This window comes from Litoribrevibacter euphylliae (assembly GCF_042646085.1).
GTDB lineage: Bacteria > Pseudomonadota > Gammaproteobacteria > Pseudomonadales > Litoribrevibacteraceae > Litoribrevibacter > Litoribrevibacter euphylliae.
Map to the genome: position 1 here is coordinate 862,400 of NZ_JBHRSZ010000004.1, position 230,686 is coordinate 1,093,085.

A 230,686-nucleotide genomic window follows, 5' to 3' on the forward strand; every position below is an offset into this window, starting at 1 on the left:
AACTCGTGAAATCCTTGAAACCTTACTGGACGACACCGAGATGGATCATATCTACTGGCTAGAGCAACATCTAGGGCTAATCGATAGGATTGGTATCCAGAATTACATTCAATCTCAAATGAAAGGTGGTTCGGCGTCGTAATTCGGAGCTTTTACCTTTCGTTAGATTGCTTGTATAAAGAAGGAATGCAACTTCACTTTGTGCCATAGTGGAGATGCATTCCTTTTTTATGCCTTTACTTTTCTTGGGTGTATATGGATATACAAGCGTGTGAACTTTTCTCTACTCGACTTCTTCGAAAGCCAAGCTCTGACGCTGAACCTTTGGTTCAGTTAGTGGTGCAGCTAGTTAAAGCAGGCGCGGATAGTGACCCACTTCTTGATGTCGGGAAGCCCATCAAAGGCGCATACTTGGAGACACAATTTCGAGTTTCAGGTATTGGATATTTACTTTTCTTAACCGATGATGTGCCCTTCGAAGAAACCCTTCGGGTGTATTTGTTGGACGAGCAATGTGCTTTATTGGATGGGCTCGAGTTTGCCGGTAACTTAGCGACAGGTAATCTTGAAGGTGTACGCATTGTGGATACTAGCACGATAGAATTTTCATTCATCCACCTCTATCCGTGCCGTGTGAGGGTTCATGCGCATCAAAAGTGGCGAACACCGTTGATTTTTACACCAGGCGTTAGCCGTTGGGGTAGGATTCAAAAACGTTATTTAGAACTAACTTTCGTTAAATAATTTCTACGGTATAAACAAACCACCTGACAAACAGGTGGTTTGGACTGTTTAGAAATCACCAGAATCGGATTCCTGATAACTTCCGCCAGTATCCGTGTAGAGTGCACGCATCGCAATGTATTGCTTATGAATGTGGTTCTGATATTTCTGCCATGCTTTTTCAATGGTGCTTTCTGCGTCTTTCATACCCTGAAGGAAGGCAAGCATTTCTTGCTGATCTTCATTTTCGGGTCTTTGCGCTCCGCTGTTTAGCTGGCTGATTACATAGCCACAATCGTTGAGTATTTCTGACTCTTTGAGGCTAAATACGCCTTCGCGAGCAAAACCGTTTGGGAAATGCTGAGAGTCATAGAAATTTCTTTCTGAAAGGAAGCTGTCTTTGTTCATAACCCTTACCTCAGGCGATTAACGTTTTTGCATGCACTGATCGAATAGCGTTTCGTAATCAAATTCTTCAACAGAATCTTCTTGTGAAAGCGTCTCGAATTTCTCATCTACTTCGGCATAACACTCGGCTTCTTTGTCTGGCTCAACGATGTCGCTCGGTGCTTCACTGAGATAGAGGCTTTGTTCGTTGATACACTCGTCAACAATCATTTGAGTTTCTTCTTCGGTTAAGCCGTCTTGTGCCATTTGATTACAGTAGGTTTGAATGTCTTCAGAAACCGCTGGTGATGACGTTGCTAATGGAGAAAGAGTCCACATCATTGCAACGAATGCACTTGTTATAAACGTTGGTTGTTTCATTTTTGTTGTCACTTTCTATCACTCGCTCACTGTCTATCAATGTTTCGTGGTTACCTGTTGTTGGTAATGTTTTCCGGCATTACCTTGGGTGCACGAAGGGGTGTTTTATGCGATTTGATTATGCGTAGAGAGTTGGAATCAGAAAAACGAAAAATATTTGTGCTTTCAATAAAAATAATTAGTGCATAGCGGCTCTGTTAACCGCTATTAGAAGACAGGGATGGGGTCGTTAGAAACAGATAAGATGGATTAAATTTTGATTTCTTCTGGAATATCTTCAACGGAAACTTCGAGAGATTGAATAAGTGCCAATATCGATTCGATTTCTTTATATTTAAGATTATCTTTGTGGAAACAGGCGTAGATCTTACGCGAGATCACCGGTGCGTTTGTGACCTGAAATAATTCTGTGTCCATGTAAGGTTCGACCAGTCGATACGGTAAGTATGCGCTTCCGCCAAACTTGAGAATGAAGTCCAAGGCGATTCTTGAAAGCGTTGTATGAAGTACGGGCAGGGCAGCATCAGGGAATAACTGGGCATAGCTCATATGAAAATTTAACCCCCAATCGATGGAAACATAATTCTTAGCCATCGCTTCTTCCGGGTTGTCTATCTGAGTTGTGCAAACAAGAATGAGTTCGGACGTGCTGATTTCGACCGAGCTTAAATCTGTAATCTTAGATGGTTCATAGACTAACGCCAGATCTAGGGTTCGTTCCATCAGATGCCTGATCAGCGTGTCTGAGCCATGAGATTCGGCTCTCACCGCCAATTCGGGGTATTTGGTGTGCATGGCGTGCAGGGTGTCTTGCAAGACTAAATCCCATAAGCCACTGGTGCCGCCGATGGCAATGACTTGTTGCTGTTTCTTTTTAAGCGAGACGTCCTGTTTAGCACGTTCCCAAGAAATCAGGATGGTTTCTGCATGGTTTACCAGGCGCTCGCCAGTGACTGTCAGTTGTAAGTTATTTCTGAAGCGGGTGAACAACTGCGCACCAATGATGTTTTCTAGCTGTTTAACTCGGGCACTGACGGCGGCTTGGGTAAGATAGAGGTTCTCAGCGGCTTTTCCAAAGTGGCGGGTATTCTTAACTTCCAGGAATGTCCTTAACAGTTCTATATCCATTGCTTGCTTCAGTCCGTAACTCTTGTAAGGCGTTAAAAAGAAATGAATTTAACGTCAGTGTAATGCCTTCTTGTTGAGAGTCACCTTCTTTTTGAACCAGATCTTTCTTTTTATGGGCGCGACTTTGATGAAAGCCAACGTCTGGTCCGGAAACGACTATCAACTGTAAGTACGGATCACGCTCTGATGCTCGAGCCACTGGATCAATATCCAAAGCAATACATAGTGATTCAGAGAGCAGTGCCAATTGAATGGTGAGGTCGGTGATACTGGCTGTTTTCGTTTCGCTGCACAAATAGTCTACCAACACTGTTTCTGAGGGTGACTTCGATAATGCTTGGATAAGGTTCGAAATAGGCGTTGTCTGAGACAACATGTGCTTGAGGATTGAGGTAAGTTGCGTGGCATCAATGTCTTCAAAGCAACGGTGTACAGGAGCCGTTGTGATCGGAGAATGAGAACCTTCGGAGATAGTTTTGTAATGATTCATTGTTACCTCAAGAGCCGTCGGCCATCAGAAGAGGGGTGTGAAAGGGATATTTTGCATGGATCTGGGCAAAGGCATATCGAAACTTCTTTGTAGTTACCACAAACGGAATTTATTGTGCTGATCGAAGATGAAATAAGGTCGTTTTGTGCCTCTTGTTTATGGTAACGATAAAAATATTTCGTTTTACGGCCGGCGCCTATGCTTCCAGAATAGCCATCCCATTTCAGTGATATGGGTCTTCAGGCTGTTTCAGCTATCTAATCCATTTTAAATATTTCATTAGTACATACTTTGTAGGGAACTGTTATGCGTATCGCTATTCTTTCGCGCGACTCCAAATTGTATTCCACCCGTCGTCTGGTTGAGGCAGGGGAAAGCCGTGGTCATACGGTAGATGTGATCGATACTCTGCATTGTTATATGGACATTACGAGTAACAATCCTACAGTTCGATATAAAGGAGCCCCGTTGCCTCAGTATGATGCGATCATTCCACGCATCGGTTCATCCATTACTTTTTACGGAACGTCTGTTGTTCGACAGTTTGAGATGATGGGGACGTTTTGTGTGAATGAATCCGTAGCGATTAGCCGTTCACGAGACAAGTTGCGGTCGCTTCAGTTGTTGTCCCGTAAAGGTATTGGCTTGCCAAGAACCGGGTTTGCTCATCATCCGGATAAGATCGATGACTTATTGAAGAACGTAGGTGGTGCGCCTGTGGTGATTAAGTTGTTGGAAGGTACTCAGGGTATTGGTGTGGTTTTGGCGGAAACGACAAAGGCGGCAGAAAGTATCATCGAAGCGTTTATGGGATTAAAGGCTAATATTTTGGTTCAGGAGTTCATTAAAGAAGCCGGTGGCGCGGACATTCGTTGTTTCGTTGTCGGTGACAAAGTGGTTGCCGCCATGAAACGGCAGGCGGCTCCGGGAGAGTTCCGATCCAACCTGCATCGAGGTGGCGAAGCGGAAATTGTTCGTTTATCTCCTGCCGAACGAAAAACCGCCGTAGATGCCGCGAAGACGATGGGGCTGGGCTTATGTGGCGTAGATATTCTACGCTCAAATAATGGGCCTGTGGTAATGGAGGTGAACTCCTCACCAGGCTTGGAAGGCATTGAAATGGCAACAGGGAAGGATGTTGCAGGTATGATTTATGAGCATATAGAAAAGTCTGCAAAACCAAATAAAACCCGAACCAAGGGTAAAGGCTAATAGCCTAATTTTGATGGATATTGCCAGAAAGACATGGTTCCAGGGGTATTACTGAAAAGCTGTATTTAGCGAGCTTTTATTGAGGACAGGATATGGTTATGAAAAAAGCGTTTGAAATTGGTGGTGTAAAAGTATTTCCTGGAGAGACCAAAAAGATAGAGGTTCCCACCGTTCCTTTGTACACAGATACAAGTATGTCCATTCCGGTATTTGTAAAGCGAGGAAAGCGTGATGGACCGACTTTGTTTGTCAGTGCTGCCATCCATGGTGATGAGCTGAATGGTATTGAGATTATCAGCCGTTTGATCAACAGTCCTGCGATTAACAAAGTTAAAGGGACATTGGTGGCAGTGCCGTTTGTGAATGGATACGGGGTGCTCAATCAGAGTCGTTATTTACCTGACCGCAGAGATTTAAATCGTTCGTTTCCGGGGTCAAAGAAAGGGTCGTTGGCTTCACGTATTGGCTATTTGTTTCTGAACGAAGTGGTGGCTAAATGCGACTACGGCATTGATTTACATACCGGTGCCATTCACAGGAGTAACTTACCTCAGATCAGGGCGAATCTGGATGATGATATTACCTTGGGAATGGCAAAAGCGTTTGGCGTCCCTGTACTGGTCAATTCGAATTTACGTGATGGTTCGTTGCGGCAGGCAGCGGCTGAGCTGGGTGTTAAGGTGCTCTTGTATGAAGCGGGAGAGGCACTTAGGTTTGATGAACTGTCGATACGTGCGGGCCAGAAAGGCATAGTTAACGTTATGAGGCATTTGGGCATGTTGCCGAAAGTACGACGTTCTCGTGTTATCGAACCTTTCGTTGCTCGTCAGAGTGGTTGGGTCAGGGCATCAGACAGTGGCTTCGTGAATCATCTCAAAATGCTGGGTGATTTTGTGGAGAAAGGGGACGTACTTGCCGCAATTAAAGACCCATTCGGAGTACTGCTTGATACGGTGAAAGCGAACGCAAAAGGCATTGTGATCGGCAAACAGAACATACCGCTGGCGCAGGAAGGTGAGGCCATGTATCACATAGCCTACTTCAGTAAACCCGGTGAAGTGGTTGAAAATATTGAAATGATGCAGGATACACTGAACCCAGACGGTGAGTTGATCCCGGATGCAGATAATCTCCCGGATGGTGAGCCTCTGAATGGGCAATAATCTATGTATCAATAACTTTTAGGCTTTATAAATACCAAGACTCATGTTCTTATTCACACAGATGGAGCATGGCAATTCATTACTTTTAGAGGATTCAATGGAAAGTTTAGTTACCGAATGGTATCAAGAATACAAGCTGAATATTTTACTTACTCTGATAATCTTCAGCGTTTATGGAACGTTCCGTTTTTTTGCTGGGCCAAAGATTCGTGAACAAGCAGAACATGGCCGTCTGAAAGACCGTTCGGTAGCAAAGGCGTTGTCAGCCTTGAATGTGATTTTGACGATTGGTGCATTAGCCAGTGCTTTGATTGTGTGGGGCTTCGACTTCCGAGGTTTGCTGACTTTATCGGCCAGCATTTTAGCTGTGACGGGTGTAGCGTTGTTTGCCAGTTGGTCTCTGTTGAGTAATGTTACCTCGTTCTTTTTACTGTTGGCGCACACCTCTTATCGCCGGGGTAACTTTGTTCGTATTTTGGATGGTGATAACTACGTTGAAGGCTTTATTTCGGAGATTAACTTGTTCAATACCAAGCTGATTACAGAGTCGCGTGAGGTAATGATTTATCCAAATAATTTACTGCTTTCGCGACCGACCATCGTCAACCCACGGGATCGCTGGACACCAATCGGTAAGCTCATTGCTACTCCAAAACCGACTGAAGAGCCATAAAAAAAATGGGGTCCTTGATTAAAAGGGCCCCGTTTGGTTTGTGCACTTTCTACCGAAATTATTTAGGCATCAGCGGATTACAGTTTTTAATCGTGACCTTACCTTGAAGAAGGTTTCCTTTGGAATATTCGTGGAAATGGCAGATGTTGGTTGCTGGATCGTAGTTTTCAATCCACAAGTTTTCGTCTTTCCAGGTCGCCCCCATATGACGCTGACCTTGAGGTACGGTAATGGTCATGACACCGCCCCAGCGTTTTACGAACACTTGCTGGAAGTGAAAGAAATAGGCGGCCCAGCCGATTAAGAAGATCAAGACAGTAGAGGCTAAGCCAATTTTCCATTGATTGAATTTTACGCCCAAAATGAACAGCGGCAGAATAGCCATCACAATGACTGCTGCCCAGTAAAAATAGGTAATCATTTCATGTCCTTATCAAATTTTGTGGATACCGAATCGGATCTAGTAATTGTAATAGAAATTTTGGGACATCGCTTCGATTCCCAGTAAAATGCCTCTTTTTAGAATGTTGAGGTCGTCGGAGCCATGAAATTGATTTTGAGCAGAAAGGGCTTTGATAGCTCGGCCGGTGGTTGTCCCAATCCGATCTTTCCGGATGGTTCTATGCTGGCGTTGCCCATTCCAGACTCCAAATCTACAGTTACCTATCGTGATCTTCAGCATCAGCTTCCGTCCGGTGAGGTTGTGGAGGTTTCCGATCTGGTTTCGCAATTAACCAAGGGTAAAATCAAGCCTGCTGTCGGAGCGCATCTAGACCCGGATATGATTTCTTCTGCCTATTCTAGAGAACCAAACTGGCGGCCGGTTTTGGGACAAACGGGGGCGGCTCAAGGGCATCTGGCCAAGCAAGGTGTTGATGTCGGCGATGTCTTTCTATTCTTTGGCTTGTTTCGGGATGTTGAGCCTTACAAAGAGGGACGTAAAAAAGCCCGTTGGCGTTTTGTGCCCGGTTCCAAACCAAAACATCTACTTTGGGGTTGGTTAGAAATTGGTGAGAAACTGATTATCGACCAGACAAATTTCTCTTCTTCCGAGTCTGACCGTCTAATGTGGTTGGCGTACCACCCGCATATGCACGGCGAGCCGGATGCCAATAACACTTTGTACCTGTCTTCGGCGATGTCTATGTTTGCTGATTCTCCCCTTGATGCAAAACGAGCCGGGCATGGTATCTTCAACAGGGTTTGCGAGGAGTTGATCTTAACTCAGCCTTCTTCTTATAAAAACAGCCCTAATAAGCCCAGTTTTTGGCGACTACCAGAATGGTTTTATCCTTATCAAACGGATGCATCCCATAAAAATCGTGAGCGTGAACCCTTGTCGTATCATCATAAATCCAATCGCTGGTTTGAACCATCAAACGGATATTGCCAATTACAATCAGCAGCACGAGGGCAGGAGTTTGTGTTGGATGTGGATCAATACCCGGAAGCAAAAACTTGGCTGGCAGGGCTAATACAAAGAAACAGCTGATGGTAGCTAGATAGAAACTGCTACATAGAAACTGTAAACCACAAAAGGCTTAACCTGAATCAATGGCAAAAAGAATTAACTTGGTAAGGTAGGGGCAGTTAACTGTTATAGGATTCTCTCATGCCGCAAGTTTCAGAAGCTGACATCAAAATAGGTATTGTCACCGTTAGCGATCGCGCCAGCGCAGGTGTTTATGAAGACATTTCCGGTCAAGCCATCATTGATACGATAAACGACTATCTAACTTCTGATTGGCAAGCGCTGTATCAAGTGATCCCGGATGAGCAGGACGAAATCGAACAAACACTGATTTCTTTGGCAGACGATGAACACTGTTGCCTGATTGTCACCACGGGCGGGACGGGGCCCGCGAAGCGTGATGTCACGCCAGAAGCAACCGAAGTAGTGTGTGATCGTATGATGCCGGGCTTTGGTGAACTGATGCGTGCGGAATCTTTAAAGTTTGTTCCTACGGCGATTTTATCCCGTCAAACCGCCGGTCTGAGAAAAGACACCTTGATCGTGAATCTTCCTGGTAAACCTAAATCCATCCGCGAATGCTTAGATGCCGTGTTCCCGGCCATCCCGTATTGCATTGATTTGATGGAAGGGCCGTTCATAGAGTGTGATGAGTCGGTGATTCAACCATTCCGGCCTAAGAAGTCATAACCCCAAAAGATCAGCGCTTGAGAAATTTATAGAAAGCGCTGATCTCTGAAAAGCCCAATGCGTCTGAAATGTCTGCGTTGGATCTTCCTTGATTTACTAACTTTTGATGTCTCTCTTTTCGTACTTGATCAAGCAACTCGGAGAATTGTGTGCCTTCGGCTTTCAGCTTTCGAAATAAGGTTGATCTGCTCATATTCAGCTCGGCTAGGCATTCACTTAATGTCGAATAGTGAGCTAAATCTGACAGGAGTAGCGCCTGCAGTTTTTCTGATAACGAGGCGGTCATTAACGTTTGCTTTAGTGATTTAGCCTGTTGACCGACCAGCTCGTTCAAGTAGCTATTCGCAGTCACGATTGGGGATTTCAACACGTCCGAATTAAAGATCAAACAATCGTGTTTGGCACCCGGTTTTATCGCGCAATCAAAATAGTGTGTTAGCTCCGCCAGTGTTACCTCGTCCTGTGTTTGAACCTCTAACCGGGTAGGGTGAAGACTTTTATTGGTGAGAAACTTCGCCCAAGTTACTATGCTGCTGAAACTCCTAAGCACGGCAATGTAAGGGTAGCTTTTGGTGTCATCGAACTGAATTGTAATGTGGCTTTCTGATTCCTGGGTGTGGAGACGCCATTGCTCTGAGTGATTCAGGAGTGACTTGTGCTCAATAAAGGTTGAAAGCGCTTCTTCAAGTGTTGAGCAATGTCGAAGCCAGTTGGCCAAAATTCCCAAACGTCCGGTTTCTGTGTGTTCCCCTAGGCTCAAAGCCATTCTTACTTTGGTTGATTGCTCTTGTTGATCCAATTGTTGCCATAACCAAATGAAATAGTGCTCTGGTAAGTGTTGTTCCTGAATAGGCGTCTTGTTTGTTTCGTTATGTGAGGTGAACGTTTGATAGCGTTTGAGTAGATCTAGCGATAGGCGAGTGAGATCGGATTCTTGAATAATGTTGCGATTGATTAAAGCATCCGCCAAATCGAGTACCGCAACAGCAGACACACTTGCGGTTGATAGGGCTTGTACTTTCGATCTGGGCAGTGTTTTTGATGTAAACAGGGCTTTTGAAACCATTTTCCAACTCTTTGAAACCGGAAGACTCAAACCCTTCATAATGGCGAGGATAAACTGAGGATTCAACTGGTTAGGAGATTAATATGGTTAAGACTGCCTCAGCAAACGTTCCTCAGAAAACAGTTATTTCGGGAACGATCGACTCAGAAACGATTACCTCAGAAACCCAGCTTCGAAAAATAATTAAGGCGTACCCCAAGATGCTGGATAAACGGATATTGAGTGATTTGGATACTCATTGTTTGGAATTCATTCGGTGTTCTAAATTGGCCGTACTGGCTCTAGCAGGGGAGGAGGTCGGTTTTCATCTGATTCATGCGTCACGGGATCTAAAGGTTGGTTCACCTAACGAGCTGTTGTTACAGAATTTGAAGGACTATCAGAATAATGCAAAACCTGACAAGCGATATGCCTCCTTATATTTTTTGGCGCCAGGATTAGGACATGCCTTACGAGTAAATGGTTATCTTGATGCAGCAGAGAATGACCGTTCTTCAGATGCCTCTTTATCCAAACGTTTTTACGTGACCCAAGCCTATGTTCATTGTGCTCGTGCTGCTGCCCGATCGCAGCTGTGGTCGCCGATGGAGCGAATTCCTCCATTTGATGAAAATAGGATTAAGGCAGCCGACTCACTGTCCGAGTATTTATCCTACGCGTCTTATGCCTTACTCAAAACTCATAATCAAAAATGGCAGACTGAAGTTTCGCCACGAGGTGATCAAACCGGTTTTCTTACGCTCATTGAAGAGAATGTAATATTTCTTCCTGAGCGACCGGGGAATAAAGTGGCAGTCAGTTTGAGGAACATTCTTCAAAACCCCTCGGTTGAACTACTGTGCATGATTCCTGGTTGTGAACTTGTTCTCCTGCTGTCCGGACGAGCACAGATTACTTCGGATGCTGATTTATGTGCAAAGGCTGCAGTGGATGGCAAGCTGCCGAAGCTGGGTATCTTGATTAAAGTGACATCATACACACTGGTTCAGGCGTCTGTGCTTAAAGACATGTCACTGTGGGATCAAGCTGATTATGTATCGAAAGGTGAAGTGACGCCGTTTCCAAAGGTGTTATCTGAACACATGAATGGACGAGGCTTATTAGGTAAGGCGACCAATCAAGTGGTTAAAGCCGTGGTGAATCATGATATGAAGCACTTGTATTAAGAGGGGCTCCTGAGTAGTTCGTTCTGGATGTGTCTACATCTTGATCTCAACGGAAACTTCGGCACCTTCGATGGACTTGATATAGTCTTCTTTGGTTTCATCCTTTAAGACTTTCCCATCTAAGATCATGTTCTTTGGCCTCTTTGTATCAATAAGAAGGTTGGGCAAAATTCTTTCTTGAGGGACGTCATATAAAACCTCGTCCAGTGATCCGTTGCCTGCATCCCAGTCTTCTGGGAGAGTCAGGTCAATGGTCCGTTTGGGCTTGATCGGCTTTGAAACAGTAGAAGCACTTTCTTTTGATTCTTGTAACGATGGCTCAGGTTGGATTGTTTCAGGAGGCGTTTCTTTTACCTCTGTTGACTCCATAACGTTAGGTGTGATGTCTTCATTTATCGAGGTGCTGGTATCTGTATGACTTTTCTGAGCTTTATTAGATGGGGTGCTTTCCTTGGGTATGTCTAACAGAAAGAAAAGCGCAAAACCAAGTGTGAGCACAAGTAGAAGGATGAAAACACGTTTTTGCATTAATTAATTGGTCCTATATCAGAGGTTCTCTAGAGTTTGTTCTTGGCTTCAATCCATTGTGCCATGTATTGGGTGCTTTTCATTGAGTGATGTCTCAGCATGGCACCCGTAAAGTTGGTTAGACGGTATTGACTCAGGTTTTGTTCCTGATCAGCTAAACGATTCAGAAACTCCTGGATATGCTGGGCTTCATCGAATCGTTCTTTGATCATGGGAAGGCACTCGTTTTGAAGGGTCTTCCAACGCTGTTGGTCCTGATACAGCGATACCGCGCACTCTGCAAAGGCATCGGCTGTGTCTTCTATCAATACGGGAATATGGTTCTGGTACATGCCTTCGGCACCGATCGAACTTGTCACGGCGGGAGTACCGCACTCGGCTGCATCGACTAGCTTACCTTTTAGTCCAGCACCAAATCGTAAGGGTGCCAGTAGGACTCTGGCGTTGGACACCACTTCATAAGCATCTTCCGCCCAACCTTTTACCAAAAAGCCTTGTTTCTCATTATGCAGCTGTGTGGCTTTCTTGGGTGGATAAGCACCGTACACATGAAGTTCGGCGTCGGGCAGTTTCTTACGAATGGCTGGCCAAATGTTTTCTTTTAAGTAACGTACCGCATTCCAATTGGGTTCGTGGCGGAAATTTCCAATGGACACAAAGTGTTGTCGTTCTTCAAAATCCAACCACAGGCTGTCATTGGGTATCGGACGGAAGAAGGGGATGTAATGAATGATTTCCGACGGGACGTTAAACCGTTCGGTCAGTAAACGCATTTCTGCTTCTGAAATCATCAAGCTCAAATCACAACGAAGTATTGAGGCTATTTCTCGCTTGGCTAAATCCGAATACAGAAACTCATTACTGATATTCAACGTTTTTTGAATGGATGCACCGGCTTTACAGGCTTGATGACGAGCGTGACGAAGGCAGTGAAGATCTTCTGTATCAAGAATCCTTAATGCATCCGGGCAATGCTTTTCTACTCGCCAGCCGAACTGTTCTTCCATCATAAAACGGTCAAACATCACGGCCGCAGGTTTTTGCTCCAACAAGAACTGATCGAAGCTTGAACTGTTTAACTCGATGCTGGAACTGGTGATTCCATAGTCGGAAAGATCTTCCGCATGGGCACTGAATTCCGCAGGGGAAGCATAGTGAATCTGGTATCCAGCCTGCTGAAAGCCATTCAATAATTGCATCATGCGACTGCCAGCCGCAGAGGATTTGGGTTCCGGCCAAACATAGCCAATGACGAGTAAAGTTTTCATGGGTGGCGATTATAGAGGCTGTTGGTTGGCTGGGGAAGCACTTAACAAGCGTGATATTTATTCCGCAATTTTAATGTAGTCCGACGCCTTCATTCGATGATAGGTGGTCTTCTGATAAGGAATCTCTACCGGATTTGGGTCAACAATCTCAATCGGCGTGCCCTGGGTAATGGCTACTTCCAAGGCCATTTGAGTGATGTTGACGCTAAAGGAGGTGCCCATAAATACAATCCTATCCGCCTCAAGCATTCGCTGTTGGGCTTCAGTTATACGATACAGCTCTGTGTAATATTCATCGAACAGCAGCACATAGGGTTTGAGGGATTTATTGATCTCTGGCTGTTTATGGCCTTTGTCTATGTTGAACAACTCAAGTAGGGAATGTTTCAGGTCGTTTTCGTCGACGTCATCCCAGGGTGTGTGGTGAGTATCGACATCGTCGCCTTGGTGATGAAACACGGTCATTTGATCCAAGCGACCATGAATGGCGATGTAATCCTGATTGCCGGCTTTGCCATCCAGCCCATCAATGTTCTGAGTAATCAGGTTCTTGTCTGCTAACCAATAATGCACGTCGTTTGGGCCGTGATTTCGGTAGGTAGCAAAACGATGGTAATACCAGGAAAGAAACTCTACCGGGTTTTGGGTATACATCTGGCGAGTCGCCATTTCCATAGGGGTGTAGTTGCGGCTTCCTATGATCCAAAAGCCGTCTTCTCCGCGAAAGGTGGGAATGCCACTTTCTGCGCTCACTCCGGCGCCTGTGATGTAGAGGGTGTTCATTGGTATTATAAAGCCCTGTTTCTGTGATTCTTACGTGTCGTGATTGTAAGTGTAGTGGTAATTGGAGGTCTAGATATTGTAAAGACCTTACACGAATCAATGGTCGTAGAACTTTGTTTGGATTAAGTTAGTCACGATTCAAAAACGGATTAGTTATCTTTATTATATGAATGTTATGTTATAACATATCTAATTAATTTCGATCCTCTTGAATACTCAACAGTCTACTTGCCACCATCTGAGGTCTGCAGTGTATTTATTAGTCAGTTTTCAGAGAGAACTACATCGCTCGAAGTATTGCACAACGTACATGCAAAACTTCAGGGTAAAGAGGTTAACGTATGGATAACAAAGAATTGAAACCGAATATGCTTACATTGGATCAGATCAAGGCCGCACCTGATGAAGATTATATGAATGATGATCAGTTGGCGTTTTTTAGAAACCTTCTCATTGAACTTCATGAATCCACTCGTGTGCATATCCAGCAGGCTAAAGATCAAATGTCCTCTCCTGCGGATCTGAGTGATGAAAGCGATCGTGCAACTTGGGAAGAGCAATGCGCGCTTTCTCTTCGCATTGTTGAACGCGAGCAAAAATTACTGCCTAAGATTCAGCAGGCGCTTGAACGTATTCGCTTGGGGGAATATGGCTATTGTCTGGAGTCGGGGGAACCTATTGGTATTCTAAGATTACTCGCCAGACCTACTGCAGAATACTGTGCTGAAGTGAAGGCTATTAGAGAAATCAAAGAGCATGCGTATAAGCATTAGTAACGTATACCTGCCACTCTTAAGAATCACCACAGCATGATATCTAATAAAGTCTATTTTAATCGGCAAACAGTAGCGCAGTTTGAAATTGCTTTCGGGTCTATCGCTTTTGTTTGTTTGTGTTGGTTTTGGTATAGCAGCTCTGATTCGTTATCAATCTCTACAGCTGATCAGATTCCACCTGTCATAGAACACGTTGACCAACAGATTCAAATACCAAAACGTTCGGCCAAAACTCAACAGCTCTCATCTATACCTCCTCTGAATGAGAGGCAGTTCTATGATCTGTCCTATGTGGTTGTGACAGGTGATTCCTTAGAGACGATATTCAAGAAGCATCAATTACCTATTACAGAGTTACTTGAGATTCTTGAAGCAGATGAACCTTATCTATTTTTGGATGTATTGCGACCCGGTGACCAACTTCGCTTTCGAGTTGATAAGGTCCGTAATAGGCTTGATGCCTTTTCTCGTGTATTAGATCCGAGTAAAACGGTGTCTTATCGCCGTTCTGATGACGGATTTGTATACGATGAAATTGTTATTCCCACTTCGAAGGTTGCTGAGGTAACAAGGGGGAAGGTGTTTGGAAGCTTTTATGTCTCAGCTTCTTCATCGGGTTTGTCGGATAACAGTGTTATGACCATTACACAGCTTCTGAGGAGTTCACTCAATTTTAATCGTGATCTTCGTGCTGGTGACCACTTTCAGGTCGTGATGGAGCGTGAGACTATTGATGGTCGCACCATCGGGAAAGATAGATTACTTGCTGCACGTATCTATTCCCGAGGCAAAGAATACGGTGCGTATCTACATAGCGATGGATCATACTATGATTCAAACGGTAGCAGTTTAGTACCTGCGCTTTTACGCTACCCAACACGTCAGAAATTTCGAATTAGCTCCCACTTTAGCCCTCGTCGTCGGCATCCAGTGACAGGACTGTTTAAACCTCACCATGGCGTTGACTTTGCCATGCCGACAGGCACACCAGTGCTTTCAACGGGACATGGACGTGTCACTCGAATCGCCAATCATCCTTACGCTGGTAAGTATATTGACATAGACCAGTTTGGCTCTTATTCAACGCGTTTTTTGCATCTTAGTAAAATACTTGTAACCAAAGGCCAGCGGGTTCAGCGGGGTCAAGTAATTGCCTTGTCTGGAAATACGGGGCGTTCAACCGGCCCCCATTTGCATTATGAACTCCATGTCAAAGGTCGACCGGTGAATCCAATTACAGCAAGCATTCCAATGCTTAAATCAATCCCGGATTCTGAGATTAATAATTTTCGTCTCCAGGTTGCTGATATGCAGAAGTTAATGGTCAGTGATGAGAGCATAGTCCAGCTGGATAGCCCGGTAACCAATGAGAGTCAAACAGATCAGCGACCTGATCAGTCCTAAATTAAAAAAGGCATCCTTAAATCGGCAACAGAGTTATTCTATTGCCGATTTAAACTACATTCTCTAAGGCTTCATCACGCCAGGCCAAGTACCATTGCTGGTGGTTTTCGGATAGCCAGGGTCAACCTGATCATCGCTGATGCTATAGCGGATATAGCGTTGACCGGTGAGGAAGATATATGCCCGGCTGTCGCTCCATTGAACCGCAGCCGTGATGTCAGTTGCGTAAGCGCCTAGTCCAGGCCATGTGTTGTCATTAATGGCTTTAGGATATCCGCTGTCGGCTTTATCATCCCCTAAGTCATAGCGAATATATTCGCCGTTTTTCAGGAAGAAGTAGACTTTATCACCCGTCCAGCGAAGGGTTGCTGCGATCTCGGTGGCGTAGTTACCCAAGCCAGGCCAGGTATTATCATCAATCGGTTTTGGATAACCGCTATCAGCTTCATCTTTGATGTTGTCATAACGAATGTAGGTGCCATCATTTAGGAAGAAATAGCTCTTACTGAAAGAGGATTTGAAGCTGGCAATGACTTTGTTGGCATGACTACCTAAACCGGGCCAGGTTTGGTTGTCGGTTGCTTTAGGATATCCACTTTCTGCTTGATCAAGGACTGTGGCGTAGCGCACGTATTTTTCATCGTTCCTAAAGAAATATGCACGAGTGGCATTCCAATCCAGACTTGCTGTGATGTCCAATGCCACTTTACGGTAACTGGCCGGGGTATCGTTTAATACTAAGCTGTAATCCATTACTCCGGTTGAGTTGGAAACGTCGTCCCAACCTTGTAATGATGCTGGAACCGAATCCACCAGCGTGCCATTACGGAAAATATCCACGTTACCTGCTTCTTCGCTGTACCAGCTTAGATCGTTCCCTCTCACACCATTGGCTAATTTTCTGACGCTCAGGTCGCCCATTAATGGAATCCCATCCAGCTTCCAGTTGGCTTCTAACGGAATACCCATGTGGCGTAATAGCGTGGGTGTAATGGAGGTTTGGGCGGCATAGCCATACAAACCATCAAAGTCAGAGTTAGCAAGATTACTTACGGGTTGCGTGAACTCTTTATTCATAGGTTTATTGCTGGCAATAAAGATGGTTTTCTCTTGGGCGGTTTGGTCGCCGTGGCCATAACCTAACAGATCACGACCGTGATCGGTGGTGACCAACACCAGCCAATCATCGCCCGATTCTTTTTCCAATTGCTCTACGGTGTCTAGAAGTTGGCCGAGCTGCTGATCAGCGGTTTTTATGCTGTCATTGTACTTGTTACCAAACCCATAAGAGTGGCCATAGTGATCGGGGTCGTCCAGATGAACAAAGGTAAAGTCGCCGCCGGCTTGCATAAACTGAATGGCTTCGGAGACAACGGTAGGGTCATCTTGACCGTTCTTTACCATATCAATCTGTGTAACGTCGTTGGTGAAGAATTGAGTATTGATAGGAGCCCAATGAGCAATGCTGGCTACTTTCAGGTTGGAATCATGATCTTCCAATCGTTTAAAGATGCTTGGGAAATCAGGGTTTGCCAGGCCAGAGCTATTAGAGGTGACTCCGTGTTTATTGACCCATACTCCGGTAAGAATGGTCGACCAACCAGGCCCACTGTAGGTGGCTTGTTCATTGTTGTCACCTGCAATACCGCCCGTGTAGGCTTTTGTGATGTTTAACCTGTCAAAGTTTGGCGTGTTGAGCGCTTGAATGCGTTCGAACTGTACGCCGTCTATCCCTACCAATAATGCCTTTTGTTCAGCGTGCGCGATGCTGATGCCAGTTCCCAACAGCATGGGAATAAGTGCTTTTGTTAAGAGAGAATGTTTCATTCCTTTCTTCCTTATCGAGTTTTATTAGGTATATACCATTAGTTATAAAATCAATCTGGTATATCCCAAATAGTTAGGCATAACTGTGACGACGCGATGACGAAATAATGAAGTTTGCCATTAGGATTAAGGAAATTTGGAGTGTGTGAAAAAAGATTAGTTTCAGCCCAGAATATTAAAGATCTTTAATCAAATAGCTTTATCAATAGATAGCCAGCAATCAAGATCAGGCTCCAACCCATAGCCTGATTGAACCTTCGGGTTTTCTTTGGGTTATTCAACAGGCCTTGTAGCTTTTCCCCCAGTAGTGCCCAAGCGCTGATCGACAGGTAGCACACGATAAAGTAAATGCCTGAGAAGACAGTGAGGGACTCAGTGCTTTCAATTTGAAATGCCGTCATTCCGGCCATGCTGGCGATCCAGGCTTTGGGGTTCAGCCACTGGAGAAGGGCGCCATCAATGAAGGACGAGGCATCTTTGCTATTTTTTTGTTTGGATACTTGGCTTGTTTTAGCGATCTGCCAGCCGATGTAGGCAATGAATGCAGTTCCTAATGAGCCCAGCACGATCATGATATTTGGCAACACCTCTGAAACATACGAAACGCTTATCCCTGTTAAGAAAAAGAGGGTGATAAAGCCAATGGTTGCCCCAGAAACATAACTGAAGCTCCGAGCCAGGCCATGGTTTAAACCATTGGAGAGAGCCAGCAAGTTCACCGGGCCAGGGGAAATTGACATGGAAAGCGAATAAAGCGCCATAGCGAGCCAGACGGTCATACGAAGCATCCTAAAGTAAAGTGAGTATTTGGTTCTGAAGGTGATTAAGTCTATAGGCTTGTTGATAGTATGATTAGATGCTTTAATTAGATTTTATTGTTCGATTTAATAATACAATGATTGATGATTTAAAAGCCTTGGCGATTTTTGCTGAAACCGTGAAGCAAGGGTCTTTTCGTGCAGCCGCTTCTCACTTTGGGCTTTCTCCCTCCGTAGTAAGCCATCATGTTACGTCCTTGGAAACGAAGCTAGGTACCACCTTGTTGTACCGAACAACACGGGCGTTACGGCTAACTGATCAAGGGGCGTTGCTTTATCAGCATGCGCAAGCCATGTTGGAAAGCGCTGAAACTGGTTTCAATTTGTTGATGGAGAAGGGCAGCCTGATGGGGAATCTGACGATCTCCATTCCCCTATTGTTGTCTCGCTCTGGTTTGGTTAAACGGTTGAGTGAGTTTTCCGCGATGCACCCTAAAGTACATCTCAACATAGTGGCAACTGATCAACGAGTTGATTTGTTGCAAGATCACGTGGATTTGGCCCTACGTTTGGGCAGTCTTGCTGATAGTGGTATGAAATCACGATCTTTGGGTGAGATTCCGAGAAGCCTTGTTTGCAGTGCAGACTTTCTGGATGCATACGGTGAACTACCCACGGTTGAGCATCTGGCTCAGTGCCCCTGGGTGGGTTTATCCATGATGAAGAAGAGTCGTACCATTAGTAAAGGTGATCAACAGCTGGTAATTCAGTATGACAGCCAAATAGATGTAAATACCGTCGACCTGCTGACTGAGTTTTGTATTCAAGGTGTAGGCATTGCAACCCCGCCAACGTTTTTAATATCCCGGCTCCTTGAATCCGGAACATTGGTCGAACTCTTCCCGGAATGGCGTGTTGAACCCATTCAGATATCTGCCGTATGGTTAAGCAGTGGTGGAGAAACCCCGCTGATCCGTGCATTAATTGATTTCATGGCCGAAGAAACCATTGTCTAATGTCTTAGATTTCTTAAAGACCTAGACGGGAAGGATAAAGAAAAATGACCCAAAGCATACAAGCCACAATTAGGCTGGTCCAACCGGAAGATGACGCCATTATGTGTTCGGTGATTCAGCAAGTCGGCCGTGAGTTTGGTGCCATAGGTGAGGGGTTTGGCCCATCCGATGATGAAGTTCAGGCCATGAGTCAGCACTACAGCCAAGAAAAGCGTAGCGCCTACTTCGTTGCGGAAGTCGATGGCAAAATCGTTGGTGGTGGAGGGATTGCACCTTTTTCAACACGTGACGACCAGCAAGATATTTGTGAGTTAAGAAAACTGTTTATTTTGCCCGAGGGCAGGGGCCTGGGGTTAGGAAGGCAACTGACTGAACGATGTTTGGAATTTGCCAAAGCACAAGGCTTCTTACGCTGTTACTTGGATACGCTGAAATCAATGACAGCGGCAATCGCGTTGTATGAAAAAATGGGCTTTGAACACTTATCACAACCGCTGGATGGAACCATCCATGGCGGCTGTGATGTGTGGATGATGAGGAAGCTATAGTTATTGTTCTATATAATACGCGTCTAGAATATATTCGGAGCTAGATGCAAATATTCGCCATGCTGCTGGGCCTGATGGAGAGTTAAGATTTTCTATATATACCCCTTTGCCATAGTAAAAACCCTCTCTGTCACAATTTCTATAACGTAATAAAAAAGATTGTACGTTTACTTTTGGACTATTGTAGTCAATGTTTCCGCTGATAATGCATCCATCTGTATCAGACCCAGTAAAATATCCGTCGTTATCAATGGTAATTGTTTCAGTGTAAGCTCCTAGGATACTTTGCCATGTACTATAAAAATCACTTAAGGAAATTTTGTCATCAGAGAGCTCATTGTAAAGGACTTCAAGGTTATACTGCGTATTTCCTTGATATTTAATGGTTACTGTTAGGCGCTCTTTTTCGGTAATGGTACCCGTAACACTGTAATCGGGTGTTGGTTCGCATGAAAATTTAGTTCCATCAATAGTAAGCGGGCATTGAAGCATTAAAGGTGCATTTATGACATAGAACATGGCATGAGAACGTTCATCAATTAATGCGGCAAGGAGATAGTCAGCTCCCTGATCTTGGTTATCCCAAATTCCAGCGGCGCTTTTGTTATTGTTTTCGCTACCACCAAGGCTGGGGGTGCTTCCGCCGCCACCACCTCCGCCACCGCCACATGCTGTAAGTACTGAAACCACCAGTGTAAGTAAGGCTATTCTCAACATAGCTATGTAATCCTTTGTTTTTAATAGTTAGTTTGTTTCGGCGGCGCGAGTATTATTGCTATTGATTGATTTGTCTATAAGGGAATCTTAAAAATTTGTCTTTTATTGATTTGTTGAAATCTTTGGTCTTTTTTAGAGGTGATAGCGTAGGGAAATACTCTTTAGGTGAGAGGTGTTGAATGTGGAAGGTAATATATGTGTAAGGAGGATAGGTTCGGTAAAAGTTCAACCTTACACGAAGGTTGGATTTCTATCACAACCGCTGGATGGAACCATCCATGGCGGCTGTGATGTGTGGATGATGAAGCGGTTGTAAGTCTCAGGTAGAGCGCTATTTCTTATACTCACCACGACGTGAGGCTTCAAGGAATTGCTGATATCGGCCGTCGGCTTTGATTTTTGCGAGGCCTCGATTGAAGGCTTCCATCAGTTGTTGACCGTTGGCTGTCTTTTTAGAAAAGATGACGGAGTATTTTCTGGACTTCAGTGTTTTAGGGTGTGCTGTGATTTTGTCAGTCATGCCGAGTTTAGCAATGGTTTCATGACCAACTTCAGTATCTTCGAGAACGATATCCAAACGACCTGCGACTAATTTTTTGTAGTTGTTGACGTCCTTACCAATACGATCAACCTTTACCACACCTTGTTTTTCCAGTTCTTCAATGCCGTAGGCGTAACCAATCACGCCGCCAATCTTATATTTAGCGAGATCTTCGGGCTTTGACCAGTCAAAACTATTGCTTGTTTGATAGAACAGTGATGTTCCTAATTCTGCAACAGGTTCCGAGTAGTGGAAGTGTTGAGCCCGATCTTCGTTGTATCCCCAAATCAAAGTGCCTTCGTATTTACCTTCTTTTGCATCTTCATAGCCTCGTTTCCAGGGCAGAAATACATATTTAACGGTTATCCCTTCTTCTTTAAAAGCTTCGGAAACAATGTGCGACATGTAACCCGCGTGTTTTAGTTCTTCTGATAGATAGGGCGCCCACTCACCATTTGCGAGTGTAATTTCCTGACTCTGTGCTGCAACGCTGGAAAACACTAAACCAGCCAATGCCAAACTACGTAACATACAACCGTCCTCTTTGTATTTGATAACTATAAGTTGTAGTCAATAAATGGGGAATTGGACAGCAAACCTATTGATCTTTGTATTCTTGGTTTTAAAGAAATTCAATACAAATAATGACTCATGTAGGATAATGTTTGATTGATGTTTTAATTGCCTGACACAGCCAAGGAAGCCCTTTGTTTACCGTTTACCATTCTAACGATGTTCATGTCTTAAAAACCTTGGTGGTTGAACTGATGGCTCGACAACCTTTGTCGGGTGCCTTTGATAAAGAAACGGTGCTAGTTCAAAGCCCTGGCATGTCGCAGTGGTTGAAGTTACAAATTGCCGATCACTTTGGGATTGCAGCAAACATCGATTTTCCTCTACCGGCAACCTTTGTTTGGAATATCTTTAAGGACGTATTAGACGACGTTCCACAGCGTAGTGCTTTTAGTAAGGATCAGATGACCTGGCGCTTGTTGGAGATTATTCCTGAGCATTTATCCGACGCCTCATTTTCAGAGTTAGACACTTATTTAAAGAACGATGATCGTCAGGTAAAGCTCTATCAATTATCGGCTCGAATAGCGGACATTTTTGACCAGTATTTGATGTATCGGCCACACTGGATTAATCAATGGGAAGTAGGGCAATTCGTTGAAGAGTTACAAGGCGAAGATCAATGGCAAGCCATTTTGTGGAGGGCTCTGTCGGAGCATACATTGGTGTCAGGGGCTTCCAAATATCACCGAGCCAATTTGTATGATGATTGCATTAATCGATTGCGCGCGGGTGCGTGTCCGAAAACGATCAGGCAATTAAAACGTATTTTCATCTTTGGTATTTCTGCGTTGCCTCCGCGCTACTTGCAAGTGCTGGAAGCGTTAGGCCAGCATATTGATGTGCACTTCATGTTGTTTAATCCATGTCAGTTCTACTGGGGGGATATTCTCGATCAGAAGTACCTTTCTCGGATGGCCTTAAAGCAGCGTCAGGATTTTTATTCCGGTGAGCAGAAAGCCCGTTTGAAAAGCGATGTCGAGTCTTACATCGAAGGTGCTGTCGGAAACTCCCTGCTAGCGTCGTGGGGTAAAGTCGGGCGGGACATGCAGCGCTTGTTATCTGATCAATCAGCTTCGGAAGTAGAAGCTTTTGTAGTGCCAGAAAACGAACGTCTGCTGTCTTTTATCAAGCGAGATATGCTGACTCTTAATGATGCCTATTGCATGGCTAAGGCGGAGCAAAAACGCTGCATCTCGGTTAAAGATGACTCGATTTCCCTGAACGTATGTCATAGCTCAATGCGTGAAGTTGAAGTGCTTCATGATTATCTTCTGGATGTGTTTTCAAAGGATGCCTCTATTCAACCTCGTGATGTGGTAGTGATGGTATCGGACATTGATGCCTACAGCCCTTACATTCATGCGGTATTTTCTTCGCAGCCAGAAAACCAGCGGATTCCATTTTCTATTTCGGATTTGAGTTCTAATCACTATCACTCGATCATTCAGGCTTACATTTGGTTGCTGGGTGTTCATCAACATCGTTTTACTAGCACAGAGTTGTTGTCTTTTATTCAAGTCCCGGCGGTGATGGCCAAGTTTGGTTTTGCTGAAGATGATCTGGACTTGATTACTCATTGGATCCAGCAAGCGGGCATTCGCTGGGGCTTGGATGAATTCACGGCCATGTCCTTTGATTTACCGTCGATGAAGCAAAACACTTGGTTGTTTGGTCTGGAGCGAATGCTCTCCGGTTATGCTATGTCTGATGAACTCGGAGTGACAGACGGCGTTTTACCTTATGACCAGATTCAGGGCTTGAATGCGGAATTGGCTGGAAAACTGGCGTATTTAGTTCAACAACTGATTGAACTAAGACATCAGCTAATAGATGAACAGGCTGGCGATCAGAGTATTCATGCTCAAGACAAGATAACCAGGTTGTCTGTCCCTCAGTGGCGGCATTTACTTGAAGATATTCGGATCAACTTCTTTAAGGCCAATGATGAGGATGATCAACGACAGCTTCAGCAAATTGCTGGTGTTATCGGCCATTGGTATGGCCAGATCGAAGAAGCCGGGTTGCTTGATGTTCAGAGCAACCAACAGGGGCATGTGCTAGAGCTGACGTCTGAAGTGATTCTGGAAGTGATGTCGGAAAAGCTGATTCAGGAGCGAATCAGTCAACGCTTTCTGGCAGGGCAGTTGAATTTTTGTACCTTGATGCCGATGCGATCCGTACCGTTTAAGGTCGTGTGTTTGTTAGGCATGGATGGCAATGCCTACCCTCGGCAACAGCCGCCGCTTGGGTTTGATCTTATGCACGGGCGATTTGAATACGGTGATCGTTCCCGTCGAGATGATGATCGTTATTTGTTCCTGGAAGCGGTGCTCTCTGCAGAGAAATACTTGTACCTCAGTTATACCGGGCGCTCGATTCGGGATAATGCGGAGATTATTCCTTCGATTCTTATTTCGGAACTCATGGATTATTGCTCCGAAGGCTTTGTAATGATGGGCTCAGAAGACGCTGATGAGGATCAACAGGTGGCTACTTTACTGGCCCATCTGACTCATGAGCACTCTTTAACGCCATACAGTCCAGCGCAATTTACAAACCCAGAGCGTTTAAACGACACCAAGCCTTTAAGCTACGCCCGTCAATGGTTGGATATTGCAAAGTTAACGCAACATGGCAGTTTTTCTCATTCCTTGGCTAAGACTTCTCTGGAGCCGGTTTCCTGGGATACGACTTTCTTGGATGCTGCGTTACCGTCGTTCGATTTTTCAGGCGTATTGGATTTGAATGAACTCAAGCAGTTTTGGTCCTCGCCTGTTCGGTATTTTTTCCATAAGCGTTTGAAAGTGTATCTGCTAGGAACAGGCGATCCGATCGAAGAAGATGAACGTTTTTCATTGAATGGCCTTCAGAAGTATCAATTGAAAGATCAACTGGCTGAATGGAGTGTGGAGGATCAGTCCTTCGATGTGGGTGATGTTCAGACCGTATTGAAACACTATCAAGCAGAAGGATCGTTACCCACGCTTGGTTTTGGTGAGCTTGAACTCGAGGACAGTTATGGCTTGGTAAGCCAGTTGACTGAGTATCTAAAAACTCTACCCAAGGTGGATAAAGAGCGTGCTGTTGAAGTTAGCCTCTCGGTAGTTGTTGACCATAAAACGATTCAATTGGAATCCTGGTTAGCAAATTACACCGGCGTTTCGTTTCTCAGTTATCGCGTCGGTCAGCTTCGTAGTAAGGATTTATTTTCATTATGGATCAGTCACTTAGCTGCATGTTCTCAAGGTGTTTCGAAACCTTCGAGCTTTGTCGGGTTAGATGCCAAGAAAAAACAGATTGAGCATCTCGGTTTCTTACCCGTTGACTCTGATCAAGCGAAAGCCTTGTTAACGGATCTCACCGAGTGCTGGTGGCAAGGTATGCACGCGCCGTTGTTATTCAACGTAGAAGTAGCGCAAAGCTATTTGAATGAATTAGATAAACCTAAATCGGATGAGCAAATTGCAAAGCAAATGCTGGAAGACTTGGTGACTCAGGCGCTCGAAGAGGATGAGTATATGGGTCGTTGCTGGTCTGAGATTTCAGATGAATATATTGATGAACTTATTAGGTTAATCGAACGTGTCTATCAGCCGATGCACAGTCGCTTGGTTTCATTTATTGAGGGAGATGAGTAATGGCGATTTCATTGAATCCCATGACGTTTCCTCTGTATGGCGAGCGCTTAATTGAGGCATCTGCAGGCACAGGTAAGACTTACACCATTACCAGCTTGTATCTGCGGTTGTTATTAGGTCATGGCGTTCCTTCCTCTGATGACGTACCTCATACAAACGATGAAATACCAACGGCGTTTTCCAGAAAGCTGTTAGTGGATGAAATTCTGGTGGTGACCTTTACTGAAGCCGCGACCCAGGAGTTGAAAGACCGTATCCGCAAGCGTATTAAGGAAGCTCGTAAAGCCTTTGAGCAGTATTTGGACGATCAGGTGGTTTCCGGTGACCCTGCACTAAAGACGTTGATTCAGGAGGTTGCTGACACAAAAGATGCGATCACCACTTTGCGTTATGCTGAGCGTCAGATGGATGAGGCCGCAATCTTCACTATTCATGGTTTCTGTATCCGAATGCTTCAGCAACATGCGTTTGAATCCGGTAACTTGTTCAACGTTCAAATGTGTGACGATGACCGTGAACTCAAGTATCAAGCCGTAAAGGACTATTGGCGTCAGCAGTTTTATCCGTTGCCGAAAGCCTTGATTAAAGTTGTGTTGGAATGTTGGTCGACGCCTGACGAGTTACTGAATGAGATCGGCTATTTGCTCTCTGATACACCGCTCAGCTTTTTACAAGATTATTCCATTGATGACATAGAAATCGCTCATCAAACGTATCTTCAACAAATAGATACGTTTAAACAGACGCTAGGTGTTGGTCTGGCAGAGCTCCATTCTTCAATTCTTGCCGATGTACAGGCGAAGCAATTGGATGGTCGTTCATTTTCTAAGAACAATGTTGCGAAATGGGCCGCATCGGTTGAACGCTGGGCTAGTGAGCCAACTTGCGGGTATCTGATTCCTAAGGAGTTGGAGCACTTTGGTAAGAGTAAGCTGGAAGCCAAGGCAAAAGGGGCATTAACTGTTGATTGGAACTTAGCTGAATCTATCCAGAGCTTTGTGGATCAACCTCCTGAGCTTAAGCCTGCTTTAAAACAACATGCGATTAAGGTTTGTCGTGAGATCTATAAACGACAGAAGTCTCAACGTGGCTTACTGACCTTTGATGATCAAATCAGTACTATGGCACGGGCGCTGTCCTCAGAGGGGTTAACCAACGAGAATACCACTAACGTTGTTGATGCCAAGACAGGCTTTGCATTTGCTCAAAAGTTAAGGCAGCAATTTCCTGTGGCCATGGTGGACGAATTCCAAGACACCGATCAAAGCCAGTACCAAATCTTCTCTCGCATTTATGGCCGTCGGCATAGTTCATCAAAGGGTGACAGAGAGGACGTTGGCTTGTTTATGATTGGTGACCCGAAACAGGCAATTTATGCGTTCCGAGGCGGTGATATTTTTACCTATATGAAGGCGCGTAAGAACGTCGCTGATCACTATACGCTGGATACCAACTGGCGTTCGTCGGCAGCTATGGTTGCCTCAGTGAATCAGATGTTTGATTGCGCTGAATCGGCGTTTATCTATGATCAGGACATTCCATTCGATCCGGTAAATTCGAGCTCGAAAGCCAAGCATATGCACTGGTCAATCAGTGGTGATATTCAGCCTGCCTTGTGTTTATGGCAACCGGATACCAACGAACTGCTGCCTAAGGATTCGGACTACTTGTCAATGATGACGGAGGCAACGGCTAATGAAGTGGCTCGTTTATTAACGCTTTCCGATCAGAAGACATTGACGCTTAATTCTGAAATGGGCGAAAAGGTACTGGCCCCATCAAGCATTGCCATTCTTGTACGAAACTTTGGTCAAGCGCAGCGTATTCGTTCGGCTTTGGCGGAACGTGGGATCGCCAGTGTATATTCTTCGGATCGTAGTAGTGTTTTTGAGCAACAAGAAGCCAAGGTATTGCTTCGAGTGCTAAAAGCAGCCTTGATGCCCGAAAGTGAAAGCTTGGTAAAAGCCGCAATTGGCAGCGATCTGTTTGGTTGGCGTGTCAGCCAGTTAAATCGTCTAAATGAAGATGAGTTAATCTGGGAACAACTGGTTATGCAGTTCAAGCAGTTTCATCAGGTGTGGTTGACGCAAGGCGTACTACCTGCGTTTCATCAACTTATGTTGGAGCAGCAAGTAGCCCTTCACCTTAGTACACAAGTGAACGGTGAGCGTCGCTTAACCGATTTGCTTCATCTATGCGAGCTTTTACAGAATCAAAGTAAATCCGTAGAAAGCCAATATGCCTTAGTGTCTTGGTTGGAAGAGCGAATTCAACAGCCGAATCAAAATTCGCAAGAACAGCAGTTGCGCTTAGAGTCTGAGGACAATCTGGTTAAGGTGGTGACGTATCACAAATCCAAGGGATTGGAATACGATGTGGTGTTTGCACCTTTCGTAAGTTACTTCTGGCCGAATAACCGCCAAGGCGTTTCCATTACGCACGATGATGAAGGTAATTCCTTGGTGGACGTGACTGACCAGCACAAAGCGGAAGTTGCAAAAGAGCGGATCGCTGAAGACATCCGTTTGTTGTATGTAACTCTTACACGATCTATCTACGCCTGTTATCTCGGGCTGCCAGGTTTGATGGCTGGGACAAAGACTAAACCTGATCCTAAGATCTGTCCTAAATACATGTCAGAGACAGGGCTAGGATGGCTGGTTGGACAGGGAAAAGCCGTGACACCTGACATGCTGGAAGACGTTATCCAGCAGTGGCTTTCGCTTCAAAGTGAGCATTCCACCATTAGACGATCTCTGCCAAATCTTACTTACACGGAGTATGAACCTCCCGAAAAAGCGATACCTGAGTTAAGTGCCAATCAGTTCAACTCACGAATTGATTACAACTGGTGGGTGACAAGTTATTCGCGATTGGTGTCAGAGAATCATCATGTGGCCATTACCTTACCCACGATGGCTGACGATCAAGAAGGTGCGAACAGTGCTTTGTCGTCCGATTACGATGCTTCGGTTGAAACTAAAGGTGAAGATGCTAACTTGCCTGATCTTCATCAAGAACACCTTGAACCTCTTTATCAACCTGAAGATGTGACTTTTGCCTACGATATTCATCACTTTCCAAAAGGTGCAGAAGCTGGAACTTTTCTGCATTTGTTGTTTGAAAGCATTGAATTTCAGGAATGTGAAAGTGAAGAAACGCGAGAGACTATCCAAGAATTGTTAACGGTTTCACCCCTGTCTCATCAGTTGGTCGAGAGGGAACTGCCTAGCTACCGATTGCTGGGTAAGACAGAACAAGAAGCCGACGAGCTCAAAAACAAGGTGATCGAGCGTTGGGTTGATGTGCTTCATAGCATGATCATAAATGTGCTGGCCAAGCCTCTTCAGCAAGGCGATGACGCGGGATCTACGGATTTTGATCTTCCGATATTAATGAATACAGCATCAGAGCAACGGTTGGTAGAAATGGAGTTTTTGATTCCATTCACTGAGTTGGATTGTCAAAGTGTTAATCGAATCATTCAGCAGGATCGTTTGACGGCGAGGGCGCAGCAAGGTCTGACTTTTTCGAACGTTCAAGGCATGCTGAAGGGGTTCATTGACTTGATCTTTGAAGCCAATGGCAAGTTCTATGTGCTTGATTGGAAATCGAACTATCTGGGCGTTGATGCAGAGGCTTATACACAATCCGCTATGCAGGATGCTATGTTGGGCCACCGATATGACTTTCAATATCAACTGTATACCTTGGCGTTGCATCGGTATTTGAAATCACGCTTATCTGATTATGACTACGACATCCACATTGGAGGTGCTTATTACGTGTTCTTGCGCGGTGTGACAGGGAATGAAGAGACGTCGTCTCCATTCGATACGGCTTCTGAGAGCGGTGTCTTCTTTACCAAAGCGCCGAAGGCCATGATCGAAGCGCTGGATCAGCTGTTTTCAGGGCAAGCTGTTGAGCATCCAGATAAGCCCATTCTAACAGATGAAAGGAAGCTGGCTGTTTCAGAAGACGATGTGTTTGGCGATGATGTATTTGAAAACACTGGAATTTCGACCTCTGGTGATCAGGGGGAGTTGTTTTAATGAATCAAGTCATAGTGTCTACGCCGAATTTGCGACAGTCGAGAGTATTAACTGCACTGGCTTATCTGGTGGAGCAAAAAATAATTCGTCCTCTGGATCTCGAATTTGCACGCTTTTTATGGTCCCAAGAGGCCAAACAGCTAGAAACAGGGCTTCAACCAGAATTGGTTTATGAGCGATCAGAGCTTTGCGCTAAGTATGGTGCGCTGGTCAGCGTTTTCTTGGGAAAAGGGCATGTCTGTGTTCAGCTTGAGCGCTTGATTAATCAGGCGGCTCATCCGTTTCTCGAGGATGAAAGCGTAACGTATGGTCGTCACCAGACTTTGGATGCCGAGCTCTTAGCTATGTTGGCTTTTGATCTGGATGAGGTTCCCCAATTAACAGAATGTGTCTCCATAGCTTATGAACCAACAAAAGCTCTGGTGTTGGAGAAAAGTACATCAGATCATTCGACTCGATTGTATCTTAATCGGTATTGGCATTATGAAGAGATCATTCGTACCTTCATCAATAATGGTGCTCAGGAAGACAGTGTGCTTGATGTTGATGAGGTCTTGCTGTCTGAGATTCTGGAGCAACTGTTTCCTGCTCATCCAAATGGCTCGTATGATTATCAAAAATTAGCGGCTGCGGTGGCGCTTACATCCTCCATGTCGGTAATTACCGGTGGCCCGGGAACAGGTAAAACCTACACGGTAGTGCGATTGTTGGCAGCGCTTCTTCAATATCATCATAACGTGGCTAGGAAGGATGCTAATGTACGTATGCCGGTTATCAAGCTGGCTGCGCCAACCGGTAAAGCCGCTGCGAGGATGTTGGAGTCCATTCGGGATGCCTTAGGCTCATTACCGTTAAGCGACGACCTTAAAGCGCTATTTCCTGAATCAGCCAATACGCTTCATCGCTTATTAGGGCCAAAGCCATTAGATGCTAACTTCAAACACGATCGGAATAACCCTCTGCATTTGGATATTTTGATCGTGGATGAGGCTTCTATGATTGATTTACCTATGATGGCGAAGCTTCTGGATGCGATGCCGACCCACGGGCGCCTAGTGTTACTGGGTGATCGTGATCAGCTAGCGTCGGTGGAGGCGGGGGCGGTATTGAATGATTTATGCCAAATGCTCGGAGCTTACAGTTCTAAGAGGGCGGAGCAATTGACGCGATTGACTGGGGCAACCGTTGAGGCTCATCCAGCGTCGCCTTTTGCAGGTATTCAGGATTCATTGGCTTGGCTGAGGGTCAGTCGTCGTTTTGGTGCGGACTCAGGCATCGGACACTTAGCCAAAGCGATTAATGAAGGCAATGCCAGGGCCGTCACAAAACTGCTCATCAATGCAGCCTACAGTGATGTAAATGCAATTGAATACAGTGCCGCTCACTATTCAAAGCTCCTCTTTATGATCGCTAACGCGTATCACACTTATATACATGCGGCTAAAGCGCAATCTTACTCTGAGGCATTGAATCTCTTTTCAGACGTACGTTTGTTATGTGCATTGAGAGAAGGCGAGTTTGGGGTTCGAGGATTAAATCAAGCCATTGAGGAGCGTTTGGCAAAGACCGCAATGATTCAGCGGGAAGTGGAAACTGAAGTCGGCATTGTTCGTTCAGATTGGTACGTTGGTCGCCCTGTGATGGTTACTCGAAATGATCATTCATTGGGTCTCTACAATGGTGATATTGGTGTGGTTATGCGAGATGAAGCGGGCCGGCTACGAGTGTATTTTGATGGTGCTGATGGTTTGAAAGCTATCTTGCCAAGCCGTATGCCAGAACATGAAACGGCTTATGCGATGACGGTTCACAAATCCCAAGGCTCTGAATTTGAACATACTTATTTTATTTTGCCAGATCGTTTAAACCCGGTACTCACTCGAGAGCTGGTGTATACCGCAGTGACACGGGCTAAGACGCAGTTAACATTGTTGTATTCGGCGGATGTTTTAAAAGACGCAGTAGTGCAACGAGTGCAGCGTTTTAGCGGGCTTCAGGAAAAGCTGTTATTAATATGAAGTTAATATGAATTGAGCAGCTTAGGCTTGATTTAGTTGGACCTTAGCTGCTCTGATCAGTGATTTAGCGTACGCCACTTCGACGAATGGCATTTGGTGTGTATTCTTTCTCTGAGGTTTTGATATTAAATTCATAACCTTCATTTTCACTGAATAAACCAAATGCGTAATAGCGACCGTTGCTTAAGTCATAGATAGCTTCAACTGCATACCAGTTGATTTGATGATCGTAGAAGTTCATGGTGTGGCCTTCACCTACTCGCCATAAGTTTCCTTGCGAGTCGTACATATCGGCGTAGGCAATTTGATAGGTATCTTCATCAAAATACAGCGTACGTTTGCTGTAAATGTTCCGTTTGCCTGACTTTAATGTGGCTTCTACTTCGTAAACCCGATGAAGTTCATATCTTAAATAGTCTGGGTTGAGATGACCTGCCTGGATAAGTTGAGCGTATTTTGCGCCGTCTTCGTTCAGTTTGTAGGCGTTATAAGGAATGTACATTTCCTTTTTGCCTTTAAGTGTCCACTCGTACTGATCAGGTGACCCATTAAACATATCGTAATTATCAGTGGTTCTTTGGCCGTCTGAGCCATTTCCAGGGCTGTCGTAAACTACTTGTGGCGCTCTGCGTACACGTCTTTGACCGGCGTTGTAAAGCCATGCTCTACGCGGTTCTAACACTTGATTAATGGTTTCTTGAATCAGCAATACATTTCCGGCGAGTCTTGCCGGTGAGAGGATCGTTTGTTTGTAGAAGAACAGACTATTTGTGCTCGGGTCATCCACGAACATCATGTCGTCTTCCATAATAATGGGGTTATAAGTGCCATTAGACAGCGGGCTAAATTGTGCGACCTCCCGTTTCATGCTCTGTCCGCGATAGCGCGTGACGTGATTCCAAACCAATTCAACGCCTGATTTAGGAAAAGGAAAGGGAACCGTCGTCTGGTAGTCTTCAATGCCATTTCCTTCATCCACAAGCTTTGTTGTAGTGGCGTTGGCTTTAGCTCGTTCGTAAACCAGTTGAGAATAGGAGGCAGATCGATTGGTGGGATACACATTGAGTTTGAGGGTGGGGTAGCGTTTGAGCATTGCAGCCATGCCTTCAGACAGTTGAGAGGCATGCTGATCCAGATTTTTGGCATCGATGGCAAATAAGATGTTGTCATCTTTAAAGGGATTAGGGTACTTCCCGTTCACTCGATCTTTTTGTGGAAGCCCTCCTGACCACTCAGGAATAGTCCCTTCAGCATTGCCGGACTTTTCAGCACCTATCGGTGTCAAGGTAGTGCCTAATAAACCCGGATCATTTGCATGAGCAAGGCTTACGGCTAATGAAAAGCTCGTGATTTTCAGTGCAATGATTGCGCTTTTTTGTAGTTTCACTGAATCGTCCTCAACCAATCTGATTCCATAAAATTTGGGTATCGTTAAATCAGATTAGTTGAGGCGAAATGAAGTGCAAAAATAATAGAGAGTCTTAATGTCGGTTGGATTATTCTTCAGAGCTTTTCAGCTGATGCTTTACTAACTGTTGTTTCAGTGACTTGGGAATTTCTTTAATGATCAGCGTATCGTTCACCGAATCATAAACAATGCCTTCACCGAAACGATCTGAAGAGAAACTGATGGTCAAATTCTTATCTCGGCCGGAGAAACGCACGTAGCGTTTTAGTCTGGCACGATCCGTGTGAATCTCTTCAGTCGGGGTGCTTTGGCGTTCTTGTGCGAATTGGGCAAAGCGGGTTGGCTCTTTTTGATCTACATGGAACGAGAGCTCGTTAACGTTAACGGGCATGCCTGTTTTGTCTTGTTCCAGGCAGTAATCCATGACTTGAGAGCGATATTCTTTGGCTTCTGTTTCATCAGGCATGGCTTCAGCAAAAGCTTCAACGATGTTTAAGAACTCTTCGGTTTGCTCTGCCTTGTCTAAGCCTTTCGTAAAACCAGCAAATTCTTCCATGACTTCATTCAATTCAGGGTTGCCACGGCTTCCCAGGATGGTGAGGTATTGGTTGGAGCTTTCTTCTAACCATTGCTCAATTTTGATCTTGAATGCGAAGGTAACTTTGCCTGGATCAACGTAGTCGGTGTATTGGAGTTCATTACTCTTGTTAATCTGTAAGGCTTCAACGTGGTTGATCCAAAAAATATAGAACTGGTCCTGCTCCATCAGATCATCGACAGCAAATAACAGCTTGGCATTGAAGGCGTCTTCGTATTTTTCCAAGCTGTCAGCTAATTGGTTCATTAGGGTTTGAGTCATCTTTATGAAGGACGATTTACCTTCATGAAAATCTCGAGCCAGCCCCGGTAGAACAGACATAACGTCGGAACCAAAGTGGCCAAATTGCTTCAGTGCGCTACGTTGAAAGCCTTGGCGATATTGCTCAAATAAAGAGGCTGCGGGGCCTTCGCTTGCTTCTTCACGTTCATTGATAAATGTTTGGATATCGGCGCCAGGAACCGGACGTTGAATGCCGTGAATGATGCAATGCTTTAAGCTCATGATGGGCCTTTTGAAAACGTATGATTGTGAAAATAAAAAACTTCGGTATTGTATCAGCAATCATTTATTGTCACAGAAAAATGATTGAAAAGATTTTGAAATTCAAGAAAAGGCGGTTTGATGTGGTACGTCTATATTGTTAGATGCAGTGATGATAGTTTGTATACGGGGATTACCACGGATCTTGATCGCCGGGTTAAGGAGCATAATGAATCTCCAAAAGGCGCTAAGTACACTCGGGCAAGACGGCCTGTTGTGCTGGTTCATCAAGAGGCGTATGACAATAAATCGCTCGCTTCCAAACGAGAATACCAAATTAAGCAGTTGCCCAAATCGTCTAAATTACGTTTGATGCTGAACGAATAGCGTTAATCGTTTTTAGAGATCATCTGCTCTGAGTGTTCTTCTCAAATCCTGCGAATCAGCTACCATTATTGATGAGTTAACTTTCAGAGGTTACCGGGCGTATCTGCAATGAATGATGATTTTTATGCAGGGTTGAAGTCTTTTTTTGAGGATTCTTTCCCAAAAAAATGTTCTTTGTGCGGAAAAACATATCATTCTTCCGAAGAGTTTTTCAAAGAAACGGTAGCGCCTGGCATATCAAACAAATCCTTAAAAGTTAGCGAGGAAGACGGAGAGGTGGTGGTTGAAGCATTTCGAAACTGTAAATGTGGAAGCACCTTGATGGATGTCTTTAGCAATCGTCGTGATGTTTCTGAAAAAGGCTTACGACGAAGACAGAAGTTCGATAGGGTTCTTGCTTTTTTGGTTGAGCAGGGACTAAGCAGAGCTGGCGCTAAGGCTGAGCTGCTTAAGTTTTTAAGAACTGGAGATGGTCGCCATATTGATTTGCTTATCCAAAGAAAAGAATCGAAACAGTAAACCCCTTCTATAAAACCTGATCTCTTTAATTCCTTGGCTCCATCATTTGAACTCCACTGAAAGAAGGTGGATACTCCTAAAGCTCTGACCAAATTAATATCGGTTAGCCTGTGTAATTAAATAGCCCAATGGCTGTCTATGGAGAGACCCTTTGAGTATTTCGGATATTACAACTTTTGAGGTTAAATCAACAAATGACCTTAGACCCACACTTGAGAATGAACTTGTTAAATTAAGACCCTTGGAAGAGCTAGATTTCTCCGCGCTCTATGAGGCTGCAAACGACCCATTACTATGGGCAGGTCACCCAAGTAAAGATCGTTATAAAAAAGAGGTATTTGAAGCCTGGTTCAAAGACGCCTTAGCTTCAAATTCTGCATTGGTAATCTTGGATAAAGCACAGAATAGAGTCATTGGTTCGACCCGGTTCTATTATTACCAGCCGCATTTTTCAGAAATTGCCATTGGCTACACCTTTATTTCTCGCTCCCATTGGGGAGGGCGCTTTAATAAAGCCGTTAAAAGCTTGATGCTGGATTATGCATTTCAGTTTGTGAATAAGGTCTGGTTTCATATTGACCCTTCAAATATTCGCTCCCAGATGGCAACCAAAAAGTTAGGTGCAGTTTATTCACACACAGATCAGCTTGATTCTGTTTTGTATGATTGGTTTGAATTGCCCAAATCAGCTTGGATTGGTTGAATCGATTAATTATTTATAGAGGTTATTTTGGTCGCAAAGCTACCACGGTGGGTGGAATACGGTGCCTTCGTTCTTGCTTTAAATGCCGGGTTCATTAATGCAGTTGGGCTGCTTGATTTTGAGCATCAGGCTGTTTCCCATCTTTCTGGTACAGCTACCTTGATCGGTACGCAACTAATTAGTTCACCAACGAATATTTTCCATTTGATCGGAATAGTCGTTTCTTTTCTTGTTGGCGCATCGCTTTCGGGTATGTTGCTTACGGGCTCGTCTCTAAAGCTAGGGCGTCACTATGATACGTTGCTATTTGTTGAAGCTTGCTTGTTAATGGCTGCGCTCTTATTCCTGGACAGGCAGTCCTTGATCGGTCACTACTTTGCCTCGGCCGCGTGTGGTTTACAAAATGCGTTAGCCACCAAATACAGCGGCGCTATTATCCGAACAACCCATATGACAGGAATTGTAACGGATTTAGGAATCATGTTAGGCGCAGTCTCAAGAGGTAAGGCATTAGATCGTAGAAAGGCGCTGTTGTTTTTCCTGATTCTGCTTGGGTTTATAACGGGGGGCGCTTTGGGTGCTTATGTGTTTGCTCTGGTGCAAGTGTTGGCACTTTTAGTTCCAGCAATTATATGTTGTCTGCTGTCTTTTGTTTATTGGATCTATCGTAGGCGTATCTAGGGGATTTCTGAATAAGTCCCTCTCTGATTAGGTCTGTAAGAGAAATGTCTATTTGAGGCGCGGTTTTGAGCGAGAGACATATAAAACTGTCTATAGTGAATGAATGTGCAATCACTGTAGAGCATTGGAATGTCGTCAGCTTCAGATTCATTAAAAGAGGCCGTCAGTCATCTTAAAGGGTTTGTTATGCCGGTCCAGCCTGAGTTATTAGGGGATCTGCGGCAGGCGTTCCCTGATACCGAGTTAATGGCTGACCTTCTGTTAGAAGATCCTTCTTTGTGTTTAAGCGTATTAAGACTGTCCAGTGTCTCGGAAGAGAATCTTCATAACCGGTCTTCCATTAGAAGTGCAATTGATGAGTTAGGCGCTGAAAAGATTACTGCCATGATTAATGCTGTTTTATTCATCATGGCTCGTAAAGATGAATTCCATTCAGTCTCATTTGAAGACTATTGGGAAACCAGCAAAAAAGTGACAGGTTTTATCACCGAGCTAACCCGCCAGTTAAATATACCTTTGGTAGAAGAAGCGCAGTGCGTTGGTGTATTACATAACATTGGTATGCCGTTTTTGTGGCAAAAGCATCCAGATTATTTTGACTTGATTCAATCGCATAATGATCGGAATCTTGTCGTAGTAGAGAATGAACTATTTAAGTGTGATCATGCAACGATTGGTTTCTATGTTGCTAAAGGATTGCATCTTAATAATACCGTGTGTGATGTGATTCGTTATCACCATATGGCGGATCAGTTCTTTGCAGAAGAATCGACGATGGATCCAGACACTCAGATACTATTAGCTTTGTTGAAGATGACGGAAAGCATCATTGATGAAAGCGGCGTGTTGACCCTTAAATCGGATTTGTCGGAATGGGAACAGATTAAGCTGCCGGTGTTGGATTTGTTAGGGCTAAGCGAACCGGATTATGATGATCTGGCGGATATGATTAAATGAAAAAGCCCGCAAGGTTTGCTGATTAGCTTAAGCGGGCTAGTGTTCCAATATTACTCTGTAACTTCTTTGATGTATTCTGGTGGGATGTTTTTGTCGATGTAGGCCAGCCCTAACGTATTTAAATAGACAGATCTATCTGCGCGTAGAGGATCGATTTCCGGGAGCTCGGAACCGCTCGCTTTGTAAAGATCTTTGATTAACTCCATATACTTTCCACCACCATCGACCAGCAGCATACCTGCGTAGCCAGTATCCGGCTTAACCAGTTCTTGATAATCGGATGGCAAAGTTATTTCCAGTACGACTGGTTGTTCTTCACCTTCAAAGCGAACGCTGCGATCACGAACGGTTTGTGCTGCCCAGAAATAAGCCAGTTCTTTACTCTGAGTAAGGCAGATAGGCTCGTGGGATTCAGCCATAGAATCACCAATGGTCGCCAGGGTGCTTTTCTGAACGTGCTTCATCGCTTTGTCACCAGCACGACTCAAGCCTTGCTTTTGGATGGATTCAAGCAATGCAGATGATGTACCGTGGTACCAAACATCACCAGTGGTAAAGCCATCTTTGGTTAATAACTCTTTTGCATCTTGAAGAAAGGCAGGGGTGTTCGACATCTATAAATCTCTCTGTTTCAAAAACGCGTAATGGAAAAGGGCAGACGCCTAAAGGGTGGCGATTTACAAGCGTCTCTCGTCTTACATTTCACGCCTTACATCTTACGTTTAATGTTAGCTTAAATAAAAAAGGCGACCCGAAAGTCGCCTCTTTTAGAACTGACGAGGGACGTGTCTAACGTCTCCCGTCTGTCATCTAACAACTCTCTATTAAGAGAACTGGTTAGAAGTGTTCTTAGCACCGCCAGCTTTAAGAGCGTTCTCACCAGCGTAGTACTCTTTGTGGTCATCACCAAGATCAGAACCAGCCATGTTTTGGTGCTTAACGCAAGCGATACCTTGACGGATCTCTTTACGCTGAACGCCAGCAACATAACCAAGCATACCAGCTTCACCGAAGTACTCTTTAGCTAGGTTGTCTACAGACAACGCAGTAGTGTGGTAAGTCGGTAGAGTGATCAAATGGTGGAATACGTTCGCTTCACGAGCTGTATCAGCTTGGAAAGTCTTGATGCGAGCGTCAGCAGCTGCAGACAATTCAGAATCGTCGTATTCAGCAGACATTAGGTTAGCGCGGTCGTATGCAGAAACGTCTTTACCCTCTGCTGCCCATGCATCGTAAGTTTGCTGACGGAAGTTTAGAGTCCAGTTGAAAGATGGAGAGTTGTTATAAACAAGTTTCGCATCTGGGTGAACTTTACGAACTTCGTCCATCATGCCTTTGATCTCGTGTACAGTAGGAACTGCAGTTTCGATCCAAAGAAGGTCAGCACCAGCGTTGATAGCTTCGATACAGTCAAATACGCAACGCTCATGGCCAGTACCTTGACGGAACTGATATAGACCAGAAGGTAGACGCTTAGGACGAACAAGCTTACCGTTACGGTTGATTACAACATCGCCTTCAGCCATGTCAGCTACGTCAACTTCTTCAACGTCTAGGTAAGAGTTGTAAACGTCGCCTTGGTCGCCTGGCTCTTTAACAACAGCGATTTCTTTAGTTAGACCAGCACCTTCAGAGTCAGTACGAGCAACGATTAGACCGTCGTCAACACCTAGCTCAAGGAATGCATAACGTAGAGCGCGGATTTTCGCGTGGAAGTCAGCGTGAGGAACAGTTACTTTACCGTCCTGGTGACCACATTGCTTCTCGTCAGCAACTTGGTTTTCGATCTGTAGGCAGCAAGCACCCGCTTCGATCATTTGCTTAGCCATTAGGTAAGTCGCTTCAGCGTTACCGAAACCAGCATCGATGTCAGCTACGATAGGTACAACGTGAGTTTCGTGGTTGTCGATAGCAGCGATAACTTCTGCTTCTTTAGCAGCGTCGCCAGCTTCACGTGCTTTGTCTAGCTCACGGAAAAGACCACCTAGCTCACGAGCGTCAGCTTGACGTAGGAAAGTGTATAGCTCTTCAACAAGACCAGCTACAGCAGTTTTCTCGTGCATTGATTGGTCAGGTAGAGGACCGAAGTCAGAACGTAGAGCAGCAACCATCCAACCAGATAGGTATAGGTAACGACGTTCAGTAGAACCGAAGTGCTTCTTGATAGAGATCAGTTTTTGCTGACCAACAAAACCGTGCCAGCAGCCTAGAGACTGAGTGTACTTAGTTTTGTCTTTGTCAAACTCAGCCATGTCACGACGCATGATTGCAGCAGTGTACTTAGCAACGTCTAGACCAGTCTTGAATTTGTTTTGAAGGCGCATGCGAGCAGCTGACTCAGCGCTAACACCAGGGAAAGAATTAGCAACTTCTGCTGCTTGAACTTCAGCTTGATAACCTGACATGTAATTATCCTTAAAAAATTGGATTACATAAATAAAAGTAACGATCTATAAGAACCAAGATTCAAATGAATCATTACCTCAAATCTGTGTACGGTGCGTATATTAGTAATATAAATTTCATAATTGAAATTAATGATATCTATGTTTGGTATTTATTTTGTGAATGTTTGTCTGAAGTGCTTATGATATGTCGATAAAACAGTGGTTTAGGCTCGATTTTTTTGGGTATTTCAACGATGTTATTTGTCGGAAAGAGCGGGGTTGTTAGTCTCTCAGAGCTACTTAAAAACTTATTCAAAAAGAGCGAGTTTATGGCCATGCACATTTAGCCAGTGCTTGGACAGTAGGTAGTCAGGGTCATGTTTTTTCACAAGATCCCAAAACGCTTGTGAATGATTCAAATGCGCCAGATGGCAAACTTCATGAATCACCAGTGAGCGAATGATCTTATAGGGCGCCATCATAATTAACCAATTGAACTGCAATCGCCCATCGTGGGTACAGTGACCCCATTTCGTTTTGGTTCGGCGAAACTTTATGTCTTTCAGTCTCTGTTTTAAGCCTGCGGCTTCGGCTACCTCATTTGCAATACTAGGGATCAGTTGCTTGGCTTTCGCTATCAAGAAATCGCTGAATACTTTATTGATTCGGGCTTGATCAAGACGAGAAACGTGTAAAAAGAGTGTGTTATTGGTTTCAATTACTTGATTACGTGAACCCATCGTAATCTCTAATGTTTTATTTTCTCCGATGATTGGAATCACCGAGCCATCACGTAATTGATACTTTTCTGATTGCTTCGCTTGCGCTTCATTGAGCTTTTTCACGATCCAATCTTGTTTACTGTTGATAAACCCTTGGATGTAACTTTTTGATGTTCCGTGAGGCGCGCGAACTTCAACTCCTTTCCCGTTGACGTATAAACCGATGGTCTTACGTTTTGAGAAGGTAATCTTTACTTGAGGAGAGATAGGAAGGTTCATTGTTTAACTAATAAAATAAAATCAATTGGTTATCTTAACTTATTAATGTTAATTGGAAGTTGATTTTAATGGTCTGATCAAGCCTTCCTGACCATTTACTTTAATTTCTAACGCTAGGTTAAGGAGCAATCCCAGTTCATTTTCCGGAAAGCCTTTTTTGGCAAACCACAATAAATAAGGCTCTGGTAGATCGATGATTGCTCGGCCTTGGTATTTCCCAAATGGCATTTTAAGGTTGGCTAGTTTTACTAAGTGTTCTTTTTCAAACATATAAGGCAACGCATTTTCACAGTTTATGATTTGAAAGATTGGGGTATTCGGATTGAGACACTGACGACTAATTAATGAAGTCGATGAGGCTCTAGCTCAATCTTTTGGATTTGTTGGCCGAGCATGATAACTCGTCCTTGATATCGGTCGCTACCATCGACGGAGAATTCAAAGTAATAGCTTCTCCAAGGTTTTAACGTGCCGTTATCATCTCTTTTAAACCAGTAACGTCGAAGTGATATTGCTTGGTCCAAAAGTTCTACATCCATTTTGTGACAATAACTTCTGGCTGCCCGATAGGCGACTTCTTTAGAACCTCTGGATTGCCACCACAGTAGCATGCATAAGAGAAGAGCGAAAATTACAACTAGGTCTACAAGGTCATACATAAATAAACTGACAGATCGAATTAGGGTTACTGTTATTTCTCTGGAATACTACTATTTTCGATCAAGATACGCAGCTTACATTCTTCAACTGTTTCGATAGTGGCTAATTGATCAATGTTCTTCTCGGTTATGGTTCGACCTTTGGTAATCAGTAAAATGCCGTAGTTATTGACAATGTCTCGTGCTGCAATCATACCGGGGTGCAATGCCATGACTTCCATTGCTGATTCGTTTGGCGCGAGATTGCAAAGGTCATATTTATCAACCAGCTTGTGTAGTTTATTGACCAACTTGCTTTCATAGATCTTGCCTGCACGGCTTTTGATGTAGGCAAACGAGCCATTGGCATCTCTTGGTGCTTCAAAGATAAGAGAGAGCTGAATGCCTACAAAGTCTCTTGCTATACGCAGGATTTTGGCGCCATAACTGATTTCTTCACGCCCGAGACGATTCGGATAACCTGTGCCGTCTAGATCCTCCATATGCTCCAGAATGTATCGTGAACAATCATCTAATCCTTTTATGCCCATTAAGATAGAGGAGCCAATGGTTGGGTATTTTTTATACTGTTTCAGCTGTTCGTCCGATAATTTGGATTCGCATTCCATCAAAATTTCGTCGGGTAGGGTGATTTTTCCAAGTTCGTGGAGAAGGCCTGCGTAGGATATTTGTTTACAGATATGTTTGGGCAAGTCGCAGTCTTTAGCAATTTCTTCGGCCAGTTCAGCGACCATAGATGGCCTTTGTCGCTCTACTTGAAAGCGGCTGGAAACGACGGTCGAGAACACCCGAATGAAGGTGTCGTAGCTGTCGATGAGCTCGGAATAGGATTGATCCAAAAGCTCCATTGTATGATTAAGCTCTTGGGTGCGTTGTTGAACCTGTGTTTCCAGTTCAGAATTAAAAGATTTCAATTTCTTGTTTTGTTTATGAGTAATCACAAGAAGTTGATTTCGTTCCCTTTCAAGACGTTTGACCTTTAAGGCTTCTTCTATGGTTCGTTTAAGGTCTTCATCTTCCCAAGGCTTACTGATGTAACGATAAATACCCCCTTTGTTGAGGGCCTCGATGGTGGAGGTAATGTCAGAGTGCCCTGTCAGGAGAATGCTCTTTGTCGAAGGATACTTTTCTCGTGCAATAGACAAGAACTCTGCGCCGTCCATCTCTGGCATTCGCATGTCTGAGACAATGAGGTCAATGTTAGTGTCTTCCATGAGCTTAAGTGCTTCTGGCCCACCTTCTGCAAAGTAGCAAGCAAAGTTTGCTTTCTTAAACAGGCGCCTTAGTGCACGAAGTATCTGTGGCTCATCGTCAACAAAAAGAACATTTTCTTGCGCTTTGGTTTTAACTTGATTAACCGCAGGAGAGTTCATGAATTTCTCCTTCCGTTGGTTGTCTGATAGGTAGAATGGTAGTAAAGGTTGTTCCTACACCTATTTCACTGGTCACTTGAATGTTTCCATGATGGCGCTGGATAATGCCGTAAGAGAGAGATAATCCTAATCCTGTGCCTTTGCCTATGGGTTTGGTTGTGAAAAATGGGTCAAAGATTTTCTTGAGGTGTTCTTGTTCGATACCTTTCCCGGTATCAGTAATAGAGAACTCTACAAAATCATCTAAAACCTGTTTGGTGGTAATGGTTATAGTGCCTTTCTCTTCAATAGCGTGTGCTGCATTGACCACGAAATTCAACACAACCTGACTTATCTGGGGAGCAACGATTTCAATTTGCGGTAGGTCAGCAAAATTGGTCTCGACCTCAACTTTGTACTTAATCTCGTTGTGCGCAATATTCAACGCTTTATTAATGGGGCTGTGAAGGTCACAGAGTTCAAAGTTGCCGGAGTCAGTACGGGAGAAATCTTTTAAGTCTTGAACGATGTGGCTGACTCTTGAGATGCCATCATTGGCGTCTTCTAAAAGATCAGGCAAATCTTCTTCAAGGTCTTCTAACTCAATTTCTTCTGCAATCTCATCAAAGAAAGCAAGCATGGATTGGTCATGTTCGTTTACCAATCGTTGTCTGATTTGTTTGAACTTATCCAGTAAAGTTTTGCTATACGAGCCCAGCACAGTGATGTTTGTTTTTACAAAGCCAATAGGGTTGTTGATTTCATGAGCAACACCTGCGGCCAGTTGTCCGATAGAGGCCAACTTTTCGGATTGCAGCAACTGTTCTTGGGCTTCCTGAAGTTGTTGAATCAGTTCTTTTTGTGTTTCTCGTTCTTGCTTCAGCGCTTTGTTTGATCGAGCTAATGCGCGCATTAGACTGTTCTTATCAAGCCCCATGAATACCGATGAGATGATTTGTTCGATATACGCTCTGTCTGTGATGGAATAGGGGTCTTTATCTGCGGATTTGAATAATATGATCAAAGCATTTCTGTTTCTGGCTGCACTTCGAGCCGGACCGACAAGAACATGATCGTAAGGGGTTTTTCTATCAGCGGCTAGAATCTTGTATTCATTGTTTTCAACTTGATACCCTCGGATTTCTTCGATCTCTTTTCGTGTTTTGAATTGTGTGAATTTCTCTTCTAATTCTTCTTTTTCACCCCCTTTGTAAGCGTTAAGTTCTGGTTTACCCTGAACAAGGATAGCGCCTTGAGAAGAGTTACTGATGATGACCAGACGTGTTAACAACTCTGAATACAAGCTTGGATCTTCTCTGATTATGTTTTTAGTCCATTCGATGCATTCAGACCAGACAACCTGGTAACGCATGTGGTTCTGAAGGTCATCTATTTCTTCCAAAGTATGGTTGAGGCAGCGTTTCAATCCCATGGATTTTGCAAACATGTAGAGAAGTTCTTCATTGATCTCAGGTTTTGAGCCGTCTGGCGGTGCCAGAAGTGTGATAATTGACGATGTTGTATCTGTAATGCTGACAGAAAATATATAGAGCTTGTATTGAGTGGCATCGAGAGTAATTGAATCCTCAATCCATTCGTTGTCTTTATGAAGATCTATTGCAATATGGAATAAGTTCTCAGGCGCAATATCGGCAATCTCATCTGGGCTCTCTGCAAATAGGGCTGTATAAATATCAGGGGTATATTCAGGTTGCTCCCACAACCAAGCAATGCCACAGTTCGGTAAGGTCGCTTTGAAGGTATCGAATATTTCTACAAGAGATTGATCTAAGCATGCCTTTTGGCGATTCATGTTTTTATATCCCCATCCATGTACCCTTCAGATCAGTACTTATTTGTAATAGACAAGGCGCATCCAAGCGTCAAGCAAGATACTCATTAAATGGTGTAACTGGTTTCCTGCATTTTCTCAGAGAGTTATTGACGTTTAATCAGATAAAGCAGCTTTCTGGGTACGGTTATAGGATTTTTATTCATCAAGCGCTCGGAATAACCGAGTAATTCAGTTAGAATAGCGCGCCCTTGTTAATTGATTAAAGATTGAACAGTTATATGCCGTCTACTGCTGCTCAGAATTCAAAGAAAGCTCGCCCTGTAAGCCCTGTTTTTACTAAGAAGCCGATCAATATTTTTGATTATCCAAAATATTGGGCTGAGTGTTTTGGTGTCTCTACGTATCTTCCTACTTCCCGTGAAGAAATGGATGCTTTGGGTTGGGACAGCTGTGACATCATCATTGTGACAGGTGATGCCTATGTGGATCATCCAAGTTTTGGGATGGCGGTACTGGGTCGAACTTTGGAAGCCCAAGGATTTAGAGTAGGGATTATTGATCAGCCGGATTGGCGTGATAAAGAAAACTTTGAGATTTTGGGTAAGCCAAATCTTTTCTATGGTGTAACGGCTGGCAACATGGATTCCATGATCAACCGCTATACGGCAGACCGACGTCTGCGTCATGATGATGCGTACACACCACATGAAGAGCCGGGTAAACGTCCTGATCGGGCGGTGACAGTTTATACTCAGAAATGTAAAGAAGCCTTTAAAGATGTACCGGTGATCATTGGCGGTATTGAAGCTAGCTTACGTCGCTTAGCTCACTACGACTATTGGTCTGAAAGTATCCGTCGTTCGGTACTTATGGATTCCACTGCAGACATGTTGATGTTCGGTAACTCCGAGCGTGCTTTGGTTGAAGTGGCGCACCGTATCGCTAATGGTGAGAACATCTCAGATATTACTGATGTGCGTGGCACCAGTTTCCTGAGAAAAAACATGCCGGAAGGTTGGGATGAAATTGATTCCACTCGCGTTGATCAGCCGGGCAGGGTTGTTCCAAAGCAGAATCCATATGAGTATGTAAATGAGGATGACAAGCCACAGATGGGCGCGGAAGAAGCCGTTACTATTATTCCGGATGTCAGTGCTCGTCAAACGGATCCTTCATCAAGCTATATTCGTTTGCCGTCTTTTGAGCAAGTGCGCAAAGACGAAATTCTTTATGCGCATACCGACAGAATTTTTCATAAAGAAACCAACCCCGGAAACGCTCGTGCTTTGGTGCAGCGTCATGGCCGTAATGATGTTTGGTTGAATCCACCGCCTATTCCTCTGACTACAGAAGAGTTGGATTGGGTATTTGAAATGCCGTATCAGCGTGTTCCGCACCCTAAATACGGTGACGCAAGAATTCCTGCCTATGAGATGATTCGCTTCTCGGTCAATATCATGCGCGGTTGTTTTGGTGGTTGTACTTTCTGTTCTATTACTGAGCACGAAGGTCGCATTATTCAAAGCCGTTCAGAAGAGTCCATTCTGGAAGAAATTGAAAAGATTCGGGATAAAACCCCAGGCTTTACAGGCATGATCTCTGATCTTGGTGGACCTACTGCCAATATGTATCGCCTGAACTGTAAAGATAAGAAGATTGAAGAAACCTGTCGTCGTCCATCTTGTGTGTATCCGACGATTTGTAGCAACCTTAATACTGATCACAGCCCAACGACGCAGTTGTATCGTAAGGCACGAGATATTGAGGGTGTTAAGAAGATCGCTATCGCCTCTGGCTTACGTTATGACTTGGCGGTAGAAGATCCAGAGTACGTCAAAGAGTTGGTGACACATCATGTTGGTGGTTATCTTAAGATTGCGCCTGAGCACAGTGAAGATGGCCCGCTGACTAAGATGATGAAGCCGGGGATGGGCACCTATTATCGCTTCAAGAACATGTTTGAGAAGTTCTCAAAAGAAGCCGGTAAAGAGCAGTATCTGATCCCTTACTTCATTTCTGCCCATCCAGGTTCAACTGATAGAGACATGATGAGTCTTGCTTTGTGGTTGAAGCAGAATGGTTTCCGTGTGGATCAGGTTCAGAACTTCTATCCTTCGCCAATGGCGACGGCTTCAACTATGTATTACACAGAGCGTAATCCATTGAAGCCAATTAAGAAGGACGGCGGTGAGCGCGTATTCAGTGCTAAAACAAAAGAGCAGCGAAAGCTGCATAAAGCCTTCTTGAGATACCATGATCCTGATAACTGGCCTATGTTACGGGAAGCGCTAAAGCGTATGGGTAAAGCCAATCTTATTGGTCGTGGTAAGGATTGTTTGGTCCCACCAGAATCACGTCATGAGATTGATGCTCGTCGACGTAATCATCGTATGAAGAATCGTACAGTGAAGAACTTTAATACAGCACGGACTCAGCATACTGGATTGCCGTATAACCCTGATCAGAAACCCGCTAAGAACAAGCCGTCTAAGCCTGCAGGCAAAAGTTCTGGTGGCACAGGAAGAAGTCCGAGCAGTAAGAAGCAGGGAATAAAATCTAAGAAGCGATAAGTTCATTGCTTGAAGCCGGGAATTTCCCGGCTTTTTTAGGTCTGATTGTTTCTGATCAATAATTCATAAACTTCTTAATGACTTTCAGCGTACATGTGTTAGCATACGCGCAATTTTTAGGGCTGATTATTTGAGGTGTCTGTGCGCCGTACGATTTATACCACACCGGTGGTTCGACAAATCTTCTGGGTATTATCATGGATTGGTATAAAACTCACCGGTTGGAAATTAGTAGGGACACCGCCAAAAGAAAAGAAGTTCGTTCTAGTTGCTGTGCCACATACCAGTAACTGGGATTTTCCCATTACTTTAGCCATGGCTTTCTTGTTTGGCTTTCGCTTGAACTGGATGGGAAAACACACCTTATTCAAAGGACCTATGGGGCCGATCATGAAGTGGCTAGGTGGTATTCCTGTTGATCGTCGTCAGAAGAATAATCTGGTTGACCAAATTGTTCTGGGCGTCAAGCAGTTAGATGAATGTGCGCTGGCTATTCCTCCTGAAGGCACTCGTTCAAGAACAGACAAGTGGAAAACAGGCTTTTATTACATCGCTCAAGGTGCTGATATTCCGATTGGCTTAGCCTTTCTTGATTACAAGCACAAAAAGGGTGGTTTCGGCCCGACCTTCTATATCACTGGCGATATAGAAAAAGACATTGCTGAAATGCAAGAATTCTATAGAGGCATTGCAGGCAAGCACGTCGATCAATGTGCAAACGATTAATCCCAGCTTTCCGTAATTAATCGTTAAATCAAAATTGTGCTATCAATAAGGAGTCGCTAAACTGCGGCTCTTTTTATTTGTCCTGTTACTTATCTTACTACCTGTGCAGATATTCGCTTGTATGTTCTGCTCTACAGAGGCTTGCCATGCTTAGTTATCGTCACGCATTTCATGCGGGAAACCATGCGGATGTGCTTAAACACTCCATTCTTGTATCCGTCCTTGAATATTATTTAAGAAAGGACAAGCCTTTTTGGTACATCGACAGTCATTCGGGTGCGGGCTTTTACAAACTGGATAGCAAGTTTGCGGCTAAGAATGCGGAATACAAAACGGGCATTAGTAAGGTTTTGAATAAGGAAGGTCTGCCCGAGCTGCTGAGCAGTTTCCAGGCTTTAGTAAAAGAAGCAAATGCTGGCAAGCGCAGTCTGACGTTTTATCCTGGTTCTCCGTGGTTCGCTGCTCAGATGTTGCGTTCTTCAGACAAACTCAGACTCCATGAGCTTCATCCGAGTGACGCTAAGTTGTTGCAGGAAAATATGCGTAACCTTGTTAGAAAGAGGGCGCATATTGAGGTGTCTGATGGTTTCGTTGGTGTTAAAGGTGTGATGCCGCCGCCAACTAAACGTGCTGTTGTTTTAATCGATCCGCCTTATGAAGATAAGAAAGATTATCAGAAGGTAGCCAAACTGCTGAAGGATTCTTTACTGCGCTTTCAGAACGGTACATTTGCTGTGTGGTACCCGCAACTTGCTTCCATTGAAAGCCGGGAATTTCCAGCGCTTTTAAAGAAGGCGGTTAAACAGGCTGGTGTTGAATCCTGGTGTCATGCAACGTTATCGATTAAAGGTATGCCAAAAGGTAAGGGCATGTACGGAAGTGGGATGTTCATCGTTAATCCGCCATATCTTCTTCCTGAGCAATTGGAAAAAGCCTTGCCGGTCATGAAAGAGCTAATGTGTGACCCGCTATCAGGGGATTTCTCATTGGAATTCGAAGGGCTTTAGTCGGGCTGCAGTCAATCTTTCTTTATATTTCACTCCTGAGCAATGTCAGGAGTGATGCCTAATCTTAAATCAGGCCGTCTTACTCGTAAGTGCAGAAGTAAGCTGTATCTACAGCTACTTTAACCTGGAACTTAGAGTTGGCTGGCACATCAAAAGAACTGCCTTTCTCAAATGTTTCCCAGTCCGATTTACCTGGAAGCAGCACAGTCAGAGCACCAGAAACAACGGTCATTACTTCGTTTTGGCTAGTACCAAACTCATAGTCACCAGGAGCCATCACACCAACGGTCGCTGGTAGAGTTTCAGTCTGTAAAGCAATAGATTTTACTTTTCCGTCAAAGTATTCGTTAACTTCAAACATTTTATGTCCTCTTAATTAGCCTTACAGAAGTAACTGGTAGGCCGCTTGAAATGGGCGAGCATTCTATCATAGCCGCGCAAAGTATTAATATTCCTAATGTACTTTGTGGTTGATGATCACCTTCTGAACGCTGTGTCTCATTTTACCAAGAGGTTAGATGGATAAGTTTCAGCTAGTTTTAAAACCAAGAGACTCTCTAAAACTCTATTCAGAAGGGGTACGTTATGCAGTTTTTGAAAGTACTTCAACGCGTGCTGATTGCAGGAGCTTTATCAGTATCTCTCTTGAGTGTTGTAACTCATGTTCATGCGGCCGAATGGGCAGGCTTATATCATGGAAAAGTCTCGGGTCAGCCATCGCAGTTGACATTAAATCGTGCGGGTGTGGATGTTATCGGTGTCCTGGATACTGAAGGCTATCGATATAAAGTCGAGGGTAATCTTCAGGATGGCAAACTAATTGGTTTTTGTCGTGATATTAAAACAGGGGAAACCGGGCAACTGTCTGCCGTGTCTACCGATAAATTGATTATCATTAAAGTGATATTGCCGGGGTTCTACCGTCCAGCACGTCTGGTGTTTGAGCGTGCAACGGATTCCAAGCATGTATTTACTCAGGTGGCGATGCGCTAGCTGAGATATTTTTCTTATCTGGGTCACTATTCGTTTTTTGCATCTCCAAATATCACTAAAGATACAGTTAAAACCTTCAGACCCGTTATCTCTTAAAGTGATGACCTGCTAGAATCGCACTTCTTTGTCGAAGTGCGATATTTTCTATGGCGTTAACATCCGAACAACTTTCAGTAATTCAGCATTCAGGCGGTCATGCCAAAGTAATGGCGGTTGCTGGTGCAGGAAAGACCACGACCTTGGTCTATTTTGTTCGAGAGTGTTTATCACGCGGTATCGAGCCTCGTCGTCTTTTGATTTTGATGTATAACAAAGCCGCTCAACAGGATTTCCAACGCAAGTTAACTCAACTGCTTAATAAAAGTGCTCATGACGCAGGACTTCGTCCTCATGTTCCTGATGTTCGAACCTTCCATTCATTGGGGCTCAGAATCTATCAACAGCTGATTCAGAAAGGGCATTTACCTCCGTTTCAGCAAAATCTACTTACGGATGGTGAAGTTGAGGGTATTGTCTGGAAATTGCTCCAGACGGTCAGTGACCCTGAAACAGCCAAAGATATTCTCGATCAGAAAAGCAAGTGGGTAGAGCCCGCGGTTAACTATATAGATCTGGTGAAATCTACGCTGCAAAGTCCGGAAGAGGTTTTTAAAACGTGTGGCTTACCCAAAGCGTGTGACTTTTTTCCAAAAATGTTCAGAAAGTTTGAGCTATGGAGAAAGGAACAGGCAAAGATTTCTTTCAGCGACATGCTCTATGATCCGTGTGTTTATTTGAAGGCGAATCCTCAGGTTGCTGAGCTTTTTGCTGGGCACATGCAACAAATCATTGTCGATGAGTATCAGGACATTAACGAAATTCAGCAATTCTTGCTGGCCACAATACGAGGGCATCGTGGGGATTTAATGGTGGTCGGAGATCCTGATCAGACCATTTATGAGTTTCGAGGTTCTCGTCCGGAGTTCATGACGACTGAATTCGACAACGCTTTTGAAGGTGTCAGTCTTTACAATCTTTCAAACACCTTTCGTTACGGTCATCGTCTGTCATTGTTGTGTAATTTTCTGATCGAGAAGAACCCGGATCGAAAGGGAGTGCTTTGCCTCTCTCACGAAAACAATCCAGACACCAAAATTCATTTGCATGAGTATCAGGATTACAGTCGTCAGGTTGTCGATATTATTAAGCAGCAGGCGGAAAGTATGCCTCTGTCTGATATTGCGGTGTTGAACCGAATATGGGCAATCAGTGCGCCTATTGAGCTTGCTTTGCTGGAACAGGATATTCCATATACTTTGGATCACTCGGTGTCTGTCTTGGATCGAAAAGAGCTCTCTCCTTTTGAATCTTTGCTGTTGGTGGCGTCGGGTCAGTATCTTAATTTGGCGCAACCTCAGAAGGTGGAGCTTTTAACCGTTTTACTGACTCAGCCGTTTCCTAAGATACGACGGAAAGTGTTGCTCAATATTGCGCAGAAAGCTGCTCAATTTGGTGATCAACCTGGACGTTCTATTCGTCAGGTAATGCCTGAAAATCTATCCAATCGGCAAGCGGATCAATTATTAGCACGATGCAAGCTTCTGGATCACGCCTTAACTGATCGTTTTACTGCGGACCAACTGCTTCAAAAATATTTTACAGTGACTGAAATGGAAGATGGAATTCGGGACAGTGCCTTCTCTGCTCAGCAGGTGGACGATCGATTAGAAACCGTCCGGGCCTTCATGCGCTATTATCGGAAGTTGCAACTGCCTGCAAATCAAGGATGGCAGCATTGGCAGTTGCTTAGAGAGAAGCGACAGGCATCTTCTGTGAGTCACTCAAGAGACACGAAGAATGCGGTGAAGTTAACGTCTATGCATCGCGCGAAAGGGCTTGAGTGGCCTTGTGTGATTATTCCTGCTTTAACGCAACGTTTCATGCCGTATCAGCCAGATGGCGAATTAACAATGCCGACATCCGTCGAGAGTGAGCGTCGATTAATGTATGTAGCAATGACGCGGGCCAAGCATTCGTTATATTTACTTGTGCCAAAGCAATCATCTGAACAAAGAAAGAGTGAATTACTGAGTTTATTCGTTTCTGAAATGGCTTTTGACGTGTCGGATGTGGTTGGTGCTGCCATCGAAAAAGACCGCTCTGTTTCTGTGTCAGTAGCAGCACAGCATTACGCAATGGCTGAAGGCTATGCTAAGCAGGTGGGCCGAGTGGTTGACTTCAAGGTAATAGATTCTTCTTCCTCTGAAACTGAGGCAGTTAATACTTATCGGGATGCGTCTTCTTCAAATGAGCCTGAATCGGAAATATTCAGGGTGTTGCATCAGGTGTATGGAGAAGGGGTGGTAATTGCTGATGAGTCTCGTTATTGGGTGATACGTTTTGACTCTGGTATCGAGAAGCAATTTGATAAGAGAGTCGCTTCTCAATACATGGAGTTTCTGTAGTAAATCCGGGCGGGATTTGTAACTCTAATAGGTGGTTAGTCTGAGGTCTGGAATGCTTTTGCTCTTCTGCCAATATTCTTCAAATGCAGTAATCTGTTTAGCAATTTCAGCTCTGTTTGAGCTGAGCTCTCCTTGAATAACTCGGGATCTGGCTCGTATGGTCATGTGGCCATCATCTGAAATCATATATTCCCGAAAATCAATTTCGTCATCCGTGGGTACCAGTTTGCGAATACTGATTGATGAGGGGATCTTTTCATAGAGATTTCTTAGGCCATGAGTACCCGAAATCATATCTTTCTCGTCCAGAATTAATGCCTGAATGGATGTGAAGCGGCTTCGACGGCAATGATCGCTAAATATTTTGAGGAGTCGAGGGTCACCAAATACCTCACTTGGAAGGGTTGGGGAGTAAATTCTTATGATTCTTCGAGAGTGATTTGCAATTTGAAGTAATGCTTCTTGATATGACGAGATTCCTTCAAAGTCATGAATCTGGTCAATGTCTTGAATGATTTCCTCATCATAAAAAACAGTTGAATGATGCGCTTTTGGGTCCTCTCTTTTGATTTGATATTTCATCATCTGTGCAGGAAGACCGTGTTCGGTAATTGGTGTGCCTTCGGCTTTAAAACCAAAATGAACATAATAGGGGGCGATACGAGCATCTTCGAGAATGGACAGCTCGTCCAGTGAGGTTTTCGTTTTTGCGTATTTGACTGCCGTTTCAATGAGTTTGTTCTCAACGCCTTTTAGTTGCCACTCAAGAGGAACTTGAGGTCTGGAAATTCGACCGTTGTCCATTAGTCGGCAGCAACCTACTGGGGTATGTTGGTCATCATAAGCTAGAAAGTGGACACATTTACTGTCATAAACATCAAAAGCCTGAGATACAGGAATGCCTTTTTGATAAGCCACCTGGCTTCTTAGGTGCTTTAGTTCTTGGTTACTTGCTTGCCAAGTAGTTTCGTTGACTATGATGTTCAGTGTGATCATAAATGTTGCCTACTTCGTTACGGGCATGTTCAGCGTAAATTTACTCTACGTAAAGCCAATCTTGCTCGTACAGGTGTTTAATAATTTTTATGTTTTCCTTGCTTAGCAGAAGCTTATTATGCTTTTCGATGGAAATGCAACGTTCCTGGCAGAGCAGCATAATAAGTTCGTTCGATGAGCTCTCCGAGTTTACGGGATGACCATTAACGAACAAACTGAGGGCTGGAGAGTCATCATTCTGCACATAAAGGAATCGGGCTTGTTCATTGCGATATAGCGTATCGGAAGATTCAATAATAGCTGACATTTCTTCGGGTGAAATGCCGAAGGTAATTTCATCATTGTTTTCTTCATACTTTGGTTGGGACATAAAGCCAGCGAACCATTCTTTGATTGATTCTTTATCCTGTACCGCATGTTGAATAATAGATTGGAGTTGATTAATAGTTGCATCGCTGATCAAGCCAGGATTATCTAATGATTCTGAATTAGAATCGGTAAATCTTAGGTCTGGGCTTAATTTATCTGCAATGTAACCGGCAAAGCCTTCTACGATTTCGCCATAGGAAGGGGCTCTAAAACCAACAGAGTAGGTTTGGCATGGGGTAGCTGCTACCCCAAAATGCGGAACTCTTGGTGGTATATAAAGGATGTCGCCAGGCTTGGTATGGAATTCCTGTGTGTGATCGAATTCAGCCAAAATATGAAGCGGTGTGTCGGTTCTGAATTCTGTCTCTTTGGTGCATGGCTCACCTATTTGCCAGATGCGTTCACCTTCGGCCTGAATCAGAAACACATCGTACTGATCATAGTGGGGGCCAACACTGCCGCCTGGTACCGCAAAACTGATCATTAAGTCATCTAGACGCCAATTAGGGATGAAGTTGAAGTCATTGAGCAGGTGACTGGCTTCAGGAATAACCTGATCTACCGCTTGGACCAATAAAGTCCAGCCTTTTGCTGGTAAATTGGCAAACGTATCATCATTGAAAGGGCCGTTATGTAGCTCCCAGGGATGGTTTGGGCCATTTTCAAAAATAAGTCGAGATTCTATGTTTTCTTCACAAGATAGTCCGGCGAGCTCATCAGCACTCAGTACAGGTTGAAAATCTTCAAATGCATTAGGGATGAACAGAGGCTTTTTCTGCCAATACTCTTTCAGAAACTGTTCGGTTGTGATGCCTGCGTTTTTAAAGATGTTCATGGTGTCGTCCTTGTGAGGATATTGCTCTTGGTGCTTTTGAAGCATATAAAAAATAAGGGCCATAAAGAGGCCCTTATTATATTTTCTGACTAATTATAGTTTAGTCAAAGTTTATACATTTTTCGCTTGCTCAATGGCATTGCCGATGTAGCTGGCTGGAGTTAGGTCTATCAATACCTTCTTGGCTTCGGCTGGGATGTCCAATGTCTCAACAAAGGCTTGGATAGCTTGTTGATCAATGGTTTTGCCTCGTGTTAGTTCTTTTAGCTTCTCGTAAGCACCTTCAATGTTATAACGACGCATAACGGTTTGAATTGGCTCGGCCATGACTTCCCAAGAGTTGTCTAAATCTTCTAGAAGGCGAGCAGCGTTTAGCTCAAGCTTGCCAATGCCTTTTAGTGTTGCGCCATAGGCAATCAAGGAATAGCCAAGGCCTACGCCTAGGTTACGAAGCACGGTTGAATCGGTTAAATCGCGCTGCCAGCGAGAGATAGGAAGCTTCGCTGAAAGGTGTTGCATGATTGCATTAGCAATGCCCAAGTTGCCTTCAGAGTTTTCGAAGTCGATAGGGTTTACTTTGTGCGGCATAGTTGAAGAGCCTACTTCACCCGCTACTGCACGTTGCTTGAAGTAACCTAATGAAATGTATGCCCAAATGTCGCGGTCAAAATCGATCAGGATAGTGTTGAAGCGGGCAATTGCATCATAAAGCTCTGCGATGTAGTCATGCGGCTCAATCTGGGTTGTGTACGGGTTCCAGGTTAAGCCTAGGCCTTCAACAAAGCTCTTTGCATGGGCAACCCAGTCAACATCAGGGTAGGCAGATAAGTGTGCGTTGTAGTTACCAACAGCGCCATTAATCTTGCCAAGTAACTTAACGTTTTTAATGGCGTTTAGTTGAAGCTCAAGGCGGGCAACAACGTTGGCCATTTCTTTACCCATGGTTGTTGGTGATGCAGTTTGACCGTGGGTACGAGATAGCATCGGTTGCTCTGCATAGTTATGTGCCAGAGCACGAATGGCATCAATCACTTTGGTCATTTCAGGAATGATGGTTTCCTCAAGACCGCCAGCAAGCATTAACGCGTGAGACAGGTTGTTGATGTCTTCGGAAGTACAAGCAAAATGAACAAACTCAAGAACTTTGTTTAGTTCATCGTTGTCCTTGATGCGTTCTTTGATTAGATATTCAACGGCTTTAACGTCGTGATTTGTTCCGCCTGGGCCAGTTTCAATTTCTTTTACACGGTTAGCCTCAGCTTCAGAAAAGTCTGTAACAAGGGTCTCTAAAAGTGCATTAGCCTGCTCTGAGAAAGGTGCTACTTCTTCAATGGCTGGGTTGTTAGCCAAAGCTTGCAGCCAACGAACTTCAACTTTAACTCGATTGCGGATAAGTCCGTATTCACTGAAGTGGTTGCGCAATGCTTTGGTTTTGCTGCCGTAGCGGCCATCAACCGGTGAAAGAGCTGTTAATGCGTTTAGATTCATTTTAGTTACCGTTTTGTGTTTTCAGTGGCTAGGTTAATGTAGGAATTCTTGGCGCCTGTTATTGATAGTCCATTTTCATCAGGCGTTCACAGGCTTGCTGATATTGCTTTCTGGAGAAAATTAGATGCCATCTTCGGCCGCCAACCTGACGCCATAGAATAGCGGCGCGAACGCCTGCCAATAGAATAGCTCGAATTTTTTCGGCATTAGCAGGGTTTTGAAGGTAGGTTGGGTTTCCGTTTACCTGAATTCTAAATTTCAGCGTACTAATGGTGTCTTTGTAGATGTCAGCCAGGGACTTAATAATATTTTCGTGAGTAATTTCAAAGTGATTTAGCTGATTGTCTAACTTGTCCAAACGTTCTGCAATGACATTGAGGATATCTGTCTGTCTGCGAAGACGGGATTCGATATGAAGCAGTGAAATTGCATATCTCAGGGCATTTGGGGTAATGCCTTGAGATTTTGGTGTCATAAACTCTTTAAGGGCATGAAGCCCTTGTCGCAAGTTTTGTGCATTCGAGCCAAAGACACTCAGTGTGTTTTCCGGTGTTGTGACAGTAAGAGACTTTAAGCTGCTTTCGAGTGAAAATGAATTGCAACTGCCTTGATTAGCAATCTGATCCACCATGTAAGCTGCTTGATATACACCTGCTAAAGCAATGGTTCTGTCTTCAATTGTATGTTTCAAATCTTTATAAACTCACGTATTAGGAAGAAATGAATTTCTGTCTTGTTAATCGTGGTCGAATGTTGATTCGATCACGCCTCCACCGAGACATACTTCGCCATCATAAAATACGACTGATTGACCTGGTGTGACGGCTCTTTGTGCATTATCGAAAACTACTCGATACTTATCATCGTCCATCTTGTATACACGACAAGCTTGATCTGGCTGACGATAGCGCGTTTTTGCCATAAGAGGCTTGTCGTCTTCTGGTGCATTGTTTACCCAGTCTAGTTTACTTGCGATTAAGCCATCGCAAAATAGAAGCGGGTGTTGCTTGCCTTGCACCGCAATCAGTACGTTTCTCTCAAGATCTTTTTCCGCAACATACCAAGGGTCTTCGTTATAGTTGCTTAAACCGCCGATACCTAGCCCTTGGCGTTGACCAAGAGTGTGGTACATCAAACCGTCGTGACGACCGATGATATCACCGTCAGGCGTTTCAATATTACCAGGCTGGGCAGGAATATACTGTTTAAGGAAGTCTTTAAAACGACGTTCGCCAATGAAACAGATTCCGGTACTGTCTTTCTTGTTGTGCGTGATAAGATCGTGTTCTTCTGCAATTCTTCGAACTTCCGGTTTTTCCAATTCGCCAACCGGGAAGAGTGTCTTTGCAATCTTGTCACCGCCAACGGCATGCAGGAAGTAACTTTGATCTTTATTGTTATCTATGCCTTTTACTAAGCAATATTGACCGTCTATTTCTTGGCGACGGCAGTAATGACCGGTAGCAATAAAGTCTGCTCCAAGATGTACGGCATAATCTAGGAAAGCCCGGAATTTAATCTCTTTGTTGCAAAGAATGTCCGGGTTAGGGGTGCGCCCAGCTTTATATTCTTCCAAGAAGTGTTCGAAGACTCGATCCCAATATTCCGAAGCAAAGTTTGCTTTATGAAGTTTGATGCCAAGTTTATCGGCAACGGCTTGAGCATCAGCTAGGTCGTCCATTGCTGTGCAATATTCAGTACCGTCGTCTTCTTCCCAGTTCTTCATAAACAAGCCTTCAACTTCATAGCCTTGCTGTTGAAGAAGAAGGGCAGAAACTGAAGAATCGACTCCGCCTGACATGCCTACAATAACTTTCATGGACTTTCCTGAGAGGTAATTAAATATGTTCGAAGATAAGTTCTAGTGGTTGATGAGGGCGATTGAGGTAATCTTCAATGCACTTCAACACAATGGGGCTTCTCATTAGTTCAGGTTGGGCTTTAATTTCGTCTAATGAAAGCCAGCATGCTTCAATAATGCCATCATCTAATGTGGCTTGTTCGTCCTGCTCAAGGATTGAGCCTACAAAACAGTATCTGTGGTAGGTGACTCCATTCGTGGGTGCTTTGTAGATATACATGCCGACAAATGAATCTACAGATACTTTATAGCCAGTTTCTTCGTAGGTTTCTCGGATTGCGGCATCCAGAACAGATTCATCTGCCTCAATATGACCCGCAGGTTGGTTGAAGACCTCTTTCCCATTTGAGATTTCTTTAACTAATAGAAATTTGCCGTTTCTTTCGACGATAGTGGCAACTGTTCCGTGGGGAGTCCAAACCATGCTTATAACCAGAGTAAAAAATAGGGGGCTATTCTAGGATAAATTAGCTCATCTGTTAAATTTTCTTGGGCTTTTCTTGTCTGATTTGCTTCTTTTGCTTCGGTTATGGCTAAAAGTTTGCCGCTTATTTGTTGGTGTGTTGGACGGTTTGCTTCTCTTTGGGGGCTCAACTTCGATGAGAGTATGCTCGCCATTGGTGATGTTTTCGATATTCCAAGGGCCGATCGAGTAACGGATTAATCGTAAAGTGGGGAATCCAACATGAGCAGTCATGCGGCGTACCTGACGATTTCTGCCTTCGGAAATGGTAAGTTCGATCCAGCTGGTAGGGATGTTTTTGCGTTCTCTTATGGGGGGGGCGCGATCCCATAAATTGTTTGGTGTGTCTATTCGTTTAGCTTTTGCCTGTTTTGTTGGGCCGTCTTTCAGGGTGATGCCGTTTCTTAATTGCTCAAGCGCTTCGTCTGTAACCTCGCCCTCAACTTGAGCCCAATAGGTTTTTGGCATTTTATTCTTGGGGTGTGCAATTTTGTGCTGAAGTGGACCGTCACAAGTGAGAAGAAGTAATCCTTCTGAGTCGTAGTCCAATCTTCCGGCTGCATAAAACCCTTCGTGCGTAATAAAGTCAGCAAGCGTTTTGCGTCCTTCATTGTCGGTAAACTGAGACAAAACATTGAATGGCTTGTTGAATAGTATGAGGTTTTTCATGAATTCCGTAGGAGTGATGCTTTGAGGTTTTGTATTTTAACGGATTATGCTGGTAATTGGCTAAACTCAAATGTAAGAGAGGGGTGTGATGTGATTGAAAGTTATAGAGGTATTTAGGTTTGATAAAAGTTTTTACGAATCCCAATGGTTTCATTGTGGCGAATATCCGGAATTTATTGGCACTCGAAGGTATTCAGACGGAGATTCGTAATGAGTTTGCAGTTGGAGCTACAGGTGAGCTGGCTTATGTGGATGTGTGGCCTGAGTTGTGGGTGGCGGATTGGTGTGAGGAAAAAGCGAGGCAGCTTATTTCTGCGTTTGGATCTGAAGAAATATCAGGTGTGTGGTGTTGCTGTTCTTGTCGAGAGGAGAATGAAGCGGCCTTTGACTTGTGTTGGCAGTGTGGTGAGGACAGAGCGAGTTGGTAATCGTGTAAAGTTTGGGTTTCTTTGTGGGAGTAAATTTACGGAAACAAAAAAGCCAGCAAGAATTACTGCTGGCTTTTTTGATGTAGCTAGAAGGATTACATGTTCGGGTAGTTTGGACCGCCTGTACCTTCTGGAGCAACCCAAGTGATGTTCTGGCTTGGGTCTTTAATGTCACACGTTTTACAGTGAACGCAGTTCTGAGCGTTGATTTGGAACTTGTCAGAACCGTCTTCTTCGTTCTTAACGATCTCATATACACCAGCAGGGCAGTAGCGTTGTGCTGGTTCAGCGTACATAGGAAGGTTTTGCTGAAGAGGAATGTTAGGGTCGGTTAGCTGTAAGTGTACAGGCTGATCTTCTTCATGGTTTGTATTCGATAGGAATACGGAAGAAAGACGATCAAAGCTGATTACACCATCAGGCTTCGGATAGTTGATTTCTTTACTTTCAGAAGCAGGTTTAAGCTGCTCGTGATCAGGCTTAGGATCTTGAAGGGTAAATGGAAGTTTACCGCCGAAGATGTTCTGATCAATGAAAGTGAATGCACCGCCACCCCATAGGCCGAATTTGTGCATTGCAGGGCCGAAGTTACGAGCCTTATACAAGTCTTCATGTAACCAGCTTGATTCAAACTTGGCTTTGAATTCAGTGATCTCGTCGTTTGCACGGCCGGCTTTAAGCGCTTCGAAAATAGATTCAGCGGCTAGCATGCCTGATTTCATTGCAGTGTGAGAGCCTTTAATCTTCGCTGCGTTCAATGTGCCAGCATCACAACCTACAAGAAGGCCGCCTGGGAATGTCATTTTAGGAAGTGCTTGAAGGCCGCCTTTAGCAATTGCACGTGCACCGTAAGAAACACGCTTGCCACCTTCAAGGTATTGCTTGATTACCGGGTGATGCTTGTAGCGTTGGAATTCTTCGAATGGGCTCATGTATGGGTTGCTGTAGCTCAGGTCTACAATCAAACCAACAACAACTTGGTTGTTTTCGATGTGGTAAAGGAATGAACCACCGCCGGTACCGTCTTCTAGAGGCCAGCCTGCAGTGTGAACAACCAAACCTTCTTCATGTTTGGCAGGGTCGATATCCCAAAGCTCTTTAATGCCGATACCGTAGTGTTGTGGGCCTTTGCCTTCATTTAGGTTGAAGTCATTGATTAGGCGCTTACCTAGGTGTCCACGGCAGCCTTCTGCAAAGACGGTGTACTTAGCACGCAGTTCCATGCCTGGCATGAAACCGTCTTTTTGCTCGCCGTCCATGCCGATGCCCATGTCACCAGTAATGATGCCTTGAACTTCGCCATTGTCGCCTTTAATGATTTCTTGCGCTGCGAAACCAGGGAAGATTTCTACACCTAGCTCTTCAGCTTGCTCACTTAACCAGCGACATACGTTACCGAGGCTGACAATGTAGTTGCCTTCATTGTGCATTGGTTTAGGGATGAATGGTGCAGGTGTCTTGATCGCTTTTTCTTCGCCAGTAAGAACGTAAATGTCATCACGAATTACAGGTGTGTTAAGAGGGGCGCCTTTTTCTTTCCAGTCCGGAATTAGCTCGTTAAGTGCTCTTGGTTCAAAAACAGCACCGGAGAGGATGTGTGCACCGACTTCGGAGCCTTTTTCTACTACACAAACTGTAAGTTCTTGCTCAGCTTCATTCGCTTGTTGCATTAGTCGAATCGCTGTAGATAGGCCAGAAGGGCCTGCACCAACGATTACAACGTCGAACTCCATTGAATCTCTTTCCACTTCCACGTCTCTTCTCCTCACGCTGATTGAACACGTGTATTTTCAAGTTGCTGCGCTTTTAAATGTAAGAGTAGTTGCATGAATCCGTGCCTTATATAAGGTGGTTTCGTGCCGCACAGCAAAATTCGAACTACCGTTTAAAACGGGTGCATTATAAATAACTATTTGGTAAATCGCCAATTTCTCACAACTATTTATTTTCTGTATATAAAGTTTCTTTTGAAAACTGGTTAAAACTAAAGCAGTTTGTCTATAATTTCGCCAGTTCAGAAGAGGCTTTTGATAGCTGTTACCTGAAATGGACAGTTTGTCTTGACCTTAACTTCATTTGGGGCCACTATATGGCCGCTTTTTTGTTACTAAATGTGAACACTTAGCTACTGGCTTGTGAGTCACAATGTAACATTCTGGGATACTGGCATGGGTTTTTTAAGTAAAGCCGAAATTGAGTTTTTGCCAGTACGAATACACCCATTGATCTGAAACGAGGAATCTATGAAGGTTCTTGTTGCTGTTAAGCGCGTAATTGACTACAACGTCAAAGTTCGTGTTAAGCCAGATAACACTGATGTTGATTTGGCTAACGTTAAGATGGCTATGAACCCTTTCTGTGAAATCGCTGTAGAAGAAGCGGTTCGCTTAAAAGAGAAAGGTGTTGCTAGTGAAATCGTAGTGGTTTCTATCGGTGATAAAAAGAGTGAAGAGCAGATTCGTACTGCGCTAGCTCTTGGTGCTGACCGTGGCATCTTGGTAGAAACTGATGAAAATGTTTCATCTTTAACTGCTGCGAAAATCCTTAAGGGTATCGTAGACAAAGAAGAGCCAAGCATTGTTCTTCTTGGTAAGCAGTCTATTGATTCTGACAACAACCAAACTGGCCAAATGTTGGCAGCTCTAGCAGGCATGCCGCAAGGTACTTTTGCTTCTGAAGTTGTTGTAGATGGCGATAAAGTTAACGTTACTCGTGAAATCGATGGCGGTCTTCAGACTGTTGCATTGAACCTTCCTGCGGTTGTAACTACGGACTTGCGTTTGAACGAACCTCGTTACGCTAAGCTTCCTGATATCATGAAGGCTAAGCGTAAGCCTCTTGATAAAACTACTCCTGCTGATCTAGGCGTAGAAGTAGCTTCTAAAGTAGCGACTCTTAAAGTTGAGGCTCCTGCTGAGCGTTCTGCTGGCGTTAAAGTGGGCAGCGTTGAAGAGCTTGTTGAAAAACTTAAGAACGAAGCGAAGGTACTATAATGAGCACTCTAGTTATTGCAGAACACAATAACAGCGCACTAGCTCCTGTTACTCGCAACGTAGTAGCGGCTGCTAAAGCAATCGGTAACGAGATCACTGTTCTTGTAGCTGGTGCTGGCTGTGGCGCTGTAGCTGAAGAAGCGGCTAAAGTTGAAGGTGTGGCTAAAGTTCTAGTTGCAGACAACGCTGCTTACGCTAACCAATTGGCTGAAAACCTAGGTCTTCTAGTTACTGATCTTGGTAAAGGTTTCACTCACATCCTTGCTGCTGCAACTACAACTGGTAAGAACTTTCTACCACGCGTTGCTGCTGCTCTTGATGTTGAGCAAATCTCTGACATTATCCGTGTTGATAGCGCTGACACTTTTGCTCGTCCTATCTACGCTGGTAACGCGATCGCTACTGTTCAGTCTTCTGACGCAGTTAAAGTAATCACTGTTCGTGGTACTGCTTTCGACGCAGTTGCTGCTGAAGGTGGTTCTGCTTCTGTTGAAGCTATTGACGCTGCTCACGATGCTGGTAACTCTAGCTTCGTAGGTGAAGAATTGGCTAAGTCTGACCGTCCTGAACTAACTGCAGCTGACGTAGTTATCTCTGGTGGTCGTGGTATGCAAAATGGCGACAACTTCGAGTTGTTGTACAAAGTTGCAGACAAAATCGGCGCAGCAGTGGGTGCATCTCGTGCAGCTGTTGATGCTGGCTTCGTACCTAACGATATGCAAGTTGGTCAAACTGGTAAAATCGTTGCACCACAGCTTTATGTTGCTGTTGGTATCTCAGGTGCTATCCAGCACTTGGCTGGTATGAAAGACTCTAAAGTGATCGTTGCAATCAACAAAGACGAAGAAGCACCTATCTTTAGCGTTGCTGATTACGGCTTGGTTGCTGATCTATTCGAAGCTGTTCCAGAACTTGAAAAACTTGTATAAGTTTTAAAGTTTTTAGCTTTGAGAAAAACCCGCTTCGGCGGGTTTTTTGTTGTTTGAATGGGTTAAACTTAGTACATGGATATAGTCATTGCGTTTTGCGCCAGTTTCATTGTTTTATGTGCGTTGGGGTTGGCAATCATTATTAGTCGTAAGAGTTTCAAGCGAGTCGATGAGGCCTATTTTACGGATTGTCTGACTCGCTGTTCTCAGGGCATGATTACGAGTGATGAATGGTTAGTTTTTTTATCATTGCCAATAAAGCATGATCCTTGGCTTGAGGGGCTTAAAATGGAGCTGCTGGATATCAATGAAGAGTATGGCGTTAGAACTGTAAAAGTTGGTCAGTTGCCATATATGTTGATGGAAGAACAGGGCATTCAATGCATTCAAGCCATTTTGGAGAGAATTTCAGAACGCCCGTATAAAGACTTTTAGTTGGACTTATAAATCCGTTTTTAACTGCTTACTAGTCAAATGCGGTTTCAATCAAGCGGTCATCTTTAATTCGTTGTCTGAACTCATTAAGGTTTTCACTGAAGTTCAGGATGTTGAATTTATCCTGAAGCCATTGGCCTATCACATTATCGTCAGAGATTAAGTGCGCAATTTGCATGTGCAGACATCTGATCTTAGTAAAATCCTCAATTCCACCGATGCCTCTCTTCTGGGTAAATAGATCCAGAATGCCTAAGCCCGATAAAAACGCTTTATCTTCATCAGTTAAGCAGTTGTTTCGAATCTGCTGGTAACGTTTCTGGTCTTCAAGGAAAGCTTTGGCTAGGGGCTTGGATTGTTCAATTAATAATTCCAAAGGTTTTACTAAGCGTTGCGACTCCAAAAAATTTACTTTCTCTATAAGTAGAGGGCTGCACAACCAGAAGTGAGTAGGAAAGGGGGTTTTATCTACAACGCATTTCATTTTAAGAGCGGTTGGTGTGTTGTCTGGTGCGCGTGAAGATACTGAAATAATACCTCTGGGTATTCGGCCGAGTGCCTTTTCAATAAATTCTATGTCTTCGGGGGTTAATACGTCTGGAGAATTCATGGAGTTCTGTCTTTTACTTAATAAAAAGTAAGCTATTTTAGGGGCTGAACAATTTTTATGATAGAGTTATCAGCTTTATAAATTTACAGTAACAAACCAAGGTTTAATCTAATGTCTCGTACAACTAAAGAAGCACTCGATACGGCGCACAACAAAGTTAGCTACGGAATTGGTCGCCAAATGGGGACTCAATTAAAAGGAAATGATTTCAAAGGTATCGATATTGAGCTGGTAATGGCTGGTTTGGCGGATGCTTATGAAGGCGTAGAAGACTTGGTTGGTGTGGAAGAGATGAGCAAAGCTTACTCTGAAATCCAGGCTCAAATTCAAAAAGAAGTTGCAGTTGAAGCTGAAGCAAACCTTCAGATTGGTAAAGACTTCCTAGAAAGCAATAAATCAAAAGGTGGCATTAAAGTTACAGAGAGTGGCTTACAGTATGAAGTGATTGAAGAAGGTAAAGGTGAAATACCTGAAAGCACTTCACGTGTTAAAACTCATTACCATGGTACGTTCATCGACGGTAATGTATTTGATAGTTCTGTTGAGCGTGGTGAGCCGGCAACGTTCCCGGTTAATGGTGTCATTCGCGGTTGGACTGAAGCTTTAACTATGATGCCTGTTGGTTCTAAGTGGAAGTTGTACATTCCTTCAGAGTTAGCTTATGGCTCTCAAGGCGCTTCAGGAGCTATCCCTCCTAACACGGCTTTGATTTTTGAAATTGAGTTGCTAGAAATCGTTTAATTCTTTGCTTGTTATCTCTGATAGAGCCCACACATGCTATGTGTTGTGGGCTCTTTCACGTTTTTCTCCTTTCTTTGTGAATTTCCCGGAGTACAATGCGGCTAGATGCTGTCTTAGGTCTTGTTGCTCTTATACTCAGGAAAATTATGAAACGTTTTACTTCCATTTTATCTGTCTGTTTTCTTTCGTTTACACTATCAGGCTTTGCGCATTCGGCCAGTAAGGCTGAAATTGATGCCAAATCCTATGCTTCTGTGACAATTCTAAAAAATGAAGTGCCTGGTGCCTCTGAGTTGATCGAAAAAGCGTATGCCATGTTGGTCTTTCCTGAGGTCTATGGTGGCGGTTTCGGAATTGGTGGTGAGTACGGCGAAGGTAAGATGTATGTCGAAGATTATACCTACGGCTACTACAACCTGGTTTCCGCAAGCTTCGGGTTTCAAATGGGTGCTCAAGTGAAATCTGAAGCGATCTTATTTATGACCAAAGAAGCGTTCGATCAGTTTACGCGTATCGATGGCTGGGAAGCGGGTGTAGATGGTAGTATTGCTTTGGCTGAATTTGGTGCTGCTGGTAGCTTGGATACCAATGTGATACAGGAACCGATCGTTGCATTTATCTTTTCTAACAAGGGTTTGATGTATAACTTGTCTTTGGAAGGTACAAAAATCTCGAAAATTTCGAAGTAGATCTTGGAATATGTAAAAGGGGCGTGAGCCCCTTTTTAGTTTGAACAGTTACACTTTAAATTGAGCAGTAAGTTCGCTCAGTTCATTGGCAAAGTCAGAGAGTTGCGTTGCAAGTTGAGTAACTTGGTCAGCAACTTCAAGGTTCTCGTTACTGGCTTCCTCAGCTCGTACTACGTTTTCATTCATTTCATCGATGGCCTGGCTTTGTTCTTCTGTTGCTGTGGCTACCTGGAAGTTCATGTCCGTAATTTGTTCAACGGCTTCTCGAATGGTCACGAGTGCCGTTCCAGCCTTATCAACTGACTCTACGGTTTGGTTGGTGGATTCTTGCCCTTTATTGATGGCATCTACCGCTTTGCGAGAGCCTGATTGTAGTTGTTCGATCATTTTCTGAATTTCATCTGTGGAGTCTGCCGTCTTCTGTGCAAGACTGCGAACTTCATCAGCAACTACCGCAAAACCTCGGCCTTGTTCGCCGGCACGTGCAGCTTCAATAGCAGCGTTGAGGGCCAGAAGGTTGGTTTGTTCTGAAATACCTCGAATCACATTAAGAATGCCGCCAATTGATTCCGATTGCTGGCTTAATTCATGGATGACCTGAGCGGCATTAGTCATTTCTTCAGATAGACTCTGAATCTGGCTGATTGAATCCTTAACGATGCTGTGGCCTTCTTCAACATTACTGTTAGCGTCTTTGGCAAGATCGGCAGCGTTGTTTGCATTTTGGGCAATCTCTTGAATAGTTGAGTTCATTTCAGAAATCGCGGCAGCCAGGGATTCAATGCTCATGCGTTGAGTGCTGGTTTGTTCAAGACTGTACTGAGATTGGTGATGAATATCTTCAGATAGTGACAGTACGCCGTTCGACTTTTGAATGACCTGCTGAATGATGTCTTGCAGTTTAACTACAAATGCATTGAAGCCGGTTCCAACCTTGCCAACTTCATCTTGAGAGTTCACTTTAATGCGTTTTGTGAGATCGCCTTCGCCAGACCCAATGTCTTCAAGCAGCTTAGCGGTGATGGCCAATGGTTTAACGGTTTGTTTGATCAGAAGCATGATGGCGATAATAGACAGCGCAATTAAAGTGGCTGTAATTAAAAGGGTGGTTAATGCGGATTTGTTTAAGCTTTCATAGAGTTCTGATTCGGGAACTACGGCTAAAAGGTAGTAATCCAGTTCAGAAATATAGTCTGATGAAAGAATGTAGTTATCGCCTTCAAAGCTGCCTTGTACAGCGTTAAAGGATTTCCCACCGATCAGTTCATTGCTGAAGTCGCTGAATAGATCGAGCTCTTTGACGTTCTTGCCAATGAGCTTTTCTTTCGGGTGAATGATGATTTTACCTTCGTTATTTACCAGGGTGACATAGCCTGTTTTCTCAAGGGTGTAGTTTTTAACGAGTTGACTTAGTTCATCTACATTCAGCCCTAGACCTGCGGCACCTTTACCGCCGGCTACTCGATAGTTCATAAACAAGGTTAAAGGGCCACTGCCCTCAAAATAGTCCAGGCTTAGATCTCGTTTGTTTCCAGAGTTAAGAAATCCGTAAAACCAGCCGTCGTTAGCGTTTGAACGGCTGACTTGTTTTAAAACACCTTTTTCTGTGTAGTAATTGCTTGTTTCGTTAGAGACATAGAAAACTACGCTGGCACCAGAGGATTGCTTCACTTGTTGAAAGTATTTCAGAATTTGGGGTTGAAAGGATTCTGGTTCGCCTTGAGAGATCCAGCTCTCTAAGAAATAGCTTTCAGACACAAGCTTTGCGCTGGTAATCGGGGCGGTAATTTCCGCAGTAATTGATTGTGAAACACTGGCCAGAGCTGCGGGAAGTTCCTGTCCTAAAAGCCGGTCATTCATAATTCCTTTCATAAATGAATTGTTGATGAATGCACTGATCAGCATCGCTAAGATGAATGCGATGGATGTGAACAGTGAGAGCTTCTTCTGTAATGACAATTTATTAAACACGGTTTACCCCTAAGCTTGTGACTCTTGTTGAGTATAGATCGGCTGACGCGGCTTGAGGCTTTAGTTCTTAGCGGTTTTTTGTCTCAGAAATTTAAATGAGTGCAACTCTGCTTTTGTCATACTCATGGCAGCAGTTGGATGAGTAATTGAATCAGCCATTGTAATTCTGGTTCGTTGTCTCGTGAAATATGGCTGAATAAATGGATGTCGATGGGTGGCGATTCAATAGGGAAGTTGTGTAGGGCAAGCTCCGAACGCTGTTGAAGCAATAGTTCACCATAGCTTTCCGGCATGGTTAATAAAAGCTCTGTGCATTCAACTACGCGGCTAGCGGCAAAGTAATGCTGGCAGCGTAAGGCAATGTCTCTGCTTAGACCGTATCGGTTTAATTCAAAATCTTCAAAAGTTGACCCTGAACTACGATATGAAGCCACAGCATGTCGTTCTTTTAGGTAGGTTTCGAGATCTAATACCGTTTTGATTCTTGGGTGTGTTTTGCTGGCTAAAACACATAGGGATTCGGAAATGACATGTTGTCTGCTTATCCGATCACTAACAGGTTGTGCAACATCAACAATGAGATCAAGAGCGCCTATTGAAAGATCGTGTTCCATAGTCTGTCGATCATGGCGAAGGCTGATCACAGAAATATTCGGTGCTTCTGATTCTAGTTTGGCAAGCAGTGGGGGTAAACAAGTGGACTCCAGTACATCTCGCAGTCCTACCTTGAATTGAATTTTTGCTGCTTTGGGGTTGAAACTTCTTGTTGAAACTAACGTGTTACTGAGTGTGTTGAGTGCGGTACTGATTTCAGGATGGAGTCGTGTGGCCAGAGGAGTTGGGATCATTTTATGGCCTTGACGCACAAATAGTGGGTCATCAAAAGAGTCTCTCAACTTAGATAAAGAGTGGCTTATAGCTGGTTGAGTTATAAAGAGTTTTTCAGCTGCTTTGGTTAGATTTCCTTCCGTGTAGATCGCTTCAAATACGGTGTAGAGGTTCAAATCTATTCGTTGCGACATACTCGTTTTCCAATATTCAGTGATGGCTAGATCAATAAACTGTATCTGTTCAATGCAGATTTTTAATAAATGGTGTTTATAGTTCTTGATTATAACTATTCATTGGATTGATTAAAAAGTGCTGCTTACTATAAATCCATCTTATTTCTACAGCCCAGAGCGATGTGCTCGGCTAGCCCACTACGAGGAAGCATGATGGATTTTTCAGCGTCTCCACAAGGTCAGGAAGTTTTAGATCGTTTGAAACGCTTTATGAAGGAAGAGGTTTTTCCGGTTGAAGATGAGTATTTCAAAGAGTTAAAGCGTCAGGAAAACCCATGGGTGGTTTTACCTGTGATTAATGAATTAAAAGCCAAAGCGAAAGAACAAGGGCTATGGAACTTGTTTCTGCCAAAGTCGGAGTATGGCGCTGGTATCAGTAACGCAGATTATGCATTGATGGCGGAAGAAATGGGTCGAAGCTTCATGGCGCCAGAACTTTTCAATTGTAATGCGCCTGATACCGGAAATATGGAGGTCTTGGTTCATTATGGTTCGGAAGAGCAAAAACAAGAGTGGTTGTTGCCTTTGTTAGCGGGTGAGATTCGTTCTGCGTTTTGTATGACTGAGCCTGGTGTTGCTTCCTCAGATGCCACCAACATGGAAGCGACGGCCATCATTGAAGGTGATGAAGTCGTTTTGAATGGCCGGAAGTGGTGGAGTACTGGTATTGGTCATCCCGACTGCAAAGTGCTTATCTTTATGGGGTTAACCTATCCGGATGGGCCGAAGCATGCAAAACACTCTATGGTGTTGGTACCTAAAGACACACCAGGTGTAAAAGTTGAACGTATGCTACCAGTGTTTGGTGAATTGGATGAGCCTTATGGCCATGGTGAAGTGAGTTTCACTAATGTGCGCCTTCCTAAGTCTGCCATTATTGCAGGACCGGGTCGTGGTTTTGAAATTGCACAAGGGCGATTGGGTCCAGGACGAGTTCATCACTGTATGAGAGCGATTGGTGCCGCTGAGCGCGCTTTGGATCTTTTGATTGCAAGAGCAACCACTCGAGAAGCCTTTGGCAAGCCGATTGCCAACTTAGGTGGTAATCGAGACATCATTGCTAATGCCCGTATTGCTATTGAACAGGCTCGTTTATTAACTCTGAAAACCGCTTGGCTACTTGATACCAAAGGTATTCTTGGGGCTATGAGTGAAGTTTCTCAAATCAAGGTGGTTGTTCCAAATATGCTTCAAACGATAGTCGATCAAGCCATTCAGATTCATGGTGGTGCCGGTGTCAGTGAAGATTTCCCGTTAACTTCAATGTTTGCTTACGCGCGTTGCTTACGCTTGGCAGATGGGCCAGATGAAGTGCATCGCGGTTTGGTTGCGAAGCTGGAATTAATGAAACACAAGTAGTTGATGAACAAAAAGAAGTAGATCAATTCAGCTTTAACGATAAAAACGAGAAAGGATTAGGACGGATATGAAAACAGCCATTATTACTGGTGGTGCCAGTGGCTTAGGTTTAGCGATGGCGCATGAATTTGCTCGTCATGGTTATGCGATTTGCATTGCAGATATTCAAGAGAAGCAAGGTCAAGAGGTTGCTCGTGAGTTACAAGCCAATGGTACTGCTGCCTTCTTCTTTAAATTGAATGTGACTCAAGAGTCGGAGTGGTTGGCATTGAAAGACGAAGCTCTGAAGCAATGGGGCAAAGTCGATGTTGTCATTAATAACGCAGGTGTTGCTGCTGCCGGGTTAATTGAAGATCAGTCGGTTGAAGACTGGAAGTGGTTGCTAGACATCAATGTTCTTGGTGTTGCGCTTGGCTGCAAAACTTTTACGCCACTAATGAAAGCAAGAGACTCCGGTTATTTGATCAATGTAGCGTCCATGGCTGGTTTACTTCATGCACCAAGCATGTCGTCCTACAACGTGTCTAAAGCCGGTGTGGTCGCACTTTCAGAAACGCTCAAGGTTGAATTAAGTAGCTGGAACATTGGTGTGTCAGTGGTTTGTCCTGCCTTTTTCCAGACCAACTTAACCAATACCATGAGAACCAGTATCCCTGGGGTGACTAAAACCATTAATCGCTGGATGGAAAGCTCGTCGATAAGCGCTGAAGATGTTGCTAAAGCGGTGTACCAAGGTATGGCATCCAACCGCTTCTACGTGCTTACACATACTAAAGAGAAACTGTTGTGGTGGTTAAAGCGCGTGAGCCCTGAGCTTCTTCATTCGTTGATCAGTAGAACAACTGGTAAACAGGTTCGGAGAATCATGGAAAAGGTCGGTGAGGATAAAGCGCAAGCAGAAAAGGTGGTTTCATGACAGTAAGTGCAGCAGAACAAACGGCAGAAACACTGATTGATCAGGCAACCGATATTCGTGAAGGCGAAACATTAGATCTGAATGCTCTGGTGCCTTATCTGAAATCACAACTTCCTGAACTGGAGGGGATTCCAAAAGTTCGCCAGTTCCCTGGTGGTGCATCGAATCTAACCTATTTGCTGCAATATTCGGGTAAAGATCTAATTCTGCGACGTCCACCGTTTGGCACCATTGCTAAATCTGCGCACGATATGATTCGTGAGGCACAAGTCATTCAGTCACTCAAACCTGTTTATCCTTATGTACCGGAGGTTCAGGTTATCTGTGAAGACCATTCTGTGATTGGTTGTGACTTTTACGTGATGGAGCGTCTAGTCGGGATTATTCCTCGACAAGACCTACCAAAGGGGTTGAATCTAACCGAAGGGGATACCCGTAAGCTCTGTATGAATGTGGTTGATAAGTTAATCGAGTTACATTCTATTGATCCTGTTACCTCAGATCTAACGTCTCTGGGTAAAGGTGAAGGTTATGTGAAGCGCCAAATTTCAGGATGGTCTGATCGTTACCGTAAAGCCATCACTGATAATGCCTCTGGCTTCGAAGGGGTCATGAAGTGGCTTGATGAAAAGCAGCCGAAAGACATAGCTAATCGAGTGATTCATAACGATTACCGCTTCGATAATGTGGTATTGAATCCGGATAATCCTTTCGAAGTGATCGGTGTTCTTGATTGGGAGATGGCTACATTGGGCGATCCTTTGATGGATTTAGGTAATTCGCTTGCCTATTGGATCGAAGCGGACGATGACCCTCAAATGCAATTTATGCGACGTCAGCCGACACACCTAAAAGGCATGATGACGCGAAAAGAAGTCGTGGACTATTACATGGATAAGACCGGGTTTTCGGTGCCGTGCTTCGATTTCTACGAGATCTACGGTTTGTTCCGGTTGGCGGTGATAATTCAACAGATTTATTACCGCTATCATCACGGACAAACTCAAGACAAGCGCTTTGCTAATTTCATTCATGCTGCCAATTATCTTGAACAACGCTGCATGAAACTGATTGAAAAAAGCCAACTGTAACTACCTTAAAGGGGGTATCCCTTATGGCTGAAATATTCTTGGTACGCCATGGTCAGGCTTCGTTTGGTGCCGAAGATTATGATCAGTTGTCCGATTTAGGAAAAACTCAGTGCAAGCGGTTGGGTCAGTTCATGAGTAACTTTGCTCAGGATGCCTTGTTGGTTGCAGGTAGCTTAAGGCGTCATTACCAGTCGATGGAATCCTTTGAAGAAGGGTATGGCGGATCGTGTGAAAAGTTACCCATGCAATTGGCAGAGCTTGATGAGTTTGATCATGAAAATGTCTTGCATGTGGCCTATCCGCACTTTAAAGATCGTGCCGTGATGGTGGCGGAGCTGGCGAAAAGTGATTATCCAAGGAAACGGTTTCATCAGTTTTTTCAAGAATCAGTGATGCGGTGGATCTCTGGTGAGTATGACGATACTTATCGTGAAAGTTGGCCAGACTTTAAGCAACGTATTGAGCAGGGTTTGAATAGTATCAGAGCACTTACTCGTGATGAAAGGAACCGTGGTCGACCTTTGATTGTGTTCACATCTGGTGGGCCAATCTCAACCATTGTTCGTCATGCAATGGGATTGGACGATCGTGCAACGTTTTCATTGAACGAGAACCTAGCGAACTCAGGTGTGACCCGTTTATTGTCATCAGAAGATAGAATTAGTGTTTCATATATTAATAATTACAGTCACTTACAGTTAGAACCTAATCTTATTTCTTATAGGTAGCTTGGGTCAGTAAGTGGAGCAGGAGAAAAGTATGTCGGATTTATTTAACTTGTCAGGAAAAGTGGCATTGGTTACTGGCGCCAGTCGAGGCATCGGTGAAAGTATCGCAAAAGCATTGGCATCTGCAGGCGCGCATGTGATCGTGTCCAGTCGAAAGTTGGATGGTTGCCAGCCTGTGGTCGATCAGATTGTAGGCGCCGGCGGTAGTGCTGAAGCTATGGCTTGTCATATTGGCGATATGGATCAGATCACCAGTATATTTTCCGTCATTAAAGAAAAACACGGTAAGCTAGATATTCTGATTAACAATGCTGCAACCAATCCGTATTTCGGTCATATTTTGGATACGGATCTTTCGGTGTTCCAGAAAACCGTTGACGTAAATATCCGTGGATATTTCTTTATGTCGACCGAAGCTGGTAAGTTGATGAAGGAGCAGGGCAAAGGTGCAATCGTTAATGTGGCCTCTGTTAATGGTGTGATTCCTGGTCACATGCAAGGCATTTATTCGATTACTAAAGCATCGGTAATATCCATGACTAAAGCGTTTGCGAAAGAGTGCGCGCCGCTGGGTATTCGTGTGAATGCACTGCTTCCAGGATTGACCGATACCAAGTTTGCATCAGCGATCACAACGAATCCTGGAATTATGAAAATGGCGTTGGAACACGTACCGATGAAACGTTCTGCGGAGCCGGATGAAATGGCGGGTGCCGTATTGTTCTTGGCATCAGATGCAGGAAGCTATACTACAGGTGCTTGTTTAAACGTTGATGGTGGGTATTTAACTGTCTAAACTGTGATCGACTAATCACCCGTTGTTGTTTTTCGACGGGTGTTATTGTTTCTGCTAAACAATTACTAAAAAGAATAATTATAAAGGCAAGGGAATGACCATTCTGATTTATGGCGCTTATGGATACAGTGGTCGTCTGATTACGGAAGAAGCTTGTAAGCAAGGCTTAGATGTTCAGATCGCTGGGCGCAACGAGTCCAAATTAGCACCAATTGCTTCTCAATTTAATCTTAAACATCACGCCGTTTCTCTTGACGATGGGATTGCACTTCGCGCTCTTTTAAAGACGGTCCAACTCGTTATTCATTGTGCAGGTCCATTTTCGGCAACTGCCAAACCTATGATCGAAGCCTGTATCGAAACAGGCACACATTATCTTGATATCACTGGGGAAGTGAGCGTGTTTGAATATGTTCATAGTTCCGAGGTGGATCGCAGAGCTACAGAAGCGGGTATTATTCTGTGCCCTGGGGTTGGGTTTGATGTTATTCCAACGGATTGCGTCGCAAGTAAGCTCAAAGAAGTGCTTCCAGATGCAGAGCAATTAATATTAGCTTTTGCAGGCGGAAATGCGCTTAGCCCTGGAACTGCCAAGACGATGGTTGAGTCCTTTGGAGTTGGTTTGCAAGTCAGGCAAGACGGCAAAATTATTACGGTACCTTTTCGTGAAAAAGACATTGATTTTGGCAGTGGCGAAAAGTCTTGCATGGCCATCAGTTGGGGTGATGTCAGTACGGCTTATCACTCAACGGGCATTCCCAATATCGATGTTTACGTGCCGGCTTCCTCAAACGTTATCCGAGGAATGAAACTGTTGCGAGGTGCTCGTTGGTTGTTTAAGCCTAAATTTGCTCAAAAGCTACTACAATCTAAGATTGAGCATCGTGTTGAAGGTCCATCTGCTAACGTTCGAAGTGCTAATCCTTCCAGTATTTACGGTGAAGCAGTCAATGCGCGTGGTAAGCGCATTCAGGCACGACTTAAAACACTGAATGGTTATGATGTAACTAAATATGGCGCCATAGAGGTAGCAAAACGAATTCTTAATGAAGGATCTGGCCGTCGGGGCAGTATCACACCAAGTTTGTTGTGTGGAAACTCGTTGGCCTCAGAAATTCCTGGCAGTAGTCCAATTGAAATCTATGAATCCTGAGATCTTCAGGGTCTGTTAGACAAGGAGTGTTGTTTGTATGCGTATTTCCGTCGCGTTGCTTTTGTTGGTTGCGTTGGGTGTTGGTTATCTTGGTTTTTGGCCAATTCCCATGGATGCAATGGCTTGGCAAGCAGAAGAAGACCGTGGTTACACCGGCGACTTTCAAATAAATAACTCACTCTCGTCGTTAGAAATAATCTCGCTGAATGGCGAAGAAGGGCCGGAAGACTACGCAGTTGATGCAAATGGTCAGGTCTATTTTTCTTTATTGAGTGGAAAAATTATGCGTATAACCGCGAATGATCAAATGGAGCTGTTTGCTGAAACCGGTGGCAGGCCGCTCGGTTTAGAGTTTTCCCCCTCAGGCGATTTAATTGTAGCGGATGCGTATAAAGGCTTACTTTCTGTTTCACCGGAAGGGGCTGTAAGTGTGCTAACTGATTCTGTTATGGGTAGTAAGATTCGTTATGCGGATGATGTAGATATAACCGCCACAGGCGATATTTACTTTAGTGACGCATCGACCAAATTTTCAGCTGAAGAATATGGCACTTATGCTGCGAGCCTTCTCGACATTATGGAGCACGGCGGTAATGGTCGAGTGCTTTTCTATTCTCCAGAGACAAAAGAGACACGAGTCATTTTATCCGGGCTGAATTTCCCAAATGGCATTGCCGTTACTCATGATCAAGACGCGATTTTAATTAATGAAACGGGGACTTACAGTATTCTAAAGTTCTGGATTACTGGAGAGAAGCAGGGGCAGCACGAAGTTTTGCTTAGTAATCTACCTGGCTTTCCCGACAATATTAATAGAGGCCATGACGACATTTATTGGTTAGGCTTGGTCAGCCCTCGTAGCAAGGCCTTAGATATTCTTGCACCGTTTCCGTTAGTGCGTGAAATGGTACAACGACTGCCTCCAGCGTTGAGACCCAAGGCAAAACACTATGGTCATGTTGTAGCGATCGATGATTTTGGTAATGTCATTAAGAGTCTTCAAGATCCAGAAGATACCTTCAGCTTTACTACAGGCGCGGCAGAAAGTGGCCCATGGCTATATTTGAGTAGCCTCCATGAGAAACGAATTGCAAGAGTTGATAGATCAAAGTTCTAAGACTGTTTTGGATGTGTTCTTGGGTATTTCTGACTCATGAGAAGTTATTAGTAATACCTTGAATGCAATTTGTTTCAATATTTGTGCTCTGGTTACCAAACGTAATCGTCATAACTTGGTATTATTTTTGTATAAGAAATAAGCAATGCAGAAAGTTAATATTGAGTATAGATATGACGCCTCCAACACAGACGTTAGGGAAAGTATTTCAAACAAGCCTTTGGTGCTTAATCGCTGTCACCGTTGTAAGTATGTTGTTCACTTTATAGGTGAACCGCTTATCCAGCTTCTGTAACAATTTATTGCAAAAGCGGCCCTATGTACTTTACTAAGGTTATCTCATAAAGGTTTTTGTGGGTGGCAACAATAATTGGTTCATGAGTATCTAGATAGAGGAATCTGTTTAGCCTCAGGTATTAAACAAGCGTCGTTATATAACGTTTTAAATTGATGTTATAAATTAACTTAGTGGCAAGTTACGATAGCTGGGAACTTAATTATGTGAGGGGGTATTTAGCAATCCCTTAGACTGCAGTAAGTATGTTAAGTGTCTTTTATTATTGCAGAGATTACACCGTTAAGGTAACCAGCTGTTAAGAGAAAAGGGGTGGCGAAAGCTGCTCCTTTTCTATTTGGCCGTTTACAAAGTGTCCAAACTTATATGATACAACGTTGCTAAATGATTCCCATCTCTAGGCTTGCAGCAAAGGCTTGGGATAGCTCTTCACATTGATCTACAAAACCCTCTTGCCAGTCCCCACGGCAAATTAACGGCTCTTGCACCCAGCGCCACTTTAACCCTGTTAATATGGTTTTTAGCGCTCTTTCTGTACCAGTTCCGTCGTGTCCTGCCCGAATCACCGCTACCACCGGAGTACCTTGTTTCTCTTCGAGACACGGGTAGTAATTACGATCAAAGAAATCTTTCATTCCGCCACTCATATAGCCAAGATTTTCAGTAGTGAAGAGCAGAATAGCATCGGCTTTTAAGGTCTCTGCTGGTTGGCAGCTTAATGCAGGGACAGCAGAAATATTTACGTCTTCAATAACTTCGCTAGCTGCACGCTGCATTGCTTCCACCAATTTCTGAGTGTTAGGTGAGGGCGCATGATAGACTATCAGCAGGGTTTTACTCATCATCCCATACCCATCTTAGTGGCTCACCGAAATCGTCGTAAATTAGCTTTCTCTTTGGCTGTTTTGATCCCTGACTTTTTTTAGCCGGTGGTTTAGATTTCTTCTTTCGAGAATCAATCGCAGCAACCACATCATTTACATAGCTACGTGGTTCTTTATTGCCATCGAAGATAATCGTCTCTTGAGCTTTGAGTGGCCCGCCTTGAACACCAGATACACCCTGAGCAACTTCGAGGATTTCTCCTCCGTCATGGGCATATTGCCCCATTTCTTGATCGAGCATCTTGCGTAACTGGGCTTTGGTCGGCTTACGTTTCATAGCTAACGACTTGTTGAATCTGGAAAAATGAACAGCCAATAAGAATACCATGAATTCAGCTTAGATCATCAAGGGAATCTCTCTAGAGGAAGCCCAGATAAATGGGCTTCCAGTTAATTTTGCTCTATTTGTATTGGTTCATTTACTTCGATCCATTTAAATCTAAATAATGGCGCGCAGTAGTGCTAAGGGCTGGCTTATGCTTTGGCTGGTACAAGTCCAGGAACCATAGCTGCTGTTTGAGTAACCAGAGATGCATCTTTCTTAGGATATGCCAAGCTATAACATACTAAGACTGACAATACAGTCAGTAGTGAGAGCATCGCCAACGCAGTGGTAATCCCTGTAAGGCTTACCATGGTAGAGATTACGATTGCTCCAATACTGCCTCCCACAGTCCCCAGAGTATTCCAAATACTGAATACTTTACCGCTGTTGGTGCTGCTGATATCCATTTGAATACTCGCAGTTAGAGGGATGTGGACGATACTGGCTGATACACCGATTAGTGCAGCAGCGAAGACGCTTACATAAGTGGCCATGTCGCCTTCGAATCGGTTGAAACATAAGCCGAGAATAACGATGGCCAATAGTGCATCTCCTATGAAAGACAGACGCAAAGAGCGAGAAACTTTTAGACGGGCAATGATCAGGGAACTGATGAATTCACCAAGTCCGGTTGCAATGATCAATGTGCTGTAAACGTTAGCGGGCAAGTTTAAGGCTTCAACGGTATACAGAGGCAATCCCACCTGGGTCATGCCTCTCCAAACCAAAGAGTAAACCAGAAAGCATATAACTCTGATCAGTAACGGGCGTTGTTTAGCCAGCTCAGCAAAACCTCCAAGTACGTCTGCAAGGATAGGTCCGGCAGTGGTAACACCATTTGTGCTGCTACTTTTACTTTTGATAAGAAACAGAACTAAACCCGCGATCGCAAATACACCGGCGCAAAGCAAATAGCTGTAGGCGGAGAAAAATGACATGCCATCCAGAAGCCCTGCCAAGAATGCGCCCACAAAGAACGAAGGCCACAACACACTTTGTGTCATGCCGTTAGCCAGACAAAGTTCAGAGTGGTCTAGGAACTCGGGAACAATCGCTTTCCCTGCAGGTTTAGAAAATGCAGAGGTTAAAGTTACCAGTGAGGCGAGAAAGGTTAGGTTGATTAAATTCAGAAAGTCACACCAGGTGAGTATTCCGATCAACGCAATGCCTGATGTTCGAGCTAAGTCACTCAGTAACATAATGGTGCGACGATTGTATTGATCTGCAATGACACCACCATAGAGCCCCAGAAGCCCGCGAGGTAATGCGATACAAGATACAATAAGGCCCAGCTCGGTTGCGGTAGCGTTAAGTTTTAGAGCACTGAAGGTGACCAGAAGTCCAAGAAGCCCATCACCAAGGTTTATCAAAATCTGGTTAGACAGGTAAGCGGTAAAGCTTAGGTTTTTTAACAGAGGCCAATAGCCAGAAGATGCAGTAGTTGCATGATTATTATTGTTGTTTTGGTCGCATGTAACCGTATTGCCCATGGGAAATGCCCTCATTGTTTGCTTTAAACGAGTGCCGGTCCGTTGAGACAAAAAGTGACGCTTTTAAATGAGCCTTGAAAGACGATGCGTAGGTATCGCCATACTGCCGATAGATGGCTTTCTTTTCGGTATTTCAGGTTCCCTAAGAGCAACTTCTTTAGTGCTACTTTTGGGGGCAGTTGCTATTTTAGAAACAGGCAAACTCCCCCTAGCTATGTCTGTATGACCAGCTATCACTCTGATCCGGTAGCCCAGGAAAGGCTGACCTGTCCAAGCTTCGGGTCAGGGAAATTCTTGGATTCTTCTACTTTTAATATGGCTCAGTTGATAAGAAGATCAATTAATGGCAGTGCCCAAGTGACATGTATCAGTTGACCAATGGATAAACGGTTGATGGCGTAAGGCAGGAAAGGGCAATCTCTTCAACTTGGGTGCGCAATTTTCTGGTGTAGGCTCAACCAATAAACAAAGCGTCGTTTTTCAAGTGTTCTATCGGGCACCATAAATTAGACGTTGAAGTCTGAAAGCTTCGTAGTAATTTTTCGGAAGGATACCTAAGATAGGTGCCTCAAATTTTGTGTATGAGTGTTAATTCATGATTATTGGTTCATCGTCAGCCAGAGTAACTGTTCTTATTTTGCATGACTTACCGGAGGGGACTGAGAAATCAGAAGGATGTATTCACCCTTTAACTCTGGAGTGGCGAGAGTTAATTAATAAGATCGGTGGCAATAACTGGCGAAAGATTTTTAACACCTACGCAAAACTGTGTCATTTATTGGGTTTGGATCATAAGTCCCTTGAGACATGGCAAGACTATCGAGATAACTACCTTCTAGGCTCAGAGGGAGCATTTCAGTTGCTTTGCTTTGGCAATAAAGACGAGCTTAGGAAACAAGCCGATCTCTTGTCTGAAGAGGTGTTGGTTTTGATAACGGGTAAGAAGTGTGCGGAGGCAATAGGCGTAAGTGAGCGCCTTCATTGGTTAGATCAGAGCTTTGCTCAAGTCATCGGCAGAAATTGGCTGGTCTGTCCGTATTTTGATTATCGTCAGCTGTCGAATATTAAGATTGCGCAACTCGTCGAGCTGATTCATGAACGAATCAGCTCTGAATGAGTGAGTAAATAGATTAACTGCCGTTAACGATAACGCGAATGGCTTCCAGTTTTATCTGACAGCCTTGGATGGCTTCCAGACACGCTTCCTTCTGAGTAGCCAATGCATCGATTTCTTCCTGACGAATGTTAGGGTTGATGCTCTTGAGTGACGTTAAACGATTGATTTCGAGATCCAGTGCTTGCGTTGCTTTTTGCTGTGCTTCACTAATGATGCCAGAAAGTTTTTTCTTGGCTTGAGATTCCGCTACCTGGAACACTTTATAGATTAAGTCTTTTTGGGACTTAATCACTTCATGGCGAAGTGCCTTACTGATTTTCTGGCGGTGCTCGTGAATGTGTTGATCGGTCAGATACTGAGTGAAATCTTTATTGTCATGAGACACAACATGACGAATCACCGAAGTAGGCATGAAGCGATAGCATTGGCTGGCTTTTGAGGCCTGAACAATCGGGGAGTGTAATGTCTCTATGTATAGGGTACCTGCAGGAAGCCTTTGATCTTTAATCAGGGTAAATGCGGCATTCCCATAGTGATGATCCAACACCAGATCCATCACGCCAGTCACCATTGGGTGTTCCCACGTTAAGAACTGGAAGTCTTCTCGTTCTAGCGCGCGTTCACGGTCATAGGTGACGGTGGTTGCTTCGTCTGTAACTCCAGGGAAGTGGTCCGTCAGCATTTGTTCGCCAGCTTGAATAACCCAAGTGTTTTCTGAATGCCTTTCTCTGTCTACACCAAAGCAGTTAAACGCCGTGTCCATGAATTTTTTAGGATCATCGAATTCGAAGTCTTCAATCTCATGAACGATGTTAAGTGCAGCGATTGGCTGACAAGAGTTTAATTCCAACAGGCGATCACGGCCGTTTTCAATTTTAGCTTTGAGTTCGGCGTTATCTTTAGCTGTCTCATTCACCAGATTATCGATTTGTGCGCTATCTATAGAGATAATGCATTGATTCAACTCTTCCTGATATTTTTGAATCAGCGCATCACCCGTAGCGCACGCTTGAGAGAATGCACTTAGGCCTTCGTCATACCAACGTTTGTAGATTTCTTGAACTGTACCGGTGAAGAATGGCACATGAATTTTGATGTCTTCGGTTTGACCAATACGATCCAGACGACCGATACGTTGTTCCAACAAGTCAGGGTGTGATGGCAGGTCAAACATCACAATATGATGAGCGAACTGGAAGTTACGGCCTTCACTGCCGATTTCTGAACAGATAAGAAGCTGCGCGCCTTCTTCCAAATCAGCAAAGTAGGCCGCTGATCTGTCCTGTTCGATGATGGTCATGCCTTCGTGGAACGCTGTTGTTTTTAGGCCTTCTCTTAGGCGTAAATGATCTTCAAGTGCAAGCGCTGTTTCTGCATTTTGGCAGATGACTAATAGCTTATCTTTGAGTTCTTTGTACAGAGCAACCAGATAATCAACACGTGGGTCAATTTCAGCCCATTGATCCGATTCTAATTCAGTTTCAGGTGTTAATTTGAACGTTGAATAGAGCCCAGGTTTTTCCAGCGCTTTCTCTACCAAGACCCGTTGCGGGAAGCCTTTAATCGCTGATCGTGTGTTTCGGAAGAGAACACGACCAGTACCGTGATGATCAATCAAGTGATTAATTAGCTTCTCTTTGTTGTCGGAGCTTTGCTGCTCGCGCATCGCATCAACTAGATCGGCAAGGATTTGATCGTCTGACATGGCTTGAATCTTATCGAGACTCTCTGCAGAGACTTCAGACGCATCAATTAGCTCGTTGATTGACGATGATACTTCAAAATAGCGTTCCTCTTGAGTCTTAAACTGCTCAAGGCTATCGAATCTTTGAGGGTCGAGAAGGTGCAAACGTGCGTAGTGACCTTCAAGCCCTAGCTGTTCAGGCGTTGCCGTTAACAGCAGTAAGCCAGCTGATTTTTGGGATAGTTTCTGAACATGTTCATATTCAGGACTAACTTCTGTTTCCGACCAGTGTAGGTGGTGTGCTTCGTCGACAACCATCAAATCCCAGTCAGCAGACAATGCCGATTCCAAAATCGCTTCGTCATGCCATAGTTTGTTGGAGATAAGTACTAACTGGTTTTGTTCAAAGGCATCGGCTTCAAGTGCGCGTTCTTTGTCATAGACACTGAAATGCAAGTTGAACTTTCTAAGCATCTCAACCAGCCACTGATGAACCAAGGTATCAGGAACCGAGATTAGAACGCGACCCGCACGACCTGTCATAAGCTGCTGATGGATAATCAAACCCGCTTCGATGGTCTTACCCAGTCCAACTTCATCCGCTAATAACACGCGTGGAGCAGGGCGCTTAGCTACATTGTTTGCGATGAAGTACTGGTGTGGTGTAAGCGATATTCGTGGTCCCATCAAGCCATAATATGGGGCTTGCTCAAGGCGTTCACGCTCTAACAAGCTGCGATATCTCAAATGGAACCATTGGCTTCCGTCGATATTACCCGCAGCAAGGCGTTCCCATGGCGCATTTAATGCTACCTGGTCTCCGATCTCAAGTTCTGGCATTGGACGAGTCTCGCCAGACGCATCTTCGACAAAATAGATGTAAACGCCATTATTATCGGTGAGATCCAAAACCTTGTATTCATTGCTATCACGATCGGTAATGACATCACCGATTTTATAGGAAATTCGGGAAAGTGGAGCGTTATTGGACGCGTAGGTTCTACGTTCTTCAGCGGCGGGGAAAAAGATCTCGACCATTCGATGATCTACTTGAGTAATGATTCCTAAACCTAACTCAAGCTCCGTGGTGCTCAAATAGCGTTGACCGACTGAAAAACTCATAAAAACCTCATGCACACATAAAAATCAGGCGCGCCATTGTAACGACTCACTGAATGATATCAATCTCACTTTGTAATCATTTCATTACCATCTGAGAAATAATCAGTGGAAAACTAACTTTAGAAGATATATTTTCAAAGTTAAGCGGAAAGCTAGGGTTATTTTGATCTTTCGGATGATCTGTTGTTCTTACTTTACTAATCATGGCTTTTTGCTCGTTTTTTCCTCACTCGCTATTGGAGCTTCTGCTTGCTAATTCATCTGACTCGTAGCTTATTGCCATTTTTAAATGATCAAGTTGCGCGAAAATACTCTGCACCTGAAGCCATCAGAAAACGTAGCCAGGAGCAAAACAGTATTTGGCAATGGCATGCTCATCGTTTCCCGTATGCAAATTCTTGTTGCGTATTGCTTTGTCATGATGACACAGGTTACATCTTGTCTTTTCCTGGGGTGGACGCGTCTGAGTATGAGTTCTTTCCTGATATGGTTCGGGAAAACCTGATGGCTTCAGTTGAAGATCTTGGTTTTTCATCATCGGAAGCCCGTCAATTGCTGCTTCAATCCGGCCCTGTGGTGTTTGATGATCAATCCAATAACAAAACAAAAGAGATGTTGAGTGTTGCTTGGCAGGACTTGCACAATCTTCTGGAAGATCGTCCTAATCTGTTGATGTGGAATCCGTTGAGATTGAATGAAATGATCAATCAGAGAATCATAAAAAAGGGCGGCCAATGGTGCCGCCCTGATGATTTATTTAGTGAACTAATTGCTAGTAATCTATTTTCTTCCGATAAATAGTATTACTTGGACGCAACTTGTTCGAACAAGTGAAGATACTTGTCGTAGCCTTTTTCAGCCATCTCTTCTACTGGGATGAATTTCAAAGATGCAGAATTGATGCAGTATCTAAGGCCTGTAGGTTTAGGGCCATCTTCGAAGACATGCCCCAGATGTGAATCGCCAAATTTGCTTCGAACCTCTGTCCGAGGAAACACTAATTTGAAGTCTGTTTTCTCTACAATGAAATCAGAATCGATAGGCTCGTAAAAGCTTGGCCAGCCTGTGCCAGATTTGTATTTGGTAGTTGATGAGAAGAGAGGTTCGCCTGAGACGATATCAACATAGATACCGGCGGCTTTGTTATCCCAGTATTCGTTCTGAAATGGGCGCTCTGTGCCTTCTTCCTGTGTCACTTCATACTGTAATGGGGTTAGCTGCTGTTTGAGGATGTCATCTGATGGCTTGCTGTAGTTTCTAGTGGTTGGAGCGCTGGCTCCTTGCTTCATGGCTGCAACATCAGCAACTGTTTTCGGATTATCTTTGCGATCTTCGCCCCATACTGTATCCAAAAACTGATCGCGACCTGAGCGATAACGGTAGTAGTTGTATCTAATCGGGTTCTTCTTGTAGTAGTTCTGATGATAATCTTCTGCAGGCCAGAACTTAGTGAACTCGATGAGTTCAGTGTCTACTGGTTTGCTGTAGACCATGGTGCTTTCAAGAAGCTGAATAGAGGTTTTTGCTTGTTCGAGCTGAGTTTTATCGTGATAGAAGATCGCAGGTCGATACTGAGGGCCGCGATCAACAAACGAACCTTTCGAATCTGTAGGATCAATATGACGCCAGAAATGGTCGAGGACTTGAGAGTAGTTTACTTTTGTTGGGTCGTAGGTCACCTGGATGACTTCAATATGACCGCTCTTTCCTGAGGATACTTGCTTGTAGGTCGGATTTTCGATGTGACCGCCTGAATAACCAGAAACAACATCGATAACGCCAGGCAGCTTTTCTAAATCGGATTCCGTGCACCAGAAACAGCCACCAGCTAAGGTTGCTACTTTATAGCCGGAAACATTAGATGCTTGATTCGGGTTTGCAGATTGGTTTGGATTCTCGGAAGAAAGAACCCATAAAGGAATTGCTAAAAGAAATGTGGCGAATACAGCCAACCGTTTTTTCATTTTCCGCTCCTGTCCCACCCTAAAGAGGCGAATGTTATAAATATGCTAAGTATGTTTTTATAACAATTAGGACAAGAGTCTTAGAAAAAGGTTGCAGCCAATTTAAATGATCACAAGGAGCTTGGTTACATTATGTGGTTAAGCAGTCGCTATACTGGTTCTATTGATGGTTGTTCTACTGAAGAAACTCAGCGCGAGTGGTAGCGTTTGATTTGAACGCGCCGCCTAAAGAGGTTGTGACGGTTGAGGAATTTACATCTCTTACGCCGCGTGCTTTTACACAGTAGTGAGTTGCACTGATTGTTACCGCAACATTCTCTGTTTCTAGAAGTGCTTGTAGGGCAATTAGAACCTGTTGAGTTAGACGCTCCTGAACTTGAGGGCGTTGAGCGAAGAATTGTACGATTCGATTGATTTTAGAAAGGCCGATGATTTTATCTTTAGGGATGTAAGCCACTTTTGCTGTCCCATCGATAACAACAAAGTGGTGTTCGCACGTTGAAGTTAGGCTGATGTCCTGAACCTTAATCATTTCATCAACGGACATTTTGTTCTCGATTAAAGCCATTTTAGGAAACGCTGAATAATCTAACCCAGAAAATATTTCCTCAACGTACATCTTGGCGATTCTGTGCGGTGTTTCCGCCAGACTATCATCGGTAAGATCCAAACCAAGCGTGCCAACCACTTCGGTCATCAGGCCTTTAATGCGCTCATACTTCTGCTCATTGCTGAGCCCTGTTTCAACAAGAGGCGTTTCCAAGCCTTTTTCTACGAGTGCTTTTCTGACACTTCTTGCTTCTTCAGACAACATAAGAGCTCCAAATAACCGACTCAATCAGTCGAAAATAATAATAGTTCGTACTAGGGCGGCAACTTTAACAAATTTCTCACAAAATTCTAATAATTCTGACAAATATCCTAGGCTATCTCATACGAAAGACAAATTGAGCAGAAGCTTTTAGAACAAAGAGCGCAATTTAAGGTGTGTTACGCTCTTTTCTATGGGGAATTATTTAGGTTGAGTTGCCTGAAACGATGGTCGTTGGCTAAGCCCTTCACAATATCTGGAGAGCTCTGGGTACTCGGTTTGCCATTGATGTTCTGAAAGTCGGAAGGAGTACCATTCCATAAGACAGATGATAGCGATATCACCTAAGCTAAAGTTGTTGTGACATACATAATCTTTACCTGCGACTTGCTGATTCAGATAATGGAAGCCTTTTTGGATTTTTCCTTGTTGTCTCTCAATCCAGGTTGAGCTTTGTAATTCTGAAGGGCGTTTTCGCTCAAGAAATATAGCAATCGCTGCTTCGCAAATACCATCTGCCATCGCTTCTGCATGTTTGACTTCAACTGCTGCCAACCTTTCATCGGGAATCAGTTTTCGCTTTGATACCTTTGTTTCCAGATATTCAGCAATTACCGCTGAATCAATCCATGTTTTACCTTCGTCAACCAGTGCAGGGACTTTTCCGAGCGGGTTGTAATCACCCACGTCAGTATCCGCTTCCCAAGGGATGGATTCGTGAAGCTTGTATTTAAGCTGCTTTTCTTCTAATACGACTCGTATTTTTCGGGCAAATGGGCTGGTGAGAGATGCAATCAGTTCCATGGCTTTATCCTTAGCTTGGTCTATCTATTTATTGTTCCAAATTTTAGCAACGGCCCGTTCGTTTCCTAGCGCACCAACAATTAAGCCGACTCCACCTACGCATCCGAAAACGATTACGGGTATGTAATAGCCGGGGTCAGCCTCTGCAGGGATTAAATAACAGACCAAGGTTGCAAGCGCTAAAAATACCGCGCTGACAAAGATTAGAATCTTGCGATTGAGTGGTTTGTAGGAAAATGGCTCATCACCACGTTCAAACGGTGACAAAACCGGATTAAAGAGTCGTCTTAATAGTGTTTTCATAGGCGTTCAGGAATGAATTCTTGGCTGAGTCTTAAGTCAAGTGATGATTGTTACTGGGGAAATCCCTTTCTTCAAGTACTTTTACTTGGATCGACTCTTTAACTTTCTTTGATTGATATGACGATTCTAACTATCTGATATGAATAACTTTCTCGAAGGTTTGAATGAATGCTCTATTAGAATTGCTGTCAATTATGCAGTGAACATATGTGAGTTTGATGGTTTACATAAGAATCAATGAATAGATTACATGGATTACTGAGTAAATTGTCAGCAATAGAACTGGGAAGTTACTAAAGTTTACACAGCGCTTAGAGCGGTAGTATGAGTCGAGATAAAGTAATTGCTCTATTTTATCTTGTCTGGAAGCCAGGTTTTTATTGGGTTTAAAAGAATTTTTTAGTGTAAATACTCTAAGTGTTCACAAGGTCAAATTTCTAGTGATTGTCGTAACTTTGTCATTGAATAGCTACATTTGAAGTGGTTTTATTTACGAAAAGTTACAAAAAGATCATTGGACGAACTGAAAAGAATTTTTTAGAAGCTTAAAGGGAAATAATAATGGGAACTCAAGATACGGTGATTAATCAGCAATTGGCTGGTAAACATATCTTAATAACGGGGTGTACTGGTTTTCTGGGGAAAGTACTGCTAGAAAAACTGTTACGCACGAATCCGGACATTGGCGGAATTCATCTGCTTGTTCGTGGTAGTAAAAAGTACGCTTCAATTCGTGAGCGTTTTGAAGCAGAAATCCAAAGTTCTACTGTTTTTAATCATATGCGTTCTCAAGACGCTGCTGCATTTGATGAACTATGTGATGAAAAAGTCCATGTTGTTGCAGGTGAAATCACTCAGCCAAAATTCGGTATGAATGATGATGATTTCCTAGCCCTAGCTGATAAGCTAGACATGATTGTTAATTCTGCTGCAAGTGTGAACTTCCGTGAAGAATTGGATAAAGCGCTTACTATTAATACCCTTTGTCTACACAACTTACTTGAATTGTCAGAAGCAGGGGATATTCCTGTCGTTCAAATATCTACCTGTTATGTTCACGGTTTCAATACGGGCGATATTTATGAAGAAACTAAGCCGCCAGCAGGTCTTCCGTTCCCTAGAAATGAAATGGGTCAATATCTGATTCATGACGTTGTTCAGAAACTGAAGAAGAAAATCTCCAAAGTTAAAGAAAAAGCTAAGTCGAAAGAGCAGCTGTCTAAAATGCTGGTTGACCTTGGTATCGAAGAAGCACACAAGTACGGCTGGAATGATACCTACACATTCACTAAGTGGATGGGTGAGCAGCTTCTTATGGAGAAACTGTACAACAAGTCATTATCCATTGTTCGCCCAGCGATTATTGAGAGTACGGTTTTAGGACCTCAACCTGGCTGGATCGAAGGGGTAAAAGTGGCAGATGCGATTATCTTTGCTTATGCTCGTGGCAAGATCGCTATGTTCCCTGGTGATTCTAACGCTGTAATCGATATTATTCCGGCAGATTTGGTAGCAAACTCTATTGTGTTGGCCATGGCTAAAACCTTTAAGTCTCCAAACCAGTGCAATATTTATCAAAGCTGCAGCAGTGGTTCAAACCCTGCTCGTATTGGTCAGTTGCGTGACTACATGGTGGACGAAGGGACTGCGAACTTTGAGGCCTATCCGAAACTGTTCCGTGGTAAGCGTCCTGCAGATTATTTCCCATTGGCTCCGCAAGCGGCATTTGATAACGCAATGAAAGCTGTGCAGATGCCTTTGGACTTTGCTCAGCGCGCAAGATCAATCCTAGGTCTTCATGATGAAAAGTGGGGCTTCCATAAGAACATTGATACTGCAGCAAAACTGTCAACGGTATTTGCTTTCTACTCTCAGCCTAAATACAGATTCCATAACGGTAAGTTACTTGCACTTGCGGAAGAGTTGGGTGTTGCAGATAACCAAGATTACGCGGTAGACCCTAAGATCATCGATTGGAAACAGTATTTCAGTAAAACCCATCTTGCAGGTTTAGAAAAATACGCACTGATCGACAAAAAACAAGGCGATAGCACAGAAAAGCCTCAAACTGCTCAAGTTAAGAGCATTAGTAAGGCGAAGTCATCATCTTCAAAGGCTGGTGTTAAAGCCGCAAGCTAGGGAATCTCTGAACAAGTCCGCTCTAGCTCAGCGGGTGCTAGAAAAGTGTTAGAACAAGGCGGACTTCGTAGAGAATGTCTAGACCTTTTCAAGAAGTTCAACGCAGTTATAGCACTTTTAAAGCCCCGCCCCTTGGGGTCTTAAGAGAAATGCCTCTTTTTTGTTGCTGTTTTTTGACGTAACCCGTTATGCCTTCAAAACCGCGCCTCAAATAGTCATTTCTCTTATAGGCCTGAGCAGAGTGAGACTTATTCAGAGGTTCCCAGGTTTGCTGTAGCCTTTATCTACTTATAAGCCCTGGTGAACCACCAGGGCTTTTTCGTTTCTGGGAAGTTGAATTCTTAAGGCTGATTTTAGATCAAAGTCATTAAAGAGGTTCAAATTCTGTCGATTTGGTTTTATCCTCAGCCCCTGAAATTATTGTGATTATTTGATGCGCATTTTGTGATGCACGGTTTGTAGAAACGTTATTTGGTGAAATATGTCCGGATCATTAAAAGATCAATTATTGAAAGCTGGATTGGTCTCTGAGAAGCAAGTAAAAAAAGCGAAGAAAGATACTTATCAAAAGCATAAAGAGGCACGTCATGGCGGTGCAGAGGTGGTTGATGACGCTAAATTAGCGGCAGAACAAGCTAAACAGGCCAAAGCAGAGAAAGATAAAGAGCTTAATGCTCAGCAGAAAGAAAAAGCAGAACGTAAAGCGATTGCGGCACAAATCAAACAAATGACGCTGGCAAACGCAATTGCGAAAAGCCCAGAAGGAACGGCCTACAATTTTCCTGATGGTAAGAAGGTAAAAACTATTTACCTGTCGGATGCGGTAATCGAGCAGTTAAGTAAAGGTCGTCTATGTATTGTGAAGCTTGGCGATCAATATGAAGTGGTTCCTGCGCCGGTAGCGGAGAAAATTGCACAGCGTGATGAAACGCGAGTCATTGTGCAAAACGATAAGCAAGCGCTGACGGAAGATGAAGAGGATTGGTACGCGGATTATCAGATTCCTGACGATCTGATGTGGTAATTATTAGAAAATACTGAAACAAAAAAGGAGTGCAATGCACTCCTTTTTTGTTAATGTACTTTGCGGTTATTTTCGTTTAAGAAACGCACCGCATTCGGCGTGATCAGTATAAGGAAACTGATCAAACATGGCCATGCGCTCAATTTGATGGGTCTTTGAAAGCGCTTCTAAGTCTCGTTGAAGCGTTTCCGGATTGCATGAAATATAGATAATGTGATCGTAATTGCTGACAAGCGCACGGGTTCCATCGTCCAAGCCTGCTCTGGGTGGGTCGACAAATACGCTGGCGAAGTTATAGGTTTCAAGTTCTTCTTGAGGCAGTCGACGCGTTTCTTTGGTTTTATTGTTAACCTCGGTGAATTCTTCACTCGATAAGCGGGCCACTCGAATATTCTCACAACCGTTTTTCTCAATATTGTATTCGGCTGCTCGTACACTGGTTTTTGAAATTTCTGTCGCAAGCACTTTATTGGCGAATTTGCTCAGCGGTAAAGTGAAATTTCCATTACCACAGTAAAGTTCCAGCAAATCACCATCAATGCCTTTGGCTCGATCACAGGCCCACATAATCATTTCCTGATTCACTTCTGCATTTGGCTGAGTGAACCCACCTTCAATTTGTTTGTAGGTGAAATTCTGATCGAAGATGGTCAGTTCTTCTTCTACATAATCCTGTGTTAAGACCAAGTGTTGCTTACGAGCTCGGCCGATCACCATGACATTTAAAAGTTGTTCCAGCTTTTTAGCTTCTTCTTGCCAAGCTTCATCAAGTTGACGATGGTAAATGAGCGTCACTAATTTCTGGCCAGAAAGTGTGGTTAGAAACTCCACTTGGAACAACTTCTTGCGAAGCGTTTGATTGTCTCGTACTGCATCTAGCAGAGCTGGCATTAACGATTGAATTTGTTGGTCCGCAATCAGAAACTCATCTACTCGGTACGGCTTTTTAGGTTCGCCTTTTTTGTACATGACGTAGTACAAATCATCGCCTTGGTGCCATACCTTGAACTCTGCACGCATTCTGAAACCGGTTGGTTTTGAAGAAATAATGTCGAACTCACCTTGATAAAGATCGTTAAACATTTCACGAACTGTTTTGGACTTTTCTTCGAGTAGGGCGTCGTAGTTTTCGGGAGCCACAGCTGATGTCGGCATAGATTGTTCCTGATTTGGCAGCGAATAAATTCAATAAAGAACCCAAGCTGGGTGATCGCAGATTTTATGAGGCGTGCTATTATACGCGGCTTTATTGCTTACTCAACGCTTACCCAAGCTATTTTAGTACCAGTCATCTAAAGGAATTCACTATGTTTACCGGAATTGTAGCCAATAAGTTTTCTGTCGTTGAAATCCGTGAACAAGATCAGCTGCGCCGAATTGTCGTGGAGTTGACCGAGGCCTTGGTGGAAGGGTTAAAAATTGGTGCCAGTGTGGCCAATAACGGTGTTTGTTTAACCGTGGTCGAGATCGACGAAGTTAAGGTGCATTTTGATGTAATCGATGAGACGTTACGCCTTACTAATTTAGGAAGCTTGGACGTTGGAAGTAAAGTGAATATTGAGCGTGCTGCCGCTTATGGCGATGAAATTGGCGGTCATGTGGTTTCCGGGCATATCTGCGATACGGTTGAAATTGCACGCATTGAAGCAACCGAGACGAATACCGCAATTTATTTACAAGCTGATCCGAAGTGGAGTAAGTATTTGATGCCTAAAGGGTTTGTTTCGTTGGATGGCTGTAGCCTCACCATTGGAGAAAAGGTTGATCAAGGTCGTTTCTCCATTCATCTGATTCCCGAAACCCTTAATGTGACGACGTTTGGTGATGCTCAGGTTGGAGATAAGATTAACCTCGAGATCGATCCTTCCACACAGACCATTGTTGATACGGTTGAGCGATACCTTTCAGAACGTTCTAGTTAGATTTTTCAATTAAAGGATAAGAAGTTAACAAGGAGATTATTATGCCTTCAATTCAGACGGGTGTTCAAAAGTCGGCCAAGAAACTTAATCATCGGGAATTAACTAACTCAGGCTTTTGGGTTGGCCACATTTTAATGATTATTGCGACGATCGCGGGTGTGTACCTGGCAGCACAAGCTGGCTTGCAACAAGCGATTATCTTTGATGATGTGACCTCTAAACAGAATAATTATTATCTCCGTGCATCTTTGTATGAAGAGGTCAGCGATAACATCCGAATTCTCCGCGAGTATGATAAGGCTTATTTAAGCCGTGGGGTGCCTGCAAAGATTATTCGTGATAACTCGCCAAAGGTCAGTCGCTATGTTTGGGAAACCATGAAGTATTCTCAAGCCACATTAGAAACACCGAGTTTCTTTCTTGGCGAGATTCGTCGTTTCTATGTTCAGGTAGACGATATAATCGAGAAACGAGAAGCCTTCACTTATGGGCCAGCCCATGCCAGTAAACTCATGAATGAAGTTGTTGATCGAATGGAGAAGGTGGTTCTGCCAAAGCTTTTAACAAATGCTCAAGATCTTGCTGCTTATCTGGAAGAATATGATGTGGTTGTCGAAAGCATTAGTTCAACGCAATCAGATTCTTCTCTTCAAGACGAGGCTTCGAAGTGAGTTCTAAGAATTGCCCTCACTGTCGTTATGAGCGCTTGCAAGTAACGCATTATCACGATGAAGAGTTGGATGTCTGTCGTCAATGTGCAGGGGTTTGGTTTGAGCACGGTGAGCTCAATAGCATCATCTCAAAAGTGGATAATGGAGAAGACGACTCTGACTTTGAAGGGTTGCTAGGAAAAGATCTCGGCCCAACAGCGCTATCATGTCCTGGATGTGACGCGAAGCTTCATCGCTTTCAGTTGCTCAATGACTATGATGTTGAAGTAGATCTGTGTCACCAATGTGATGGGGTTTGGGTCGATTATGATGAACTTGAAAAGGTAGAGCATTCACCAAGGATTCATCAAGCCTTATCTAATCTTAATCAAAAACTCTCGATTAAGACTTGGTTGTTTCAACTATTGATTAAGTTCCCGGTGGAGTACAACCTCAAACCTCATCGTGTACCTGTCGTGACTTGGGTTTTGGTAGTTTTGAACTGTTTGATCTATGCCATTTACGGGTTTCAACCAGGTTTAGCTGCCGGGATATTCGAAAACTTTGCCAGTCGACCTGCGGACTTAGCCCAAGGTCAAGAGTTATGGACACTGTTAACCGCGACTTTTCTACATGGTGACTTTATGCACCTGTTTGGCAATATGTACTTTCTGGTTGTGATTGGTGACAACTTGGAAGATGTATTGGGTCGTTGGCGATTTCTCTTGCTTTACCTCTTAAGTGGCATCAGTGCAAGTATTATTAGTGTTGCGATGAACTGGGGAAGCCCGATTCCAAGTGTCGGTGCCAGTGGTGCAATTGCTGCATTGTTTGGGATGTATATTGTATGGTTCCGCTTTGCCAGCCTGACCTTTATGTTCGTTGTGTTCCAGAAGAAGTTGTCAGCTGTTTGGTATTTCGCTATCTGGTTGGCACTGGACAATATTTTTGTGATGTTGATTGGAGGTCGAGGTGTAGATTACTGGGCGCACATCGGTGGTTTTGTTGTCGGACTAGGGCTTGGTGTGTTTCTTAAAACATTTGTATATAGGAATAACCCCGTAGTGCGCTTTTTGGCCGAAGAAAGCGTTAAGGTTCGGCGGTAACAATGGGGTAATTAAGGGCAGGTGGCATTGATGTGGTCTCAAAAAGAAATCAAACTGTCAGCAAAATCAAGAGGATTTCATTTAGTAACTGACGAGATTGTAAAGTCTATTCAGAATGAAATAGGCAGCTATCAGATTGGTCTTTTGAATCTCTTTATTCAGCATACTTCGGCTTCGCTGACCATTAATGAGAATTGTGATCCGAGTGTCCGTTCCGATATGGAAAAGCATTTTAATGTCATGGTTCCTGAAAATGCGCCTTACTATGAACATACATACGAAGGTGCCGATGATATGCCAGCGCATCTTAAAACGGTGTTGGTCGGGCCTTCGCTAATAATTCCTATTACGTCAGGGCGATTAGCTCTTGGGACTTGGCAAGGGATTTATCTTGGTGAGCATCGAGATCATGGAGGATCGCGGCGGATTATTGCCACAGTTCAAGGGCAATAACTCTGTGAACTGCTGAATAAATCACGATTTAAAACTTTTCGTTTTTTGTAATGACTAAGAAGAGAAGCTAATTTTATTTTAAGTCATTTAAAACAATAGGGAAGTTTATGTATCAAAACACGCCTTCAAAGAAAGTCCTGTTCTTATGTGTAGAAAATTCCTGCCGAAGCCAAATTGCAGAGGCCTTTGCAAAGCAGCTATTGTCGGAGATGTGTGAGTCTTTTAGTAGTGGTTCAAAACCATCAGGTATTGTCAATCCAAAAGCCATCGAATCCATGCATCGGGTAGGTTACGACCTAAGTCTTCATTCTTCAAAAAAAGTGGCTGAGTTACCAACGGCGGAGTTTGATTTAGCCATTACTATGGGATGTGGTGATTATTGCCCTGAGATAGATGCAAAAGAGTTTATGGATTGGGAAATTCCAGACCCTAAGCACCTTGAATCTGAGCAATTTGATGTGATTAGAGATCAAATTAAAGCGAAGGTCGAAGGACTTAAACAAATGCTTTGCTAGAGTTGATACTATTTATATCTGATATTCTCTAAATCCAATACACACACTTAAGCAGGGCAGTGTATTGGATTAATGAAGAGAGCTAGTTTGTTTTGCAATACTCTGGGTTTCAGGAATTAAGTCACTTTCTGCATGTCGCTCTCGTAATTCATATACACGATTCATTGCAGAAATGAGTTCTAACAGTTTTCTAAAATCCGATGCTTTCTTGAGTGAGCTTTCCATTTTCTATCTTCCTGCTTGTGATCAAAACTTAAACAAAATCTTAGCTGGAAAAATGAGTCAGCAACAACCAAAATAGCCTCTAATCGTCAAAAACTTACAGGGATTTCATTTATGTCGGTCAAAGGTATTAAAAGCATCGCAATTATTGGTACTGGTGCAGTTGGAGGGTATTACGGTGCCAAGCTGGCTGCTGCTGGAAATGAAGTTCATTTTTTGGCTAGATCCGATGCAGATGTTATTCAAAAAGATGGTTTAATCGTCGAGTCCTTGAAAACAAATGACATCCATCTTGATGATGTGAATGTTTATAGTTCTGCTGCGCAAATGCCCGTTTGTGATCTCGTGCTTATTACACTTAAAACTACCGCTAACCAAGCGTTAAGTGCCATGTTGGATTCCGTTGTGGGAGACAGTACGGTCATTTGTTCATTGCAAAATGGCTATGGGTTGGAGTCTGATTTGCAAACTCAATTCCCGAATAATCCTATTCTTGGTGGCTTATGTTTTATTTGTTCTCAAAAGATTAGGCCAGGCGTGATTCAGCACCAGGACTTTGGCAGTATCCGATTTGCTGCTGAGCCTTCAGCCAAGGATGTATTGACGCTTATTTCAGAGCTATTCACAGCTGCTAATATTCCAACCCAAACGACTGATTCATTAGCGCAGGCTCGTTGGGAAAAACTGGTCTGGAATGTCCCTTTTAATGGTCTGTCAGTGATTCTTGATGCAACAACCAAGGAGATGCTGGATGACAGCAAAAGTCGGGCATTGATCAAAGATATTATGCTTGAGGTGATTCGTGCTGCTAAGGCGTATGGTTGCACTTTGGATGAGAGTTTTGCGGATAAACTTATGAATTTGACGGATGATATGTCGCCGTATTTTCCGAGTATGAAAGGCGATTTCGATAACTGTCGTCCTATGGAGCTATATGCCATTTATGAGACAGTTCTCGAGGCGGCTGGAAAAGTGCAGGTACCAATGCCAAAGACTCGAATGTTGAGTCAGTTATTATCTTTCATGGATCATGGATAGAGCCTTCAGTTGAAGGCTCTTCTGAGTTTGTTTCAGATGGTGCTTAGTGAGCGGGCTTATGTACTAAGGTGTCAGCACTGGTAGTGCTGGTTGATGCTTCTTTGATGTGCTTCTTCGATATGGCGCTGCTGCCAATGGAAATGTGAGAGGACGTAATCATTTCCTCATCTATATCGTCTTCGCATTTGTAGACAGGTCTCATGTCGTGATCCGCGACTTCTTGATCCGAGGTATGAATGGCACCCGTTGGCTTTTTCTTAGAATCCATAATTTCTGAGAACATCATGTAGCGAGCCTTCATGTAGGCATCTGCTTGTTCTTCAAACGGAGAACGGTAGGGTGTAAGCACCAAATCGAACACCATGAACATACAACCAATGGATGCCCAAGCAATAAAAATGCTTTCACTGGTGGCAGCTTGGAGGTTCGGTGATTGGGCAAGGAAGCTAGTAAACAATTCGATTAACTGTTGGGAAAACACCACTAAATTGAAGTGAGAGAGTAGCAGTGGTATCCATACTGCAAGGAAAATAGGGAAGAAACCAAAAGACCATAGGAGTTTTCTAAGAATATAAACAGCAATACGCTTTCTGTTTTCTTTTCTTAATTCTCTATCATGCTTTAAATCAGCCATGTAACTTTCGCGGAGTTTCCAATAGTCGTTCAGGTATTCTTCATTTGTTATGTCTTTCGGTTTCATCCAACAACCTCATTTCCTAACAGTCAATTTGAGTCATTAACAGATCGCTAGGGAACCTATAAAGTCCCTCGTCCATGCATTAGCAGATCGTTTAGCTCACAACAGCGTTGTACTCATTTGGGGCATCTGATAGAGTCCATGCACTGTTACTTTAACAGTAAAAAACGACACAGAGCTCTCAAAACAACACGTAGATTTAAAGTATATTTCCGATTACTCCGCAAAGATATGATCTTTTTGTCATTATTTTTTTCTAATCTTTCGTTTTAATATCGGTCTGCGGATTTTTCGACGACGGACAGTTTATGGATACAGCTGACTCAACCTTACTTCCTTCTGTAACGCCAACGTTACTGACAGGCCAGGATAGATTGCCATATAGCTTTGCTAAAAAGCATGGCGTTGTCTTGCAGATGAAGGAAAATGAAACGCCAATTTTATACATCAAGAATGAAACGCCACTGTCAGCTTTCACTGAAGTTCAACGCATCTTAAATTGCTCTTTTGACGTTTCTGAAGTATCAAACGATGAGTTTGAAAATTTGCTGGCTGAGCAGTATCAGAATCAATCCAGTGACGCCATGCAAATGGTTGAAGGCATTGGCGATGATATGAATTTGGAGTCATTGGCTGATTCGGTACCGGAGAGTGAAGACCTTCTCGAGCAAGAAGATGACGCGCCGATCATTCGTTTAATTAACGCGATTTTAACTGAAGCAATTAAAGAAAATGCCTCGGATATTCATATCGAAACCTTCGAGCGCAGCCTGACGGTTCGCTTCCGAATCGATGGGGTTTTGAGGGAAATTGTTCAGCCTAAACGTCAATTAGCGCCATTGTTGGTCTCCCGTATTAAGGTAATGGCAAAACTGGATATCGCTGAGAAACGAATTCCACAAGATGGTCGTATTTCATTGAGAATCGCGGGTCGGGAAGTGGACGTTCGTGTATCTACTATGCCCGCATCAAACGGCGAGCGAGTGGTGCTTCGTTTATTGGATAAGAACGCAACGCGCCTTGATCTGTCGCACTTGGGAATGGTCGATCGTGATTTCAAACTGATGAGGGGGTTAGTTAACAAACCTCACGGTATTATTCTTGTTACAGGTCCAACCGGTTCTGGTAAAACAACCACTCTTTATGCTGCGCTGTCTGATATTAATGATCAGAGTCGAAACATTCTTACGGTTGAAGATCCTATCGAGTATAACTTGCCAGGCATTGGTCAAACGCAAGTAAATACAAAAGTAGATATGACGTTTGCTCGTGGCTTACGAGCCATTCTTCGTCAAGACCCTGATGTGGTGATGATTGGTGAGATTCGTGACCGGGAAACGGCTGAAATTGCAGTGCAAGCTTCCTTAACTGGTCACTTGGTTTTATCAACGTTGCATACTAATACGGCCGTTGGTGCCGTGACGCGTTTGCAAGATATGGGCGTTGAACCATTCTTGATTTCAAGTAGTTTGTTAGGTGTGCTAGCCCAGCGTTTGGTTCGTACGCTTTGTAGTAGTTGTAAAGAACCGTATCAGGCAGATAATGCAACGAGAGAACTACTTGGCTTGCCTGAAACTACTGCGGAACCAGTAACCTTGTACCGTCCTACAGGATGCGATCATTGTAATCACAGTGGCTACCGAGGCCGTCAAGGTATCTACGAACTGATTCATATCGACGAGCATTTACGAAATCAGATTCATTCCTGTGTTGGTGAGCAGGAAATGAGCAATTATGCGAGAACGTTAACGCCAAGTATTCGTCAAGATGGCATGGAAAAAGTACTTCAAGGCATCACAACAGTTGAAGAAGTGCTTCGTGTAACCAGAGAAGATTAGGTTTAAGTTCCATGGCAGCATTCGATTACATTGCATTAGATAACCACGGCAAGGAAAAGAAAGGCGTTATCGAAGGTGACAGCCCTCGCCAAATACGCCAAGCCTTGCGTGATAAAGGTTTTACGCCGTTAAGCGTTGAACAGGCAAAAGAAAAGAAGTCGGTAGGCAATCTTTCGTTGTCATTCAGTGGGCGTGGCAACATTTCTACGCCAGATCTTTCATTGCTTACACGTCAAATGGCAACTCTGGTTCAATCCGGCTTGCCTCTTGAAGAAGTTTTGCAAGCAGTGGCGAATCAAAGCCCGAAAGCAAGCATCAAATCCATGATGCTTGCCATTCGTTCTAAGGTGCTAGAAGGGCACAGCTTGGCTAACGCGTTGGGTGAATATCCTGGCGCTTTTCCAAAACTATATCGTTCTACCGTAGCTGCAGGTGAGCATTCAGGGCATCTTGATTCTGTGTTAGAAAGTTTGGCAGATTATGTTGAACGCCAGCAGATGGCAGTTAGAAAAATCAAAATGGCAGCAATTTACCCTGTTATTTTGAGTTTAGTTGCCGTAGGTGTTGTAGTATTCCTCCTCACAACGGTTGTGCCGGATATTGTTGAAGTATTCGATACTTCAAAACAAGAACTCCCGCCTTTGACCAGTGGTTTAATCGTTGTCAGCGACTGGGTGATGAATTATGGCCAGTACCTGGCATTGAGTATCATATTGTTTGTTGTGTTTATTAAGTTTCAGATGACTCGAAGCGAAGGCTTTGAGCGCAAAGTGCATCAACTGTTATTGAAGCTTCCGCTTATCAGTCGTATCGTACAAGGTGCTGATATTTCACGTTTCACCAGTACGCTTAGTATTTTGACATCCAGCGGTGTACCACTGGTTGAGTCTTTATCGATAAGCTCAGAAGTTATGCAAAACAGGGTGTTACGTGAAGCTATTAATGTTACTTCTGAGAAAGTTCGTGAAGGTTCAAGCCTGAAAAAAGCATTGGAACAAACAGGTAAGTTTCCACCTCTAATGCTCTATATGGTCGCCAGTGGTGAAACGTCTGGTGAACTAGAAAACATGTTGAAGCGAACGGCTGAACAACAGGAGCGAGAGCTTGAGTCGTTAATTTCTACCTTGGTAGGGCTGTTTGAACCTCTCATGCTCCTCTTTATGGGCGGTATTGTGATGGTTATCGTAATGGCTATTATGATGCCGTTAATGTCAATGAATACGCTTGTTAATTAAACCTATAAGTAATTAATAAAATTTAGAAGGACTTTTTATGACTCGTCTTGGTAACCACAAAAAGCAATCAGGCTTTACTCTTATCGAAATTCTTGTGGTCCTAGTGATTCTTGCAACTTTGATTGCGGCAGTTGCGCCTAATATCCTTGGCCGAAGTGATGAAGCACGTGTAACCGTTGCAAAGTCGGATTTGAAAGCCATCTCTAATGCCTTGGATCTTTATAAGTTGGATAACTTTACTTATCCGACCACAGAGCAAGGTCTTGAAGCTCTGGTAACAAAACCAACAGGTTTCCCAGAGCCAAAGAACTGGAATAAAGACGGTTATCTTCCAAAACTTCCAAAAGACCCTTGGGGTAACCAATATCAGTACATCAGCCCAGCAGACGAGAAACCGTTTGATGTCTTCACTTTTGGCTCTGATAGTCGAGAAGGTGGTGATGATCATGCCGCTGATCTGAGTGTTTGGGACGAGTAAGTTTCGTTTTTGTTCTGAGTTGCTCGGATTGATAGGCACACACCATCAGATGAACAAAGCTCGTGGCTTTACGCTGATTGAATTACTGGTTGTTATGGTTTTGATTGCGGCACTTTTTAGTGCCGTAAACATTACTACAGGCACTAAAAATTCAAAGCGTGATTTGATAGAAGAAGGAAAGCGTATACAGGCTCTGTTTACCGAAGCCAGTCAACACGCCATTCTATATAACCAAGAAATTGGTTGGTATTTCGACAAAGAAAACTACTCCTTTCTGAGCTACGACTTTGATGATAACAAGTGGGCTCAGCTCAATCAGAGAATGTTCAAGTCAAGACCGGTTAATTATGAAATTGAATTGACTGAGCTTGATGGTGTTCCAATTGCTGAGCGCCTGAACGACATATATAAAAATCCTTCATCTCCAGAGGATAACGATGCGCTTGTTCCGTCAATTGTGTTTCTCTCCAGTGGTGAATATTCCAGTTTTGAAATGGTACTATTTGAAGAGTCAGATTCGGATTGGCAGATTAAAATAGTGTCTGATGGCTTTGCTGAGGCAGAGTTGGTTTTACCCTTCGATTTGGAGGACATTGAATGATGCTCAAGTCAATGTCTTTTTCGAAAATAACTTCTACCTCTGCGTTTCGTGGCTTTACGTTAATTGAAGTCATGATTGCTCTGATTATTTTCTCTGTGATTGCTGTATCTGTGGGGCGATCTGCTTCCATTTATATCAATAATGCGGCCAGGTTAAATTTAAAAACAGAAGCGCTGATTATTGCCGAGCAAGAGATGAATACTTTCATTATGGAACCAGGCTTTCCGGCCTCTAAGACAACGACCTACGATTTGGAGATGGGTGAAAAGACCTGGAGTATCACAAGAAAAGTTACTTCTCTTGCTGCAATTACATATATTAAAGAAATTGAAATATCAGTTGCCGAAAAAGGGGAGTTGTTTGGTAAGGATTATCCTGTTATTACGCTGAAAGGGTATAAAGGAAAGTATTGATGAATATTCAGCGTGGCGGTGGGTTTACTTTACTTGAGGTGTTATTGGCTATCGGTATTACGGCGTTGATAGGAATTTCCTCATATACCTTGTTAAGTCAAACCATTAGGACGCGCGATCATTTGTCTGGACAAGCAGATGAATTAAGACGTTTTCAGTTAGCGACAACCATCATTCAACAAGATTTGAGACAAATTTCCGCTAGAGTTATTCGTGACCAGTTTGGTGATTATCAACCTTCTTTGAGGCTCGGTGGTTACAGTCTTTATGGTGATGTTGAATTCACAAAGAGTGGTTTATCTAACCCATTAAAAAACCGTCTGTCGAATTATCAGCGGGTGGCGTATCAGATAAAAGATGATCAATTGGTTCGATACATATGGCCGGTCTTAGATCAGGCTCCAGATACTGTGCCAAGGGAGCAGATACTATTAGAAAACATCGCTCAGATGGAAGTTAAGGTTTTGGATTCTAAAGAGTGGAAAACTGAGTGGTTCCCTGATCCTTCTAATACCCCGCCTGCGGATCTAATAAGGTTGCCAGAAGCCATCACAATTGAAATAACAACAAACTCTGAGCAAGTACATCGCTGGTTAGAGCAGATTGTGAGTTACTGATGAGTATGCCTTCAATTCGACATCAACAAGGTTTAGCGCTCGTTTCCGTGTTGTTTATCACGGCTCTGGTGGTGGCCTTAATTACCGCAATTTCTCATCGCCAGTGGCTTGATATTCAGTTAACCAGTAATTTAGTGTTTCGAACGCAAGCCTTCCATTATGTTAAATCGGCAGAGCTTCTTGCGACTCAGGGTTTGTATCTAGACTGGGATATTGCCCAGAAGAGCAATGAACCATTGGTTGATGACTATAAAGAACAGACCTTTACTCACAAATTATTATTTCCAATTGAAAATAATCAAGGTGCAGTTGAGGCTGAGTTATTTGATTTGCAAGGCCTGTTTAACTTGAATGGCTTAGTTGATTCTAATAATAAAGTGATTCCTGCAAAGCTTGAACAGTTAAAACGGCTGATTGCTCAAGTTGCTACCAATAATAATCTACAAATTCCTTCAGATATTGCCGAGTCCATGGCGGATTGGATTGATGAAGATAATTCGCCAACGGGGCTTGGGCATGAAGAAGGGGATTATCTTGTTTATTCTCCTGCCTATCGAACACCCAACTATTTTTTCTCAAGTGTCGATGAACTAATGTTGATGGAAGGTATTCAAAAAGAACCTGTTCTCTTTGATGTTCTGTCTCCTTTCTTTTCTGCGTTGCCTGAGCGAGCTACTCAGTTAAACGTAAATACAATTCCTCGAGAAGTTATTCTTTCACTGGATTCAAAAATTACAGAATCTGATGTAGATACTTTGATTGCTGATCGAGAAAAGTTAGATGAAGGCTACAAAGATGTTAATACGTTTCTTCAGCATCAGGCATTTGCCGGCGTAACAGGAAATTTAGATGCAAATGATTTTACCGTAGCAACCAGCTTCTTTTTATTGAAAAGTCGAGTGTTTTTAGGGGATCGCGTCGTACAAGCCTATAGTGTACTATTTCGTGATCCTGCGGATGGAAAAACTCGTGTTATAAGTCGAGATTTAAGTAAGAGATATATACCAGACCCTAATAAACCGCTCTTTACATTTTAAGAGACAGTAAACAGAAAATAATATGAAAGAAAAAGGTTACCTTTTTTTACCCGATAACTTCGATACTTTTACTGTCGAAGAGTGCATAGATCATTTGAATGTAGAGTTTGTTCGATGGAGCGATTTAACTCGCTCTGTGGATCAGGTTCAGAGCTCAGTTTCATTAACTGAAGTTCAGGAACATCTATCGCACTATCCTGTTGATCAGCTTGTTGTGATTTTACCACCGACGTCTGTGTCTATGATGGAAGTGACGGTTCCAACTAAAAAGACTCGTCAACTTAAGCAGGCGTTGCCTTTCATAGTTGAAGAGCAGTCAGCGCAAGATCCGGATAGTCTTCTTTTGGTGTCAGATTACAAGCCAGAAGGTAATCAACTAAATGTCATTACTCTTGATAAGACGCTTTTAGAAAAGACGTTATCAATTTTTCGTTCACTGAATATTGATGTTGATGATGTGTATTCTGTTGAACAGTTATTACCAACGTTGGAGCAACAGCTATTGATTGCTACCGACGATGATATGGCGTTTGTTTCTCATCCGAGATCCAAACCCATTTATCTGCCGATTAAACAGTTGCCATGGGTGTTAAAGAAATTCGTTGCGCAGGCAGAGACAGATGACTCGTTATTAAACATAAAGCTCGTTATTTCTGAATCATCTACTCATTCGTATGCCGACTTGCAGGAGATGATTGAAGTTGCCTTACCTGAAGGGCAGGCAGTTGATTTCTATTCGGATAAAATCCCTGATTTATATTCTTATTTAGTGTCGTTCGCTGGCACCGCATCAAATCAATCTTCTTACTTCCAAAGTCTTTTAGTTGGGTCATACAAGCCTAAGAAGCAGTCCAATCAATGGTGGAATGTATTGGCGCCGACGTTGGTCTTTGGTTCTGTGGTTCTGTGTTGTCATCTAGCGTTGACTTTGTACAGCGGATGGCAGTATCAACAAAAAGCCAATGAGCTTCAGTCTCAGATTTATTCAACGGTCAAGAAAGCCATCCCCAATGCACGCCTGGAAAAGCTACAAAGTGATCGGGCTTTACGTTCAAAAATTAAGTCGACGTTATCTTCCGGCAGCGGCAGTACTGCAAGTGCTCAATTAAATAGCGTGACTTCAGACATTATTACTGCGCTTGTTACTTTGAGTAAGGAATCGAAAGGGAAGGCTCAGCAACCTTATGTTCAGCGCTTATCTTATCGTGCAGCGACAGGTGAAACCCAGTTGGAACTTCATGCTAATTCGTTTGCACAAGTTGATAACTTTAAAGAAAAACTTGTTGGCGCGGGCTATCAAGTCACAGTTGGATCAGTAACTAATGACGGTGGCCTTTTCAAAGGTCGAATCATATTGGCGAAGGAGGGCTAAAGAATGCAAATTACAGAAAAGCTAATTCAATCGCCTTTAGTACAGCCACTGTTGGTTCAGTGGAATCAACTGTCAACCAGAGATCGTCTGGCACTGAAAGTACTTTCAGGGTTCTTTGGTATATTTGCTCTCTACAGTTTGGCGGTAAAACCTGTATTGGACTTTGAGGTAGCTCAAGCTAAGTATTACGAAAGTCGGTTAGAGTTTCTTAAGGAAATTAAGAGTTACGAGCCAGAACTAAGACAAGCAACTTCTGGTGGTAAGCAATCTGGTGGGGCATCTACTTCCCTGATCAACCGTTTAGCAAGATCGAATGGAGTCGGGATCAAGCAGATTAGTCCTGATCGTGATAATCAGGTTCGAGCTACGTTTGATAATGTGAATGCACTAGCTTTACTTGGTTTGGTTCAGGAGCTTTCTGAAAAGCACGGTGTTGTAGTGATGCAGGGAACCATTGATCGACGTTCGCCTGGAAAAGTGAACGCTAAATTGGTATTCGGTAGCTAAACTTCAGAGGTTTCTTCAAGCTTTGTTTTATTTTGGTGTTCAACGAGTTACGTGCTAGCTTATAGTAAGAGCTAGGTGTTTAGGGAGAGTTAAAAGTGGGCGATAAGTTCGATAAAAATGACCTGCGTTTTGTTAAAGCTGACAAGGATGCTGCCGGCGATCTGAAATCTTTGCTCCTTCATGTATATGAAGATGAGCCAACTTTCCGTTATCTTTTCAATGCGAACAAGCCCGCCTATTCTCAGCGCGTTCGAGCAACCATTCGTGAAGCCGTACACAGTTATTTTGACGATGATCATACCGTGATGTGCTTATACCATAAGCATCAGTTGATTGGTTGTGTGTTCATTGGTACGTCAGACGAAGAACTGAATGTAACTCATAACCCTATCTGGTACGCCAAAATGGTGCTCACCGCAGGGTTTGATGCCACTGATCGCTACATTAAGTATCAGCAAACGCTGGTGACTTCTATGCCTCAACATCCATGCATTGTTCTTCCGCTAATGGGGGTTCATCCAAAATTCAGAGACCACGGTTGTGGTCATTATCTTATGGAAGCCACTCTCGAATACTGCGAGAAGTATTACGATAAACCAGGCATTGGTGTTGAAGTAGCTAATCCCGACTATGTTAAATTCTGCGAAGGTTTTGGTTTTGAAGTAATGAACCAAATTAACCTTGGAGAGACTTCTACTACTGTACTCTATAAGTCTTTCAATTGATTTCGGCGTTCATTGCCGTATCAATTTCAATCTAACTAGGACATCCCATGAAGCAATATGATTTATTTGTAATCGGAGCCGGGTCAGGCGGCGTCCGAGCTGCTCGTATGGCTGCGGCACAAGGCGCTAAAGTCGCAGTAGCTGAATCCCGTTATTTTGGTGGTACATGTGTCAATGTTGGTTGCGTACCTAAGAAGCTGTTTGTTTATGCCTCTGAATACTCTCATATTGCTAAGTCATCGCAGGGGTTTGGTTGGGACATCAATATCAACGATTTTGATTGGAAAACCCTGCTGAATAACAAAAACAGTGAAATTGATCGCTTAAACGGTATCTACGGACGTTTATTAGATAACTCCGGCGTCGATGTTTTTGAAGGCGAAGCAAGGATTTCTGGAGCTAGTACCATCAAAGATGTAGCTGAAAGTGAGGGCACTGTTTCCAGTACTCATAGAATCAGTGTTAACGGTGAAGAGATCGAGGCGAAGAGGGTATTAATCGCTACCGGTGGTTGGCCGGTGAAGCCGGATATTAAAGGCGCTGAATTGGCGATTACCTCCAACGAGTTTTTCTTTCTGGATGAGTTACCTAAAAAGGTCGTTGTCGTTGGTGGCGGTTATATTGCAGTTGAATTCGCCGGTATCTTAAATGGCTTAGGTGTTGAAACGGTGCTTTCTTATCGTGGAGACAAAGTGCTTCGTGGTTTTGATGAGGATGTGCGTAGTCATCTTACTGAAGAATTATCAAAGTCCGGTATTCGTCTTGATCTGAATCGTTCACCCGTTGAAATCGTTCAAGCCGATTCTGGTTATCGTGTCGAGTTTAGTCAAGGTGAATCAGAGCGTGCCGATTTGGTAGTGTTTGCTACGGGTCGAAAGCCTCTGACGGAGAGTCTTGGATTAGAAAACACGTCTATCGAGCTGGATGCCTCAGGCGCAATCAAGGTTGATGAGTTCTTTGAAACATCTGAGCCAGGTATATTTGCTCTGGGTGATGTGATTAATCGAGTTCAGTTAACCCCTGTGGCTCTGCATGAAGCGATGCGTTTCGTGGCTAATGAATTTAAGGGGCTTCCTAAACAGGGCATGGATTACAGTGATATTGCCTCGGCGGTCTTTTCACAACCTAATGTCGGTACTGTTGGTCTTAGCGAGGAGCAAGCTCGTGAACAGTATTCGAATATCGACATTTACCGTTCAAGTTTTCGGGCCTTAAAAGAAACCATCTCTGGTTCTGAAACTAAAACGCTGATGAAAATTGTGGTTGATAAAGACTCTGACAAAGTCATTGGGATGCACATGGTCGGAGACCATGCAGGGGAAATTATCCAAGGGTTTGCTGCCGCCATGAAAATGGGAATTACCAAAACTGTGCTTGACTCTACGGTCGGTATTCACCCAACCAGTGCAGAAGAATTTGTGACTATGAGAGAGCCTGTTTCTTAGAGTTTTTTGTTTAGAAATTCCTGGGATTTACTTCAACATTTGTTACGCTTGTATTTGAAGATAAGAGTGGCTAAACAAGCCACTCTTTAACCACTTCTTCAAGTTCTGATTTCTTAAAGGGCTTGGATAAATAGGCATTCATACCGACTGCTATCGCTTTCTCATTGGCCTCTGCAAGCGCATTTGCAGATAGGGCGACAATGGGTGTCTCATTGTTCAAACTGCTGTTGTTACGTATCTGTTGAGTGGCTTGATAGCCATCCAGGACAGGCATTTGAATATCCATGAATATGATGTCGTATTCTTTCTGACGGCACTTCTGAACGGCTTTAAAACCATTCTCGGCCACATCCACGGCGATACCAATCTTTTTGAGCATTGCGACAGCAACTTTTTGGTTTACCGGGTTATCTTCTGCAAGGAGTGCTAAACCAAGTTGCTCGCCATCCACGTGAATAAAATTTTGAGATCTAACTTGATTGTCAGCAATTGAAGAGGACTGACGATACGGAAGTGTTAATGTACAAGAGAAGGTTGAGCCTACACCTTCCTGGCTTTGGACTTTGAGGTGTCCGCCCATCAGTTCGAGCAGGTTCTTGGAAATAGATAGCCCTAAGCCAGTTCCTCCGTATTTACGAGAGGTCGATGTGTCTGCCTGATTGAACGATTCAAACATTTTCGACAGCTGTTTCTTTGAAATACCAATGCCGGTGTCAACAATATCAATGGTAAGTTCGAGTTGGTCAGCTTTGATTTTTTGTTGATGTGTACTGATTTTTACAAAACCACTCTCAGTGAACTTAATTGCATTACCTGCGAGGTTCAGTAGCACTTGTCTGAGGCGGGTAGGGTCGGATTGAACTGCGAGATCAAGATTAGGATCCATCTCTAAGATGAAGGGAAGGTTTTTATCCTCAGCGATAGGTTCAAGTGTCTGATGAACCCCTTTAAGTAGCTCAGGCAGTCTGAAATAGACAGATTCAATATTCATCTTACCACTCTCAATACGAGAGAAATCCAAAATATCATTTACGACCGTGAGTAGATGTTCTGTGGAGTTGATGGCGGTTTGGACGTAATCGCTTTCTTCTTCCGAGAGTTTGCTGCCTTGAAGGAGCTGAAGCATACCCATCACGCCATTCATTGGTGTTCTTAGTTCATGAGACATGACGGCTAAAAACTGGCTTTTTGCATAGGAAGCTGCTTCGGCTTGTTGTCGCGCGTTCTTAACTTTTCTTAAGTCTTCCGCTCGTCTGGTCTCATGTATCTCTAAGCTTTCAGCTAAAGAATTAACGTTTTTCTGAAGATGACCTAACTCTGATTGAGTTGTTATGGCAACTCGAGCCGAGTGGTCTCCCTTGGTCAAAGTATGCACTGTTCTAGACAGTTCTAACACGGGTTCAGACAGAGAACGGCCGATTCGCCAAGCAACCAGCATTGCAAGTAAAATCGCAGGAAAACCAATGGATAAACCGTGAAGAATAATCTGATTGTGCTCTTTTCGAATTTGATCGCTTGAGAGAAGAACCACAACACGACCCAATTCCAGATTATCTATGGTTTCTTTTTTCCCTTGCATTCCGATATCTCTGAATGCAACTGGCTTATATATTACGTGGGAATATTCATGAAGGTTAGGGCGGTTGATCTGGCGGCAATCACCACGTTTGTAAATTAGAGACTTTTCTTTAATGACTTTTACACAGAGTACTTCTGGGTCTACTAAGGCGTGGTCGGCATGTGGGTCCAGATAACTTCCATCGCCACTAAAAAGAAGAAGTTCTGATGAGGTGGCCAGTTGAGCGGCAAGTAACGTACCTTTCTCGTCAAATCGATCAATAGTATCGCCAAAACGTGTATAGATAAAAAAGGTCACCAATAACGTCACAATCAGAAGCGAAGGGACCACACCAAGAAACATAGTGCGTTGAAAGATGGTCATATGATTGAAGTTCATAAGTGAACATCCTTAGCTTCTTTTCTTGTAACAGTACTGCTAATTTCTGATCTTAGCGGCAGGTCCAGAGAAAGTGTTCGCGCCGCAGTAGGGTTGGTTTCGTACTGCTGTGTTTTGGTGAAATAGATGCCGGGGAGGTATTCGTCGTTTTGAAATTGGTTAGAGAGTTCGATGGCGGTTTCCGCAATGTTGATGTCAGTAACGTGGAGTGATGCGATACTGCCAGCCTGAACAAAAGCCTTGTTTGGACCAAAGATAGGTTTGTGTTCTCGGTAGGTGCTGAGCATGATTGCCCGAAGTGTAGCGGTATTGAAAATGCTGTTGTCAGTCAATGCAAGAACAGCATCATTGTCTTTAATTATTTCTTTAATATCTTTATCAAACTTAAGCGAACCATAGCTACGGTATCCTGAAAGCTTTACGCCTTCTGCTTTGTTCGTCGCTAAATATTTATACTGAAGTTCTGAGTTTCTACTGTAGAAAACAGCAATATTAAGATCTTGCGCCATTACAGTTTGGGCTAACGTTAGCTGGTCCACTGGTGATGGAACAGGAATTAGGAACGCACTCGTGGTTATGTCTGATTCATTTGGTTGGTGGCAAACATACAGAATTTGCAGATGTTCTAATTCGTTACTTATTTGGCAATCGTAAAAAATAATGTTGTCTTGAGGGCTAAGATTTGAAGGTATAGAGCGTCGAGGTTTAAACCCATGATTGAAATAAAAATCAGTCAGTTCTTTAGATATCTTAGGGGAAATAACGTAGAACTTGGGCTCTTTAGCGTGTGTGAGACTGGACGCTAATAGAAAAAATAAAGCAGATACGATTATTCTTATGTTTTGTTGTAATTTCACGTTAGGCCTCACGGTCGTCATCCTTGAACCGCGTTGTAGCAATCGTTAATTCCGCACAGGAATATGATTTGGTGCGTCAAGAATATAACAAACCATGCTTTGATCCAAACATTCGTGATTATTTTGACGGGGAATCTTATGAGTGGTCTTGACTGATCCGAATGTGTTTTTCATGTGCTCTATAAGTCCTGCGCCTTTCAGAGAGTCTCTGAATAAGGCGCAGGATATAAGCGATTAGTCTCTGACATTTAAAATGTGGAGTAGGTTGTTCATAGGTTCCTTAAATATTAGTGCTTGATATTAATTCGTTCGCACGCTTCATGACTCGGTTTGCGGTCTTAACCTTTCGTTTCTTAAGGAGAATATCCGCAAGATTTAGGTACTTATCTGCCATGGCTTTTCGTATAGATATCAACGGAGGGAAATTGTCAGGCAAGTCTTGAGACAGGGTTTCAACTTCCTTATAAAGCTTATCCATTGAAGAGACTTGTGTTGTGGCGCTTACCTTTGATGTAAGAGTTTCAAAACTGTCTTTATAAAAGACTGTGGCGGCTTGATATGGATAGTCGAGTTCTTGTCCTTCGGATATTTGCTTGCTGTAGGCAGAAAGCTCAGTAATAGCCTGTTTAAGTTGTTGCCCAAGAGCCAGTAGTTCTGCAACCGATTCTGTTTTACTGAAAAAGACATTCCCTACATCAATCAGTGATTCAAGCTTTGAAACATCATGACTTTTCATGGCTGAGTTAAATTGCTTTTGGTAAACCTTTGACTCAATTGAGGTAGGAATAGGACGATAGTTATTGTCTATGTATTTCAATTCTTCCAGAAGATAGAAAATACCGGACCCTGTTCGATCATAATTACCTTTTCGGAGTGATGCATGGAGTCTTTCATCAAGTGCTTGAATGGCTGCCTGCTTTCCTCGAGTAACCGTAATTGCTTGTTTAGTTAAGATGTGGGAGTCAGGATAAAAATCAAGGATTTCGTTGAGGAGCTTTTCTGCTTTAGGGTAATTGGGGTATTCATGCTCTCCGTCATTGAGTGCTTGATCTACTTTCTTCTCATAGCTCTCAATGAGTGCTGGACCGTGAGCTCGAAGTAGACCTTGCTTTTCGGTCGCAGTGATCGTGTCGAGGTCTTGAAGTTGGTTTAGAAACTGATTTGACGGTATTTGGGTTAAGCCTTCAATGAATTCGCTGTGGGCAACTCGTTTTGCAAGCTCAGCTTGAATGCTGTCCAGCTCAAGATGTTGTTGGTATGTAAACCAAGATGCGACTCCAATTGATCCTACAAACCCTGCAGCTAAGGCAACTTTGGGCCATGGATTAGCGGAGAAGGATTTTATGATGGTCGAAATATCTTGCGTACGATCTTTGTCATCCAAATGGAGCGCTTTTTGTAGGCACTTCCACTGAGATGCATTTAAGTGGCTTGGCTTCTTAGTTGTTTTCTTTTGCTCTTTCGCTTTGTTGGCGGGTAGCCGGTCATATGGGTGTTTACTGGTCAGAAGTTCATAGGCTAAACAGGCAAAAGAGAATACGTCATCTTTGAACGAGGGAGCTGAGCCTTCTAAAAGCTGTGGGCTGGCATAAGCTGGTGTATATCCACCATTCACCGAAGTTAGTTGATTAGAGTCCGCAGAATACTGATCCTGATTTACTTGTACGGCTTGAGCAACACCGAAATCTAATAGTTTGATATGGCCATTTCGGGTTAGGATGATGTTCGCAGGCTTCAGGTCTGTATGAACGATGCCTTGTTGATGAGCATAAGTAAGTGCGGCACTGATTTGCTCCAGAAGTTTAATCGCCCCTTTGAGTTTTAACCCCTTGGGCTTTGAGCGCTTGATAATTTGATCAAGAGTTTCACCGTCGAGATATTCCATAATTAAAAAGTGGATATCGCCATCAGAGTCAACATCGTATAAACGTATAATGTTGGGATGTGACAGTCGGCGGGTTTTGTCTGCTTCCTTCATAAGAAGCTGTAGGGCTTCCGGTTGCTTCACAAACTCAGGTTGAAGCACTTTTATAGCAATGTATCCGTCTTTGATGCCGGCTCGTTCCAGTAGGAGATCTTTTGCTCGATATATGTCACTCATGCCGCCAGAACCAATTTTTGATTCAAGCAAATAACGATCTTTAATACACTGACCTTCGAGAGACTTAACTGGTACTTTTTTACTAATTGAGCGATTTAAATCGGCTTGAGTCTTATCATTATCGATATCAGTAACTGTTGACTCAGAAGAGGTGGGTGTTGCCTGGGTTTTGGATTCAGTTGCTTCGACGTTTTTCGCGACTTTTTTATCAGTCATGAGGACCTCGCTTTCCTTAGCTTTAGACTCAGAATTTTCTATCGTGTGCCCTTGTTCATTCACTTCAGAACAAAATGAATGAACATCCTTGGGCGTTTTACCGTGAATGAAATGGCTCTTATTATTCACTGACTTCAATGCCGCGAAGTTTAACACCAGCTTCCTGTTTGGAGCGATGGCATATTCAATGACGTTTAAAGATTCTTTTTCTTTTGTGGATTAGGTCGCATCTTTCGAGTTGACCTACTTTCGCATAAAAACTAACCTCCGCCAGCATGAAGATCCTTGATGCAAATGCATTAGACAAGATGTCGAAAAGGGGAATTTCAATGGATTGCTATGGAACACGGATATGTTGTTAGAGTTAACTGTCGTTAGCTACCATCGTTTGTCATCACGACAAGAGGCGGTGAAAACCTTTGACCAATTTGGTGGGACTATTGGCCGGTCAGAAGCCTCAGACTGGTATCTTCCTGACCCTGAGCGTGTTGTGTCTGGGACGCATGCCCGTATTGAAAAACGCGGCACGTCTTTTGTTATTACGGACCTCTCTACCAACGGTTTGTTTGTCAATCGATCTGTCACCCCGCTTGGGACAGACAATAGCCATGAGCTTAATGATGGTGATTTTCTTTCTTTGGGCGAGTACGACATTGAAGTTCGTTTAATCGTTGAAAGTACCATTGAACCTCAAGTAGCTGTAACTCCGGATTTTAATGATAACTCTGTCGCCAAATCTGAACTAGGGGGCGGTATTCCTTTATCTGACTTCTCAAAATCTGAGTTTCAAGGCGCGGCAGATCCCGTATCTCATCAAAATGCAGCTCATCAGAGCGGCATAAATGCCGACTCAGTTCTATCAATGGATGCAACCTCAGTTTCCAGTGCATTAGATGATGATTTTCTTCCCCCGCAGCCGAACATTATTCCCGAAGAATGGGCCTCTGAATTTAGTAATTCCGTTGTTAGTGCTGACCATGCTAATGGAGCAAGTACTAATAGGGTCAATACAAATACGGTCAGCGCTACTTCAACTGTTATGCATGAAGGCATTACTGCTGGGCACAATGAAGTTAAGGAAACAGGGCACTCCTTTGCTCCTTCAACCCTTAATAATAACCCTGAACGAGTTGGCCATAGTCAAGGACATGAATTGTCCGCCTTTATGAAGGGACTTGGAATCTCTGAAGATATGATACCAACTGAAGCGACTGATCAATGGTGGGAACAGTTAGGCGGATCTTTCCAACAGTTGCTGATGGGGTTAATGGACACACTAAGGGCGCGCTCCTCTGTGAAAAGTGAATTTCGTGTGAATCAAACCACTTTTCAGCAGAAGGAAAACAATCCGCTTAAATTCTCCGCAAACATTGATGATGCTTTCCATAATTTGTTCAACCGTAAAGGTCCTAGTTTCTTACCGGCAGAGCAGGCCATTAAGGATGCATTTGAGGACATTAATCGACACGAAGAAGCGATTATGGCGGGTGCAAAAGCCGCAACCTTTGGTGTTTTAAATCAATTGTCTCCTGACGTTATCACCGCTCAAGATTTCAGGAATGGAGTATTCGATAAAATGACGCCATCAAGAAAACAAGCCCGATATTGGCAGACTTATGTAGAACTTTATCAAGACGTTAAGAAGGACGCTTCTTTGGAAAATAAGCGAGCCATGAACGATGAATTTACAGCGGCTTATGAAGCATCGCTAAAAGGTTCTGAAGAATAAATACACTGTTAACAATCATCTGGCTTTATGAATGATTGAATTACATACAGATTACTAAAGTTTTCTCGAGGACTATGAAATGAAGGGAATCAAGCGCTTCTATCGTTCGTTTTTACTGGTTGGTCTAATGGCATCTGCTTTGATTGGTTGTCAGAGTATATATTCCGTTTTTCCACCATCAACAGATTTTCACTTTAAGGTTTCGGATTCGCTGAATCCTGATCTTGACGGACGTCCGTCGCCTGTGGTGGTTAAAGTCTATGAACTGGCATCTCGTACACGATTTATCAACCAAGATTTCTTTGTGCTATACGATGCTCCGGCGTCTGTTCTTGGTGTTGATCTGCTAAAGACAGAGGAGCTTGAGTTTCAACCCGGTGAAAATTTTGAGTTCAAAATGTCATTGTCTCCCGCAGCTCGTTATGTCGCCATGGTTGTGGCTTATCGAGACATAGAAAAAGCTCGCTGGAAAGCAATTGTCGAAGTTGATCCGACTGATTACGAGAATCTGTACGTCTATATGGATGAGTTAGCTGTTTACATTCGTGAGCATGATCTGGATATAAATCGTAATGAAACCCAGCAGGTTGCCAAGAGTGATGAGTCTGCCGCTGATCTTGAAATTCCTGAAGAAGTTAAAGACGCAGCTCAGGAAGCTGACATAGAGGACGTAATGGAAAAGCCAACAGCTAAAGAGTTGGCCACCGACGCGAAAGATGTATTAAAAAGCAAGATTTAACTTGTAGGACATGAAAATAAAAGGAAGTTATAGATGAGTAATGTCAGCCGAGTTTCATGGAACGAAGGAATGTTCCTGAGACCACAGCATTTTCAGCAGCAAGACCGTTATTTTACGCATACTCAGTCAAGTCTGATGGCTCAGATTAATGCTTATGCCTGGGGTGTTCATGATTATGAAATTGATGAGCAGTTTCTGGCACTAGGTAAATTTGGGTTACAGCACATCAATGGGATATTTTCGGATGGCACCTTGATCCAGCTTCCTAAATCGGACGAGTTACCAGAAGTTATTGATGTTCCAAAAGGGTGTAAGGATGAGTTGTTATTCTTGTGTTTGCCTGTCGATAAGTACAGTGGGATTAATATCAGCAGTGAAGATGATACCAGCATAACTCGTTTTAAGTTTTTAGATCATGATGCAGTAGATAACTCCTTGGGCGGCGATGCCTATGAAACCATCCAATTAGCAAAACTCCGTACAGTATTGAAATTAGAATCTGATGATATGTCTGGCTATGTTTCGATTCCTGTTGCGAGAGTTATCGAATTAACTGAAGACGGTATTGTTCGTCTTGATAAAAAGTTTATTCCTCCGCTGTTAAATGTGCAGCATAACTCAAGATTGCTAACATTGATTCGTGAAACTATTGGAATGATTCGCCAGCGCGCAGAAGCGCTCTCTGCTCGTATTTCACAAGGGCAGGGGCGAGCCAGCTCGATTGCTGATTTCTTAATGCTGCAAGTGCTGAACCGTTATGAACCAATCTTTAAACATATCGTTTCAACCTCAGGTATACACCCTGAAGATTTGTATATTCATTTCATATCAATGGCTGGTGAACTTGCTACATTTACGGCAAAAGATAAGCGGGCCCCTGAATTTGAGAAGTACCAGCATGACAACCTTACAACTGTTTTCGGAAATGTCATGGTCGCTCTCAATCAGACATTAAGCGTGGTGTTAGAGCAGACGGCGTTAGCATTACCGCTGGAACAAACCAAGTTTGGTATTCATGTCTCGCCGATTAATGATAAGTCTTTGCTTGAAGATGCTCAGTTTGTCATCGCGGTATCGGCTGATTTGCCTAACGATGAAATCCGTAAGCATCTTCCTGCTCGTATAAAAATAGGTTCGGTTGAGCAAATTCGCGATCTTGTAAATAACCAGCTTCCCGGAATCACTATTACCGCTTTACCAGTTGCGCCTAGGCAGGTGCCATACAATGCTGGTTATCATTATTTTCAATTAGATAAAGCAAGTGACTATTGGCCACGTTTGGCTAGCAGTGGTGGTATTGCTTTGCACCTTTCAGGAAATTACCCAGGGCTCAAAATCGAGTTGTGGGCTATTAAAGGGTAGTGATTGTAAGGACGGTAACGGGATATACCGTCTGTAGTCACTAAAACATGCAAACAAGGATTTGTTGCAGATGACAGATAAAACAATATTAAAACCTCGTCCGGGTGGACGAGGAGCAAACAAACCTACCTCAAGTAAAAACACACCTGATACTTCTTCGTTAGACGTAAGTGATGATAAAACGGTGTTGTCGTCGAATGACCGACCCACTTCTGTACGCCATAAGGCTGAGATAGTGGCTATTGGTGATAATCTGCTTATTGATGAAGCCAGTACAATTTTCTCCGTCATTGCCAAAATTCGTAGTACTCCAAAGCATCATGATGTAAATACCCTGAAGCGTCAGTGTATTGAAATGATTAAAACGTATGAGCAGGCGTTACGGCATAAGTCCATTTCGGGAGAGCAAATAGAGTCGGCCCGATACTGTTTATGCTCATTTATAGATGAAACTGTTCTCAATACTTCTTGGGGCGGTCAAAGTGAGTGGGGGGCTGAAAGCCTGCTCTCGACTTTCCATAATGAAACTTGGGGAGGAGAGTATTTTTATACGTTGATTCAATCTTGCATTGCCAATCCTAGTGAACACCTGTTGCTTCTGGAGCTTCAGTATCTCTGCTTGTCTCTGGGCTTTAACGGAAAGATGCGTATTGAAGAACGTGGGGCTGAAAAGCTTGAAGAAATACGGGAACAAGCTTACCGCGCAATCCGGACACAGCGAAACGAACATGAAAGGGAGCTGACACCAACTTGCAAAACCAGTGTTGAGTATGGTTCCTCAAGCTCAAAGGAATTTCCACTGTGGGTGTTGTTGTCGTTGATTGGGGCACTTTTGATTTCGGTGTACATGTTTTTCAGCTATCAAATTAATGACTACTCAGATGGAGTCTACCGTGAGTTGAGCGCGCTAGTTCCTTGGACTGAAAGCGAACCTGAAGTGCTTTCAATTAAGAATAGGGATGAGTCAGTTCGTTTAAGACAGCTTCTTCAGACTGAGATTCAACGAGATTTACTCGAAGTCATTGATTTATCAGGTAAGATCCGTGTACGAATTTCTTCAGATAATCTGTTTAAGGATAAAGGGACGCAGATTAAAGAAGATTTCATGCCGGTCCTAGCAAAGTTGGCTCGTGCGCTAGAGTCAATTTCTGGTCGAATTCTGGTTGCTGGGCATACCGATGACGAAACCATCTTTTCAAGTAAGTATCCTTCAAATTGGCATTTATCGTTAGCCAGAGCGAATGCCATTTCGGATGCGCTCGCAAGTAAGACCGATCTACATGGACGTTTATGGCCAGAAGGTCGTGGGGAAGCAGAACCTATCGTTCCCAACGACTCGGATGAGAACAGGCGAATGAATCGCCGTATTGAAATAGATCTTCTGCCATAAGTTTCACAACAAGGAATTAACCATGTCTTTAAAAGGATTTGCAAAACGCTCAGGGGCTGCACTTAAGTCCCGCTGGGTTGTCACAACCATAGGTCTTCTTGCTCTAGCTATTTTACTGTGGTTCGGAGGGCCGTTGATTGCTATTGCGGGTGTTGAACCCTTGGCTAGCCCAGTAGTTCGATTGCTCGTTATTCTGATTATTGCTGTTGGCTGGGGAATCAGTAATGTTCTGACTCAAGCTCGTCAAAAAAGTCAAAACAAAGAGGCCGTCGATAGCCTTTTAAATGGCGATGAAGACCAGCAGCAAGATGTGATTGCTCAGCGTGATATTGAGATACTCCGTAAGAGGATGCAGCAAGCCTTAGAGATTTTAAAGAGTTCAAAATTCAGTAAAGGCCGGGATATCAATCAATTACCTTGGTACATGTTGATTGGGCCTCCTGGATCTGGAAAAACGACGGCGTTACATAATTCGGGGCTCGAATTTCCGCTTCAAGAGTCGATGGGGGTAGATTCTATCGAGGGCATTGGCGGGACGCGTCAGTGTGATTGGTGGTTCACCAATAAAGCAGTATTGATTGATACGGCAGGTCGCTATACCACCCAAGATAGCCATGCCACACAAGACTCCCAGGCTTGGCAAGGTTTTCTTGGGTTATTAAGAAAATATCGACCTCAACGTCCGATTAATGGTGTGTTGATGTTCGTCAGTATGGCTGATTTGTTGGCACAAACGCGTACAGAACGAACCATTCATGCCAGAGCCATCAAGCAAAGAATACAGGAACTACAAAACCAATTAGGCATGATGTTTCCTGTCTATGTCGTGTTTACCAAAGCAGATCTTATCGCAGGGTTTAGTGAGTTCTTCGACGACTTGTCAAAAGAAGAAATGGAGCAGGTTTGGGGGATGACCTTTGAGTTAGACGCCGAAGACCCTGAAAAAGGAGTAGTAGCTCAGTTTAATAAAGAATTTCACTCAATTGTTCGCCGTTTGAATCAGCGATTGAACTCAAGATTACAGTTCGAACACGATCTTGAACGTAGAACTCTTATTTATGAGTTTCCAAAACAACTTCGTTTACTGCAGTCAGCCGCGGATGACTTTTTGAAGGAGATATTTTCTCCGAACGCCTTTGAGCAATCTCCTATGTTGCGGGGTGTTTATATTGCCAGTGCCACTCAAGAAGGGGTTCCTATTGATCGGGTGATGACTCAACTTGGTAGCAACTTTGGCTTAACCGAGCCGCCACTACGTAGGCAAACAGGCGAGGGCAAAGGCTATTTTATCAAGCGACTTCTTGAGGATGTGGTTTTTCCAGAAAGAAACTTGGCATCCGTAAACCAGTATCATGAGAAGAAAAATCGTTGGATACGTCACGGAGCACTAGCAATAACTACTATTGCCTCTTTGGTATTGTCGGGCTTTTGGCTTTCCAGTTATCAATGGAATAAGGCACTAACAGATGAAAGTGCTTCCGCCATTGCTCAGTATAAAGAAGTGACAGGCGGAGAATTAAGCGAGGAAAACGATATTGTTTCACTGGCTACGGCGCTAACTATCTTGCGGGATATGCCTGCTGGTTTTTCGCAGCATCTGCCAGAAGATGGCCCAAAGAATATGGGGCTATATCAAGGAGAGAAGTTAGGGCAACCTGCCAGTGCCGCTTATACGCGTGCGCTTCATGGCTATTTTACGCACTATCTGGTCAATGCACTTAAGACTGAAATGGTGGTTAATTCTGATCATAGAGACTACCTATACGAAACGCTTAAATCGTATTTGATGCTTTTTCAGCCTCAACATTTTAACTCCGAGCAGGTGCGTTCATGGTTTGCTCTCTATTTTGAAAGAAAACTTCCGGGAGACATAAATCAGGATATCAGGCAGGAGCTGTCTGAGCATTTAGGCAATCTATTACAGCAAGGAATGAGTGCTCGTATTGATCATCAATCAGTTGCCGATGCGAGAAAACTGCTAATGACAACACCTCTTGCAGAGCGTGCCTACCAGAGGCTTAGAAGAGAGTTTCTCCAGAGTCACATTCCTGATTTTCGTTTAAATGATGTGCTTGGTACGGACAGCCTCAATGTCATTAGACGAAAAAGTGGAGCTCCCCTGCATGAAGGTATTTCAGGGTTGTACACTTACAAGGGGTTTCATGGAATCTTTCTGGTTGAAAATGAACGCATCATTAAACGCTTGATGGAAGACAGCTGGGTATACGGTGATGACCTTAATTTCATCAATGAAGAAGGGGCAAACGATTTAGAAGAACAAGTACAAGATAAATACCTTCGTGATTATGTTTATTCTTGGCAGAACTTCTTAAACGATATTGAAATTCGACCAATTACTAGTGTTGATCAAGGTCTTTACATCACTAAAACGCTGGCAGGTCCTGAGCAGCCGATTCAAAGTATTTTCTCTGCTGCGAAAGATAATATGCAATTAACCAAGCTACCACTGTCAGAAAATGCTCAGGCTGTTTCAGGGCTGGCGGAGAATGCTGCGGATCTTGCACTGTCTCAGAAAAAATCTCGCTTGAGTCGAATGCTTCCTGATGAATTACCAAATGTATCAATAGACTTACCCGGAAAAGCAGTTGAAAACACCTTTAGAGATTATCTGAAAGTTAATCCAGAGCAGTTGACAGAAATTTCAGCGGCCATGCGTAAGTTGTATTTATACATTGAGGAATTATCGGCTCCTGGTGCAATGCCAAGCCAAGCATATATTCATCAATTAAACAGCAAGAAAGGGGATCAACTGAAAACTGAGTTGCGTCGTCTAAAGAACGATTTACCTGATCCTTTCTCATACTGGTTGTCTGATCTATCCAGTCAAACAACACGTATCTTTGCTCAAGGCACGAAAGAGCATATTAATGAAGCATGGGAAACTATAGTCCTGTCTGAATATCTACGAGCGATCAAAGGGAAATATCCTCTAAATAAGAGAAGCTCAAAAGAAGTTAAGTTGAAAGACTTTGAGAAGTTCTTTGGCTATGGCGGGACTATGGATAAGTTCTTCAATGACTATCTGGCCCGCTTCGTAAATACACGTAAATCGCCATGGACCTTTAAACGTAATATTGGACTGGATTCTAAGGTATTGGATACCTTTCAGCGAGCGGAAAAGATTCGAAAAGCATTCTTTGAACCAGGAAGCCGTAGCTTAAAAGTAGAGTTTGGTTTGAAGCCTGTCTTCTTGGATCGCAATGTTTCTCATTTTATGTTTGAAGTAGACGGGCAAGAGCTTTCATATCGACATGGCCCAACAAGAACTAAGCAGTTTATCTGGCCTGGAGAGGGTGAGCAGCTTCAAACGAGGATGATCTTTACTCCTCCAAACGGTGGGTTACCTGTAAACACTACCTTGGATGGAGCCTGGTCATGGTTCCGCTTGTTGGATGATATAACTGAGACCAGACCAGAAACTAAGAAAGATAAGATTCTGCATCTGGCATCTCAAGGAAATACGGCCCGTATTAAGTTATTGCCTAACAGCGTAATTAGTCCCTTCTGGAATCCTGAACTGGAGAGATTTAGATGTCCGATGGCTCTTTAAATGATGGGCTCGGAATATGTGGGAAAATTCCGAGCCGAGGTGATTTTCTGGCTCAAGGTTTACCGATAGGTTTCGTTGATAGCTGGAACGAGTGGCTTCAAGCGGTTCTTGCGGTCAGCAAAGAACAACTAGGAAGTGACTGGCTTGATTGCTATCTCACTAGCCCAATCTGGCACTTTGCGTTATCGAGTCGTGTATGTGGAGATTCGGCTATGGCGGGAACCTTGATCCCAAGTATTGATCAGGTTGGTCGGCATTATCCGTTCGCGATAGTGAAAGAGGTTGAAAGCACACCTCTACAAACCTGGTCTGATTCTCAATGGACGGAAGCCATTGAACCGAAAATTTTGGAAACCTTGGAAGACCACTTTCATTTAGAGTCTTGGATTCATGAACTTGCTAAAGAGCAAATTCCTTGGCCAGAATCTTCAAAGATGACGGCACAGATTGCCTCTAAAGAGAGGACGGCTAAAGGAGTAATTCTGGAAGCATTGGACGACACTGATCTGAATGTTCAAGGGCTCTTGCATCAAAGTTACTGCGATCAATTTGGTCGTTATTGTCTCTGGTGGACGCAAGGCTCTGAGGAAGTGGCGCCTTGTATGTTGGTCACTAATGGCTTACCTCAAGTTAGTCAGTTCAGCGGGATGTTGGATGGTAATTGGGAGCAATGGGGTTGGCAAAGAAAGCAAATTATTTGTTAGAAAGAGCTTCTGACTAGGTGTTGCTTAATAAGAATAGGGATGTGAAGACGTAATGCAGGTTGTTTCTCATGCTCAAACTCATGTGGGCTTGATTCGTAAAGTAAATGAAGATGCGTGTTTGGAATTGCCTGAATACGGGATTTGGGCCGTTGCGGATGGAATGGGTGGCCATTCAGCGGGTGATATAGCAAGTCGCTGGGTATTAGACGCAGTAAAAGCTGCTGTTCAGGGCGGAGCTCATAAAGCGATCACCAAAGAATTGCTTGTATCGACAATTGAGGAGGCCAACGCCTCTCTTCAGCGTTATAGCCAGCAGCATTTAGACGGAAATACCGCAGGGACTACAGTCGTAGTTTTATTTCTTCAACAGTCAAAATTTCATTTGTTGTGGGTGGGTGACAGTCGAGGCTATCTATATCGAAATGAGCGTCTTAAACAGACCACAAGGGACCATAGCCAGGTTACTGAAATGGTTGAACAGGGCTTGCTATCAGAGGATGAAGCTGAACACCATGAGTGCGCGAATGTTATTACACGAGCTATTGGTGTTGAATCAGAAGTTGATGTCGATGTAATTAGTGGCGAGTGCCAGCTTAATGATGTGTTTCTGCTTTGCACTGATGGGTTAAATAAAGAAATTCCGGACTCGGAAATTCAAGAATATCTTAGAAATTCAGACGTTATAGAGTCCAGTATGGCACTGTTACATTCGTCGTTAGTTTCAGGGGCAAGGGATAATGTCACTCATATCGTAATTAAGATAAAAGGATTAGAAAAGGTGGAATTAGCCGACAATCAAATTGAGAAGACCATCCCAGTTTTACATAAAATGTCATAGCTTGAGTATGTCTCGATTGTAGTTTGAATTCATTTACTTAAGATCGGCCAAAGATTGCAGGAAGCAATATTTGTTTTGATTAGGTGGTTGTAATGGATTACAGCGAAGTACTAGATATTAATACTCTGATTGCCCCAATTTCTGAGGCTTCTCCGGTTGGTGAAGATCCAAGAGCTGATATATCACCAACTTCTCGTTATTTTACTCTCAAAGATTTCCGTAATCAGGCTCGTGCGAATGAACGTGCTGCGTTAGTGGATGAAGATCTTGTCGGTTCACTGGCCAATGATTGGCGTCCTATACTTGATCAAGTCCCAGATGCTCTTGTGAGTGAAGGGAAAGACTTGGAATATGTAGCCTGGTTAATTGAGGCCTTGTGTCGACTGGAAGGTTTCTCTGGTTTGGCTGTTGGTTTTAAACTCGCTCGTGAACTTATTCAATCGTACTGGGGCGATTTGTACCCTTTGCCGGACGAAGACGGTTTGGACACCAGAATAGCACCTCTCATAGGACTCAATGGCTACGACGGTGAAGGATCTCTAATAACCCCGATTCTAAGTATTCCTATTACTTCACCAAATGGCAGTGAAGTTTATGCTACCTGGCAATTTAATCGTGCATCAGAAATCGCTCGCATGGATGAAGACAAGCAACGACAAAAGAGCGAGTCAGGTATTGCGAGTTTGTCTGATATTGAAGACGCTGTTAAAGCGAGTCCTGCCAGTTTCTATGTGGCTCTAATGTCTGAGCTTCAAAACGCGATTAATGAATTTCAATTGCTTTCAGATGCTATGGACTCGGCCATGGGAGGAGAGCCTCAGCCTACCAGTATGATCAGTAAGAGTCTGGCGAAATGTGAAGAGGCGATTCGTTACTTGGCGGGTGATCTTATCGATCAGGCACTGTCAGAAACCAATGATGCCTCGGCTGATTTAGACTCAGAGAGCAGTCTCACAGAGGACAGCGAATCTGCTCTTCTTCAAGCTAAGAAATTAGAAACCAGAGAGCATGCTGTGAATATGCTAAAAGAGGTTTCTGAGTTCTTCAGAAGAACAGAGCCTCATTCCCCAATGCCTTATGCAATTGATCAAGTGATTCGTTGGAGCGATCTTGAACTTCCTGAATTACTGCAGGAATTGATTGAAGATGGCGGAGCAAGAAACAATTATTTTCGTTTAACCGGAATTCCGGTTGGTGACTAATGATGAGTGAATTTCCTTATCTATAAGGATTTAGGACAAATTGAAAGGAGATCAATATGGAAAGTATTCATAACACGTTATCTCGGGTTCGTAAGCCGAGAGTTCACATTACCTATGATGTAGAAACTGAAGGCGCGTCTGTTAAAAAAGAGTTGCCTTTCGTTGTTGGCGTTATGGGGGATTTTGCAGGGCAAAATACAGAGGCGCTTAAACCTCTTAAAGAGCGTCGCTTTGTACAAATTGACCGAGACAATTTTGATGATGTTTTAAAACGCATGAATCCAAAGTTGTCATTCAAAGTTAACAATAAGCTGACTGACGATGGCAGCGAGTTTGCGGTCGATTTGGAATTCAAATCAATGAAGGATTTCGAACCAGCAGCTGTTGTGAGACAGATTGAGCCACTGGATAAGTTGATGGCAACTCGTAACAAGTTACGCGACTTAATGACAAAAGTGGATCGTTCAGAAGATTTAGAAAATATTTTGGAACGTGTTCTTAATAATACCGGTGATTTACAGCAACTGGCAGACGAGTTGAGTGTAGAGGAGAAGTAAGATGAGCACGGAAGCAGTAGCAGATACATTAGATGCATCAACAGAAGAAGCGGGCTCTTTGTTGGAACAAGCCATTGGAGCAACGAAGCAAACCGAAAGTACTCGCGCTGAAGAACTGTTGCGAACCCTGACTGAAGAAGCGTTGAGCGGTACCGTATCTTGGAATAAAAACCTTTCAGTTACTTTCAATGATGCCATCAGTCGAATTGATCAGCTGATTTCTACTCAATTAGCGGAAATCATGCATTCTGAAGAATTTCAAAAGCTTGAAGGCAGCTGGCGTGGTCTTAATCACCTTGTAATGAATTCTGAGACCAATGCATCCCTTAAGATTCGTATGATTAGCTTAAGTAAGAAAGAACTACATAAGGATCTTAGTAAAGCGGTTGAGTTTGACCAAAGTCAGATATTCAAAAAGGTATACGAATCTGAGTTTGGTACGCCAGGTGGAGAGCCTTATGGCACATTGATCGGCGATTATGAATTTACCAACCACCCAGAAGACATTGAGACCTTGACCAATATGTCTAATGTTGCAGCTTCTGGCTTCTGCCCATTCATTTCTGCCTCTTCTCCAGCTCTGTTTGGTTTTGATGATTGGACTGAGCTTTCCAAACCTCGTGATTTGGAAAAGGTGTTTGAATCTCTTGAATACACTAAGTGGCGTTCTTTCCGTGAAAGTGATGACTCGCGATTCGTTACATTAACCATGCCACGAGTATTAGCACGTCTGCCTTATGGACAAGCTACCAGTCCAGTTGAAGAGTTTGGATTTGAAGAGTTTGAAGTTGATGAGAAAACCCAATTCTCTAAAACAGCGAATCACTCAGATTACTGCTGGATGAATGCCTCATACGTTATGGGTGCTCGCATGACAGAAGCGTATAGCAAATATGGTTTTTGTACTGCTATTCGTGGTGCAGAGGGTGGTGGTCGCGTTGATAACTTGCCTAGCCATATCTTTACCAGTGATGATGGTGACCCGGATCTGAAATGTCCAACTGAAATTGGTATTACCGATCGAAGAGAGGCAGAGTTAGGAAAGTTAGGTTTCTTACCGCTTTGTCACTATAAGAATACCGATTATGCCGTGTTCTTTGGTGCTCAGACAACACAAAAGCCTAAGCAGTACGACACGCCAGAAGCCACTGCAAACGCTGCCATTTCTTCTCGTCTTCCATACATTATGGCGACAAGTCGTTTTGCTCATTATTTGAAAGTAATGGCTCGTGACAAGATTGGTAGTTTCATGGAAGCCGAAGATGTTGAAGCATGGTTGAATCGTTGGATTCTAAGCTATGTAAACGCGTCTGAAGGCGGTGGCCAAGAAATTCGAGCAAAATATCCTTTAGCGGATGCAAAGGTTCAAGTTAAAGAAATTCCAGGTGCACCGGGCTCGTACAATGCTGTTGCATGGCTTCGTCCGTGGTTGCAGATGGAAGAACTTACAACCTCACTACGTTTAGTCGCTAAAATTCCTGAAATTGGCGGTTAATCATTAGAGTAAATGAGTCAGTAAATTCTGGCTCATTTTCTCCAAGTTTTCATGCAGTCAACACCAAGTATATTTGTGTGATTGATTGCTTCGTCTTCAGTAACTCACGGATTGAGTTTGAATACGGCATTTTACTTCTTAGCTGAAGTCAACGTAAGACAAGGATAAGTCTGTAGTAATGTTAAATGCTCTTAATTTTGTTGATCAGAGTGTATTTGAGCGCGAAGGCGAAGGTAAGGCTTCGGCTAATCATCGTGATACCTCTCGATATAGCAACATAACAAAGTTAGACCGATTTTTAGGTGAGCAACATTCAGTTCGATCTTTACTCTATTGGCTGGATTATGTGGAGTTTGATAACGACTCTCGTTCCAAAGACCAAATTCTGTCTGTTCTTTCTCGTGCGATTTCAGATATAGACCGCTTATTGAATGAGCAAGTGAACGACATTATTCATAGAACTGAGTTTCAGAAGCTTGAAGCCAGTTGGCGTGGGCTTTTGTACCTATCCGAGCAAACGGAAGCCCATGATCGTGAACAAAAGGTAAAGTTGAAGCTGCTTCCACTGTCGTGGAATGAACTTACACGAGATATTAGTCGTGCTATTGAGTTTGATCAGAGTGAGTTTTTTAAACTGATCTATGGCAGCGAGTTTGATACTGCAGGTGGTGAGCCGTTTGGGGTTCTAATTGGTGACTATCAGGTCTCTCACAGACCGAGAACAGGGAACTCTAACAGTGACATTGATATCCTGAAAGATATTGCGAGATCCTCTGCCGCGGCGTTTGCCCCTTTTGTAACGTCAGCACATCCGTCGTTATTTGGTGTTGACCACTTTTCAGAGTTAGGTGTAGTCACAGATATTACAAGCCACTTTAAACAGGTTGAATATCTTAAGTGGCGTTCTTTAAGAGCAATGGAAGACTCTAAGTTTTTGGGTATTACAGTCCCGCAAGTATTAATGAGATCACCTTATAAAGACGACGGCTTGAGGAAAGATCTTTTCCGCTTCAATGAGAAGATTCGCTCGGCTGAGAAAGATTATTTATGGGGTAACTCTGCATATGCATTTGCTTCTGTTCTTGTTCGGGCTTTTTCGGAATCCGGTTGGTTTGGACAAATCAGAGGGCTTAAAGCAGGCCAATATAATCATGGCATTGTGACTGATTTGCCTGGTTGCCAATATGAAACGTCTAAATATCAGAAATTTGTTAAACCCTCGGTGAATGTTCTTGTAGGAGAGAGGTTGGAATCAGAGCTCTCAGAGAATGGGTTTATACCCTTGTCTTCCATTCCATACTCAGAGCATTCTGCTTTCTTCAGTAACGCATCTGTTCGATTACCACCCCTCTTTGATAAAGCCGTAGCCAATGTAAATTCAAAACTGTCATCAATGCTTCAGTACATATTATGTGTTTCTCGGTTTGCCCACTACATCAAAGTGATTGGTCGAGACAAGGTGGGGAGTTTTCAATCAGCTGATTCTTGTCAGCGAGAGCTACAAGGGTGGCTTCATGGTTATACAACGGCATCTGATAGTGCCTCTGAAGAGGTAAGAGCCCGATATCCTCTGCACGAAGGGCAAATTCAAGTAAAAGAAATGAGAGGTCAGCCAGGAAGGTATTTCTCCATTATTCGCTTACAGCCTCATTTTCAATTAGATCAAATGGCGACCAGCATCAAGCTGGTAACGGAACTAACGCCAAAGCACCAGTCAACATTTTAAGGAACGATTATGACGAACGTAAAAGAACTCATTCAACAGGGTGAACTGACAAAAGCGTGTGAAATTCTAGGGCAAGAGCTTAAAGACGATCCTCTCAGTACTGAAAAAAGAGCGCTTTATGTTGAGTTACTTTGCGTCTCCGGTGAGCTAGAGAAGGCTGACAATCAACTGGACATGATGGTTCGTCAAAACCCTGATTTTCTGATCGGAGCAGTAAACTTGCGACAGTTAATTCGCGCTATGCAATCTCGAATTGATTTCTATAACGGCGCGGATACCGCTTCAATCTTTTTTGAAGCGGATACAGAGCTTCAAACCCTATTAGAACTGCGTTTGGCATTAAAAGAAGAACGTTTCGATGATGCTCAGAGTATTGCTCATAAACTAGAGCATGCTCGTAAGAAAACACCAGTTCAGATTAATGATGAGCAGTACGCAGATGTTCGTGATTTAGATGACAGCTTGTGCGGCTATATCGAACTTTTTGGAACAGATGGAAAGTATTACGTCACCAACTTCTCGAATATTGATTATTTAGAAATAAAAGCCCCTGAATCTCTGATTGAAACTGTATTAAGACGCGTTGAAGTGTCCATCAAGGACGGGCCAAGTGGCGAGGCATTTTTGCCTGTTATATATGCAGAGAGTGCTACGCCTATGGAGTTGTTAGGCCGTGAGACGGATTGGGCTGAACGTTCTGAGCAGCTGTTCACAGGTGTAGGTCAAAAAATGTGGTTAGTCGGAGAGCAAGCTTTGGCGATTACAGACATATCATCATTCGCTTGTGGTGACCTTGCTGAAGCTCAAGATAAAGAGCCAGAAGCTGTTTAGTCCATGAAGTTGAAGTACGCCAAAGGATTAAGTCTTGAATACTAAGCAGCCATTGCAAATGTCGATTCTGGATCGATTAATGGATGACTCACCTGGAATTGCTGACTCACCAAGAATGCGACAGGGCGCGGACATTAAACAAGTTCGACAAAGTGTACGTCGCGATTTGGAGAATTTGTTGAATTCGAAAGTTCAATGGCACGTATGGCCGGATTCATATTCGGAGTTGGATAAGAGCCTTTTGAATTATGGCTTACCAGACTTCTCCAGCATGGCCATGGATTCATTAGACGGTAGACAAGCATTATGTAAGCGAATCGAATACACAATAAGACTGTTCGAGCCACGATTTGTTGATGTGAGTATATCCCTTATTGATGAAGAGCAACCTTTAGATCGAGTACTGAGGGTTCGTATTGAGGCTTTGCTTTACGCTGATCCATACCCTGAAACTATTACGTTTGATTCTGAGATTGAGCCCGTGAATTTGGGGCTAAAAGTAAGAGATTCTCTCCTATGAATGAAGAATTTTTGAAGTACTACAATCGAGAGCTTACATACATTCGTAGAATGGGTGCTGAGTTCGCAGATGCTTATCCTAAGATAGCAGGTAGATTAAAAATTAGTGATGAGACCATTGAAGATCCACACGTATCAAGATTGGTTGAATCGTTTTCATTTCTTACGGCACAGATTCGTCAAAAACTCGATGATAGCTTTCCTGAATTAACGGATGCATTAATTGGACAGCTTTATCCTGATTACCAGGCTCCTATTCCATCAATGTCAATCGTTAAAATGACGACTCAAAATCTGTCGACTGATGGTTTCTTTATGAAAAAGGGGAGTCAAATTAATACACAGGTTGCGGGCTTTAAACCTTGTAGCTTTGAAACCTGTTATGACACTAAATTATGGCCTGTTGAAGTTACTCGCGCTGAGTTTAAGAATGCTCCGTTTAATGCCCCTAAACCTCCGCTGACTGTGCCAGCCAAAGCACTCATCAAGTTGAACCTTGATTGTGAGTTTGAAAATACTGAATTTGGTGAGCTTGGAATTGATTCATTGCGTTTCTATATCAATGGTCAAAAGCATCATGTTTACCCTCTATACGAATTAATCTGCCGCCATACCGTCCAAATAGGCTTTGCTCCAAAGGGTGAACCTGAAAAAGTTAAGTTTTTACTACCTAGGCATTTAAAAACTGTTGGTTTTGATGATGCTCATCAAGTCGTTCCTTATTCGAATCGAAGCTTAGCTGGATACCGTCTACTTGTAGAGCAGTTCATTTTCCCTGAAAAATTTTTATTCTTTGAATTGGCGGACTTAAACCCTGAATGGAGAGACATAAAAGATGGGCTTGAGCTTTATCTTTATCTTGCAGAAGGTTCTGAAGAGTTAGAACGTCACGTAACCTCTGAGAGTCTTTTATTAGGCTGCACTCCAATCATTAACTTATTTACTCAGAGCCTTGAGCCTGTTCGTCTTGAAGCCTCTCAATATGAATACCGGTTGGTTCCTCAATATCAGGACGAAGAGGTCAATGAAATCATTTCAGTGAATGATGTTGATGCTTTCGACGCTTATGGTAACAAAACTAATCTACCTCCGTTCTATGCGCAGGGACATCCTAATTATCTTGGACAGAACGAGTTGTTCTGGCATACACGTAGAGAGTTTTCAGATTGGGCCGGCGGGTATTCAGAAGCAGGAACCGAAGTTTATCTCTCAATAGTTGATCGAAAGTTCAAAGGCTCCAGTGGCAATGATCATGATAGCAATACGGTCATTCAGGTGAATGCTTTATGTAGCAATCGCAACCTACCAGCGCATCTCCCTTTTGGCGGTGGAGAGCCTCAGATGGGAGTTAAAGAACACGCGGACTTAATTAAAGAGGTTCGTTGTTTAACCGCACCTACCAATACTATTAGACCGTCATTGCACGAGAACACTCGATGGCAGTTAGTGAGTCATTTAAGTCTGAATCACTTTACAGGCCCTGATGCGTCAGAAAAATTGAAAGAAACTCTTCGACTGTATGATTTTAAGTGTTCACCAGAAAATAAAGCACTAATAGATGGTATCTCTAGAGTGACGATTACACCTGGGACTGCGAGAGTTAACCAGCAAGGTCGGGTTGCAATCTGTAGCGGCAGTGAGATAGAAATTGAGTTTTCGGAATCCGCATTCGTGGGCAGCGGGATCTACTTTTTCTCAAATATCCTAGATGGTTTCTTTTCTCAGTATGCAGCCATTAATAGCTATACACGCTTGACCGTAAAATTCAGAGATCAAGAACGACCTTACCATACATGGAAGGCTCGGGTCGGTCAGAGGGTGTTGGTGTGAGTGTTGAGCAGTTAATAGACTCGCCGGGCGACTATGATTTTTATCAGGCGGTTTATCTGGTAGAGCAACAATTATCGGCTGAAGATAAAGCGTGGCTATCCGTAGGTAAGGATAGTTTTCCAAACAAAGAGCTGATTCGTTTCAAAAGCGATCAACATATTGGTTTTCCAGGCCGTCCGATTACAAAGGCCGAAACAAGACACCAGAGTGATGGAAAAACTGCGTTGGACATGCATGTGAGCTTTATGGGGCTCACAGGATCTAGTGGTGTCCTTCCTATGCATTACAGTGAACTTATCCTGCAGTGTATAAAAAATAGAGACACTGCGATGCGGGATTTCTTTGATCTCTTTAACCATCGTCTGATTTCTTTAAGTTACCGCGCTTGGAAGAAATACCGTATCGCTTGCCATCTAGAGCAAGGTGATGAGTCAAGTTCTGGTAGCGAGGGCCTTGGTGATGCCTTCAGTCGTTCGTTGGCTGCTTTGACCGGGGCAGAAAATGCTTTAGGCATTTATTACGGTGGTTTTTTCAACAAAGTGAATCGTTCGTCCGAAGGATTGCGTCAGTTGTTAACTGATTATCTTGGCTGTCGGGTAGAAATTCATGAGTTGGAAGGTCGTTGGGTAACCTTGGCAAAGCAAGATCAGACTAAACTGCCTTCAAGCTCCGAATGGGAAGGCCAATACTGCAGACTAGGGTGTGAAGCGACCTTAGGTTCAAAGGTATGGGATATATCTTCTGCAATAAAAGTTGTTGTTTTTCCTGAAGGGGAGAAACAAGTGCAACAACTATTGCCAGGTTCAGAGTTACGAAAGCAGTTGATGATGCTGTTAGATAATTACGTCAATGATGGCGTAAAGGTAAAACTACAGATCACTTCAAAGTTGGATTATTTACCAACAACAAAATTAGGAAAAAATAATTCCTCATTAGGGCAGACCGCTCGTTTAGATGTACCTCTAAACAAACGGACAAATCTTAATCAAGAGTATGCCTCTATTTAGATATCAAATTGAATGGACTCAGTTAGCGAAAGGACGCAGTAATGACAACCGTAACACTTAAAAGCCTTGTTAACAGGTTAAACCCTCAATGTCGAAATGCATTGGAAGCAGCGACTGCTTTGTGCCAATCCCGAAGTCACTTCACTGTTGAAATCGACCATTGGTTGTCCGCCATGCTTGATCAAGACATGGGTGACATTAAAATCATTTGTGGCTTTTTTGGTATTAATCCCGATGAATTAAACTCAGAAATTCAAACGGCTCTAGAAAAGCAAAAATCGGGAAATAACTCTTTACCAAGCATTTCTATCCAATTAACTAGCCTACTAAAGCAAGCTTGGTTGGATACGAGTATTCAGTTTGGGGATAATCAGATCCGGTCTGCGTACATTCTGTATACTCTGCTAAATGATGAAACCCTATCAGTGTGGGTTGCACGCAGTTCTAAGCAACTGAGCAGAATTGATGCTGAACAGCTTCTTCAGGCTTGGCCAAATTTACAGAAAGACTCTCAAGAAGCGAGTTCTGCTTCAGTCGAAAGCACCCCATCTATAAATTCAGGTTCAGCGGCACTGGATCAATTCACTATTGACCTAACGGAGCAGGCTAGAGCAGGAAAAATTGATCCAATCCTAGGAAGAGATAATGAGATTCGTCAAATGGCGGATATCTTAACTCGACGCAGACAGAATAATCCTATTCTGACTGGTGAAGCAGGTGTTGGTAAAACTGCCGTTGTAGAAGGTTTAGCTTTGAGAATCGCTCAGAGCGATGTACCTGAGAAACTTAAAAATGTTTCTATCCGAGTTTTGGATTTAGCGCTTCTTCAAGCCGGTGCAGGCATGAAAGGGGAGTTTGAAAATCGCTTAAAGCAAGTCATTAAAGAAGTGTCTAATTCTCCGGTTCCAATCATTTTATTCATTGATGAAGCTCATACTATGATTGGAAGTGGCGGTCAGGCTGGTCAAAATGACGCCGCTAATCTTTTGAAACCGGCTCTGGCTAGAGGCGAACTTAGAACAATCGCTGCCACTACTTGGGCCGAATATAAGAAATATTTTGAAAAAGACGCCGCGCTAACAAGACGTTTTCAGGTTGTGAAAGTAGAAGAGCCAAGCCCTGAAAAAGCGGTAGTCATGATGCGTGGGTTGCTACCAGTAATGGAGCAACATCATACCGTTTCTATTTCCGATCAGGCGCTACATGCTGCTGTTACTTTGTCTGACCGTTATATCAATGGTCGACAACTCCCAGATAAAGCTGTTGGTTTGCTGGATACTGCGTGTGCAAGGGTTGCAATGAGCCAGGATGCAACGCCAGCTCAAGTTGAGAATAAGCAGCGCCGACAGGCTCAAATTACTTCCGAGATTGAGGTTCTTCAGAGAGAGCAAAAAATTGGTGAAGACCATAGCGACTCCCTCGACCTTCTTCAACAGGAGTTAACTGCCGTAGAGTCAGAGTTAGAAACCCTAAAACAACGCTGGGAAGATGAGAAATCGCTAGTAGAAGAGGCACAGTCAATTGTGTCAGAGATTTCTAGTGATGCAGAGTTGGCTGTGGAAGTAGTAGACGATAAGAAAGCTCGACTGAAAGAAATTCGAGATACATTGTCAAATCAAACCGATCCTATGGTGCATTGGCAAGTCACTGACACCTTGGTTGCAGAAGTTGTCTCTGACTGGACAGGAATTCCATTAGGTCGAATGCAGGCCGATGAAATAGAGACCATCCTTTCGCTTCAGTCTCATCTTGAAGAACGTGTGATTGGTCAGAAACATGCGCTTGAGCTTATTTCTAAAACAGTCCAGACCTCACGAGCTCATTTAAGTGATGAGAATCGCCCCAATGGTATTTTCTTGCTTACTGGTCCAAGTGGCGTAGGGAAAACCGAAACCGCATTAGCCTTAGCTGAACAAGTCTATGGCAGTGAAGATAATGTCACTGTCATCAACATGTCTGAATTCAAAGAAGAGCATAAGGTCTCGCTCCTGTTGGGCTCGCCTCCTGGTTATGTTGGTTATGGCGAAGGAGGAGTGCTGACAGAGGCGGTTCGTCGTAAGCCTTACAGTGTGGTTTTATTGGATGAGATGGAAAAAGCCCATCCAGGCGTTCAAGATATTTTCTATCAAGTCTTTGATAAAGGAATGATTAAAGACGGCGAAGGCCGTGATATCGACTTCTGTAACACCACGATTATTATGACGTCCAACGTGGGTACAGACACCACCATGCGCTTGTGTGAGGACCCAGAAACAGCACCGTCTCCAGTCGGTCTTGGGAAAGCCCTTAAAGACGATTTACTGGCTGTGTTCAAACCGGCATTTCTAGGTAGGCTTAATGTCATTCCTTACCTCCCTCTAAATGAAGAAGAATTATCTTCCATCGCGAAACTACAGCTGAATAAAGTCGTAAAGCGTCTGAAAAACAACTATCAAGCAAACTTTACTTATGATGAAACTGTTGTATGTAGCATTGTTGAACAATGTACGGATGTTGATTCAGGGGCTCGTGTGATTCATAACATTTTGCAGAATCAAATCTTGCCAGAGCTCTCTCTTAAGATACTAGGAAGAATGGCTGATAAAACTCCACTAACTTCGGTTCAACTTGCTGTAGAAGAAGGAAAATTTGTGGTTGAGCTCACATAAGTAACTTTTCAATCACTTTTCGTTATTGCGTACTAAAAAGGGGTTTATATACTCCGAGAGCATCAAAGACATAGCAAGCTTTACGGAAGTGAAATAACACGGAAGCAAAAAATAAACAAGCTTGCTTTAATGAATGATCTAAATATTTAATTTGTTTATTTTTCAAAGGTTTATTGAACGGATTTCAACGCCTACTTTAAGTTGTAGTAGGTTTAAACCAGGTCGGAATTGACCAAAATTTATGCACAAGGAGCATAGCATGCAATCTAATACGTACTTGAATTATGAAGGTATTAAAGGTGAAACGACTGCGGAAGAGTTCAAGGATATGATTACTCTTCTTTCCATGGATTGGGGGTCAAGCCGTGAGCTTTCATCATTCACTGGTACTGCCCAGGATCGTGAAGCAAGTTCAACTCGTCTTAGTGATATCGTTATTACTAAGCTTCAGGACAAAGCTTCTCCAGATCTATTCAAAGAAGCAACTATTGGTAAAGGTAAGAGCGCTGTTTTTCACATCACTAAGCAAGGTGACAAGATCGAAGAAATCATGAAGATTGAGTTATCTGACGCGATGGTGAGCAGCTATCAAATGTCTGTTCAAGGCGATCGTCCAATCGAAACTATTACTATCAGCTACACCGAGCTGATGATGACTGTTACTCCAACAGATGACAAAAACAATGTTTCTGCTCCGTTGGTATACGGTTACAGCGGTGTTAAAGGTCAGCAAATGTAAGCTTGTTGCTGATTTGTCTGGCGTCATCATGGCGCCAGATTTCATTTCCTTGATCGATTTTATTAAGCGACAGGACGTCGTGAAGTTTGATCATTATCATGAAGTAGAGGCGAATGGATGCTTAAAGCCACACAAGATTCAAATACGATCAAAATAATCACCCCCCTTGGAAAAGATACTCTTCACTTAACTCGTTTTGATGCGCATGAAGGTATTTCTCAGCCTTTTCGTTACGATGTTCTAATGTATACCAATGGTGTTGAAATTGATCCCAAGTCTTTGATTGGCCAATCAGTTACTATTTCATTGTTAATGAACAAAGACGGTAGTGTTGTAGAACGATTTTTTAACGGGATCGTTAGTGAGTTGCGTTCTCTGGGGCAAAGAACACCAAAAGAGGCGGATGGCGAATTATTTCGAGACTATTCGGCAACAATTTTGCCCGCATCCTGGTTGATGAATCATAGGGTAAATTGCAGGATTTTTCAGAACGTCTCTGTGCTTGATATTGCCAAAACTCTGTTTGACGAACACAAGGTCAAATTTTTAAGTAAGTTAAAGAAAACCTATCCTGCGTATGAGTATTGTGTTCAGTATCAGGAATCTGACTGGTCTTTTATTTCCCGATTATTTGAACAAGAAGGGATCTTTCATTTTTTTGAACATGATAAAACCAAACATTCCATTGTTCTTGCAGATGATACTTCTGCATATCAACCATGTGACGAAGCTAAAGTTAAATACTCATCAGGGAGTTTAGCGGAATCTCATGTTCATCACTGGAACTCTGGCTTAAATATTACTCCCGGAAAGTACACTCAAAAAGGGTACGATCTCCAAAAGCCTAAACTATTACCTGAAGGCAGCAGGGCAGAGGGCTCAGTAATTCCTAATCAATCGAATTATGAAGTTTTTGAGTATGCTGGAGAGGGTAAGTTCACTGATCGCGCCCAATCTATTGCTAATGTACGTTTAGAAGAGCTCCAAAAAGAAACTCAAACCAGAGTGGGTGCTGGAAACTGTCGATCTTTTGCGCCTGGTAGAACCTTTGAATTTAGTGATCACGATGATAAGAGTGAAATTGGTCAAGGTTATTTGATCACTAAAGTGAGTATTTCAGCATCTATTCACAGCCAAACAGGGGCCAGTCAGACATCAAATGATACAATCACTAACAGTTTTAACTGTGTCCCTAAAGATGTGATATATCGCCCTACTGTGTTGACGCCTAAGCCGGTTATCCACGGTGTTCAGACCGCCGTTGTAACAGGGGAAAGTGGTGACGAAATTCACATCGATAAATATGGTCGTGTGAAAGTTCAGTTTCATTGGGATCGAGAAGGTAAAAAAGACAGCAAAAGCTCTTGCTGGATTCGCGTGAGCCAAACCTGGGCAGGTAAGCGTTGGGGCGCATTTTTCTTTCCACGTGTAGGACAAGAAGTACTGGTAGAGTTTATAAATGGCGATCCTGATCAGCCTATTATTATTGGTGCTGTTTATAACGCTGACCTAATGCCTCCTTATGACCTACCTGCCAATAAAACCCAAAGCGGCATCAAATCACGTTCTACAAAAACTGGGTCTGATACGAACTTCAATGAACTCCGTTTCGAAGACGATAAAGGCAATGAGTTGGTGATGCTTCATGCTGAAAAAGATCATCACTTAAATGTTGAAAATGACCAAGTGGATTGGGTTGGCAATGACAGAGCGACCACGATTGATAACAACGAAACCGTTACGATCGCCAAAGACAGAAATACCAAAATCGATGGCTCAGACACGTTAAAAATTGCTAAGAAACTGACCATTGATGTTGGCCAAGAGATCAGCCTTAAAACGGGCGGATCTTCTATAACGATGAAAAGTGATGGAACTATTACCATCAAAGGCAAGAATGTAACTGTAGACGGTGGCGCTAATACAACCGTCAAAGGTGGTGCCCAGGTTGTTGTTAAGGGCGGTACGGTGGCAATTAACTAGCCACTATTTTTGAGTTACAAAGTCGACCCTTTTTAGAGGTAATCATTATGGGGAAACCCGCAGCAACAATTTCTCACTTCCATGTATGTCCGAGATCTACAGGCCCCGTACCTCATGTTGGCGGTCCCGTTGTTGTTGGCTCAGGAAATGTCTTAATTGGTGGCCTGCCTGCGGCGCGTCAAGGTGACATGATGGTATGTGTAGGACCGCCTGATTCTATTTCGTCTGGTTCTGCAACCGTAAAAATAAATGGTAAACCTGCCGCCAGGATGGGGGACAGTAGTAAACATGGTGGAAAAATCGTAGTTGGTAACCCCACTGTAACCATTGGATAAGAAAGATAATGTTAGACAAGGAAAGTCTACAAGAGCACTGTGAAGCTTTGTTAGAGCAGCGTCTGTTTCTCCAGCGGATGTGGCTAACTACACATCAACAGCTTAAACAACATGATTCTCGACTCATTGACTCACTTAGTCTTTTGACAAGTTATTCTGAACTAGGTGATGGATCAGAAGCGCTGAAGCTCTTGTTGTCTGATAGTGATTCCTGGGTTCAAAATGTGATCGAACCTGAGAATACATGGGAAACGAATTATCTTCTGTTCCTCGCAGAGTTGTCTTTAGCCTTGGGGATTAATAAAAGAGACCATTTAATTCCTTTAATGCTCAAAACTGACTCAGAAAAGACTCGTCGCTTTGGATTAGAGTTGTTACTTAGAGACAGTAAAAGGTTACCACATGAGTATTTTGAAGCATGTTTAACGGAGCTTAATCCCATTGATCTGTTGTTGTTAGGTAAATGTGGTGATGCTCGTCAAGTTAGTGGCCTTAGATCCATAGTGACTGATATTCAAGCAGACCAGATTCAAAGAAACTTTGCCCAGTTAGGTCTTTTATTACTTGGTGAAAGAGTTGATTCAGCGGCACTGTTCTATGAACTCCTCAAACACCCGCAATATTTAACTGATGAAGTAGTTAATTTACTTGTTTCTGCTATGTCAAAAGATCGGTGCGACGCTCTGATTAAAGACTTGGCTAGTACCTCAAATATTGAGAAGTCGTTACTCATTTCTGTAATGTCTAAGTCTGCGTGTGTTCAATATATTCCGTTTCTATGTGAATTCCTTTCTCAAGAGCCCTATCGAGAAACGGTTCTTAAAGGCCTTGTAACACAACTCGGTGATGAACTGGTTCAATTAATTCCTTACGAAGCATTTCACCCAACTCGTGATGTTGCTTGGGATGTAATTGATACAAATATTGTTGAAAAAGACATCCTGGATTGGTTTCATGCTAGTGCTGCAAACCGGGCAAGTCGGCAATTAGCTGGGCAAGACTTGTCGAGCGTTAAGTTTGAAGAAGTCTTGTTGTATGGGAATTCTCTCCAAAGAAATCAGGCTGCGGTTCATTTGACCTTCAATAACCCATCCCATGCTCTGATTTGTTCTACAGCGTTGTCGGCAAGTTGTGGCAAAAGAAATGATGTCGGCGGTTCTATATGAACCTTGTAATAGAGCATCAGTCAATGCTTTTAGGAAAAGCCAGTGATTCAAAGTTAGCTACTAGACTGGATTCAGTTCCTGTTTTTCCTGAAGAAGTCGTTTTAAAGGATGAAAGGTCTATATTTGGGTCGTTTTGTTATGAACTTGATGTCTTCGAGACTGTTGAATCTCGCTATTTAGCTCTACTAAGTCAGGCATTAGATGGCTTAGAAGTTGATCCTTCGAATGATCCAGTTCTCTTTATTCCACCGTCCTATGGCTTGCAGGATCAAAATCAGTTGTCCCAATGGACAAAACTCTTAGCAGAAGCTCATCCTAATCTTGTTAGTCATGCCGATAGCCGGGTATATCCTTATGGACGGGCTGCTGCACTCATGGCTTTGTCTCATCTTCAAGAAATATTCAAACATAGACCTGATGGCAGAGTTTGGTTAATGGGGGTCGATAGTTTGGGCGACTTTAATCTTCTTGATCTCTTGGCTCAGGATGGGATGTTGTTAGACGAGTCAGGTGAGGGTATTGTTGCCTCTGAAGGTGCAATCATCTTAGGTCTTCGAAGATCGACTCATGGCCTAACAGTGAATTGGTCTGGATCAGATGCGAATATTCAAAGACATAATATCCACGACCAGGGTGACATAGCAGTAGAGCAGTTATTCCATAACGTTGTCGATCAAATGAATACTGCACTTTCCTGGATCTATTTACCGGATAATGGCGACGCTCAACTAACTCAAGCTTGGTCGGATAAATACCGAGTTCTCGCTCCTGTTGTTTCTAAGCATACACAAATGAACTTCTCTACCGTTTTTACTGGCGAACTCGGTTCAGTTGGTGCTCTTTATCGCTTCTTTCATATTTATGAGTCTTATAGAAAAGAGCGCCTTGAAGGCCTAACACTGCAATGTGAAATTTCAGATAAGCTCTACCGAGCAATGGCGATATATAATTGGACGTCAATATAGAGCCTAATAGAAACACACAATAAAACACCAGTTAAATCCCACAACTCAACTGATCATGAATAGTATTCACTTCTGTTAGGCTTTTTGGCCTATTTCCTTAAATTTATACTCTCCTAAACTCGAACTCTTTAGAAATTTTGCATTTAGTTAAGTGCTTTAACTACATAGAAAATCAGGTGTATGTGCATTCGTATAACGCCAAAACCATGAACTATAAGGATTAGGTAACAGTGTTTGAGTCAGAAATTGCAGCATTAAAAAATACCAAGTTTACACCGTACTGGCTCGACAGTTCTGACCGCCCTGAAACTGAAAAAACACTGATTGATCACATTAAAACTGACCTGCTGATTGTAGGGAGTGGCTTTACTGGCTTGTGGACAGCAGTACAAGTGAAAGAGCAGAATCCTGAACGTGATGTCGTTGTAATTGAAGCTAATACCGCTGCTATTGGCGCATCAGGGAGGCCAGGGGCAATATTGTCACCTTCATTGATGCATGGAATGGAAAACACCCATCGTTTGTATGAACCCGAAATGGCGGAATTAGAACGTCTTGGTCAAGAAAATATGGATCAATATCGAGAAACGATTGAGAAATACAATATTGACTGTGACGTTGAATGGAGCGGCGAATTGATAGTCGCTGTCGATGACCAGGGGATAGCTGATATTGAGCACGAACATCAGCTTTACATTAAATACGGTCACAATGCCGTTAAATTATCGAGGGAGGAGCTTCAACATCAGATTAATTCCCCTTTGTTTAAACGAGGACTGTGGTCAAAAAAACGGTCGGGAACCATCAATCCAGCCAAGATGGCATGGGGCCTCAAGCGAGTAGCAAAAGAATTGGGTGTGATTTTCTATGAAAACACCCCAATGATGAGTAGCACCGAAAAAGATGAAAGGCTCTTGGTCAAGACTCCAAAAGGCAGCGTAGTTGCTAATAAGGTGATCTTGGCGACAAATGCTTTTACCAAACATAAACGAAAAATCAGTACTCGAGTAGCAGCTATTCGCGACCGAATCGTAATGACAGAGCCATTAACGCGAAAACAGCTTTCTCAGTTAGGCTGGAAAAATCGACAAGGTATTTTTGATACTCGAACACAGCTTAATTACATGCGTCTGACTAAAGACAATCGTGTGCTATTTGGCGGTCGAATAGGCTATTTCTTTAACAACAATACTGATCCTGATTTCGACAAAACCCCAACACCGTATATTCCGTTAGTCACCAAACTGTACAAAACTTTCCCTGCAATATCTGGTATCAAAATTTCCCATGCGTGGAGTGGGCCGATTGCTTTGAATAATAAAATGACCATGCACTATCAGCATTTTCATGATGGAAAAATGCTGTATGCCGGTGGCTATTCAGGCTTTGGTGTGACCGCCAGTAGGTTTGCTGCCCGAATAGCTTTAGCTATTGTTGATGATGTTGATATTCCTGAACGAAAGCTGGCATTTACCAAAACACTTCCGGCTTGGATACCACCAGAACCCTTTAGATGGATAGGAACCAAAGTCACTTTCTATGCATTAGATACATGCAAAGAGAAGGGTGGATGGCGGGCAGCATGGTTGCATTTAATAGGAAAGTTAGGCTTTCCTTTAAAGCCATAGAGTGTGAGTGAAGAGATGACTACAGAAGAAAAATTGAGCTTTCAGTCGGTACTTGAGGCGTTTAGTAATGACTTTTCAAACCAGAGGTTGGACTCCGTTATTGAGTATTTCTCTGACCATGCAGAATACCGTGAACTTGGAGGGAAAGTTATTGTTGGCAAAGCTAATATCAGACAAGCACTTCGACGAGTGTTTGAAGGAGCTTATGGAAAGCTGACATTTATTCCTAAACATATCCTTATTAACGAAGACGATCGTGAAGTCTGTTTCGTTTGGATGTGTCAGCATAACTTGATCGACAAACCAGGCTTAAGCCGAACCAATAAACTCATTTTTACTTTGCTTAAGCTTTGGTACGGAAAACGCTTTCATTGGGAAGGTGTCGATTACTTTATTTTTGATGACCAAGGGAAGATTGTAAGTAAACAAACTTATGGAAAGTCTCAGATGCCGAGGTTTATTTCTGGTGTGTTTGATTATTAATTAACGATCTGCATAAATGAGGTGGGGTTATGTGAAGTATAAGAAAGTAACCCTAGTAAAGCAGGAGGCATAAAAGGGGCACAGCCCCTTTTTTATTGTCTGTAAATATCGCCTGCGATGGCGTATTCACCGTTTGATAGGTAAGACGTGAGTGTATCTTCATCTTCGGTAGTGCGATCTAGAATCGCTTTGCCCGTGTAGGTCCCGTTTGTGTCACCACAGTTAGAAACTGTTAACTCTAGGTCGTACATGTTGTAGTTGGTCTCGATGATGCCAAACGATCCAGTGAATACACAGCCATCGGTATCATTGCCTGTTATGTCTCCATCTGCATCAATGGTGTATGTCTCTGTGTAAGTGCCGTCAGAATCTGACCAAATGTCAGTAATTTTTGTTAATGATGAATTGTCGTTGTAAAGGTCATTGAAATTTGCCGTAAACGTTGAGATCTGAGTGCCATTAACCCGCGCACGACCTGTTAATGTGTTGCGCTCGTCGACAGTGCCAGAAATCACATATCCATCTTCAGGGCTGCACGAGAAGTCATTGCCATCGATAGCCATAGTTCAAATAGACATTTCACCGTCTGATACATACCAAGCGGCTTCGCCGTTTTCGTCGATAGCAGCTTTTAGCGTGTATTGAGTGCCGCCGGTTTCGGTGACTGTACCTTCCCAAATACCGCCCATGCTTGCATCTGATGTAGTGCTCCCACCGCCACCAGTAGAAGGAACGGAACCTCCGCCACCGCCGCCACAAGCAATAAGAAGAGAAGAAGATAAGGCTAATACAAGTGCTTTTTTCATGATGTGAACTCCTTTTTCACACTTTTTTTATCATATTCAAACCTTTAGGTTTTAACATGTGTTTTAGTATTGATCGTTTCGGTTCTGCTTGTCCATAACTTCCCATAACGAACATCACTTATTCGCTTATGAAATAAACTAAAGGCAAAATGATGATTATTGCTACTACAGCAATAATCTAAAGCATTGATGAACTGTTAAGGATATCTCGATATTGAAGTCATTTATTGCTTATGTTTTTGACTTCCTCAGAGGTGAGTATCTGAACTTGTTTTTTTGTTTTAGTGTAAGCCCAACTCTTGGGTTCTTATTTATAAAAAGCCAGGTTTTCCCTCTCTCATGCATTGGGTAACTGATAAGGGCCGGTTCGTTCCCTAGGGCAATCGCTATGTGTAGCCGATGGCTTGCTGCAAGAAATGTTAGTGATGATGGGATAGTTGATCATTAAACCGTTAAGCTGAGCACTGAACGCTATATTTCGGTGGTTAAGGCTCGATGGAATGCCCGTACTAAAACGGCACCGGGCAATGACCGGGTGATTATAATTTTTTGCTTACTTCGATACCGTTTAGGTCTTAACTAAATGTTTAAAAATGAAATTTTTTGGAACTTTTTGATTCTCAGTACGTCTATTTACTAAACACAATGAATTTAACTATTTCTTAAGGTTCACTTAATGGCTCGTTCTTGGTTGACATGTCTACTTGCTTTATTGGTTGCTATGCAATCCGTAATTGCTATGGCAGCTGATCACCAAGTTCATGTGACTGAAAGCCAGCATATCGTTTTCACATATATCGATGAGCAAGCCCTATCTCACGAATCGTCTCACTGTGAGAATCAGGGTTTTCAAACTGAAACAGATAAGAAACCAGATTCCTTACTTTCGACATTTGAATGTCCGCATTGTTGTCATACCCATACCTATCTCTCAGATTACTTTGCTCCAACAGTCGTTGACTTTCTGGATAACGGTAATTCCAATTACGCCTTTACTGACCTTTCTTTCCTGATCTCACCGGATCATCGCCCTCCGAGAAGCTAATCGTATTCTCATTTTGATTTAAACAGTTTATTCAAAATTGAAATTGCGGGTTGTCGACGCCTGTCGTCAGTCGCTACCTGCAGATTAATACGATTATTAGGAAATGATTATGAAAACTTATATTGCTGCTATTTTCTCTGCTACTGCTCTGGTTTCTTCTGTGTTTGCTTTACCTGCATCGGCAGGTGTGGATTCAACGAACGTTATTGAAATCATTAATCAGGATCAACAAGGCGGCCACTTACGACTGGTGACTGCGTCTAAGGAAGGTGATAAGACACTTGTTACAGGTCTTATTACTACAGATCATGAAAACAGATTACCTTTGGGGCACATTGATGTTGCAGCCTATTCTGCTCAGGGCAAACTGATTGCTGAAACCACAGCAAGCTATGCGCCAAAAATATTAACAGAATCTTCTCGCAGGCGTGGCGGGTTGCGCTTTTCAACTAATGCCTTACCAAAACTTCCTTCGGATGCAGTCGTGAAGGTGGCGTTCCACCGGAATGAAACCCCATCAAATTCCAAGCCAAAACATAATTTTAACGTTGCTCAATAGCTTAGATTTAACGGCTTCGATTGGGCTTTCAGTAGGCTTTTGACTGTGAATTCAGTTGTTTAAATAAAGTCCTTATTTCAGGGTCATTTGGCCCATGTTTGATCGAAGCCAAAAATCTGACTTCTGTTTTTTACATGTAACTTTTTATATGCGGGCTGTTTCGTCTTTAAAAAAGCAGCACGGCCTGCAAACGGATACAAATTAGGATAAATTTTATGAAAACTTCTTTCGTTAGTATTTTTTCTGTAGCAGCTATCTCTGTTACTGCTTTCGCTTCTGTTTCTTTAACGTTTCCTGCATCAGCCAATGAGATTTCTTATAAGGTAGAAGTGGTTAATCAAGGTCAAGAAGGGTATGAAGTTAAAACTGTTCGTGCATCACAGCAAGGCAATACAACGGAAGTGTTTGGCAAACTTAAAGGGAAGCCTAAATCCGGTCATGTTGATATCGCAGCTTATTCATCATCTGGTGAGTTATTGGCTGAGACAACGACTAGTTACTTCCCTAGTTCATTATCTTCGAAAAGAAAGAAAGTAGGGGGAGCTCGTTTCTCTACGGATGTTTTACCTAAGTTACCTTCTGATTCGGTTATCAAGGTTGCTTTTCATCGAGATGAGAACACGTCTTCAATGCCAAAGCATCGTACGAATACAGCTAAGTAACACAGCTGCATAACATCATCAAATAACGTTATTTACGAAATATGACGTTTCTGAGGTTGGGATGTTTGGTCCCAATCTCAGCCCTTAAGAAAGATAGATTTGGGGACAAAACAAATGGTCTTACGCATATGGAAACAATCGTTTCTAGGGGCTTCGTTTGCCTTGATTTTACCGTCATTCGTCCTCGCGGATATGACAAATAGAAATATTTCTGAAACGGCTAAAGTGGACATGAATTGGTCTTGGTTTAGCCGTCAAATAGAGCATCACCCGGACATTATCGCGGTTCGTGAAAATATGAATGCTGAGTTTGCAAGATCAGATGGTATGAAACAACCAACCTATAACCCGGAATTTTCAACCGATTGGGAAAGGGAGGGCGAGGATAATAGTTACAGTTTTGGTTTAAGCCAAACAATGGATTGGTCTGATAAACAAGCGGCAAGAATTCAACAATCAAAGTTTCTTCGAGAAGTGGTGAAACAGAGATATGAATTAGCATTGCAGAAAAAAGCGGCTGAAGGGCTTACGGCTTTAATTGGCTGGCAGGTTGCGAAGCAGCAATCGGAGCTGGCTTTATCTCAGGAGGTTCGATTAGGTGATTTGTTAAGTCTGATTCAGAGACGGCAACAAACAGGCGATTTAGGCGAGGTGGATGCAGAGCTGGCTTATCTTAGTTTATCGCAAACACTTAATTTGTCGGCAAAAGCTCAGGCGGAACTTAAGCAGGCGAAAACTCGCCTGGAGGAAGTACTTCCTGAGTGGTCGGCCGAGTTACCGGATAAGTGGGCAGGGTCTTTGGAAGGTGCCTTGTTCTCTGAATCAGAGAGTCCTGCCAATCGTTTAGTCGCCATAAATGACATTGATCAGTATCCGTCTGTGCTGGCTGCAAAAGCCGAATGGATAGCTCAGCAAGAAGGCGTGGAATTAACTCAAAGAGAAATCAGCGCAGACCCTACGTTCGGAATCAGTACCGGAGTATCTGGTGAAGAAAACGTGATTGGCCTCAGTTTTTCCATTCCTTTGAATGTTCGCAATGACTACTCCGATCAAGTGAGAGCTGCAAACAGTGATGCGATTTCAGCGGAAGCAAGTTACCTGAGTGTAAAAAGAAAACAACAATTTGCGCTTGAAGCGAGTTTGGCTTCGTTAAACGAATATCAACAACGCTTTGAACGTTGGCAAAAATTAGCAACCGGAAGAGAGCAACGCAGTTCCGATTTATTGGAAGAATCCTGGCGAAGCGGAGATATGAGTACTGCCGAATACGTTTTGGCCCTTGAGCAACGTTCGGCTGATTTGGCCGCAGGTATTGAACTGCAAGCTGCATATCGGTTGGCAAAAGTTGATTGGCTATTACAAACAGCCAGCTTTCCATTTTAAACAGATTCAGCGACCCCCTTATTAAGTGAAAGGAAACATACGATGAAAATTACTTTGCCAATATTCATGGCTGGCTTGTTATTTGGCATGCCTGCAATCAGCAACGCAGGTGCAGGCCATGAACATCAAGAAGCCAATTCTGCCTCATTGCTATCTGAAGAAAGTAAACACGAAGCGTCAGAGCATAGTGAAAATGAGAAACATGAATCAGAGGAACATAATTCTCATGGTCATGAGGACTCCAGTGCTGAAGATGAAGAGGGTGTTGAATTGACCAAAACCCAACAAAATTTAGCAAACATTCAGGTTGAAACTTTGGTTAAAAAGAACATGGCGTATCGACTTTATGCGCCGGGTGAAATCAGAACCAATGGGTACACCAGTTACCTTGTGTCACCAAGAGTGGATTCAGTGATTCTCAAGCGTCACGTGGCACTGGGTGATCATGTAGAGCAGGGGCAACCTTTGGTTACGTTATTCAGTGAAACCATTGCCGAGGCACAAGCTGACCACAGAGTAAATAGCGCTGAGTGGCAACGGGTACAGAAGCTGGGTCGAAAGACGGTGGGTGATAAGCGTTATGTTGCAGCTCAATCCGCCTATGAAGCCAGTTATGGGCGGTTATTAGCCTTTGGTCTATCCGAGACAGCGATCAAACAGTTCAGTAATAAACCCCTTCGTTTGGGGGAATACACTTTAAATGCAGAAACAGAAGGGGCTGTATTGAGTGACGATTTCAACCAAGGTCAGCGAGTGACGGCTGGGGAGTCTTTGATAGAGCTGGCCAATGAAAGTGAGCTGTGGGTTGAAGCACGCTTTTCATCAAACAATCAAATGACCTTTGCTGCCGGCACATTAGCTGAGGTTGAAGTTGATGGCGTCAAATACAGTGCCCAGGTCAGCGAAGAAGCACATTCTATTGACCCAATCACAAGAACACGAGTTGTTCGTTTATTGGTAAATAACAGTTCTCATCGTTTGCACCCAGGTATGTTCGCCGATGTGTTTTTCTCTTTTAAAACGAAGAACTCGGTTTTGGCGATTCCTGAATCTGCTTTGATGCGAAGTGCAGAAGGTGATTGGACCCTGTTTGTAGAACACCAGCCAGATCGGTTTGAAGCTAAAGAAGTGGAACTTGGCCGTTCTTTGGGTGAATACCGAGAAATTACCGGCATTGAATCTGGCAGTAAAGTGGTGACTGAAGGTGCATTTTTTGTGGCTTCAGAAATCGCCAAGGGCGGCTTTGATCCTCATAACCATTAATCATCAATAATTGAGTAGGAGTTTCCATGTTAAATCGAATGGTCGATTGGGCAATGGGTAACCGCCTATTGGTGGTTATTGCCCTGATGACAATGATTGTATCTGCGGTGTTTATTATTCCGCGCCTTAATTTGGATGCCTTTCCGGATGTGACCAACGTTCAGGTGGCAGTAAATACAGAAGCGCCAGGGCTTGCTTCCGAAGAAGTAGAGCAACTGATTACCTTTCCGATTGAAGCGGTTATGTATGCTTTACCGGATGTGGAAGAGGTGCGCTCTATCTCTAAAACGGGTTTGTCAGGCATTACGGTTGTTTTCAAAGAAGGAACAGACATTTATCAGGCTCGCCAACTGGTGTTTGAGCGTTTACAGCAGGCAAAAGAGCTGATACCTAGCGGTGTTGGTACGCCTGAAATGGGGCCGAATACATCAGGCTTAGGGCAGGTTTATCAATACATGTTATTGGCTGAGCCAGGATCGGGATACGATAAGATGGCGCTCCGCAGTCTGAACGATTGGGTTGTGAAATTGTTGTTGATGCCGGTGGATGGCGTTACCGATGTTCTTTCTTTTGGTGGCGATGTTCAGCAGTATCAGGTGAATCTCAATCCGGCTCGTATGTTGGCTTATCAGCTAAGTCAAAGCGATGTGGTGGAAGCGTTAGAAAATAACAATGTTAATGCGGGCGGTTGGTACATGGATCGCGGTCAGGAACAGCTGGTGATTCGCGGCGTTGGTTGGCTGAGTCCGAATCAACAAGGCATGGATGAGATTAATCAGATTCCTCTTAAGACCATTAATGGCGCAGTGGTAATGGTTTCAGATGTTGCCGAGGTAAAACTTGGCAGTGAAATCCGTCAAGGTGCCGTGACTATGACACGCCGAGACAGTACAGGGGGTGCAGAAAACTTAGGTGAAGTGGTGACCGGTGTCGTGCTTAAACGCATCGGATCAAATACCAAAACAACGATTGATGGCATCAATGAACGTGTAACTTTGATTCAGCAAGCGTTGCCAGAAGGTGTTCGATTTGAACCTTTTTATGATCAGGCTGATTTGATTACGCAAGCCGTAAAGACCGTTGTGAATGCTTTGCTCATGGCTTTTTTGTTTATTGTGGTGGTGCTTGCGTTGTTCTTGATGAATCTAAGAGCCACTTTCCTGGTGTTGATTTCAATCCCGATTTCTATTGGTATTGCGTTGATGGTCATGTCCTGGCTTGGCTTGTCTGCTAACTTAATGTCTCTTGGCGGCATTGCGGTTGCTATCGGTATGCTGGTGGATGGCTCAGTGGTGATGGTTGAGAACATGTTTAAGCACTTATCTCGTCCGGATGCTGAACACGGAACCGAACATCATTCAGGTCAAGGGTCAGCAGGTTATGACCCACACGATGCCAAAAATGATAAGCATGGTATCGCTTTACGTTTGCAGCAAGCCGCTCGGGAAGTTGCCCGACCAATTTTCTTTGCGTCAGGCATTATTCTTGTTGTGTTTATGCCTTTGTTCAGCTTTGAAGGCGTCGAAGCCAAGTTATTCCAGCCGATGGCGATCAGCATCATGTTGGCCATGGTTTCAGCTGTCTTGGTTGCTTTGATTGTTGTGCCGGCATTGGCCAGCTTTATGTTTCGTCAAGGCATCAAAGAGAAAGAGAGTTTTGTGCTGAAACCATTAGATAAACTCTATCGAAAGAGTCTGAAGTGGGCGATGAAATACAGCAAGGTTGTAATTGCGGGTGCAGTTATTTCCGTCGGCTCGGCATTGGCCTTATTGCCTCAACTGGGTACGGAGTTTGTACCGGAACTGGAAGAGGGGACCATTAATTTGCGGGTGACGTTAGCGCCTTCCTCCAGTTTGGATACAGCAATATCTGTAGCACCAAAACTTGAAGCAAAGCTGATGGAGTTTCCTGAAGTAACCTACGCGCTTAGTCGTATTGGCCGTCCTGAGATTGGAGGTGACCCGGAACCAGTAAATAACATAGAAATTTACATTGGCTTGAAACCCGTTTCTGAATGGACAACAGCAGAAAGTCGCACTGATCTTCAAAACGAAATGGAAGAAAAGCTGGAACAGTTTCCTGGCTTATTGCTGAACTTTTCACAGCCTATCAGCACCCGTGTGGATGAATTGCTTTCAGGCGTAAAAGCGCAGCTGGCCATTAAGTTGTTTGGCCCTGATTTGGATACGTTAGCGGTACAAGGCCAAGCGATAGAGCGAGTAGTAAAGGCCGTTGCAGGTACGAAAGATGTTGCAATGGAGCAGATCTCTGGCGAAGCTCAATTGGTGATCACCCCGGATCGTCGTCAATTGTCCCGATATGGACTTTCGGTAGGGGATGTAATGTCTATTGTTCGCGATGGCATCGGAGGCGAAACGGCTGGGCAAGTGATTAATGGTAATGAACGTTATGATATTTACATTCGGCTCGCTGATCAATACCGAAAAAATCCACAAGCGATTGCCGACTTACGGTTGCAATCTCCTACCGGAGCTTGGGTTCGGTTAGGTGATGTAGCCAATATTGGAATTGAGTCCGGTCCACCGCAGGTTCGACGTGATGATGTTCAACGCCGCGTGGTCATTCAGGCCAATGTTCAGGGTCGTGATATGGGTAATGTGGTTGCGGATATTCGTCGTATGATTGATGAACAGGTGGATTTACCAACGGGGTATTCTGTCGATATTGGCGGTCAATTTGAAAACCAACAACGTGCTCAAAAGCGTTTATCCTTAGTTGTGCCTGTCTCCTTGGCGTTAATTGCACTTTTGCTGTATTTCGCATTTAACTCTATAGGCCAGGCGTTACTTATTCTATTGAATGTGCCTTTGGCTATTATTGGTGGCGTTTTCTCTTTGTACCTCTCTGGTCAGTATCTTTCTGTACCTAGCTCCATTGGCTTTATAACCTTGTTTGGTGTTGCTGTGCTGAATGGGGTGGTGATGGTCGAGAGTATTAATCAACGGATTAAAGATGGACTATCAGTGGATGAAGCTGTGTTCAGTGGTGCGGTGTCACGACTAAGACCTGTACTCATGACGGCGTTGACTTCCGCTTTGGGGCTAATTCCAATGCTGATGTCGACGGGCGTAGGCGCTGAAATTCAGAAGCCTCTAGCCAGTGTGATTGTGGGAGGTTTGATCTCTGCAACTCTATTGACGCTGTTTGTGGTACCTGCGTTGTATCGTTGGTTTTCAAAGTGGAAACTTGCGGATCAATAATGAGTAACTCTTTCATCTATAGAAACAATATTTCAACCGGGTTTTAAAACCCGGTTGAGGTTGTATTAAAATAAACAGGAGTGTTCAAAACTCTGAGTTATTTCATTAGAACGGTTAAGAACGAAACCTAGATTCATCACCAATCTTCAGTGTGTCAGAACAAGAAGAACTTTTGCTATCAACGAGTTAATGATTAAGAAAATAAGGGCAATTAAGTAGGGCGATATTAAGAAAGACGTACGGTTTATTTGTTAAGCCTATTGCTATGCCTTGACCATGATCTTGATTCATTGATGCTGTTTTCTGACGGATACAGATTCAGTAACTAATCAATGGCAACTCTTTATAACGTTATTCTCAGGATCTACCGTCTGAACAGTAGGTTACAGACACAACAGCCAGAAGTATTCGAATCTGATCAAATCGCAGAAGTGATATGAATATTAGTAGTGGTGCCCTATGGGGGAAGCTGTATAATTTAGCTGTGAATGATGCTTTAAATTTAGGCAGTGGAAATAAGTAATGAGGCATAACTATAAGGATTAGGTAAACATGGCCGTGGTGGTATTTAAACCTTGGCGGTAGGAATAAAATGACTTAATAATAAGTATGAGATAAGTTTTCATCTTTTCTAGTTTTAGTGGTTCTTTATCTAGTAATTGCTCGGTGGTAAGAAGATGCTCACCGCTGCTTGTATTTACCCCTGACACCTATAGCAATTAGTCGGCTCATAATTGATAACAAGATCCAATGCGAAGTTCATATCAGATACCTTTCCTTCTGTTCCTTCTTTTATTGTTGAAGGTATTTTGACGGGGGTTGGGATTTCCAGAAGAAAAACACAAGAACGATGAAGAGGCTACTTAGGCTTCAGGGTGATATTTTTAATGCTGATCTGAAAGTAGTGTTGAAAGCCAGTTAGGTGCGTCACTTATTATTGATTCAATCTGGTTACCATTAACGATAGCCAATGTTTGGAATGGGTCGTTACAGCTTGAGTTATCCAGTACTCGTACTTGATCACACAGAGGAATGGCTGTTTTAACATTCTCGAGTACTCGGGGTATGCGGGATTCAATTTTGTCGTTAGGGACATTGTGCCCACCTTCGGCTACTCGCTGGGAAACCCTAGCTTTGTTGAGGCCGGAGCTTTCTACATGAATGAAGACAAGAATCACTTCATAACCAAGAGCTTTTGCCTTACCAATAAAGTCTATTTTGGAAACGTGCGAAAAGACGGTCTCAAAACAGAATGTTTTGCCTTTTAAAATCAACTTTTCCCGCATTTGTTCGGCAAGCTGTGACGCTCTATAGCTGTTTTGTTCCGGGTCATCAGGGAAAAAGTCTTTGGCGATGATATCCGCATTAACAAAAGGCATTCCCAATGGGGCAAGGAAATTATGGTAGAACGTCGATTTTCCTGCGCCATTTCCACCAGCTAATAGCCAAAGCTGTTTACGATTCATACATTCCTATCCATAGGTATAAATTGACCATTATCAAATTGGCCTATAGTGACCGTAGTTCCTTTAATTTGTTCTAAGTAGCCAGGGTAGTCCGTTGAGGCTTGGTATCGAATGTCGGACTTCGTAACACTAGCACTTAGTACTCCTTCTTTGCGCTTTCTTTCTATGGATGCAAAAACCTCATCGGGATCTATTGGCTTAGGGGGTACATCAACAACCTTTAGTGTAGAAACCCCGGCACGTAGCGACATAAGAACATCTGGATTGATAACGTGAGCAATACTACGGCCAAGTTCTGCCCAATACTCAATTTGTTCCGCTGTACTTCTATGAGATTTATATGCTTCCAAGGTAGCTGCATTCATGAGAGTTTCTTGAATTCGAACAGGTGAACTTGCTTTAGCCATAACTGTGCCTTTTGTTATATCTGATTTGCGCAGCTCTAATTGTAGCAAAATGCTACAGGAGCAACAAATTAAGGTGAGCAGAGACCACAAACACACATGATAATCGAGACTCTTAGTACCAAACTTGCAAAAGGATAGAAAAATGCATACAAATAAATAGAAACGTTCCCGCTTCACAAGAAGCTGAAAGTGGTATTAACGGTTGTAGAGTCTGGATAGATCACACTGGGGGTAGCTCCCGTTATCACTCGATGTTTGCGAAAAGCAGCATAGGTGAACTCTTTAATGAATAGGCTGTAAATAACAGCCTGCTTACTCAGCCATTGCTAGTGCTGAGTAACGATTATTAGAGGGCCATGTATGCCTGTTCAATCTGTTAAACCAATCCCTGAATCTAAGAAACATTATAAAAGTATCTCTTACGAAACCCTTTGTGCCAGTTGGCTATTAAGTGCTGGCTGGGAAGTTTTTATGCCTATGATCGATCACGGTATGAAGACTGATGTATTAATCTCTGACGGTAATAAATTTTACCGAATTCAAGTTAAGTCAGTTGAATCTTATAAAGAGGATGTACGAGTTACCTCTAGTTGGGAGCACGCAGAGATAGATTATGTAATTTACTTCTCAAGACTTTCTAACTGGGGGTTTATATGTCCACCGTTCAAAGGCTCCCGTAAATTGAATAATCGTGAGCATTTAAGGTTTCACCAGGAGTCTCGTAATTTTATCAAAGTATTTAATAACGCCTGACATGCTCTGTATTATTGTGCGCATAATATATATTATTGGCACAGTTTTTGACGAGACGGCGCTTATGTAAAAACGTTATATAACAGGTATTTATGGCGGGTTGTTAAAGTGATAGGTGTCGGAAATTTTCGCCGACTTGACAAATTGAAAACAACAAAAAAGGGGCTAAAAGCCCCTTTTTTCCGTGAAACATTTTTTAATGGCTTAGACTGCCAATTTGAACATTTTATTCTTTCCCGTTTCTAGCATATCCGCAAGTTTGATCCAGTGGCTTGCGCTGGTGCTGTCTTCTTTTTTGCTTGCTCGCTCTGCGGCCATACAAGCCAGTATGTATGCGGGTTCGTAGCCTAAAATGGCGGCCACTTTGACAGCTGATTCATCGTCAAAAGAGTGGTTACCATTCCTCCAACGTTGGGCTGTTGGAGACGTTACATCAAGGATTTTTGCCACCGAATACGCGCTGGTAAGTTCGTATGTTTCACAGATTTCTTGAAAGAATTCTTGGGTCGTTTTCATGGCGTTTACATTCCGTAACCGATAGTTATTTTTAATAGTGTGGCCAATATGTGCAAGGGTTGCAATAGATACGCAGCCTGTACACATGAACAGAGTTCGAATACGATTAGGAACATGCTTCGTATCTTATAGAAAATCAAGGGCTTCACATGGACACAGTAGCAGCACAAGAAATAAGCAGTGAAGGAAACACAGCGTTGCATGGCACTGATTCAGGTAGTTACAGACGACCACAATACGCAACAGTTTGTAAAAAAGAGGCGCATCTCTGGAATGACTTGCTGAGTCCGTATGAAAAAGCGGGACTGCTTCATCGTGCAGGTTTGGACGAGACGGGCTACATGGGAAAGTGGGAGCACTTCAACAAAGAAGCTCACGCAAAAATAAGAACAGCAATCAAGAAGGTGGCGACATGGCAACTGATCGCGGGAATCCGTTAGAGATGGGTATTGAGTTTCAAAAGCCGTCCAAAGAAATGGTAGAGATTTTGAAGCTTCGGGAACGTTTGAACTTGGCGATGGTAGCGCTGTGTTCAATGTCAGGTATTTCAATCGGCTGCACTATTTATGTTGTTCAAGTGCTTACTGGAGCGGGGCCTATCGTATGACACCTCAACAACAGGCTAATTTATTTCGCGCGTTGAAAGATGGTGAGCTGGCTTTAGAAGAACAGCTTAAGCAGCAAGTAAGCGAGAAGCGTAGACAGGAATTAAAGGCGAAGTTGCATAACTTCATTAGTGTGAAAGTTGCGTTCTTGATGGGGGCGGCGTGATGGGTATCGAGACTAAGAAGGGTTATTTAGTAAAAGTTGAGCGGGATTTCTTCTTTGAGACTTGGATAGAAGCGCAGAAGTATATCGGTGCCTTCACTAAGGGTGTTCCTGTTATTGAGGATGAGAAGGAGAAGGCTTTATATGTCGGTGAATGTAATGTCGATATTAAACATGGTGATTTTCATGTTGTTGCTAAGGATGGCAAAGATGAGCAGTCATAGCACCCATTACCCCTATCAAACGTTCCCCGCGCTACTTCAACGCGCGGGAATGTCATTTCAGGGCACGATCAACACAATGAAAGAGGAGCTTTCAGAGTTTGATAAGAAAGCTCGCATCCCTTCTGAAGCGGGCTTGATGGCTCGCGGTCGCGCTGAAGCTTACCGCGAAATTATCCGCAAGCTTGAGTGTGATCGAGATTTGATGAATCACGTTTACATTCTGTCCCAGATTTTGGAATGCGTGACGATTCAACAGGGGTTTGAGCAAGCGGGCGTCAATGTTGATTCGATGTTGAAAGACTTCTTCAAGTCGGCGCGTGATCCTATCGGTGAAAAGTTCGGTTCTCCTCAGTTTTTGGCAACGATTAAACGCATGGAGGAAGCGGCGTGAAGGATTTGATGCGAGCAAAGTTACATGAATTGATGCGAGCAAGGTTGCTTGTAGAGCGTTCCGAGCTATTGGAGAAAAACGTAAAGCTATTTGATTTTTTGCAGTCGGAGGATGTTAAGGGAATTGACGAGGAGCATGTCCGTTTGCTTTGGGAGCAATTTGATCACATGAATAAATATTCCATTGTTCTGGGCAAGCGAATTGATTTATTAACTTCTGAGATGGGTGAGGATAAATGAATCACCTGATCCCTGATCACCAAAATTTACCAACCTCGCTCGATGCGGGGTTTATTTTTGCCGATGGTATTAGTTGGGGGTCTATCGCTGGCGAATGCCAGCAAAAAGCGCCCGAAGGTGCGCGACTAGATGCGCTACGCGAAGCGGAGCGTAATAGGCTAGTCAAAAGGCCCAAAAGTCCGACAGGCACTTTTGGGGCGAAAAAAGAGGGTTCGGAGCACGAAAACAAGCCCAAAGAACGAACTGTCACAGAAATCGAGCCTGTAGATTCAAAATACGAGCGAATCCATGGGGCGGGCAAGTACACAGTTGTCCAGCATCGCGAATGGTCGGACGAATACCGTTTTTCTACCCGTGTTGAGGGCGTGGGGATCATGCCGCCACCCGCTCAAAGCGGCCAACGAATCACTGAAATGCTTTCAATGCGTGGCGCCCGCAAGATTTCCGAGTCTTGTTTTTACAACGCGACAATCAACGGTGGTTACACCACGTTTTTAACGCTGACACTTGATACTGAGGCCCGCGCACGAATCATGCCTCAGATCACCGAAGGCCCGACGACGATTCTGAAATACAGCAAGAATGGAGTGATCACGCCGCATTGCACTTGGCTGTATGAGGGCCGAGAACTGAACGATCACACAATTCAAAAAGAGCTTTCCCGTTTCCTTGATGGTGCCCAGAAAATATACCAGCGCGGGTTCATTGCTCACTACAAACGTTACGCAAAACGCTACATCGACGGGAATCCATACACACCGATTGAATTCGGGAAATTCTCAGTTAAACCGAACAAGGTGACGCGCCAAAGTACTACGGAATTGGGGCTTGAGGGCAACTGCAAAAACATACAGCCAGGTCGACCATATTCAAAATTAAACTATGACTCCGGTTATACGGTATTCAAGAAGAAGATCGAGCGCCCGTCTGTTCCAAAATATCTACGTGCTACGGCTGAGCCATCACTTGATGATATTCGTAAGAACCTAAAGCACTTAACGCAGGCCGCAAAGATCGTCACGACAGAGGAAAAGTGCAATTTCGAAGGCCCGAAAGATGGCCTCTATACGCCTGTCTATTTCAGTAACAAGCTGCATTACTGCTGGGTTGTTGAAGTGCCAAAGAATGAGCTCGGTCAGGACAACCCGCACATTCATTTGATGATGAAATGGAGTGTGCCGTTTGAGTTCTTCCCAGCTTGGGCCGCTCGTTTAGAGAAGCTTTGGGGGCAGGGCTTCGCCCATCTTGAGAAGATCAAAGAGCCAGAGAATGCAGGCGCGTACATGGCAAAGGCCGCGAACTACATGACAAAAGGCGCGGACGGTGAAGAGGATTGCGGCCAGGGCACAGTTCGTGGCAATCGCTACGGGATTAGCAAAGCAGCAAGGGCGCCGGAATGGGTAACGCTGTTTGAATCTGAACTTGGGATCATGGGCAGTCTGATCTATGACATGCACAACCACTACGAAGAGGTAAACAACGACCTGAAAGCCCAGCGTTCGACACTGGGTGAAATGTTGCAGGACTACAAAGACGCACCTGAACCGGAAAAATACCAGAAAAAGCGCATATCAATTGGTAAAGCGCTTGAGAAGGTTCGTACAAAAATCAAATCGCTACCGTTCCGAACTGGTAAATACCAGCTTCTAATCAAAGGCGTGGACGCCTTTACCGAGTTTTTCACGTGGGCCACGGCGTCATGTGAGATGCAGCCAACCAGATTCACACCACATAAACCACTTCTTAGCGCTTGGAATCCAGATAACAAACCTAGCTGTTGGTCAGTGGATCGGATCAAGAAACGCCAGCATAGACGCTGGTTTATGCCGAAGCGGCTATTTCTGCAGGATGACGAGTGGAAGAGCATCCGCGAAACCTACGACAACTATTCACCACCTGAACGAGAAAACTACTTAGGGGAGTTCTACAGCTATGCGTAGCCAATACAAAAAACTAACTGAACTGGTCAACAAGGCCAAAAGCGCAAACATGATCACAAAAGCCGCGCTCGCAATGCAGGCCACAGAATCAGCCGTTTTGCTGATCGGAAACCTAATCAAGCGCGTTGAACAACTGGAAGAGGAGTTGCAGAAAAATGGCGACACAAAATAGACCGGTGATTGGTTATATCCCTTGTTCCGAATGCGGTAGACGCGCTTCGGTTCATCAAGCGGCAAGGGGAAAAGGGCGATTCTTGTATACCCGTTGTGATGAATGCGGATGTGATCAGAGAACCGGAAAAGCGGTTCAAACTCGGTTGTATTACGGCATGGAACGGGTTGTTGATGATGTTGAAATTAAACGACCTGCGAACGTACCGGAAGAACAACCAGAGAACCTAGAGAGTTCTAAGGTTCCAGCGGTTTTAGAAGAACCAGAAACACAACCGGATGAACCGGAATTAGAACCGGAAACAACCGAGCCACCACAACCGAAAAAAGAACCTAAAGGTGCTGGCATGGCAACGGCGGCGATTTTGGGTGTTGGCCTTGGTTTCTGTCTCAAGATTTTCACAGGGGGTGCTATATGACCGAGAAGATTCTAGAGGTTGGGGAGGATGGTGTAGCAGAGGCTAAAGACCAACGCGCACCACAAAAACAAATCAAGCTATCAACGGTGGGAACTGAGGCTGTAGCAGTAGTTGTTGGTCTTGGACTGTTGTATTCGATGTATAACAAACCTAAAAGGTATTAAAAAATGGAAGAAGCACTACAAGAGCAACAAGAAGCACTCAACGAAAACGCATTGAATAATTTGTCTTTGCTTGAGGGTGAAGTATCGGACGAACCTGAACTATTCGATCCAGAGGAAGCATTCAAAACCGATGATGCACAGCAAGCAGAGGCAGACGCCGAAGAAGCAGCAGCAAAAGCAGGTGCAGCCATGGCGGTGGGATTTGCTGATACTCTGCTAAGAATGCGTTACCCGTTTGTTGTGATTCCTGCTGAACAAAAGGGACAGGTACAGGAAAAGGTTGCGGCTGTGATTTCAAAACACGGCGGTGGGTTGCCTGAGTGGTTGCAACCGTATTCAGAAGAAATTGAACTGGGTATGACCTTAGCCGCAACGGGCTTCGGTATCTATCTACAGGTTCAAGCGCACAACCAAGCCAACCAACCACAACCGGATGAACCTAAAGGGGGTAATGATGCGAGTTCAACCAGTGAACCCGAATACACAATGGGCGAATGAACACACGCTTTACCTAGCCGCTTCGGGTGGGGGTAAATCACAGGTTTGCAATCAGAACAAAGCGATTCCCGCCAATGCGCGGGTAATCCTTTGGGATCCGACTGACGACCACAAAGGCCACCACTTTAAAGACAAGGCTAAATTTGTCCGGGCGTTGATCAAAGGGATTGCTTCGGGTAAAGGCTTTCGTATTGCTTTCAATGGTGTTGCTACTGTTGAAAACTTTGAATGGTGGTGCGAAGTCGTCTGGGGGTGTTTGGATGGAAATGTTAGAACATACGCCATAGCCGAAGAACTAAGCCAAGTGTGTGTCAGTGCTGGCAAAGCAACACCCAATGCAGCCGTTTTGCTCAACCAAGGCCGTAAATATGGCCTTGTTTTTCATGGAACAAGCCAGAAGCCGCAAGAAATATCAAAGACTTACTACGACCAATGCGAGTTTAAATACGTTGGTCGCCAAAAAGGTTTAGCAATGCGTAAAAAAATGGCGCTTGAAATTGGGGTTACGCCGGAACAGGTCGGAGCGTTACAACCTTTACAGTTCTATTTTGATGATGGAACGGCTGACGATCCAGAATTGATTACAGTGAAATACAAGAAAGTAACCGGAATAAAACAGGTGGCGTGATGACTCCGAGAATTGATGAAAGGTATTACTTAGCAGATTTTAAAATTGTGGATGAGAATCAAGTTTGCTACGAAATTCAAGCTACAAGAGCGGCAAGTTCGAGAGAGCCGTATTCTAACGCCTTGCATGTTGTTAAGTACGGCGAAATACGGGTTAGGTACAACAAAGCGACTGGTAAGATGAAGTTGCTGGGTGAGTATAAGGGGTTAGGGTTAACCCTTAGAGATGAGCTGGAAATAACACGATTTGTAGAGCTAAATCAGAATATTACGGTTGATGGGTTACGTTATAAAACATCAAAAGGCTATTCATTCAACACAAGAAAAGGGGCGTAAAGCCCTTTTTTTCGTTAATTTGAACCTATAGGTTCTCCCTCATTTTTCACTATTGACCGTTTCGGTTGTTCCTATCCATAAATCACACCTATCGAAAGACAAAAACAGATTAAACAAACCGATAGGTAATGTAATGAACAAAAAAACAGTAATGATGGTTGCGACTACTGCAGTAATCGCAGGTGTGACAGTCGCTCTGCTGAACCGTCACGCAAAAACACGCGCCATTCTTAACGGCTCAGGCCAATAAGGGGGCTTTCTAATGTCAATTCGACAAATCATCAAGAAAGCCAACTCCTTTACTGGTGTTGCTAACGATAGCCAAGCAACGTTAAAAATCGACGGTGGCCCTACCATTGACGAGATCATTATCGACACTAACGGCACTATAACGGACTCAAGCAAGATTAAGCTTGTATCGTTGGTGCTCAATGGTGAAGAGATCGTCCGTGCAACGGGTGCTCAGCTTAAAATGCTTGAGAACTACAAGAAGCTTTCGGCTGATAATGACAAGTTCGTTATTCCGTTCTCTGACATCACCGCAAACACCTTGGAAGGTCAACAGATTACGGGGCTTGTCACGTTCCCGCATGATAACGTCATTCTCAATGTTGAGTTGGGAGATATCTCACCAGCAGCGCCTCAGATTAAAGCACATTTAAAAGTGTCGCCTTCAACGCCTGTGCGTACCTTCTTGCCAATGATTCGTCAGATTACGTTCACGCCAGACGCTACGGGTGAAAACGATTTCACAACCCTTCTTCGTGGGCCAGCGTATCGCCGTATTCATTTGAAAGGTGATGTTGCTGGTATGCGTATCGTCAAAGACGGTATTGAGTACATGAACACCACGAAAGGCGTTAACGATCTGTTGTTGCGTAGAAGCGGGCTAACTCCTCAGTCTGGTTATTTCCACATTGATTTTATCAAGTCTCACTGGAACAAGGTGGATATGTTCCGAACGGACGATGTTGTTGAATCATTGGCGATTAAGCCAGATGTAAACACTGTCGCTGCAATGACCATGTTGGTTGAGTCGTTGACGATGTTTAAGACGCCTGAAAAACGTCTTGTGTAGGCCGGAGGGATAACCAATGGCAGGAACAGAAACTCAAGAAGATCAGAACTTTGCATGGGATAGTCTGTGGAGCGGACTTACCAACGTTACTGTTGCTGGTTTAGGTGTGATGCAGGCTCAAGCTCAGGCTGAGCCCGCCCCTGTTTCCAAAGCTACGGCTGTAACCGCTGTTTCGGAAGCAACGCCCGTTGTCGCACAGGTGGGCCAGAACAACAACGGCACGACAGTTATTCAACCAACCACTTCGGGACTCATGGGGAATAAAACCTTGTTGATCGGTGGTGGTGTGGCGGTTGGCGCGCTGGTGCTCGTCTTGGCGCTGAGGAAGTAACGCATGATTCCAGGTTTACCACCGGGTGCAATGCCAAGTGCCACTAACGGCAGTGGTACACAGTCAATCAGTGGCGGTGAAGCCAAAAGTGGCAACGGCGACTTTTCAGGCGGTCACGCTGGCACGTTCAGCGGGCCAACGCTTAACAAATCAACAAACGGTCTTGATTGGAAGATGCTTGCCGCCATTGGCGGTGTGGCATTGATGGGCCTAATTATTTGGAAGAAAGTTTGATGCAAGCTCGGCAGCTAACTTGGTCTGATGCGGTCGCTCAGAAACTAGCAATCGCTATGGGTGACGATCAGGCACTTTTTGAACGAGAAGTTCAGGCCGGAATTAGCCATGTTTGGGAATTGCTCGGTGGTGATCTGTTAATGATCTGCCGCGCTGAGGGTGACGAACTGGTCGTTTGCTGCTTGCAAGGTAAGAACGTGACAGAAGGTGGGCCGCTCATTATTGAAAATGCGCGCCGATGCGGATTCAAGTCTGTCCGATTTCACACTAAGCACGACAAATTAGGTGAGCTGGGTAAAACACTCGGCTTTAAGAAAGTAGAAACCATTTACGGTCTGGAATTGTAGTTATGGGCGGCGGTAGCTCGAAGAGCAAGCAAAGTACAACAACGACGAATAACGTTGATAACCGGGTCTTTGACTTTGGTGAAGGCGTTAACGGCGCGGTCAATATGATTGACGTAAAGCATTCCAGTGGCGTCAACATCACCGCAACGGATCACGGGGCCATTGATGCCGCCGCCAATATTGCAAATCGTGCGTTTGATTTTGGGGTTGAGTCGTTATCTGAGACGAATCAACTTGTGAGCAATACGGTTGATCGTCAAATGAGTTCTAACGCCCAACAACTTGCGACCATTTCAGACTTGGCAAAGTCCATCAAATTAAATGGACAGACAGACGTGGCAGACAGTATGCAAAACGTTGTGTTTGCTTTAACGGCTGGGGCCGTGGCTATCGTTGTTGCTGCAATGGTTAAAAAGGGATAGGGCATGGAACAGGCAAAACTAGGAATGAAAGACTTTGTTCTTACCTTAACCGCAGGTGTTGAACAGTTGGTTGATTGGCGAGGTAACGCATTCCACATTTTTGAAGCTGATACTGATGTAACTCTAAATTTCAACGAATCCGGCGAGCGTATCAAGCGTAAAGCGGGTCAGGGTGGTAATGCGACACGAGAGTATGATCGAGTCATTATTACAAGCGCTGTTGATCAACAAATCCGTATCTCATTGGGTTACGGCGGCGTAAACGACAACACAGCTCAAGTCACCGGCAACGTAACCGCAAGCTGGGCTGCTTCAAACAACTCAAAAGTCACCGGTGATGTTGTTATCCCACCGGAAACGGCCGCGCAGGTAATTGGAGCAAATGTTAATCGTCAATCCTTAGCGATTATGTCCAATGAAGACAATCTTTCATCTGTTCGCCTCGGTACAGATAACACAGTTAACGGCTCGTCTGGTCTGCCGATTCAGATCGGCGCTACTGCATCTATGAACGCCAAGAACGCATTCTGGGTGTACAACCCGCACACTACTGAATCCGTCACTATCCACGTTTTAGAAACAGAGATCATCTAAATGTCGTTCATCCAAATCAGCCAACCCGCCCATAATCCACGTAAAAGCGTGACGGTGTTTTCGTCTGTGGATGACATGAAGAAAGCGCCGTTAAAGATTGATCAGGTTGTGAAAACGGGGTCGGGTAATGAATATTTAATCTCTTCGGATTCTGTGGGTGCTCGGCATCAACTTGATAATGGATTGTATGCTCACTGGGTTTTGAATGATGATTTAGAAGCTCTAAAGCTCCCGTTTACTGTGGATATTTTAGATAACACAACTGATCCTGATTTAGTTCGTACTCGACATTACGACAATAATAAAGTTAAGGGGTCAGGTGCAGAATTTCGAAGAGTAGCGATAGCTGGTGAACCTAGTACTTACGACGAAACAAGCGGAATTTATTTTAATTCTAACGGTGTGGGTTACGAGTACAACGAAGAGGATATAAATGCGGTTCACTTTGGTGTAGTGCCGAATAACAATGGCATTGATGATACTCAAGCCATTAAACGAGTGCTTTCATACGTTAAAGCGGGTGATGAAGTTTCATTTAAAGGGGATTTTGTATTTAGTGAGCAATTAGATTTACCTTCAATAAAAATAACTGGCCCAGCAAAATTCAAAGCTACAGAAGATCTAGCATTGGTTAGTTTAAGTAGTGACTCTGAATTAGAAGGTATTGATTTTGATTTCACAGATACGACAGATGCACAGCTATTAGGCGAAAATGTAAAGAATATCACCTTGGAGAAGGTTCGTTGTTATGGTTCTGAAGACAACGGGTTTTACTTTCGGAGTTGTTCTGATGTCACATTGAAAAAGTGTGATGCTTTTGACAATGAAGGAATAGGGTTTAATTTTTCGACACAAACTGGATTGAAAACTGAAAATATCACATTAGAAGATTGTGAAGCTTGGAGCAATCTTAATGGTGGCATAGAAGTTGGTGGTCAAGGTGCTAATACAAGCACTGGTGTCGTACAAAACCTTGCAAATAACATCACATTAAAAGGGTGTAGAACGTTTGGTAATGGTAATCCTATCGGCCGTAGTGGTATTGGGATTCCTAACGCAAAGAAAGTCACTCTTGATACGTGCTTTTCATTTGATAACAGAGAGCATGGATTTAGTTTTCAAGAATGTAATGACGTAACAATTACTAATTGCCATGGTTATGAAAATGATCATGGTGGCATAGCATTTCAGTCGGGTTATGACCCACACAACCCTTGTAAAGATATTAATGTTTCTACAAGTATCTTTAGAGATAACAAGGCGGGTGCTTATTTCAAAGAAATTAACGAAGACATATTCCTGCTTAATTGTCAGTTCTTAAATAACACTGATTATTCTGTTCGCTTTCAAGATATTGGTTCATCAGGCTTAAAATCTGATCGTATTGTATTTAGCGCATGTAAATTCACATCCAATCCAGTTAATTCAAATGGTTCAACTCGTGTTAGTTACGATCCTGTAACCAACATGCTTTCGAACCTACCGTTAAGAACAAATCAACTTACTAATCAAGATATAGCTGAAGAGCTAACAATTAACACAAATGGTGATTTGTTAACCATGCCTGAAATGTTCTATATCACAACAGCATCAGGGACGGACATATCTAGAACGGCGTTATCACAGGCGGCAAAGGGTAGAAGAATTTACATTCAAAATAGCACGGGCCAAGACGTGCGAATTAGACACAACAACGGAGGGGCTGGGTTTGCTTCTTTCTACAACAAGTCATTATCGGCAATAACCCTAGCAGACAAAGAAATATCTGAATACATAGCAGATGGTGAAGCATGGATTCAAAAGGTTTAACCCTAGCCCTTTTAGCACTACTTGCACTGACACTCGCCGGAGGCACATACATGACAGTCAGACAGCCGCGTGGCATTCGCAACAACAACCCGGGCAACATCGAAAACAACGGCATTCCGTGGAATGGCCTTAGCTCAGAACAAACAGACTCACGCTTTTACCAGTTCGTGAGCCCAGAATATGGCATTCGAGCTATGGCCCGAATCCTAAATAACTATCAGGTTAAACACGGGCTGAACACGGTTCGTGCTCTGATTAACCGTTGGGCGCCACCGTTTGAGAACAAAACCGATAGCTACGCCGAACACGTAGCACACGCGGCGGGGCTTGATCCTGATCAGCCAATAGATGTTAGCCAACACTTGGCAGACATCATTCCAGTCATGATCAAACACGAAAACGGCCAGCAACCGTATTCACAAAGCACTATCAACACTGGCATTCAAATGGCGTTCGCGTAATGGCACAGGCAACACTATTCACAGACAAACAATTGATCGGGCTAGGTGTGGCGGCGGCAGTAGTAGGGGGCTTAGTCATCTGGCAAGCGTCCAAAGCTGCGAAAGCTGCGGCGGAATTCACGGAAGAAGTCATCACAGAAGACCTCAACCCTGTGTCTGACCAGAATCTGGCCTACAGCGGTGTGAATGGTGTCGGTGCTGCACTTACTGGCGATGAAGACTTCAAGTTAGGGCGTTGGCTCTACGAAAAACTCAATTAAAACAGGAAGCATGAACCATGTGTAAAGCAGGAAAAGCAGTAATCAACAGACTAAAAGAACCATCAACAATGGCAGGCTTGGCAATCATCGGCACCGTCTTTGGTGTTCCGGCAGAAGCGACAACCGCCGTAGTTGGTTTGGTTGATCCAATCTGGCAGGCAGTAACGGCAGGCGCGGCGGCACTGGCAGTATGTATGCCAGAAAAAACGCAGGCTAAATAATGCTAGATAAGAGTCAGGTTGCAGGTCATGGACTAACCGCGCTAATCGTTCTCGGTGGCGCGTCTATGAACATGCAGCCTGATCACGACTACAAACTGATTCGTCAGGACATCAATGAAATCAAAGACTCTGTTCAGCAACTAAGCGAAGGGTTCCAAGGTTTCAAAGAGCAAGTGAACGGGCGGATCAACCTTGTTAACTATCGACTACAAAAGGTAGAAGACTATGAAAAAATCAGTCAGTAAGAAGACAGCCACCAAAGGTAAAGGCAAGCTAAAGAAAGGTTATCGCTACGCCAAAGGCGGCCGAATCGTCAAAGCGAAGAAGAAATAACATGTTATCTCATGATGTTATCTTATCCTTTGGTGGTGGAATGTTGTTTGGGGATCTTATCTATCCGGGGGTTGGAACTGTTCTCGGTGGGGTGATTGGCGCTTGGGCAGGATATGAACAATATAGAAAAGGCACCGACTGAGGTGCTTTTTTTTGCGCTCTCACTTGAATAGAATTGGAGTAAATAAAAGGGAGCATTTATGAAGTTATATGTCACGGATATTGAAGGTAGGAAACACTACCTTAAAACAATAGCTAAAAGCAGGGGTGAGCTATATCGTCAGCTTGGAGGAAGTAATTTTCAGGTTGGAGGCGTGATCTACAACATAAACCAAGTCAAGGCCGAAAAGGACACGGATCAAACCAGTTTAGGGGCTGTAATTGGTGGTGCAGTTGGCGCATTTGCTGGAATACCGGGTTTCTTAGCTGGTGCAGCAATAGGTGGTGCATTAGGTTATCAGGATGATAAGAAAGAGATAGAACAGGTCAATCTCTTTAATACGGAGATTCTCTAATGAAAGTTGAGCAAACTAGCAGAGGGATTGCTTTAATTGCATTGGCTTCAATATTTCTTGTTTTAGCTTCTAATTCTTCAGATATTGCAAATTATCTTAGATCAGGGATTGAGATGAAGAGGATTTATATGGGGATTTGGTGCATAGTCTCAGCCTTGGTTATTTGGCATCACGTAATATGTTCACGAGACATTGATTACGACATACTAATTGATATGGTTTTTAATATCTTTACACTGAGTGTTGCAGCACAATCATCGATAATGCTGTTCAAGGGTGTCGTACTTCAGACAATGTATGATGAAAAATATTTTCTCAACTTTGATCAGCTGGATTTGGCTTGCTTATTTGTCGTTTCTTTAATTCTTATTCTCTATACATTGAGAAAAATGTATAGGTATATGATCGAGGCACTAAGGTTTGGTAGATCGGAAGATATGACAGTAGAACAAGTAAAAGCACCCTAGAACAAGTAAAAGCACCCTAAGCGGTGCTTTTTTTATGTCTGGAAAGTAAAATTGAGAAAAATAGGAGAGCAGAGCATGGCCAACTGGCGACAGATGATAAATCAAGAAGCAGCAAAACACGGAGACTCATTAGACGGGTTTGTCTGTACTCTCCCGAACGAGGAATTATGGGTGAATTTTGATGATAGTTATGGTGGTGATAATGGTAAGCCGTTTGTAGCGTGGTCAAACGGGCGTGTTTATTTTCCTGTTAATTATGATGGATTAGACACAGTAGAAAGTGTCCCAAGACATCCATGTGAGACGGTTCCGAGGCATATCTGTGGTGGATGATAAAAGCACCGGTTAAGGTGCTTTTGATAAATTAGCCTATTTTCCTATTCGGCAGCTCAACAACCTTGCCAGCGCCATAATTGCTCAACAAATCACGCAAGTGACTGTTTTCTTCCTTAATCTTCCTCAACTCAACTTTGTACGATTCTGCGATACTCATATAAAACGTGTATTGCTCGATCTCAGTAGGATGCAGACGCTTACCGAACGGCGTTTCTAGAAGTCCGTCTTTAATCCTGAAACCAGCCCAATCATTCGTAAACTGATCCAAACGACCGCAGCAATTCAGAGCAATAACAAAAAGCTCATTATCAGAAAAGCTATCGTCCTTGAGTCGTTCATTCAGTGTGCGTGTAGAAATGCCTAAGGCATTGGCCAGATCATCAAGCGAAACGGTTTGAATCATTCGTCCACGTTTCTTATCCAGCCATTCGATATCAATCAGATTTCCATTAAAGCGGCAGTAGTGTCTCTTCGTGATTTTCATTTTTATTATTCCTTTTCTTGTTAAATCCGTGCTTTTAGAGCTTTTTATTTAGACTTATTAGCTCTAAGGGTGGTTCTTATTAAGTTCAATAAGAAATAACTTGATAGTTTTTAGCTATTGAATTGTTCAACAATTGTTCAATTAAAAGCTTTCAAGCGCCTAATGATAACAAGAAACTATAATGTATGCGCATAATATATATTATGTTAAATTGTATTTGTTGTGGAAATATTACTATACCTAGGGCTGACCAGCCCTCTATTCCGAAATGTGTAATGTATGGAAATTAGTTTTGTACTGAGTTCTTTTCCGACTTTTATTATTAAGTTATGAAGAAAAAGAACTCAGTCCGAAAGATTGATTAAGCTACTTTGTTTTTCTCTGGTTTAGCTTTTTGTGTGTTATGTACAAACTGCTCGACGAGATGATTGAACTCTTCTTTATGACTATGGTGTGCCCAGTGCTTTCCTTGAATGGATTGTCGAGTTAGGTCGACTACATACTCGTCATAGAATTCAAAAAGCTGATCAGAAATGAATTTATCTTCTTTTGGAATGATCAACTGTACTGGCGTGGTGATGCTTTTCGGGCTTGGCATACTTGGTGGGTTCAACGGATTTTGCCGATACAAATTGATTGGGTTAAGGCAAATCTTTTCGATGTCTTCCTGAGTGGCATCCAAATATTTGTCATTGGCTGCGACCCCGTTCTTTTTAAGTACCGTTTTCCAGATTGTTTTGCCCATAGTTTTGAATATGGTTTCTGGTAATACCGGAATGTTAAATAAGTACACGTACCAGGAAAATACCCCTTGCTTCAATGCGCTAGCCATTCTTCCAGGTTCTAACGACAGAAGGTTTCTTCGTGCCCAATCTAACATTAGTGTTAAATGTGGGCCGGACATGCTGGTGTATGAGAGCACTCTTCGGGCGTAGTAGGCTTCTGAAATAAATGACCAACCAATGACAGATCCCCAGTCATGCCCAACAAGATGTACCTTACCTTCTTTACCTACGACTTCATTGATAACGGCTTCGATGTCGGCCAGCATGTTATTCATTCGATACGCGGTTCGTTGAGCTGACCAGGTGGAGTTGCCAACGCCTCGCATATCGAAGGTCACAACCTGGAAACGTTTTTTTAACGTATCAACCTGATGGCTCCAGGTTTTATGGCAGTCAGGATAGCCATGTAAAAAGAGAATCGTTGGGTGTTTTGCGTCGCCATGCACTTGTACATATAACTCAATATCATAACTTGTTACTGTTAATTCTTTCATTAAGCCCCCTTCTCTATGCTGCCACTGTCTTCAGAGATGCCGTGTTAATTTTAGTCAAATGAGGAACGTTATCGTCCAGCCAATAGGCGGTTTCATCTGTTATTACTAAAATCTCTTCCCATTTGGCGCCCACTTGACCGTCTTGGCTTGCCAGGTGCGGTTCAATTGCCCAGGTTCCAGGTAAAGGTGGATGATCAGACTCTTTTAGGTCGTTCCATAAGGGGGATGATGGTTGGCGAAATAAACCTTTCACTAACCCTGGAACCAGCCATTGCAGTTGTCGACTGCTGAATCCGAATAAAGATAAGTTGTCGTAAATACTTTGATGGGTCTTGGTTACTCGATGCCCAAGTACACGTCTGGGGTAAACTTGATGGGCATTACGGAATCCTGCATCAGAGATTATTTCATCCACATCAAAATAGATTTGCTGAAAGGTCTTCTCTGCGAGTGTTGCTTTAAGAATGTATTCGCGTATTTCTATTAGAGTTGCTTGGATTTTCTCCAAAACCGGATTTGGTTTCCCGAATGATAAGGCATAACCAATGTCTGCGGTATAACCACCTACTGTAGGCGCTACATCCAATATAACAGGCATTCCTTTTTCCAGTTTTCGGTTGGTTGGGAAGAAATGGAAGTCTGACCAAAAGCCGGTAAACGCTGTTCTATCTCCAAACCAGGCAAACGGTTTATGAAGGTAGCTGTCGACACCGCGTTCATCCAGATAGTTCTTAATTAATTGCGCTGCCTCTTTCTCCGTCATACCTTCAGTTAACTGCTTTTCTACAACTTGTACAGATTCGTATGCTAATGCTTGTACATCTTTGAAACGATCAAGTTCGTGTTGATTAAAGTCGTCTATCTTTTGCATATGTTATCTCCTATGTCGAATCACGTTGTTGGCGATTGTTTTTTCTTTTTAAGCAAATGCTTCAGCTCTTTGAGCTGCTGGAGATTGCGCCAGATAATCAAGTGCCTGTTGAGTATCGGCTTCTGTTGCTGGGTTGTAATTCGGGGACAAATAACGAGCAGATTGAACTGCCAGCCAGCTAAAGGAAGGTAAACTGCCCTTCTTGGCTTTTTGGCTCCACTCGCTCCAGAAAGAACGACTAATCAGACGACTTTTCCGTTTCTTTATGACGGGATCTTGTTTCATTAAGTGGGATGCGCCCATCGTCCAAAGCCCCATTAAACCTGTAAAAATAAGAGCCATTTGTGGGGCGCGGCCTACGTAGTTTCCACCCATGTATTTGTAGACATCAAAAGCCACATTGCGATGTTCAATTTCTTCCGCTGCGTGCCAGCGTAGAATGTCTAATACGGTTTCATCTGCGTCTTTTAAATCCCAGTTTTCGTTTTCTAGGGCGTATTTACCAAGCACACATGTAAAGTGTTCAATGGCTGCAATTAGACCAAGCCTCAGAACCAACCAGCGCTTTTCCAGAGATTTAGGAAGCTTGCGCCCAAATGGCGTGTCACTCAGTGGCTGTTCAAAAATCCACTCTACCTTTTTCACAAATGCTTCTGTATCAAGGCCGTGAGCTTCTAGGTATTCGGCCAGACCTGCACTGTGCGCTCTTGCATGCATGGCTTCCTGTTTAATAAAGCCTTTTACGTCTTCTCTAAGCTGTTCATCTTCGATGTAAGGAAGTGCCTTGTTATAGAGGCGACAAAAAAAGAACTCTCCAGCTGGCAAGATTGTATGAATAACACTGATGAAATGACTGCTGTAGGGATCGTCGGGAATCCAATGCAAAGGCGTCTGTGAATAATCGAACGAAACCTTGCGCTGTACTAATGGGATGTCTGTTTTAGAATGCGTCTTAGCAATGGTTGAATCAGTAACACTCATACCACACCTCACTTCTGTTAGATGAATCGTTACATGGAAAGAAAAATCCTGATGCTTATGCAGGGATAAGAGTCCGGATTGTTCCTATTTTCATGTAAACATCAGGTGTCAGCAGGTCAGTTTTTGCCAAGAAACTATCATTTTCGGACAGTATCCCTGTCGTTATAAATGACCGAAGAATCAATACTCTATAATTTACATATTTCTATGTGCCATAGTATTATGTAGAGATGTTTAGATTTGGCCCGAACGATAAAGTCTTTGATTTCAGGTACTTCCCGCAGCTGATAAAAACAGCAATGGACGAAGGTGCAGAGCTTTCCGAGATCCTGTTAGGAACTCAGATTCCTGAATCCGCTCTGGGTGCAGAAGACTACAAAGTAAGTGTGAGTCAATTAGAGGTTCTGGTTGGCAACATCAACCAGCTTTGTCGTCCTTTGCTGATCATGGAGTATGGCGCTCAACTGAATCTTAGTGCCTTTGGTATTGTTGGTTACGCTGCTTTAAGTAGCCCAACGGCACGAGATGCGTTACGTATTGCCAATCAATACATGCCAATTGTATTGCCGCTTTTGGATATTCAGGTTGAGGAAAAAGCCGACTTTGCAGCCATTAAGCTTGAACTCACCTACCCCATTTCGACGAATGCCGGGAAGGCGTTGTTAGAAGCGTCTCTAGCTAGCTTATATACCATGGCTCAGTTTGTGTTATTGGATAAAATGCCTAAGGTGCGGCTTGAAGTTAAACATAAACTTGAGCCTTATCACTTGGCATTTTCAGAAATGATGGACGCAGACATCATTGGGGAATGCCCTCATAATCAGATTTTTATTCCATCCGATGTACTGAACCTCCCCCTGCCTTTAGCCAATCAAGTCTCATTCAACATGAGCATCAAACAGTGCGATGAATTAATGGAGCAACTCCCGACACTTGATCGAAGCCTTACTTCGGGCATTCAGCGTCGATTGCTGCATCATCATGGGGAAACTCAAATGACACAGGAAGAAATCGCCAAAGAATTGTTTATCAGCGTCAGAACGCTACACCGCTTGTTAAAGCGAGAAGGTTCCAGCTTTCGTGACATTGCGAACGAGACTCTTACGTTAAAAGCCAAATATCTTCTTGAGGAAGACAAATTCAGTATTAGTCAGATAGCTCAAGAATTGGGCTATACCGATGCTGCCAACTTTACTCGGGCATTTAGGAATTACACTGGTGCAACACCGACTGAGTATCGTAAGAAGATCTTATCCTCTTCATAAATATCTTATCGAACGTTGGCATTTGGTACCCCTACGATAACCTCATCATGAAATTCGACCTGGAACTAGGCCTTTTCTTCTAACTTCCTTGCTAATCTTCACTGCATGTCAGAACGTCTATACTTGAACACTATTAAGTAAATATTCATTTGGTCGGGATAATCCCCAATGAAGCTTAAGCATTTACTCATAGTTGTCTTTGTTATTCTTGCGGCTATTCCACTGTTTATTGGTTTACAGTTTTTAAATCAGTATACCGGTGAGCATCACAGAAAGTTATTTGAAGAGCATATCTCCTCCCTCTCTCTTGTCGCAAAACAACGAATTGTTTCAGTGGTTGATCGAATTAAAGACAATACGGCGCTAATTTCGAGTCGCACCCAAATGAGAATCAGTTTGGCTAAGTGGAATGAGACAGGAGCCGAAGAGCACAGGAGTAAACTAACAAAGATCATTAATGATGCTAAATTCGGTCTTAGTCACCTTAAGGATATTCAAGTATTTAATCTTAGAGGTCAGCTTGTCACCACGACGCCTACTCATCAGGTTATACCTTCACTTGATTTAGCAAAATTGAACCAGAATAACATCTCGCTTGAAATGGAAAACGATACCTTGGTAATCGTAAATGTTTCCCCTCTTTCTCTTAATCATGAAATTATTGGTTATCTGAAGGTAGCTTTTTTTGCCAATGTCATAACGAACTTAGTGAGGGACAGAAACGGTCTCAGACAGACCGGGGAATGGTTAATTGCGGTGCGAGATGAAGTTGGGGATGCGCTTTTTGTTGTACCGCTTAAGTACGACCATAAAGCGGCATTTAAGCGGAAGATTGATCGTAATCGGCTTGATATTCCTATTATTCAGGCGCTTTTGGGCAATGAGATCGTCATGAGTTACGCGCCGGATTACACGGGTACCCCTGTTTTAGCGTCTACTCGTTATATCAAAGAGCAGGATTGGGGGATTGTTGCAAAGATAAACGAAGAAGAAGTGAATCAAATGGTTCATGAGAACGCTTTCTTCATTTACGTTGCAGAGTTGGTCATCATTTTACTCTCGGTATTTGTTGGGGTTGTGCTCTCTGTGTACATTTCAAGCCCTATTGAAAGACTCAAAAAGCACATTGATGTCGTTGCTAAGGGGTCGTTCGAACACCCACCATTTACTGGTGGATGGCATGAAGTAAAAGAATTGACGACACATTTTAGTTATATGATTCAGGCGCTGAAAGATCTAAATGAAAATCTACAAACTAAAGTGGATTTAAGAACCAAAGAACTGGTAGATGCGAATAAAAAACTTGAGCAGTTAATCGTCAGAGACCCCCTAACCCATCTCTATAATTGCCGTTATTTACAAGAACGGCTTATAGAGGAAATCCAAAGAGCTCAACGATATAACACGCCTCTGGCTTGTATTCTGATTGATATTGATAATTTTAAATCCATTAATAAAGCCTGGGGTCATGAGGTGGGTGATGATGTCTTAATACGATTAGCGAACTTACTGAAAGAGGCTGTCAGGGAAACAGACACGCTTGCGCGTTTAGCTGGCCAAAGGTTTTGTATCGTCTTATCGGTATGCAGTGAGGAATCTGCCAGAAACTTTCTTGAACGCTTGCGTACAGACATTTCTGAGTTAGAGTTTGTATCAGCAAATCAGAGCTTTCACATAACATGCAGTATAGGCCTAGCACTGATGAGTGATACTGCGAAAGATGCTGAGTCAATGATAAGCGCTGCGGAGAAAGCTCTGTATTACGCCAAAGATGCTGGCCGTAATCGGGTGGTAAGCTACAGTGACCTATCTACCTCATCCAACAAGTAGTATTTCACTGTGGTTGTCTAATAACACTGCTTCAATAATATCGGTGAATTTATTCTTATTCATGATTTTATTGTTCTTTCCTCTTAGTTATGTACTTTTTAACTAAGAATAAACGCTCTTCATATTTCTATATGAAACAAATAGATACAATTAAAAGTTAAGTTGGATTACAAAGAAGACGATATAGCGTCTAGAATATTAAAAAAATACAAACAAGCGAGATAAAAAATGACCACTAAAGGACTTCTTATTAAGGGCCTACTGGCTTCATCTTTGGCAGTTTCTTCTACATTTGTTCAAGCAGACGTTTTAGGTGTTCATGGGCGTGTTGGTGTGTGGGGTATGGATTATTCTGGTGACTATACAGACACAGACAGCGGTGGCACCCTTGTAGATATTGAAGATGATCTAGGGTTCGATGGTGAAACAATTGGTTTTGCTGAGGTTGCTTTTGAACATCCCATCCCTCTGCTTCCAAATGTTAAGTTGGCTTACCTAAGTATTGATACCAATGAAGATAATACGCTATCTGAAACCATCACCTTTGATGGAACAACTTTCGTAGCGAATACTGATATTACTACCGACTTCGAAACCAAAATGTACGATTTCACCATGTACTACGAGTTGTTGGATAACTGGGTGCAAGCTGACGTAGGTTTAACGGTTCGTTATTTGGATATTGATCTCGCTGTAGAAGACAGTACAGGCACAGTTGATTCTAATGTAGGTTTTGAGACACCAATTCCCTTGTTGTACGCAAATGCTCAGTTTGATTTACCACTAACGAATGTTTACGCCAATGTGAATGTCAACGGTTTGTCTATTGACGATGTAACAACCTACGATGCACAAGCAGCTATTGGCTGGATGCCATTGGAATTTATTGGCGGTGAACTTGGTTATCGTCACTTTGTGATCGACGCAGATGATCTTGACGATTATGAGTTTGATATAACACTTTCCGGTCCATACTTGGCGCTTAAAGCAGATTTCTAAGTGGCCAAGATTTATTTACTATCTGAATCAGAAAAGCCCCAGGTTGGGGCTTTTTTATTGGGTGACACTGCCTAATTTGGCATCAACAGAGAGGACTCAACGGCTGAAATTTCATTCCTAGCCGCTGAAATGATTTCAATACTTTTATCAGGTGTTAGTTGAAGTTTATGAGCTAACTTACTGAAAGAGCTGATATTTGGAAGAGGTGGACAATTAACTAAAAACTTCTGAATGATGTTCAGGTGTGCCTCAGACAAAATCAAAATGTCAGTCATTGTGATTTTTTCAGCATCCGGCTGATAGTTCCAATCTTCCGCATGCGCTGCGATTTCAATCAATTCCCTGGGCCACTTCCATTCTTTAAGCATATAAGCGCCCATGACATTTTTCGTTTTATTAATGAATTCATCAATGTCAATCAGATCACTTTCCAGAAGCCCAGGGATACTGTCTAAATAAACCAGTGCAGGTAGAACGCCGATGTTTTGAACAATCCCACCAAGTAATGCTTCGTTCTCATCCATCCCTTTTACGCATTTAGCGAAAATGTAAGCAATGGCTGAGACTCGTCGGGATATACCCCAGTGTGCTCTAAAGCGTTTACGTATCTCTTTATTATTTGCCGAGAACAGTTCTCGTAAGGCAAAGAGTTGCACCAGCTGCTTGGTGGTTTTAAATCCAATTCGAGTCACTGCCTCTTCACAACTATTGATGTCCCTTGAGCCTTTAAATAAGGGGCTATTCGCTGTACTTACCAGTTTTACTGCGATTGAAGGATCTAAAGCTACCGTTCTCGCGACTTCACCTGAACTCGACGTAGGGTCCTCAACCATTTTGGCAACCTTTTGTGCAATTTCAGGCATGCTGGGCAAGACAAACTTTCCCGTTTTTACGTCGCTTGCAAACTTTTGTATAAGATCTTTCAACAGGGTTGGGGAACCTAGATCTACATAAGAGGGCTGGCTTTCTGCTTGGGTTTGAGTCTGTGATTGGCTAAAAAATTTTGCGATGACATCCCATGCTATCTCGATCATAGTGCATTCAGGGTTCGCATAGACATCAAATTGTCGAGGTTGAAGGTGAGACACAGGGTTAACGGCATCCGGCGTATTCGCCTTAATGATCTTTTCTTTACCGTCTTTCGCTACTTTTCTGATCGATCCAGATAACAGAAAATATTCGACGTTATTTGTCGATCCCCTCTCAAGAACTCGCTCACCCTCTTTGTACTTCCTTAATTGATTCTTTGCTTCCAATAAAACAAGCTGTTTTTTCCCCATGTCCCTAAGTGGTTTGAACTTTTTAAGATCCAATATGGTAGCTTTTGCGCTAACAGCAGTAATTGGCTCATTTTTCTTCCTGAATGAGAACATAAGCACTCCTCTTCTGACCCTAATGTAAGGATAGACAAAGATCTAAAAAGTGCTGTGTAAGAATTTCGTGAGCTAGCTCGGAAAAGCGATGGTTGACGTAACTGACTGAATTTCTTTCTTCGCATTCACTAAAATCTGGATGCTCTTCTCAGGCGTAAGGCCTAGTTTTATCGCAAGCTTTGAAAAAGACGAGATTTCTTGTAACGGTGGGCACGAAAGAAACTTTCTAATAATGTTTAGGTGGGCATTTGCAACAATCACGATATCCGTCATATCAATAGATTGATTGGTTGATTGGTATGACCAATTCTCAGCGTGAGCTACCACTTCAATTAACTGCTCTGGCCACTCCCAGTGTCTAAGCATGTAGACACCCATTTGAGTCTTGGTTTTATTGACGAACTCATCAATGGTCAGTTGATAACGCTCAAGTACTTCTGGCATTTGCTCTGCATAGAGCAATGCAGGAACAACGCCTATATTATGTATTGCTCCACCTAGCATGGCTTCGTTGGGATTAACCGTGCGATTTAAACGGGCCAGGATATAGGCAATGGCAGCCACTTGTTTACTGACATTCCAGTGTGCTCGAAGGCGCTTTTGGATTTCAGGTGTCTTGGATTGATATAGGTCTCTCACCGCAAAGACTTTGATCAAATCTCTGGTGGTTTTCATCCCGATCCGTACGATTGCATCTTCACACGAAGTAACTTCTCGAATTCCTCTAAATAACGGACTGTTAGCACAACTGACTAGTTTGATGGCAATGGCCGGATCCAGACTGACCTTCCTGGCTACTTTGTTTACATTAATATCTGGATCATCTAACGAATCAACAATTTGTGACGCGACCTCAGGGATGCTAGGAAGAACAAAACGCCCTGTTGATATGTCGTGTTCAAAATGATCAAGAACGGCCTTGACAGCGGTATCAAGCGGTGTCGTTGATAAAATTGGGCGATAAACTTGAGGGGTATGCTGTGAAGTCAGCACTTCTTTGGCTTGCTCAAAGTAATCACTGAGGATGTTTCTATTGAATACCAGTAGTTGTACCGAGGTTTTAGCGAACACATTGTATCTGCGAGGCTGTAAATTCGCGATGGGATGAGTTGCAGCACTGCTACCAGATGAAATGACTTTAGTTTTACCGTCTTGAGCTTTTAACAGAACTTTGCCGCTCAAAAGGTAGTACTGGAGATCATCAGTTGAACCCGCTTTAGTGATCAACTTCCCTTTTTTAAGGTTGATAATCTTGGTCTTTGCAGTGAGAAGTATCTTGTGATGCTGAGTTAGAGCATTTATCGGATTAAATTGATTTAAAACTTCGAGAGTGACTTCTTGCACCGTTGAGCGCTTCTTACCCCGAAACAATTTAAGCATTGTGATTCCAGTTTTATTATTTTTATGAGTTGCAATCGTTATGTTTTTTATCTCTGTTGCCCTTTATAAGCAGCAATATCTTTCTCTTTTTCCCGTAGTGTGTATTCAAGGTCAGCGATTTTTTGCTGGGATTCTTTAGCCGAACTTTCCAGTTCAGTAATTTCATCTGACAGATGCTTTGTCGCATCTCTAAGGGTGTCTTGTAGTAGGGTTTGATATTTCCGGCTCAGGATAACCCAAGCAATCAGAACGCCTAATAAAAAAGAGCCTAAAACAATCAACGGCATACTTAAATCTTCGGATAGTTAGTAATGAGAAAGTTGTATGTAAAGTTACATATTATTACAAATGGGTCAAGCAGTTACGATTAGCTCGTCGGGAAGCTTGGAAGCAATAGCCCACATATGATGATCACCAAGCTGTTTGGCATCTTTTGGTAATGCCTCAGCCGTTTCAAAACGAAACTCTTTGGTTGTCCGACCAATGACTCGAAAGACATTGGCTTGCGCCTTCAGAAACAGTTCTTCGCCCGCGCGATAGATTGTTATATCCATCGTTATCCACCCTTCTAGATTTTTTATAATACTTTATGTTTTTTATGTAGGTTGGATTAAAGAACAGTGTCATTAAAATGGCAAGGTCTGAAAAGTGCATTCTAAGTGGCTATTTTTTCTAGTGTTTCGTTTATGATCAATTTCGAAGCGGAAATGACATCCGTTGGTAAGCATCCGATAATGCCTTGTTGCGACGCAGACTCTCCCGCCATGGCATGAATAAAAGCCGCATATTTAGTGCTCTCAATACAGTCTTGAGACTTCGCTAAAAAGGAAAGTATCAAACCCGAAAGTACGTCTCCCATACCTCCAGATGCCATAGCCTCATTGCCTAGATAACATATATAAATATTGTTGCTGTTATTGGAAATAAGCGTTCCACTGCCTTTAAGTAATACAGTGCATTGAAATTGATCAACCAGTTTTGTGATCGATAAATATCGATCAGATTCAATCTCCTCAACACTGCACTCCAACAGTCTTGCTGCTTCAGCGGGATGCGGCGTAAGAATACACTTGCCATGGCCGTGCTGCTGCCAAATTTCGGGATGCATAGCGATTAGGTTTAGTCCGTCGGCGTCAATGATGGTTGGCTTGCCGGTCTTTAACACGTCAGTCAGTAATCGTTTAGCATGGCCAGCGGTTGATAAGCCTGGGCCAATCGCAACTGCATTAGCAGGTTCCAGTAAATCAGGAAGTTGCTTCTCTATGTCTTTTTCAAACCCTCTCACCATAACCTCTGGTGATCGGGATAACATTGGAGTCACAGCATTATTTCCTACCAAAGCGGATAACAGGCCGATGCCTGATTTTAATGACGCCTCACATGCTAATAGTGCTGCACCGCTGGTACCATCACTTCCACCGATAAATAAAGCCCGGCCAGAATTACCCTTATGATCAGCCGCGCGTCGTTTGAATAGGTTTAACTTTATGGATTCAGAGCTCAGTAAGCACATAAGAGAATCCACCTGTGATTTAATGTCTGAGCCTATACCCAGCTCATCATAAGATAGTGTTCCTGTATAATTCTTTGCTTGCCCGGTAACCAGTCCCTTATTAATTCCAATAAAGGTGATTGTGTGATCCGCCTGGACTGCTGTACCCAATGGACGACCTGTATCCGCGGATAAGCCAGAGGGTATGTCAACGGCAATGGTTGGGTGATTAGACTGATTTATCCATGCAATTGCTTTCTGATACTCACCTCTTACTTCTCCAGCCAACCCCGTTCCTAACATACTGTCAATAATTAAGTAGCTCCCATCATCTGTTGTGATACTGGAGCTCTTAAAGCTTTCAAAGGAGATAATACGGGTATTTTTATGTTTATTTAGATCTTTAAAGGCGTGTAATGCTTCGCCTTGAAGCGTTTCCGAGAGAGTCTCTGTTTCGCCGATCTGAACGACAGTAACGTCGATATCATGAGCTTTAGCCAAAGTGGCAGCTACGTAGCCATCTCCCCCGTTATTGCCCCTCCCACAAAAAATTAACCAATGGCATTTTTCTGGATAGAGAGAGGATGCAAACTGAAAAAGAGCGTACCCGGCTTTCTTCATCAAAGCGTATCCATTGCCTTGATAGAGTTGTTCTATTGCTAATTTATCTATATCCCTGGTTTGTTGGGCTGAATACAGTGATTGAGAAAAGTGGTTAATGTGCAGAGATGTAAGAGATTTAATCACAGTATAACTCGTTCGTTTGTGGTCTTTTTTTGATGGCTTTTAATTAAATCATTAAAACGCCTTTTCAAAAATCAGCGGCATTCGATCTTGGCCCCAGGCCACTAATTTCCCTTTACTGAATGATGGGACGCCCCATAAGCCGAGTCGACCAAGTGCTTTACGGTTTGTTTCTGCATCGTGTTCGTACGATTTCGATGCTTTTGAGTGGTGAATTTTATCAATTGGCAGTTTGAACTCAGACGCAATTAGTTTGAGGTAAGCATCAGAAGATACATCTTGTCCTTGAGACCAAATGTCATGCATTAAGCGATAGGATACCGCCAACTGTTGATTTACTGGTGTGTTGTGAAAAATGGCTAAGGCTTGCGCGACCCCTTTCCCTAAAGGATCCCATACTCTCCCAAAATCAATGTCTTCAAAATGTGCAATACGAGCTGCATCTTGCAAAATATACATTTTCTTGGCTTTAGGCACGGGGAGGCCCCGAGTAACCATAGGTAAAACAGGTTTAAGATTGATATGCTCGAGGGGGTAATCAGTCTGATTTTTAAATAACCTTGCTATGGCTATGTAAGAATACGGGCTTCGGAAAGAGAAATAGAAATCTACCTTATCTTGGGGGCGTGATGGCACCCTTACCCTACCCCAGTCAGGATATAAGCGGGTTTGGTGTTCTTGAGCGGCAAAGCGCTTTAATCTATCTCTGAGCAAATAGATGCGATCCAATCCCCAATACCATTCACCTCGATAATGAATTGAAGCCGCCATATAAAATCCGGATTTATAAAACGCCTCTGTGTTTTCTCTTAACTTGGCGGCTACATCAAATGCATCAAGCGTTTTGTTGTGCTGAAGCAATTTATGAATTGTTGGGAAGTCCCCGTGCCAATAGGCATCCATGGTTTGTTTGGCAAGTTGTAACCACTCGGCAGTTGTTGTTCTTGGTTGTAGTAATATTCTTAGTGCATCAGTCTTGAGTCGTTTCTGACTTGGGATCAGTGTTGGGAACTCAAGTCCCCAAGCTTGAGCCTGGTATCCAGCATCCACCAATGCATATCGTTCCAAAGCATCGGAATCAGGGATATACATTGGATCTCTTGGTGCCACAACATGGACATCAAAGCTTATCTTGAAAGCCTGTTCAAGCTCTTCAATGACGGGGAGGAGCAGATACGAATATGGATCTTCCAGATCAAAATAGAAACTGGCGTGATGGCCTTTTCGACTGATTTTACGGCAGGCCTCTGAAAAGCTATGGCGAAGCAATCTCAAACGTTTTGAGCAAATAAAAGCGGCTAGATAGCTTTGAAGTAGTTTATCAACTTTTATATCCATGTATTTGATTATCTTATCTTTTTAGCCAATGTTAGACCGTCAGAAATTGGTATCATCGAAATCTCCATGTCTACATCCTGATGCAATAGATCATTTAGCTTTCGAACACCTTGGGTTGGCTCGGTGTTATCAGTCGGGTCGGCCACTTTCCCACCCCAGAACACATTATCAATGAATAACACGCCACCGAGTTTTAGTAACTTCTTTAATTTCTCGTAATACGCGGGATAGTTTTCTTTATCTGCATCCAGAAAGGCAAGATCAAAGGACCCTGTATGGCCTGTTTCTAGGAGCTCATCCAGGCTATCGAGCGCTTGACCGAGTTTTAAATGAATTTTGTGGTCTACGCCTGCTTGTTGCCAATATCGTTTCGCAACGGATGTCCAATTTTCATCAAGATCACAGGTGGTTATAAGGCAAGAATCATCAGATGCTAAAGCCATGCACAAACTGCTATAACCAGTGAATGTACCCACTTCAACAATTTTTCGTGGCTGGAGCAAAGAAACCATGAACTTCATGAACTGCCCTTGTTCTGGCGAAATCTGCATTCTCGCCATAGGATCTTTAGCTGTCTCGTCTCTCAAGTTGCGAAGCAGAGGTTCTTCTCTAGTCCCTTTTTCTAGTAGGTAGGTATATAAGTGATCCTCCATGGCGCCTGATTGTTGAGTCATTAGTCATTCCTTTGTCTTATTAATGGCTTGTTTTAGATCAATTTTAGGAGAAATTTGAAGGTTTTACTGAGGAAATGAGAGCAAATAGTTGATAAATTGAACTTCTACAGCAAAAGTTAGTCTATAGAAGTTGAAAAAATAGACGATAATAAAAGTGTAATCATTTAGGTTTACATTGGAATATTGATAACCAAGGAGGCAACTATGCGTAATGGCATCATCTGCTATGGTCGTGTTACTAAGCCGAAAAGAAACGTTTGTATTAGTGAATCTTCGAAGTAACGTAACAAACTCCGCTGCGGAGTGAACGATCAAAAGCAGCAATCAACGTTGGCAAGAATCCACAGGCACTCGCTAGGATTCCTGCCAAAATTACCACCCCTTCCAAATTCCCCTCATATTTTTTCCATTCTTCGCTATATAGAGAGATTATTGCTCCACTTTTTCTGCAACTTTAGTAATCAGATTTCGCAACCAAATGTGCGCAGGATTACTATGCAGTAACGGGCTCCATGCCATTTTTAGTTCGAAAGAAGGAATTTCAAAAGGCGGCTCTTTAACAATCAACTTATCTTGTTTGGTATTAAGCCCTACAGCACGGGTTGGCAGTGTTGCAATCAAATCATTGTCTTGGGCTAATAAAATGGCGATTTGGTAGTGACGAGTAAAGACACTGATATTTCTTTTCTTTTCGATCTTGGCCAGAGCTTCATCTACCCATCCCAGTTTCTGCACCTGCCTTGGGTTGACTCCGACCCCGACTCCGACCCCTGTCTTACTTACCCAAATGTGCTTGGCAGATAAATAACTGTTCAGGTTGAAATCATTAATGATCGGGTTTTCAGGGCTCATGATGCATGAAAAGCTATCGGTCCAGACCGTTTTCTGATGAAAAGACTGAGGAAGATGATCAAAACGGTTAATCGCCATATCAACACGCCCCTGCTCCACATCAGCAAAGCTAACGTCACTCGGGGTTAATACATCCAGAGTGATGTTTGGCGCTTTCTGACGAACTTCTTTGAGCATTTCAGGCATGAGCGTAGATTCTGCGTAGTCTGACGCCATGATTCGAAAGACTCGGTTGCTTTCGCCTTCTTGGAAATCCACAATTGGCTGAACCGCTTGATCAACACGAGAAAGAATTTCACGAATTTGCGGTTGTAGCTCTTTAGCGCGCTCTGTGGCGGTCATACCTTCAGAGGTACGGATAAGTAGAGGGTCTTGAAAAAGCTCTCTTAAGCGCTTCAGGCCATTACTCATAGCCGGCTGCGTAATGCCTAGCTGCTCTGCAGCTTTAGTAACATTTTTCTCTCTGAGCAGTACATCCAGATGAACCAATAAATTTAAATCGATACGGCCAACATTCACAGAGAAAATATCCTTTAGCTTCTACATAAAACGAATTTATTTTACACGTAAATCCTAACCTCTTCCATGACGCTTCAAATGAGTTAAGCTACTCACCTGAAGAAACCAACGGTTAAGTCGAATTTACAAAGGAAAGTTACATGAAGCGTTGCGACTGGTGTGGCTCAGACCCACTGTATATGGATTATCACGATAACGTATGGGGCCGACCGGTTACTGACAGCCGAGATCTGTTTGCAAAGTTATGTTTGGATGGTCAACAAGCTGGCTTGAGCTGGATAACTATCTTGAGGAAACAGGACAGTTATTACAAAGCGTATGACGACTTTAATCCTGAGATCATCAGTACATACGATCAAGATAAAGTCGATTCCTTGTTGCAGGATTCAGGAATCGTCAGAAATAAACTGAAAGTTCAGTCCATCATCAAGAACGCAAAAGGTTATTTAGCCATTGAAAATGAACTAGGATCGTTTGCCCAATACATTTGGTCATTCGTTAACCATAAACCTATCATCAATGAATGGACATCAATGAGCGAAATACCTACAACTTCACCTGAATCGGATGCGATGTCCAAGGACTTGAAGAAGAAAGGATTTTCTTTTGTTGGTAGCACCATTTGTTATGCCTTCATGCAGGCCGTGGGCATGGTTCAGGACCATATAATCGACTGCCCCAGTTACCAACCATGCATCGAAGAAAGTAAACGCTTTAAGCTCTGATGGGTGAACAGTCTACAGAGTATCCAGTAATAATTTTGTGGCCATTATCATCATGGCCACAGAAACAACCACCTTGATTGCCTTCTCGCCACGTTTGACTGAAACACTTGCTGACCACCATGCACCTATAAAGTTGCCTGCGCCCAGCCATAAAGCATAGGTCCAGTTGATATTGCCAGACCAGATGAAAATAGTGAGAACCGGCAACGTATAAATCAACACCAGAAAGACTTTGTGGATATTGATTTCAAGTAATTTCATACCTGCTAACTGCCGAAAGCAGATCATGACTACAAAGCCTATACCCGCTTGGATAAAGCCACCGTAAAATCCAGTAAAAATTAAAGACGCATAGAATGCTGGTGAATAGTTCTTTTCAGATTTCTCAGCGGGTAATTTCAACGGAATGAGAATAGTTATGATCACAAAAATAATAACGAGCACTAATATACGTTGAAACCACTGGTCAGGGATTTCGATTGCAAAAAAAGCCCCAAATAACGCACCAGGAATAGTCCAGAGTGAAAGCTTCACACTTTCAAATACATCGTTTTTTAGTTTTTTCTTGAACGCAATTATGGCCGACACGCTTTCTGCAACCAGAGCTACCCTATTGGTGCCATTGGCGACTTGAGGATCAACGCCCATGAGGATCATGCTGCCTAAAGTGAGAACCGATCCACCGCCGGCCATTACATTAATAAACCCGGCAATGCATCCCACAACGAACAGAGTGACAGAGAAGAGAAAAGGTTCTTGTAGGAGAAAATCCATGTTAGTTATCAGCTCGTTAATGAGAAAACTTTAAGCAAAAGTGGTCTATACTCCACTCATCGAATTAACTAAAAAAAGTTGCTGCCGCTCATCTGATGGTCAGAAACGAACTATACTTGTTCATTCGTTTTTCTCAACTCTCTTGGACTTCCCTCAAACCAGGCCATTCCCGCTTGAGCAAAAAAGTTCCGATTTGCTAAATATTAAATCTTCATTACAGAATTATTTCTAAGATCAAAATATTTCTAGAACACTTTGTTCAGAACAGGTAAAACTAAATATACCAAGTCGCTTTATTTACTTGGTTCAAAGACAACTTTTCATCACATAAGACCAAAAGGGGAAGAATAGATGAGAAGACAGAAACGCGATCAAGCAAGCCGAGCTTTCAACAAGGGTTACACCGCAGGAGTGATGGGTAAGTCCAAAGATATGGCGCCCCAGAACCCGGTGCTGAGACACAATTGGCTATGCGGATGGCGAGAGGGCCGTTCTGATCAGTGGGATGGCATGACAGGTGTTTCTGGAGTCCACAAAATTCCGCTCTGATGAATATCATCAAAGCAAAGCTTTACGAGGTATAGGGGACTGAATAAGTCCCCTTTCTATTTGATTAAAATGCTCGTAATTCCTTTCTAATCCTCGATCATAGTTGTTGTCAGAGGTTCCTTAGCAATAGAGTTATTTTCAGCTAGTCTAGATAAGAAATGCAGAGTAAAACGCTGTTAAATGAAACGTCACGGCTCCTATAAGTTATCCTATTCAAAGGACACCTTATTGGTTAAGTTCTTTGGAAGTTGGAATCTAGAAACCACCCGCTTGTATGCCTTGGAATACAAAGCTGTTGTCTCCCCTCTCATTCATCAGGATTGGGCGGTTGTCTATGACATGCGAGACTGGGAGTTAGCTACGCCTGAGAGCATGACTGTTTTCCAGAGTTTAATAAAATGGTGTTTTGATAAAGGGCTTCGTTCATGCATTTATGTTTTTGAAGATTCATTTATCAAGCAACATTACTTAAAACAGATAACAGCAAAATTAGACTGTTTACCAGAGAGTTATAGTGTTACCCAAATGCGTAATTTAGATCATGCTCATGACTGGCTAAAGACTCATGGACATGATGTAGATATAAAGGCATTGATGGAATTTGAAGATCAGAGCATCAAACGAGAACGATCAGCGTCGAATTTTACTTACTAAGTCTCAATCTCTCTGTTACAACCAGCGACGTACATTTGCCTTATAGGCTTGAAAACTCTCACCAAACTTCTGCTCTACCATTCGCTCTTCAGGTTTGATTTGAAAATAATGAATGTAGGCAATAAAGAAAATTACAGCGATCCATGTTGATACTTCAGACCAGTAAAACGTGCCACCAACCAGCACCAAGGTCATACCCAAATACATAGGGTTTCGTGTGTACTTAAAAATTCCACTCGTAACTAAAGCAGTCACTTCGTCGGGCTTCATTGGGTTCACTGTCGTTTGTTTTCGACGAAATTCAACCACCCCTAGTAGCATTACTACGCATCCAATGGCGCACCATAAAATGGGAATCCATAAGGGTAGCGTCCCAAACGAATAAATTGGCAGATAATCTGCCAATTCTATTTGAGCCAACGCAGACACCAATAAAATGACTAAAGGCGGAATTTTCAAGTCCATAATCTATCCCACTAAGTAATTAGCTTTCAGTATAAACAAAAAAACCTGACACGATAGGCCAGGTTTTGAATTGCATGAACTTGTTCAAGCACGCACAGGTTTAAAAGGAATCTCCAGGGATTCTCACCCACCCTTCCATTAATACGCGCGCACTTCGACTCATGATGGCTTTTTTTGCAGTCCATTGGCTGTTGTTTTGCTCCGCTTCCGCACCAACTTTGAGGGTGCCGGAAGGATGACCAAAGGTAACAGACGTACGCTCACCACCGCCAGCGGCCAAATTCACAAGTGTTCCCGGAATCGCTGCTGCGGTACCAATAGCAACGGCTGCCGTTCCCATCATAGCGTGATGAAGTTTACCCATGGACAAAGCCCGTACAACCAGATCAATGTCGCCTGCCTCAACCACTTTACCGCTTGAGGAGGTATAAGACTGTGCTTTCCCGACAAACGCGACTTTCGGCGTGTGCTGGCGTGCTGCAGCTTCAGAAACATCGCTGATTAAGCCCATTTGCACTGCGCCATGAGCCCGAATCGTCTCAAAACGTTCCAGCGCAGCAGGGTCACCATTAATGGCTTCCTGAAGTTCTGTACCTGTATAGCCAATCTCTTCTGCATTTAAGAAGATGGTTGGGATACCTGCATTGATCATGGTTGCTTTCAATGTACCTACACCTGGCACGTCAAGGTCATCGACTAGATTTCCGGTTGGGAACATAGCCCCCTCCCCATCAGCCGGGTCAAGAAACTCGATTTGAACTTCTGCCGCTGGAAACGTCACCCCATCCAGCTCGAAATTACCGGTTTCTTGCACTTCACCGTTTGTCATCGGCACATGAGCAATGATGGTCTTTTTTATGTTAGCCTGCCAGATACGTACCGTTGCAATACCATTTTCAGGTAAACGATCCTGATCAACTAAACCTTTGCTGATAGCAAACGCACCTACAGCGGCTGACAGGTTGCCACAGTTACCACTCCAATCGACAAACGGTTTATCGATGGACACTTGGCCAAATAAGTAATCAACATCGTGATCCGATTGAGTACTTTTTGCCAAAATAACGGTTTTACTGGTGCTTGACGTCGCACCACCCATGCCATCGATTTGTTTTCCGTATGGGTCTGGGCTGCCAATGACGCGCTGTAAGATGGCGTCACGCGCTGCTCCCGGCACTTGAGCAACCTCCGGTAAATCTTCAACGCTGAAAAATACACCTTTGCTGGTGCCACCACGAATGTAAGTCGCAGGGATTTTAATCTGAGGAACTGAAGACATAGATAATTCTCTTGAAATTACGAACTATAAACAGGCATGAACAGCGATGAGCTAACCACCAGAGAGCAGAAATTGCTCTTTCCGATGATATTGAGGAAACCCAATATCATCGGAGGCATAGCATCGCTTTAATGATTACTGCTGGTTAAGCATTACTGTTGATTTAGAAAGTCCTTAGCAAAACGCTGTAATACACCGCCCGCAGCGTACACTGTAACTTCCTCTGCAGTATCCAAACGACAAGTTACTGGCACTTCAACACGTTCACCGTTCTTACGGTTGATGATTAAGGTAAGATCGGCACGAGGCTTGATATCGCCAATTACATCAAAGGTTTCAGTACCGTCAATGCCGTAAGTTTCACGAGTATCACCGGCTTTAAACTCAAGCGGAAGAACACCCATGCCAACCAGGTTTGTACGGTGAATGCGCTCAAAGCCTTCGGCAACAATGGCTTGTACACCGGCAAGACGAACACCTTTCGCCGCCCAGTCACGTGAAGAGCCCTGACCATAATCTGCGCCAGCAACGATGATCAATGGCTGCTCGCGATTCATGTAGGTTTCAATCGCTTCCCACATGCGCATTTGTTGACCTTCAGGTTCAACACGAGCAAGCGAACCTTGAATTACTTCACCATTTTCATCGCGACACATTTCGTTCAACAATTTAGGGTTAGCGAACGTTGCACGTTGAGCGGTTAAGTGATCACCACGGTGCGTTGCATAGGAGTTGAAGTCTTCTTCCGGCAAGCCCATTTTAGCCAGGTATTCACCTGCCGCGCTTGAAGCAAGAATCGCATTTGAAGGAGACAAGTGATCCGTTGTGATGTTGTCACCTAATACCGCTAATGGACGCATGCCTTTCAGAGCTCGCTCACCCGCCAACGCACCTTCCCAATATGGAGGACGACGGATATAGGTACTCATCTCACGCCAGTCGTACAGTGGGCTTTCTGCTTCTTCAATCGCACCTAGATCAAACATCGGAATGTATACTTGGTTGAATTGTTCTGGCTTAACGTGTTGGTTAACGATTTCGTCGATTTCATCGTCAGAAGGCCACAAGTCTTTCAACGTAATAGCATTACCTTTTGCATCTGTACCCAATGCATCTTGTTCGATATCAAAACGAACCGTTCCTGCCAACGCATAGGCAACAACCAATGGAGGAGACGCAAGGAAAGCTTGTTTAGCATACGGGTGAATACGACCGTCGAAGTTGCGGTTACCCGAAAGCACGGCAGTTGCGTAAAGGTCACGATCAATGATTTCTTGCTGGATCTTAGGATCTAACGCACCGCTCATACCGTTACAGGTTGTACAAGCATAAGCAACGATACCGAAACCTAGCTTTTCCAACTCAGGAAGAAGACCTGATTCTTCAAGATACAGTTTTGCTACTTTTGAACCTGGAGCAAACGACGTCTTCACCCAAGGCTTACGAATTAGGCCAAGTTCGTTGGCTTTCTTTGCAACCAAGCCTGCTGCAACCACGTTTCTTGGGTTGCTGGTGTTTGTGCAAGAGGTAATCGCAGCAATGATTACTGCCCCATCCGGCATTTCACCCTCTTTCTCTTCCCACTTACCTGCAATGCCGCGTGCAGCAAGATCAGATGTTGGAAGTCGACGATGCGGGTTTGACGGGCCAGCCATGTTACGAACCACACTGGATAGATCAAACTCTAGTACACGCTCGTATTCAGCGTCTTCTAAGCTGTCTGCCCATAGACCGGTTTCTTTCGCGTATTGCTCAACCAAAGCGACTTGTTCTGGTTCACGGCCTGTCAGCTTCAAGTAATCAATGGTCTGCTCATCGATATAGAACATCGCTGCCGTAGCGCCGTATTCAGGCGTCATGTTGGAGATGGTTGCACGGTCACCGATACTCAAGTCACGTGCACCTTCACCGAAGAACTCAAGATAAGAAGAAACTACACGTTCTTGTCTCAAGAATTCAGTGATCGCCAATACGATATCGGTTGCAGTAATACCCGGTTGACGCTTACCTGTTAGACGAACACCAACGATGTCAGGAAGACGCATCATAGATGGACGACCCAACATCACGGTTTCAGCTTCTAAACCACCCACACCAATTGCAATCACGCCTAGTGCGTCAACGTGTGGCGTGTGGCTGTCCGTTCCTACACAGGTATCAGGATAAGCTACACCGTCACGCGCCTGAATCACCGGAGACATTTTCTCCAAATTAATCTGGTGCATGATGCCGTTACCGGCAGGAATGACATCAACGTTTTTAAATGCAGTTTTAGTCCATTCGATGAAATGGAAGCGGTCTTCATTTCGACGATTCTCAATAGCGCGGTTCTTTTCGAACGCATCAGGATCAAAACCTGCGTGTTCTACTGCAAGCGAGTGGTCTACGATCAACTGAGTTGGAACCACTGGGTTCACCTGAGAAGGATCACCACCCTGCTCTGCAATGGCATCACGAAGACCCGCAAGGTCAACCAAGGCTGTTTGACCAAGGATGTCATGACACACTACACGCGCAGGATACCAAGGGAAATCCAGATCGCGTTTACGCTCAATGATCTGCTTTAGCGAATCGGTTAACGCTTCCGGTTCGCAACGGCGAACTAGTTGTTCAGCTAAGATGCGAGAGGTATACGGAAGCTTTTCATACGCACCTGGCTGAATGTCATTCACGGCAGCGCGCGTATCAAAATAATCTAGGTTAGAGCCTTCAAGAGACTTACGGTATTGAGAATTCATGGTTGTTCCATATATTTCTTTATAAATACGTTCTTTATTAAGTACGTTCTATAAATGAACGATTCAAGCTAATCAGTTGGGAGCCGCAGCAATAGCTGTGGCTCCCGAAAAATGAGCAAATTATCGATTTTCGATAGCTATCCATTCTGCCGACTCAGGGCCAGTGTAATCAGCACTTGGGCGGATAATGCGGTTGTTAGCACGCTGCTCTTTAACGTGAGCCGTCCAGCCCGTTACGCGAGACATCACGAAAATTGGCGTGAACAACTTAGTAGGGATGCCCATGAAGTTATAGGCAGACGCATGGAAGAAGTCCGCGTTACAGAACAATTTCTTCTCACGCCACATAACTTCTTCACAGCGAACAGATACTGGATAAAGAACGGTATCGCCGACTTCTTCTGCCAGTTTCTCTGACCACTGTTTGATAATCACATTACGAGGATCAGACTCACGATAGATTGCATGACCGAAGCCCATGATCTTTTCTTTACGAGCCAACATGCCCATCAAACCTTCTTCAGCTTCGTCAGCCGTCTTGAAGCGCTCAATTAATTCCATTGCTGCTTCGTTAGCACCACCGTGCAGTGGACCACGCAGTGAACCGATGGCACCGGTTACACAGCTATGGATGTCTGACAAAGTCGAAGCACAAACACGAGCGGTGAAGGTAGAGGCATTGAACTCGTGCTCAGCATAAAGAATCAAAGAAACGTGCATTACTTTTTCATGCAATTCAGATGGTTTCTTACCATGTAACATATGCAGGAAGTGAGCACCGATTGAATCGTCGTCTGTGTCAGTTTCGATTCGTACGCCATCGTGGCTGAAACGGTACCAGTAGCAAATAATGGATGGGAATAACGCCAGCATGCGGTCAATTCGGTCATCTTGTTCAGAGAAGTCTTTCTCTTCTTCAAGATTACCAAGCATTGAACAGCCCGTACGCATAACATCCATTGGGTGCGCATCCGCTGGAATTAATTCCAACGCACTTTTTAACGCCTCTGGCAGGGCACGCAGTGATTTTAGTTTCGCTTTATAATCTGCCAATTCTTGCGCATTCGGCAAATGCCCACGGAGTAGTAGGTGAGCAACTTCCTCAAACTGAGCATTTTTTGCCAAATCTGTAATGTCATACCCACGGTAGGTTAAACCAGCGCCCGTTTTACCAACAGTACAAAGCGCCGTCTCACCGGCTACTTGTCCACGAAGACCTGCGCCACCTAATTTCTTATCAACCATAACGTATCCCTTATCAATAAATCACTTTAATAGATTTACTTAACTTAATGTTTTACTTATTCTTTCCTTGTGCAAATAGCGCATCAAGTTTTTGTTCGTAGTCGTGATAACCAAGAAAATCATACAGCTCCATACGGGTCTGCATTAGATCAACCACATCTTTCTGGTCACCTTTTTCAAGGATATTTTCATACACCGCCAGCGCTGCTTTATTCATTGCTCGGAAGGCGCTTAACGGGTACAACACCATATCTGCCCCGGCTTCTGCTAACTCAGAGCGGTTATACAAAGGTGTCTGACCGAATTCAGTAATATTAGCCAAAATTGGTACATTCAAGGCGTCTTTGAATGCACGATAGTGTTCCAACTCATTAACGGCCTCAGCAAAGATTCCGTCAGCGCCCGCTTCGATGCATGCTTGAGCACGCTCAATAGCTGCCTCTAGGCCTTCCTGAGCAAACGCATCGGTACGAGCCATGATGAAGAAATTGTCGTCAGTACGGGCATCCACACAAGCTTTAATTCGATCAACCATCTCATCTTTAGAAACGATCTCTTTGTTTGGACGGTGACCACAACGCTTCTGTGCAACCTGATCTTCAATGTGAACAGCCGCTGCGCCCGCTTTTTCCATCTGCTTAATTGTACGATCGATATTGAATGCGCCGCCCCAGCCTGTATCTATGTCCACCAATAACGGCAGCTCAGAGGCCGATGTGATACGACGAACGTCTTCAATCACGTCATTCAAGCTGGTCATTCCCAAATCAGGCAACCCATACGAAGCATTAGCAACACCACCACCGGATAAGTAAATTGCTTGGTGCCCTACTTTCTCCGCCATCAAAGCGGTATAGGCATTAATGGTTCCTACAACTTGTAACGGGTTACTTTCTTCAATGGCTTTACGGAACTTGGCGCCCGGAGACAATTTACTTGTCATCATGCTTCTCCTGCGGTGAGTTGATCAAAATAAGTTTCCACGGCTTTGCGTGAACGTTGAATATGTTTCTTCATGAGCATTTCAGCCAGTTCGCCATCACGATCTGCAATAGCTTCGACAATACGTTTGTGATGTATGAAGGCTTTCTCTGGGTGGCTGGAAAGTTGACTGGTTGAAATGGCACTGAATTGATGGCGGTACATGAGAATTAGGTGATAAAGCTCTTCGCATAATAGATGAATGAGCTTCCGATTCTTGCTGCCATGAATGATGCAATAGTGAAAATCCAGATCACCTTGTTGCTTGTAATAACCTGTACCGTCTTTGAAGTCTTTATCTTGCTGGTGCTCTTGGAGCAAGGCTTCCAATTGAGCAATCTCATCTGAGGTCATTTTCTCTGCAGCCAATCGACACGCAAGACCTTCCAGATTCTCACGAATTTGATACAACTCGATTAGTTCACGATGAGAGAGAGAAACAACGCGCGCTCCTACATTGGGAGCTCGCTCGATAAGCCCTCTGGATTCCAGGCGAGAGATGGCTTCTCGAAGAGGCCCACGACTGACGCCATATTTAGAGGCTAAAGCAGACTCGGAAATTTTCGTCCCAGGTGCAATATCTCCGGTGACGATATCTTCCTGAACCTTCGTTAGCACTTGCTCGGCCAGTGTTAGATTGTTGACAACTTCAGGATTATTCATCAATCAATTGCTCTTAAATACAGTAATTGATGTTGAATTGTAGACAAAAAGCCCTTCCTGTCAACAAAATGAGTCAAATGCTAAAAAAATCGATCATTTTTATACTGAGAATAGTGATATTGTCGACAACACGACGTTAGAACAAAGAGTACTGAGGAGAACATAGACATAAAAAAACCGAAGTTCCTTTTGGAAACCTCGGTTTTTTGAAGGCTAGGACAGATTATTTAATCAAATCCAAGACCAACTTGTTCATGCGAGCCACATAGCTTGCAGGATCATCCAGTTGACCACCTTCAGCCAATGACGCCTGATCAAAGATAATCTGCGCCATATCATTGAAACGAGCATCATCCGACTCATCATTCAAACGCTGAATCAATGGATGATCCGTGTTGATCTCAAGAGACGGCTTGGAGTCTGGCAGTTGTTGGCCTGCGGCTTCCATCAAGCGACGCATTTGCAAGCCCATGTCGTATTGCCCAACCACAAGACACGCTGGTGAGTCAGTAAGACGATTGGTTACGCGAACGTCCTGAACTTTTTCAGACAGCGCTTCTTTCATTTGCGAAATCAAGCTTTCGAAGGTTTTCTCTGCTTCTTCTTTGGCTTTCTTGTCTTCTTCAGAATCAAGAGAGTCTAGATCAAGCTCACCCTTAGCAACATCTACTAATTGCTTACCGTCGAATTCACTCAGGTGGCTCATTAACCACTCGTCTACGCGATCAGATAGCAATAATACTTCGATGCCTTTCTTACGGAATACTTCAAGGTGAGGACTGTTCTTCGCTGTATTGTGATTTTCTGCAACAACGTAGTAAATCTTGTCCTGACCTTCCTGCATACGCTCAATGTATTGCTCAAGGCTGTGCGTTTGCTCAGCAGAGTCGTCATTCGTTGTCGCAAAACGAAGTAAATTAGCGATCTTTTCTTTATTGGCAAAGTCTTCGCCCGGACCTTCTTTCAACACCTGACCAAAAGCTTTCCAGAATGTCGCGTATTTTTCCGGCTCGTTATTTGCCAGTTTGTTCAACATATCCAATACGCGCTTAGTTAGCCCCGTTTTCATGGTGGTAACCGCGCGGTCTTCCTGAAGGATCTCACGAGAAACGTTCAAAGACAGATCGTTTGAGTCAATAACACCCTTAACGAAACGCAGATACATAGGTAGGAACTGATCTGCCTTGTCCATGATGAATACGCGCTGAACATACAGCTTAAGGCCGCGTGGGGTATCTCTGTCCCAAAGATCAAACGGTGCATTGGTTGGTACATAAAGCAAGCTGGTGTAATCCAGCTTACCTTCAACGCGGTTATGGGCCCAAGTTAGCGAGTCTTCAAAATCATGAGAGACGTGCTTATAGAACTCTTGATACTCTTCATCAGAAATGTCTGACTTAGAACGGGTCCAAAGCGCTGTAGCTGTGTTTAGTGTTTCATCTTTCGGTTCTTCAGCCTCTTCGCCTTCCGCAGGAGGAAGTGGCTCAGACTTCATGATAATAGGCAGAGAGATATGGTCGGAATACTTCTTAACCAGGCTGCGGATTCGGAAACCGTCTGCAAATTCTGTTTCCTCGTCACGAAGGTGTAGCGTAATTTCAGTACCACGCTCAGATTTATTGATGGTTTCGACGGTGAACTCACCCTCACCTTCAGAACTCCAATAAACACCGTTCTCCGCTGACTCGCCCGCTTTACGGGTACGAACTTCTACTTTAGACGCTACAATAAATGCAGAATAAAAACCGACACCGAACTGACCGATCAACTGAGAATCTTTCTTTTGGTCGCCAGTTAGTTGTTGTAGGAAAGATGATGTGCCTGACTTAGCGATCGTACCAAGATGGTCAACCACATCCTGACGGTTCATACCGATGCCGTTATCTGTAATTGTCAGTGTTTTTGCTTCTTTGTCTGTAGCTAGACGAATAGATAAATCCCCATCGTCTTCATACAACGCGCCATCTTCAAGGGCTAGAAAACGAAGTTTGTCTGCGGCATCTGAAGCATTTGAAATAAGCTCACGTAAGAAGATTTCTTTGTTGCTGTATAATGAGTGAATCATTAAATGCAAAAGTTGCTTCACTTCCGTTTGAAAGCCCAAAGTCTCTTTTTGTGCTTCTACTGACATTTGTATCCCCTATGTTTACTTCTTTTGTAACTAATCAAATGTGTGGTTTTGGCCACATGATTCTTTGAATGTGTAAGTGGGGATGAATCAAATGATTTCAAGAAGTATTTGTTACTTTTTCTTCGCTAATTCGATGATTTCTACTTCTGATTGGGGAATCTGAATTTCAAGCCCGCCGTTTAATAACTGAATCGTTAGAGATTTTTTAGGGATGACTTTAACCAATTTGCCGACTCGCTTTTGACCATCTTTCTTGGTTAATACAATGTCTTTATTAACCAACTTAAGGTATGGGTCATCTGATGGTTTTGACGTTGGTTTTTCCTGCTCTGTCTTTTGGGTTAAATCGGCTTGAGAAGTTGGTTCCATCTTATTCGGACTGACTTGTGCTGCCGTTGTTTGACCGAGCTGGCTCTCATTTTTAGCGACGTCTGCCACCGTTCCATTTTCTTCTGGTAACGCTGTACGTGGTATTTCAGCAGGTTTGGCGGGTTGAACTTCAATTTCAAAATTCGAAAATTTTAATGTTTGAATCAGGTTGAGTGGAATTTGAACATCAATCATTCCTGAGCCTAATGGCTGTCTGATGTTTAGCACCTTCTTATCCAGCGTCAAAAATAAGCCTTTTTGCTCTGTCTTATCCAATTTAACGACAGTAACTGGCTTTTGATGATAATTCGAGGCTTGGGCAAAAAATGAATCAAGCTGAATCTGGCTCACGTGCTTGGTTTCTCTATTTCTGTCTCTGTAATCAGAAATATAATTTCTCAGTACCATCATAGAACGATGATTCAGAACAGTTTCATTATTCCGAATATCCAAGGTCACCGTAAGCTCTTTCAATAACTTTTGTTTTTGTAGAATTTGTATGCCTGCGATGCTTTGCTTTTCAGAAATGGCGCGTATTGGTCCTACCTTGAATGACACGTGTTGCGGTAGTCTTGGTGAGACGACTTTCAAAGCTTGCTCAACATCTACCGAAGTCACTGAATACTGCTGTTGCATACTTCCGCTTGTATCGGCAACCAGCGTTATACTTTCATCCTCAAACTCTAAGGAAATATCCAGTAGCATTCCTTGTTTGGAAAATGATACAGAGTTTGTCGGAAGTTCGGAGACCACAAACTCTTTGCTAGACGTATCCTGATAAATGCGTTTTACACTGGGATGTTCAAGCACTTTGACTTCCTCGGTGAAAGGCAAAGCTAAATCTTTATGTTCAATCACCCACTCTTCACTCGATACCAGCTCATCCGCTTTAGATATATAAACAATATTCCCCTTCTTGTTCACCTTCCATTTTGGAGCTTCAACAGAGGACTGAGATATAGATGAGGTCGAAGCATGGAAAACGAACCAAGCTCCACCGGCAATAAAAGTGGCCAATAAAGAAAAAATAAGTGTAAGGAAAGGAAGTTTGTGTGCTTTACGGTGCTGTGCTGCATAAAACACACTGTAGGGAGGAAACCAATTGAATAGCCAACTTTCCCCTTTACTCCTGGATGACAAAGCCCACTGACAGAGAACAGCGGTGAAAAAGAGTAATAAAGAGATTAAGAAAACTATGCCAATCATGCTAAATAACGATCCGTGTGTGAAAAAGCCCCACATCCATAAGAGGCTTTTTTCTTAATTTAACTTTCAGGTATAAGAAAGTGAGCGCGAGCCGTTGTAATAGGCTCTCTTCTGGTTTTTTGCCAAGCATAGATAGATACATTGGCCACCCTTTTCCCTTGACGAGTTAACTCACATTCAACAAATGTATCCTGATAATAGCCTGCTCTCAAATAATCGATAGAAAAGTCGACGATTTTTGGTAATTTCGGCACATCCTGGAACATTATTAGGTACATAGATGCAGCGAGTTCCATAAAACCACCAATCACGCCACCATGAATTGCAGGCAATAATGGGTTACCTATATTCAACTTGTTCGCAGGCAATTTGAAAATCACATCATCACCAAAGCGTTCGCACTGGACCCCAATTTTATTGGCATAAGGCACTTGAGCAATGACTTCACTGTAATCACCGGATTTATGTGCTTCAGCAACAAGATCTCTTAAATTCATTGAAAATCTCCCTCTAAAACACGTTTTCTAAAATAATCAGGCGTAAATTCGGTACCTAGTCTCATAAAAGTGCCGACACAATATGCAATAGGATTATCAGGGTCTTCCTGATAGGCTGAACCACGAGTAAACACAACGTTGCGAGAAACCCTATAGCATTCTGCAAATCCATAGACAGGCTTGCCAGGCTCGGCTGCTTTCAGGTAATCAATGCGTAAATCCAGAGTTGGGCAGATCTCAAAATCTTCTAATGAACAAATAGCGGAAGTTCCAGAAGCAGTATCCATGAGCGTAGTGATCGCGCCACCATGCATGATTCCTGTGTCCTTATTCCCTACAAGCTCTTTATTGTATGGAAGAAGTAATGTGGTCCCACCTTGCTTGTCCACTTTAGATACAGACAAACCAATGTCGACACAGTGTGCCAACTCATCTATGAAACGTTGAGCGCGAGACGTAAGTGCCTGATCAACGACATCTTCTATAGAATTACTCATTATTAAATCCAAAAAAAGAACAACAAATAACAGCCTGAACTTACTTTTCAGACCTTCCTCGAACCAGCGCTTTTAACGTACTGGAATGAAATTCACGATAATAAAGAACTGCAGCTACCAACAAAGTAATGAAATAGAACAAAGGTGTATTAATAAACCAAGTTAAAAACGCCATTCCAAAATAGTAGCCTCTTAATCCCAAGTTAAAGTGCTTACCTGCGTTATCTATAACTTTAGCTGCAGAACTGGCAAAGGCTTCTTTTCTACCAGCAGAAACACTTGGATCGTCGGCCATAGGCGCTGCACCAACCATCACAGAGCAAAACCCGTATTGTCTTAAACACCAAGAGAATTTAAAGAAAGCATAGGCAAAGATGCTAATAAGTATGAGTAACTTAAAGTGCCAGAAATTAGGATCATAGATAAACGGGACTTCAACACCTGACAAGAAGTTTTCGAATTCCTTTACGGCACCTAATGCAGTAATTAAACCCGCTAAAATAATGATTGAGGTTGAAGCGAAGAACGCTGCGTTTCTTTCAAGATTTGAAACGATAGCTGCATCTGCTACACGATTATCACGAGTAATGACCTTAAGCATCCAATCATAGCGATAATTATGTAATGCACCTGAAAGTGCATTTCTTTTTTTGGCTAAAAATTGGGCTGTATGAACATAACCGATCCATACGAAAAAGAAGAAAAACAGAGGTATAAGATCAAAAAAAGTCATTCATATCTCCTGAGTGTGTGCGATTCTATAGACTTTTAACGATCACACAAGCTCTTTACTTTATGACTTTCATAAAAAGTTGCGCTAACTTATAAGCGCCTCGCTCTAAAACTTTCGACATAAGAACGCGGTTTGTCCATTCTTCCGGCTTAATCTCAACGGCAGACTGGAGTTTTGATAAAAAGAATCCTTCCGCATCTTTCAAAAAGTCATGATCTTTCGACGCATAATTAAGTTCATGATTAAAGCGAAAGCTAAATACATCTAGATTGAAGGATCCTAAAGTTGTCCAGTCATCAACAATAATAACTTTGCTGTGCAGAAAGCGATCATTTAGCTCATGGATAGACACGCCTGCCTGCAAAAGCCTCTTATAACGACCACGAGCAAGATACTTCATTAAAAGAACATCGGTGACACCAGGTAAAAGAATTCTTACATCGATACCCTCTTTTGCCTTACGTTTGAGGAAACGCAGAGTCCTTCTTGTTGGAAAAAAGTATGCACTGTTGATCCAGATACGACTCTGAGCGGAAGCCAACTTTTTATATAACGCTCTTTTAATCCAATGAGTCGAAAAGTGATGGGCATAAAGCCACCCTTCTAAGCGCTTTTCAAAAATATAAACCGGGCCCTTAAACGGTGTTGCAAGCGCTTTTGACTTGCTCCCGATCGCATCAAACTTCCATTGAAAGATATCACTAATATTCCCGATATCCTGATCTTGTACTTTCACCATCACCTCAGACCAGGCTGAGCTTTTAGTGCTTGGCTTATAAAAGCTATCGGTTATTCCTGCACCACCAGTAAATGCAACACGATTATCAATAATAAATAGTTTTACGTGTGTTCTTCGAAGATTTTCAGAACCTAAATGTAAACGAATAGGATTAAATAGTTTGATGGTTATATTGGGATGACGAGAGAGCTTGCTAATGTCATCGTGCACGCCTAATGTACCAAATGCATCAAAGATACACTGGATTAGGACATTGTTATCAGCTCTTTTAATCAGCGTCCTACATAGCTGATCCCAAAGCTCCCCATCTTCAACCAAATAATTTTCGATCAATATGGACTCTTGAGCGGATTCTAGCTCTCTGAAAATAGCAGGGTAAAAGTTACACCCATCAATAATAAGTTCAGGAGAGTGGTATTTTGAAGGTTGGAAATGACTCATATAGGAAGGACTGCGGCAGTCAATATGTGACTGCCGCTAAGCCAAATAAGGCTTAGAAATTACCAGCCGGTAACTTCTTTAAGGGCATTACCGATTTCAGCCAAAGAGCGAACAGTTTTTACACCTGCATCTTCTAAAGCAGCAAATTTCTCATCGGCAGTACCTTTACCACCAGAAATGATGGCACCAGCATGACCCATACGTTTGCCTTTCGGCGCAGTCACACCTGCAATGTAAGAAACAACCGGCTTAGTTACATTCTCTTTGATGAACGCTGCCGCTTCTTCTTCTGCAGAACCACCGATTTCACCAATCATAACGATGGCTTCAGTCTGAGGGTCATTTTGGAACATTTCCAAAATATCGATAAAGTTAGAGCCTGGAATCGGGTCACCACCAATGCCTACGCACGTGGACTGACCAAAACCATAATCCGTAGTTTGTTTAACTGCTTCGTAGGTTAATGTACCTGAACGAGAAACAATTCCTACTTTACCTGGCAGGTGAATGTGGCCTGGCATAATCCCGATTTTGCACTCTCCTGGAGTAATAACACCTGGACAGTTTGGACCGATTAGGCGAACACCTAACTCATCGCACTTCACTTTTGCATCTAGCATATCAAGTGTCGGGATGCCTTCAGTGATACATACGATCAGCTTGATGCCTGAATTTGCGGCTTCAAGAATAGAATCTTTACAGAATGGAGCTGGTACATAAATCACAGACGCTTCTGCACCTGTTTGCTCGACAGCCTCTTTCACCGTGTTGAATACTGGAAGACCAAGATGAGTTTGACCACCTTTTCCTGGTGTTACACCACCAACCATTTGCGTGCCATATTCAATGGCTTGCTCAGAATGGAAGGTACCTTGACCACCAGTAAAGCCCTGGCAGATTACCTTGGTATTTTTATCGATCAAAATTGACATCTTAGTTCCCTCCTGCCGCTTTAACTGCTTGCTGCGCTGCATCCGTTAAGCTGGTTGCTGCAATAATGTTCAAGCCGCTATCTGCAAGCTTTTTAGAACCTAGTTCAGCATTATTACCTTCTAGACGAACAACAACAGGAACTTCAACGCCAACCTCTTCAACTGCACCGATAATGCCTTCAGCAATCATGTCACAACGTACAATACCACCAAAGATATTTACAAGTACCGCTTTCACTTTGTCATCAGACAAAATGATCTTAAATGCCTCGGCAACACGCTCTTTGGTTGCACCGCCGCCTACGTCAAGGAAGTTTGCAGGGAAGCCACCATGAAGAGCAACAATGTCCATAGTTCCCATCGCAAGACCCGCACCGTTAACCATACAGCCGATTGAACCATCAAGAGCAACGTAGTTAAGTTCAAACTTAGCTGCGTGCGCTTCACGTTCGTCTTCCTGTGAAGGATCATGCATTTCCTGAAGATCTTTATGGCGATAAACGGCATTGCTATCAACGCCAAGCTTGGCGTCTAAGCAGTGCAAATTTCCATCCGTTTTAATAACCAATGGGTTGATCTCAATAAGGGCTAAATCTTTTTCGATAAACAGTGTCGCAAGACCTACAAAAATCTTGGTGAACTGTTTGATTTGATCCCCTTTTAAACCAAGTTTAAAAGCAAGCTCACGTCCTTGATATGGCTGAGGTCCTGCAAGTGGATCAATAGTAGCTTTAAGGATCTTTTCAGGTGTTTCTTCCGCTACTTTTTCAATTTCCACACCGCCTTCTGTTGAGGCCATGAAGACAATTCGACGAGTTGAGCGATCTACAACGGCACCAAGATAAAGCTCTTGGTCAATATCCGTGCAACTTTCAACCAAAATTTTACTTACTGGCTGCCCGTTTTCGTCTGTTTGGTAAGTAACCAAGTTCTTACCTAGCCACTTGGCAGCAAAATCACTTGCTTCCTCTGCGGATTTAATTAATTTAACCCCGCCTGCTTTACCTCGACCGCCTGCATGAACTTGGGCCTTAACGACCCATTCATTGCCACCGATCTTCCTTGTTGCGTCCGCTGCTTCTTCCGGCGTATCAACTGCATACCCTTCAGAAACAGGTAATCCATACTGCTTAAAGAGTTGTTTACCCTGATATTCATGCAGGTTCATAGACTAGTCACCTTATTAAATCAATCTCGTCAAATTACGATCTACGATTTTACTTACGACGACGATTCGCTTTATGAATCGCGTGGCCATTAACTGCAAGTGCAGCTTCGTGCACAGCTTCACATAACGCTGGGTGTGGGAACATGGTTAGACCAAGATCCTCGGCCGTCGATCCAAACTCCATTGCGATCAAGACTTGCTGACAAAGATCCGCCGCATTAGGTCCGATAATGTGACAACCTAAGATTCGATCAGTTTCTTCATCTGCGATAATCTTCACCATGCCATCAGTATCATTTGCAGCCAAAGCACGACCACTTGCACTGAATGGGAAAAAGCCTGCCTTATACTTCTCACCAGCCGCTTTCAGCTCATCCTCTGTTTTACCTACCCAGGCAATCTCAGGATGGGTATAGATTACAGATGGTACAAGGTCGTAGTTCACTTGTGCTTTCTGGCCTGCAATGCGTTCAGCTACCATCACACCTTCTTCCGATGCTTTGTGAGCTAACATTGGACCTCGAACCACGTCGCCAATGGCATACACGCCTGGTACATCAGTTTCACATTGATCATTTACATGGATGAAACCTCGCTCATCCATAGGCACGCCACTGTCTACTGAAAGTAGTCCTTCGGTGTATGGACGACGACCAACAGCTACGATCAATTTATCGACAACAATTTCTTGATCACCATCTTTATCAGTATAAGAGACAGTTACTGTTTTACGTTTAATATCCGTACCTGTAACTCGAGCGCCTGTGCGAATATCTAAGCCTTGCTTGCTTAGTACTTTTTGAGCTTCGCGGGCAATTTGACGATCAACTACGCTTAAAAAGTCATCTTGAGCCTCAAGAACGATTACTTCTGATCCCAAACGACTCCATACGCTTCCAAGTTCAAGACCAATAACACCAGCACCAATAACACCTAAGCGTTTAGGAACAGATTGGAATTCTAGGGCACCGGTTGAATCAACAATGATGTCATCTTTTAATGGCGCAGGAGGAATTTCAACAGGAACAGAACCTGTTGCGATGATGATGTTTTCTGCTTCTAGCTGTTTGGTCTTACCATTATGATCAGTAAACTCAACTGTCTTACCAGCTAGTAACTTACCCGTACCTTCAAATGGTGTAACTCCATTGGTTTTGAAAAGACCGGCAACGCCAATAGTGAGCTTCTCGACCACCTCGTCTTTACGTTCAATCATGCGAGGTACATCGATATCAACTTTCTTAATCCCAATGCCGTGCGTCTCAAACTCTTCGCTAGCATCATGGAATTTATGAGAAGTATCTAACAGTGCTTTTGACGGAATACAACCAACATTCAAACATGTACCACCGAATGCAGTCTTTCCATTTTTGTTGATATATTTATCGATACAAGCAGTTTTTAAACCTAGCTGTGCTGCACGAATAGCAGCTACGTAACCACCTGGACCGCCACCGATTACGACTACGTCAAATTTTTCTGACATTATTAATTCCCTTGATTTGCCAGCCTTCCGGCTGGCACTTTGATTATCGATGATTAAAGATTTAGAAGAATCTTAGCTGGCTCTTCCAGTAATTCTTTAATAGAAACTAAGAACTGTACAGCTTCTTTTCCGTCAATTAGACGATGGTCGTAGGACAAGGCCAGATACATCATAGGAAGAATTTCTACTTGTCCGTTCACTGCCATTGGACGCTCTTGGATTTTATGCATACCAAGAATAGCAGTTTGTGGTGGGTTAAGAATTGGGGTAGACATTAAAGAGCCAAACACACCACCATTGGTGATAGTGAAAGTGCCACCTTGCATATCTTCAATAGCCAGCTTACCTTCGCGAGCCTTTGAACCGAATTCTTTAATCGTACTTTCAATGTCGGCAAGGGTCATGCCATCTGAATCACGAAGTACTGGAACAACAAGGCCTCGATCACTCGACACAGCCACGCCAACATCATAGTAACCGTGATAAACAATATCATTACCATCGATAGACGCGTTCACTTCAGGGAACTTCTTAAGTGATTCAACCGCAGCCTTAACGAAGAAAGACATAAACCCAAGCTTAGTCGCATGAGTTTGTTCGAATTGATCTTTATATTTAGCACGAAGATCCATGATTGGCTTCATATTAACTTCGTTAAACGTAGTTAACATAGCGGCATCATGTTGAGCACTCAGTAAACGCTTAGCAATGCTTGCTCTCAGACGAGTCATTGGCACACGTTTTTCTAAACGTCCTTCTTGATTCATTGGAACAGAGATCGCTGGGCTCTGCACTGGAGCAGCAGGAGCCGGTGTAGGAGTCGGGGCTTCAGCCACAGCAGAAGACCCGGACAAGTCGGACTGTTTGATGAAGTTAACAACGTCTTCTTTTGTTACTAATCCATTCTTACCTGTTCCAGGAACTTGGCTTAATTCAATACCGTTCTCTTCCATTAGCTTACGAGCTGCAGGACTGGCAACAGCACCTTCCGTAGGTTGAGGCGCTTCGTCAGAAACTGGTGAAGGCTGGGCAGTAGTCGCGCCAGCAGCACCCTCTTCGAAAATAGCAATAACTTCATCGCTTAAAACAATATCGCCTTCGCCTTTTTTCACTTCTGCGATTACACCGTCAGCAGGGGCTGCTACTTCTAGAACGACCTTATCAGTTTCAATATCAACAATTAACTCATCACGAGATACTGCTTCACCTGGTTGTTTATGCCAAGTTGCGATATTTCCTTCAGCAACTGATTCTGGAAATGTGGGCGCTTTGATTTCTATGGCCATACTTACTTCCTTAAAAATTTTTATCTGCCAATAAGAGCCTTAACCAACCAAGGCATCATCAATTAATTTATTTTGCTGTTCAACGTGCAGAGCCATATAACCCGCTGCTGGCGAAGCTGAAGCGTCACGACCTGCATAATCCAGTTCGTAATCAAGCTTAGCAAACTTAAGCGAACGAACAACTCGACGCATATGGTGCTGACTGCTATACCAAGCGCCCTGGTTCATTGGCTCTTCCTGACACCAAACTACTTTTTCCACGTTTTTATACCCTTTAAGAACAGAGGTCATATCATCTTCAGGGAAAGGATAAAGTTGTTCGATACGGATAATAGCTACATCATCAATTTCTCTTTCACGACGAGCTTGAAGCAAATCGTAATAGACCTTGCCTGAACAAAGTACGATACGCTTAACGTCTTTTGGCTTGATCTCGTCAATTTCACCGATGACGGTTTGGAAAGAGCCTTCCGCCAGCTCTTCCAACGTTGAAATAGCTTCTTTATGACGAAGTAAACTCTTCGGTGTTAGTGCTACCAAAGGCTTACGTAGAGGCCTAATCACCTGGCGACGAAGCATATGGAATACTTGGGCTGGGGTAGTAGGTAGGCACACCTGAATATTATGCTCAGCACACAACTGCAGATAACGCTCAAGACGTGCAGATGAATGCTCTGGCCCCTGACCTTCATAGCCATGAGGTAACAACATTGTAAGCCCGCATAGACGGCCCCATTTGTGCTCACCACTGGTTATAAACTGATCAATTACAACTTGTGCCCCGTTTGCGAAGTCACCAAATTGAGCTTCCCATACAACTAATGCATTTGGTTGAGTGGTTGCATAACCATATTCAAATGCAAGCACCGCTTCTTCAGATAAGAAAGAGTCGTAAATGTTAAACGGTATTTGCTCAGTTGCCAGTTGCTCAAGAGGGATATGGCGCGATGCATCCTTTTGATTATGCAAGACAGCATGTCGATGCGAGAACGTCCCCCGGCCAACATCTTGTCCGGTTAATCGAATAGGATGCCCTTCATGAAGAAGAGTCGCATATGCCATTGTCTCAGCATAACCCCAGTTGATGGGCATAGCTCCAACGGTCATTTTTCGACGATCTTCGATAATCTTTTGTACTTGACGTTGTACAACAAAACCTTCTGGTACTTCAGTCAGTTGATTTGCCAAGTTCTGAAGTGCTTTTAGGTCAATTTTCGTATCATGATAAGCCGTCCAGTCGTGCCCTAGGTATGGCTTCCAGTCCACAAACATAGACTCATTAGGCTCACGAACCAAGCTTTTAACTACATGATGTCCATTGTCTAGCGCATCACGATACTCGTTCACTAACGAATCATAAAACGCTTTATCAATAACACCTTCAGAAATCAGTTTTTGAGCATATAACTCGCACGTAGATTTCTGTTTCTTAATTTGCTCATACATTAGGGGCTGTGTGCCCGATGGTTCGTCGGCCTCGTTATGGCCTCTACGACGATAACAAATCAAATCAATAACGATGTCTTTCTTAAACTCGAAACGATAGTCAGCTGCCAATTGAGTAACAAAGAAAACAGCTTCAGGGTCGTCAGCATTAACATGGAAAATTGGCGCTTGAACCATCTTCGCAACATCGGTGCAATACTCGGTCGAACGAGCATCTTCACGAAGCGATGTGGTAAAGCCAACTTGGTTATTGACAATAACGTGGACGGTACCGCCTGTTTTATATGCACGAGTTTGAGAGGCCTGGAAGGTTTCCATCACAACCCCTTGGCCAGCAAAAGCAGCATCACCGTGAATACTGATAGGCATAACTGTTGTGCCCACAGTGTCTTTACGTCTATCTTGACGGGCACGTACCGAGCCTTCAACTACAGGAGACACAATTTCCAAATGTGACGGGTTAAAGGCAAGTGCAAGGTGAACTTCACCGCCCGGAGTCATTACATTTGACGAGAAACCTTGGTGATATTTTACGTCACCGGAGCTATCAAACTGAGCGCGGCCTTCAAACTCATCAAACAGGTCTGCTGGTGATTTACCCAATGTATTTATCAGAACGTTAAGGCGGCCACGGTGTGCCATACCAATTACAACTTCCTGAACTTGATAAGTACCCGCACGCTGAATAAGTTCATCCATTAAAGGAATTAAGGACTCACCACCTTCCAGGCCAAAACGCTTGGTGCCTGGATATTTAGACTGAAGATATTTCTCTAGCCCTTCCGCAGCGACCAAGCGCTCAAGAACATGCTTGGAAACTTCGGAGCTGTACTTAGGATGAGATTTAACACTTTCTAAACGCTGCTGTAACCACTCTTTCTCTGCGGTATCAACAATATGCATGTACTCAGCACCCACTGAAGTACAGTATGTCTTCTCAAGTGTTTCTAGGATCTCTGAGAGAGATGCATGGTCAGAGCTAGTTGCAAGGTTACCTGTCTGGAATACGGTATCCATATCAGCCGTGGAAAGGCCGTGATAACTTAACTGTAGGTCTGGTACGTCTTCACGCTCCATTAAATTCAATGGATCAAGATCAGCCTTTTGATGTCCTCTGACTCGATACGCGTTAATCAGATCAAGAACTTTAACTTGTTTGATGTCGAAATCTGAACTAACAGCGCTGGCTGCTTTAGGACGATTAGTGTCTTTGTTCTTGGCGTGAAGGATAAAGGTCTCACGAATTGTAGAATGAGGAATATCGTGAGGTGCTGTTTCTGTAGATCTTGGAAGTCGATCAAAATATGAGCGCCATTGTTCAGGCACATCATTAGGGTCTTTTAGATAGGCTTCATACATGGCTTCCACATAAGCCACATTGCCACCTAAATGGGAGCTACCCCAAAGTTGCTCCATAGAAGCTTCTTGCATTCGTTACCGTCCTTAATGCATCTTGCGAGGGGTGAAAATAATTCAAACCTAGGATAGTAGATGTAAATTATTAGCAATGGATCGTATCCATTCCCCTATTTACTTTTAGTCACTTTGAAGAAATTGCTTTTTGAGCAAAAACTTCTGATTTTTCCGACATTTATCTAGTTTTAGAATAAATATCGAAAGAATGCAAAACTTCCCCCAAGATTTTTCTCATCAATTTGTAATCTAATTATTTTTTGGACGATGAGAATAAAAAAAGGGGCTGAAAAACAGCCCCTTTTCTACATTACGCTCCGCGCTGTAGCAGCATGTTGCGAATATGGCCGATTGCCTTAGTAGGGTTAAGACCTTTAGGGCAAACGTTAACACAATTCATGATGCCACGGCAACGGAATACACTGAATGGATCATCCAATGCAGCCAAACGTTCTTCAGTCGCCGTATCACGACTATCGATTAGGAATCGATATGCCTGAAGCAGGCCTGATGGGCCAATGAATTTATCAGGGTTCCACCAGAAAGACGGGCACGCAGTTGAACAACAAGCACACAAAATACACTCGTAAAGTCCATCCAGATGCTCACGATCTTCAGGAGACTGTAGGCGCTCAATAGCTGGCGCTGGCGTGTCATTAATCAAATACGGTTTGATCTTTTCATACTGTTTGTAGAATTGTTCCATATCTACAATCAGGTCGCGGATCACTGGTAATCCAGGAAGTGGACGAAGTACCAGCTTGTCCCCTTTTACACACTCAGATAGTGGTGTAATACAGGCTAGACCATTTTTACCATTAATATTCAAACCATCAGAACCACACACCCCTTCACGACATGAACGACGGAAAGACAATGAAGAGTCCTGCTCTTTAATTAGATGCAACACATCCAATACCATAAGATCCTTACCACCAGGAATCTCGATATTGTAGTCTTGCATATACGGAGCTTGGTCTGTCTCCGGGTTGTAACGATATACGCTAACTAACATTGTAATTTTTACCTCATCGAGCCTGCATTAGTAAGTACGAGCTTTAGGCGGGAATGCCTCAACTGTCTTAGGAGCAAAGTTTACGTCACGTTTGCCAATTGTTTGACTGGACGGGAAGTAAATCGAGTGCTTTAACCAGTTCTCGTCATCACGCTCAGTAAAGTCATTACGAGCATGAGCACCGCGACTCTCTTTACGAGCTTCAGCAGCAACCGCTGTTGCATAAGCGACTTCATACAAGTTACCTAGTTCTAGAGCTTCGATTCGGGCAGTGTTAAATGCCTGACTCTTATCTGAGATGTATAGATTGTTAACGCGCTGACCAATCTCTTTAAGCATCTCAAGACCTTTCTGCATGCTCTCACCATCGCGGAATACGCCAAAGTAAAGCTGCATACATTTCTGAAGGTCCGCACGAACTACAGCAACATCTTCACCACTTGTACTGGTGTTGATCTTGTTAAGACGAGCAAGTGCGTTATCAATGTCGGTATCTTCTGCATCCATAACGTCGAAGCCTTCACGCAATTGCTTCTCAATTTGAATACCAGCAGCACGACCAAATACAACTAAGTCAAGTAGTGAGTTACCACCTAGACGGTTAGCACCGTGTACAGATACACAAGCCACCTCACCACATGCAAACAAACCATCAACAATAGTTTCAGTACCGTCTTCATTCAACTGAATGGCTTGGCCGCCAATATTAGTAGGTACACCACCCATCATATAGTGACATGTAGGTACTACAGGAATTGGCTCTTTTGCAGGGTCAACGTGTGCAAACGTCTTAGAAAGCTCACAGATACCAGGTAGGCGGCTGTTAAGAACTTCTTCACCCAAGTGGTCTAACTTAAGGAATACATGATCGCCATTTTCACCAGCACCACGACCTTCCAGAATTTCCATAACCATAGAGCGAGCAACAACGTCACGACCAGCTAGGTCTTTTGCGTTTGGAGCATAACGTTCCATGAAGCGCTCGCCGTCTTTATTGATCAGGTAACCACCTTCACCACGACAACCTTCAGTAACAAGTACACCTGCACCAGCGATGCCGGTTGGGTGGAACTGCCACATCTCCATATCCTGCGCAACGAAACCGGCGCGCAAAGACATACCAACACCGTCACCGGTATTAATGTGGGCGTTAGTTGTGGACTGATAGATGCGACCTGCACCACCGGTTGCCAGCACTGTAGCTTTTGCTTTGATATAAACGGTCTCACCAGACTCCATATCAATAGCAACACAACCAACCACTTGACCTTTCTTGTTCTTGACAAGGTCAACCGCATACCATTCATTTAAGAAGGTAGTTCCAGCTGCCAAGTTAGCCTGATAAAGAGTATGAAGAAGAGCGTGACCTGTACGGTCAGCAGCAGCACATGTACGCGCAGCCTGGCCACCCTTACCAAACTCTTTTGACTGACCACCGAACGGACGCTGGTAGATGCGGCCATTTTCAAAACGAGAAAATGGAAGGCCCATATGGTCTAGTTCGAATACTGCCTGAGGGCCAACACTACACATATATTCAATTGCATCTTGGTCACCGATATAGTCTGAACCTTTTACGGTATCAAACATGTGCCAGCGCCAATCATCATTTGGGTCAGCACTTGCGATAGCACAAGTAATGCCGCCCTGAGCAGATACTGTATGTGAACGAGTTGGGAAAACTTTTGATACTACAGCAGTCTTTAGGCCTGATTCAGCCAACTGCAAACCGGCACGCATACCAGCGCCGCCACCACCAATAACGATGGAGTCAAACGTCATTGTACGAATTTGACTTGACATAAATTACAGCCCCCAAAGAATTTCGATTGACCAAACTACCAGCACAAACAAAGTGCCAATAACACCAGCATTAAAAATGAAGCGAATAAAAGCTGGTTTAATATAGTCAGTTGCAATGGTCCATAAACCCACCCAAGCGTGAGCAACCAGAGCAAGAACAGCTAACAGTGTATAAATACGAACAGAGGTCATGCTAAAAAGCTCTTTCCACTGCCCAAAAGTTAGCTCAGGGGTACATAGTAGGTAACCTACAATAAAGATTGCATAAGTTGCCAAAATAACAGCACTTACGCGCTGAAGAACCCAATCAGACAAGCCACTACGGCTGAAATTTGTAACGCTAGTTACCATACCCAAACTCCCGCTAAAATAATTACCGTACCACCAAGAACCAGTGTGATAATTGAAGCAATACGACCACTCTCAAGTGTTTCGCCGATGCCTGCATCCATCAATAAGTGCTTAATGCCAGCAACAAAGTGATAGCCAAGAGCAGATAAAATGCCCCAAGTAATAAATTTAGCTACAGGACTTTGCATGCATTCTTTTAATTGGTTGAAACTTTCTTCTGAAGCTAAAGACATATCTAAAGCTGCAATAACAAAGATCATACCGAAGAACAATGCAAAACCTGAGATCCTATGAAGGATGGATGCTTTCGCTGTTAGCGGAAGCTGAATCGTAGTTAGATCAAGGTTTTTTGGTCTATTGCTATTCACGGTTATACACTCTATCCGTTTGGGTCCGCGATGCAGACATTTACATTCACAACAAGGTTATGAATGCCTAGCCCATTCAGTGCTTTTAGCACCTTATAATTTAGTAAGAACATTAGTCCAAACTAATCCAGGTTTTGATAAATCTAAGCCAATGACTAGATTTGAGAGCGCGGTGATTATAATCAGCCACCCGAAGAAATTCAATGCAGATAAGGGATTGCGAAGACTGCACCATTAAAATGCCAATTTTCGACCAATTATTATTCAATGCACCATATTTGCACCTAACTCTAGATTATTTTTTCGCCAACCCCCTAAAAATTAATGAATATTAGGGCTAATCCTGCCCCCTTGATTGACAAAACGGCTTAACGCCTTATAGTTACGCCACCAGTAAGGCAATTTACGTCCATACTTTTTCTGGGATAGAGCAAATTAAAAACGGAGAACAATACTCCGATCTTCCATTGGGAGTTAAAGAAAACGTATTACAAGGAGGCCTTGCATGGCTGATAAAAAAGCACAGCTTACGATAGACGGTAAGACTTTAGATCTACCTGTTTATTCTGGAACTGTGGGTCCGGACGTGATCGACGTTCGTGGTTTAACTGGTGAAGGTTATTTCACTTACGATCCTGGTTTTGTATCCACTGCAGCCTGCGAATCCGCAATCACATATATTGATGGCGGCAAAGGTGTACTTCTTCATAGAGGCTACCCTATTGAGCAACTAGCTGAGAAAGCGACCTTTCTAGAAACATGTCACCTTCTTCTTTTTGGCGAGCTCCCAACTGCTGAAGAAAAAGAAAAGTTCGAACACACCATTACTCATCATACGATGGTGCACGATCAATTAAGCGATTTTTTCCACGGTTTCCGTCGTGACTCTCACCCGATGGCAATTATGTGTGGCGTTGTAGGTGCTCTTTCAGCTTTCTACCATGATTCACTAGACATTAACGACCCTCGTCACCGCGAAGTTTCAGCATTCAGATTGATTGCTAAAATGCCGACGATTGCAGCCATGGTCTACAAGTACAGCATTGGCCAGCCGTTCATGTTCCCTAAAAATGAATTGAGCTACTCTGAAAACTTCCTACACATGATGTTTAACACGCCATGTGAAGAAAAACCAATCAACCCAGTGATTGCTCGCGCAATGGATAAGATCTTCCTTCTGCACGCTGATCACGAACAAAACGCATCTACTTCTACTGTACGCCTAGCCGGTTCTACAGGTGCCAACCCATTTGCGTGTATTGCGGCAGGTATTGCAGCACTATGGGGCCCTGCTCACGGCGGTGCAAACGAAGCAGTGCTTAAGATGCTTGATGAAATCGGTACCTACGATAAGATCCCTGAGTTTATTGAGAAAGCAAAAGACAAAGATGATCCGTTCCGCCTAATGGGCTTTGGTCACCGCGTTTATAAGAGCTACGACCCTCGTGCAGTAGAAATGAAGAAATGCTGCGACGAAGTTCTGGCTGAACTTGGCTTGGAGAATGATCCTCAGCTTAAGATGGCTATGGAACTTGAGAAGATTGCTCTTGAAGACGAGTACTTCGTTAAGCGTAACCTATACCCTAACGTTGACTTCTATTCCGGCATCATTCTGAAAGCGATCGGCATCCCGACAGAAATGTTCACAGTAATCTTTGCTACTGGTCGTACACCAGGCTGGATTGCTCACTGGCATGAAATGATCGGTGGTAACAACCGCATCGGTCGTCCTCGCCAGCTTTATACTGGAGAGAAGCAAAGAGACTTGGAAAAATAACCACGTCTTTACCGCTCTAAAAAGACCGCTTTAAGCGGTCTTTTTTATTGAGTGATTTTTGATAAATACGATAAAAGAATGAATCAGTTTTTGATTCGTCTCACTACCAGAAGAGAAACAAGAGCTGAGAACGCAGCAAAATAAAACAGCACATCATGCTCTGCTTGCTCCCATAAAACACCACTGATCAAAGCCCCCGCTGCACCACCCAAACCAAAGCTCACGCCACTATAAAGCGCCTGCCCTCTTCCTGAAAACTCCCTGGAAAAATATTGCTGCACATACAGCATAGAAACTACATGCAAACAACCAAAAGAGAATGCATGTAATGCCTGCCCGATAATGACAAGTCCCAATAAATGAGGGAAAGCCCCTATCACTAACCAACGAACCACCGTCAACACAATCGACAGCAACAATAAAAAATATGCCCCTCGTTTTTTAACCCAAGCAGGAAACATAAGAAACAGCACAACCTCGGCAACCACTGCAAACGCCCACAGCCCGCCGACCCAGGTGGTACTGTACCCAAACTCCTTCATATAAAGACTATAAAAGGAATAATACGGCCCATGAGATACCTGAGTAAGAAAGCAAATAAGTAAAAATGCCTGAATATCCTTCCGATAAAGCAAAGGGATAATACTTTTATTGGGCTCTTTCTCTTCTCCTGCAGAATCCTTACTAATCAATTCAGGTAATGAGAAGCTAAGCACACCAGCCATACCAATCACGCCAAGCATAATAACTGGCAGCCAATGCAATGAAACAAAATCAAAGAGCGTACCTAGCCCAATAGAAGATACAATGAACCCAATCGAACCCCACATTCGTATTTTTGCGTACTTTGAAGCCTTAGGCCCAAGTGACTCCAGCGTGTAGGCTTCAAATTGCGAAAGAATCGCATTCCAAAAAAGCGAATACAAAAAGCTATAAATCAAGAGTTCGCTCAGTGTAAACGGCAGCAAGAACAGCGAAAAAAATATGCCTGCCCCGACTACACCTACGCGAATCACCTGAACTCTTAAGCCTGTCTGATCTGATATCAAGCCAGCTATGCTCGGCGCAAAAATTTTAGTGCCCAAAAAGATGGCTTGAACAAGCCCAATTTGATAGCCGGTAAAGCCCTGCTCTTTAAGAAAAACAGGCCAAAAAGGCAGTAAGCAACCAAGAAAGGAAAAGTAGAAAAAATAGAATAGAGAAAGAGGCGTTGCGACTGATCCCCAAGACCAGCCGCCTTTGTATTCGATGTCGCTATTCATCCACAGAAGCGGGGATTACAGGCACATTTGATTGTACATCAGCATTTTGAGCGCGATGACGTAACATGTGATCCATAACGACCATGGCCAGCATTGCTTCTGCAATTGGCGTTGCACGAACACCAACACAGGGATCATGACGCCCGGTAGTAACAACTTCAATCGGGTTGCCCGATTTATCGATACTTTTACCAGGAAGCAGAATACTAGACGTTGGCTTAAGAGCAATATGAGCCACAATATCCTGTCCTGTACTGATACCACCAGAAATACCACCAGAGTGATTGGATAAAAACCCTTCAGGCGTTAGCTCATCTCGATGCTCGGAACCTTTCTGTTCAATACAACCAAAACCGTCGCCAATTTCAACACCCTTAACGGCATTAATACTCATCAAGGCATGAGCAAGATCTGCATCCAAGCGATCAAAGACAGGCTCGCCGAGCCCCGGCATTAAACCACTCGCTACTACAGTAATTTTAGCGCCTATGGAGTCTCCCGACTTACGAAGAGCGGTCATGTACTCTTCCAGCTCTGGGACTTTATCTGCGTCAGGGCAGAAAAACGGGTTTTGATGAACTTGATCCCAATCTAACTTTTCAGCTTTGATTGGCCCCAATTGAGACATATAGCCGCGAATCTCAATGCCATAACGTTGCTTTAGATATTTCTTAGCAACAGCACCGGCTGCTACACGCATCGCAGTTTCTCTTGCCGACGAGCGACCGCCACCGCGGTAATCCCGAATACCGTATTTTTGCTCATACCCGTAATCAGCATGGTTAGGGCGGAAAGTATCTTTGATTTTGGAATAGTCTTTGGAACGCTGATCCGTATTGTGGATCACCATCCCGATGGAAGTGCCTGTAGTTTTTCCTTCAAAAACTCCGGAAAGAATTTCGACCTGATCAGGCTCACGTCGCTGAGTCGTAAATTTCGACGTACCTGGCTTACGGCGATCTAAGTCTTGCTGAATCTCTTCTTCTGAAATTTCAATTCCTGGAGGGCAACCATCAATAATACAGCCTAATGCCTTACCATGACTTTCACCAAACGTAGTGACAGTGAATAACTTCCCAAAACTATTACCAGACATTAAGCCCTCTCAAAATACATCCTGATACAGAAAAGTCGCTCATTATACGTGAAAGACCTTCATACCCCCAAAGATCTTTCCACTCTTAGGCTATTAATTACCAGCTAAAGCCTCTTGATTAGCTTTTAGCTCTTCATACGTCATGATGAAAATGCCATCACCACCATTTTCAAGCTCTAACCAATTAAAATCGATCCCCGGAAACGCTTGTTCAAGATTATGCATGGAATACCCTACTTCCATAATAAACAAGCCATCTTCACATAAATATTTTAGAGCGTTTCGCAAAATATCACCTGGCGCATCCATTCCGTCGTTGCCCGAAATTAGTGCTATCGCAGGTTCGTGCACGAACTCAGAAGGCATGGCATCAAAGTCCTCTCGATCCACGTACGGAGGGTTAGCAATGATGATATCGTACTTAACACCCTCAGGAATTCCTTTAAACAAATCAGATTGCATAGGAAACACACGATCGGTTAGGTGGTGATCATCAATATTCTGTTGAGCAACTTCTAATGCATCCAAAGATATATCTACCAAATCAACTTCGGATTCAGGAAACTCATAAGCCGCTGCAATGCCAATACAGCCACTTCCTGTACACATATCCAAAATTCTCGCCGGCTCATAAGCCAACCATGGCTGGAGATGTTTTTTCAACAATTCAGCAATTGGAGAGCGAGGAATCAATACTCGCTCATCTACATAAAAAGGGAGATCACAAAACCACGCCTGATTAAAAATATAAGGTAAGGGTGTTCTTTCGTGCAGACGCGCCTTAAGGTTATATATAATTTTCTGACGCTCTGTTGTCGTCAACCCTGCATCCGAAAAGTTCTCATAGCTATGCCATGGCAGAGACAATGTGTTCAATACCAATTGCGTGCTCTCATCCCACGCATTGTTTGTACCATGACCAAAAAATACGTCACTTTCATTCATGCGACTATAACACCAACGGCACATATCCTTGATGGTTCTTAATTCAGTTATTGCTCTATGTGTATCCCAATCGTTGATGTTTGTCATATCAATTCTTAATTTGTGTGTTGATGTAATTTAGGCTCATGAAAATTGGAATGAATTATAGAGTGGATTACCAAACCGAGCCACCGATGAATAAACCAAGACAATCAAAGAGACTAATGAAAATAGAACGTTACGGCATATCGGGGATGGCCTTCTCGGCTAAATCACGACCAATCTGTATAAGCTCTTCAGCACGCTGAAAATCAAGAGTACCGCAAGCATTCGCTGGAATTTGAATCATTATATCGGGTGGATAGCCAGCTACTTTGTACTTACTTAACGAGCTTTGCATGGTATCTATAGCCTGATGAATTACATCAATCTTGCCCATTTTCATCATTGGCAATGGTGAACCATCATCAACAGCCGCCTGAAAACGCTTGAACCAACGAGACGTTCGATCTTTTACATGTTGCCACCACAGCAAGGTTTCTTCTGATTCATGCTGCTCAACCATGGACTCAATATCTTGCGTCAGAAGCTCACCAAACGTATCCAAAGACAATGAATTCGAATGATCCAGATCCAACTCTAGATATTCGGAAATTAAATCTTTGCCTGTAGTGGTTTCCATTAAACTTTCAGCTTCGGCTTCTTCTTGATCATCTAGAGGAACAACATCATCGGCATCCATAGAGGCGGTCGCACTGGACTCTCGGCCCGCCAGATCAACAGCAATAGTAAGATCAGTATGTGCAGATACCGTTGGAATAATTGGGATAGGATTCAGCACACCGCCATCCACTAACAGCATGCCCTTAAGAGAGACAGGTGTGAATAGACTGGGGATTGATACCGAAGCTCTCATTGCCCTGACTAAATTTCCCCGCTGAAACCAAATTTCTTTTTTACTGATCAAGTCTGTGGCTACAGCAGTGTATTCGATAGGCAAATCCTGAATCTTCACGTCCCCCGTCATTTCACGGATTACCTTGAATAAGCGATCCCCTCTAATTGCTCCTGGCTCCCGAAGAGAAAAATCCAACAGCTTCATAAACTCTAAATAGGTGAAACCACTCACCCACTTTTTGAATTCAGGGAGCTTTCCCGCAGCGTAAACCCCACCAACCAAAGCGCCCATGGATGAACCTGAGACAGCGTTTATTTGATAACCACGCTCCTCAAGCACCTCAATCACACCAATATGAGCATATCCCCGAGCGCCCCCACTTCCTAGTACAAGTGATACCGTCTTAGGCATGAGATCTCCTTTGGACTTCAATCAGTTCTCTACAAAGACTTCAACCCACTGTTTTAATGATGATGCTTTGGGGTGGGATGGAGACAATGGCCCTACGCCATGAACATCTATCCTTAAACCACTAACGGTTGAACCAACATAATCACGAAGCTGCTGAGCTAATTGCTCACTCTTTTCGATTTCTGTCTCAATCCCTTCATCGCTGGAGTAATGACCAACAAAAAAGATTCTTTCTGGCCTCATTGATAAGAACTTCTGACTCAAGCTTGCCACCTGAGTTCGAGCAGAAGAAGTCATTACCAATCGGTTCGAAGCATTCAATGATACAGGTATTAAAATCGGAGTCTGTCCACGCTCTGGTAAATCAGATTTTTTAGTGATCGGCCCTTCAGAAACTTGATCGACCGATGCTGTTAACTGATCAACCATTACATACTTTCTCTTGTTAGCTCGAACTACACCATACAGAACAACAATGTGACTGCGCTCTGAAGAACGCCAATGATACACTCCATAGTGCTGTGAGGATTCCAGTCCACCAAGTTTTGCATCACCAAAGATATCATTTGCCCATAACGCACTCACACCACAGTCACGGCTGTGACATTGAAACCAAACCTCTGCATCCTGACGCTGCAGTTGCTGCTGATAAAAGCCCCATATTTCTTCTAATTCAAAGTCATCATGCAAACGGTATAGAGCTCTTACTAAGTTAGCATTGAGACGACGGCTCTTACTTACATGCAATCGTCCATTAACTTTAGTTACTGGACTAAGAATTAACCGATAATCAGGAACTTCGCTTACGCTTTGTGTCTGAATATCGCTGTAGGGGAAAGGCTGTAATTCAGCTTTCAATTGCACACTAAGCAACATCAAAGTAACAACGATCATTGCTTTTAACTTCGTTCCTAAAGACACCATCAAACTTTCCTTATCCTTCCTATACTTGTATTCAAGCTTACCCATTAATAAAAGAGTTTAGCTCCTCTGCGACTCTTGCGGCGGACTCTTCCATATGCAAATGATGGCGACCCGGCAGTGTTTTTACATCCGGATCAGTAAAATAGGACAATCTTTGCTCTATCGTCGCCTGAGGAATCAAACTGTTTTCTGCAATAATAATTTTTAGCGGTATCTCCATCTTTGAAAGCATGCCCTGCACTTGCTCTTCACTCAAACGCATAGGTGAAGGTAATCTTAGTCTCGGGTCTGTAGACCAAAAGTGACCGTCTTCATTTGCTTCGTGAGAACGTTCTACCAGCAACTTTGATGCTTCGTAACTAAGCCCACCAATGCCCTTCTGTCGAGCTTGAATCATAGATTCAAGGTCAGGGTATGCCACCATGTTACGCCCTGTACCTTTGAGTTGTTTCTCAATCGAATCTTTTAACTGACGCGCGCTATCTTTCGGATCACTCGCTATAGGCCCGACCGCTTCAATTAAACAAACTCTCTCAACTATTTCCGGGTAGATTGAAGCAAACACACTAGAAATAGCGGCTCCGAGAGAATGACCAACCAAAATCACTTTTTCGAAGCCTAGCTTAGAAATCAATTTCCGAATGTCGGCTACACCATCAAGAAAGTGGTAGAGCTGCCCTTCAGGCTTATGAGAGGAATGACCATGTCCGGGCAAATCAATTGCAAGATATAAACGATTTAATTCTTGTTCTGGCAGTACCAAATCGAAACTATTTGCGTTATCAAGCCATCCATGGATTAAAAGAACAGGCGTTTTATCACTGATACAGCCCCACTCTTTGTACGCTATTGTTACACTTCCCAGATCTACTTCTTTTTCAACAAACGTCATACGTGTTCTGCCCTACTTAGGAATAACTCTTTTAATCAATTCAACACAGCCGGCACCAGGGTATTCACATTCGAGGCAGCAAGCATATCCGGTATCAAACATAAGCGGTGGCTGTAATAATGCATCATTACCATATACCAAGGTATTGGTAAGCTCTGTCACCATAGGATTGTGAGAGACCAAAATAACATCAGTAAGTTGAGTTGACTGCAACCAATTCAAAATATGGGTGTATGGTGTGCCGGCCTGTAACACATCCAACGCTTCTACTGGCAAATCAAGTTCACCAGCAATAATAGAGGCTGTTTCAGAAGTCCGGTCAAACGGGCTATGTAATATTTTAGTTCTGTCCGTAACCCAATCCTTTAGTTGCTTTCCTGTACTCAGAGCCTGTTTTCGACCATAGTCAGTTAACTGTCTTTGAGCATCAGAATCGGCGCCCATAGAAGCTTCACCATGCCTAACAATCACAATTCTCATAATTAGCCCCTATACTCTTAATTTATTTCTTAATCCTAATATCGTCTTTATTCACTGTGCTGTCCTGCATTAAACATTCGATACCTAGCATCTCACAAATATTCAGCAACTAGCGTCGTTTAAGGTTATGCACTATTCTAAATTATCATTGAAATATCATGCTAACTCATTAATTTTTAAATATATACGTCACCGTCAAACCTAGACAGGTTGAAATAACCAGATGCTTAATCCGGAACAACTAGAAACAACAATTAAAATGCTTGCATTAGCTGCAGCGCAGATTGAAGCAACTATGATTGAAGCGGGTGAATCGGTATCTGAGCTTTCTACATCTTTTTCTGAAATTGCAGAAAAGTTTCATCATCTTGACGGACACCAAGACGATACCATTGTTCAGGTTTCTCGTGCTGACTTTACTGCATTGAGAGAGCAGATCAATCAAGCCATCGTCGCCATCCAGTTTTATGATCGAATGACTCAGCGACTTCATCATGTGAATGACGGCCTGATTGAAACTGCTGGTTTGCTTGAAGATCCAGAAGTATCCAACACCAAATGGGAAGCATTGCAGGACAACATCAAGAAACAATACACCATGGAATCAGAGCGCCAGATGTTTGATCAAATTGTTTCAGGTAAGAAATTAGACGAAGCCATAGAGATTTTCAAAAAGGTCACGGCTAATACACTTAATGATCACTCAAACGACATCGAGCTCTTCTAGAATTAAACTCTTCTAGGATTCACCTTTGTTAGATAAGAGTCACCTTATCTCCAACAGAAATAACACCCTTCTTTTTACTGTGAGTTGCATTCTGACCAAAGAAGGTTGCATTACCTTGTTTGCGGGTAGCAACCAAAGTTTCAATTACCGCCCTTTCACGCTCAATAGTCTCAGGATTAATGGAAGGCATGACACATCGAGAACAAGGTTTCACCAAATCGAATTGAATCCCATTAATCGATAGTGATGTCCAGTTATCTTCAGCGTAAGCATCCAAGCCCGCCCCTTCAATAACGATGTTTGGGCGGAACCGTAGCACTGAAACTTCATAGCCTAGATCACGATTAAACTGCTCAATGGAAGCGGTGGTTGTAATTAAAAAAGGAAAACCATCTGCAAACCCTACTTGATCATTAGGCTTAGCATAGTCCTGATCGACTGTTCTTAGCTGGTCTTCTCCGATGTAAGCCAGACGCACTTCTTTACCAAGAATATCAGACAGCCAGCTAGCAACCTGTTCGCCCTGATCCCAACACAGCTGTCGATCTTTCCAGACTTCGGTTTCGATAAGTTTGTTTTGACTGATAGGTACATCAATAAATGATGACATGCCATCCATATAATGAAGAGCTAATATGCCATTCTCAATTTTAACTTTAATACGCGCTAACTTTGGATCTTTCCGTTGAGTAACGAACTTTCCGGAAGCCCCATCAACAATCATCCAGCGTCGATCATTTACGATACCCGATGCATCAATATCAGCTCTTTGCAAGGTAATCGGAGCGCAGGACTTTACAGGATAATGAAAGAGCGAGTGAACACGAAGATTAGACATAGCATGATCCAAACCAGTTGACTAATTAGTTTGGAATCATGACATACTCTCTCATCAAATCAATAGCATAAGGATTAATAAATCATAATCCTTTTAATGACTTAATTCGGTTTTGAACGACTTGGGCCAACATATCTGGTTGGAATTTAGAAAGGAAATCGTCACAACCAACCTTCTTAACCATCGCTTGGTTAAAACCACCACTAAGTGACGTGTGTAAGACAATAAACATCCCCTTCATGCGGGGATCGTTGCGAATTTCCGTTGTTAAGCGATAGCCATCCATTGACGGCATTTCAGCATCAGTAATGAGCATCAAGTACTTTTCAGCAGGATTTATTCCAGAATCAGCCAGTTTTTGTAGATGTTGTAGGCCTTGTAGCCCATCGCTTTTCGACGTTACCTGGATTCCAATTTTATGCAGTGTCTCCGTTGCCTGGGAAATAGCAACGTTGGAATCATCCACCAACAAAATCTCAAGGCCATCGGCGTATTTCATTACGTCAGGCTCAAGCACATCTTCAGATACATCCGTATCGTAAGGTGCAATTTCAGCAAGTACTTTTTCTACATCAATGATTTCAACAATGCGTTCATCAATTCGTGTAATTGCTGTAAGGAAGTTTTGACGACCTGATCCTTGAGGCGGTGGCAAAATATCTTCCCAGTTTAAATTCACAATATGGCTGACGCCACCCACGAGGAACGCCTGAACCGATCGGTTATATTCCGTTACAATGATTGTGCATTTATCATCAGGAACGATGGGGCGCATCCCAATAGCTGCGCTCAAATCAATCACGGGTATGGTGGATCCTCGCAGATGGGTAACACCACAAACATACGGATGACGATGAGGAATCAAAGTAAGATTAGGAAGAGGCAAAACCTCCTGAATCTTGAACACATTGATGGCGTACTGCTGATGACCATGTAGTTGGAACGTCAAAATCTCTAGGCGATTCTCGCCTACTAATTGCGTTCTCGAATCTACGGAGTCCAAAATTCCAGACATTAACTGACCTCTGGTGATGATATGTGGTTAGCATGTATATCGTGATCTACACTTAATTCTTTAGTAATTGTAGATCAAAACAACATTGACGTTAAAAGCATATATGGATTCTTCGTCTACTGATCAAAAGCCTTTACTGGCCCGACAACCAATCTTCGATAAGAATCTTGGAGTAGCAGCTTACGAGCTACTTTTTAGAAACAGTACTGACAACTTCGCATCTCCCACCGATCAAGATTCAGCTACCAGTCAGGTCTTACTGTCTGCGTATTCAGAGTACGATATCACTCAATTAACAGGCAGCGTTCCAGGTTTTGTTAACTTTACCAAGAATCTCTTACTCAGCGACATTCCTTTTGAAAAGAAAAGTCTTGTCATTGAAGTGCTCGAAGACATTACCGACTGCAATGAAGTAATAACGGCCCTCTCCCAGCTAAAAGAAGAAGGTTATACCATTGCACTGGATGATTTTGTTTACTCCAATGACAAACTTGAACTGATCAAACTCTGCGACATTATCAAAGTAGATCTTAGGGCTTATTCAACCGAAAAAGAATTCCTGTTAGACGTCAAACGCATAAAAAATACCAAACGACGAATGCTGGCCGAGAAAATTGAAAACCATGAAGAATTTGAAAAGTGTAAAGAGCTGGGCTTTGAACTATTTCAGGGCTACTTTTTTGCTAAACCACAATTAGTTAAAGGAAAGCAACTCTCCTATAACCGTCAAGTTGTCTTATCACTGATTGCTCAGCTTCATCGCCCGGAAGTAAACTTAGATTTCCTAGAAGAAATTCTGGTCAGAGACCCTGAACTGACCTATAAACTCTTGAAGCTGGTCAATTCAGCAGCCTATACCCGAGGTCGAAAACTAACTAAAGTGAAACAAGCTCTGACCTGGCTTGGACTTCGTAAAATCAAATCTTGGGTGATTCTGCTTTCCCTATCTCAACTCGATGATAAACCTCAAGAGCTCACTTCTGTCGCTTTGATTCGCGCGAAAACCTGTGAGCTAATGGCGAGTCAGCTTAATTCTAATGATACGGAAAGCTTTTTTACGGTTGGAATCCTTTCTTGTTTACCAGCATTTATGGATATGAATATGCACAAACTGCTGGAACACATTCCGCTTTCCGATGAAATCCATAACGCCTTACTCTATTACAAAGGATATCCAGGCTTTGTCTTGGCGACCGTGATGGCTCATGAGAATGGTTGGTGGGATAAAATAAATTGGAACAGCCTTGCAAAAATGGGAATTAGAGATCAACATCTCAACGACTTTTATCAAGAAGCGGTTAGCTGGAGCAATCGCTACAAAGACATGACATAACATCTAACTCCAATCCCTTTCAGTAGTAACTTTAATCTATGCAAAATCCCATCGAATGGATCGATATAGGCGTCAACCTATCCAATAAACAATTTAAAGATCAGCAAGCCGCCATTATTGAAGACGCAACGACTTCAGGCGTCTCAAAAATCATCATCACAGGCACTGATCTTCAAGAGAGTCGTAACGCCATCAAGCTTGCTAAGACCTTTAATCAGTATGCAACAGCAGGTATTCACCCTCACGACGCAAAAGAAAACTCTGACAGTGCTTTTCAAGAAATCGCTGAAATGATGTCTGAACGCTGTGTCGTCGCTGTTGGAGAAACAGGATTAGACTTCAATCGGAACTTTTCTACGCCTGAAGATCAACAAGCTTCTTTTCTAAAGCACATAGAGCTAGCTAAAAGCACAGGCAAACCTATGTTTTTACATGAGCGGGATGCAGGTGAAGCCATGGCCGCACTCCTGGCCGAGCATAGATCAGAGCTCAGTAACGCTGTGATTCATTGTTTTACAGGCTCAGAAGAAGACCTAAGACGCTATATCGATCTTGATGTATACATTGGTATTACAGGTTGGATTTGCGATGAGCGCAGAGGCTTTCATTTACATGACCTCATTAAGCTTATCCCTGAAGATCGTCTTATGCTTGAAACTGATGCCCCTTATCTGCTTCCTCGAACATTATCCCCTAAGCCTAAAAATCGAAGAAATGAGCCCAAGTATCTACCACACATAGGTGAATACATTGCAAAATTACTTGAAATACCAGTGGAAGAGCTTGCCGCAAAAACAACAGAGAACACTAAGCGTTTCTTTAATTTAGACTAACTGATATTTTGATTCGGAGATTAGAAAGAACTGGCTACTCTGGGTAGCCAGTAATATCACGGATAGATTTGTAAAGCGGTTGGAGCTGTTTGTACATTTTCAGATACACTTCTTTGTACAAGCGGTCATACATGTCCTGTGTTGGCTTGTTCGGATAGAAAACGTCACCCGTGTGTGTCATGTTGGCAATGGCCTGATCGAACGACCTGTAATATCCCATCCCCACAGCCACATCAATGGCAGCGCCTAAACCTGAAGTTTCATAGGTATGAGGCCTTTCTACTGGTATCCCAAAGATATCCGCTGTAATCTGCATTGCAGCATTACTTTGAGAACCACCACCTGCAACACGCACCTGTGAGACATGCGTACCGCTGCGTTTCTCAATACGCTCTCTGCCCTCTCGAAGCCCATAAACAAGACCTTCCAAGATAGCTCGGTAGATATGCGCCCGTGTATGCACATCTCCAAAACCAATGATCGCCCCTTTTGCTTCCGGTCCAGGATTTTTAAGCCCTGGCGTCCAGTACGGCTGCAACATCAAGCCCATAGAACCCGGCGGTACTGAATTCACCAGCTCATCAAAAAGCTGTTCTGGTTCAATTCCTCGCTCTTGCGCAACTTTAATTTCACGCAGACCAAACTGCTTCTTAAACCAGCTGACCATCCAGAAACCACGATAAATCATAACTTCCGTAGAATATGCATTCGGAATCGCCGCCGCATAAGGCGGAATCATTGGAATGGTTTCAACGTATTTGTCATTAATCGTATTGATGGTTGCGGTTGTTCCGAAGCTTAAACAAGCAATGTTGGGTGACACACCACCTGAGCCAATGATCTCACAGGCTTTATCGGAAGCTGCCGCAATAACAGGAAGACCTTCAGGAATACCTGTGTATTCAGAAGCTTCTCGAGTCACTTTACCAATGCCATCGCCTGGGTTGACCAGCTCAGGCAGTTGCTCTGGTCGAATTCCCGTAGCTTTCCACTTCCAATCCCAGTGTGGTGCCCATTTCAAGCGTTTATAATCAAAAGGAATGTAACCCACTTGGGAGCCGATGGAGTCTTTAAACTCACCTGTTAGCTTGTAATTCAAGTAACCGGACAACAGTAAATACTTATCGGTCTTTGCCCATATCTCAGGTTGTTGCTGTTGAATCCATCTCGCTTGGGTTTTAGCACGGAAGGTATTAATCGTTTCCGTCAGACCTAAAATTTTAAAGGCCGCCCCCCATAAACCACCAACAGGTTCACTGGTGTCAGCTTTTCTTTGATCCAACCAAATAATGGCAGGCCGAAGTGGATGTCCGTCTTTATCGAGATTAATAACGGTACCGCGCTGTGTTGTAACAGCCATAGCTCGAATATTATTGCGATCGACCTGTGGATCTTGCCAAAGCGCATTACATGCTTCAGACAAGCTCTTCCAGTAGTATTCCGGGTATTGCTCTGCCCAACCAGGATGCTTTGAAAAATAGGCTTCCAAATGGACCTTGGATTTGGCAATGAGCTGACCTTCCAGATCAAACACCAAAGCGCGAATACTTTGGGTGCCATTATCAATTGCCAGGATATGCGTAGACGACGGTTGACTCTTCGCAGAACCAACAACTTTGGTAATTTTGTCCATCAAACAGCCTCTTTAGATACACCAGAAGCAGCTTGATGATCATCACCATCTACACTGTTGTTATCAGAAGAACAATCTTCTTTCCTGTGACTTGGAAGTGAATAGCACGCCTCCCAAAGCTTTTGATATCGAGATAACTCGGTATTCCATCGTTGTTCATCCCAGCCCTGATGTTCGGCAAACAACGCCTGAACCTTCTGCCATAATGTGTCGGACAGATGTGGCATCACATTGCCAAGACGAGTTCGACGCAACATTAAATCATCAAGATGAACGACCGATTCGTTCTTAATCGCCCACTCCAACTCAGCCCACGAGATATCGGAATAACCAATGGACGCTTCAAGCTCTGCATTTTTGGACTCTGCAAGCGTTTTACCCGCAATAACATCCATAGCGCGAACGCCATAACGGCCTGATAGTCGGCGCTTAATGCGGCCAGTTAATCGCCCTAATTTACTGGCTGCGAAGTTTGTTGAGGTAAAGAACGCTTGTCCGTAATCTTTTATTTTGGCTTTAGGACCGTGACCGAGTTCATCTTTCATTACTCGCTCAAGCACATCAAACGCAATCACTCGGAAAGTGGTTAGCTTACCGCCACTGACAGTAATCAGTCCGGGCTGCTGCCAAATGGTATGTTCTCGATTTTCTTTTGACGGATCCAACCCTTTTCCGCTGGAAATAACTGGTCGAACACCTGCCCAAGTTGAAATAACATCTTGCTCTGAAATCTTACTGGAGGATAGGTAGTAATTGGCCCCTTCCAACAAGTAATCAACTTCTTCTTGAGTAATAGACGCTTCTTTCGACAAAGGTGTCTTATGATCTAAGTCGGTCGTTCCGATAACTGCAGCGCCCTGCCAAGGAAAAACGAACACGGGGCGTTTATCCCTTGGGTGCAACATAGAAATAGAACAAGACACAGGTAAACGCCAGAAAGGGATAACTAAATGACTGCCTCTGAGCGGTCGTAATTCAGGTGCATTAGTCTTGGCCAATTCTTTAGCCCAAGCACCGGTGGCATTTACCACTGCAGTTGCTTTCAGCTTATAAGAAATGCCTAGTATTTCATCTTGAACTTCAACACCGGTAACTCGGCCGTTATCGTCTTTGATTAATGATGAAACCGAACAATAGTTTAGTGCTACGCCGCAATCGTTAATGGCTTCAGTGAGAGTTCTCACAACCAGGCGACTGTCATCGGTTACGGCATCAGCAAAAACGGAGCCGCCTGTTGCGTCCCCTGCCTCTATAGGCCCTAGCCAACTCGGTAAGTCTGATGCATTCAATGATTGTCGATACTTCTTCCCAGCAAAGAAGTCATAAATACTCAGCAAGACTTGAAATAACCAACGTGGCGGAAATTGCCCTGGCTTGTGAACCATCAAATAGCGCATCACATCCACAAGGCCTGGCGCCTCATCAAGATAGCGCTGACGCTCTCGAACCGACTCTCTGGTTAAGCGAAACTGTCCTTCACCTAAATAGCGAAGCCCGCCATGAACCATTTTGGAAGAACGGCTGGACGTGCCCCAAGCAAAGTCTTTTTGCTCCAGAAGCAGCACTTTAAGGCCTCTACGTGCCGCCTCTCGCAACACTCCGGCACCTGTAATCCCGCCACCGATGACAATTAAATTGAACGATAACGATTTATCAGCGTCACCTTTGTTTTCATGAGCGCTACGGACTGTTTGGCGAAATTCATGCGCTGCTGTTGAGATAGTACGCTTTGATAGTGAAGTCGGCACCTCACTATCAAATTTCGCATGTTCACTATTAATAACCGGTTCTGAGTTCGATCCACCAGAAGATGCCACCATGATCTTTGACCTCTTCGTATTTATGCAGATTCAGAAGATGCTTCATTGTTACTTTCAATGACACTTACTTGTCCTGATTCTGGTGAATCAACCAACAATTTACCCGGGTTAAGCTGTCCCTTTTGATCGAAGTATTGAGCCGCGTGACGAATCAGTCCTGTAGAAACTTCGCCTTTCTCAACCGCCATATAAGGCGCATGATCAAGACCAACACCGTGTTGGTGACTGATCGTTCCGCGATTGTTAACGATTAACTCAGACGTCGAATGCTTCAGTTTTTTCCAACGCTCCAGTGTTTCTTCGTAGCTATCGCCAGTCCGGTACACATAGGTTGTATAAATACTGCACCCTTGATTGTAGAAGTGAGACAAATGCGTAAACACATGAACTTTCTCGCCCTCAACATTCAAGGCGGTTCTGAGATTGTTCTCAATTTCATTCAACAAGTAATCGACATTATCCCAATCGGTTGCAGTTTCCAAAGTATCTACTGCATAGCCGCGTTCCCACAATGTTTCACGAAGATAAGGGAATAAGAAACGCTTCTCTTTCCAGCGCTTACCAAGCATGGTGCCAGTATAAACGCCGTCAAAACGGGAAATGATTTTCTTAACTTGCGAAAGAGACAAGTTGTTTTGAGCCTTGTTGTGCGTTAGTCCGAAGGTCATCATGCACTTCCCTTCGCCAGCACCTCTGAATTTCAGGAACTTTTCCAGTAAGTTGATTTGACCTTCATGCCCCGCCAGCGCCAACTGAGTTTCAGTTTCTACAGCGTTGCTCAAACGCATCATAGACATAGGAATGCCTGCTTGAACCATGCTGCGCACACAATTCAGCGCGCTCACCCAACTTGGTAGAAAGGCAACATAGAATTTCTCTTGCTCTGCAATCGGTGTAACACGAATCTTGGCTTCGGTGATGATACCAAAACGACCTTCAGAGCCCATGAACCATTCACGAATATCTGGGCCGGCTGATGACGCAGGATAGGTCGGAATATCAAACGTACCGTCTAAAGTCTCAATCTTGCCGCCAGCAAACATCTGTTCGATGCGGCCGTATTTAAGCGACTGTTGACCGCTTGAACGACTGGCAACCCATCCACCTAAGGTAGATAGTTCGAAGGATTGAGGAAAATGGCCAAGGGTATAGCCCTTGGCTTGAAGTTGCGACTCAAGAAGCGGTCCAGGGACGCCCGCCCCAAAAGTCGCAATTCTGCTCTGTTCGTCTAAATCTAATAGACGACACATACGGCCCATATCAACGGTAATGATAGGACGCTCATCTTGTAGAGGATTGATGTGACCAACCACACTGGTTCCACCACCGTATGGGATCACCACCCAGTTATTAATTTTTGCCTGATCTAATAAGGCTCTTACGTCATCGGAAGATTCTGGATAACTGACTGCGTCCGGGAATACACCAATATCACCACTCTTCATAGCCAACCAGTCAGGAAGGCTTTGACCGCGTGCGTGTAAAATACGATCTTTCTTTGCAGTTGTATAAAGCTCAGACTCGGCCAAACGAGACTCAGGTACTGAGGCTTCAACCTCTTCGTAAGTCGCATTGGCAAGAGGAGAAGCAGCCCCTACTTTATCTTCCAAAAATGCTTGGCCGTTATCCGGAAGTTCTAAATAAGTACTTTCATCACCCCAACCATTCCAACGACGCATAATTACTTCTCCTACTAATTTTATACTTTAAAAGTTAACCCTAACCACTTGAAAAAAATAGACTTAACTTTTCCTATTACTACTCCTAAATAAAGATAACAGAAGCAGCTTTCCATGACTCAATTCAATAAATGTGCGAACAACACATCATTGTTAGTGTTATTATGTGTGGCACAGTCTAACCATGTTAAACTATTTTTAAACTGACCTATCGGGACAGGCTATGTTCAAATTAGGTCATCATAAGAATTACAAATTGAACTTTGACAGACATCAATGCCAAGAAATATGGATACTGATTTAAGTAGTACACCCCCACGTACAGACTCAACATCACATAATTTAGGAACCGCCTCCATTCCCCCTGTTCTACAGTATTTGGAATGCTCTAAAGCATTAGGGATAGACATTAAGGCGGCCATCACTAATTCCAGATTTCCAGCTCAGTTGCTTGAAGATGACACAGCCAGGGTTCAAGGCACTGATTTCCAAGCGCTCTTACTGGAACTAATACGATCATGCGAATTAGACACCTTTGGTTTGAGCACCGCGCAATATGTTCAACCAGGCTCTTATGTGGTCCTTGGCTATATCACAATGAACTGTCGAACCATCAAAGAAGCGTTAGAAAAAGCCATGCCCTACGAAAAGTTGGTTGGGGATATGGGAGTAACCGAGTTTGAGGATTTGGAACTTCCAAGTGGCTTAGGCGTAAAAATGACTTGGCATTGCAATTACACCCACCCGGAAGTCATTCCTCACATGATTGATAACGTCTTGGCATCCTGGCTGACTTACTGTCGCTGGCTGGGTAATAGACCTGATCAAGCGCCTGAAGAGATTTGGTTGACTCGAGAAAAACCATCCAACCCAGACACAGAGCAAAAATATCAAGAAATTTTCCGATGCCCCATTAAATTTGGACAAACAAGTAATTCTATCTTCATCAGCAAAGAGCAACTTGAATTACCATTAAGGCGCTCCGACCCACTGTTACTGCAAACACTTGAACAACATGCGCAGACCCAGCTTAATGAGCTCACCTCTGAACAAGACATCGTAATCAAAGCGACTCGGGCGCTGAAAGAGATCATGAAATCAGAACCGCCTCGCAAAGAGCGACTTGCAGAAATATTAGGTATTTCAGGCCGCACTCTTCAGCGGAAGCTACAAGCGGCAGACAGCAGTTATCAAGAGTTATTGGATCAGGTGCGAAAAGAAAGTGCGGAGTATTACCTCGCCTACACTCAGCTATCGATGGGTGATATTGCTGCTCACCTAGGCTTCTCAGATACTCGTTCTTTCCATAGAAGCTTTAAGCTGTGGACAAACACTACGCCTGGTGAGTACAGGCAACTAAAACAAACGAACTAAAAAGCGTATAAGAGCCGTTATTCATTAACGACTTCGTACCAGTGAGCAAAGGTTGCGGAGTCAAAGGGCCAATCAAGCTCTCTGTCGGTGGCAAGATGACGGACTACAGGAAGTCGGGTGCCGTAGGACTCAATCAATCGATCAGCATCTTTCTCTTCAGCAATATCGACTAATTCAACGTACACCTGTTCCAAATCCACAGCAGAAGCAATAACTTGCGTTGCGATATCACACAGATGACAGCCCTCTGTTGTATAAATCAGTAAATCAGGCGTTTCATTATTCATAGTAGTTCTTTAGTGATAAAAGCTCTTTAGTGATAAAAGTCCGATAGCTATTCTATGGGTTCATTAGGCATAAAAAAAGAGCACCTAAGCGCTCTCTTTTTTAATCATCACCAAAAGTGATTAAGCATCGACTTCACCAGCAAGTTCATCGACGGAAACACCATCTTCAGTTTCTGGTTCAGAAGCTGTACCAAATGCTTGAGGCAACACTTCTTCAAACAATGAGCGAGCAAATTCTTGAATTCGTTCGCTTGGAGACAACTCACTACTCTCTGCTTTATCCGCAATGAACTGCTCAAGAAGGTCTAACATGCCTGCAGCGGATGATTGAAATAAGCTTGCCTTATCAACAACACTTTGAACGTCTTCAGCGAATTGCTTCAGTGGTTCTACGAGATTA

Annotated in this window: 229 protein-coding genes (2 of these 229 cut by a window edge); 128 read left to right on the top strand and 101 right to left on the bottom strand. The window is 43.4% G+C overall.

All coding sequences use genetic code 11. The features are described from left to right. Positions 1-142: the 3' end of a bacterioferritin gene (gene bfr / locus ACFOEK_RS11430; RefSeq protein ID WP_386720774.1), read on the top strand. It extends 344 nt beyond the left edge of the window; 142 of the gene's 486 nt are visible here — the last part of the coding sequence; the start codon falls outside the window, past its left edge; it ends in the stop codon at positions 140-142. 113 nt (positions 143-255) lie between these two features. After that, positions 256-744: a hypothetical protein gene (locus ACFOEK_RS11435; RefSeq protein ID WP_386720777.1), complete on the top strand. Its 489-nt coding sequence runs from the start codon at positions 256-258 to the stop codon at positions 742-744. A 48-nt stretch (positions 745-792) separates the two neighbouring features. On the opposite strand, the gene maoP is transcribed toward ACFOEK_RS11435, so the two are convergent. From maoP to ACFOEK_RS11455, 4 genes are all read right to left on the bottom strand, one after another. Next, positions 793-1,131: a DUF413 domain-containing protein gene (gene maoP, locus ACFOEK_RS11440; protein WP_386720780.1), complete on the bottom strand. Its 339-nt coding sequence runs from the start codon at positions 1,129-1,131 to the stop codon at positions 793-795. A gap of 18 nt (positions 1,132-1,149) precedes the next feature. Further along, positions 1,150-1,491, bottom strand: a complete 342-nt coding sequence (locus ACFOEK_RS11445; protein ID WP_386720782.1) for a hypothetical protein — start codon at positions 1,489-1,491, stop codon at positions 1,150-1,152. A gap of 249 nt (positions 1,492-1,740) precedes the next feature. Beyond that, positions 1,741-2,619, bottom strand: a complete 879-nt coding sequence (locus tag ACFOEK_RS11450; RefSeq protein WP_386720785.1) for a LysR family transcriptional regulator — start codon at positions 2,617-2,619, stop codon at positions 1,741-1,743. Continuing rightward, positions 2,582-3,109, bottom strand: a complete 528-nt coding sequence (locus ACFOEK_RS11455; protein ID WP_386720788.1) for a hypothetical protein — start codon at positions 3,107-3,109, stop codon at positions 2,582-2,584. Before ACFOEK_RS11455 ends, ACFOEK_RS11450 begins: the two co-directional genes overlap by 38 nt. Positions 3,110-3,415: 306 nt before the next feature. Between ACFOEK_RS11455 and rimK the strand changes: the two genes are divergently transcribed. The 3 genes from rimK to ACFOEK_RS11470 all read left to right on the top strand — a co-directional run bounded on the left by rimK (position 3,416) and on the right by ACFOEK_RS11470 (position 6,157). Then, a complete protein-coding gene (gene rimK / locus ACFOEK_RS11460) occupies positions 3,416-4,321 on the top strand; it encodes a 30S ribosomal protein S6--L-glutamate ligase (RefSeq protein ID WP_386720791.1) in 906 nt (301 codons plus the stop codon). 98 nt (positions 4,322-4,419) lie between these two features. Then, entirely contained in the window at positions 4,420-5,484 is a 1,065-nt protein-coding gene (locus ACFOEK_RS11465) for a succinylglutamate desuccinylase/aspartoacylase family protein (RefSeq protein WP_386720795.1), read from the top strand. Positions 5,485-5,581: 97 nt separating this feature from the next. Beyond that, on the top strand, positions 5,582-6,157 hold the full coding sequence (locus ACFOEK_RS11470) for a mechanosensitive ion channel domain-containing protein (RefSeq protein WP_386720798.1): 576 nt from the start codon (positions 5,582-5,584) through the stop codon (positions 6,155-6,157). Positions 6,158-6,215: 58 nt separating this feature from the next. Here the strand turns inward: ACFOEK_RS11470 and ACFOEK_RS11475 are convergent, their stop codons facing one another. Further along, positions 6,216-6,578, bottom strand: coding sequence for a hypothetical protein (locus ACFOEK_RS11475; protein ID WP_386720801.1), 363 nt, complete (start codon positions 6,576-6,578; stop codon positions 6,216-6,218). A gap of 123 nt (positions 6,579-6,701) precedes the next feature. Between ACFOEK_RS11475 and ACFOEK_RS11480 the strand changes: the two genes are divergently transcribed. After that, positions 6,702-7,649 carry an Nmad3 family putative nucleotide modification protein gene (locus ACFOEK_RS11480; RefSeq protein ID WP_386720804.1) on the top strand — a complete coding sequence of 316 codons (948 nt, stop codon included), beginning with the start codon at positions 6,702-6,704 and terminating at the stop codon, positions 7,647-7,649. 120 nt (positions 7,650-7,769) lie between these two features. After that, entirely contained in the window at positions 7,770-8,318 is a 549-nt protein-coding gene (gene mog, locus ACFOEK_RS11485) for a molybdopterin adenylyltransferase (protein ID WP_386720807.1), read from the top strand. Between the two features lie 10 nt (positions 8,319-8,328). Here mog and ACFOEK_RS11490 read toward each other — a convergent pair whose 3' ends face one another. Continuing rightward, positions 8,329-9,384, bottom strand: coding sequence for an AraC family transcriptional regulator (locus ACFOEK_RS11490; protein WP_386720810.1), 1,056 nt, complete (start codon positions 9,382-9,384; stop codon positions 8,329-8,331). 83 nt (positions 9,385-9,467) lie between these two features. Here ACFOEK_RS11490 and ACFOEK_RS11495 point away from each other — a divergent pair, with 83 nt between their 5' ends. Continuing rightward, positions 9,468-10,550 carry a hypothetical protein gene (locus ACFOEK_RS11495; protein ID WP_386720813.1) on the top strand — a complete coding sequence of 361 codons (1,083 nt, stop codon included), beginning with the start codon at positions 9,468-9,470 and terminating at the stop codon, positions 10,548-10,550. Between the two features lie 33 nt (positions 10,551-10,583). On the opposite strand, the gene ACFOEK_RS11500 is transcribed toward ACFOEK_RS11495, so the two are convergent. The 3 genes from ACFOEK_RS11500 to ACFOEK_RS11510 are packed head-to-tail and all read right to left on the bottom strand — an operon-like array spanning position 10,584 to position 13,099. Continuing rightward, positions 10,584-11,078, bottom strand: coding sequence for a hypothetical protein (locus ACFOEK_RS11500; RefSeq protein ID WP_386720816.1), 495 nt, complete (start codon positions 11,076-11,078; stop codon positions 10,584-10,586). A gap of 29 nt (positions 11,079-11,107) precedes the next feature. Continuing rightward, complete coding sequence (locus ACFOEK_RS11505) at positions 11,108-12,346, bottom strand: glycosyltransferase family 4 protein (protein ID WP_386720819.1); 1,239 nt, start codon at positions 12,344-12,346, stop codon at positions 11,108-11,110. Between the two features lie 57 nt (positions 12,347-12,403). Next, the gene (locus tag ACFOEK_RS11510) at positions 12,404-13,099 is read right to left on the bottom strand and encodes an SIR2 family NAD-dependent protein deacylase (protein ID WP_386720822.1); all 696 of its coding nucleotides are present in this window, start codon (positions 13,097-13,099) and stop codon (positions 12,404-12,406) included. Between the two features lie 371 nt (positions 13,100-13,470). Between ACFOEK_RS11510 and ACFOEK_RS11515 the strand changes: the two genes are divergently transcribed. Then, positions 13,471-13,902, top strand: a complete 432-nt coding sequence (locus ACFOEK_RS11515; RefSeq protein ID WP_386720825.1) for a TraR/DksA C4-type zinc finger protein — start codon at positions 13,471-13,473, stop codon at positions 13,900-13,902. A 36-nt stretch (positions 13,903-13,938) separates the two neighbouring features. After that, positions 13,939-15,309 carry a peptidoglycan DD-metalloendopeptidase family protein gene (locus ACFOEK_RS11520; protein WP_386720828.1) on the top strand — a complete coding sequence of 457 codons (1,371 nt, stop codon included), beginning with the start codon at positions 13,939-13,941 and terminating at the stop codon, positions 15,307-15,309. Between the two features lie 63 nt (positions 15,310-15,372). Here ACFOEK_RS11520 and ACFOEK_RS11525 read toward each other — a convergent pair whose 3' ends face one another. Together ACFOEK_RS11525 and ACFOEK_RS11530 are read right to left on the bottom strand one after the other, a co-directional pair. Continuing rightward, positions 15,373-17,136, bottom strand: a complete 1,764-nt coding sequence (locus ACFOEK_RS11525) for an alkaline phosphatase family protein (RefSeq protein WP_386720831.1) — start codon at positions 17,134-17,136, stop codon at positions 15,373-15,375. Positions 17,137-17,321: 185 nt separating this feature from the next. Beyond that, positions 17,322-17,915: a LysE family translocator gene (locus ACFOEK_RS11530; RefSeq protein WP_386720834.1), complete on the bottom strand. Its 594-nt coding sequence runs from the start codon at positions 17,913-17,915 to the stop codon at positions 17,322-17,324. A 116-nt stretch (positions 17,916-18,031) separates the two neighbouring features. On the opposite strand from ACFOEK_RS11530, the gene ACFOEK_RS11535 reads away from it, so the two are divergent. Together ACFOEK_RS11535 and ACFOEK_RS11540 are read left to right on the top strand one after the other, a co-directional pair. Then, the gene (locus ACFOEK_RS11535) at positions 18,032-18,910 is read left to right on the top strand and encodes a LysR family transcriptional regulator (RefSeq protein WP_386720837.1); all 879 of its coding nucleotides are present in this window, start codon (positions 18,032-18,034) and stop codon (positions 18,908-18,910) included. 44 nt (positions 18,911-18,954) lie between these two features. Next, positions 18,955-19,458, top strand: coding sequence for a GNAT family N-acetyltransferase (locus tag ACFOEK_RS11540; RefSeq protein ID WP_386720841.1), 504 nt, complete (start codon positions 18,955-18,957; stop codon positions 19,456-19,458). On the opposite strand, the gene ACFOEK_RS11545 is transcribed toward ACFOEK_RS11540, so the two are convergent. Next, positions 19,459-20,175, bottom strand: a complete 717-nt coding sequence (locus ACFOEK_RS11545; protein WP_386720845.1) for a hypothetical protein — start codon at positions 20,173-20,175, stop codon at positions 19,459-19,461. A gap of 331 nt (positions 20,176-20,506) precedes the next feature. Further along, positions 20,507-21,247: a substrate-binding periplasmic protein gene (locus ACFOEK_RS11550; protein WP_386720847.1), complete on the bottom strand. Its 741-nt coding sequence runs from the start codon at positions 21,245-21,247 to the stop codon at positions 20,507-20,509. 176 nt (positions 21,248-21,423) lie between these two features. On the opposite strand from ACFOEK_RS11550, the gene recC reads away from it, so the two are divergent. The 3 genes from recC to recD are packed head-to-tail and all read left to right on the top strand — an operon-like array spanning position 21,424 to position 31,000. Next, complete coding sequence (gene recC, locus ACFOEK_RS11555; RefSeq protein WP_386720850.1) at positions 21,424-24,930, top strand: exodeoxyribonuclease V subunit gamma; 3,507 nt, start codon at positions 21,424-21,426, stop codon at positions 24,928-24,930. Further along, the gene (gene recB, locus ACFOEK_RS11560) at positions 24,930-28,982 is read left to right on the top strand and encodes an exodeoxyribonuclease V subunit beta (protein ID WP_386720853.1); all 4,053 of its coding nucleotides are present in this window, start codon (positions 24,930-24,932) and stop codon (positions 28,980-28,982) included. The genes recC and recB overlap by 1 nt, the downstream gene beginning before the upstream one ends. Beyond that, positions 28,982-31,000, top strand: a complete 2,019-nt coding sequence (recD, locus tag ACFOEK_RS11565; RefSeq protein WP_386720856.1) for an exodeoxyribonuclease V subunit alpha — start codon at positions 28,982-28,984, stop codon at positions 30,998-31,000. The genes recB and recD overlap by 1 nt, the downstream gene beginning before the upstream one ends. Before the next feature lie 64 nt (positions 31,001-31,064). Here recD and ACFOEK_RS11570 read toward each other — a convergent pair whose 3' ends face one another. Both ACFOEK_RS11570 and ACFOEK_RS11575 read right to left on the bottom strand, forming a co-directional pair. After that, complete coding sequence (locus ACFOEK_RS11570) at positions 31,065-32,387, bottom strand: DUF1329 domain-containing protein (RefSeq protein ID WP_386720859.1); 1,323 nt, start codon at positions 32,385-32,387, stop codon at positions 31,065-31,067. Positions 32,388-32,496: 109 nt separating this feature from the next. After that, positions 32,497-33,510, bottom strand: coding sequence for a nucleoid-associated protein (locus tag ACFOEK_RS11575; protein WP_386720862.1), 1,014 nt, complete (start codon positions 33,508-33,510; stop codon positions 32,497-32,499). A gap of 120 nt (positions 33,511-33,630) precedes the next feature. Here ACFOEK_RS11575 and ACFOEK_RS11580 point away from each other — a divergent pair, with 120 nt between their 5' ends. The 5 genes from ACFOEK_RS11580 (at position 33,631) to ACFOEK_RS11600 (ending at position 36,736) form a co-directional block, all read left to right on the top strand. Then, positions 33,631-33,876 (top strand): GIY-YIG nuclease family protein, encoded by a 246-nt coding sequence (locus ACFOEK_RS11580; protein WP_386720864.1) that lies wholly within the window; start codon positions 33,631-33,633, stop codon positions 33,874-33,876. Between the two features lie 108 nt (positions 33,877-33,984). Further along, positions 33,985-34,395 carry an oxidoreductase gene (locus ACFOEK_RS11585; RefSeq protein WP_386720867.1) on the top strand — a complete coding sequence of 137 codons (411 nt, stop codon included), beginning with the start codon at positions 33,985-33,987 and terminating at the stop codon, positions 34,393-34,395. Positions 34,396-34,546: 151 nt separating this feature from the next. After that, positions 34,547-35,098 (top strand): GNAT family N-acetyltransferase, encoded by a 552-nt coding sequence (locus ACFOEK_RS11590; protein ID WP_386720870.1) that lies wholly within the window; start codon positions 34,547-34,549, stop codon positions 35,096-35,098. A 27-nt stretch (positions 35,099-35,125) separates the two neighbouring features. Continuing rightward, complete coding sequence (locus ACFOEK_RS11595) at positions 35,126-35,779, top strand: YoaK family protein (protein ID WP_386720873.1); 654 nt, start codon at positions 35,126-35,128, stop codon at positions 35,777-35,779. Positions 35,780-35,908: 129 nt separating this feature from the next. Then, positions 35,909-36,736, top strand: a complete 828-nt coding sequence (locus ACFOEK_RS11600; RefSeq protein ID WP_386720876.1) for an HDOD domain-containing protein — start codon at positions 35,909-35,911, stop codon at positions 36,734-36,736. Positions 36,737-36,786: 50 nt separating this feature from the next. Here ACFOEK_RS11600 and ACFOEK_RS11605 read toward each other — a convergent pair whose 3' ends face one another. The 7 genes from ACFOEK_RS11605 to ACFOEK_RS11635 all read right to left on the bottom strand — a co-directional run bounded on the left by ACFOEK_RS11605 (position 36,787) and on the right by ACFOEK_RS11635 (position 43,948). Continuing rightward, complete coding sequence (locus tag ACFOEK_RS11605) at positions 36,787-37,350, bottom strand: hypothetical protein (protein WP_386720879.1); 564 nt, start codon at positions 37,348-37,350, stop codon at positions 36,787-36,789. Between the two features lie 210 nt (positions 37,351-37,560). Further along, on the bottom strand, positions 37,561-39,141 hold the full coding sequence (locus tag ACFOEK_RS11610; protein ID WP_386720882.1) for an isocitrate lyase: 1,581 nt from the start codon (positions 39,139-39,141) through the stop codon (positions 37,561-37,563). 290 nt (positions 39,142-39,431) lie between these two features. Next, complete coding sequence (locus tag ACFOEK_RS11615) at positions 39,432-40,124, bottom strand: M48 family metallopeptidase (protein ID WP_386720884.1); 693 nt, start codon at positions 40,122-40,124, stop codon at positions 39,432-39,434. 48 nt (positions 40,125-40,172) lie between these two features. Continuing rightward, positions 40,173-40,394: a DUF3820 family protein gene (locus ACFOEK_RS11620; RefSeq protein ID WP_386720886.1), complete on the bottom strand. Its 222-nt coding sequence runs from the start codon at positions 40,392-40,394 to the stop codon at positions 40,173-40,175. Positions 40,395-40,465: 71 nt separating this feature from the next. Further along, entirely contained in the window at positions 40,466-40,783 is a 318-nt protein-coding gene (locus ACFOEK_RS11625; protein ID WP_386720889.1) for a DUF3301 domain-containing protein, read from the bottom strand. Between the two features lie 32 nt (positions 40,784-40,815). Then, the gene (locus tag ACFOEK_RS11630) at positions 40,816-42,156 is read right to left on the bottom strand and encodes an HD domain-containing phosphohydrolase (RefSeq protein ID WP_386720892.1); all 1,341 of its coding nucleotides are present in this window, start codon (positions 42,154-42,156) and stop codon (positions 40,816-40,818) included. Beyond that, positions 42,137-43,948, bottom strand: coding sequence for a sensor histidine kinase (locus ACFOEK_RS11635; RefSeq protein ID WP_386720896.1), 1,812 nt, complete (start codon positions 43,946-43,948; stop codon positions 42,137-42,139). Before ACFOEK_RS11635 ends, ACFOEK_RS11630 begins: the two co-directional genes overlap by 20 nt. Positions 43,949-44,208: 260 nt before the next feature. On the opposite strand from ACFOEK_RS11635, the gene ACFOEK_RS11640 reads away from it, so the two are divergent. The 3 genes from ACFOEK_RS11640 (at position 44,209) to ACFOEK_RS11650 (ending at position 48,233) form a co-directional block, all read left to right on the top strand. Further along, positions 44,209-46,500, top strand: a complete 2,292-nt coding sequence (locus ACFOEK_RS11640; RefSeq protein WP_386720898.1) for a YgiQ family radical SAM protein — start codon at positions 44,209-44,211, stop codon at positions 46,498-46,500. 141 nt (positions 46,501-46,641) lie between these two features. After that, entirely contained in the window at positions 46,642-47,226 is a 585-nt protein-coding gene (locus tag ACFOEK_RS11645; RefSeq protein WP_386720901.1) for a lysophospholipid acyltransferase family protein, read from the top strand. Positions 47,227-47,372: 146 nt separating this feature from the next. Next, positions 47,373-48,233 carry a 23S rRNA (adenine(2030)-N(6))-methyltransferase RlmJ gene (locus tag ACFOEK_RS11650; protein ID WP_386720903.1) on the top strand — a complete coding sequence of 287 codons (861 nt, stop codon included), beginning with the start codon at positions 47,373-47,375 and terminating at the stop codon, positions 48,231-48,233. Positions 48,234-48,312: 79 nt separating this feature from the next. Here ACFOEK_RS11650 and ppnP read toward each other — a convergent pair whose 3' ends face one another. Next, complete coding sequence (gene ppnP / locus ACFOEK_RS11655) at positions 48,313-48,594, bottom strand: pyrimidine/purine nucleoside phosphorylase (RefSeq protein WP_386720906.1); 282 nt, start codon at positions 48,592-48,594, stop codon at positions 48,313-48,315. Positions 48,595-48,818: 224 nt separating this feature from the next. On the opposite strand from ppnP, the gene ACFOEK_RS11660 reads away from it, so the two are divergent. Together ACFOEK_RS11660 and ACFOEK_RS11665 are read left to right on the top strand one after the other, a co-directional pair. After that, the gene (locus ACFOEK_RS11660; RefSeq protein ID WP_386720909.1) at positions 48,819-49,226 is read left to right on the top strand and encodes a hypothetical protein; all 408 of its coding nucleotides are present in this window, start codon (positions 48,819-48,821) and stop codon (positions 49,224-49,226) included. 146 nt (positions 49,227-49,372) lie between these two features. After that, positions 49,373-51,670: an ATP-dependent helicase gene (locus ACFOEK_RS11665; protein ID WP_386720912.1), complete on the top strand. Its 2,298-nt coding sequence runs from the start codon at positions 49,373-49,375 to the stop codon at positions 51,668-51,670. A gap of 24 nt (positions 51,671-51,694) precedes the next feature. On the opposite strand, the gene ACFOEK_RS11670 is transcribed toward ACFOEK_RS11665, so the two are convergent. Genes ACFOEK_RS11670 through ACFOEK_RS11700 form a run of 7 tightly spaced genes read right to left on the bottom strand, consistent with a single transcriptional unit; the run spans position 51,695 to position 58,351 of the window. Then, positions 51,695-52,666, bottom strand: a complete 972-nt coding sequence (locus ACFOEK_RS11670) for a GNAT family N-acetyltransferase (RefSeq protein WP_386720915.1) — start codon at positions 52,664-52,666, stop codon at positions 51,695-51,697. A 40-nt stretch (positions 52,667-52,706) separates the two neighbouring features. Next, complete coding sequence (locus ACFOEK_RS11675) at positions 52,707-53,933, bottom strand: JmjC domain-containing protein (protein ID WP_386720918.1); 1,227 nt, start codon at positions 53,931-53,933, stop codon at positions 52,707-52,709. A gap of 48 nt (positions 53,934-53,981) precedes the next feature. After that, a complete protein-coding gene (purB, locus tag ACFOEK_RS11680; protein ID WP_386720921.1) occupies positions 53,982-55,358 on the bottom strand; it encodes an adenylosuccinate lyase in 1,377 nt (458 codons plus the stop codon). A gap of 58 nt (positions 55,359-55,416) precedes the next feature. Then, positions 55,417-56,049, bottom strand: coding sequence for a high frequency lysogenization protein HflD (hflD, locus tag ACFOEK_RS11685; protein WP_386720924.1), 633 nt, complete (start codon positions 56,047-56,049; stop codon positions 55,417-55,419). Positions 56,050-56,094: 45 nt separating this feature from the next. Next, positions 56,095-57,177, bottom strand: a complete 1,083-nt coding sequence (gene mnmA / locus ACFOEK_RS11690) for a tRNA 2-thiouridine(34) synthase MnmA (RefSeq protein WP_386720927.1) — start codon at positions 57,175-57,177, stop codon at positions 56,095-56,097. Between the two features lie 19 nt (positions 57,178-57,196). Then, positions 57,197-57,643, bottom strand: coding sequence for an NUDIX hydrolase (locus ACFOEK_RS11695; RefSeq protein ID WP_386720930.1), 447 nt, complete (start codon positions 57,641-57,643; stop codon positions 57,197-57,199). Between the two features lie 48 nt (positions 57,644-57,691). After that, positions 57,692-58,351 (bottom strand): rRNA large subunit pseudouridine synthase E, encoded by a 660-nt coding sequence (locus ACFOEK_RS11700; RefSeq protein WP_386720933.1) that lies wholly within the window; start codon positions 58,349-58,351, stop codon positions 57,692-57,694. 119 nt (positions 58,352-58,470) lie between these two features. Here ACFOEK_RS11700 and ACFOEK_RS11705 point away from each other — a divergent pair, with 119 nt between their 5' ends. Continuing rightward, positions 58,471-58,779, top strand: coding sequence for a putative signal transducing protein (locus tag ACFOEK_RS11705; protein WP_386720936.1), 309 nt, complete (start codon positions 58,471-58,473; stop codon positions 58,777-58,779). A 95-nt stretch (positions 58,780-58,874) separates the two neighbouring features. Here the strand turns inward: ACFOEK_RS11705 and ACFOEK_RS11710 are convergent, their stop codons facing one another. Further along, positions 58,875-60,527 carry an electron transfer flavoprotein-ubiquinone oxidoreductase gene (locus ACFOEK_RS11710; protein WP_386721545.1) on the bottom strand — a complete coding sequence of 551 codons (1,653 nt, stop codon included), beginning with the start codon at positions 60,525-60,527 and terminating at the stop codon, positions 58,875-58,877. Positions 60,528-61,022: 495 nt separating this feature from the next. Between ACFOEK_RS11710 and ACFOEK_RS11715 the strand changes: the two genes are divergently transcribed. The 3 genes from ACFOEK_RS11715 (at position 61,023) to ACFOEK_RS11725 (ending at position 63,136) form a co-directional block, all read left to right on the top strand. Beyond that, positions 61,023-61,772, top strand: coding sequence for an electron transfer flavoprotein subunit beta/FixA family protein (locus tag ACFOEK_RS11715; RefSeq protein ID WP_386720939.1), 750 nt, complete (start codon positions 61,023-61,025; stop codon positions 61,770-61,772). Continuing rightward, complete coding sequence (locus ACFOEK_RS11720; RefSeq protein ID WP_386720942.1) at positions 61,772-62,701, top strand: electron transfer flavoprotein subunit alpha/FixB family protein; 930 nt, start codon at positions 61,772-61,774, stop codon at positions 62,699-62,701. The genes ACFOEK_RS11715 and ACFOEK_RS11720 overlap by 1 nt, the downstream gene beginning before the upstream one ends. 75 nt (positions 62,702-62,776) lie before the next feature. Next, positions 62,777-63,136, top strand: a complete 360-nt coding sequence (locus ACFOEK_RS11725; RefSeq protein ID WP_386720945.1) for a hypothetical protein — start codon at positions 62,777-62,779, stop codon at positions 63,134-63,136. A 31-nt stretch (positions 63,137-63,167) separates the two neighbouring features. Here the strand turns inward: ACFOEK_RS11725 and ACFOEK_RS11730 are convergent, their stop codons facing one another. Further along, the gene (locus ACFOEK_RS11730; protein WP_386720948.1) at positions 63,168-63,746 is read right to left on the bottom strand and encodes a DUF501 domain-containing protein; all 579 of its coding nucleotides are present in this window, start codon (positions 63,744-63,746) and stop codon (positions 63,168-63,170) included. Positions 63,747-63,857: 111 nt separating this feature from the next. On the opposite strand from ACFOEK_RS11730, the gene ACFOEK_RS11735 reads away from it, so the two are divergent. Both ACFOEK_RS11735 and ACFOEK_RS11740 read left to right on the top strand, forming a co-directional pair. Further along, entirely contained in the window at positions 63,858-64,487 is a 630-nt protein-coding gene (locus ACFOEK_RS11735) for an FKBP-type peptidyl-prolyl cis-trans isomerase (protein ID WP_386720951.1), read from the top strand. A 146-nt stretch (positions 64,488-64,633) separates the two neighbouring features. After that, complete coding sequence (locus ACFOEK_RS11740) at positions 64,634-65,176, top strand: lipid-binding SYLF domain-containing protein (protein ID WP_386720954.1); 543 nt, start codon at positions 64,634-64,636, stop codon at positions 65,174-65,176. A gap of 48 nt (positions 65,177-65,224) precedes the next feature. Here the strand turns inward: ACFOEK_RS11740 and ACFOEK_RS11745 are convergent, their stop codons facing one another. Next, entirely contained in the window at positions 65,225-67,147 is a 1,923-nt protein-coding gene (locus ACFOEK_RS11745) for a methyl-accepting chemotaxis protein (RefSeq protein WP_386720957.1), read from the bottom strand. 122 nt (positions 67,148-67,269) lie between these two features. Further along, positions 67,270-68,169, bottom strand: coding sequence for a LysR substrate-binding domain-containing protein (locus ACFOEK_RS11750; protein ID WP_386720960.1), 900 nt, complete (start codon positions 68,167-68,169; stop codon positions 67,270-67,272). Positions 68,170-68,364: 195 nt separating this feature from the next. Between ACFOEK_RS11750 and ACFOEK_RS11755 the strand changes: the two genes are divergently transcribed. From ACFOEK_RS11755 to ACFOEK_RS11785, 7 genes are all read left to right on the top strand, one after another. Next, a complete protein-coding gene (locus ACFOEK_RS11755; RefSeq protein WP_386720963.1) occupies positions 68,365-69,570 on the top strand; it encodes an acyl-CoA dehydrogenase family protein in 1,206 nt (401 codons plus the stop codon). Positions 69,571-69,637: 67 nt separating this feature from the next. Further along, on the top strand, positions 69,638-70,486 hold the full coding sequence (locus tag ACFOEK_RS11760; RefSeq protein ID WP_386720965.1) for an SDR family oxidoreductase: 849 nt from the start codon (positions 69,638-69,640) through the stop codon (positions 70,484-70,486). Next, entirely contained in the window at positions 70,483-71,577 is a 1,095-nt protein-coding gene (locus ACFOEK_RS11765) for a phosphotransferase family protein (protein ID WP_386720968.1), read from the top strand. Before ACFOEK_RS11760 ends, ACFOEK_RS11765 begins: the two co-directional genes overlap by 4 nt. Positions 71,578-71,600: 23 nt before the next feature. Beyond that, positions 71,601-72,305, top strand: coding sequence for a histidine phosphatase family protein (locus ACFOEK_RS11770; RefSeq protein WP_386720971.1), 705 nt, complete (start codon positions 71,601-71,603; stop codon positions 72,303-72,305). Positions 72,306-72,336: 31 nt separating this feature from the next. Further along, the gene (locus ACFOEK_RS11775; RefSeq protein WP_386720974.1) at positions 72,337-73,101 is read left to right on the top strand and encodes an SDR family oxidoreductase; all 765 of its coding nucleotides are present in this window, start codon (positions 72,337-72,339) and stop codon (positions 73,099-73,101) included. 94 nt (positions 73,102-73,195) lie between these two features. After that, positions 73,196-74,254, top strand: a complete 1,059-nt coding sequence (locus ACFOEK_RS11780; protein WP_386720977.1) for a saccharopine dehydrogenase family protein — start codon at positions 73,196-73,198, stop codon at positions 74,252-74,254. Positions 74,255-74,291: 37 nt separating this feature from the next. Beyond that, a complete protein-coding gene (locus tag ACFOEK_RS11785; protein WP_386720980.1) occupies positions 74,292-75,371 on the top strand; it encodes an SMP-30/gluconolactonase/LRE family protein in 1,080 nt (359 codons plus the stop codon). Between the two features lie 675 nt (positions 75,372-76,046). Here the strand turns inward: ACFOEK_RS11785 and ACFOEK_RS11790 are convergent. The 3 genes from ACFOEK_RS11790 to ACFOEK_RS11800 form a co-directional block, all read right to left on the bottom strand. Beyond that, positions 76,047-76,511 carry a flavodoxin family protein gene (locus ACFOEK_RS11790; RefSeq protein ID WP_386720983.1) on the bottom strand — a complete coding sequence of 155 codons (465 nt, stop codon included), beginning with the start codon at positions 76,509-76,511 and terminating at the stop codon, positions 76,047-76,049. Further along, positions 76,501-76,827: a hypothetical protein gene (locus ACFOEK_RS11795; RefSeq protein ID WP_386720986.1), complete on the bottom strand. Its 327-nt coding sequence runs from the start codon at positions 76,825-76,827 to the stop codon at positions 76,501-76,503. Before ACFOEK_RS11795 ends, ACFOEK_RS11790 begins: the two co-directional genes overlap by 11 nt. Positions 76,828-77,024: 197 nt before the next feature. Then, positions 77,025-78,365, bottom strand: a complete 1,341-nt coding sequence (locus tag ACFOEK_RS11800; protein WP_386720989.1) for an MFS transporter — start codon at positions 78,363-78,365, stop codon at positions 77,025-77,027. A 595-nt stretch (positions 78,366-78,960) separates the two neighbouring features. Between ACFOEK_RS11800 and ACFOEK_RS11805 the strand changes: the two genes are divergently transcribed. Beyond that, positions 78,961-79,482, top strand: a complete 522-nt coding sequence (locus ACFOEK_RS11805) for a DUF6942 family protein (RefSeq protein ID WP_386720992.1) — start codon at positions 78,961-78,963, stop codon at positions 79,480-79,482. Between the two features lie 13 nt (positions 79,483-79,495). Here the strand turns inward: ACFOEK_RS11805 and rapA are convergent, their stop codons facing one another. Then, complete coding sequence (gene rapA, locus ACFOEK_RS11810) at positions 79,496-82,288, bottom strand: RNA polymerase-associated protein RapA (protein ID WP_386720995.1); 2,793 nt, start codon at positions 82,286-82,288, stop codon at positions 79,496-79,498. Positions 82,289-82,537: 249 nt separating this feature from the next. On the opposite strand from rapA, the gene ACFOEK_RS11815 reads away from it, so the two are divergent. Then, positions 82,538-83,089, top strand: a complete 552-nt coding sequence (locus ACFOEK_RS11815; RefSeq protein WP_386720998.1) for a DUF6933 domain-containing protein — start codon at positions 82,538-82,540, stop codon at positions 83,087-83,089. A 2-nt stretch (positions 83,090-83,091) separates the two neighbouring features. Here the strand turns inward: ACFOEK_RS11815 and msrB are convergent, their stop codons facing one another. The 4 genes from msrB to ACFOEK_RS11835 all read right to left on the bottom strand — a co-directional run bounded on the left by msrB (position 83,092) and on the right by ACFOEK_RS11835 (position 86,170). Next, on the bottom strand, positions 83,092-84,252 hold the full coding sequence (msrB, locus tag ACFOEK_RS11820) for a peptide-methionine (R)-S-oxide reductase MsrB (protein WP_386721000.1): 1,161 nt from the start codon (positions 84,250-84,252) through the stop codon (positions 83,092-83,094). A gap of 175 nt (positions 84,253-84,427) precedes the next feature. Then, a complete protein-coding gene (gene folE / locus ACFOEK_RS11825) occupies positions 84,428-85,066 on the bottom strand; it encodes a GTP cyclohydrolase I FolE (RefSeq protein ID WP_386721003.1) in 639 nt (212 codons plus the stop codon). 198 nt (positions 85,067-85,264) lie between these two features. After that, positions 85,265-85,867 carry a glutathione S-transferase N-terminal domain-containing protein gene (locus tag ACFOEK_RS11830; RefSeq protein WP_386721006.1) on the bottom strand — a complete coding sequence of 201 codons (603 nt, stop codon included), beginning with the start codon at positions 85,865-85,867 and terminating at the stop codon, positions 85,265-85,267. Between the two features lie 24 nt (positions 85,868-85,891). After that, complete coding sequence (locus ACFOEK_RS11835) at positions 85,892-86,170, bottom strand: hypothetical protein (RefSeq protein ID WP_386721009.1); 279 nt, start codon at positions 86,168-86,170, stop codon at positions 85,892-85,894. 561 nt (positions 86,171-86,731) lie between these two features. Between ACFOEK_RS11835 and ACFOEK_RS11840 the strand changes: the two genes are divergently transcribed. Together ACFOEK_RS11840 and ACFOEK_RS11845 are read left to right on the top strand one after the other, a co-directional pair. After that, positions 86,732-88,309, top strand: coding sequence for an SDR family oxidoreductase (locus tag ACFOEK_RS11840; protein WP_386721012.1), 1,578 nt, complete (start codon positions 86,732-86,734; stop codon positions 88,307-88,309). A 481-nt stretch (positions 88,310-88,790) separates the two neighbouring features. Beyond that, the gene (locus tag ACFOEK_RS11845; RefSeq protein ID WP_386721015.1) at positions 88,791-89,333 is read left to right on the top strand and encodes a DUF2058 domain-containing protein; all 543 of its coding nucleotides are present in this window, start codon (positions 88,791-88,793) and stop codon (positions 89,331-89,333) included. Between the two features lie 66 nt (positions 89,334-89,399). Here the strand turns inward: ACFOEK_RS11845 and trmA are convergent, their stop codons facing one another. Further along, entirely contained in the window at positions 89,400-90,488 is a 1,089-nt protein-coding gene (gene trmA, locus ACFOEK_RS11850; RefSeq protein ID WP_386721018.1) for a tRNA (uridine(54)-C5)-methyltransferase TrmA, read from the bottom strand. Positions 90,489-90,640: 152 nt separating this feature from the next. Here trmA and ACFOEK_RS11855 point away from each other — a divergent pair, with 152 nt between their 5' ends. From ACFOEK_RS11855 to ACFOEK_RS11875, 5 genes are all read left to right on the top strand, one after another. Further along, positions 90,641-91,255 carry a riboflavin synthase subunit alpha gene (locus ACFOEK_RS11855; RefSeq protein WP_386721021.1) on the top strand — a complete coding sequence of 205 codons (615 nt, stop codon included), beginning with the start codon at positions 90,641-90,643 and terminating at the stop codon, positions 91,253-91,255. A gap of 41 nt (positions 91,256-91,296) precedes the next feature. Then, a complete protein-coding gene (locus tag ACFOEK_RS11860) occupies positions 91,297-91,926 on the top strand; it encodes a hypothetical protein (RefSeq protein WP_386721023.1) in 630 nt (209 codons plus the stop codon). Further along, positions 91,923-93,011: a rhomboid family intramembrane serine protease gene (locus ACFOEK_RS11865; RefSeq protein WP_386721026.1), complete on the top strand. Its 1,089-nt coding sequence runs from the start codon at positions 91,923-91,925 to the stop codon at positions 93,009-93,011. The genes ACFOEK_RS11860 and ACFOEK_RS11865 overlap by 4 nt, the downstream gene beginning before the upstream one ends. A gap of 30 nt (positions 93,012-93,041) precedes the next feature. Beyond that, positions 93,042-93,464 carry a secondary thiamine-phosphate synthase enzyme YjbQ gene (locus ACFOEK_RS11870; RefSeq protein WP_386721029.1) on the top strand — a complete coding sequence of 141 codons (423 nt, stop codon included), beginning with the start codon at positions 93,042-93,044 and terminating at the stop codon, positions 93,462-93,464. A gap of 107 nt (positions 93,465-93,571) precedes the next feature. Further along, positions 93,572-93,979, top strand: a complete 408-nt coding sequence (locus ACFOEK_RS11875) for an arsenate reductase ArsC (protein ID WP_386721032.1) — start codon at positions 93,572-93,574, stop codon at positions 93,977-93,979. A gap of 69 nt (positions 93,980-94,048) precedes the next feature. Here ACFOEK_RS11875 and ACFOEK_RS11880 read toward each other — a convergent pair whose 3' ends face one another. Further along, positions 94,049-94,204 carry a hypothetical protein gene (locus ACFOEK_RS11880; RefSeq protein WP_386721034.1) on the bottom strand — a complete coding sequence of 52 codons (156 nt, stop codon included), beginning with the start codon at positions 94,202-94,204 and terminating at the stop codon, positions 94,049-94,051. A gap of 111 nt (positions 94,205-94,315) precedes the next feature. Here ACFOEK_RS11880 and ACFOEK_RS11885 point away from each other — a divergent pair, with 111 nt between their 5' ends. Beyond that, positions 94,316-95,239: a putative 2-dehydropantoate 2-reductase gene (locus ACFOEK_RS11885; protein WP_386721036.1), complete on the top strand. Its 924-nt coding sequence runs from the start codon at positions 94,316-94,318 to the stop codon at positions 95,237-95,239. 43 nt (positions 95,240-95,282) lie between these two features. Here the strand turns inward: ACFOEK_RS11885 and ACFOEK_RS11890 are convergent, their stop codons facing one another. Next, positions 95,283-95,939 carry a hypothetical protein gene (locus tag ACFOEK_RS11890; RefSeq protein ID WP_386721039.1) on the bottom strand — a complete coding sequence of 219 codons (657 nt, stop codon included), beginning with the start codon at positions 95,937-95,939 and terminating at the stop codon, positions 95,283-95,285. 305 nt (positions 95,940-96,244) lie between these two features. Here ACFOEK_RS11890 and gspE point away from each other — a divergent pair, with 305 nt between their 5' ends. The 11 genes from gspE (at position 96,245) to gorA (ending at position 106,204) form a co-directional block, all read left to right on the top strand. Further along, positions 96,245-97,774 (top strand): type II secretion system ATPase GspE, encoded by a 1,530-nt coding sequence (gene gspE, locus ACFOEK_RS11895; protein ID WP_386721042.1) that lies wholly within the window; start codon positions 96,245-96,247, stop codon positions 97,772-97,774. 11 nt (positions 97,775-97,785) lie between these two features. Then, positions 97,786-99,009 carry a type II secretion system inner membrane protein GspF gene (gene gspF, locus ACFOEK_RS11900; RefSeq protein WP_386721045.1) on the top strand — a complete coding sequence of 408 codons (1,224 nt, stop codon included), beginning with the start codon at positions 97,786-97,788 and terminating at the stop codon, positions 99,007-99,009. A gap of 37 nt (positions 99,010-99,046) precedes the next feature. Next, a complete protein-coding gene (gene gspG, locus ACFOEK_RS11905; protein WP_386721048.1) occupies positions 99,047-99,487 on the top strand; it encodes a type II secretion system major pseudopilin GspG in 441 nt (146 codons plus the stop codon). A 49-nt stretch (positions 99,488-99,536) separates the two neighbouring features. Then, positions 99,537-100,088 (top strand): type II secretion system minor pseudopilin GspH, encoded by a 552-nt coding sequence (gspH, locus tag ACFOEK_RS11910; protein WP_386721051.1) that lies wholly within the window; start codon positions 99,537-99,539, stop codon positions 100,086-100,088. After that, positions 100,085-100,501 (top strand): type II secretion system minor pseudopilin GspI, encoded by a 417-nt coding sequence (gspI, locus tag ACFOEK_RS11915; protein ID WP_386721054.1) that lies wholly within the window; start codon positions 100,085-100,087, stop codon positions 100,499-100,501. Before gspH ends, gspI begins: the two co-directional genes overlap by 4 nt. Beyond that, positions 100,501-101,118: a type II secretion system minor pseudopilin GspJ gene (gspJ, locus tag ACFOEK_RS11920; protein WP_386721057.1), complete on the top strand. Its 618-nt coding sequence runs from the start codon at positions 100,501-100,503 to the stop codon at positions 101,116-101,118. The genes gspI and gspJ overlap by 1 nt, the downstream gene beginning before the upstream one ends. Next, positions 101,118-102,155, top strand: a complete 1,038-nt coding sequence (gspK, locus tag ACFOEK_RS11925; protein WP_386721059.1) for a type II secretion system minor pseudopilin GspK — start codon at positions 101,118-101,120, stop codon at positions 102,153-102,155. Before gspJ ends, gspK begins: the two co-directional genes overlap by 1 nt. A 22-nt stretch (positions 102,156-102,177) precedes the next feature. Next, a complete protein-coding gene (gene gspL, locus ACFOEK_RS11930) occupies positions 102,178-103,527 on the top strand; it encodes a type II secretion system protein GspL (protein WP_386721062.1) in 1,350 nt (449 codons plus the stop codon). Between the two features lie 3 nt (positions 103,528-103,530). After that, positions 103,531-104,034 (top strand): type II secretion system protein GspM, encoded by a 504-nt coding sequence (gene gspM / locus ACFOEK_RS11935; RefSeq protein WP_386721064.1) that lies wholly within the window; start codon positions 103,531-103,533, stop codon positions 104,032-104,034. 95 nt (positions 104,035-104,129) lie between these two features. Next, on the top strand, positions 104,130-104,759 hold the full coding sequence (locus ACFOEK_RS11940) for a GNAT family N-acetyltransferase (protein ID WP_386721067.1): 630 nt from the start codon (positions 104,130-104,132) through the stop codon (positions 104,757-104,759). Positions 104,760-104,806: 47 nt separating this feature from the next. After that, a complete protein-coding gene (gene gorA, locus ACFOEK_RS11945) occupies positions 104,807-106,204 on the top strand; it encodes a glutathione-disulfide reductase (protein WP_386721070.1) in 1,398 nt (465 codons plus the stop codon). A gap of 70 nt (positions 106,205-106,274) precedes the next feature. Here gorA and ACFOEK_RS11950 read toward each other — a convergent pair whose 3' ends face one another. The 3 genes from ACFOEK_RS11950 to ACFOEK_RS11960 all read right to left on the bottom strand — a co-directional run bounded on the left by ACFOEK_RS11950 (position 106,275) and on the right by ACFOEK_RS11960 (position 111,335). After that, on the bottom strand, positions 106,275-108,161 hold the full coding sequence (locus tag ACFOEK_RS11950) for an ATP-binding protein (RefSeq protein WP_386721073.1): 1,887 nt from the start codon (positions 108,159-108,161) through the stop codon (positions 106,275-106,277). Continuing rightward, positions 108,158-109,018 (bottom strand): hypothetical protein, encoded by an 861-nt coding sequence (locus ACFOEK_RS11955; RefSeq protein ID WP_386721076.1) that lies wholly within the window; start codon positions 109,016-109,018, stop codon positions 108,158-108,160. The genes ACFOEK_RS11950 and ACFOEK_RS11955 overlap by 4 nt, the downstream gene beginning before the upstream one ends. Positions 109,019-109,298: 280 nt before the next feature. After that, positions 109,299-111,335: a serine/threonine-protein kinase gene (locus ACFOEK_RS11960; RefSeq protein WP_386721079.1), complete on the bottom strand. Its 2,037-nt coding sequence runs from the start codon at positions 111,333-111,335 to the stop codon at positions 109,299-109,301. A gap of 352 nt (positions 111,336-111,687) precedes the next feature. Between ACFOEK_RS11960 and tagH the strand changes: the two genes are divergently transcribed. From tagH to ACFOEK_RS12075, 23 genes are all read left to right on the top strand, one after another. Beyond that, complete coding sequence (tagH, locus tag ACFOEK_RS11965) at positions 111,688-113,064, top strand: type VI secretion system-associated FHA domain protein TagH (RefSeq protein ID WP_386721081.1); 1,377 nt, start codon at positions 111,688-111,690, stop codon at positions 113,062-113,064. 79 nt (positions 113,065-113,143) lie between these two features. Next, the gene (tssJ, locus tag ACFOEK_RS11970; RefSeq protein WP_386721084.1) at positions 113,144-113,803 is read left to right on the top strand and encodes a type VI secretion system lipoprotein TssJ; all 660 of its coding nucleotides are present in this window, start codon (positions 113,144-113,146) and stop codon (positions 113,801-113,803) included. A 33-nt stretch (positions 113,804-113,836) separates the two neighbouring features. Beyond that, entirely contained in the window at positions 113,837-115,165 is a 1,329-nt protein-coding gene (gene tssK / locus ACFOEK_RS11975) for a type VI secretion system baseplate subunit TssK (protein ID WP_386721087.1), read from the top strand. Positions 115,166-115,235: 70 nt separating this feature from the next. Further along, a complete protein-coding gene (gene tssL, locus ACFOEK_RS11980; protein ID WP_386721090.1) occupies positions 115,236-116,555 on the top strand; it encodes a type VI secretion system protein TssL, long form in 1,320 nt (439 codons plus the stop codon). Positions 116,556-116,577: 22 nt separating this feature from the next. Beyond that, positions 116,578-120,126: a type VI secretion system membrane subunit TssM gene (gene tssM, locus ACFOEK_RS11985; protein WP_386721093.1), complete on the top strand. Its 3,549-nt coding sequence runs from the start codon at positions 116,578-116,580 to the stop codon at positions 120,124-120,126. Beyond that, positions 120,108-120,830 carry a type VI secretion system-associated protein TagF gene (tagF, locus tag ACFOEK_RS11990; RefSeq protein WP_386721096.1) on the top strand — a complete coding sequence of 241 codons (723 nt, stop codon included), beginning with the start codon at positions 120,108-120,110 and terminating at the stop codon, positions 120,828-120,830. The genes tssM and tagF overlap by 19 nt, the downstream gene beginning before the upstream one ends. Before the next feature lie 52 nt (positions 120,831-120,882). After that, the gene (locus ACFOEK_RS11995) at positions 120,883-121,668 is read left to right on the top strand and encodes a PP2C family protein-serine/threonine phosphatase (protein WP_386721099.1); all 786 of its coding nucleotides are present in this window, start codon (positions 120,883-120,885) and stop codon (positions 121,666-121,668) included. A 92-nt stretch (positions 121,669-121,760) separates the two neighbouring features. Beyond that, entirely contained in the window at positions 121,761-122,870 is a 1,110-nt protein-coding gene (gene tssA, locus ACFOEK_RS12000; RefSeq protein ID WP_386721102.1) for a type VI secretion system protein TssA, read from the top strand. Positions 122,871-122,926: 56 nt separating this feature from the next. Beyond that, positions 122,927-123,427 carry a type VI secretion system contractile sheath small subunit gene (gene tssB, locus ACFOEK_RS12005; protein ID WP_386721105.1) on the top strand — a complete coding sequence of 167 codons (501 nt, stop codon included), beginning with the start codon at positions 122,927-122,929 and terminating at the stop codon, positions 123,425-123,427. 1 nt (position 123,428) lies between these two features. Continuing rightward, positions 123,429-124,922 carry a type VI secretion system contractile sheath large subunit gene (gene tssC, locus ACFOEK_RS12010; protein WP_386721108.1) on the top strand — a complete coding sequence of 498 codons (1,494 nt, stop codon included), beginning with the start codon at positions 123,429-123,431 and terminating at the stop codon, positions 124,920-124,922. A gap of 178 nt (positions 124,923-125,100) precedes the next feature. Further along, positions 125,101-126,648 carry a type VI secretion system contractile sheath large subunit gene (gene tssC, locus ACFOEK_RS12015; protein WP_386721111.1) on the top strand — a complete coding sequence of 516 codons (1,548 nt, stop codon included), beginning with the start codon at positions 125,101-125,103 and terminating at the stop codon, positions 126,646-126,648. A 9-nt stretch (positions 126,649-126,657) separates the two neighbouring features. Further along, the gene (locus ACFOEK_RS12020) at positions 126,658-127,479 is read left to right on the top strand and encodes a type VI secretion system accessory protein TagJ (protein WP_386721114.1); all 822 of its coding nucleotides are present in this window, start codon (positions 126,658-126,660) and stop codon (positions 127,477-127,479) included. Between the two features lie 34 nt (positions 127,480-127,513). Then, positions 127,514-127,999 (top strand): type VI secretion system baseplate subunit TssE, encoded by a 486-nt coding sequence (gene tssE, locus ACFOEK_RS12025; protein WP_386721117.1) that lies wholly within the window; start codon positions 127,514-127,516, stop codon positions 127,997-127,999. Then, a complete protein-coding gene (gene tssF / locus ACFOEK_RS12030; protein ID WP_386721120.1) occupies positions 127,996-129,828 on the top strand; it encodes a type VI secretion system baseplate subunit TssF in 1,833 nt (610 codons plus the stop codon). Before tssE ends, tssF begins: the two co-directional genes overlap by 4 nt. Next, the gene (gene tssG, locus ACFOEK_RS12035; protein ID WP_386721123.1) at positions 129,825-130,835 is read left to right on the top strand and encodes a type VI secretion system baseplate subunit TssG; all 1,011 of its coding nucleotides are present in this window, start codon (positions 129,825-129,827) and stop codon (positions 130,833-130,835) included. The genes tssF and tssG overlap by 4 nt, the downstream gene beginning before the upstream one ends. A gap of 41 nt (positions 130,836-130,876) precedes the next feature. After that, on the top strand, positions 130,877-133,483 hold the full coding sequence (tssH, locus tag ACFOEK_RS12040) for a type VI secretion system ATPase TssH (protein WP_386721126.1): 2,607 nt from the start codon (positions 130,877-130,879) through the stop codon (positions 133,481-133,483). A 259-nt stretch (positions 133,484-133,742) separates the two neighbouring features. Next, positions 133,743-134,222 carry an Hcp family type VI secretion system effector gene (locus ACFOEK_RS12045; RefSeq protein ID WP_386721129.1) on the top strand — a complete coding sequence of 160 codons (480 nt, stop codon included), beginning with the start codon at positions 133,743-133,745 and terminating at the stop codon, positions 134,220-134,222. A 117-nt stretch (positions 134,223-134,339) separates the two neighbouring features. Next, positions 134,340-136,205 carry a type VI secretion system Vgr family protein gene (locus tag ACFOEK_RS12050; RefSeq protein ID WP_386721132.1) on the top strand — a complete coding sequence of 622 codons (1,866 nt, stop codon included), beginning with the start codon at positions 134,340-134,342 and terminating at the stop codon, positions 136,203-136,205. 47 nt (positions 136,206-136,252) lie between these two features. Beyond that, positions 136,253-136,540, top strand: a complete 288-nt coding sequence (locus tag ACFOEK_RS12055; protein WP_386721135.1) for a PAAR domain-containing protein — start codon at positions 136,253-136,255, stop codon at positions 136,538-136,540. 47 nt (positions 136,541-136,587) lie between these two features. Beyond that, entirely contained in the window at positions 136,588-137,706 is a 1,119-nt protein-coding gene (locus ACFOEK_RS12060; RefSeq protein ID WP_386721138.1) for a hypothetical protein, read from the top strand. Further along, positions 137,703-138,671 (top strand): hypothetical protein, encoded by a 969-nt coding sequence (locus tag ACFOEK_RS12065; RefSeq protein WP_386721141.1) that lies wholly within the window; start codon positions 137,703-137,705, stop codon positions 138,669-138,671. The genes ACFOEK_RS12060 and ACFOEK_RS12065 overlap by 4 nt, the downstream gene beginning before the upstream one ends. A gap of 230 nt (positions 138,672-138,901) precedes the next feature. Further along, on the top strand, positions 138,902-140,299 hold the full coding sequence (locus tag ACFOEK_RS12070) for an NAD(P)/FAD-dependent oxidoreductase (protein ID WP_386721144.1): 1,398 nt from the start codon (positions 138,902-138,904) through the stop codon (positions 140,297-140,299). 15 nt (positions 140,300-140,314) lie between these two features. After that, positions 140,315-140,782 carry a nuclear transport factor 2 family protein gene (locus ACFOEK_RS12075; protein ID WP_386721147.1) on the top strand — a complete coding sequence of 156 codons (468 nt, stop codon included), beginning with the start codon at positions 140,315-140,317 and terminating at the stop codon, positions 140,780-140,782. Between the two features lie 92 nt (positions 140,783-140,874). Here the strand turns inward: ACFOEK_RS12075 and ACFOEK_RS12080 are convergent, their stop codons facing one another. After that, on the bottom strand, positions 140,875-141,345 hold the full coding sequence (locus ACFOEK_RS12080; RefSeq protein WP_386721150.1) for a hypothetical protein: 471 nt from the start codon (positions 141,343-141,345) through the stop codon (positions 140,875-140,877). 3 nt (positions 141,346-141,348) lie between these two features. Next, complete coding sequence (locus ACFOEK_RS12085) at positions 141,349-141,588, bottom strand: hypothetical protein (protein WP_386721153.1); 240 nt, start codon at positions 141,586-141,588, stop codon at positions 141,349-141,351. A gap of 676 nt (positions 141,589-142,264) precedes the next feature. On the opposite strand from ACFOEK_RS12085, the gene ACFOEK_RS12090 reads away from it, so the two are divergent. The 6 genes from ACFOEK_RS12090 to ACFOEK_RS12115 all read left to right on the top strand — a co-directional run bounded on the left by ACFOEK_RS12090 (position 142,265) and on the right by ACFOEK_RS12115 (position 149,721). Next, the gene (locus tag ACFOEK_RS12090) at positions 142,265-142,633 is read left to right on the top strand and encodes a hypothetical protein (RefSeq protein ID WP_386721156.1); all 369 of its coding nucleotides are present in this window, start codon (positions 142,265-142,267) and stop codon (positions 142,631-142,633) included. A gap of 109 nt (positions 142,634-142,742) precedes the next feature. Continuing rightward, positions 142,743-143,192 carry a hypothetical protein gene (locus ACFOEK_RS12095; RefSeq protein ID WP_386721159.1) on the top strand — a complete coding sequence of 150 codons (450 nt, stop codon included), beginning with the start codon at positions 142,743-142,745 and terminating at the stop codon, positions 143,190-143,192. 215 nt (positions 143,193-143,407) lie between these two features. Next, positions 143,408-143,854: a hypothetical protein gene (locus ACFOEK_RS12100; protein ID WP_386721160.1), complete on the top strand. Its 447-nt coding sequence runs from the start codon at positions 143,408-143,410 to the stop codon at positions 143,852-143,854. Between the two features lie 114 nt (positions 143,855-143,968). Beyond that, positions 143,969-145,237 (top strand): TolC family protein, encoded by a 1,269-nt coding sequence (locus ACFOEK_RS12105; protein WP_386721163.1) that lies wholly within the window; start codon positions 143,969-143,971, stop codon positions 145,235-145,237. Between the two features lie 42 nt (positions 145,238-145,279). Then, positions 145,280-146,500, top strand: a complete 1,221-nt coding sequence (locus tag ACFOEK_RS12110; RefSeq protein WP_386721166.1) for an efflux RND transporter periplasmic adaptor subunit — start codon at positions 145,280-145,282, stop codon at positions 146,498-146,500. A 26-nt stretch (positions 146,501-146,526) separates the two neighbouring features. Further along, on the top strand, positions 146,527-149,721 hold the full coding sequence (locus tag ACFOEK_RS12115; protein ID WP_386721169.1) for an efflux RND transporter permease subunit: 3,195 nt from the start codon (positions 146,527-146,529) through the stop codon (positions 149,719-149,721). Between the two features lie 884 nt (positions 149,722-150,605). Here ACFOEK_RS12115 and ACFOEK_RS12120 read toward each other — a convergent pair. Continuing rightward, on the bottom strand, positions 150,606-151,187 hold the full coding sequence (locus tag ACFOEK_RS12120) for a zeta toxin family protein (RefSeq protein ID WP_386721172.1): 582 nt from the start codon (positions 151,185-151,187) through the stop codon (positions 150,606-150,608). Continuing rightward, positions 151,184-151,594, bottom strand: coding sequence for a TA system antitoxin ParD family protein (locus tag ACFOEK_RS12125; RefSeq protein ID WP_386721175.1), 411 nt, complete (start codon positions 151,592-151,594; stop codon positions 151,184-151,186). The genes ACFOEK_RS12120 and ACFOEK_RS12125 overlap by 4 nt, the downstream gene beginning before the upstream one ends. Positions 151,595-151,954: 360 nt before the next feature. Here ACFOEK_RS12125 and ACFOEK_RS12130 point away from each other — a divergent pair, with 360 nt between their 5' ends. Next, positions 151,955-152,347 carry a hypothetical protein gene (locus tag ACFOEK_RS12130; RefSeq protein WP_386721178.1) on the top strand — a complete coding sequence of 131 codons (393 nt, stop codon included), beginning with the start codon at positions 151,955-151,957 and terminating at the stop codon, positions 152,345-152,347. Positions 152,348-152,551: 204 nt separating this feature from the next. On the opposite strand, the gene ACFOEK_RS12135 is transcribed toward ACFOEK_RS12130, so the two are convergent. Further along, positions 152,552-152,863, bottom strand: coding sequence for a hypothetical protein (locus ACFOEK_RS12135; protein ID WP_386721181.1), 312 nt, complete (start codon positions 152,861-152,863; stop codon positions 152,552-152,554). 149 nt (positions 152,864-153,012) lie between these two features. Here ACFOEK_RS12135 and ACFOEK_RS12140 point away from each other — a divergent pair, with 149 nt between their 5' ends. The 28 genes from ACFOEK_RS12140 to ACFOEK_RS12275 all read left to right on the top strand — a co-directional run bounded on the left by ACFOEK_RS12140 (position 153,013) and on the right by ACFOEK_RS12275 (position 166,045). Continuing rightward, a complete protein-coding gene (locus tag ACFOEK_RS12140) occupies positions 153,013-153,303 on the top strand; it encodes a hypothetical protein (protein ID WP_386721184.1) in 291 nt (96 codons plus the stop codon). Continuing rightward, positions 153,276-153,470 (top strand): hypothetical protein, encoded by a 195-nt coding sequence (locus tag ACFOEK_RS12145; protein ID WP_386721187.1) that lies wholly within the window; start codon positions 153,276-153,278, stop codon positions 153,468-153,470. The genes ACFOEK_RS12140 and ACFOEK_RS12145 overlap by 28 nt, the downstream gene beginning before the upstream one ends. Then, complete coding sequence (locus ACFOEK_RS12150; RefSeq protein WP_386721190.1) at positions 153,467-153,634, top strand: hypothetical protein; 168 nt, start codon at positions 153,467-153,469, stop codon at positions 153,632-153,634. The genes ACFOEK_RS12145 and ACFOEK_RS12150 overlap by 4 nt, the downstream gene beginning before the upstream one ends. After that, on the top strand, positions 153,634-153,855 hold the full coding sequence (locus tag ACFOEK_RS12155) for a hypothetical protein (protein WP_386721193.1): 222 nt from the start codon (positions 153,634-153,636) through the stop codon (positions 153,853-153,855). The genes ACFOEK_RS12150 and ACFOEK_RS12155 overlap by 1 nt, the downstream gene beginning before the upstream one ends. After that, positions 153,842-154,246 (top strand): hypothetical protein, encoded by a 405-nt coding sequence (locus ACFOEK_RS12160; RefSeq protein ID WP_386721196.1) that lies wholly within the window; start codon positions 153,842-153,844, stop codon positions 154,244-154,246. Before ACFOEK_RS12155 ends, ACFOEK_RS12160 begins: the two co-directional genes overlap by 14 nt. Continuing rightward, a complete protein-coding gene (locus tag ACFOEK_RS12165) occupies positions 154,243-154,485 on the top strand; it encodes a crAss001_48 related protein (RefSeq protein ID WP_386721199.1) in 243 nt (80 codons plus the stop codon). The genes ACFOEK_RS12160 and ACFOEK_RS12165 overlap by 4 nt, the downstream gene beginning before the upstream one ends. Continuing rightward, positions 154,482-156,425, top strand: a complete 1,944-nt coding sequence (locus tag ACFOEK_RS12170) for a rolling circle replication-associated protein (protein ID WP_386721206.1) — start codon at positions 154,482-154,484, stop codon at positions 156,423-156,425. The genes ACFOEK_RS12165 and ACFOEK_RS12170 overlap by 4 nt, the downstream gene beginning before the upstream one ends. Further along, on the top strand, positions 156,418-156,597 hold the full coding sequence (locus ACFOEK_RS12175) for a hypothetical protein (RefSeq protein ID WP_386721208.1): 180 nt from the start codon (positions 156,418-156,420) through the stop codon (positions 156,595-156,597). The genes ACFOEK_RS12170 and ACFOEK_RS12175 overlap by 8 nt, the downstream gene beginning before the upstream one ends. Next, positions 156,581-157,015: a hypothetical protein gene (locus ACFOEK_RS12180; protein ID WP_386721210.1), complete on the top strand. Its 435-nt coding sequence runs from the start codon at positions 156,581-156,583 to the stop codon at positions 157,013-157,015. Before ACFOEK_RS12175 ends, ACFOEK_RS12180 begins: the two co-directional genes overlap by 17 nt. After that, positions 157,012-157,179 carry a hypothetical protein gene (locus ACFOEK_RS12185; protein WP_386721213.1) on the top strand — a complete coding sequence of 56 codons (168 nt, stop codon included), beginning with the start codon at positions 157,012-157,014 and terminating at the stop codon, positions 157,177-157,179. The genes ACFOEK_RS12180 and ACFOEK_RS12185 overlap by 4 nt, the downstream gene beginning before the upstream one ends. A 3-nt stretch (positions 157,180-157,182) precedes the next feature. Further along, positions 157,183-157,677: a hypothetical protein gene (locus ACFOEK_RS12190; RefSeq protein ID WP_386721215.1), complete on the top strand. Its 495-nt coding sequence runs from the start codon at positions 157,183-157,185 to the stop codon at positions 157,675-157,677. Then, positions 157,631-158,305: a hypothetical protein gene (locus ACFOEK_RS12195; RefSeq protein ID WP_386721218.1), complete on the top strand. Its 675-nt coding sequence runs from the start codon at positions 157,631-157,633 to the stop codon at positions 158,303-158,305. Before ACFOEK_RS12190 ends, ACFOEK_RS12195 begins: the two co-directional genes overlap by 47 nt. Beyond that, entirely contained in the window at positions 158,305-158,640 is a 336-nt protein-coding gene (locus ACFOEK_RS12200; protein ID WP_386721220.1) for a hypothetical protein, read from the top strand. Before ACFOEK_RS12195 ends, ACFOEK_RS12200 begins: the two co-directional genes overlap by 1 nt. A gap of 262 nt (positions 158,641-158,902) precedes the next feature. Next, a complete protein-coding gene (locus tag ACFOEK_RS12205) occupies positions 158,903-159,718 on the top strand; it encodes a major capsid protein P2 (RefSeq protein ID WP_386721223.1) in 816 nt (271 codons plus the stop codon). Between the two features lie 16 nt (positions 159,719-159,734). After that, on the top strand, positions 159,735-160,049 hold the full coding sequence (locus ACFOEK_RS12210; protein ID WP_386721226.1) for a hypothetical protein: 315 nt from the start codon (positions 159,735-159,737) through the stop codon (positions 160,047-160,049). A gap of 3 nt (positions 160,050-160,052) precedes the next feature. Then, entirely contained in the window at positions 160,053-160,283 is a 231-nt protein-coding gene (locus tag ACFOEK_RS12215) for a hypothetical protein (protein WP_386721229.1), read from the top strand. Then, entirely contained in the window at positions 160,283-160,630 is a 348-nt protein-coding gene (locus ACFOEK_RS12220; RefSeq protein ID WP_386721232.1) for a hypothetical protein, read from the top strand. The genes ACFOEK_RS12215 and ACFOEK_RS12220 overlap by 1 nt, the downstream gene beginning before the upstream one ends. Positions 160,631-160,632: 2 nt before the next feature. Beyond that, positions 160,633-161,052: a hypothetical protein gene (locus tag ACFOEK_RS12225; RefSeq protein ID WP_386721234.1), complete on the top strand. Its 420-nt coding sequence runs from the start codon at positions 160,633-160,635 to the stop codon at positions 161,050-161,052. Positions 161,053-161,055: 3 nt separating this feature from the next. Then, positions 161,056-161,646: a hypothetical protein gene (locus tag ACFOEK_RS12230; protein WP_386721237.1), complete on the top strand. Its 591-nt coding sequence runs from the start codon at positions 161,056-161,058 to the stop codon at positions 161,644-161,646. Beyond that, on the top strand, positions 161,647-163,455 hold the full coding sequence (locus tag ACFOEK_RS12235; protein ID WP_386721240.1) for a right-handed parallel beta-helix repeat-containing protein: 1,809 nt from the start codon (positions 161,647-161,649) through the stop codon (positions 163,453-163,455). Then, on the top strand, positions 163,437-163,916 hold the full coding sequence (locus ACFOEK_RS12240; RefSeq protein ID WP_386721242.1) for a structural protein: 480 nt from the start codon (positions 163,437-163,439) through the stop codon (positions 163,914-163,916). The genes ACFOEK_RS12235 and ACFOEK_RS12240 overlap by 19 nt, the downstream gene beginning before the upstream one ends. Further along, on the top strand, positions 163,916-164,176 hold the full coding sequence (locus ACFOEK_RS12245) for a hypothetical protein (RefSeq protein ID WP_386721244.1): 261 nt from the start codon (positions 163,916-163,918) through the stop codon (positions 164,174-164,176). The genes ACFOEK_RS12240 and ACFOEK_RS12245 overlap by 1 nt, the downstream gene beginning before the upstream one ends. A 17-nt stretch (positions 164,177-164,193) precedes the next feature. Continuing rightward, a complete protein-coding gene (locus ACFOEK_RS12250; RefSeq protein WP_386721246.1) occupies positions 164,194-164,397 on the top strand; it encodes a hypothetical protein in 204 nt (67 codons plus the stop codon). Then, complete coding sequence (locus ACFOEK_RS12255; RefSeq protein ID WP_386721249.1) at positions 164,397-164,642, top strand: hypothetical protein; 246 nt, start codon at positions 164,397-164,399, stop codon at positions 164,640-164,642. The genes ACFOEK_RS12250 and ACFOEK_RS12255 overlap by 1 nt, the downstream gene beginning before the upstream one ends. An 89-nt stretch (positions 164,643-164,731) precedes the next feature. Continuing rightward, positions 164,732-164,872 carry a hypothetical protein gene (locus ACFOEK_RS12260; RefSeq protein ID WP_386721251.1) on the top strand — a complete coding sequence of 47 codons (141 nt, stop codon included), beginning with the start codon at positions 164,732-164,734 and terminating at the stop codon, positions 164,870-164,872. Positions 164,873-164,930: 58 nt separating this feature from the next. Further along, positions 164,931-165,245 carry a hypothetical protein gene (locus tag ACFOEK_RS12265; protein ID WP_386721254.1) on the top strand — a complete coding sequence of 105 codons (315 nt, stop codon included), beginning with the start codon at positions 164,931-164,933 and terminating at the stop codon, positions 165,243-165,245. After that, complete coding sequence (locus ACFOEK_RS12270; protein WP_386721257.1) at positions 165,245-165,712, top strand: hypothetical protein; 468 nt, start codon at positions 165,245-165,247, stop codon at positions 165,710-165,712. Before ACFOEK_RS12265 ends, ACFOEK_RS12270 begins: the two co-directional genes overlap by 1 nt. Positions 165,713-165,787: 75 nt before the next feature. Further along, entirely contained in the window at positions 165,788-166,045 is a 258-nt protein-coding gene (locus ACFOEK_RS12275) for a hypothetical protein (RefSeq protein ID WP_386721259.1), read from the top strand. A 31-nt stretch (positions 166,046-166,076) separates the two neighbouring features. Here ACFOEK_RS12275 and ACFOEK_RS12280 read toward each other — a convergent pair whose 3' ends face one another. From ACFOEK_RS12280 to ACFOEK_RS12295, 4 genes are all read right to left on the bottom strand, one after another. Next, a complete protein-coding gene (locus ACFOEK_RS12280; protein ID WP_386721262.1) occupies positions 166,077-166,532 on the bottom strand; it encodes a hypothetical protein in 456 nt (151 codons plus the stop codon). Between the two features lie 361 nt (positions 166,533-166,893). Continuing rightward, positions 166,894-167,811 carry an alpha/beta fold hydrolase gene (locus tag ACFOEK_RS12285; RefSeq protein ID WP_386721265.1) on the bottom strand — a complete coding sequence of 306 codons (918 nt, stop codon included), beginning with the start codon at positions 167,809-167,811 and terminating at the stop codon, positions 166,894-166,896. A 13-nt stretch (positions 167,812-167,824) separates the two neighbouring features. Then, entirely contained in the window at positions 167,825-168,682 is an 858-nt protein-coding gene (locus ACFOEK_RS12290) for a M24 family metallopeptidase (RefSeq protein WP_386721268.1), read from the bottom strand. Between the two features lie 48 nt (positions 168,683-168,730). Then, a complete protein-coding gene (locus ACFOEK_RS12295; protein ID WP_386721271.1) occupies positions 168,731-169,663 on the bottom strand; it encodes a metal-dependent hydrolase in 933 nt (310 codons plus the stop codon). A gap of 230 nt (positions 169,664-169,893) precedes the next feature. On the opposite strand from ACFOEK_RS12295, the gene ACFOEK_RS12300 reads away from it, so the two are divergent. The 3 genes from ACFOEK_RS12300 (at position 169,894) to ACFOEK_RS12310 (ending at position 173,757) form a co-directional block, all read left to right on the top strand. Further along, on the top strand, positions 169,894-170,928 hold the full coding sequence (locus tag ACFOEK_RS12300) for an AraC family transcriptional regulator (protein WP_386721274.1): 1,035 nt from the start codon (positions 169,894-169,896) through the stop codon (positions 170,926-170,928). A 168-nt stretch (positions 170,929-171,096) separates the two neighbouring features. Next, positions 171,097-172,758 (top strand): sensor domain-containing diguanylate cyclase, encoded by a 1,662-nt coding sequence (locus tag ACFOEK_RS12305; RefSeq protein ID WP_386721277.1) that lies wholly within the window; start codon positions 171,097-171,099, stop codon positions 172,756-172,758. 228 nt (positions 172,759-172,986) lie between these two features. Further along, the gene (locus ACFOEK_RS12310) at positions 172,987-173,757 is read left to right on the top strand and encodes a TIGR04219 family outer membrane beta-barrel protein (RefSeq protein ID WP_386721280.1); all 771 of its coding nucleotides are present in this window, start codon (positions 172,987-172,989) and stop codon (positions 173,755-173,757) included. Positions 173,758-173,828: 71 nt separating this feature from the next. Here ACFOEK_RS12310 and ACFOEK_RS12315 read toward each other — a convergent pair whose 3' ends face one another. The 8 genes from ACFOEK_RS12315 to ACFOEK_RS12350 form a co-directional block, all read right to left on the bottom strand. Continuing rightward, positions 173,829-175,130 (bottom strand): HDOD domain-containing protein, encoded by a 1,302-nt coding sequence (locus ACFOEK_RS12315; protein ID WP_386721283.1) that lies wholly within the window; start codon positions 175,128-175,130, stop codon positions 173,829-173,831. 72 nt (positions 175,131-175,202) lie between these two features. Next, on the bottom strand, positions 175,203-176,510 hold the full coding sequence (locus ACFOEK_RS12320) for an HDOD domain-containing protein (protein WP_386721286.1): 1,308 nt from the start codon (positions 176,508-176,510) through the stop codon (positions 175,203-175,205). 47 nt (positions 176,511-176,557) lie between these two features. Next, complete coding sequence (locus tag ACFOEK_RS12325) at positions 176,558-176,797, bottom strand: hypothetical protein (protein ID WP_386721289.1); 240 nt, start codon at positions 176,795-176,797, stop codon at positions 176,558-176,560. 66 nt (positions 176,798-176,863) lie between these two features. Further along, positions 176,864-177,064, bottom strand: coding sequence for a hypothetical protein (locus ACFOEK_RS12330; RefSeq protein ID WP_386721292.1), 201 nt, complete (start codon positions 177,062-177,064; stop codon positions 176,864-176,866). Between the two features lie 101 nt (positions 177,065-177,165). Next, positions 177,166-178,749, bottom strand: a complete 1,584-nt coding sequence (locus ACFOEK_RS12335) for an NAD(P)H-hydrate dehydratase (RefSeq protein ID WP_386721295.1) — start codon at positions 178,747-178,749, stop codon at positions 177,166-177,168. Positions 178,750-178,800: 51 nt separating this feature from the next. Continuing rightward, positions 178,801-180,084, bottom strand: a complete 1,284-nt coding sequence (locus ACFOEK_RS12340; RefSeq protein ID WP_386721298.1) for a DsbA family protein — start codon at positions 180,082-180,084, stop codon at positions 178,801-178,803. 8 nt (positions 180,085-180,092) lie between these two features. After that, a complete protein-coding gene (locus tag ACFOEK_RS12345; RefSeq protein WP_386721301.1) occupies positions 180,093-180,758 on the bottom strand; it encodes a class I SAM-dependent methyltransferase in 666 nt (221 codons plus the stop codon). A gap of 429 nt (positions 180,759-181,187) precedes the next feature. Next, positions 181,188-182,129, bottom strand: a complete 942-nt coding sequence (locus ACFOEK_RS12350) for a LysR family transcriptional regulator (protein WP_386721304.1) — start codon at positions 182,127-182,129, stop codon at positions 181,188-181,190. A gap of 140 nt (positions 182,130-182,269) precedes the next feature. Here ACFOEK_RS12350 and ACFOEK_RS12355 point away from each other — a divergent pair, with 140 nt between their 5' ends. After that, entirely contained in the window at positions 182,270-182,854 is a 585-nt protein-coding gene (locus tag ACFOEK_RS12355) for a DNA-3-methyladenine glycosylase I (RefSeq protein ID WP_386721307.1), read from the top strand. 12 nt (positions 182,855-182,866) lie between these two features. Here ACFOEK_RS12355 and ACFOEK_RS12360 read toward each other — a convergent pair whose 3' ends face one another. Next, positions 182,867-183,628: a sulfite exporter TauE/SafE family protein gene (locus ACFOEK_RS12360; protein WP_386721310.1), complete on the bottom strand. Its 762-nt coding sequence runs from the start codon at positions 183,626-183,628 to the stop codon at positions 182,867-182,869. A gap of 351 nt (positions 183,629-183,979) precedes the next feature. On the opposite strand from ACFOEK_RS12360, the gene rmf reads away from it, so the two are divergent. Both rmf and ACFOEK_RS12370 read left to right on the top strand, forming a co-directional pair. Then, positions 183,980-184,177 (top strand): ribosome modulation factor, encoded by a 198-nt coding sequence (gene rmf, locus ACFOEK_RS12365; RefSeq protein WP_284381657.1) that lies wholly within the window; start codon positions 183,980-183,982, stop codon positions 184,175-184,177. Positions 184,178-184,405: 228 nt separating this feature from the next. Then, positions 184,406-184,831: a hypothetical protein gene (locus ACFOEK_RS12370; RefSeq protein WP_386721314.1), complete on the top strand. Its 426-nt coding sequence runs from the start codon at positions 184,406-184,408 to the stop codon at positions 184,829-184,831. A gap of 15 nt (positions 184,832-184,846) precedes the next feature. Here ACFOEK_RS12370 and ACFOEK_RS12375 read toward each other — a convergent pair whose 3' ends face one another. From ACFOEK_RS12375 to sdhC, 21 genes are all read right to left on the bottom strand, one after another. Further along, positions 184,847-185,296: a methyltransferase family protein gene (locus ACFOEK_RS12375; protein WP_386721317.1), complete on the bottom strand. Its 450-nt coding sequence runs from the start codon at positions 185,294-185,296 to the stop codon at positions 184,847-184,849. 100 nt (positions 185,297-185,396) lie between these two features. Then, positions 185,397-186,575, bottom strand: coding sequence for a 2-methylaconitate cis-trans isomerase PrpF (gene prpF, locus ACFOEK_RS12380; RefSeq protein WP_386721320.1), 1,179 nt, complete (start codon positions 186,573-186,575; stop codon positions 185,397-185,399). A gap of 152 nt (positions 186,576-186,727) precedes the next feature. After that, positions 186,728-189,313 carry a Fe/S-dependent 2-methylisocitrate dehydratase AcnD gene (gene acnD / locus ACFOEK_RS12385; RefSeq protein ID WP_386721323.1) on the bottom strand — a complete coding sequence of 862 codons (2,586 nt, stop codon included), beginning with the start codon at positions 189,311-189,313 and terminating at the stop codon, positions 186,728-186,730. A gap of 120 nt (positions 189,314-189,433) precedes the next feature. After that, positions 189,434-190,558: a bifunctional 2-methylcitrate synthase/citrate synthase gene (gene prpC / locus ACFOEK_RS12390; protein ID WP_386721326.1), complete on the bottom strand. Its 1,125-nt coding sequence runs from the start codon at positions 190,556-190,558 to the stop codon at positions 189,434-189,436. A 52-nt stretch (positions 190,559-190,610) separates the two neighbouring features. Continuing rightward, a complete protein-coding gene (gene prpB / locus ACFOEK_RS12395) occupies positions 190,611-191,501 on the bottom strand; it encodes a methylisocitrate lyase (protein ID WP_386721547.1) in 891 nt (296 codons plus the stop codon). After that, positions 191,501-192,202 carry a GntR family transcriptional regulator gene (locus ACFOEK_RS12400; protein WP_386721328.1) on the bottom strand — a complete coding sequence of 234 codons (702 nt, stop codon included), beginning with the start codon at positions 192,200-192,202 and terminating at the stop codon, positions 191,501-191,503. Before ACFOEK_RS12400 ends, prpB begins: the two co-directional genes overlap by 1 nt. 223 nt (positions 192,203-192,425) lie before the next feature. Beyond that, a complete protein-coding gene (htpG, locus tag ACFOEK_RS12405; protein WP_386721331.1) occupies positions 192,426-194,333 on the bottom strand; it encodes a molecular chaperone HtpG in 1,908 nt (635 codons plus the stop codon). A 111-nt stretch (positions 194,334-194,444) separates the two neighbouring features. Beyond that, the gene (locus ACFOEK_RS12410) at positions 194,445-195,908 is read right to left on the bottom strand and encodes a hypothetical protein (RefSeq protein ID WP_386721334.1); all 1,464 of its coding nucleotides are present in this window, start codon (positions 195,906-195,908) and stop codon (positions 194,445-194,447) included. Positions 195,909-195,967: 59 nt separating this feature from the next. After that, positions 195,968-196,405 (bottom strand): PaaI family thioesterase, encoded by a 438-nt coding sequence (locus tag ACFOEK_RS12415; RefSeq protein WP_386721336.1) that lies wholly within the window; start codon positions 196,403-196,405, stop codon positions 195,968-195,970. After that, complete coding sequence (locus ACFOEK_RS12420; protein WP_386721339.1) at positions 196,402-196,902, bottom strand: PaaI family thioesterase; 501 nt, start codon at positions 196,900-196,902, stop codon at positions 196,402-196,404. The genes ACFOEK_RS12415 and ACFOEK_RS12420 overlap by 4 nt, the downstream gene beginning before the upstream one ends. 40 nt (positions 196,903-196,942) lie before the next feature. Then, positions 196,943-197,635 (bottom strand): DUF599 domain-containing protein, encoded by a 693-nt coding sequence (locus tag ACFOEK_RS12425; RefSeq protein WP_386721342.1) that lies wholly within the window; start codon positions 197,633-197,635, stop codon positions 196,943-196,945. Between the two features lie 55 nt (positions 197,636-197,690). After that, on the bottom strand, positions 197,691-198,815 hold the full coding sequence (locus ACFOEK_RS12430) for a phospholipase D-like domain-containing protein (protein ID WP_386721345.1): 1,125 nt from the start codon (positions 198,813-198,815) through the stop codon (positions 197,691-197,693). 59 nt (positions 198,816-198,874) lie between these two features. Continuing rightward, entirely contained in the window at positions 198,875-199,747 is an 873-nt protein-coding gene (gene sucD / locus ACFOEK_RS12435) for a succinate--CoA ligase subunit alpha (protein WP_386721348.1), read from the bottom strand. 1 nt (position 199,748) lies between these two features. Next, positions 199,749-200,915 carry an ADP-forming succinate--CoA ligase subunit beta gene (gene sucC, locus ACFOEK_RS12440; protein WP_386721350.1) on the bottom strand — a complete coding sequence of 389 codons (1,167 nt, stop codon included), beginning with the start codon at positions 200,913-200,915 and terminating at the stop codon, positions 199,749-199,751. Positions 200,916-200,964: 49 nt separating this feature from the next. Then, positions 200,965-202,401 (bottom strand): dihydrolipoyl dehydrogenase, encoded by a 1,437-nt coding sequence (lpdA, locus tag ACFOEK_RS12445; protein WP_386721353.1) that lies wholly within the window; start codon positions 202,399-202,401, stop codon positions 200,965-200,967. 53 nt (positions 202,402-202,454) lie between these two features. Continuing rightward, positions 202,455-203,687 carry a 2-oxoglutarate dehydrogenase complex dihydrolipoyllysine-residue succinyltransferase gene (odhB, locus tag ACFOEK_RS12450; RefSeq protein ID WP_386721356.1) on the bottom strand — a complete coding sequence of 411 codons (1,233 nt, stop codon included), beginning with the start codon at positions 203,685-203,687 and terminating at the stop codon, positions 202,455-202,457. A gap of 39 nt (positions 203,688-203,726) precedes the next feature. Beyond that, a complete protein-coding gene (locus tag ACFOEK_RS12455) occupies positions 203,727-206,564 on the bottom strand; it encodes a 2-oxoglutarate dehydrogenase E1 component (protein WP_386721359.1) in 2,838 nt (945 codons plus the stop codon). Positions 206,565-206,856: 292 nt separating this feature from the next. Continuing rightward, positions 206,857-207,561: a succinate dehydrogenase iron-sulfur subunit gene (locus tag ACFOEK_RS12460; protein WP_386721362.1), complete on the bottom strand. Its 705-nt coding sequence runs from the start codon at positions 207,559-207,561 to the stop codon at positions 206,857-206,859. 27 nt (positions 207,562-207,588) lie between these two features. Then, the gene (gene sdhA, locus ACFOEK_RS12465) at positions 207,589-209,364 is read right to left on the bottom strand and encodes a succinate dehydrogenase flavoprotein subunit (protein WP_386721365.1); all 1,776 of its coding nucleotides are present in this window, start codon (positions 209,362-209,364) and stop codon (positions 207,589-207,591) included. 3 nt (positions 209,365-209,367) lie between these two features. Continuing rightward, positions 209,368-209,715, bottom strand: coding sequence for a succinate dehydrogenase, hydrophobic membrane anchor protein (sdhD, locus tag ACFOEK_RS12470; protein ID WP_386721368.1), 348 nt, complete (start codon positions 209,713-209,715; stop codon positions 209,368-209,370). Then, positions 209,709-210,083 carry a succinate dehydrogenase, cytochrome b556 subunit gene (gene sdhC / locus ACFOEK_RS12475; RefSeq protein ID WP_386721371.1) on the bottom strand — a complete coding sequence of 125 codons (375 nt, stop codon included), beginning with the start codon at positions 210,081-210,083 and terminating at the stop codon, positions 209,709-209,711. Before sdhC ends, sdhD begins: the two co-directional genes overlap by 7 nt. Before the next feature lie 505 nt (positions 210,084-210,588). Between sdhC and gltA the strand changes: the two genes are divergently transcribed. Further along, complete coding sequence (gltA, locus tag ACFOEK_RS12480) at positions 210,589-211,860, top strand: citrate synthase (RefSeq protein WP_386721374.1); 1,272 nt, start codon at positions 210,589-210,591, stop codon at positions 211,858-211,860. Positions 211,861-211,943: 83 nt separating this feature from the next. Here gltA and ACFOEK_RS12485 read toward each other — a convergent pair whose 3' ends face one another. From ACFOEK_RS12485 to sixA, 7 genes are all read right to left on the bottom strand, one after another. Continuing rightward, a complete protein-coding gene (locus ACFOEK_RS12485) occupies positions 211,944-213,122 on the bottom strand; it encodes an MFS transporter (protein WP_386721377.1) in 1,179 nt (392 codons plus the stop codon). After that, positions 213,115-214,218, bottom strand: coding sequence for a chorismate synthase (aroC, locus tag ACFOEK_RS12490; RefSeq protein ID WP_386721380.1), 1,104 nt, complete (start codon positions 214,216-214,218; stop codon positions 213,115-213,117). Before aroC ends, ACFOEK_RS12485 begins: the two co-directional genes overlap by 8 nt. A gap of 93 nt (positions 214,219-214,311) precedes the next feature. Then, positions 214,312-215,250, bottom strand: coding sequence for a 50S ribosomal protein L3 N(5)-glutamine methyltransferase (prmB, locus tag ACFOEK_RS12495; protein WP_386721383.1), 939 nt, complete (start codon positions 215,248-215,250; stop codon positions 214,312-214,314). Between the two features lie 130 nt (positions 215,251-215,380). Then, positions 215,381-216,451, bottom strand: coding sequence for a patatin-like phospholipase family protein (locus ACFOEK_RS12500; protein ID WP_386721386.1), 1,071 nt, complete (start codon positions 216,449-216,451; stop codon positions 215,381-215,383). A 21-nt stretch (positions 216,452-216,472) separates the two neighbouring features. Next, positions 216,473-217,375, bottom strand: a complete 903-nt coding sequence (locus tag ACFOEK_RS12505; RefSeq protein ID WP_386721389.1) for a DUF4892 domain-containing protein — start codon at positions 217,373-217,375, stop codon at positions 216,473-216,475. A gap of 37 nt (positions 217,376-217,412) precedes the next feature. After that, positions 217,413-218,267 (bottom strand): alpha/beta fold hydrolase, encoded by an 855-nt coding sequence (locus ACFOEK_RS12510; protein WP_386721392.1) that lies wholly within the window; start codon positions 218,265-218,267, stop codon positions 217,413-217,415. 12 nt (positions 218,268-218,279) lie between these two features. Further along, positions 218,280-218,747 carry a phosphohistidine phosphatase SixA gene (gene sixA, locus ACFOEK_RS12515; protein WP_386721395.1) on the bottom strand — a complete coding sequence of 156 codons (468 nt, stop codon included), beginning with the start codon at positions 218,745-218,747 and terminating at the stop codon, positions 218,280-218,282. A gap of 223 nt (positions 218,748-218,970) precedes the next feature. Here sixA and ACFOEK_RS12520 point away from each other — a divergent pair, with 223 nt between their 5' ends. Continuing rightward, complete coding sequence (locus ACFOEK_RS12520; RefSeq protein ID WP_386721398.1) at positions 218,971-219,474, top strand: hypothetical protein; 504 nt, start codon at positions 218,971-218,973, stop codon at positions 219,472-219,474. Between the two features lie 28 nt (positions 219,475-219,502). Here ACFOEK_RS12520 and ACFOEK_RS12525 read toward each other — a convergent pair whose 3' ends face one another. After that, positions 219,503-220,312 carry an MOSC domain-containing protein gene (locus ACFOEK_RS12525; RefSeq protein WP_386721400.1) on the bottom strand — a complete coding sequence of 270 codons (810 nt, stop codon included), beginning with the start codon at positions 220,310-220,312 and terminating at the stop codon, positions 219,503-219,505. Between the two features lie 82 nt (positions 220,313-220,394). Then, complete coding sequence (locus ACFOEK_RS12530; RefSeq protein ID WP_386721403.1) at positions 220,395-221,327, bottom strand: chemotaxis protein CheV; 933 nt, start codon at positions 221,325-221,327, stop codon at positions 220,395-220,397. 103 nt (positions 221,328-221,430) lie between these two features. Here ACFOEK_RS12530 and ACFOEK_RS12535 point away from each other — a divergent pair, with 103 nt between their 5' ends. Both ACFOEK_RS12535 and ACFOEK_RS12540 read left to right on the top strand, forming a co-directional pair. Beyond that, positions 221,431-222,660, top strand: coding sequence for an EAL and HDOD domain-containing protein (locus tag ACFOEK_RS12535; protein ID WP_386721406.1), 1,230 nt, complete (start codon positions 221,431-221,433; stop codon positions 222,658-222,660). A gap of 38 nt (positions 222,661-222,698) precedes the next feature. Continuing rightward, entirely contained in the window at positions 222,699-223,493 is a 795-nt protein-coding gene (locus ACFOEK_RS12540; protein ID WP_386721409.1) for a TatD family hydrolase, read from the top strand. Between the two features lie 34 nt (positions 223,494-223,527). On the opposite strand, the gene ACFOEK_RS12545 is transcribed toward ACFOEK_RS12540, so the two are convergent. Genes ACFOEK_RS12545 through ACFOEK_RS12555 form a run of 3 tightly spaced genes read right to left on the bottom strand, consistent with a single transcriptional unit; the run spans position 223,528 to position 228,625 of the window. Next, positions 223,528-225,126 carry an FGGY-family carbohydrate kinase gene (locus tag ACFOEK_RS12545; RefSeq protein WP_386721412.1) on the bottom strand — a complete coding sequence of 533 codons (1,599 nt, stop codon included), beginning with the start codon at positions 225,124-225,126 and terminating at the stop codon, positions 223,528-223,530. Continuing rightward, positions 225,126-226,946, bottom strand: coding sequence for a glycerol-3-phosphate dehydrogenase/oxidase (locus tag ACFOEK_RS12550; protein ID WP_386721415.1), 1,821 nt, complete (start codon positions 226,944-226,946; stop codon positions 225,126-225,128). The genes ACFOEK_RS12545 and ACFOEK_RS12550 overlap by 1 nt, the downstream gene beginning before the upstream one ends. Positions 226,947-226,966: 20 nt before the next feature. Then, on the bottom strand, positions 226,967-228,625 hold the full coding sequence (locus tag ACFOEK_RS12555) for an FAD-binding oxidoreductase (RefSeq protein WP_386721418.1): 1,659 nt from the start codon (positions 228,623-228,625) through the stop codon (positions 226,967-226,969). A gap of 288 nt (positions 228,626-228,913) precedes the next feature. On the opposite strand from ACFOEK_RS12555, the gene ACFOEK_RS12560 reads away from it, so the two are divergent. After that, entirely contained in the window at positions 228,914-229,999 is a 1,086-nt protein-coding gene (locus ACFOEK_RS12560; RefSeq protein WP_386721420.1) for an AraC family transcriptional regulator, read from the top strand. 17 nt (positions 230,000-230,016) lie between these two features. On the opposite strand, the gene ACFOEK_RS12565 is transcribed toward ACFOEK_RS12560, so the two are convergent. Both ACFOEK_RS12565 and ACFOEK_RS12570 read right to left on the bottom strand, forming a co-directional pair. Further along, a complete protein-coding gene (locus ACFOEK_RS12565) occupies positions 230,017-230,286 on the bottom strand; it encodes a glutaredoxin family protein (RefSeq protein WP_386721422.1) in 270 nt (89 codons plus the stop codon). A gap of 120 nt (positions 230,287-230,406) precedes the next feature. Continuing rightward, the coding region annotated (locus tag ACFOEK_RS12570; protein WP_386721424.1) for a hypothetical protein crosses the window boundary (this coding region is incomplete at its 5' end): on the bottom strand, positions 230,407-230,686 show 280 of its 637 nt. The annotated region continues 357 nt past the right edge of the window.

Excerpts from the sequence above, each read along its gene's own strand:
- mnmA (WP_386720927.1), bottom strand. The coding sequence starts at position 57,177 with ATGAAAGTTATTGTAGGCATGTCAGGCGGAGTCGATTCTTCAGTTTCT.
- ACFOEK_RS11960 (WP_386721079.1), bottom strand. The coding sequence starts at position 111,335 with ATGACTGATAAAAAAGTCGCGAAAAACGTCGAAGCAACTGAATCCAAA.
- ACFOEK_RS11770 (WP_386720971.1), top strand. The coding sequence starts at position 71,601 with ATGGCTGAAATATTCTTGGTACGCCATGGTCAGGCTTCGTTTGGTGCC.
- ACFOEK_RS12430 (WP_386721345.1), bottom strand. The coding sequence starts at position 198,815 with ATGAGTCATTTCCAACCTTCAAAATACCACTCTCCTGAACTTATTATT.
- ACFOEK_RS12545 (WP_386721412.1), bottom strand. The coding sequence starts at position 225,126 with ATGGACAAAATTACCAAAGTTGTTGGTTCTGCGAAGAGTCAACCGTCG.
- ACFOEK_RS12130 (WP_386721178.1), top strand. The coding sequence starts at position 151,955 with ATGCCTGTTCAATCTGTTAAACCAATCCCTGAATCTAAGAAACATTAT.
- ACFOEK_RS11720 (WP_386720942.1), top strand. The coding sequence starts at position 61,772 with ATGAGCACTCTAGTTATTGCAGAACACAATAACAGCGCACTAGCTCCT.
- gspK (WP_386721059.1), top strand. The coding sequence starts at position 101,118 with ATGAGTATGCCTTCAATTCGACATCAACAAGGTTTAGCGCTCGTTTCC.
- gspF (WP_386721045.1), top strand. The coding sequence starts at position 97,786 with ATGGCAGCATTCGATTACATTGCATTAGATAACCACGGCAAGGAAAAG.
- sucC (WP_386721350.1), bottom strand. The coding sequence starts at position 200,915 with ATGAACCTGCATGAATATCAGGGTAAACAACTCTTTAAGCAGTATGGA.
- lpdA (WP_386721353.1), bottom strand. The coding sequence starts at position 202,401 with ATGTCAGAAAAATTTGACGTAGTCGTAATCGGTGGCGGTCCAGGTGGT.
- ACFOEK_RS12050 (WP_386721132.1), top strand. The coding sequence starts at position 134,340 with ATGCTTAAAGCCACACAAGATTCAAATACGATCAAAATAATCACCCCC.
- ACFOEK_RS11450 (WP_386720785.1), bottom strand. The coding sequence starts at position 2,619 with ATGGATATAGAACTGTTAAGGACATTCCTGGAAGTTAAGAATACCCGC.
- ACFOEK_RS12360 (WP_386721310.1), bottom strand. The coding sequence starts at position 183,628 with ATGGATTTTCTCCTACAAGAACCTTTTCTCTTCTCTGTCACTCTGTTC.
- sucD (WP_386721348.1), bottom strand. The coding sequence starts at position 199,747 with ATGTCAATTTTGATCGATAAAAATACCAAGGTAATCTGCCAGGGCTTT.
- ACFOEK_RS12155 (WP_386721193.1), top strand. The coding sequence starts at position 153,634 with ATGGGTATCGAGACTAAGAAGGGTTATTTAGTAAAAGTTGAGCGGGAT.
- ACFOEK_RS11750 (WP_386720960.1), bottom strand. The coding sequence starts at position 68,169 with ATGTCGCAACGAATAGATTTGAACCTCTACACCGTATTTGAAGCGATC.
- ACFOEK_RS11480 (WP_386720804.1), top strand. The coding sequence starts at position 6,702 with ATGAAATTGATTTTGAGCAGAAAGGGCTTTGATAGCTCGGCCGGTGGT.
- ACFOEK_RS12055 (WP_386721135.1), top strand. The coding sequence starts at position 136,253 with ATGGGGAAACCCGCAGCAACAATTTCTCACTTCCATGTATGTCCGAGA.
- tssH (WP_386721126.1), top strand. The coding sequence starts at position 130,877 with ATGACAACCGTAACACTTAAAAGCCTTGTTAACAGGTTAAACCCTCAA.
- ACFOEK_RS11760 (WP_386720965.1), top strand. The coding sequence starts at position 69,638 with ATGAAAACAGCCATTATTACTGGTGGTGCCAGTGGCTTAGGTTTAGCG.
- ACFOEK_RS11725 (WP_386720945.1), top strand. The coding sequence starts at position 62,777 with ATGGATATAGTCATTGCGTTTTGCGCCAGTTTCATTGTTTTATGTGCG.
- gspG (WP_386721048.1), top strand. The coding sequence starts at position 99,047 with ATGACTCGTCTTGGTAACCACAAAAAGCAATCAGGCTTTACTCTTATC.
- ACFOEK_RS12230 (WP_386721237.1), top strand. The coding sequence starts at position 161,056 with ATGGAACAGGCAAAACTAGGAATGAAAGACTTTGTTCTTACCTTAACC.
- ACFOEK_RS11635 (WP_386720896.1), bottom strand. The coding sequence starts at position 43,948 with ATGAATCGCCAAAAGGCATGCTTAGATCAATCTCTTGTAGAAATATTC.
- ACFOEK_RS11625 (WP_386720889.1), bottom strand. The coding sequence starts at position 40,783 with ATGTATGACCTTGTAGACCTAGTTGTAATTTTCGCTCTTCTCTTATGC.
- ACFOEK_RS11585 (WP_386720867.1), top strand. The coding sequence starts at position 33,985 with ATGAATGATGATTTTTATGCAGGGTTGAAGTCTTTTTTTGAGGATTCT.
- ACFOEK_RS11465 (WP_386720795.1), top strand. The coding sequence starts at position 4,420 with ATGAAAAAAGCGTTTGAAATTGGTGGTGTAAAAGTATTTCCTGGAGAG.
- ACFOEK_RS11780 (WP_386720977.1), top strand. The coding sequence starts at position 73,196 with ATGACCATTCTGATTTATGGCGCTTATGGATACAGTGGTCGTCTGATT.
- ACFOEK_RS11620 (WP_386720886.1), bottom strand. The coding sequence starts at position 40,394 with ATGTTTGAAAAAGAACACTTAGTAAAACTAGCCAACCTTAAAATGCCA.
- ACFOEK_RS11715 (WP_386720939.1), top strand. The coding sequence starts at position 61,023 with ATGAAGGTTCTTGTTGCTGTTAAGCGCGTAATTGACTACAACGTCAAA.
- gltA (WP_386721374.1), top strand. The coding sequence starts at position 210,589 with ATGGCTGATAAAAAAGCACAGCTTACGATAGACGGTAAGACTTTAGAT.
- ACFOEK_RS12150 (WP_386721190.1), top strand. The coding sequence starts at position 153,467 with ATGACACCTCAACAACAGGCTAATTTATTTCGCGCGTTGAAAGATGGT.
- tssF (WP_386721120.1), top strand. The coding sequence starts at position 127,996 with ATGAATGAAGAATTTTTGAAGTACTACAATCGAGAGCTTACATACATT.
- maoP (WP_386720780.1), bottom strand. The coding sequence starts at position 1,131 with ATGAACAAAGACAGCTTCCTTTCAGAAAGAAATTTCTATGACTCTCAG.
- tagF (WP_386721096.1), top strand. The coding sequence starts at position 120,108 with ATGTCCGATGGCTCTTTAAATGATGGGCTCGGAATATGTGGGAAAATT.
- ACFOEK_RS11630 (WP_386720892.1), bottom strand. The coding sequence starts at position 42,156 with ATGAACTCTCCTGCGGTTAATCAAGTTAAAACCAAAGCGCAAGAAAAT.
- ACFOEK_RS12115 (WP_386721169.1), top strand. The coding sequence starts at position 146,527 with ATGTTAAATCGAATGGTCGATTGGGCAATGGGTAACCGCCTATTGGTG.
- ACFOEK_RS12180 (WP_386721210.1), top strand. The coding sequence starts at position 156,581 with ATGGCGACACAAAATAGACCGGTGATTGGTTATATCCCTTGTTCCGAA.
- htpG (WP_386721331.1), bottom strand. The coding sequence starts at position 194,333 with ATGTCAGTAGAAGCACAAAAAGAGACTTTGGGCTTTCAAACGGAAGTG.
- ppnP (WP_386720906.1), bottom strand. The coding sequence starts at position 48,594 with ATGTTTGAAGTTAACGAATACTTTGACGGAAAAGTAAAATCTATTGCT.
- ACFOEK_RS11455 (WP_386720788.1), bottom strand. The coding sequence starts at position 3,109 with ATGAATCATTACAAAACTATCTCCGAAGGTTCTCATTCTCCGATCACA.
- ACFOEK_RS12315 (WP_386721283.1), bottom strand. The coding sequence starts at position 175,130 with ATGTTCTCATTCAGGAAGAAAAATGAGCCAATTACTGCTGTTAGCGCA.
- ACFOEK_RS11855 (WP_386721021.1), top strand. The coding sequence starts at position 90,641 with ATGTTTACCGGAATTGTAGCCAATAAGTTTTCTGTCGTTGAAATCCGT.
- prpF (WP_386721320.1), bottom strand. The coding sequence starts at position 186,575 with ATGTCTTCAGTTCCTCAGATTAAAATCCCTGCGACTTACATTCGTGGT.
- aroC (WP_386721380.1), bottom strand. The coding sequence starts at position 214,218 with ATGTCTGGTAATAGTTTTGGGAAGTTATTCACTGTCACTACGTTTGGT.
- ACFOEK_RS12075 (WP_386721147.1), top strand. The coding sequence starts at position 140,315 with ATGACTACAGAAGAAAAATTGAGCTTTCAGTCGGTACTTGAGGCGTTT.
- ACFOEK_RS11650 (WP_386720903.1), top strand. The coding sequence starts at position 47,373 with ATGCTTAGTTATCGTCACGCATTTCATGCGGGAAACCATGCGGATGTG.
- ACFOEK_RS11615 (WP_386720884.1), bottom strand. The coding sequence starts at position 40,124 with ATGAACCTTCCTATCTCTCCTCAAGTAAAGATTACCTTCTCAAAACGT.
- ACFOEK_RS11860 (WP_386721023.1), top strand. The coding sequence starts at position 91,297 with ATGCCTTCAATTCAGACGGGTGTTCAAAAGTCGGCCAAGAAACTTAAT.
- ACFOEK_RS12400 (WP_386721328.1), bottom strand. The coding sequence starts at position 192,202 with ATGAATAATCCTGAAGTTGTCAACAATCTAACACTGGCCGAGCAAGTG.
- ACFOEK_RS11535 (WP_386720837.1), top strand. The coding sequence starts at position 18,032 with ATGATTGATGATTTAAAAGCCTTGGCGATTTTTGCTGAAACCGTGAAG.
- ACFOEK_RS12540 (WP_386721409.1), top strand. The coding sequence starts at position 222,699 with ATGCAAAATCCCATCGAATGGATCGATATAGGCGTCAACCTATCCAAT.
- ACFOEK_RS12560 (WP_386721420.1), top strand. The coding sequence starts at position 228,914 with ATGGATACTGATTTAAGTAGTACACCCCCACGTACAGACTCAACATCA.
- ACFOEK_RS11505 (WP_386720819.1), bottom strand. The coding sequence starts at position 12,346 with ATGAAAACTTTACTCGTCATTGGCTATGTTTGGCCGGAACCCAAATCC.
- sdhD (WP_386721368.1), bottom strand. The coding sequence starts at position 209,715 with ATGGTAACTAGCGTTACAAATTTCAGCCGTAGTGGCTTGTCTGATTGG.
- ACFOEK_RS12260 (WP_386721251.1), top strand. The coding sequence starts at position 164,732 with ATGTTATCTCATGATGTTATCTTATCCTTTGGTGGTGGAATGTTGTTT.
- ACFOEK_RS12225 (WP_386721234.1), top strand. The coding sequence starts at position 160,633 with ATGGGCGGCGGTAGCTCGAAGAGCAAGCAAAGTACAACAACGACGAAT.
- tssM (WP_386721093.1), top strand. The coding sequence starts at position 116,578 with ATGTCTTTAAAAGGATTTGCAAAACGCTCAGGGGCTGCACTTAAGTCC.
- ACFOEK_RS12090 (WP_386721156.1), top strand. The coding sequence starts at position 142,265 with ATGGCTCGTTCTTGGTTGACATGTCTACTTGCTTTATTGGTTGCTATG.
- ACFOEK_RS12105 (WP_386721163.1), top strand. The coding sequence starts at position 143,969 with ATGGTCTTACGCATATGGAAACAATCGTTTCTAGGGGCTTCGTTTGCC.
- ACFOEK_RS12080 (WP_386721150.1), bottom strand. The coding sequence starts at position 141,345 with ATGGCTATCGATGGCAATGACTTCTCGTGCAGCCCTGAAGATGGATAT.
- ACFOEK_RS12280 (WP_386721262.1), bottom strand. The coding sequence starts at position 166,532 with ATGAAAATCACGAAGAGACACTACTGCCGCTTTAATGGAAATCTGATT.
- rimK (WP_386720791.1), top strand. The coding sequence starts at position 3,416 with ATGCGTATCGCTATTCTTTCGCGCGACTCCAAATTGTATTCCACCCGT.
- ACFOEK_RS12305 (WP_386721277.1), top strand. The coding sequence starts at position 171,097 with ATGAAGCTTAAGCATTTACTCATAGTTGTCTTTGTTATTCTTGCGGCT.
- ACFOEK_RS11875 (WP_386721032.1), top strand. The coding sequence starts at position 93,572 with ATGTATCAAAACACGCCTTCAAAGAAAGTCCTGTTCTTATGTGTAGAA.
- ACFOEK_RS11520 (WP_386720828.1), top strand. The coding sequence starts at position 13,939 with ATGATATCTAATAAAGTCTATTTTAATCGGCAAACAGTAGCGCAGTTT.
- ACFOEK_RS12290 (WP_386721268.1), bottom strand. The coding sequence starts at position 168,682 with ATGCAAAAGATAGACGACTTTAATCAACACGAACTTGATCGTTTCAAA.
- ACFOEK_RS12255 (WP_386721249.1), top strand. The coding sequence starts at position 164,397 with ATGCTAGATAAGAGTCAGGTTGCAGGTCATGGACTAACCGCGCTAATC.
- ACFOEK_RS12175 (WP_386721208.1), top strand. The coding sequence starts at position 156,418 with ATGCGTAGCCAATACAAAAAACTAACTGAACTGGTCAACAAGGCCAAA.
- rapA (WP_386720995.1), bottom strand. The coding sequence starts at position 82,288 with ATGAGTTTTTCAGTCGGTCAACGCTATTTGAGCACCACGGAGCTTGAG.
- ACFOEK_RS12185 (WP_386721213.1), top strand. The coding sequence starts at position 157,012 with ATGACCGAGAAGATTCTAGAGGTTGGGGAGGATGGTGTAGCAGAGGCT.
- ACFOEK_RS12240 (WP_386721242.1), top strand. The coding sequence starts at position 163,437 with ATGGATTCAAAAGGTTTAACCCTAGCCCTTTTAGCACTACTTGCACTG.
- ACFOEK_RS11495 (WP_386720813.1), top strand. The coding sequence starts at position 9,468 with ATGGTTAAGACTGCCTCAGCAAACGTTCCTCAGAAAACAGTTATTTCG.
- ACFOEK_RS12550 (WP_386721415.1), bottom strand. The coding sequence starts at position 226,946 with ATGGTGGCATCTTCTGGTGGATCGAACTCAGAACCGGTTATTAATAGT.
- ACFOEK_RS11530 (WP_386720834.1), bottom strand. The coding sequence starts at position 17,915 with ATGACCGTCTGGCTCGCTATGGCGCTTTATTCGCTTTCCATGTCAATT.
- tssC (WP_386721111.1), top strand. The coding sequence starts at position 125,101 with ATGTTAAATGCTCTTAATTTTGTTGATCAGAGTGTATTTGAGCGCGAA.
- msrB (WP_386721000.1), bottom strand. The coding sequence starts at position 84,252 with ATGAAAAAACGGTTGGCTGTATTCGCCACATTTCTTTTAGCAATTCCT.
- ACFOEK_RS11445 (WP_386720782.1), bottom strand. The coding sequence starts at position 1,491 with ATGAAACAACCAACGTTTATAACAAGTGCATTCGTTGCAATGATGTGG.
- ACFOEK_RS12270 (WP_386721257.1), top strand. The coding sequence starts at position 165,245 with ATGAAAGTTGAGCAAACTAGCAGAGGGATTGCTTTAATTGCATTGGCT.
- ACFOEK_RS11700 (WP_386720933.1), bottom strand. The coding sequence starts at position 58,351 with ATGAAAAACCTCATACTATTCAACAAGCCATTCAATGTTTTGTCTCAG.
- ACFOEK_RS12485 (WP_386721377.1), bottom strand. The coding sequence starts at position 213,122 with ATGAATAGCGACATCGAATACAAAGGCGGCTGGTCTTGGGGATCAGTC.
- ACFOEK_RS12100 (WP_386721160.1), top strand. The coding sequence starts at position 143,408 with ATGAAAACTTCTTTCGTTAGTATTTTTTCTGTAGCAGCTATCTCTGTT.
- ACFOEK_RS12205 (WP_386721223.1), top strand. The coding sequence starts at position 158,903 with ATGTCAATTCGACAAATCATCAAGAAAGCCAACTCCTTTACTGGTGTT.
- recB (WP_386720853.1), top strand. The coding sequence starts at position 24,930 with ATGGCGATTTCATTGAATCCCATGACGTTTCCTCTGTATGGCGAGCGC.
- ACFOEK_RS11775 (WP_386720974.1), top strand. The coding sequence starts at position 72,337 with ATGTCGGATTTATTTAACTTGTCAGGAAAAGTGGCATTGGTTACTGGC.
- ACFOEK_RS12020 (WP_386721114.1), top strand. The coding sequence starts at position 126,658 with ATGACGAACGTAAAAGAACTCATTCAACAGGGTGAACTGACAAAAGCG.
- ACFOEK_RS12375 (WP_386721317.1), bottom strand. The coding sequence starts at position 185,296 with ATGGACTTGAAAATTCCGCCTTTAGTCATTTTATTGGTGTCTGCGTTG.
- ACFOEK_RS11765 (WP_386720968.1), top strand. The coding sequence starts at position 70,483 with ATGACAGTAAGTGCAGCAGAACAAACGGCAGAAACACTGATTGATCAG.
- ACFOEK_RS12135 (WP_386721181.1), bottom strand. The coding sequence starts at position 152,863 with ATGAAAACGACCCAAGAATTCTTTCAAGAAATCTGTGAAACATACGAA.
- ACFOEK_RS12410 (WP_386721334.1), bottom strand. The coding sequence starts at position 195,908 with ATGATTGGCATAGTTTTCTTAATCTCTTTATTACTCTTTTTCACCGCT.
- ACFOEK_RS11755 (WP_386720963.1), top strand. The coding sequence starts at position 68,365 with ATGGATTTTTCAGCGTCTCCACAAGGTCAGGAAGTTTTAGATCGTTTG.
- tssB (WP_386721105.1), top strand. The coding sequence starts at position 122,927 with ATGGAAAGTATTCATAACACGTTATCTCGGGTTCGTAAGCCGAGAGTT.
- ACFOEK_RS12120 (WP_386721172.1), bottom strand. The coding sequence starts at position 151,187 with ATGAATCGTAAACAGCTTTGGCTATTAGCTGGTGGAAATGGCGCAGGA.
- ACFOEK_RS11735 (WP_386720951.1), top strand. The coding sequence starts at position 63,858 with ATGTCTCGTACAACTAAAGAAGCACTCGATACGGCGCACAACAAAGTT.
- tssL (WP_386721090.1), top strand. The coding sequence starts at position 115,236 with ATGACAGATAAAACAATATTAAAACCTCGTCCGGGTGGACGAGGAGCA.
- ACFOEK_RS12300 (WP_386721274.1), top strand. The coding sequence starts at position 169,894 with ATGTTTAGATTTGGCCCGAACGATAAAGTCTTTGATTTCAGGTACTTC.
- folE (WP_386721003.1), bottom strand. The coding sequence starts at position 85,066 with ATGTTGTCTGAAGAAGCAAGAAGTGTCAGAAAAGCACTCGTAGAAAAA.
- ACFOEK_RS12460 (WP_386721362.1), bottom strand. The coding sequence starts at position 207,561 with ATGTTAGTTAGCGTATATCGTTACAACCCGGAGACAGACCAAGCTCCG.
- odhB (WP_386721356.1), bottom strand. The coding sequence starts at position 203,687 with ATGGCCATAGAAATCAAAGCGCCCACATTTCCAGAATCAGTTGCTGAA.
- ACFOEK_RS12455 (WP_386721359.1), bottom strand. The coding sequence starts at position 206,564 with ATGCAAGAAGCTTCTATGGAGCAACTTTGGGGTAGCTCCCATTTAGGT.
- ACFOEK_RS12045 (WP_386721129.1), top strand. The coding sequence starts at position 133,743 with ATGCAATCTAATACGTACTTGAATTATGAAGGTATTAAAGGTGAAACG.
- tssK (WP_386721087.1), top strand. The coding sequence starts at position 113,837 with ATGAGTAATGTCAGCCGAGTTTCATGGAACGAAGGAATGTTCCTGAGA.
- ACFOEK_RS12210 (WP_386721226.1), top strand. The coding sequence starts at position 159,735 with ATGGCAGGAACAGAAACTCAAGAAGATCAGAACTTTGCATGGGATAGT.
- ACFOEK_RS12525 (WP_386721400.1), bottom strand. The coding sequence starts at position 220,312 with ATGTCTAATCTTCGTGTTCACTCGCTCTTTCATTATCCTGTAAAGTCC.
- ACFOEK_RS11660 (WP_386720909.1), top strand. The coding sequence starts at position 48,819 with ATGCAGTTTTTGAAAGTACTTCAACGCGTGCTGATTGCAGGAGCTTTA.
- ACFOEK_RS11830 (WP_386721006.1), bottom strand. The coding sequence starts at position 85,867 with ATGGAACTGATTGCATCTCTCACCAGCCCATTTGCCCGAAAAATACGA.
- ACFOEK_RS11805 (WP_386720992.1), top strand. The coding sequence starts at position 78,961 with ATGATTATTGGTTCATCGTCAGCCAGAGTAACTGTTCTTATTTTGCAT.
- ACFOEK_RS12285 (WP_386721265.1), bottom strand. The coding sequence starts at position 167,811 with ATGAAAGAATTAACAGTAACAAGTTATGATATTGAGTTATATGTACAA.
- ACFOEK_RS11950 (WP_386721073.1), bottom strand. The coding sequence starts at position 108,161 with ATGAACTTCAATCATATGACCATCTTTCAACGCACTATGTTTCTTGGT.
- gorA (WP_386721070.1), top strand. The coding sequence starts at position 104,807 with ATGAAGCAATATGATTTATTTGTAATCGGAGCCGGGTCAGGCGGCGTC.
- ACFOEK_RS12145 (WP_386721187.1), top strand. The coding sequence starts at position 153,276 with ATGGCAACTGATCGCGGGAATCCGTTAGAGATGGGTATTGAGTTTCAA.
- ACFOEK_RS11600 (WP_386720876.1), top strand. The coding sequence starts at position 35,909 with ATGTCGTCAGCTTCAGATTCATTAAAAGAGGCCGTCAGTCATCTTAAA.
- ACFOEK_RS11665 (WP_386720912.1), top strand. The coding sequence starts at position 49,373 with ATGGCGTTAACATCCGAACAACTTTCAGTAATTCAGCATTCAGGCGGT.
- ACFOEK_RS11525 (WP_386720831.1), bottom strand. The coding sequence starts at position 17,136 with ATGAAACATTCTCTCTTAACAAAAGCACTTATTCCCATGCTGTTGGGA.
- ACFOEK_RS11785 (WP_386720980.1), top strand. The coding sequence starts at position 74,292 with ATGCGTATTTCCGTCGCGTTGCTTTTGTTGGTTGCGTTGGGTGTTGGT.
- ACFOEK_RS12500 (WP_386721386.1), bottom strand. The coding sequence starts at position 216,451 with ATGCCTAAGACGGTATCACTTGTACTAGGAAGTGGGGGCGCTCGGGGA.
- gspH (WP_386721051.1), top strand. The coding sequence starts at position 99,537 with ATGAACAAAGCTCGTGGCTTTACGCTGATTGAATTACTGGTTGTTATG.
- ACFOEK_RS12520 (WP_386721398.1), top strand. The coding sequence starts at position 218,971 with ATGCTTAATCCGGAACAACTAGAAACAACAATTAAAATGCTTGCATTA.
- ACFOEK_RS12530 (WP_386721403.1), bottom strand. The coding sequence starts at position 221,327 with ATGTCTGGAATTTTGGACTCCGTAGATTCGAGAACGCAATTAGTAGGC.
- mog (WP_386720807.1), top strand. The coding sequence starts at position 7,770 with ATGCCGCAAGTTTCAGAAGCTGACATCAAAATAGGTATTGTCACCGTT.
- ACFOEK_RS12505 (WP_386721389.1), bottom strand. The coding sequence starts at position 217,375 with ATGGTGTCTTTAGGAACGAAGTTAAAAGCAATGATCGTTGTTACTTTG.
- ACFOEK_RS12065 (WP_386721141.1), top strand. The coding sequence starts at position 137,703 with ATGAACCTTGTAATAGAGCATCAGTCAATGCTTTTAGGAAAAGCCAGT.
- ACFOEK_RS12275 (WP_386721259.1), top strand. The coding sequence starts at position 165,788 with ATGGCCAACTGGCGACAGATGATAAATCAAGAAGCAGCAAAACACGGA.
- ACFOEK_RS12320 (WP_386721286.1), bottom strand. The coding sequence starts at position 176,510 with ATGCTTAAATTGTTTCGGGGTAAGAAGCGCTCAACGGTGCAAGAAGTC.
- recD (WP_386720856.1), top strand. The coding sequence starts at position 28,982 with ATGAATCAAGTCATAGTGTCTACGCCGAATTTGCGACAGTCGAGAGTA.
- rmf (WP_284381657.1), top strand. The coding sequence starts at position 183,980 with ATGAGAAGACAGAAACGCGATCAAGCAAGCCGAGCTTTCAACAAGGGT.
- ACFOEK_RS12415 (WP_386721336.1), bottom strand. The coding sequence starts at position 196,405 with ATGAATTTAAGAGATCTTGTTGCTGAAGCACATAAATCCGGTGATTAC.
- ACFOEK_RS12355 (WP_386721307.1), top strand. The coding sequence starts at position 182,270 with ATGAAGCGTTGCGACTGGTGTGGCTCAGACCCACTGTATATGGATTAT.
- ACFOEK_RS11605 (WP_386720879.1), bottom strand. The coding sequence starts at position 37,350 with ATGTCGAACACCCCTGCCTTTCTTCAAGATGCAAAAGAGTTATTAACC.
- ACFOEK_RS11880 (WP_386721034.1), bottom strand. The coding sequence starts at position 94,204 with ATGGAAAGCTCACTCAAGAAAGCATCGGATTTTAGAAAACTGTTAGAA.
- tssJ (WP_386721084.1), top strand. The coding sequence starts at position 113,144 with ATGAAGGGAATCAAGCGCTTCTATCGTTCGTTTTTACTGGTTGGTCTA.
- ACFOEK_RS12245 (WP_386721244.1), top strand. The coding sequence starts at position 163,916 with ATGGCACAGGCAACACTATTCACAGACAAACAATTGATCGGGCTAGGT.
- ACFOEK_RS11515 (WP_386720825.1), top strand. The coding sequence starts at position 13,471 with ATGGATAACAAAGAATTGAAACCGAATATGCTTACATTGGATCAGATC.
- ACFOEK_RS12220 (WP_386721232.1), top strand. The coding sequence starts at position 160,283 with ATGCAAGCTCGGCAGCTAACTTGGTCTGATGCGGTCGCTCAGAAACTA.
- prmB (WP_386721383.1), bottom strand. The coding sequence starts at position 215,250 with ATGACAAACATCAACGATTGGGATACACATAGAGCAATAACTGAATTA.
- ACFOEK_RS12510 (WP_386721392.1), bottom strand. The coding sequence starts at position 218,267 with ATGACGTTTGTTGAAAAAGAAGTAGATCTGGGAAGTGTAACAATAGCG.
- trmA (WP_386721018.1), bottom strand. The coding sequence starts at position 90,488 with ATGCCGACATCAGCTGTGGCTCCCGAAAACTACGACGCCCTACTCGAA.
- gspM (WP_386721064.1), top strand. The coding sequence starts at position 103,531 with ATGCAAATTACAGAAAAGCTAATTCAATCGCCTTTAGTACAGCCACTG.
- ACFOEK_RS11675 (WP_386720918.1), bottom strand. The coding sequence starts at position 53,933 with ATGGCCCTTATTTTTTATATGCTTCAAAAGCACCAAGAGCAATATCCT.
- ACFOEK_RS12140 (WP_386721184.1), top strand. The coding sequence starts at position 153,013 with ATGGACACAGTAGCAGCACAAGAAATAAGCAGTGAAGGAAACACAGCG.
- ACFOEK_RS11695 (WP_386720930.1), bottom strand. The coding sequence starts at position 57,643 with ATGGTTTGGACTCCCCACGGAACAGTTGCCACTATCGTCGAAAGAAAC.
- ACFOEK_RS11885 (WP_386721036.1), top strand. The coding sequence starts at position 94,316 with ATGTCGGTCAAAGGTATTAAAAGCATCGCAATTATTGGTACTGGTGCA.
- ACFOEK_RS12535 (WP_386721406.1), top strand. The coding sequence starts at position 221,431 with ATGGATTCTTCGTCTACTGATCAAAAGCCTTTACTGGCCCGACAACCA.
- ACFOEK_RS11435 (WP_386720777.1), top strand. The coding sequence starts at position 256 with ATGGATATACAAGCGTGTGAACTTTTCTCTACTCGACTTCTTCGAAAG.
- prpB (WP_386721547.1), bottom strand. The coding sequence starts at position 191,501 with ATGACAAGTAAATTGTCTCCGGGCGCCAAGTTCCGTAAAGCCATTGAA.
- ACFOEK_RS11870 (WP_386721029.1), top strand. The coding sequence starts at position 93,042 with ATGTGGTCTCAAAAAGAAATCAAACTGTCAGCAAAATCAAGAGGATTT.
- ACFOEK_RS12420 (WP_386721339.1), bottom strand. The coding sequence starts at position 196,902 with ATGAGTAATTCTATAGAAGATGTCGTTGATCAGGCACTTACGTCTCGC.
- ACFOEK_RS12345 (WP_386721301.1), bottom strand. The coding sequence starts at position 180,758 with ATGACTCAACAATCAGGCGCCATGGAGGATCACTTATATACCTACCTA.
- ACFOEK_RS12095 (WP_386721159.1), top strand. The coding sequence starts at position 142,743 with ATGAAAACTTATATTGCTGCTATTTTCTCTGCTACTGCTCTGGTTTCT.
- ACFOEK_RS11840 (WP_386721012.1), top strand. The coding sequence starts at position 86,732 with ATGGGAACTCAAGATACGGTGATTAATCAGCAATTGGCTGGTAAACAT.
- ACFOEK_RS12295 (WP_386721271.1), bottom strand. The coding sequence starts at position 169,663 with ATGAGTGTTACTGATTCAACCATTGCTAAGACGCATTCTAAAACAGAC.
- ACFOEK_RS12200 (WP_386721220.1), top strand. The coding sequence starts at position 158,305 with ATGACTCCGAGAATTGATGAAAGGTATTACTTAGCAGATTTTAAAATT.
- ACFOEK_RS12215 (WP_386721229.1), top strand. The coding sequence starts at position 160,053 with ATGATTCCAGGTTTACCACCGGGTGCAATGCCAAGTGCCACTAACGGC.
- ACFOEK_RS11500 (WP_386720816.1), bottom strand. The coding sequence starts at position 11,078 with ATGCAAAAACGTGTTTTCATCCTTCTACTTGTGCTCACACTTGGTTTT.
- ACFOEK_RS12265 (WP_386721254.1), top strand. The coding sequence starts at position 164,931 with ATGAAGTTATATGTCACGGATATTGAAGGTAGGAAACACTACCTTAAA.
- ACFOEK_RS11470 (WP_386720798.1), top strand. The coding sequence starts at position 5,582 with ATGGAAAGTTTAGTTACCGAATGGTATCAAGAATACAAGCTGAATATT.
- ACFOEK_RS11730 (WP_386720948.1), bottom strand. The coding sequence starts at position 63,746 with ATGAATTCTCCAGACGTATTAACCCCCGAAGACATAGAATTTATTGAA.
- gspI (WP_386721054.1), top strand. The coding sequence starts at position 100,085 with ATGATGCTCAAGTCAATGTCTTTTTCGAAAATAACTTCTACCTCTGCG.
- ACFOEK_RS11580 (WP_386720864.1), top strand. The coding sequence starts at position 33,631 with ATGTGGTACGTCTATATTGTTAGATGCAGTGATGATAGTTTGTATACG.
- gspJ (WP_386721057.1), top strand. The coding sequence starts at position 100,501 with ATGAATATTCAGCGTGGCGGTGGGTTTACTTTACTTGAGGTGTTATTG.
- ACFOEK_RS11545 (WP_386720845.1), bottom strand. The coding sequence starts at position 20,175 with ATGTTGAGAATAGCCTTACTTACACTGGTGGTTTCAGTACTTACAGCA.
- sixA (WP_386721395.1), bottom strand. The coding sequence starts at position 218,747 with ATGAGAATTGTGATTGTTAGGCATGGTGAAGCTTCTATGGGCGCCGAT.
- ACFOEK_RS11835 (WP_386721009.1), bottom strand. The coding sequence starts at position 86,170 with ATGAAAACACTATTAAGACGACTCTTTAATCCGGTTTTGTCACCGTTT.
- ACFOEK_RS11640 (WP_386720898.1), top strand. The coding sequence starts at position 44,209 with ATGCCGTCTACTGCTGCTCAGAATTCAAAGAAAGCTCGCCCTGTAAGC.
- ACFOEK_RS12425 (WP_386721342.1), bottom strand. The coding sequence starts at position 197,635 with ATGACTTTTTTTGATCTTATACCTCTGTTTTTCTTCTTTTTCGTATGG.
- ACFOEK_RS12190 (WP_386721215.1), top strand. The coding sequence starts at position 157,183 with ATGGAAGAAGCACTACAAGAGCAACAAGAAGCACTCAACGAAAACGCA.
- gspE (WP_386721042.1), top strand. The coding sequence starts at position 96,245 with ATGGATACAGCTGACTCAACCTTACTTCCTTCTGTAACGCCAACGTTA.
- ACFOEK_RS12195 (WP_386721218.1), top strand. The coding sequence starts at position 157,631 with ATGATGCGAGTTCAACCAGTGAACCCGAATACACAATGGGCGAATGAA.
- ACFOEK_RS12085 (WP_386721153.1), bottom strand. The coding sequence starts at position 141,588 with ATGAAAAAAGCACTTGTATTAGCCTTATCTTCTTCTCTTCTTATTGCT.
- ACFOEK_RS12235 (WP_386721240.1), top strand. The coding sequence starts at position 161,647 with ATGTCGTTCATCCAAATCAGCCAACCCGCCCATAATCCACGTAAAAGC.
- ACFOEK_RS12330 (WP_386721292.1), bottom strand. The coding sequence starts at position 177,064 with ATGGATATAACAATCTATCGCGCGGGCGAAGAACTGTTTCTGAAGGCG.
- ACFOEK_RS11540 (WP_386720841.1), top strand. The coding sequence starts at position 18,955 with ATGACCCAAAGCATACAAGCCACAATTAGGCTGGTCCAACCGGAAGAT.
- ACFOEK_RS11740 (WP_386720954.1), top strand. The coding sequence starts at position 64,634 with ATGAAACGTTTTACTTCCATTTTATCTGTCTGTTTTCTTTCGTTTACA.
- ACFOEK_RS12110 (WP_386721166.1), top strand. The coding sequence starts at position 145,280 with ATGAAAATTACTTTGCCAATATTCATGGCTGGCTTGTTATTTGGCATG.
- ACFOEK_RS11795 (WP_386720986.1), bottom strand. The coding sequence starts at position 76,827 with ATGAAACGTAAGCCGACCAAAGCCCAGTTACGCAAGATGCTCGATCAA.
- ACFOEK_RS11610 (WP_386720882.1), bottom strand. The coding sequence starts at position 39,141 with ATGTCAGGTTATCAAGCTGAAGTTCAAGCAGCAGAAGTTGCTAATTCT.
- tssC (WP_386721108.1), top strand. The coding sequence starts at position 123,429 with ATGAGCACGGAAGCAGTAGCAGATACATTAGATGCATCAACAGAAGAA.
- ACFOEK_RS11475 (WP_386720801.1), bottom strand. The coding sequence starts at position 6,578 with ATGATTACCTATTTTTACTGGGCAGCAGTCATTGTGATGGCTATTCTG.
- ACFOEK_RS11490 (WP_386720810.1), bottom strand. The coding sequence starts at position 9,384 with ATGGTTTCAAAAGCCCTGTTTACATCAAAAACACTGCCCAGATCGAAA.
- tagH (WP_386721081.1), top strand. The coding sequence starts at position 111,688 with ATGTTGTTAGAGTTAACTGTCGTTAGCTACCATCGTTTGTCATCACGA.
- prpC (WP_386721326.1), bottom strand. The coding sequence starts at position 190,558 with ATGGTTGATAAGAAATTAGGTGGCGCAGGTCTTCGTGGACAAGTAGCC.
- ACFOEK_RS11890 (WP_386721039.1), bottom strand. The coding sequence starts at position 95,939 with ATGAAACCGAAAGACATAACAAATGAAGAATACCTGAACGACTATTGG.
- ACFOEK_RS12565 (WP_386721422.1), bottom strand. The coding sequence starts at position 230,286 with ATGAATAATGAAACGCCTGATTTACTGATTTATACAACAGAGGGCTGT.
- purB (WP_386720921.1), bottom strand. The coding sequence starts at position 55,358 with ATGAATCTAAACGCATTAACAGCTCTTTCACCGGTTGATGGCCGCTAC.
- ACFOEK_RS11670 (WP_386720915.1), bottom strand. The coding sequence starts at position 52,666 with ATGATCACACTGAACATCATAGTCAACGAAACTACTTGGCAAGCAAGT.
- ACFOEK_RS12125 (WP_386721175.1), bottom strand. The coding sequence starts at position 151,594 with ATGGCTAAAGCAAGTTCACCTGTTCGAATTCAAGAAACTCTCATGAAT.
- ACFOEK_RS12250 (WP_386721246.1), top strand. The coding sequence starts at position 164,194 with ATGTGTAAAGCAGGAAAAGCAGTAATCAACAGACTAAAAGAACCATCA.
- ACFOEK_RS11800 (WP_386720989.1), bottom strand. The coding sequence starts at position 78,365 with ATGGGCAATACGGTTACATGCGACCAAAACAACAATAATAATCATGCA.
- tssA (WP_386721102.1), top strand. The coding sequence starts at position 121,761 with ATGGATTACAGCGAAGTACTAGATATTAATACTCTGATTGCCCCAATT.
- ACFOEK_RS11790 (WP_386720983.1), bottom strand. The coding sequence starts at position 76,511 with ATGATGAGTAAAACCCTGCTGATAGTCTATCATGCGCCCTCACCTAAC.
- ACFOEK_RS12555 (WP_386721418.1), bottom strand. The coding sequence starts at position 228,625 with ATGCGTCGTTGGAATGGTTGGGGTGATGAAAGTACTTATTTAGAACTT.
- ACFOEK_RS12160 (WP_386721196.1), top strand. The coding sequence starts at position 153,842 with ATGAGCAGTCATAGCACCCATTACCCCTATCAAACGTTCCCCGCGCTA.
- ACFOEK_RS12325 (WP_386721289.1), bottom strand. The coding sequence starts at position 176,797 with ATGCCGTTGATTGTTTTAGGCTCTTTTTTATTAGGCGTTCTGATTGCT.
- ACFOEK_RS11550 (WP_386720847.1), bottom strand. The coding sequence starts at position 21,247 with ATGTTACGTAGTTTGGCATTGGCTGGTTTAGTGTTTTCCAGCGTTGCA.
- gspL (WP_386721062.1), top strand. The coding sequence starts at position 102,178 with ATGAAAGAAAAAGGTTACCTTTTTTTACCCGATAACTTCGATACTTTT.
- ACFOEK_RS11845 (WP_386721015.1), top strand. The coding sequence starts at position 88,791 with ATGTCCGGATCATTAAAAGATCAATTATTGAAAGCTGGATTGGTCTCT.
- ACFOEK_RS11995 (WP_386721099.1), top strand. The coding sequence starts at position 120,883 with ATGCAGGTTGTTTCTCATGCTCAAACTCATGTGGGCTTGATTCGTAAA.
- ACFOEK_RS12340 (WP_386721298.1), bottom strand. The coding sequence starts at position 180,084 with ATGGATATAAAAGTTGATAAACTACTTCAAAGCTATCTAGCCGCTTTT.
- sdhA (WP_386721365.1), bottom strand. The coding sequence starts at position 209,364 with ATGTCAAGTCAAATTCGTACAATGACGTTTGACTCCATCGTTATTGGT.
- acnD (WP_386721323.1), bottom strand. The coding sequence starts at position 189,313 with ATGAATTCTCAATACCGTAAGTCTCTTGAAGGCTCTAACCTAGATTAT.
- ACFOEK_RS11575 (WP_386720862.1), bottom strand. The coding sequence starts at position 33,510 with ATGAGCTTAAAGCATTGCATCATTCACGGCATTCAACGTCCGGTTCCT.
- ACFOEK_RS12170 (WP_386721206.1), top strand. The coding sequence starts at position 154,482 with ATGAATCACCTGATCCCTGATCACCAAAATTTACCAACCTCGCTCGAT.
- ACFOEK_RS12310 (WP_386721280.1), top strand. The coding sequence starts at position 172,987 with ATGACCACTAAAGGACTTCTTATTAAGGGCCTACTGGCTTCATCTTTG.